Origin of the sequence: Streptomyces cinnamoneus (genome assembly GCF_002939475.1) — a bacterium.
In the GTDB taxonomy this organism is placed as follows: Bacteria; Actinomycetota; Actinomycetes; order Streptomycetales; family Streptomycetaceae; genus Streptomyces; species Streptomyces cinnamoneus_A.
This window is the reverse complement of sequence record NZ_PKFQ01000001.1, coordinates 3,806,607-4,029,559: the sequence shown is the minus strand read 5'-3', so window position 1 is coordinate 4,029,559 and position 222,953 is coordinate 3,806,607. Positions and strand designations below refer to the sequence as shown.

The 222,953-nt window shown below is 71.9% G+C and carries 214 protein-coding genes, 1 tRNA gene, 3 rRNA genes, 3 pseudogenes and 1 riboswitch (2 of these 222 cut by a window edge); of the genes and pseudogenes, 101 read left to right on the top strand and 120 right to left on the bottom strand.

Annotated features, from left to right (window positions below):
* From groL to thrC, 4 genes are all read right to left on the bottom strand, one after another.
* Positions 1-522, bottom strand: partial view of a chaperonin GroEL gene (gene groL / locus CYQ11_RS17760; protein WP_099201833.1) — the start only. The gene continues 1,101 nt to the left of window position 1, outside the view; only the first 522 of its 1,623 coding nucleotides appear in the window; the start codon lies at positions 520-522; its stop codon lies beyond the left edge, outside the window.
* A gap of 331 nt (positions 523-853) precedes the next feature.
* Positions 854-1,057: a cold-shock protein gene (locus tag CYQ11_RS17755; protein ID WP_010035953.1), complete on the bottom strand. Its 204-nt coding sequence runs from the start codon at positions 1,055-1,057 to the stop codon at positions 854-856.
* Between the two features lie 425 nt (positions 1,058-1,482).
* Positions 1,483-1,758 (bottom strand): MoaD/ThiS family protein, encoded by a 276-nt coding sequence (locus CYQ11_RS17750; protein ID WP_099201834.1) that lies wholly within the window; start codon positions 1,756-1,758, stop codon positions 1,483-1,485.
* Between the two features lie 92 nt (positions 1,759-1,850).
* Entirely contained in the window at positions 1,851-3,134 is a 1,284-nt protein-coding gene (gene thrC / locus CYQ11_RS17745; RefSeq protein ID WP_181143690.1) for a threonine synthase, read from the bottom strand.
* Between the two features lie 17 nt (positions 3,135-3,151).
* A riboswitch (SAM riboswitch) is annotated at positions 3,152-3,295 on the bottom strand.
* A gap of 165 nt (positions 3,296-3,460) precedes the next feature.
* Between thrC and CYQ11_RS17740 the strand changes: the two genes are divergently transcribed.
* From CYQ11_RS17740 to CYQ11_RS17730, 3 genes are all read left to right on the top strand, one after another.
* Positions 3,461-4,408 (top strand): glucosyl-3-phosphoglycerate synthase, encoded by a 948-nt coding sequence (locus CYQ11_RS17740; RefSeq protein WP_099201836.1) that lies wholly within the window; start codon positions 3,461-3,463, stop codon positions 4,406-4,408.
* A gap of 41 nt (positions 4,409-4,449) precedes the next feature.
* Positions 4,450-5,949 (top strand): alpha,alpha-trehalose-phosphate synthase (UDP-forming), encoded by a 1,500-nt coding sequence (locus CYQ11_RS17735; protein ID WP_099201884.1) that lies wholly within the window; start codon positions 4,450-4,452, stop codon positions 5,947-5,949.
* A gap of 133 nt (positions 5,950-6,082) precedes the next feature.
* Positions 6,083-6,865 (top strand): hypothetical protein, encoded by a 783-nt coding sequence (locus CYQ11_RS17730; RefSeq protein ID WP_099201837.1) that lies wholly within the window; start codon positions 6,083-6,085, stop codon positions 6,863-6,865.
* A 68-nt stretch (positions 6,866-6,933) separates the two neighbouring features.
* Here CYQ11_RS17730 and otsB read toward each other — a convergent pair whose 3' ends face one another.
* From otsB to CYQ11_RS17715, 3 genes are all read right to left on the bottom strand, one after another.
* Entirely contained in the window at positions 6,934-7,794 is an 861-nt protein-coding gene (gene otsB, locus CYQ11_RS17725; RefSeq protein WP_099201838.1) for a trehalose-phosphatase, read from the bottom strand.
* Between the two features lie 63 nt (positions 7,795-7,857).
* The gene (locus CYQ11_RS17720; RefSeq protein ID WP_099201885.1) at positions 7,858-8,118 is read right to left on the bottom strand and encodes a DUF3263 domain-containing protein; all 261 of its coding nucleotides are present in this window, start codon (positions 8,116-8,118) and stop codon (positions 7,858-7,860) included.
* Between the two features lie 24 nt (positions 8,119-8,142).
* Positions 8,143-9,396: an extracellular solute-binding protein gene (locus tag CYQ11_RS17715; RefSeq protein WP_099201839.1), complete on the bottom strand. Its 1,254-nt coding sequence runs from the start codon at positions 9,394-9,396 to the stop codon at positions 8,143-8,145.
* 250 nt (positions 9,397-9,646) lie between these two features.
* Between CYQ11_RS17715 and CYQ11_RS17710 the strand changes: the two genes are divergently transcribed.
* The 5 genes from CYQ11_RS17710 (at position 9,647) to CYQ11_RS17690 (ending at position 14,889) form a co-directional block, all read left to right on the top strand.
* On the top strand, positions 9,647-10,573 hold the full coding sequence (locus CYQ11_RS17710) for an SIS domain-containing protein (protein ID WP_099201840.1): 927 nt from the start codon (positions 9,647-9,649) through the stop codon (positions 10,571-10,573).
* A gap of 187 nt (positions 10,574-10,760) precedes the next feature.
* On the top strand, positions 10,761-11,765 hold the full coding sequence (locus tag CYQ11_RS17705; protein WP_104651003.1) for an ROK family protein: 1,005 nt from the start codon (positions 10,761-10,763) through the stop codon (positions 11,763-11,765).
* Positions 11,765-12,919: an N-acetylglucosamine-6-phosphate deacetylase gene (gene nagA, locus CYQ11_RS17700; protein WP_099201841.1), complete on the top strand. Its 1,155-nt coding sequence runs from the start codon at positions 11,765-11,767 to the stop codon at positions 12,917-12,919. The genes CYQ11_RS17705 and nagA overlap by 1 nt, the downstream gene beginning before the upstream one ends.
* 144 nt (positions 12,920-13,063) lie before the next feature.
* On the top strand, positions 13,064-13,993 hold the full coding sequence (locus tag CYQ11_RS17695; RefSeq protein ID WP_099201842.1) for a 1-phosphofructokinase family hexose kinase: 930 nt from the start codon (positions 13,064-13,066) through the stop codon (positions 13,991-13,993).
* A 53-nt stretch (positions 13,994-14,046) separates the two neighbouring features.
* Positions 14,047-14,889: a class II fructose-bisphosphate aldolase gene (locus CYQ11_RS17690; RefSeq protein ID WP_099201843.1), complete on the top strand. Its 843-nt coding sequence runs from the start codon at positions 14,047-14,049 to the stop codon at positions 14,887-14,889.
* Here CYQ11_RS17690 and CYQ11_RS17685 read toward each other — a convergent pair.
* Together CYQ11_RS17685 and cdgB are read right to left on the bottom strand one after the other, a co-directional pair.
* Positions 14,870-15,817, bottom strand: coding sequence for a carbohydrate-binding protein (locus CYQ11_RS17685; RefSeq protein ID WP_099201844.1), 948 nt, complete (start codon positions 15,815-15,817; stop codon positions 14,870-14,872). The genes CYQ11_RS17690 and CYQ11_RS17685 overlap by 20 nt on opposite strands.
* A gap of 179 nt (positions 15,818-15,996) precedes the next feature.
* Positions 15,997-17,706: a diguanylate cyclase CdgB gene (cdgB, locus tag CYQ11_RS17680; RefSeq protein ID WP_099201845.1), complete on the bottom strand. Its 1,710-nt coding sequence runs from the start codon at positions 17,704-17,706 to the stop codon at positions 15,997-15,999.
* Positions 17,707-18,102: 396 nt separating this feature from the next.
* Here cdgB and CYQ11_RS17675 point away from each other — a divergent pair, with 396 nt between their 5' ends.
* Positions 18,103-18,603: a flavin reductase family protein gene (locus CYQ11_RS17675; RefSeq protein ID WP_398780097.1), complete on the top strand. Its 501-nt coding sequence runs from the start codon at positions 18,103-18,105 to the stop codon at positions 18,601-18,603.
* Between the two features lie 24 nt (positions 18,604-18,627).
* Here the strand turns inward: CYQ11_RS17675 and arfB are convergent, their stop codons facing one another.
* Positions 18,628-19,053, bottom strand: coding sequence for an alternative ribosome rescue aminoacyl-tRNA hydrolase ArfB (gene arfB / locus CYQ11_RS17670; protein WP_099201847.1), 426 nt, complete (start codon positions 19,051-19,053; stop codon positions 18,628-18,630).
* Positions 19,054-19,256: 203 nt separating this feature from the next.
* Here arfB and CYQ11_RS17665 point away from each other — a divergent pair, with 203 nt between their 5' ends.
* On the top strand, positions 19,257-19,832 hold the full coding sequence (locus tag CYQ11_RS17665) for a TerD family protein (RefSeq protein WP_099201848.1): 576 nt from the start codon (positions 19,257-19,259) through the stop codon (positions 19,830-19,832).
* Between the two features lie 45 nt (positions 19,833-19,877).
* Here the strand turns inward: CYQ11_RS17665 and CYQ11_RS17660 are convergent, their stop codons facing one another.
* The 3 genes from CYQ11_RS17660 to CYQ11_RS17650 form a co-directional block, all read right to left on the bottom strand.
* Positions 19,878-20,486, bottom strand: coding sequence for a flavodoxin family protein (locus tag CYQ11_RS17660; RefSeq protein WP_420894531.1), 609 nt, complete (start codon positions 20,484-20,486; stop codon positions 19,878-19,880).
* Between the two features lie 50 nt (positions 20,487-20,536).
* Positions 20,537-22,801: an MMPL family transporter gene (locus CYQ11_RS17655; RefSeq protein ID WP_099201850.1), complete on the bottom strand. Its 2,265-nt coding sequence runs from the start codon at positions 22,799-22,801 to the stop codon at positions 20,537-20,539.
* Positions 22,802-22,926: 125 nt separating this feature from the next.
* On the bottom strand, positions 22,927-23,997 hold the full coding sequence (locus CYQ11_RS17650) for an alkene reductase (protein ID WP_099201851.1): 1,071 nt from the start codon (positions 23,995-23,997) through the stop codon (positions 22,927-22,929).
* Between the two features lie 187 nt (positions 23,998-24,184).
* Here CYQ11_RS17650 and CYQ11_RS17645 point away from each other — a divergent pair, with 187 nt between their 5' ends.
* The 3 genes from CYQ11_RS17645 (at position 24,185) to CYQ11_RS17635 (ending at position 26,091) form a co-directional block, all read left to right on the top strand.
* Positions 24,185-24,679 carry a MarR family winged helix-turn-helix transcriptional regulator gene (locus CYQ11_RS17645; protein WP_099201852.1) on the top strand — a complete coding sequence of 165 codons (495 nt, stop codon included), beginning with the start codon at positions 24,185-24,187 and terminating at the stop codon, positions 24,677-24,679.
* Between the two features lie 117 nt (positions 24,680-24,796).
* Complete coding sequence (locus tag CYQ11_RS17640; RefSeq protein ID WP_099201853.1) at positions 24,797-25,507, top strand: LppU/SCO3897 family protein; 711 nt, start codon at positions 24,797-24,799, stop codon at positions 25,505-25,507.
* Positions 25,508-25,764: 257 nt separating this feature from the next.
* Positions 25,765-26,091 carry a hypothetical protein gene (locus tag CYQ11_RS17635; protein ID WP_099201854.1) on the top strand — a complete coding sequence of 109 codons (327 nt, stop codon included), beginning with the start codon at positions 25,765-25,767 and terminating at the stop codon, positions 26,089-26,091.
* A 230-nt stretch (positions 26,092-26,321) separates the two neighbouring features.
* Here the strand turns inward: CYQ11_RS17635 and CYQ11_RS17630 are convergent, their stop codons facing one another.
* Both CYQ11_RS17630 and CYQ11_RS17625 read right to left on the bottom strand, forming a co-directional pair.
* Complete coding sequence (locus CYQ11_RS17630) at positions 26,322-26,546, bottom strand: DUF397 domain-containing protein (RefSeq protein WP_099201855.1); 225 nt, start codon at positions 26,544-26,546, stop codon at positions 26,322-26,324.
* Positions 26,536-27,360 (bottom strand): helix-turn-helix domain-containing protein, encoded by an 825-nt coding sequence (locus tag CYQ11_RS17625; protein WP_099201856.1) that lies wholly within the window; start codon positions 27,358-27,360, stop codon positions 26,536-26,538. Before CYQ11_RS17625 ends, CYQ11_RS17630 begins: the two co-directional genes overlap by 11 nt.
* A 136-nt stretch (positions 27,361-27,496) precedes the next feature.
* Between CYQ11_RS17625 and CYQ11_RS17620 the strand changes: the two genes are divergently transcribed.
* The 3 genes from CYQ11_RS17620 (at position 27,497) to CYQ11_RS17615 (ending at position 28,524) form a co-directional block, all read left to right on the top strand.
* Positions 27,497-27,844: a hypothetical protein gene (locus tag CYQ11_RS17620; protein WP_099201857.1), complete on the top strand. Its 348-nt coding sequence runs from the start codon at positions 27,497-27,499 to the stop codon at positions 27,842-27,844.
* Positions 27,841-28,059, top strand: coding sequence for a DUF6255 family natural product biosynthesis protein (locus CYQ11_RS30900; protein ID WP_420894532.1), 219 nt, complete (start codon positions 27,841-27,843; stop codon positions 28,057-28,059). The genes CYQ11_RS17620 and CYQ11_RS30900 overlap by 4 nt, the downstream gene beginning before the upstream one ends.
* A gap of 108 nt (positions 28,060-28,167) precedes the next feature.
* The gene (locus CYQ11_RS17615) at positions 28,168-28,524 is read left to right on the top strand and encodes a peptidase inhibitor family I36 protein (protein ID WP_099199064.1); all 357 of its coding nucleotides are present in this window, start codon (positions 28,168-28,170) and stop codon (positions 28,522-28,524) included.
* Positions 28,525-28,686: 162 nt separating this feature from the next.
* Here the strand turns inward: CYQ11_RS17615 and CYQ11_RS17610 are convergent, their stop codons facing one another.
* The gene (locus CYQ11_RS17610) at positions 28,687-29,226 is read right to left on the bottom strand and encodes a MepB family protein (RefSeq protein ID WP_099199065.1); all 540 of its coding nucleotides are present in this window, start codon (positions 29,224-29,226) and stop codon (positions 28,687-28,689) included.
* A gap of 128 nt (positions 29,227-29,354) precedes the next feature.
* Positions 29,355-30,191 (bottom strand): VOC family protein, encoded by an 837-nt coding sequence (locus CYQ11_RS17605; RefSeq protein WP_099199066.1) that lies wholly within the window; start codon positions 30,189-30,191, stop codon positions 29,355-29,357.
* Between the two features lie 113 nt (positions 30,192-30,304).
* Here CYQ11_RS17605 and CYQ11_RS17600 point away from each other — a divergent pair, with 113 nt between their 5' ends.
* The 5 genes from CYQ11_RS17600 to CYQ11_RS17585 all read left to right on the top strand — a co-directional run bounded on the left by CYQ11_RS17600 (position 30,305) and on the right by CYQ11_RS17585 (position 33,162).
* Positions 30,305-30,628 (top strand): type VII secretion target, encoded by a 324-nt coding sequence (locus CYQ11_RS17600; RefSeq protein ID WP_099199067.1) that lies wholly within the window; start codon positions 30,305-30,307, stop codon positions 30,626-30,628.
* Positions 30,629-30,630: 2 nt separating this feature from the next.
* Positions 30,631-31,935 carry an amidase domain-containing protein gene (locus tag CYQ11_RS17595; protein ID WP_099199068.1) on the top strand — a complete coding sequence of 435 codons (1,305 nt, stop codon included), beginning with the start codon at positions 30,631-30,633 and terminating at the stop codon, positions 31,933-31,935.
* Positions 31,935-32,372, top strand: coding sequence for a hypothetical protein (locus CYQ11_RS17590; RefSeq protein WP_099199069.1), 438 nt, complete (start codon positions 31,935-31,937; stop codon positions 32,370-32,372). Before CYQ11_RS17595 ends, CYQ11_RS17590 begins: the two co-directional genes overlap by 1 nt.
* A gap of 131 nt (positions 32,373-32,503) precedes the next feature.
* Positions 32,504-32,716: a hypothetical protein gene (locus tag CYQ11_RS29210; RefSeq protein WP_146104699.1), complete on the top strand. Its 213-nt coding sequence runs from the start codon at positions 32,504-32,506 to the stop codon at positions 32,714-32,716.
* A 65-nt stretch (positions 32,717-32,781) separates the two neighbouring features.
* On the top strand, positions 32,782-33,162 hold the full coding sequence (locus CYQ11_RS17585) for a hypothetical protein (protein ID WP_146104698.1): 381 nt from the start codon (positions 32,782-32,784) through the stop codon (positions 33,160-33,162).
* Positions 33,163-33,270: 108 nt separating this feature from the next.
* Here CYQ11_RS17585 and CYQ11_RS17580 read toward each other — a convergent pair whose 3' ends face one another.
* Together CYQ11_RS17580 and CYQ11_RS30325 are read right to left on the bottom strand one after the other, a co-directional pair.
* Positions 33,271-34,317, bottom strand: a complete 1,047-nt coding sequence (locus CYQ11_RS17580) for an aminoacyl--tRNA ligase-related protein (protein WP_099199071.1) — start codon at positions 34,315-34,317, stop codon at positions 33,271-33,273.
* A 175-nt stretch (positions 34,318-34,492) separates the two neighbouring features.
* Positions 34,493-35,590 (bottom strand): hypothetical protein, encoded by a 1,098-nt coding sequence (locus CYQ11_RS30325; RefSeq protein ID WP_240003380.1) that lies wholly within the window; start codon positions 35,588-35,590, stop codon positions 34,493-34,495.
* Between the two features lie 228 nt (positions 35,591-35,818).
* On the opposite strand from CYQ11_RS30325, the gene CYQ11_RS17570 reads away from it, so the two are divergent.
* The gene (locus CYQ11_RS17570; protein ID WP_099199072.1) at positions 35,819-36,010 is read left to right on the top strand and encodes an antitoxin; all 192 of its coding nucleotides are present in this window, start codon (positions 35,819-35,821) and stop codon (positions 36,008-36,010) included.
* 6 nt (positions 36,011-36,016) lie between these two features.
* Here CYQ11_RS17570 and CYQ11_RS17565 read toward each other — a convergent pair whose 3' ends face one another.
* On the bottom strand, positions 36,017-36,421 hold the full coding sequence (locus tag CYQ11_RS17565; protein WP_240003381.1) for a GNAT family N-acetyltransferase: 405 nt from the start codon (positions 36,419-36,421) through the stop codon (positions 36,017-36,019).
* A gap of 761 nt (positions 36,422-37,182) precedes the next feature.
* Here CYQ11_RS17565 and CYQ11_RS17560 point away from each other — a divergent pair.
* The 5 genes from CYQ11_RS17560 to CYQ11_RS17540 all read left to right on the top strand — a co-directional run bounded on the left by CYQ11_RS17560 (position 37,183) and on the right by CYQ11_RS17540 (position 42,828).
* Positions 37,183-38,799 carry a M4 family metallopeptidase gene (locus CYQ11_RS17560; RefSeq protein ID WP_099199073.1) on the top strand — a complete coding sequence of 539 codons (1,617 nt, stop codon included), beginning with the start codon at positions 37,183-37,185 and terminating at the stop codon, positions 38,797-38,799.
* Between the two features lie 115 nt (positions 38,800-38,914).
* The gene (locus tag CYQ11_RS17555) at positions 38,915-39,409 is read left to right on the top strand and encodes a hypothetical protein (protein WP_099199074.1); all 495 of its coding nucleotides are present in this window, start codon (positions 38,915-38,917) and stop codon (positions 39,407-39,409) included.
* A 134-nt stretch (positions 39,410-39,543) separates the two neighbouring features.
* On the top strand, positions 39,544-40,557 hold the full coding sequence (locus tag CYQ11_RS17550; protein ID WP_099199075.1) for a zinc-binding dehydrogenase: 1,014 nt from the start codon (positions 39,544-39,546) through the stop codon (positions 40,555-40,557).
* A gap of 116 nt (positions 40,558-40,673) precedes the next feature.
* On the top strand, positions 40,674-42,248 hold the full coding sequence (locus tag CYQ11_RS17545) for an MFS transporter (RefSeq protein WP_099199076.1): 1,575 nt from the start codon (positions 40,674-40,676) through the stop codon (positions 42,246-42,248).
* 91 nt (positions 42,249-42,339) lie between these two features.
* Positions 42,340-42,828: a GNAT family N-acetyltransferase gene (locus CYQ11_RS17540; protein ID WP_099199077.1), complete on the top strand. Its 489-nt coding sequence runs from the start codon at positions 42,340-42,342 to the stop codon at positions 42,826-42,828.
* Positions 42,829-42,853: 25 nt separating this feature from the next.
* On the opposite strand, the gene CYQ11_RS17535 is transcribed toward CYQ11_RS17540, so the two are convergent.
* Entirely contained in the window at positions 42,854-43,960 is a 1,107-nt protein-coding gene (locus tag CYQ11_RS17535; protein ID WP_099199078.1) for an aminopeptidase P family protein, read from the bottom strand.
* 271 nt (positions 43,961-44,231) lie between these two features.
* Here CYQ11_RS17535 and CYQ11_RS17530 point away from each other — a divergent pair, with 271 nt between their 5' ends.
* Complete coding sequence (locus tag CYQ11_RS17530) at positions 44,232-46,400, top strand: MMPL family transporter (protein ID WP_099199079.1); 2,169 nt, start codon at positions 44,232-44,234, stop codon at positions 46,398-46,400.
* Between the two features lie 86 nt (positions 46,401-46,486).
* Here the strand turns inward: CYQ11_RS17530 and CYQ11_RS17525 are convergent.
* A tRNA-Thr gene (locus CYQ11_RS17525) sits at positions 46,487-46,559 on the bottom strand.
* A 164-nt stretch (positions 46,560-46,723) separates the two neighbouring features.
* Between CYQ11_RS17525 and CYQ11_RS17520 the strand changes: the two genes are divergently transcribed.
* The 3 genes from CYQ11_RS17520 (at position 46,724) to CYQ11_RS17510 (ending at position 49,438) form a co-directional block, all read left to right on the top strand.
* The gene (locus CYQ11_RS17520; protein WP_099199087.1) at positions 46,724-47,836 is read left to right on the top strand and encodes an ABC transporter ATP-binding protein; all 1,113 of its coding nucleotides are present in this window, start codon (positions 46,724-46,726) and stop codon (positions 47,834-47,836) included.
* Between the two features lie 218 nt (positions 47,837-48,054).
* The gene (locus CYQ11_RS17515) at positions 48,055-48,471 is read left to right on the top strand and encodes a hypothetical protein (protein WP_099199080.1); all 417 of its coding nucleotides are present in this window, start codon (positions 48,055-48,057) and stop codon (positions 48,469-48,471) included.
* 244 nt (positions 48,472-48,715) lie between these two features.
* Entirely contained in the window at positions 48,716-49,438 is a 723-nt protein-coding gene (locus CYQ11_RS17510; RefSeq protein WP_099199081.1) for a nucleotidyltransferase family protein, read from the top strand.
* Positions 49,439-49,535: 97 nt separating this feature from the next.
* On the opposite strand, the gene CYQ11_RS17505 is transcribed toward CYQ11_RS17510, so the two are convergent.
* From CYQ11_RS17505 to cysS, 3 genes are all read right to left on the bottom strand, one after another.
* The gene (locus tag CYQ11_RS17505) at positions 49,536-51,164 is read right to left on the bottom strand and encodes a DoxX family protein (protein WP_099199082.1); all 1,629 of its coding nucleotides are present in this window, start codon (positions 51,162-51,164) and stop codon (positions 49,536-49,538) included.
* Positions 51,165-51,298: 134 nt separating this feature from the next.
* Positions 51,299-52,249, bottom strand: a complete 951-nt coding sequence (gene rlmB / locus CYQ11_RS17500; RefSeq protein ID WP_099199083.1) for a 23S rRNA (guanosine(2251)-2'-O)-methyltransferase RlmB — start codon at positions 52,247-52,249, stop codon at positions 51,299-51,301.
* Between the two features lie 75 nt (positions 52,250-52,324).
* Positions 52,325-53,716, bottom strand: a complete 1,392-nt coding sequence (gene cysS, locus CYQ11_RS17495; RefSeq protein ID WP_099199084.1) for a cysteine--tRNA ligase — start codon at positions 53,714-53,716, stop codon at positions 52,325-52,327.
* A 264-nt stretch (positions 53,717-53,980) separates the two neighbouring features.
* On the opposite strand from cysS, the gene CYQ11_RS17490 reads away from it, so the two are divergent.
* The gene (locus tag CYQ11_RS17490) at positions 53,981-55,282 is read left to right on the top strand and encodes an acyltransferase family protein (RefSeq protein ID WP_240003382.1); all 1,302 of its coding nucleotides are present in this window, start codon (positions 53,981-53,983) and stop codon (positions 55,280-55,282) included.
* Positions 55,279-56,517 carry an acyltransferase family protein gene (locus CYQ11_RS17485; protein ID WP_099199060.1) on the top strand — a complete coding sequence of 413 codons (1,239 nt, stop codon included), beginning with the start codon at positions 55,279-55,281 and terminating at the stop codon, positions 56,515-56,517. Before CYQ11_RS17490 ends, CYQ11_RS17485 begins: the two co-directional genes overlap by 4 nt.
* A gap of 74 nt (positions 56,518-56,591) precedes the next feature.
* Here the strand turns inward: CYQ11_RS17485 and CYQ11_RS17480 are convergent, their stop codons facing one another.
* The 4 genes from CYQ11_RS17480 to CYQ11_RS17465 form a co-directional block, all read right to left on the bottom strand.
* A complete protein-coding gene (locus tag CYQ11_RS17480) occupies positions 56,592-56,993 on the bottom strand; it encodes a PPOX class F420-dependent oxidoreductase (protein WP_099199061.1) in 402 nt (133 codons plus the stop codon).
* Positions 56,994-57,083: 90 nt separating this feature from the next.
* Entirely contained in the window at positions 57,084-57,581 is a 498-nt protein-coding gene (ispF, locus tag CYQ11_RS17475) for a 2-C-methyl-D-erythritol 2,4-cyclodiphosphate synthase (RefSeq protein ID WP_099199059.1), read from the bottom strand.
* Positions 57,571-58,344, bottom strand: coding sequence for a 2-C-methyl-D-erythritol 4-phosphate cytidylyltransferase (gene ispD, locus CYQ11_RS17470; RefSeq protein ID WP_099199156.1), 774 nt, complete (start codon positions 58,342-58,344; stop codon positions 57,571-57,573). The genes ispF and ispD overlap by 11 nt, the downstream gene beginning before the upstream one ends.
* Positions 58,345-58,672: 328 nt before the next feature.
* The gene (locus CYQ11_RS17465; protein WP_003953493.1) at positions 58,673-59,155 is read right to left on the bottom strand and encodes a CarD family transcriptional regulator; all 483 of its coding nucleotides are present in this window, start codon (positions 59,153-59,155) and stop codon (positions 58,673-58,675) included.
* Positions 59,156-59,757: 602 nt separating this feature from the next.
* Here CYQ11_RS17465 and CYQ11_RS17455 point away from each other — a divergent pair.
* Positions 59,758-60,441, top strand: coding sequence for a copper chaperone PCu(A)C domain-containing protein (locus CYQ11_RS17455; protein WP_181143689.1), 684 nt, complete (start codon positions 59,758-59,760; stop codon positions 60,439-60,441).
* A gap of 76 nt (positions 60,442-60,517) precedes the next feature.
* On the opposite strand, the gene phoP is transcribed toward CYQ11_RS17455, so the two are convergent.
* Both phoP and phoR read right to left on the bottom strand, forming a co-directional pair.
* Complete coding sequence (gene phoP, locus CYQ11_RS17450) at positions 60,518-61,189, bottom strand: two-component system response regulator PhoP (RefSeq protein ID WP_466332536.1); 672 nt, start codon at positions 61,187-61,189, stop codon at positions 60,518-60,520.
* 73 nt (positions 61,190-61,262) lie between these two features.
* Positions 61,263-62,516 (bottom strand): two-component system sensor histidine kinase PhoR, encoded by a 1,254-nt coding sequence (gene phoR / locus CYQ11_RS17445; protein ID WP_099199154.1) that lies wholly within the window; start codon positions 62,514-62,516, stop codon positions 61,263-61,265.
* Positions 62,517-62,722: 206 nt separating this feature from the next.
* Here phoR and phoU point away from each other — a divergent pair, with 206 nt between their 5' ends.
* A complete protein-coding gene (gene phoU / locus CYQ11_RS17440) occupies positions 62,723-63,418 on the top strand; it encodes a phosphate signaling complex protein PhoU (protein WP_099199153.1) in 696 nt (231 codons plus the stop codon).
* 320 nt (positions 63,419-63,738) lie between these two features.
* On the opposite strand, the gene CYQ11_RS17435 is transcribed toward phoU, so the two are convergent.
* A complete protein-coding gene (locus tag CYQ11_RS17435) occupies positions 63,739-64,500 on the bottom strand; it encodes a phosphoglyceromutase (RefSeq protein WP_099199152.1) in 762 nt (253 codons plus the stop codon).
* Positions 64,501-64,637: 137 nt separating this feature from the next.
* On the opposite strand from CYQ11_RS17435, the gene CYQ11_RS17430 reads away from it, so the two are divergent.
* Positions 64,638-65,930, top strand: a complete 1,293-nt coding sequence (locus CYQ11_RS17430) for an MDR family MFS transporter (protein ID WP_099199151.1) — start codon at positions 64,638-64,640, stop codon at positions 65,928-65,930.
* Between the two features lie 31 nt (positions 65,931-65,961).
* On the opposite strand, the gene CYQ11_RS17425 is transcribed toward CYQ11_RS17430, so the two are convergent.
* Together CYQ11_RS17425 and mshA are read right to left on the bottom strand one after the other, a co-directional pair.
* Entirely contained in the window at positions 65,962-66,459 is a 498-nt protein-coding gene (locus CYQ11_RS17425) for a type III secretion system chaperone family protein (protein ID WP_099199150.1), read from the bottom strand.
* Entirely contained in the window at positions 66,452-67,813 is a 1,362-nt protein-coding gene (gene mshA / locus CYQ11_RS17420) for a D-inositol-3-phosphate glycosyltransferase (protein WP_398780063.1), read from the bottom strand. The genes CYQ11_RS17425 and mshA overlap by 8 nt, the downstream gene beginning before the upstream one ends.
* 264 nt (positions 67,814-68,077) lie before the next feature.
* Here mshA and CYQ11_RS17415 point away from each other — a divergent pair, with 264 nt between their 5' ends.
* Positions 68,078-68,887, top strand: coding sequence for a class I SAM-dependent methyltransferase (locus CYQ11_RS17415; protein ID WP_099199164.1), 810 nt, complete (start codon positions 68,078-68,080; stop codon positions 68,885-68,887).
* Between the two features lie 101 nt (positions 68,888-68,988).
* Here the strand turns inward: CYQ11_RS17415 and CYQ11_RS17410 are convergent, their stop codons facing one another.
* From CYQ11_RS17410 to mshD, 7 genes and pseudogenes are all read right to left on the bottom strand, one after another.
* Complete coding sequence (locus CYQ11_RS17410) at positions 68,989-69,411, bottom strand: NUDIX hydrolase (RefSeq protein ID WP_099199149.1); 423 nt, start codon at positions 69,409-69,411, stop codon at positions 68,989-68,991.
* Positions 69,408-70,517 carry a CHAD domain-containing protein gene (locus CYQ11_RS17405; RefSeq protein WP_099199148.1) on the bottom strand — a complete coding sequence of 370 codons (1,110 nt, stop codon included), beginning with the start codon at positions 70,515-70,517 and terminating at the stop codon, positions 69,408-69,410. The genes CYQ11_RS17410 and CYQ11_RS17405 overlap by 4 nt, the downstream gene beginning before the upstream one ends.
* Positions 70,498-72,771 carry an RNA degradosome polyphosphate kinase gene (locus CYQ11_RS17400; protein ID WP_338105518.1) on the bottom strand — a complete coding sequence of 758 codons (2,274 nt, stop codon included), beginning with the start codon at positions 72,769-72,771 and terminating at the stop codon, positions 70,498-70,500. Before CYQ11_RS17400 ends, CYQ11_RS17405 begins: the two co-directional genes overlap by 20 nt.
* 232 nt (positions 72,772-73,003) lie before the next feature.
* Entirely contained in the window at positions 73,004-74,017 is a 1,014-nt protein-coding gene (locus CYQ11_RS17395) for an ABC-2 membrane transporter-related protein (RefSeq protein ID WP_104651002.1), read from the bottom strand.
* A gap of 437 nt (positions 74,018-74,454) precedes the next feature.
* Positions 74,455-74,904 (bottom strand): annotated as a pseudogene (locus CYQ11_RS30970) (ATP-binding cassette domain-containing protein); the annotation flags it as partial.
* Positions 74,905-74,957: 53 nt separating this feature from the next.
* On the bottom strand, positions 74,958-75,407 hold the full coding sequence (locus CYQ11_RS17385) for a GntR family transcriptional regulator (RefSeq protein WP_398780062.1): 450 nt from the start codon (positions 75,405-75,407) through the stop codon (positions 74,958-74,960).
* Positions 75,408-75,564: 157 nt separating this feature from the next.
* Positions 75,565-76,488: a mycothiol synthase gene (mshD, locus tag CYQ11_RS17380; RefSeq protein ID WP_099199144.1), complete on the bottom strand. Its 924-nt coding sequence runs from the start codon at positions 76,486-76,488 to the stop codon at positions 75,565-75,567.
* A 203-nt stretch (positions 76,489-76,691) separates the two neighbouring features.
* On the opposite strand from mshD, the gene CYQ11_RS17375 reads away from it, so the two are divergent.
* From CYQ11_RS17375 to CYQ11_RS17360, 4 genes are all read left to right on the top strand, one after another.
* Positions 76,692-78,539: a bifunctional metallophosphatase/5'-nucleotidase gene (locus CYQ11_RS17375; protein ID WP_099199143.1), complete on the top strand. Its 1,848-nt coding sequence runs from the start codon at positions 76,692-76,694 to the stop codon at positions 78,537-78,539.
* Positions 78,540-78,954: 415 nt separating this feature from the next.
* Positions 78,955-79,341, top strand: a complete 387-nt coding sequence (locus tag CYQ11_RS17370; RefSeq protein WP_099199142.1) for a VOC family protein — start codon at positions 78,955-78,957, stop codon at positions 79,339-79,341.
* A 148-nt stretch (positions 79,342-79,489) separates the two neighbouring features.
* Positions 79,490-79,975, top strand: coding sequence for a hypothetical protein (locus tag CYQ11_RS17365; protein WP_099199141.1), 486 nt, complete (start codon positions 79,490-79,492; stop codon positions 79,973-79,975).
* A 160-nt stretch (positions 79,976-80,135) separates the two neighbouring features.
* Positions 80,136-80,345 carry a hypothetical protein gene (locus tag CYQ11_RS17360; protein WP_099199140.1) on the top strand — a complete coding sequence of 70 codons (210 nt, stop codon included), beginning with the start codon at positions 80,136-80,138 and terminating at the stop codon, positions 80,343-80,345.
* Positions 80,346-80,372: 27 nt separating this feature from the next.
* On the opposite strand, the gene CYQ11_RS17355 is transcribed toward CYQ11_RS17360, so the two are convergent.
* Both CYQ11_RS17355 and CYQ11_RS17350 read right to left on the bottom strand, forming a co-directional pair.
* Positions 80,373-80,924, bottom strand: coding sequence for a hypothetical protein (locus tag CYQ11_RS17355; protein ID WP_240003383.1), 552 nt, complete (start codon positions 80,922-80,924; stop codon positions 80,373-80,375).
* A 74-nt stretch (positions 80,925-80,998) separates the two neighbouring features.
* Entirely contained in the window at positions 80,999-81,676 is a 678-nt protein-coding gene (locus CYQ11_RS17350; RefSeq protein ID WP_099199138.1) for a TetR/AcrR family transcriptional regulator, read from the bottom strand.
* A 114-nt stretch (positions 81,677-81,790) separates the two neighbouring features.
* Here CYQ11_RS17350 and CYQ11_RS17345 point away from each other — a divergent pair, with 114 nt between their 5' ends.
* Both CYQ11_RS17345 and CYQ11_RS17340 read left to right on the top strand, forming a co-directional pair.
* A complete protein-coding gene (locus tag CYQ11_RS17345) occupies positions 81,791-83,167 on the top strand; it encodes a serine hydrolase domain-containing protein (RefSeq protein WP_099199137.1) in 1,377 nt (458 codons plus the stop codon).
* 297 nt (positions 83,168-83,464) lie between these two features.
* Positions 83,465-84,715, top strand: coding sequence for a DUF2993 domain-containing protein (locus CYQ11_RS17340; RefSeq protein WP_099199136.1), 1,251 nt, complete (start codon positions 83,465-83,467; stop codon positions 84,713-84,715).
* A 22-nt stretch (positions 84,716-84,737) separates the two neighbouring features.
* Here the strand turns inward: CYQ11_RS17340 and CYQ11_RS17335 are convergent, their stop codons facing one another.
* The 7 genes from CYQ11_RS17335 to CYQ11_RS17305 form a co-directional block, all read right to left on the bottom strand.
* Positions 84,738-86,162, bottom strand: a complete 1,425-nt coding sequence (locus CYQ11_RS17335) for a sensor histidine kinase (protein ID WP_099199135.1) — start codon at positions 86,160-86,162, stop codon at positions 84,738-84,740.
* Positions 86,159-86,902 carry a response regulator transcription factor gene (locus CYQ11_RS17330; RefSeq protein WP_099199134.1) on the bottom strand — a complete coding sequence of 248 codons (744 nt, stop codon included), beginning with the start codon at positions 86,900-86,902 and terminating at the stop codon, positions 86,159-86,161. Before CYQ11_RS17330 ends, CYQ11_RS17335 begins: the two co-directional genes overlap by 4 nt.
* Before the next feature lie 79 nt (positions 86,903-86,981).
* Positions 86,982-88,115, bottom strand: coding sequence for a S1C family serine protease (locus tag CYQ11_RS17325; protein WP_099199133.1), 1,134 nt, complete (start codon positions 88,113-88,115; stop codon positions 86,982-86,984).
* 116 nt (positions 88,116-88,231) lie between these two features.
* A complete protein-coding gene (locus tag CYQ11_RS17320; RefSeq protein WP_099199132.1) occupies positions 88,232-89,257 on the bottom strand; it encodes a LacI family DNA-binding transcriptional regulator in 1,026 nt (341 codons plus the stop codon).
* A gap of 24 nt (positions 89,258-89,281) precedes the next feature.
* A complete protein-coding gene (locus tag CYQ11_RS17315) occupies positions 89,282-90,127 on the bottom strand; it encodes a response regulator transcription factor (protein ID WP_099199131.1) in 846 nt (281 codons plus the stop codon).
* Between the two features lie 390 nt (positions 90,128-90,517).
* Positions 90,518-92,416 carry an ABC transporter ATP-binding protein gene (locus CYQ11_RS17310; protein WP_099199163.1) on the bottom strand — a complete coding sequence of 633 codons (1,899 nt, stop codon included), beginning with the start codon at positions 92,414-92,416 and terminating at the stop codon, positions 90,518-90,520.
* Between the two features lie 83 nt (positions 92,417-92,499).
* Complete coding sequence (locus CYQ11_RS17305; protein ID WP_099199130.1) at positions 92,500-94,233, bottom strand: ABC transporter ATP-binding protein; 1,734 nt, start codon at positions 94,231-94,233, stop codon at positions 92,500-92,502.
* Between the two features lie 165 nt (positions 94,234-94,398).
* On the opposite strand from CYQ11_RS17305, the gene CYQ11_RS17300 reads away from it, so the two are divergent.
* The 6 genes from CYQ11_RS17300 to CYQ11_RS17275 all read left to right on the top strand — a co-directional run bounded on the left by CYQ11_RS17300 (position 94,399) and on the right by CYQ11_RS17275 (position 99,045).
* Positions 94,399-94,686 (top strand): MoaD/ThiS family protein, encoded by a 288-nt coding sequence (locus tag CYQ11_RS17300; RefSeq protein ID WP_240003388.1) that lies wholly within the window; start codon positions 94,399-94,401, stop codon positions 94,684-94,686.
* A 10-nt stretch (positions 94,687-94,696) separates the two neighbouring features.
* Entirely contained in the window at positions 94,697-96,160 is a 1,464-nt protein-coding gene (locus tag CYQ11_RS17295) for a hypothetical protein (RefSeq protein WP_099199128.1), read from the top strand.
* A 211-nt stretch (positions 96,161-96,371) separates the two neighbouring features.
* The gene (locus CYQ11_RS17290) at positions 96,372-97,070 is read left to right on the top strand and encodes an LmeA family phospholipid-binding protein (RefSeq protein ID WP_099199127.1); all 699 of its coding nucleotides are present in this window, start codon (positions 96,372-96,374) and stop codon (positions 97,068-97,070) included.
* A 425-nt stretch (positions 97,071-97,495) separates the two neighbouring features.
* Positions 97,496-98,338: a sulfurtransferase gene (locus CYQ11_RS17285; RefSeq protein WP_099199126.1), complete on the top strand. Its 843-nt coding sequence runs from the start codon at positions 97,496-97,498 to the stop codon at positions 98,336-98,338.
* A 30-nt stretch (positions 98,339-98,368) separates the two neighbouring features.
* Positions 98,369-98,659, top strand: a complete 291-nt coding sequence (locus tag CYQ11_RS17280; protein WP_099198766.1) for a DUF1416 domain-containing protein — start codon at positions 98,369-98,371, stop codon at positions 98,657-98,659.
* 98 nt (positions 98,660-98,757) lie between these two features.
* On the top strand, positions 98,758-99,045 hold the full coding sequence (locus CYQ11_RS17275) for a DUF3099 domain-containing protein (RefSeq protein ID WP_099198765.1): 288 nt from the start codon (positions 98,758-98,760) through the stop codon (positions 99,043-99,045).
* Here the strand turns inward: CYQ11_RS17275 and CYQ11_RS17270 are convergent.
* On the bottom strand, positions 99,039-99,407 hold the full coding sequence (locus tag CYQ11_RS17270) for a DsrE family protein (RefSeq protein ID WP_099198764.1): 369 nt from the start codon (positions 99,405-99,407) through the stop codon (positions 99,039-99,041). The two genes, CYQ11_RS17275 and CYQ11_RS17270, sit on opposite strands and share 7 nt — an antisense overlap.
* 287 nt (positions 99,408-99,694) lie before the next feature.
* On the opposite strand from CYQ11_RS17270, the gene CYQ11_RS17260 reads away from it, so the two are divergent.
* The 6 genes from CYQ11_RS17260 to ygfZ all read left to right on the top strand — a co-directional run bounded on the left by CYQ11_RS17260 (position 99,695) and on the right by ygfZ (position 104,952).
* Positions 99,695-100,300 carry a heme-binding beta-barrel domain-containing protein gene (locus tag CYQ11_RS17260; protein WP_099198763.1) on the top strand — a complete coding sequence of 202 codons (606 nt, stop codon included), beginning with the start codon at positions 99,695-99,697 and terminating at the stop codon, positions 100,298-100,300.
* Positions 100,301-100,595: 295 nt separating this feature from the next.
* The gene (locus tag CYQ11_RS17255; RefSeq protein ID WP_398780199.1) at positions 100,596-101,678 is read left to right on the top strand and encodes a FecCD family ABC transporter permease; all 1,083 of its coding nucleotides are present in this window, start codon (positions 100,596-100,598) and stop codon (positions 101,676-101,678) included.
* Positions 101,678-102,445 carry an ABC transporter ATP-binding protein gene (locus CYQ11_RS17250; RefSeq protein WP_181143688.1) on the top strand — a complete coding sequence of 256 codons (768 nt, stop codon included), beginning with the start codon at positions 101,678-101,680 and terminating at the stop codon, positions 102,443-102,445. The genes CYQ11_RS17255 and CYQ11_RS17250 overlap by 1 nt, the downstream gene beginning before the upstream one ends.
* A gap of 15 nt (positions 102,446-102,460) precedes the next feature.
* Complete coding sequence (locus tag CYQ11_RS17245) at positions 102,461-103,507, top strand: ABC transporter substrate-binding protein (RefSeq protein ID WP_099199124.1); 1,047 nt, start codon at positions 102,461-102,463, stop codon at positions 103,505-103,507.
* A 19-nt stretch (positions 103,508-103,526) separates the two neighbouring features.
* Positions 103,527-103,964, top strand: a complete 438-nt coding sequence (locus CYQ11_RS17240; protein WP_099199123.1) for a Fur family transcriptional regulator — start codon at positions 103,527-103,529, stop codon at positions 103,962-103,964.
* 10 nt (positions 103,965-103,974) lie between these two features.
* Positions 103,975-104,952 carry a CAF17-like 4Fe-4S cluster assembly/insertion protein YgfZ gene (gene ygfZ, locus CYQ11_RS17235; protein WP_099199122.1) on the top strand — a complete coding sequence of 326 codons (978 nt, stop codon included), beginning with the start codon at positions 103,975-103,977 and terminating at the stop codon, positions 104,950-104,952.
* A gap of 44 nt (positions 104,953-104,996) precedes the next feature.
* Here the strand turns inward: ygfZ and dtd are convergent, their stop codons facing one another.
* A complete protein-coding gene (gene dtd / locus CYQ11_RS17230; RefSeq protein WP_099199161.1) occupies positions 104,997-105,422 on the bottom strand; it encodes a D-aminoacyl-tRNA deacylase in 426 nt (141 codons plus the stop codon).
* A 166-nt stretch (positions 105,423-105,588) separates the two neighbouring features.
* Here dtd and CYQ11_RS17225 point away from each other — a divergent pair, with 166 nt between their 5' ends.
* The 3 genes from CYQ11_RS17225 (at position 105,589) to CYQ11_RS17215 (ending at position 108,480) form a co-directional block, all read left to right on the top strand.
* The gene (locus tag CYQ11_RS17225; protein ID WP_181143687.1) at positions 105,589-106,227 is read left to right on the top strand and encodes an RsiG family protein; all 639 of its coding nucleotides are present in this window, start codon (positions 105,589-105,591) and stop codon (positions 106,225-106,227) included.
* 168 nt (positions 106,228-106,395) lie between these two features.
* Positions 106,396-107,640: a GNAT family N-acetyltransferase gene (locus tag CYQ11_RS17220; protein WP_099199121.1), complete on the top strand. Its 1,245-nt coding sequence runs from the start codon at positions 106,396-106,398 to the stop codon at positions 107,638-107,640.
* A gap of 246 nt (positions 107,641-107,886) precedes the next feature.
* The gene (locus CYQ11_RS17215) at positions 107,887-108,480 is read left to right on the top strand and encodes an NADPH-dependent FMN reductase (RefSeq protein WP_099199120.1); all 594 of its coding nucleotides are present in this window, start codon (positions 107,887-107,889) and stop codon (positions 108,478-108,480) included.
* A gap of 123 nt (positions 108,481-108,603) precedes the next feature.
* Here CYQ11_RS17215 and sigJ read toward each other — a convergent pair whose 3' ends face one another.
* On the bottom strand, positions 108,604-109,488 hold the full coding sequence (sigJ, locus tag CYQ11_RS17210; RefSeq protein WP_099199119.1) for an RNA polymerase sigma factor SigJ: 885 nt from the start codon (positions 109,486-109,488) through the stop codon (positions 108,604-108,606).
* 108 nt (positions 109,489-109,596) lie between these two features.
* Between sigJ and CYQ11_RS17205 the strand changes: the two genes are divergently transcribed.
* The 7 genes from CYQ11_RS17205 (at position 109,597) to CYQ11_RS17175 (ending at position 113,385) form a co-directional block, all read left to right on the top strand.
* Positions 109,597-110,358 (top strand): SDR family oxidoreductase, encoded by a 762-nt coding sequence (locus CYQ11_RS17205; RefSeq protein ID WP_099199118.1) that lies wholly within the window; start codon positions 109,597-109,599, stop codon positions 110,356-110,358.
* Between the two features lie 31 nt (positions 110,359-110,389).
* Positions 110,390-110,728, top strand: coding sequence for a hypothetical protein (locus CYQ11_RS17200; protein WP_099199117.1), 339 nt, complete (start codon positions 110,390-110,392; stop codon positions 110,726-110,728).
* On the top strand, positions 110,725-111,306 hold the full coding sequence (locus CYQ11_RS17195) for a hypothetical protein (RefSeq protein ID WP_099199116.1): 582 nt from the start codon (positions 110,725-110,727) through the stop codon (positions 111,304-111,306). The genes CYQ11_RS17200 and CYQ11_RS17195 overlap by 4 nt, the downstream gene beginning before the upstream one ends.
* Positions 111,307-111,380: 74 nt before the next feature.
* Positions 111,381-111,800 (top strand): ATP-binding protein, encoded by a 420-nt coding sequence (locus CYQ11_RS17190; protein ID WP_099199115.1) that lies wholly within the window; start codon positions 111,381-111,383, stop codon positions 111,798-111,800.
* Between the two features lie 94 nt (positions 111,801-111,894).
* On the top strand, positions 111,895-112,290 hold the full coding sequence (locus CYQ11_RS17185) for a helix-turn-helix domain-containing protein (protein WP_099199114.1): 396 nt from the start codon (positions 111,895-111,897) through the stop codon (positions 112,288-112,290).
* A gap of 18 nt (positions 112,291-112,308) precedes the next feature.
* Entirely contained in the window at positions 112,309-112,911 is a 603-nt protein-coding gene (locus tag CYQ11_RS17180) for a hypothetical protein (protein ID WP_099199113.1), read from the top strand.
* A 129-nt stretch (positions 112,912-113,040) separates the two neighbouring features.
* The gene (locus CYQ11_RS17175) at positions 113,041-113,385 is read left to right on the top strand and encodes a DUF2516 family protein (RefSeq protein WP_099199160.1); all 345 of its coding nucleotides are present in this window, start codon (positions 113,041-113,043) and stop codon (positions 113,383-113,385) included.
* Positions 113,386-113,428: 43 nt separating this feature from the next.
* Here CYQ11_RS17175 and CYQ11_RS17170 read toward each other — a convergent pair whose 3' ends face one another.
* Both CYQ11_RS17170 and CYQ11_RS17165 read right to left on the bottom strand, forming a co-directional pair.
* A complete protein-coding gene (locus CYQ11_RS17170; RefSeq protein WP_099199112.1) occupies positions 113,429-114,694 on the bottom strand; it encodes a PP2C family protein-serine/threonine phosphatase in 1,266 nt (421 codons plus the stop codon).
* 334 nt (positions 114,695-115,028) lie between these two features.
* Positions 115,029-116,162 carry a C40 family peptidase gene (locus CYQ11_RS17165; protein ID WP_099199111.1) on the bottom strand — a complete coding sequence of 378 codons (1,134 nt, stop codon included), beginning with the start codon at positions 116,160-116,162 and terminating at the stop codon, positions 115,029-115,031.
* 417 nt (positions 116,163-116,579) lie between these two features.
* Here CYQ11_RS17165 and pstS point away from each other — a divergent pair, with 417 nt between their 5' ends.
* From pstS to pstB, 4 genes are all read left to right on the top strand, one after another.
* Positions 116,580-117,713, top strand: a complete 1,134-nt coding sequence (gene pstS / locus CYQ11_RS17160) for a phosphate ABC transporter substrate-binding protein PstS (protein ID WP_099199110.1) — start codon at positions 116,580-116,582, stop codon at positions 117,711-117,713.
* 127 nt (positions 117,714-117,840) lie between these two features.
* On the top strand, positions 117,841-118,836 hold the full coding sequence (pstC, locus tag CYQ11_RS17155) for a phosphate ABC transporter permease subunit PstC (RefSeq protein ID WP_099199109.1): 996 nt from the start codon (positions 117,841-117,843) through the stop codon (positions 118,834-118,836).
* On the top strand, positions 118,833-119,912 hold the full coding sequence (gene pstA, locus CYQ11_RS17150) for a phosphate ABC transporter permease PstA (RefSeq protein ID WP_099199108.1): 1,080 nt from the start codon (positions 118,833-118,835) through the stop codon (positions 119,910-119,912). The genes pstC and pstA overlap by 4 nt, the downstream gene beginning before the upstream one ends.
* A 32-nt stretch (positions 119,913-119,944) precedes the next feature.
* Positions 119,945-120,724 (top strand): phosphate ABC transporter ATP-binding protein PstB, encoded by a 780-nt coding sequence (gene pstB / locus CYQ11_RS17145; RefSeq protein WP_099199107.1) that lies wholly within the window; start codon positions 119,945-119,947, stop codon positions 120,722-120,724.
* Positions 120,725-120,840: 116 nt separating this feature from the next.
* Here pstB and CYQ11_RS17140 read toward each other — a convergent pair whose 3' ends face one another.
* Both CYQ11_RS17140 and CYQ11_RS17135 read right to left on the bottom strand, forming a co-directional pair.
* Positions 120,841-121,839, bottom strand: a complete 999-nt coding sequence (locus CYQ11_RS17140; protein ID WP_099199106.1) for an inorganic phosphate transporter — start codon at positions 121,837-121,839, stop codon at positions 120,841-120,843.
* Positions 121,840-121,845: 6 nt separating this feature from the next.
* A complete protein-coding gene (locus tag CYQ11_RS17135) occupies positions 121,846-122,466 on the bottom strand; it encodes a DUF47 domain-containing protein (RefSeq protein WP_030367109.1) in 621 nt (206 codons plus the stop codon).
* Between the two features lie 265 nt (positions 122,467-122,731).
* Between CYQ11_RS17135 and CYQ11_RS17130 the strand changes: the two genes are divergently transcribed.
* Positions 122,732-123,094: a metal-sensitive transcriptional regulator gene (locus CYQ11_RS17130; RefSeq protein WP_099199105.1), complete on the top strand. Its 363-nt coding sequence runs from the start codon at positions 122,732-122,734 to the stop codon at positions 123,092-123,094.
* Positions 123,095-123,125: 31 nt separating this feature from the next.
* On the opposite strand, the gene CYQ11_RS30895 is transcribed toward CYQ11_RS17130, so the two are convergent.
* Positions 123,126-123,248 (bottom strand): hypothetical protein, encoded by a 123-nt coding sequence (locus CYQ11_RS30895; RefSeq protein WP_398780050.1) that lies wholly within the window; start codon positions 123,246-123,248, stop codon positions 123,126-123,128.
* 193 nt (positions 123,249-123,441) lie between these two features.
* Positions 123,442-124,482, bottom strand: coding sequence for an SCO4651 family lipoprotein (locus tag CYQ11_RS17120; RefSeq protein ID WP_099199103.1), 1,041 nt, complete (start codon positions 124,480-124,482; stop codon positions 123,442-123,444).
* Positions 124,483-124,571: 89 nt separating this feature from the next.
* Here CYQ11_RS17120 and CYQ11_RS29590 point away from each other — a divergent pair, with 89 nt between their 5' ends.
* A complete protein-coding gene (locus tag CYQ11_RS29590; protein WP_181143892.1) occupies positions 124,572-124,745 on the top strand; it encodes a hypothetical protein in 174 nt (57 codons plus the stop codon).
* Between the two features lie 34 nt (positions 124,746-124,779).
* Here the strand turns inward: CYQ11_RS29590 and CYQ11_RS17115 are convergent, their stop codons facing one another.
* From CYQ11_RS17115 to CYQ11_RS17105, 3 genes are all read right to left on the bottom strand, one after another.
* Complete coding sequence (locus CYQ11_RS17115) at positions 124,780-125,535, bottom strand: phosphatase PAP2 family protein (RefSeq protein ID WP_099199102.1); 756 nt, start codon at positions 125,533-125,535, stop codon at positions 124,780-124,782.
* Positions 125,536-125,783: 248 nt separating this feature from the next.
* A complete protein-coding gene (locus CYQ11_RS17110; RefSeq protein WP_099199101.1) occupies positions 125,784-126,803 on the bottom strand; it encodes a C40 family peptidase in 1,020 nt (339 codons plus the stop codon).
* 102 nt (positions 126,804-126,905) lie between these two features.
* A complete protein-coding gene (locus CYQ11_RS17105) occupies positions 126,906-128,591 on the bottom strand; it encodes a serine/threonine protein kinase (protein WP_099199159.1) in 1,686 nt (561 codons plus the stop codon).
* 183 nt (positions 128,592-128,774) lie between these two features.
* Between CYQ11_RS17105 and CYQ11_RS17100 the strand changes: the two genes are divergently transcribed.
* Positions 128,775-128,978: a DUF397 domain-containing protein gene (locus tag CYQ11_RS17100; RefSeq protein ID WP_099199100.1), complete on the top strand. Its 204-nt coding sequence runs from the start codon at positions 128,775-128,777 to the stop codon at positions 128,976-128,978.
* 69 nt (positions 128,979-129,047) lie between these two features.
* Here CYQ11_RS17100 and CYQ11_RS17095 read toward each other — a convergent pair whose 3' ends face one another.
* Entirely contained in the window at positions 129,048-130,199 is a 1,152-nt protein-coding gene (locus CYQ11_RS17095) for a serine/threonine-protein kinase (RefSeq protein WP_181143686.1), read from the bottom strand.
* A 324-nt stretch (positions 130,200-130,523) separates the two neighbouring features.
* Between CYQ11_RS17095 and CYQ11_RS17090 the strand changes: the two genes are divergently transcribed.
* The 7 genes from CYQ11_RS17090 (at position 130,524) to CYQ11_RS17060 (ending at position 139,619) form a co-directional block, all read left to right on the top strand.
* Positions 130,524-130,832 carry a DUF8827 family protein gene (locus CYQ11_RS17090; RefSeq protein WP_099199098.1) on the top strand — a complete coding sequence of 103 codons (309 nt, stop codon included), beginning with the start codon at positions 130,524-130,526 and terminating at the stop codon, positions 130,830-130,832.
* Between the two features lie 207 nt (positions 130,833-131,039).
* Positions 131,040-131,912, top strand: coding sequence for a DUF8175 domain-containg protein (locus tag CYQ11_RS17085; RefSeq protein ID WP_104651001.1), 873 nt, complete (start codon positions 131,040-131,042; stop codon positions 131,910-131,912).
* Entirely contained in the window at positions 131,902-133,299 is a 1,398-nt protein-coding gene (locus tag CYQ11_RS17080; protein ID WP_099199097.1) for a hypothetical protein, read from the top strand. Before CYQ11_RS17085 ends, CYQ11_RS17080 begins: the two co-directional genes overlap by 11 nt.
* Positions 133,296-134,855, top strand: a complete 1,560-nt coding sequence (locus CYQ11_RS17075) for an SCO6880 family protein (RefSeq protein WP_099199096.1) — start codon at positions 133,296-133,298, stop codon at positions 134,853-134,855. The genes CYQ11_RS17080 and CYQ11_RS17075 overlap by 4 nt, the downstream gene beginning before the upstream one ends.
* A gap of 10 nt (positions 134,856-134,865) precedes the next feature.
* Positions 134,866-136,293 carry an ATP-binding protein gene (locus tag CYQ11_RS17070; protein ID WP_099199095.1) on the top strand — a complete coding sequence of 476 codons (1,428 nt, stop codon included), beginning with the start codon at positions 134,866-134,868 and terminating at the stop codon, positions 136,291-136,293.
* A gap of 91 nt (positions 136,294-136,384) precedes the next feature.
* On the top strand, positions 136,385-137,956 hold the full coding sequence (locus tag CYQ11_RS17065; protein ID WP_240003385.1) for a DEAD/DEAH box helicase family protein: 1,572 nt from the start codon (positions 136,385-136,387) through the stop codon (positions 137,954-137,956).
* Positions 137,957-138,086: 130 nt separating this feature from the next.
* The gene (locus CYQ11_RS17060) at positions 138,087-139,619 is read left to right on the top strand and encodes an amidohydrolase family protein (protein WP_146104697.1); all 1,533 of its coding nucleotides are present in this window, start codon (positions 138,087-138,089) and stop codon (positions 139,617-139,619) included.
* 10 nt (positions 139,620-139,629) lie between these two features.
* On the opposite strand, the gene CYQ11_RS17055 is transcribed toward CYQ11_RS17060, so the two are convergent.
* From CYQ11_RS17055 to CYQ11_RS17045, 3 genes are all read right to left on the bottom strand, one after another.
* Positions 139,630-140,820, bottom strand: a complete 1,191-nt coding sequence (locus tag CYQ11_RS17055) for a serine hydrolase domain-containing protein (protein WP_099199092.1) — start codon at positions 140,818-140,820, stop codon at positions 139,630-139,632.
* Positions 140,821-141,011: 191 nt separating this feature from the next.
* Entirely contained in the window at positions 141,012-141,686 is a 675-nt protein-coding gene (locus CYQ11_RS17050) for a response regulator transcription factor (RefSeq protein WP_099199091.1), read from the bottom strand.
* A gap of 2 nt (positions 141,687-141,688) precedes the next feature.
* Positions 141,689-142,870 carry a sensor histidine kinase gene (locus CYQ11_RS17045; RefSeq protein WP_099199090.1) on the bottom strand — a complete coding sequence of 394 codons (1,182 nt, stop codon included), beginning with the start codon at positions 142,868-142,870 and terminating at the stop codon, positions 141,689-141,691.
* A 39-nt stretch (positions 142,871-142,909) separates the two neighbouring features.
* Between CYQ11_RS17045 and CYQ11_RS17040 the strand changes: the two genes are divergently transcribed.
* Positions 142,910-143,899 carry a hydroxyacid dehydrogenase gene (locus CYQ11_RS17040; RefSeq protein ID WP_099199089.1) on the top strand — a complete coding sequence of 330 codons (990 nt, stop codon included), beginning with the start codon at positions 142,910-142,912 and terminating at the stop codon, positions 143,897-143,899.
* Between the two features lie 77 nt (positions 143,900-143,976).
* Here the strand turns inward: CYQ11_RS17040 and rrf are convergent.
* The 5 genes from rrf to CYQ11_RS17015 form a co-directional block, all read right to left on the bottom strand.
* Positions 143,977-144,093, bottom strand: a 5S ribosomal RNA gene (rrf, locus tag CYQ11_RS17035).
* A 74-nt stretch (positions 144,094-144,167) separates the two neighbouring features.
* Positions 144,168-147,291, bottom strand: a 23S ribosomal RNA gene (locus CYQ11_RS17030).
* 282 nt (positions 147,292-147,573) lie between these two features.
* Positions 147,574-149,097: ribosomal RNA gene (locus tag CYQ11_RS17025) — 16S ribosomal RNA — on the bottom strand.
* The 16S, 23S and 5S rRNA genes sit together here, the layout of an rRNA operon.
* Positions 149,098-149,582: 485 nt before the next feature.
* Positions 149,583-150,095 (bottom strand): hypothetical protein, encoded by a 513-nt coding sequence (locus CYQ11_RS17020; protein WP_099197744.1) that lies wholly within the window; start codon positions 150,093-150,095, stop codon positions 149,583-149,585.
* Positions 150,096-150,153: 58 nt separating this feature from the next.
* Positions 150,154-150,465 (bottom strand): SH3 domain-containing protein, encoded by a 312-nt coding sequence (locus CYQ11_RS17015; protein ID WP_240003156.1) that lies wholly within the window; start codon positions 150,463-150,465, stop codon positions 150,154-150,156.
* A gap of 111 nt (positions 150,466-150,576) precedes the next feature.
* On the opposite strand from CYQ11_RS17015, the gene CYQ11_RS17010 reads away from it, so the two are divergent.
* A complete protein-coding gene (locus CYQ11_RS17010) occupies positions 150,577-152,802 on the top strand; it encodes a serine/threonine-protein kinase (RefSeq protein ID WP_099197745.1) in 2,226 nt (741 codons plus the stop codon).
* A 58-nt stretch (positions 152,803-152,860) separates the two neighbouring features.
* Here CYQ11_RS17010 and ilvD read toward each other — a convergent pair whose 3' ends face one another.
* The 4 genes from ilvD to CYQ11_RS16990 form a co-directional block, all read right to left on the bottom strand.
* A complete protein-coding gene (gene ilvD / locus CYQ11_RS17005; RefSeq protein WP_099197746.1) occupies positions 152,861-154,711 on the bottom strand; it encodes a dihydroxy-acid dehydratase in 1,851 nt (616 codons plus the stop codon).
* A 140-nt stretch (positions 154,712-154,851) separates the two neighbouring features.
* Positions 154,852-155,529: a TetR/AcrR family transcriptional regulator gene (locus CYQ11_RS17000; protein ID WP_099197747.1), complete on the bottom strand. Its 678-nt coding sequence runs from the start codon at positions 155,527-155,529 to the stop codon at positions 154,852-154,854.
* Positions 155,526-156,350 (bottom strand): sugar phosphate isomerase/epimerase family protein, encoded by an 825-nt coding sequence (locus CYQ11_RS16995; RefSeq protein ID WP_099197748.1) that lies wholly within the window; start codon positions 156,348-156,350, stop codon positions 155,526-155,528. The genes CYQ11_RS17000 and CYQ11_RS16995 overlap by 4 nt, the downstream gene beginning before the upstream one ends.
* Positions 156,351-156,552: 202 nt before the next feature.
* A complete protein-coding gene (locus tag CYQ11_RS16990; protein ID WP_099197749.1) occupies positions 156,553-157,485 on the bottom strand; it encodes a Ppx/GppA family phosphatase in 933 nt (310 codons plus the stop codon).
* Positions 157,486-157,530: 45 nt separating this feature from the next.
* Here CYQ11_RS16990 and CYQ11_RS16985 point away from each other — a divergent pair, with 45 nt between their 5' ends.
* Positions 157,531-158,442: a DUF3109 family protein gene (locus CYQ11_RS16985; RefSeq protein ID WP_099197750.1), complete on the top strand. Its 912-nt coding sequence runs from the start codon at positions 157,531-157,533 to the stop codon at positions 158,440-158,442.
* Between the two features lie 106 nt (positions 158,443-158,548).
* Here CYQ11_RS16985 and CYQ11_RS16980 read toward each other — a convergent pair whose 3' ends face one another.
* Entirely contained in the window at positions 158,549-160,432 is a 1,884-nt protein-coding gene (locus CYQ11_RS16980; protein WP_146104696.1) for a BACON domain-containing protein, read from the bottom strand.
* Between the two features lie 208 nt (positions 160,433-160,640).
* Between CYQ11_RS16980 and radA the strand changes: the two genes are divergently transcribed.
* Positions 160,641-162,065, top strand: coding sequence for a DNA repair protein RadA (radA, locus tag CYQ11_RS16970; RefSeq protein ID WP_099197753.1), 1,425 nt, complete (start codon positions 160,641-160,643; stop codon positions 162,063-162,065).
* 182 nt (positions 162,066-162,247) lie between these two features.
* Complete coding sequence (disA, locus tag CYQ11_RS16965; RefSeq protein WP_099197754.1) at positions 162,248-163,381, top strand: DNA integrity scanning diadenylate cyclase DisA; 1,134 nt, start codon at positions 162,248-162,250, stop codon at positions 163,379-163,381.
* A gap of 175 nt (positions 163,382-163,556) precedes the next feature.
* Here the strand turns inward: disA and CYQ11_RS29585 are convergent, their stop codons facing one another.
* From CYQ11_RS29585 to CYQ11_RS16950, 3 genes are all read right to left on the bottom strand, one after another.
* On the bottom strand, positions 163,557-164,402 hold the full coding sequence (locus tag CYQ11_RS29585) for a hypothetical protein (RefSeq protein WP_099197755.1): 846 nt from the start codon (positions 164,400-164,402) through the stop codon (positions 163,557-163,559).
* Between the two features lie 138 nt (positions 164,403-164,540).
* Positions 164,541-165,083 carry a pyridoxamine 5'-phosphate oxidase gene (locus CYQ11_RS16955; RefSeq protein ID WP_099197756.1) on the bottom strand — a complete coding sequence of 181 codons (543 nt, stop codon included), beginning with the start codon at positions 165,081-165,083 and terminating at the stop codon, positions 164,541-164,543.
* A 57-nt stretch (positions 165,084-165,140) separates the two neighbouring features.
* Positions 165,141-165,383, bottom strand: a complete 243-nt coding sequence (locus tag CYQ11_RS16950) for a hypothetical protein (protein WP_146104693.1) — start codon at positions 165,381-165,383, stop codon at positions 165,141-165,143.
* Between the two features lie 156 nt (positions 165,384-165,539).
* Here CYQ11_RS16950 and CYQ11_RS16945 point away from each other — a divergent pair, with 156 nt between their 5' ends.
* The 5 genes from CYQ11_RS16945 to cseC all read left to right on the top strand — a co-directional run bounded on the left by CYQ11_RS16945 (position 165,540) and on the right by cseC (position 170,086).
* Positions 165,540-166,568 (top strand): iron-sulfur binding domain-containing protein, encoded by a 1,029-nt coding sequence (locus tag CYQ11_RS16945; protein ID WP_099197757.1) that lies wholly within the window; start codon positions 165,540-165,542, stop codon positions 166,566-166,568.
* A 287-nt stretch (positions 166,569-166,855) separates the two neighbouring features.
* Entirely contained in the window at positions 166,856-167,404 is a 549-nt protein-coding gene (locus CYQ11_RS16940) for a SigE family RNA polymerase sigma factor (RefSeq protein WP_099197532.1), read from the top strand.
* A complete protein-coding gene (locus tag CYQ11_RS16935; protein WP_099197531.1) occupies positions 167,392-168,048 on the top strand; it encodes a hypothetical protein in 657 nt (218 codons plus the stop codon). The genes CYQ11_RS16940 and CYQ11_RS16935 overlap by 13 nt, the downstream gene beginning before the upstream one ends.
* 7 nt (positions 168,049-168,055) lie before the next feature.
* Positions 168,056-168,760 carry a two-component system response regulator CseB gene (gene cseB, locus CYQ11_RS16930; protein ID WP_099197758.1) on the top strand — a complete coding sequence of 235 codons (705 nt, stop codon included), beginning with the start codon at positions 168,056-168,058 and terminating at the stop codon, positions 168,758-168,760.
* Positions 168,761-168,790: 30 nt separating this feature from the next.
* Complete coding sequence (cseC, locus tag CYQ11_RS16925; RefSeq protein WP_099197759.1) at positions 168,791-170,086, top strand: two-component system sensor histidine kinase CseC; 1,296 nt, start codon at positions 168,791-168,793, stop codon at positions 170,084-170,086.
* A gap of 42 nt (positions 170,087-170,128) precedes the next feature.
* Here the strand turns inward: cseC and CYQ11_RS16920 are convergent, their stop codons facing one another.
* The 3 genes from CYQ11_RS16920 to CYQ11_RS16910 all read right to left on the bottom strand — a co-directional run bounded on the left by CYQ11_RS16920 (position 170,129) and on the right by CYQ11_RS16910 (position 171,918).
* Positions 170,129-170,590, bottom strand: a complete 462-nt coding sequence (locus tag CYQ11_RS16920) for a VOC family protein (RefSeq protein ID WP_099197760.1) — start codon at positions 170,588-170,590, stop codon at positions 170,129-170,131.
* 72 nt (positions 170,591-170,662) lie between these two features.
* Positions 170,663-171,121, bottom strand: a complete 459-nt coding sequence (locus CYQ11_RS16915) for a helix-turn-helix transcriptional regulator (RefSeq protein ID WP_099198870.1) — start codon at positions 171,119-171,121, stop codon at positions 170,663-170,665.
* Positions 171,122-171,174: 53 nt separating this feature from the next.
* Entirely contained in the window at positions 171,175-171,918 is a 744-nt protein-coding gene (locus CYQ11_RS16910; protein ID WP_099198869.1) for a M23 family metallopeptidase, read from the bottom strand.
* Between the two features lie 307 nt (positions 171,919-172,225).
* On the opposite strand from CYQ11_RS16910, the gene CYQ11_RS16905 reads away from it, so the two are divergent.
* Both CYQ11_RS16905 and CYQ11_RS16900 read left to right on the top strand, forming a co-directional pair.
* A complete protein-coding gene (locus CYQ11_RS16905; protein WP_099198868.1) occupies positions 172,226-172,579 on the top strand; it encodes a trypco2 family protein in 354 nt (117 codons plus the stop codon).
* Between the two features lie 6 nt (positions 172,580-172,585).
* Positions 172,586-175,909: an NACHT domain-containing protein gene (locus CYQ11_RS16900; RefSeq protein ID WP_099198867.1), complete on the top strand. Its 3,324-nt coding sequence runs from the start codon at positions 172,586-172,588 to the stop codon at positions 175,907-175,909.
* A gap of 42 nt (positions 175,910-175,951) precedes the next feature.
* Here CYQ11_RS16900 and CYQ11_RS16895 read toward each other — a convergent pair whose 3' ends face one another.
* Positions 175,952-178,477: an ATP-dependent Clp protease ATP-binding subunit gene (locus CYQ11_RS16895; RefSeq protein ID WP_099198866.1), complete on the bottom strand. Its 2,526-nt coding sequence runs from the start codon at positions 178,475-178,477 to the stop codon at positions 175,952-175,954.
* Positions 178,478-179,010: 533 nt separating this feature from the next.
* Between CYQ11_RS16895 and CYQ11_RS16885 the strand changes: the two genes are divergently transcribed.
* Positions 179,011-179,715: an SCO3374 family protein gene (locus CYQ11_RS16885; RefSeq protein WP_099198864.1), complete on the top strand. Its 705-nt coding sequence runs from the start codon at positions 179,011-179,013 to the stop codon at positions 179,713-179,715.
* Here the strand turns inward: CYQ11_RS16885 and CYQ11_RS16880 are convergent.
* The 12 genes from CYQ11_RS16880 to CYQ11_RS29575 all read right to left on the bottom strand — a co-directional run bounded on the left by CYQ11_RS16880 (position 179,646) and on the right by CYQ11_RS29575 (position 188,910).
* Positions 179,646-179,984: a histone-like nucleoid-structuring protein Lsr2 gene (locus tag CYQ11_RS16880; RefSeq protein WP_099198863.1), complete on the bottom strand. Its 339-nt coding sequence runs from the start codon at positions 179,982-179,984 to the stop codon at positions 179,646-179,648. The two genes, CYQ11_RS16885 and CYQ11_RS16880, sit on opposite strands and share 70 nt — an antisense overlap.
* Positions 179,985-180,147: 163 nt before the next feature.
* Positions 180,148-180,666: an amino-acid N-acetyltransferase gene (locus CYQ11_RS16875; protein WP_099198862.1), complete on the bottom strand. Its 519-nt coding sequence runs from the start codon at positions 180,664-180,666 to the stop codon at positions 180,148-180,150.
* A 9-nt stretch (positions 180,667-180,675) separates the two neighbouring features.
* A complete protein-coding gene (locus tag CYQ11_RS16870) occupies positions 180,676-181,071 on the bottom strand; it encodes a BlaI/MecI/CopY family transcriptional regulator (protein WP_099198861.1) in 396 nt (131 codons plus the stop codon).
* Between the two features lie 147 nt (positions 181,072-181,218).
* Positions 181,219-181,392 (bottom strand): hypothetical protein, encoded by a 174-nt coding sequence (locus CYQ11_RS29580; protein WP_181143685.1) that lies wholly within the window; start codon positions 181,390-181,392, stop codon positions 181,219-181,221.
* 65 nt (positions 181,393-181,457) lie between these two features.
* On the bottom strand, positions 181,458-182,204 hold the full coding sequence (locus CYQ11_RS16865; RefSeq protein ID WP_240003352.1) for a hypothetical protein: 747 nt from the start codon (positions 182,202-182,204) through the stop codon (positions 181,458-181,460).
* 139 nt (positions 182,205-182,343) lie between these two features.
* Entirely contained in the window at positions 182,344-182,988 is a 645-nt protein-coding gene (locus CYQ11_RS16860; RefSeq protein ID WP_181143684.1) for a DUF11 domain-containing protein, read from the bottom strand.
* Between the two features lie 140 nt (positions 182,989-183,128).
* Entirely contained in the window at positions 183,129-183,926 is a 798-nt protein-coding gene (locus tag CYQ11_RS16855; protein WP_099198858.1) for a type III pantothenate kinase, read from the bottom strand.
* Complete coding sequence (gene nadC / locus CYQ11_RS16850; protein WP_099198857.1) at positions 183,926-184,951, bottom strand: carboxylating nicotinate-nucleotide diphosphorylase; 1,026 nt, start codon at positions 184,949-184,951, stop codon at positions 183,926-183,928. The genes CYQ11_RS16855 and nadC overlap by 1 nt, the downstream gene beginning before the upstream one ends.
* Entirely contained in the window at positions 184,948-186,654 is a 1,707-nt protein-coding gene (locus tag CYQ11_RS16845; RefSeq protein ID WP_104651000.1) for an L-aspartate oxidase, read from the bottom strand. The genes nadC and CYQ11_RS16845 overlap by 4 nt, the downstream gene beginning before the upstream one ends.
* Positions 186,651-187,517, bottom strand: a complete 867-nt coding sequence (gene panC, locus CYQ11_RS16840) for a pantoate--beta-alanine ligase (RefSeq protein ID WP_099199747.1) — start codon at positions 187,515-187,517, stop codon at positions 186,651-186,653. The genes CYQ11_RS16845 and panC overlap by 4 nt, the downstream gene beginning before the upstream one ends.
* Positions 187,514-188,434 carry a Rossmann-like and DUF2520 domain-containing protein gene (locus CYQ11_RS16835; protein ID WP_099199748.1) on the bottom strand — a complete coding sequence of 307 codons (921 nt, stop codon included), beginning with the start codon at positions 188,432-188,434 and terminating at the stop codon, positions 187,514-187,516. Before CYQ11_RS16835 ends, panC begins: the two co-directional genes overlap by 4 nt.
* A 152-nt stretch (positions 188,435-188,586) precedes the next feature.
* Complete coding sequence (locus tag CYQ11_RS29575) at positions 188,587-188,910, bottom strand: hypothetical protein (protein WP_181143683.1); 324 nt, start codon at positions 188,908-188,910, stop codon at positions 188,587-188,589.
* A gap of 100 nt (positions 188,911-189,010) precedes the next feature.
* Here CYQ11_RS29575 and CYQ11_RS16825 point away from each other — a divergent pair, with 100 nt between their 5' ends.
* Positions 189,011-190,129, top strand: a complete 1,119-nt coding sequence (locus CYQ11_RS16825) for a DUF5937 family protein (protein ID WP_099199749.1) — start codon at positions 189,011-189,013, stop codon at positions 190,127-190,129.
* A gap of 47 nt (positions 190,130-190,176) precedes the next feature.
* On the opposite strand, the gene CYQ11_RS16820 is transcribed toward CYQ11_RS16825, so the two are convergent.
* Both CYQ11_RS16820 and CYQ11_RS16815 read right to left on the bottom strand, forming a co-directional pair.
* Complete coding sequence (locus CYQ11_RS16820; protein ID WP_099199750.1) at positions 190,177-190,857, bottom strand: response regulator; 681 nt, start codon at positions 190,855-190,857, stop codon at positions 190,177-190,179.
* 76 nt (positions 190,858-190,933) lie between these two features.
* Positions 190,934-192,130: a sensor histidine kinase gene (locus CYQ11_RS16815; RefSeq protein ID WP_099199751.1), complete on the bottom strand. Its 1,197-nt coding sequence runs from the start codon at positions 192,128-192,130 to the stop codon at positions 190,934-190,936.
* A 140-nt stretch (positions 192,131-192,270) separates the two neighbouring features.
* Here CYQ11_RS16815 and CYQ11_RS16810 point away from each other — a divergent pair, with 140 nt between their 5' ends.
* Together CYQ11_RS16810 and CYQ11_RS16805 are read left to right on the top strand one after the other, a co-directional pair.
* On the top strand, positions 192,271-193,320 hold the full coding sequence (locus tag CYQ11_RS16810) for an SAM-dependent methyltransferase (protein ID WP_099199752.1): 1,050 nt from the start codon (positions 192,271-192,273) through the stop codon (positions 193,318-193,320).
* A 12-nt stretch (positions 193,321-193,332) separates the two neighbouring features.
* Positions 193,333-194,475 (top strand): NADH-quinone oxidoreductase subunit D, encoded by a 1,143-nt coding sequence (locus CYQ11_RS16805; RefSeq protein ID WP_104650999.1) that lies wholly within the window; start codon positions 193,333-193,335, stop codon positions 194,473-194,475.
* Between the two features lie 84 nt (positions 194,476-194,559).
* On the opposite strand, the gene CYQ11_RS16800 is transcribed toward CYQ11_RS16805, so the two are convergent.
* From CYQ11_RS16800 to CYQ11_RS16785, 4 genes are all read right to left on the bottom strand, one after another.
* Entirely contained in the window at positions 194,560-195,534 is a 975-nt protein-coding gene (locus CYQ11_RS16800) for a hypothetical protein (RefSeq protein ID WP_104650998.1), read from the bottom strand.
* Between the two features lie 80 nt (positions 195,535-195,614).
* Positions 195,615-196,592, bottom strand: coding sequence for an ABC transporter substrate-binding protein (locus CYQ11_RS16795; protein WP_099200183.1), 978 nt, complete (start codon positions 196,590-196,592; stop codon positions 195,615-195,617).
* Between the two features lie 75 nt (positions 196,593-196,667).
* Positions 196,668-197,372, bottom strand: a complete 705-nt coding sequence (locus CYQ11_RS16790) for an ABC transporter permease (protein WP_099199753.1) — start codon at positions 197,370-197,372, stop codon at positions 196,668-196,670.
* On the bottom strand, positions 197,372-198,091 hold the full coding sequence (locus tag CYQ11_RS16785; protein WP_099199754.1) for an ABC transporter permease: 720 nt from the start codon (positions 198,089-198,091) through the stop codon (positions 197,372-197,374). Before CYQ11_RS16785 ends, CYQ11_RS16790 begins: the two co-directional genes overlap by 1 nt.
* 132 nt (positions 198,092-198,223) lie before the next feature.
* Here CYQ11_RS16785 and CYQ11_RS16780 point away from each other — a divergent pair, with 132 nt between their 5' ends.
* Entirely contained in the window at positions 198,224-199,402 is a 1,179-nt protein-coding gene (locus CYQ11_RS16780) for an ABC transporter ATP-binding protein (protein WP_099199755.1), read from the top strand.
* A 34-nt stretch (positions 199,403-199,436) separates the two neighbouring features.
* Here the strand turns inward: CYQ11_RS16780 and CYQ11_RS16775 are convergent, their stop codons facing one another.
* The 6 genes from CYQ11_RS16775 to CYQ11_RS16750 all read right to left on the bottom strand — a co-directional run bounded on the left by CYQ11_RS16775 (position 199,437) and on the right by CYQ11_RS16750 (position 204,571).
* The gene (locus CYQ11_RS16775) at positions 199,437-199,928 is read right to left on the bottom strand and encodes a DUF3180 domain-containing protein (RefSeq protein WP_099199756.1); all 492 of its coding nucleotides are present in this window, start codon (positions 199,926-199,928) and stop codon (positions 199,437-199,439) included.
* 50 nt (positions 199,929-199,978) lie between these two features.
* A complete protein-coding gene (folK, locus tag CYQ11_RS16770; protein WP_099199757.1) occupies positions 199,979-200,572 on the bottom strand; it encodes a 2-amino-4-hydroxy-6-hydroxymethyldihydropteridine diphosphokinase in 594 nt (197 codons plus the stop codon).
* On the bottom strand, positions 200,569-200,928 hold the full coding sequence (folB, locus tag CYQ11_RS16765; protein ID WP_099199758.1) for a dihydroneopterin aldolase: 360 nt from the start codon (positions 200,926-200,928) through the stop codon (positions 200,569-200,571). The genes folK and folB overlap by 4 nt, the downstream gene beginning before the upstream one ends.
* Before the next feature lie 285 nt (positions 200,929-201,213).
* Positions 201,214-201,684 (bottom strand): nuclear transport factor 2 family protein, encoded by a 471-nt coding sequence (locus CYQ11_RS16760; protein ID WP_099199759.1) that lies wholly within the window; start codon positions 201,682-201,684, stop codon positions 201,214-201,216.
* Positions 201,681-202,565 carry a dihydropteroate synthase gene (gene folP, locus CYQ11_RS16755; RefSeq protein ID WP_099199760.1) on the bottom strand — a complete coding sequence of 295 codons (885 nt, stop codon included), beginning with the start codon at positions 202,563-202,565 and terminating at the stop codon, positions 201,681-201,683. Before folP ends, CYQ11_RS16760 begins: the two co-directional genes overlap by 4 nt.
* Positions 202,566-202,711: 146 nt before the next feature.
* A complete protein-coding gene (locus CYQ11_RS16750; RefSeq protein ID WP_099199761.1) occupies positions 202,712-204,571 on the bottom strand; it encodes a phosphatidylglycerol lysyltransferase domain-containing protein in 1,860 nt (619 codons plus the stop codon).
* Positions 204,572-204,740: 169 nt separating this feature from the next.
* Here CYQ11_RS16750 and CYQ11_RS16745 point away from each other — a divergent pair, with 169 nt between their 5' ends.
* Positions 204,741-205,850, top strand: coding sequence for an alpha/beta hydrolase (locus CYQ11_RS16745; protein ID WP_099199762.1), 1,110 nt, complete (start codon positions 204,741-204,743; stop codon positions 205,848-205,850).
* Between the two features lie 276 nt (positions 205,851-206,126).
* Here CYQ11_RS16745 and folE read toward each other — a convergent pair whose 3' ends face one another.
* The 6 genes from folE to dacB form a co-directional block, all read right to left on the bottom strand.
* Positions 206,127-206,732, bottom strand: a complete 606-nt coding sequence (gene folE, locus CYQ11_RS16740) for a GTP cyclohydrolase I FolE (protein WP_099199763.1) — start codon at positions 206,730-206,732, stop codon at positions 206,127-206,129.
* Between the two features lie 186 nt (positions 206,733-206,918).
* Positions 206,919-208,934, bottom strand: a complete 2,016-nt coding sequence (ftsH, locus tag CYQ11_RS16735; protein WP_099199764.1) for an ATP-dependent zinc metalloprotease FtsH — start codon at positions 208,932-208,934, stop codon at positions 206,919-206,921.
* 277 nt (positions 208,935-209,211) lie between these two features.
* Positions 209,212-209,751 (bottom strand): hypoxanthine phosphoribosyltransferase, encoded by a 540-nt coding sequence (gene hpt / locus CYQ11_RS16730; protein ID WP_004940393.1) that lies wholly within the window; start codon positions 209,749-209,751, stop codon positions 209,212-209,214.
* Positions 209,752-209,842: 91 nt separating this feature from the next.
* Positions 209,843-210,862: a tRNA lysidine(34) synthetase TilS gene (tilS, locus tag CYQ11_RS16725; protein WP_099199765.1), complete on the bottom strand. Its 1,020-nt coding sequence runs from the start codon at positions 210,860-210,862 to the stop codon at positions 209,843-209,845.
* A gap of 186 nt (positions 210,863-211,048) precedes the next feature.
* A complete protein-coding gene (locus tag CYQ11_RS16720; protein ID WP_099199766.1) occupies positions 211,049-212,185 on the bottom strand; it encodes a zinc-dependent metalloprotease in 1,137 nt (378 codons plus the stop codon).
* Between the two features lie 40 nt (positions 212,186-212,225).
* Positions 212,226-213,701 (bottom strand): D-alanyl-D-alanine carboxypeptidase/D-alanyl-D-alanine endopeptidase, encoded by a 1,476-nt coding sequence (gene dacB / locus CYQ11_RS16715; RefSeq protein WP_243469278.1) that lies wholly within the window; start codon positions 213,699-213,701, stop codon positions 212,226-212,228.
* Positions 213,702-213,787: 86 nt separating this feature from the next.
* Between dacB and CYQ11_RS16710 the strand changes: the two genes are divergently transcribed.
* Positions 213,788-214,285 (top strand): inorganic diphosphatase, encoded by a 498-nt coding sequence (locus tag CYQ11_RS16710; protein WP_071962293.1) that lies wholly within the window; start codon positions 213,788-213,790, stop codon positions 214,283-214,285.
* A 39-nt stretch (positions 214,286-214,324) separates the two neighbouring features.
* Here the strand turns inward: CYQ11_RS16710 and CYQ11_RS16705 are convergent, their stop codons facing one another.
* Both CYQ11_RS16705 and CYQ11_RS30320 read right to left on the bottom strand, forming a co-directional pair.
* Entirely contained in the window at positions 214,325-216,034 is a 1,710-nt protein-coding gene (locus CYQ11_RS16705) for a threonine/serine exporter family protein (protein WP_099199767.1), read from the bottom strand.
* A 67-nt stretch (positions 216,035-216,101) separates the two neighbouring features.
* Positions 216,102-217,766 carry a DedA family protein gene (locus CYQ11_RS30320; RefSeq protein WP_240003436.1) on the bottom strand — a complete coding sequence of 555 codons (1,665 nt, stop codon included), beginning with the start codon at positions 217,764-217,766 and terminating at the stop codon, positions 216,102-216,104.
* A 215-nt stretch (positions 217,767-217,981) separates the two neighbouring features.
* On the opposite strand from CYQ11_RS30320, the gene CYQ11_RS16695 reads away from it, so the two are divergent.
* Positions 217,982-218,350, top strand: coding sequence for a YbjQ family protein (locus CYQ11_RS16695; protein WP_099199768.1), 369 nt, complete (start codon positions 217,982-217,984; stop codon positions 218,348-218,350).
* A 27-nt stretch (positions 218,351-218,377) separates the two neighbouring features.
* Here CYQ11_RS16695 and CYQ11_RS16690 read toward each other — a convergent pair whose 3' ends face one another.
* Together CYQ11_RS16690 and CYQ11_RS16685 are read right to left on the bottom strand one after the other, a co-directional pair.
* Positions 218,378-219,133 (bottom strand): MerR family transcriptional regulator, encoded by a 756-nt coding sequence (locus tag CYQ11_RS16690; protein WP_099199769.1) that lies wholly within the window; start codon positions 219,131-219,133, stop codon positions 218,378-218,380.
* A 90-nt stretch (positions 219,134-219,223) separates the two neighbouring features.
* Complete coding sequence (locus CYQ11_RS16685) at positions 219,224-219,940, bottom strand: TetR/AcrR family transcriptional regulator C-terminal domain-containing protein (protein ID WP_240003437.1); 717 nt, start codon at positions 219,938-219,940, stop codon at positions 219,224-219,226.
* A gap of 92 nt (positions 219,941-220,032) precedes the next feature.
* On the opposite strand from CYQ11_RS16685, the gene CYQ11_RS16680 reads away from it, so the two are divergent.
* Entirely contained in the window at positions 220,033-221,244 is a 1,212-nt protein-coding gene (locus CYQ11_RS16680) for an FAD-dependent monooxygenase (RefSeq protein ID WP_099199770.1), read from the top strand.
* Here the strand turns inward: CYQ11_RS16680 and CYQ11_RS16675 are convergent.
* Positions 221,223-221,606, bottom strand: a pseudogene (locus CYQ11_RS16675) (acyl-CoA-like ligand-binding transcription factor); the annotation flags it as partial. The gene CYQ11_RS16680 and the pseudogene CYQ11_RS16675 sit on opposite strands and share 22 nt — an antisense overlap.
* Positions 221,607-221,613: 7 nt before the next feature.
* Between CYQ11_RS16675 and CYQ11_RS30315 the strand changes: the two are divergent.
* Positions 221,614-221,757: pseudogene (locus CYQ11_RS30315) on the top strand (VOC family protein); the annotation flags it as partial.
* Positions 221,758-221,880: 123 nt separating this feature from the next.
* On the opposite strand, the gene CYQ11_RS16665 reads toward CYQ11_RS30315, so the two are convergent.
* Both CYQ11_RS16665 and CYQ11_RS16660 read right to left on the bottom strand, forming a co-directional pair.
* Entirely contained in the window at positions 221,881-222,609 is a 729-nt protein-coding gene (locus tag CYQ11_RS16665) for a DUF4097 family beta strand repeat-containing protein (protein ID WP_099199771.1), read from the bottom strand.
* A 137-nt stretch (positions 222,610-222,746) separates the two neighbouring features.
* Positions 222,747-222,953: the end of an alpha/beta hydrolase gene (locus tag CYQ11_RS16660; protein WP_099199772.1), read on the bottom strand. 891 nt of this gene lie beyond the right edge of the window; 207 of the gene's 1,098 nt are visible here — the last part of the coding sequence; its start codon lies beyond the right edge, outside the window; the stop codon is at positions 222,747-222,749.

The window sequence follows — 222,953 nt, the reverse complement described above, 5'->3', positions numbered from 1 at the left end:
GGTGATGACGCCTTCCTTGCCGACCTTGTCCATGGCCTCGGCGATGAGCTCGCCGATCTGGGTGTCGGCGGCGGAGATGGAGGCGGTGGAGGCGATCTGCTCCTTGGTCTCCACGTCCTTGGCCTGCTCGAGCAGCGAGGCGGAGACGGCCTCGACGGCCTTCTCGATGCCGCGCTTCAGCGCCATCGGGTTGGCACCGGCGGCCACGTTGCGCAGACCCTCGCGGACCAGCGCCTGGGCGAGGACGGTCGCGGTCGTCGTGCCGTCACCGGCGACGTCGTCCGTCTTCTTCGCGACCTCCTTGACCAGCTCGGCGCCGATCTTCTCGTACGGGTCCTCGAGCTCGATCTCCTTGGCGATGGAGACACCATCGTTGGTGATCGTGGGGGCGCCCCACTTCTTCTCGAGGACGACGTTGCGGCCCTTGGGGCCAAGGGTGACCTTGACGGCGTCGGCGAGCTGGTTCATCCCGCGCTCGAGACCGCGCCGTGCCTCCTCGTCGAACGCGATGATCTTGGCCATGTGAAGTGGTCCTCCCAGGACGGGGTGGAGACTGCTCCGGACCGCACTGGCGCCCGCGACGGACGGCCTGCGTGCCCTGCGGTTCCTTGCCCCGCTTGGCTCGCCGACCTCACCGACGGTCCAAATCTGTCACTCTCACCAGGAGAGTGCTAAGCCCAATGATTAGCACTCGACCCCATCGAGTGCAAGCGCCTTGGCTCAAGCGGGGGGCTCGTCAGCCGGGCGCCTGGTCGATCCTGCCCAGCCGGACCCGCGCACACACGAAGGGCCCGTACCTCCTCGGTACGGGCCCTTCGGCGAGCTGTGTGAGCCGATGGTCGATGCGACGCGGTCAGGCGGAGACCCTCACCATGTCCGCCTGCGGCCCCTTCTGGCCCTGCGAGATCTCGAACTCGACCCGCTGACCCTCCTCGAGGGTGCGGTAGCCGTCCATCTGAATCGCGCTGTAGTGGACGAAAACATCCGCACCACCGTCGACCGCGATGAAGCCGTAGCCCTTCTCCGCGTTGAACCACTTGACGGTGCCCTGAGCCATGCCTAACTCCCCTATTACTGGCCCTTGCACAGGACCGCACTTCGCGGACCCGGGTCAGACCTCACCCCCAGACAGGATGGGGGTGTGCGCCGGAACGCGTCGACCGCGGCTGAATGTATCTGCACGGATGCCGTCTGCAACAGGTCACTCGGACGAGAAATCCGGGCGCGGCCGATCGGTTATTCGTACCGATTTCGACAGCATCCCGGGCAAGTCGGGCTGGGCAAAACGCCACCAACCCGGCAATTCGTGCGCATGTTTCGCGCACAACTTGACGGGTTCTCATATGCGTTCGGCAGTGACACCGGAGGGGGAACGCCCCAACTGTATCGCGGTTCAACAGACGGAATCACCCCGTCCGGTTTACGGACGGGGTGACTCCGGGGGAATTCCCGAGGAACCCTCTGAAAGGGCGACGCCGCCGGTCAGCCGCCTGCGACGGCCGGAATGATCGAGACGCCGGCGCCGTCCGGGGTGGGCGTCTCAAGGCCCCCCTCGAAGCGCACGTCGTCGTCGTTGACGTAGACGTTCACGAAGCGGCGCAGCTTGCCGCTGTCGTCCAGGACGCGGGCGGCGATGCCGGGGTGGCCGGCCTCCAGCGAGGCGATGACCTCGGCGAGGGTGGCGCCCTCGACGGTCACCTCGGCGCGGCCGGAGGTGTAGGTGCGCAGGATGGTGGGGATGCGGACGTTGACGCTCATGGGGTCGCCTTCGGATCGGGGAAGTGGTGAGGTGCGCCCGCCCGCCGCCGGGGCGGACGGGGAAGTGGCGGGGAGGGAACCGCTCCCAGGACCTACAGGCCCGCCGCCCGGAACGCCTCCAGTGACGGGCGGATCGTCGCCGTGGGGCCGGCGGCCACCGCGTCCAGCGTCTTGAGCCCGTCCCCCGTGTTGAGGACGACCGTCGTGAGGGCGGGATCGAGCAGGCCGTTCTCGATCAGCTTCCGCGTCACGCCGACCGTGACCCCGCCCGCCGTCTCGGCGAAGACGCCTTCGGTGCGGGCGAGCAGCCGGATCGCGTCGACGATCTCCTCGTCCGTCACGTCCTCCACCGCACCGCCCGTGCGCCGGGCGATGTCCAGGACGTACGGGCCGTCCGCGGGGTTGCCGATGGCCAGCGACTTGGCGATGGTGTCCGGCTTCACCGGCCGCACCACCTCGTGCCCGTCCTTGAAGGCGCGGGAGACCGGCGAGCAGCCCGCCGCCTGCGCTCCGAAGATCTTGTACGGACGGTCCTCGACCAGTCCGAGCGCGATCAGCTCCCGCAGCCCCTTGTCGATCTTCGTCAGCTGGGAGCCGGAGGCGATCGGGACCACGATCTGGTCCGGCAGCCGCCAGCCCAGCTGCTCGCAGATCTCGTACGCCAGCGTCTTGGACCCCTCGCCGTAGTACGGCCGGAGGTTGACGTTGACGAACCCCCAGCCCTCGCCCAGCGGGTCGCCGATCAGTTCGGAGCAGAAGCGGTTGACGTCGTCGTACGTGCCCTCGATGCCGACGAGGTCGCCGCCGTAGACGGCGGCCATGACGACCTTGCCCGCCTCCAGGTCGTGCGGGATGAAGACGCAGGACTTCAGGCCCGCCCGCGCGGCGGCGGCGCCCACGGCGCCCGCGAGGTTGCCGGTCGAGGAGCAGGACAGGGTGGTGAAGCCGAAGGCGCGCGCGGCCTCGACGGCGACGGCGACGACGCGGTCCTTGAAGGAGTGCGTGGGGTTGCCGGAGTCGTCCTTGACGTGGAGGGCGCCGGTGACGCCCAGTTCGCGGGCGAGGTTGTCGGCCTTGACGAGCTTGGTGAAGCCGGGGTTCAGACCGGGCTTGTCCGCGACGTCGGCGGGGACGGGCAGCAGCGGGGCGTAGCGCCAGATGTTCGCCGGTCCGGCCTCGATGCGGCGGCGCAGGGTCTCCGGGTCACCGGCCGGGAGGTCGTAGGCCACCTCCAGCGGCCCGAAGCAGCTCGCGCAGGCGAAGACGGGACCGAGGGCGAAGCGCTCGCCGCACTCGCGGCAGGAGAGCGCGACGGCGGGCCCGAAGGGGGCGGGGACGTCGGAAGTGGTAGCGCTTTCAACGGCTTGGACAGCCATGGAGGCGAGGCCCTTTCTCCTCATCTTCCTCATGGCGAACCTCGCCATGAGACGGAATTGGCACCTTCCCCGCCGGGAGCCTCGCCGAGTGATCGGTGAGACCGGCTGGAGGGTTGCCGGGGCTTCAACGGGCCGTGTCCCTCTGCCCCTCTGGATGAGCGGTATGGCGCTGGGCGGGGCCCAGGCGTTTGTGCGCGACGCGACCCCGGCATGCGGGGGCTCTCCGCGTTGTTCAAGACTGTAACCGAAGGCACGGACGCTTGAGAGGGTCGTCCGCACCGCGAGATGCGTCACCACGCATGCCACGAACATGAGGAGTCGTACACGTGCTGGAAGAGGTGGAGCGCTGGCTCGCCCGGCGGTCCTGGTCCGCAGCCGACCGTCCGCTCGACCAGCTGCTCGCCGCGAAAGCGGGCTCCGGCACCACGGTCAGCGTCGTGCTGCCGGCGCTGGACGAGGAGGCCACGGTCGGCGAGATCGCGGCCGTCATCCGCCGGGAGCTGATGACCGGGGACGTGCCCCTGGTCGACGAGCTGGTGGTGCTGGACTCGGGGTCCACGGACCGCACCGCGGAGGTCGCCGCGGCCGCCGGGGCGCGGGTGGAGCCCCGCGACGCGATCCTGCCGCGGCTGCCCGCGCTGCCCGGCAAGGGTGAGGTGCTGTGGCGGTCGCTGCTGGTGACGACCGGCGATGTGGTGTGCTTCGTCGACGCGGACCTGAAGGAGTTCTCCGCGGACTTCGTCTCGGGGATCGTCGGCCCGCTGCTGACCGACCCGGACGTCGACTTCGTCAAGGCGATGTACGACCGCCCCCTCGGCTCGCTGTCCGGCCAGGGCGGCCGGGTCACCGAGCTGGTGGCCCGTCCGCTGCTGAACCTGCACTGGCCGCAGCTGGCGGGTTTCGTGCAGCCGCTGGGCGGCGAGTACGCGGCCCGGCGTTCGCTGCTGGAGCGGCTGCCGTTCCCCGTGGGGTACGGCGTGGAGCTGGGTCTGCTGGTGGACGCGCTGCACACCGTGGGGCTGGACGCGCTGGCCCAGGTGGACGTGGGCGTGCGCAAGCACCGCCACCAGGACGGGCGCGCGCTCGGCCGGATGGCCGCCGCCATCTACCGCACCGCGCAGCTGCGACTGGCCCGCGGCCATCTGGTGCGCCCGGCGCTCACCCAGTTCGAGCGGACGGCGGAGGGATTCGTCCCGCGCACGTACGAGGTGGACACGCTGGAGCGGCCGCCGATGACGGAGATACCGGAGTACGCCCGGCGGCATGCCGCTTAGGCGTACGTTTGAGCGGTTCGCCGGGCGGCAAGGCTGCGGTCATGGTCGATGAGCACACGCACAGCGCACCCATCGTCGTCGCCTCCAACCGCGGGCCCGTCGCGTACAAGCTGCGCGAGGACGGGTCGCTCGCGGCGGGGCGGGGCGGTGGCGGCCTGGTCTCGGGACTCAGCGCCATCGGGCCGGACGCCGGGGCGGTGTGGGTGTGCGCCGCGATGGGCGAGGGGGACCGCGAGGCGGCCCGCCGCGCGGGCCCGAGGCTCCCCGCGTCCGACACCGCAGGCCACCGGGTGCGGATGCTGGACATCGCGCCCGACACCTTCGCCGCCGCCTACAACGGGGTGGCCAATTCGGTGCTGTGGTTCCTCCACCACATGCTCTGGCAGACCCCGCTCGAACCGGTCTTCGACGCGGAGTTCCGCGCGCAGTGGGCGGCGTACGAGGCGTACAACACCGCCTTCGCGGACGCCCTCGCGGAGGAGGCCGCGGAGGGCGCCTCCGTGCTCGTCCAGGACTACCACCTCACGCTGGTGCCGGGGCTGCTCCGGGAGCGCCGCCCGGACCTGCGGATCGGGCACTTCTCGCACACGCCCTGGGCCCCGCCGGACTACTACCGCCTGCTGCCGGACGACATCGCCGAGCAGGTCCTGCGCGGCGTCCTGGGCGGCGACCGGGCGGCGTTCCTCACCCGGCGCTGGGCGGAGGCCTTCGCGGGGTGCTGCGCGGACGTGCTGGGAGCGGAGGTCGTGCGGGAGGACGGCGCGGGCGGCGCGGCCGTGGCCGTGCGGTTCGAGGGGCGGACGACGCGGCTCGGGGTGCACGGGCTCGGCGCGGACGGCGACTTCCTGCGCGAGCGCGCCCACCGGGAGGACGTGGAACAGCGGATGGCGGTGCTGCGCGAGCGCGTCGGGCCGGGCCGCAGGGCGATCGTCCGGGTCGACCGCACCGAGTTGTCCAAGAACATCGTGCGCGGCCTGCGCGCCTACCGGCGGCTGCTGGAGGACCGTCCGCAGTGGCGCGGCAAGGTCGTGCACATCGCCTTCGCCTACCCCTCCCGCCAGGACCTCGTGGTCTACCGCCACTACATGGCCGAGGTGGCCCGGGTCGCCCGGGAGATCAACGCCGCGTTCGGCACGGAGGACTGGGAGCCGGTCGTCCTCCATCTGGAGGACGACTTCCCCCGGTCGCTGGCCGCCTACCGGCTCGCGGACGTGGCGCTGGTCAACCCCATCCGGGACGGCATGAACCTGGTCGCCAAGGAGGTGCCCGTGGTCTCCGACCGCGGCTGCGCCCTGGTCCTCTCGCGCGAGGCCGGCGCGGCGGCGGAGCTCGGCGACGACGCGATCACGGTCAACCCGTACGACGTGGAGGCCACCGCCCGCGCCCTCCACGAGGCGCTGTCGATGGACCCGGCGGAGCGGGCGGAGCGCACGAAGCGGCTGGCCTCGGCGGCGACGGCGCTGTCACCGGCGCGGTGGTTCGTGGACCAACTGGCCGCGCTGGAACGGTCCGGGCCGGGCGGGGACGCCTCCCGGCGGTAGCCCCGGGGGGTGGCGCGCGCCCACGCGACCGGAGCACGCGCCGCCCCCGCCCCGCCGTGCCGTGCGCGGCGGACGCTTCCGCCCCGGCGCGGTGCGGCGCGGCAGCCGGGTCCGCCCCGGGTAGCCATGTCACATGCCAATAGCCCCGCGCTGGGCCGTACTCACGGCTGCCACCACCGTCATCGTCCTCACGGCCGCCGGCTGCTCCTCCGACTCCGGCGGCGACGACAAGACCGACGCCAAGGGCACGAAGGCCGGCCAGTCGGCCGCGCCCCCACCCACGGGCCCCGCTCCGGGGACCCCCTCGGGCACGGCCTCACCCGGCGGTCCCTCCGGCGGCACGGCCGACGGCACGATCCCCGCAGGCCCCGGCCCCCAGCCCGCCTACACCGTGCAGCAGCAGCCCGCCCCCGGCACCTGTGCCTACCGCTACACCGCCGACAAGCAGCCGTTGCCCGACCCCAAGTGCACGCCGGGCGCGACCAATCCGAAGGTCACCCAGGCCACCCTCAAGACCACCATCTGCCGCGGCGGTTACACCGCCGGCATCCGGCCGCCCACGAACATCACCGGCCGCGAGAAGACCGCCAACGCCGCGTCGTACGGCTACAAGGGCTCGCTGAAGGACGCCGAGTACGACCACCTCATCAGTCTCCAGCTCGGCGGCGACCCCAACGACCCCCGCAACCTCTGGGTCCAGCCGCCCTCCCCCGGCCACAAGGCCGGTGCCGGGCCGAACAACCCCAAGGACGTGGTCGAGAGCAAGGTCAAGGCCGCCATCTGCGCGGGGAAGACGGACCTGGTGACGGCCCAGCGGGCCATCGCGAAGGACTGGACGACCGCGCTGTCCGTGCTCGGCGTCAGCACGGACAAGAAGGCGCCGAAGGAGGAGCAGAAGGACGAGGACGACGGCTGACGCCGGAAGGACCGGAAGGAAGACGCCGTAAGGACCGGTAGAAGGGGAACGGGGGACGGCGGACGGGGTCAGCCGAGCTCGTCCGCCAGCGCCGTCAGCAGTTCCACGACGCCGTCCGGCCCGTCCACGACGAGGTCGGCGCGCTCGGCGAGCGCGGTGACCTCGGCGCTGCCGCTGCCCACCAGCAGCCCGGGCACGCCCTGCGGGCGCAGCTCCTCGACGGCCGCGAAGGCGGCGAGGTCGCCGAGGTCGTCACCGGCGTACAGGACGGACCCGGCGCCCGTGGCACGGACGTGGCCGGCGAGGGCCACGCCCTTGTCCATGCCCGGCGGGCGGAGCTCCAGCACCAGCCGGCCCGGCTCCAGGACCAGGCCGTGCCGCTCGGCGAGACCGGCGAGCGGGGCGCGCAGGGCCTCGAAGGCGGCCTGCGGGTCGGGGGCGCGCCGGGTGTGGACGGCGACGGCGCGCCCGCCCTTGTCCTCGACGGGCGCGGACTGCGGCCACGCGGCGTCCTTCCAGGCGCCCGACGCGTCGAGGAGGCCGGGCAGCTCGGCCCGTGCGGCCGCGACGCCGGGATGTGGGGCGGGGGCGCTCACGGTGCCGGTCGCCGCGTCCCAGCGCTCGGCGCCGTAGTGGCCGAGCACGACCAGGCGGTCGAGGCCCGCGACGCCGGCGAAGCCGCCGTACCGCACCGCGACGTCCGCCGGCCGTCCGGTGATCACGACGACGGAGGCCAGGTGCGGGGCCAGCCGGGCCAGGGCCGGCACGGCGCCGGGGTGGGCGCGGGCCCGCTCGGGGTCGGGGACGATCGGGGCGAGGGTGCCGTCGAAGTCCAGCGCGACGACCGCGCGCTCCGGCCGCGCGAGCAGCGCGGCCAGGCCCTCGCGGCCGGCCTCGGTCACGGGTGCGGGAAGGGAGTGGCTGCCCATGGGGGCGACCCTACCCACGCGGCGGCCGGGGATGCCCCCGCCGCGAGGGGCGGTGCGGGGCGCTCAGCGACGCGCGCGGCGGGCGTCGCGCAGCCGCCGCAGCCGGTTGACCGTGACGGGGTCGTGCTCCAGGGCGCGGCGGTCGTCGAGGAGGGCGTTGAGAAGCTGGTAGTAGCGGGTCGGGGTGATGCCGAGCCGCTCCCGGACGGCGCGTTCCTTCGCGCCGGGCCCGGCCCACGACTCCCGCTCCAGCGCGAGCACGCCCAGCTCCCGCTCGGACAGCGCGCCGGGCTCCGGCGCGCCGTGCTCCTCGTACGACTCCACGTGCTCCAACGTACCGGGGCGGCCCTACCGGCCGGTGTTCTCCGTCGCGGTCGCCTCGCGCTGGATCTCGCTGAGGATGGACTCGGGGTCGCCGCCGGGGCGCACGGCCATGCCGATCTTCTCCTTGACCGTCTTGCTGACCTTCGCCCAGGAGGTCTTGTCCGCCGGGTAGAACTCGGCGTTCGTCAGCTGCCCCAGGAAGGGCCACAGGTCGGCGTTGGCGCGCTCGGCGCGCATCGCCTCGGAGGCGGCGGTGGTCACCGGCAGCAGGCGGTAGTCCGTGCAGAAGGACAGCACGTTGTCCTTGCTGTAGACGAAGTCGAGGAACTTGCCGATCTGCTCGCGGTGGCCGTTCTGCCTGAACGCCATCATCCAGTCGGCGACGCCCATGGTCGCCTTGGCCTTGCCCGCGTAGCCCGGCAGCGGCGCCGTGTCGAAGTCGATGCGCTTGGCCTTGGCCTGCTGCATCAGCGTCGGGTGGCCGTTGAGCATGCCGACCTCGCCGCGCGTGAAGGCGTCGAAGACGTCCTGGCGGTTGGTGCGGGCGGGGTCGCCGGGGCCGACGAGGCCCTTGCCGACGAGCTCGTCACGCAGCCACTTGAAGGCCTTGACGTTGGCCTCGGAGTCGATCGTGTAGGTGCTGTTCTTGTCGGTGTAGCCACCGCCGGCGCTGAGGATCCACATCATCATCTCGGCGGGCGCCTCTTCGGGGCCCAGGGGCAGGCCGAAAGGTATCTGCACGCCGGCCGCCTTGAGCTTGACCGCGGCGGCCTGGAGCTCGTCCCAGCTCTCGGGGGCCTTGGCGACGCCGGCCTTGGCGAAGAGCTTCTTGTTGTAGAAGAGCAGGCGGGTGCTGGAGACGAACGGCAGGCCGTACTGCACGCGGTGCACCTCGCCCGCGCGCGCGATGCCGGAGATGAAGTCGGCCTGAGTGGGGATGGAGAGCAGCTGGTCGGCGCTGTAGAGCTTGCCGGCCGCGGCGAAGTCGGCGTACGCGCCGATCTGCGCGAGGTCGGGGGCCTTGCCCGCGGCGACCATGTCGGCGACCTTCTTGTCGACCTCGGTCCAGCTGTAGACCTGGACGTCGACCTTGATGCCCTTGTTCTTGGACTCGAAGGCCTTGGCCAGGGAGCTCCAGTACTTCTTGGAGCTGTTCGCCGCGTTGTCGCCGTAGTCGGCCGCGACGAGCTTCAGCTTCGTGTCGCCGCCGGGGGTCTCGGCGCCGCACGCCGTCAGCGCCGGCGCCAACGCCGCCGTGGCGGCACCCGCCGCCGTCATGCCAAGGAACCGCCGCCGCTGCACTGCTGCTACCCACCTCGTGGTTCGTGTTCGCTCTGTGGAGACCGTGAATCTCCCCCCTGGAGACCGTGAGTCCCGTGGAGACCGTGAGTTTCTCCCGCGCGCCACCTTACGGGCTACGGCCTCCGCGTTGCGCTTCGGTATCGGCCTAGCACTCTTCCCCCAGGTCACACGGGACTGCTATCCACGGAAGGTCCGCTTGTCGCACCGCCGTGAGGAGCACCAGCGCATGAAGCCGTCCCCTTCTCTCACCGCCCGCGAACTCGCCACCCAGCCCGACTGCTGGCGCCGCGCCGCGCGCACCGCGGCGGCCGCGCCCGGCCTGCCCGCCCCCGGCGAACGGGTGGCCGTCACCGGCTGCGGCACGTCCTGGTTCATGGCCCAGTCGTACGCCGCCCTGCGCGAGGCCGCGGGCCAGGGCGAGACGGACGCCTTCGCCGCGTCGGAGTTCCCCCTCGACCGCCCGTACGACCGCGTCGTGGCGATCACCCGGTCCGGGACGACGACCGAGGTGCTGCGCCTGCTCGGCGCCCTGCGCAGCCGTGCGGGCACGGCCACGCTCGCCGTCACCGCCGACCCGAAGACCCCCTTGCCGGGCGCGGCGGACGAGGTGGCGGTGCTCGAGTGGGCGGACGAGGAGTCGGTGGTGCAGACGCGCTTCGCGACCACGGCCCTGGCCTTCCTGCGCGCGGGCCTGGAGACCCACGGGCCCCTGCCGGCGGACACGGTCGAGCAGGCCGCGACGGCCGCGGAGGGCTCGGTCACCGAGCCGCTGCCGCCGGGGGTGGCGGAGGCCGGGCAGTGGACGTTCCTGGGGGCGGGCTGGACGTACGGCCTGGCCCAGGAGGCGGCGCTGAAGATCCGGGAGGCGGCGGGCGCGTGGTCGGAGGCGTACCCGGCGATGGAGTACCGCCACGGCCCGGTCGCGGTCGCCGGCCCGGGCCGGGTGGTGTGGGCGTTCGGCCCGCTGCCGCCGGGGCTGGCCGACGAGATCGCGCAGACGGGCGGCACGCTCGTCGCCGACGACATCGGCGGCCGCGACCCGATGGCGGACCTGGTCCGCGCCCAGCGCCTGGCGGTGGCGGTGGCGGAGTCGAGGGGCCTGTCCCCCGACGCGCCCCGCCATCTGACGCGGAGCGTGATCCTGCGGGGATAGGCCCCGGCCCGGCTTCGGCCCCAGCGGCCGGGCACCGCCCGCGCCGCGGGCCGGGGGGCGGGGGGGCGGGGGGCAGCCTCGGGAAACGGTGAAAGGGCGGGGCGGGGAGAACACCCCCCCACCCCACCGGCCCCGCCCCCGGCGAGTGGACTAGACCTTTCGTGCCCCGACGCGCGAAACTACCGACGTGAAACACGTCATCGCCCTCGACGTCGGCGGCACCGCCATCAAGGCCGCGCTGATCGGCGCGGACAACGAGCCGCTCCACGAGGCCCGCCGGCCCACCCGCCGCGACCAGGGCCCCGAGGCCGTGGTGGCCGGCATCCTCGACTTCGCCGCGGAGCTGCGGGAGCACGGGCTGCGCGCGTACGGCGAGCCGGCGGTCGCGGCCGGCGTCGCCGTGCCCGGCCTCGTGGACACCGCGACCGGCACCGCGGTCTACGCCGCCAACCTCGGCTGGCGCGACGTACCCCTGCGCGAACTGCTGGCCACCCGCCTGAGCACCGGCACCGGCACCAGCCCGGCCGTACCCGTCGCCGTCGGCCACGACGTCCGCACCGGCGGCCTGGCCGAGGGACGCCTGGGCGCCGGCAAGGGCGCCGACCGCTTCCTCTTCGTCCCCCTCGGCACCGGCATCGCCGGCGCCATCGGCATCGACGGCCGCATCGAGGAGGGCGCCCACGGCTCCGCGGGCGAGATCGGCCACGTCCGCGTACGGACCGGCCCGGACGCGCCGCCCTGCGGCTGCGGGGGCCGCGGCTGTCTGGAGGCGCTCGCCTCCGCCTCGGCCGTCGGCCGGGCCTGGGCCGCGGCGAGCGGCGAGGAGGACGCCGACGCCGCCGGCTGCGCCGCGGCCGTCGAGGCCGGCGACCCGCGCGCCCGCATCGTCTGGCAGGACGCCGTGGAGGCCCTCGCCGACGGCCTGGTCATGGCCCTCACCCTCCTCGACCCCCGCACGCTCATCGTCGGCGGCGGCCTCGCGGAGGCCGGCGAGACGCTGTTCGCGCCGCTGCGCGCGGCCGTCGCCGGACGCCTGACCTTCCAGACGTCCCCCCACATCGTGCCGGCGGCCCTCGGGGACACCGCCGGCTGCCTGGGCGCCGGCCTGCTCGCCTGGGACCTCCTGGGCCCCGGCCCCGCCGGGCCCGCCGTCCCCACCCAGCCCACCCCCCTCACGGAGGTTTCCGCCTGATGGTCGAACGAACGGTTCTCGCCGGTGCCCGCGTGGTGCTGCCGACCGGTGTGGTCGAGGACGGGCGGGTGACGGTCGACGGCCGGCGGATCGCCGACGACCAGGCGGGGGAACCCCCCACCTTCGACCTCACCGGCCACTGGATCGTCCCCGGCTTCGTGGACGTCCACGTGCACGGCGGCGGCGGCGCGTCCTTCTCCTCCGGCGACGCCGAGGAGGCGCTCACCGCGATCCGCACGCACCGGGCGCACGGCACCACGACGATGGTCGCCTCCACCGTCACCGGTGACCTGGACGACCTGGCCCGGCAGGCGGCCGTCCTGGCGGAGCTCACCGAGCAGGGCGACCTGGCGGGCATCCACTTCGAGGGCCCGTTCATCTCCCCGCACCGCTGCGGCGCGCACCAGCCGGGGCTCCTGCGCGACCCGGACCCCGCGGACGTCCGCAAGCTCGTCGACGCGGCCCGCGGCACGGCGCGGATGATGACCCTGGCTCCCGAGCTGCCGGGCGGCCTCGCGTCCGTACGGCTGCTCGCCGACCACGGCGTCGTCGCGGCCGTGGGCCACACCGACTCCACGTACGAGGCCGCACTGGAGGCCGTCGACGCGGGCGCCACCGTCGCCACCCACCTCTTCAACGCGATGCCGTCGCTGCTGCACCGCGCCCCCGGGCCGATCGCCGCGCTCCTGGAGGACGAGCGGGTGACGGTCGAGCTGATCAACGACGGCACGCATCTGCACCCGGCGGTCCTCGAGCTGGCGTTCGCGCGGGCGGGCGCGGACCGGGTCGCGTTCATCACCGACGCGATGGGCGCGGCCGGCATGAGCGACGGCATGTACCCGCTCGGCCCGATGAGCGTCGAGGTCAAGGACGGGGTGGCGCGCATCGCCGACGGCCCGACGGCGGGCTCGATCGCCGGCTCGACGCTCACCCTGGACACGGCCTTCAAGCGCGCGGTGACCGTCGACCGGCTGCCGGTGGAGGACGTCGTCCGGGCACTCTCGGCGAATCCGGCGCGGCTGCTGGGCCTGGGCGACCGGGTCGGCTCACTGGAGCCGGGCATGGACGCGGACCTGGTCGTGCTCGACGGTTCGTACGACCTGGTGGGCGTGATGCGCAAGGGCGAGTGGCTGGTCCGGCCCGAAGTGCACTGATCCTCCGCGTATTTCCCCCCTCCGCACCCGGAGGAACAACGGTGGCGGGTCCCGGGGTCTGGGCCTGCCGCCGCTGTTTTGGCATGATCGCTGGCGCAGCCGTCATGGGAGACCCGTCACAGGGAAGTCACGGGAGGGGCGCCGTTGATCCTCACGGTCACGCTCAACACAGCGCTCGATCTGACGTATCGCGTTCCGCGCCTGCTCCCGCACACCTCACACCGCGTCACCCGGGTCCTCGAACGACCCGGCGGCAAGGGGCTCAACGTGGCGCGCGTGCTGGCCGCCCTGGGCCACGAGACGGTGGTGACGGGCTTCGCGGGCGGCACCACGGGGGAGACCGTGCGGCGTCTGCTGTCCGAGTGCGCCCCCGCCGACGGCACCCTCGGCGACCAGCTCCTGGAGATAACCGGCGCCACCCGCCGCACCGTCGCCGTCGTCGACGCGGGCACGGGTGACACGACCCAGCTCAACGAGGCGGGACCGCACGTCTCCCCGCACGAGTGGGCCGCCTTCGGCGAGCGCTACGCCCGCCTGCTGGACGACGCCTCGGCCGTGGCGCTGTGCGGCAGCCTGCCGCCGGGGGTGCCGGTGGGGGCGTACGCCCACCTGGTGCGGGAGGCGCGGGCGCGCCGGGTGCCCGTGCTCCTGGACACGAGCGGCGAGCCGCTGCGCCGCGGGATCGCGGCCCGCCCGGACGTGGTCAAGCCCAACGCCGCCGAGCTGGCGGCGCTGACGGGCTCCACGGACCCGCTGCGCGCGGCGCAGGACGCCCGCCGCCGGGGCGCCCACGCGGTGGCCGCCTCGCTGGGCACCGACGGGATGCTCGCCCTCACCCCCCAGGGCACCTGGCGCGCCGCCCCGCCGAAGCCCCTGCCGGGCAACCCGACGGGCGCGGGCGACGCGGCGGTGGCCGGCCTCCTCTCGGCCTTGGCCGAGGGCCTGCCCTGGCCGGACCGGCTGACGCGCGCGGTGGCCCTGGCGACGGCGGCCGTGCGCGCACCGGCGGCGGGCGAGTACGACCCCGTGCTGTACGAGGAGTCGCTGCCGCGGGTGCGGGTGACCGCCCTGTGAGCGCCTGCCACTTATCCGGCGACAGCCGTCACCGCTGAGGGAGTTGAGGCCGCATGCCCCTGGTCCGCACGAGCGAGCTGATGTCCGGTGCCTCGGACGGCGCCGTTCTCGCCTTCAACGTCATCACCGTCGAGCACGCCGAGGCGATCGCCGCCGGCGCCGAGAGCGCGGGGGCCGGGGCCGTGCTCCAGGTCTCCGAGAACGCGGTGCGGTTCCACGGCGGCGACCTGGCCCCCATCGCCGCCGCCACCGCCGCGGTGGCCCGCGCCTCACGCGCGCCGCTCGCGCTCCACCTCGACCACGTCGAGAGCGCGGACCTCCTCCGGGCCTGCGCCGCCCACGGCTTCGGCTCCGTCATGTTCGACGCCTCGAAGCTGCCCTACGCGAAGAACGTGAAGGCGACGGCGGAGGCGGCCCGCTGGGCCCACGCGCGCGGCATCTGGATCGAGGCCGAGATCGGCCGCGTCGGCGGCAAGCCGGGCGACGCCCACACGCCGGGCGTGCGGACCGACCCCGCCGAGGCGGCCGCCTACGTCGCCGACACCGGCGTGGACGCCCTCGCCGTGGCCGTCGGCAGCTCGCACGCGATGACCGAACGCACGGCGACCCTCGACCACACCCTGATCGCCGCCCTGCGCGCGGCGGTGCCCGTGCCGCTGGTGCTGCACGGCTCCTCGGGCGTGCCGGACGCCGAACTCCGCCGCGCGGTGGCCGCCGGCATGAAGAAGATCAACGTCGGTACGGCCCTCAACGCGGCCTTCACGGGCGCGGTCAGGGCCTTCCTCCAGGCCCACCCGCAGACCGTCGACCCGCGCGCCTACCTGGCACCGGCGAGGGAAGCGATGGCGGAGACGGTGGCGGGGTTCCTCAGGGCCGTCAGGCCCCGCCCTTGGTGAGCCAGAGCTGGTCGAGGTGGACCTCGCAGGCGTTGCCCGGCTCACAGGACACCTTGATGGTGTTGGTGCCCTTGTTGAGCTTGATGATCGACCAGGTGTTCTTCCACCCGGCCTCCCAGTCGCCTTCCTTCGTCCCGCCGAAGTTCTTCATGCTGATGGGACGGGTGTCGCCCTTGCCGTTGGTGGAGATGGTGAGGTTGGCGTCCTTGCCGGGGACGCCGTAACGGGCGTTGAGGCGGTAGTCGCCGCCCGCGTCCACGTCGACCGTCCACTCCACGGCGGCGCCCACCTGGTTCATGCCGGTGATGTACAGGCCGTCCGTGGCCTGCGCGCCGTTGACGATCTTCTCCGTGGTCGCGCCGCCGCTCAGGCGGAGCGTGGAGGCGTCACGCTTGAGCTGCGCGTTGGTGGAGTTGCTCTTGGGCTTGTCGCCCTTGTCCTTGTCGTCCTTCTTCTTCGAGGAGTCGTCGGACTTGTCCGCGTCGCCCTGGCCGCCGGACTTCTCGCCGTCCGCGATGTTCTGCGTGGTGCCCTTGTCCGACGAGTTGTTCGTCATCATCGCGACACCGATGCCCGTCGCCACGACGGCGACGACGGCTATCGCGGCTATGAGCAGCCCGCGCCGGTTCGGCCGGCTGCCGTGGCCGCCCTGTGCGGGCGCGGCGTGGCCCGGCTGGGCCTGCATGCCGCCGGGCAGCGTCTCGGGGGCGGCGTAGTGCGGGTGCTGCTGTGCGCGGTTCGCGGCGGGCTGCTGGCCGTACTGGCGTGAGCCGACCGGGCGGACCTGGTTGTACGACGTACGCGGGACGCCCGGCTGACGGACAGCCTGACCGCCCTCGGTCGCCCCGTCACCGCCTTCCGAGCGGTACAGGTAACCGAACGGGTCGTCGTTCTCCGGCGTACCGGTGCCGTTAGTGCCGGCCGTCATCCCCTGTCACTCCCCACATGGTGTGCCCTTCGGCGCCCACGCTCGTAGCGCCGCCCGCACCGTGGCTGTCGAGGCCGGTCGGCCACCACGGTCGGCGGCTGTGCCGCATCGGCGCAGCCTACCCCGAGCGGGCGGTTTCACGCCGTGCCCGTTACCCCCGGCCGGTATCGGACGGAGCATCAGCCGGCGCGCCTTCCGGCCTTCGCGCGGGACCGCTTTTCCACGTACATCCGCTGGTCAGCGGAGTGCAACACCTCGTCCGCGGACATGCCGCAACCCGCCCAGCCGATGCCGAAACTCGCCCCTACCCGCACCGCACGCCCATCAACCCTTATGGGCGGAATGATCGCGTTACGCAGGCGTACGGCGAGATCCTCGGCATCCGCGACCCCCAGCCCGTCGGCGAGCACCACGAACTCGTCGCCGCCGAGCCGGGCCACCGTGTCGCCGTCGCGGACGCCGTTGCTGAGCCGCCGGGCGACCTCGATGAGCACGGCGTCGCCGGTGTGGTGGCCGAAGCGGTCGTTGATCGCCTTGAAGCCGTCGAGGTCGCAGAAGAGGACGGCCAGGCCCTTGGCGCCGTCGTCGGCCTCCTCGTCGGGCGCGACGGTGTGCTCGTGGTGGTCGTAGCCGCCCGCGGGCACGCCGGCGAAGTCGTCCGCACCGAAGTCGGGCGCGTAGTCGGGGCCCGTGTCGGCGCCGAAGCCGTGGCCGTGGGCGTAGCCGGCGCTCTCGACCTCGGCGAAGCCCTCCAGCGAGCCGTACGGGGCGGCGGCCCCGACGGCGTGGGGCTCGCTGCCGGGCGGGCGGTCGCAGAGCCGGGCGCTCAGGCGGGCGCGCAGCTCGGCGCTGTTGGGCAGGCCCGTGAGGGAGTCGTGGCTGGCGCGGTGCGCGAGCTGCAGCTCGTGCCGCTTGCGCTCCTCGATGTCCTCCACGTGCGTGAGCAGGAAGCGCGGCCCGTCGGCGGCGTCCGCCACGACGGAATTGCGCAGCGACACCCACACGAACGTGCCGTCGCGCCGTGCGAGGCGCAGCTCGGCCCGGCCGCCCTCGGCGGAGGTGCGCAGCAGGGTGCCGATGTCGTCGGGGTGGACGAGGTCGGCGAAGGAGTAGCGGCGCATCTGGGACGCGGGCCGGCCCAGCAGCCGGCACAGGGCGTCGTTGGTGCGGTGCAGCCGGCCGTGCTGGTCGCCGCCGAGCTCGGCGATGGCCATGCCGCTGGGGGCGTACTCGAAGGCCTGGCGGAAGCTTTCCTCACTGGCCCGCAGCGCCTGCTGCTCCCGTTCCAGTCTGACCAGGGCGCGCTGCATATTTGCGCGTAGACGAGCGTTACTGATCGCAATCGCGGCCTGTGAGGCGTACATCTGGAGGGCCTCGCGGCCCCAGGCGCCGGGGCGGCGTCCGTTGGTCGGTTTGTCGACCGAAATCACGCCGAGCAGCTCGCCGCCGCCGGGTCCGGCCGTGTACATCGGGGCGAAGAGGCGGTCCATCGGATGCCACTCGTCGGCGAAGCGGGGGGCGGGTCCGGCGGTGTGCCACTGGGGGACGTCGTCGTCGTCGAGGACCCAGCCCTCGGTGTACGGGATGAAGCGCAGGTCGCCCCAGTGGTCCCCCATGGACAGCCGCCGCTCCCACGAGACCCGGGAGCCCACCCGGCCCGCCATGAGCGCCTCGGCGCTGGCGCTTCCGGCCACCGCCGCCACGACGAGATCGCCGTCCGGGCGGACCAGGTTGACGGCCGCGAGCTCGTAGCCGAGTCCCGTGACGATGCCGTCGGCGACGGTCTGCAGGGTGTCCGCGAGGCTGCGCGCGGTGTTCAGCTCCGCGACCACCTTGTGGACCTGTCGCAAGGTCGCCAGGCGGACGTACGGCTCCGACTCGGTCTCCATAGCTCGCTCTCCCCCGAGACCTCGACAGCAACTCCAGGCTTCTTGTGCGTCCGTTTACCCGGCCACTGAATCACAGCGAGCTGACCACCCGGTACACAGGGTCAACAATTACTGCGCTCTGTGACTCATGTCACACGATGTGATGATGACGTGCCACTGGCGTTCGGGTGCGCGCCTATGCTTCGTGAACGCAAATTCGAAAAGGGGTGGGCGCGCGGGCTTCGCCGGGCGGCGCGCGGGGGCGCGCGGTCGGGCGTCCCGGCCTCCCCCGGCCCCTGCGACCTAGGACCGGCCTGGTCCGCAAGGCCGATGCGGCCCGGCGGCGCGGCGGCTAGCGTGCGGAGGGTGTTCCAGACGACTTCGCCCACCGGTACCGCCATAGCTCATCCTGAAGGGGTGACCGCCGACGAATTCCGTGCCGCCCTCGCCCGCCTCGCCGCGGGCGTCGTGCTGGTCACCGCGCACGACCCCGAGGACGGTCCGCGCGGCGAGGACGTCGGGATGACGGCGACCGCGTTCCTGTCGGTGTCGCTGGAGCCGCCGCTGGTCATGGTGAGCGTGCGCAACGGCTCCCGGATGGACGACCTCCTGGAGCGCCAGCCCCTGTGGGGCGTGTCCGTGCTCGCCGAGAGCCAGCGCCACGTGGCGGGCCGCTTCGCCATGAAGGGCCGCCTCAGCGACCGGCTCCTCTTCGAGGACCTCGCCTACGAGCGCGGCACGTCGACGGGCGCGCCGCTGATCCGCGGCGCGCTGGCCCTGCTCGAGTGCCGCACCGAGCAGCGGGTGGCGGCCGGCGACCACACGCTGGTCATCGGCCGGGTGCTCCGGGCCGAGGCGCCCAGCACGGAGGGCGGGCCGCTGACGTACTTCCGGGGGCGCTACCGCTTCCTCAAGTGAGGAGGCGGCCGGGGGCACACGCCCCTACCAATCCCGCCCGGAACGCCCCCGCTTGGTCTCGCCGCGCTGCTTCTTCTCCCGCAGGCGCCGCTCGTTGATGCCCCGGGGGATCTTCGTGGGCCGGCGCTTGCGCGGCGGCGGCGCGCTCGCCTCGGCGAGCAGGGCGGCGAGGCGGACCGCGGCCGTCTCGCGGTTGCGCCACTGGGAGCGGTGCTCGGAGGCCCGCACGGAGACGACGCCGTCCACGAGCCTGCTCGCCAGCCGCTCCAGCGCCCGCTCCTTCCACACCTCGGGGAGCGCGGTGGTGTTCGCGAGGTCGAAGCGCAGCTCGACCTGGCTGTCGGTGGTGTTGACGTGCTGGCCACCGGGCCCGGAGGACCGGGAGAAACGCCACACCAGCTCGGCCTCGGGCAGGGAGACGGAGCCGCGGATGACGTGGGGACCGGACATGCCCCCATGTTCCCTTGCCGTGAGCGCGCCCGTCACCTCGTTTTGCCGCCCGGGGCCCCGCCCCCGGCATCAGGAATTGGCAAAGAAAGTAAAGCGAGCTGGAACCCTGCGTCCCCCGGACGGCGTTATCCGGGGTGACGGTAACTTCGTGCGCGCGACCCCCGCACCCGCGAGGCGACGAACTGACGAAAGGGACACATCCCATGGCTGTAAGCCTGTCCAAGGGCGGCAACGTCTCCCTCACCAAGGAGGCCCCGGGCCTGACGGCCGTCACGGTCGGCCTCGGCTGGGACGTCCGCACCACCACCGGCACGGACTTCGACCTCGACGCGAGCGCCATCGCCGTGAACGCGGGCGGCCGGGTCTACTCCGACGCGCACTTCGTCTTCTTCAACAACAAGTCCACCCCGGACCAGTCCATCGTCCACACCGGTGACAACACCACCGGCCAGGGCGAGGGCGACGACGAGTCGATCAACGTCAACCTCGCCGCCCTGCCAGCCGACGTCGACAAGATCGTCTTCCCGGTCTCCATCTACGACGCCACCACGCGCTCGCAGAACTTCGGCCAGGTGCGCAACGCCTACATCCGCATCGTCAACCAGGCCGGCGGCGCCGAGATCGCCCGCTACGACCTGAGCGAGGACGCGGCCACCGAGACGGCCATGGTCTTCGGCGAGCTGTACCGCAACGGCGCCGAGTGGAAGTTCCGCGCCGTCGGCCAGGGCTACGCCTCGGGCCTCGCCGGCATCGCGCAGGACTTCGGCGTCAACGTCTGACGCCCGTGACGGGGCCGCCCCGCGCGGGGCGGCCCCGTCCGCGCTTCACTCCGCGCGCGCCGCCGGCCGGAACAACGCCTCGGCGTCGCGCAGCACGTCCGCGTCGCCCTCGACGTCACCGGGCCGGTTGCCGTGCCCGACGAGCGCCCCTCCCCAGCTCATGCCCATGTAGTCCGCGGACAGCCGCAGGGTGCCCAGCAGGGGGTCGGCCTTGGCGGCGTCCTCGTGGCTCGTCGTCGTCACGGCCCACATCGTCTTGCCGCGCATCCGGTCCCGGAAGTGCAGCTCGCGCGCGTTCAGCCAACCGGCCCAGTGGTCCAGGTACAGCTTGGTGGCGGCCGAGACGCTGTACCAGTACAGCGGCGACGCCACGACCAGGTCGGTGGCCTCCAGCGTGGCGTCGAGCAGGGTCCGCTCGTTGCCCGCCGGCCCCTCGCCCCCGTGGCCGCCGCCGTGCCGCCGGTCCTCGAACGCGGGCAGCGGCAGCTCGCTCAGCCGCAGCCACCGCTGCTCCACGCCGGCGGGCAGCTGCTCGGCGGCCCGCCGGGCGAGCGTCTCGGTGTTCCCGTCGGTGCGGGCGCTGCCCAGCAGGAACAGGAACGAACGGCCCTCAAGGCCCTGCGCGGCGCCAGCGTCCGCCATCTCTGTCGACACGATTCCCCCGGAAGTCACAGTGGAAGCAGCCGGCACGTCGCCGGCGACGGCTACAACCTTGATCGTTCCGAACCCATTCCCGGACCCTGCGGGGCGCCCTCGGCGTCCACGTGGGGCAGGATCCGGTCCAGCCAGCGCGGCACCCACCAGGAGTTGCGGCCGAGCACGGTCATCGCCGCCGGCACCAGCAGCAGGCGGACGACCGTCGCGTCGATCAGAACGCTGACCGCGAGCCCCAGGCCCAGCATCTTGACGACCACGTTGTCGCTGATGACGAACGCGGCGAAGACACTGACCATGATCAGCGCCGCGCACGTGATCACCCGGGCGGTGACCTCCAGGCCGTGGGCGACGCTGGCCTCGTTGTCGTGGGTGCGCCGCCACGCCTCGTGGACCCGTGAGAGCAGGAAGACCTCGTAGTCCATGCTCAGGCCGAAGACGATGGCGAACATCATCATCGGGACGTAGCTCTCGATCGGGACCGTGCCGTCGACCCCGAGCGCCGGACCGCCCCAGCCCCACTGGAACACGGCGACCACCACTCCGTAGGAGGCGGCGATCGACAGGAGGTTGAGGGCCGCGGCCTTGACCGCCACCAGCAGCCCGCGGAAGACGATCAGGATCAGCAGGAAGGCCAGGCCGACGACGACCGCGATGATGAGGGGCAGCCGCGCGGAGATCAGCTCCAGGAAGTCCACCTGCGCGGCGGTCGAGCCGGTCACGTACGTCCTGGCGGCCGTACCGGCCACCGCCTGCGGCAGGACGTCGTCCTTCAGCCGGTTGAACAGGTCCGTCGTGCCGGCGTCCTGGGGCGGGACGGCGGAGACGGCGGTCGCCGTCAGGACCTGGCCGTTGCCGGTCGGCTGCGGCGGGGTGACGCCGGCCGCCCCCGGGACGCCGGTGAGGGCCTTCCCCAGCTTCGCGGCGAGCGCGGCCCGATCGCCGGCCGGGACGGCGCTCTGGTCGACGACGAGGGTCAGCGGACCGTTGGCGCCGGGGCCGAAGCCCTCGCTGATCAGGTCGTAGGCGCGCCGGTCGGTGAAGGTCGTGGGGTCCGCGCCGTCGCCGACGTGCCCGAGGCGGATCGAGAAGAGGGGGATGGCGAGGACCGCCACCGTCACCAGCCCACCGGCCAGGAACCACCACGGACGCCGCGCCACCTGGAGGGCGTAGCGGTGCCAGGTGCCCGCCTCCGTCCCCGTGGCCCCTTCCGCCACCGGGGTGCGCACGCGCCAGCGGTCGAGCCGCCGCCCGGCGAGGCCCAGCAGCGCCGGGACGAGGGTGAGGGCGGCGAGGACGGCGGTGACGACGGTGACGGCGGCCGCCGCGCCCAGCTTGCCGATGAAGCTGATCCCGGAGACGTACAGACCGGTGAGCGCGACGACGACCGTGCCCCCGGAGACCAGGACCGCGCGGCCGCTGGTGGCCACCGCCCGGCCGGCCGCCGCCTTGGGGCCTGTGCCGTCCAGGAGCAGCTGCCGGTGACGGGTGATCAGGAACAGGGCGTAGTCGATGCCCACGCCCAGCCCGATCATCGTGGCCAGGGTGGGCGAGACGCTGGCGAAGGTGAAGGCGGCGGCCAGCAGGCTCAGGCAGGCCAGCCCGATGATGACCCCGATCAGCGCGCTGACCAGCGGATACACCGCCGCGATGACGCTGCCGAAGCCGATCAGCAGGACGATCACGGCCACCGTGAAGCCGACGGCTTCACTGGTGAAGTCGTGGGTCGCCGGCCGGGCCAGCTCGCCGAGCGGCCCGCCGTATTCGACCTGGACCCCGGCGCTCCGCAGCGGCGCGACCGCGTCGTCGACCCGGTGGACGTAGGAGTGGCCGAGCGAGGCGGGGGTGGTGTCGAACCGGACGGTGAGGTAGCCGATGGTCCCGTCGGCGGACAGGGCGCCGGTGGGCTCGGGCTTCGCCGGCGATCCGGACGGGGGCGGCAGCGGGTTCTCCACGGCCACCACGTGCGGGAGCTTCCGCAGGGCGGACACGGTCTGGTCGACCTGGCCGCGGACGTCCGTCAGCGGCCCGTGGGCGTCGTGGAGGACGACCTGGCCGCCGGTGCCGCTCGCGCCGCGGGCGTTCGCCTTCAGCACCTGCTGGCCCTGGTAGGACTGGGTCCCGGGCAGGCTGAAGTCGTCGGAGTACGTGCCGCCGGCCACGTCCTGCACCAGGCGCAGGACGCCGAGCGCGACCAGCCACACGACGACGACCACGACGGAGTGCCGTGCGCACCACCGCCCCAGCCGCTCCAGCGCGCCGGCCCGGGCCGGCGGCGAAGCGGCCTCGGGACGCCGGGCTCCTGGTGGGGGCATGGGTTCTCCCGGGACGGTCGGTTCGGCGGCGCGTACCGGCCCGCCGCCTGGTGCGACGGTAGGCCGCGGGAGACCCCCCTCCACAGATCAACACACCATCGGACAGAACATCCGCGGTCCGGTGGCTACGGCAGGGCGGGGTAGTCGGTGTAGCCGCGCTCGTCGCCGCCGTAGAAGGTGGCGGGGTCGGGCGTGTTGTACGGGCCTCCGGCGGCGAGGCGGCGCGGCAGGTCGGGGTTGGCCAGGAACAGCGCACCGAAGGCGATCACGTCCGCGGTGCCGTCCTCGACCAGGGTGAGGGACTCCGGGCCGGTGACGTCGGGGTGGGTGAAGGGGTTCAGGACGAACGCGCCGGACCAGTTCTTGCGCAGACGGTGGGTCAGGTCGCGGTGGGGGCCCTCCATCACGTGCAGGTAGCCCAGGCCCAGCGCCGCCAGCTTCTCGGTGAGGGCGCCGTAGGTCTCCTCCAGGTCCGTCTCGGCGATGTCGTTGAAGGGGTTGCCGGGAGAGATGCGGAAGCCCACCTTCTCTGCGCCGACGGCGTCGGCCACCGCCGTGGCCACCTCGACGCCGAAGCGGACGCGGCCCTCGGCGGAGCCGCCCCACCCGTCCGTGCGCAGGTTGGCGTTGGGGGCGAGGAACTGGTGGATGAGGTAGCCGTTCGCGCCGTGGACCTCCACGCCGTCGAAGCCGGCGGCGACGGCGTTGCGCGCGGCGCGGGCGAAGTCGGCGATCGTCCGCTCGATTGCGGCCTCGGTCAGCTCCTGCGGGGTGACGAAGTCCTTCGGCCCCTCATGAGTGAACACCTGGCCCTTGGCCGCGACGGCGGAGGGGCCGACAGGAAGCAGGCCGTCGGGGAGCAGGCTGGGGTGGCCGACGCGGCCGGTGTGCATCAGCTGCGCGTAGATCGTGCCGCCGGCGCGGTGGACCGCCTCGGTCACGGTGCGCCAGGCGACGACCTGTTCGGCGGAGTGCAGGCCCGGGGTGTCGGGGTAGCCCTGGCCGACCACGGAGGGCTGGACGCCCTCGGTGACGATCAGGCCGGCGCTCGCGCGCTGCGCGTAGTAGTCCGCCATCGCCTCGGTGGGGGTGGCACCGGGGCCGTAAGCGCGACTGCGGGTCATGGGGGCCATCGCGATGCGGTTGGCCAGCTTCCTGCCGCCCAGCTCGAACGGGTCGAATGCAGTGGTCGTCATGGTCGGTCCTTCGATGGGGAGTGATTTACCTGTCCGAACAAGTAAATAGCCGAGACCATTCCTCCGTCGCCGTGATTCAGGTCACTCACTCCCCAAGTGAACACACCAGAGCAGCCCAAACACAGCCATAGCGCCATCAGATAAAGTGATCCCTGCTCGAACAACATTCACCGAGGGAAGGCGTCGCATGAGCCGCTCAACGAACGGAGCCGACGACACGACGAACGCGTCGTCCGTCCCGGTGCCCGGGGCCGCGCAGGCGGGCCCGATCAGCCACGCCATCTTCCGCGTGAGCCGCCTGCACCGGATGCTCGCCGGCCAGCTGCTGCGCCGCGTCGGCCTCCACATCGGCCAGGAGCTCGTGATGATGCAGCTGTGGGAGCTCGGCGCGCAGCGCCAGACGGACCTGGTGCGCCTCCTCGACTCGGACGCCGCCACGATGACCCGCACGGTCCAGCGCCTGGAGAACGCCGGCTTCGTCCGCCGCCGCCCCTGCCCCGGCGACAGGCGGGCCGTGCTCGTCGAACCCACGCCGGCGAGCCAGGCGCTACGGCAGGAGGTCGAGCGGCTCTGGGCCGAGCTGGAAGCCGACGCGACGGCCGGCCTCACGGCCGACGAGCGGACCGAGACGCTGCGCCTGCTGGAGCGCATCGAGGCCGGCCTCGCGCGGGCGACGGCGTAGGGAGCAGGCGGAGGGCGGCCGTCAGGGGTGGGCAAGGGGGCCGGTTCCCGCGACAATCCGGGGAGTTCAGGGATCTCGCCACCACCACGGCGAGTCATCACCCCCTACGGAGCGACGGTGCCCAACGAAATCACGCTCTACCTCACCCCGGAGGAAGCGGCCTCCGGGGTCACCAAGGTCGTCTATCTGCCGACCGGCTCTCTCAGCGTGCGCGTTCCACCGGTTCAGGACGGCGGTCTCGTCAGGATCTCCACCGACCAGGGGCCGATGCTCTTACGGATCCGCGTCATGGGCGAGTCGGCACCACCGCCGGCGCCACCACCGCCGCCGGCGAAGCAGCCCGCCGGCAAGAACCCGCTGGCCGCGGCTGTGTTCACGCTCGTCGCACTCGGCGTCTTGGCCGTGGTCGTCGTGCTGAACAACAGTGACGACTCCAAGCCGTCGGCGTCGGCGCCGACCACGGGCGCGCCGAGTCCGCTCTTCAGCGACAGCAGGCCCCGGGCCACGACGGCCCCGGACGGAGGCCGCACGATCGCGCCCCCACCCGTCCCCACGCCGGCGAGCCCGTTCAGCACTGGCACGTGTCTGGGCGGGACGCTGCCCGACTCGACGACGCCGGTGACCGTGCACAACGTCAAGAGGGTCGACTGCTCGTCCAGCGACGCGCACTACCGCGTGATCGAGACCTTCTTCGCGACGACCGACCTCGGCAAGTGCCGCGGCAACCCTGATACGCAGTACGCCTATTCGTCGGAGACGACGCTGGGCGGCAGGACCATCAATTCCATCGTCTACTGCCTCGTCGGCATGGGTTCCTACGCGCGGTGACACGACGGACGGCCGCGGGCGTCACTGTCACCCGAGGGCGTCACCCGGGGGAGTGCTCTTTGCGTCCTCGCTGCCACGGCCAATGACCAGGTCAGTGGGCCTTCGACGGCGCCGGGGGCAGAGGACCGGTACACACGCGCCAGTACGGTGGGCGGCTCCACGGCACCCCTCGACGAGGGGAGGCCAACTCGCAGCAATGACACAGCGCTTGCCGAGCGCCGAGCCACCCCCGAACACAGGGATGTGAAAGGCAACCGATGCACTCCAAGACCATGGCCGCCACACTGCTGGCCGGAACTGCCGTACTGGGCACGGCCGGCGCCGCCGCCGCGGACACGCCGGTCGACGGGGCGGTGAAGACCGTCACGGGCATCGTGCAGAACCTGCCGGCGGGCGCTCCCGACTTGCTGGGCCACGGCCTGGCCACGCCGACGCAGAAGGAAAGCAAGACCAAGACACTGCCCGCGAAGGTGGGGCAGGAGCACGGGGCGTCGCTTCCGGGTGCCGAGCTCCTCGGCGGCCTGCCGGTGGGGACGGGCGCGGTGACGGGCGCGGTGCCCGGCGGAATGCCCGCCCTCGGCTGACCCACAGCAGTGGGGGCACCTCACCGAGGCGCCCCCACGTGCGGGGCCCGCACGGCGTGAGGCCGTCACCCCTTGGCTTCTGGGCCCCGCGACCCCGTGCCGGGCCCGCCTTCCGGCCGCGCAGCGGGCGACCCCCGGGGCGCAGCCCGCCCCCTCCCCGCCCCAAGCCGCGCAGCGGCGCAGCGTTCACTTCGCGTCCACCTCGCTACGGGGCCGGGCCGGCCCGGCGATTACGGCGACGGGGATTCGGTGGCCTTGTGGGTGCGCAAGAAGGCGGCCCAGGAGGATGCGGGGAAGACGAGGGTGGGGCCTTGGGGGTTCTTGCTGTCGCGAACGGGGACTAAGCCGGTTATGTCGTCGGCGACTTCGAGGCAGTCGTCGGTGCCCTCAGCGCCGGAGCCGCAGTACGAACTCTTGCGCCACACCCATCGGCCGGGCCCGTTCTCAGTTGTCATCCGCGTACTCCTCTGCTGCCGATTCGATCAAGGTCAGGGATGCGTCTCGCGGCAGTGCGGCAGCGCGAGCGAAGTCATAGGCAAGCTGCAGCCTGGCAACTCGGGCGGGTTCGTCCATGAAGCTGCCACTCATGGCGCCTTCCGAGTAAGCGACGGGCGGGGCGTCGTCAAACATCATGAGCTTGAGCATCCCGCTCAGCGCAGGAGCGCCGGAACTGTACGGCAGAACTTGTAGGACAATGCGCTCGTCGCGGGCGAGCGACGCCAGGTACTCCAGTTGCTCCCGCATCACGGCAGCCCCGCCGGTGGGGCGCCGAATCACATTCTCATCGATGACGTTCCACAACAGGGGCTTTGTCGGTTGCGCGACGATGCTCCGACGCTCCAACCTCGAAGCTACCCAGGATTCGATGTCCTCGTCAGGCGCGAGCGGGAAGCCACCTTTGAACACCGCGCGCGCATAGTCCGCAGTCTGCAGCAGCCCCGGCACGTACATCGGCGAGTACACGTGAATTTCTGTAGCGGTTCCCTCCAGGTGGGCCACCGGCGCGAAGTAGGGAACGTTCGTCGTGCTGTCGATGAGCTTCCGGCACATCCGCTCGAAGAACCCGTCCGTCCCCAGCTCCGCATCGATCCGCTGCGCGAGGTCCAGCTGTGGCTTGCGCACCGCCGTCTCAAGCTGCCCGATGTAGGAACCGGAGCAGAAGACGCGATTACCCAGCGCCTGCTGCGTAAGCCCGGCCGCTTCCCGCTTTCGCTTCAGCTCCGAGCCGAAGAACTCCCATCCCACCTTCTCCTGACCATGCCCGCCCACCGCACCAGAACCTTTAGCCAAAGCCTAACTCCCCTTCGATGCAAGGCCGTTGTAAAGCCCTCCCCCCTCCCGAGAGTAGTCCCGCGCCCCCAAGCTGTGAGCACCCCCAGCAAGGACAACTCGAAGGTGGCCTTCCATGACCTACCGCGAAGGCGCGTACGTGGTGGACACGCGTAGCGCCCGGCTCGCCCAAGTGATGGGCAACGTCGGACCACGCGTCCAAGTCAGACCACCAGGCGGCGGCAAGGAGTGGGAAGCCCCCGCCCACACCCTGCGACTCGCGACCCGTGAGGAGCGGGAGGCCGCCGGGCTTTCCGGGGCCGCGTCCGCCTCGCCCATCCGGTGTGCCGAATGCGTCACGCTGCAGTCCGCGCAACGTACGGCCGTGGACAGTGGCGACCGGCAGCGCGCCGTGGCCGCCACCGTCGCCATGCGCGACCACTTCCGCCATGCCCACCTGCTCCCCGAGAGCAGCATCTGGTGACCCCCGCGCATCACTGCCGCCACCCGGCCGGCTGGACACACAGCCACGGCGTCTCCCGTTGCGAACGCTGCGGCACCCGCCGCTTCACCGAGTACGGCGCGCTGCGCCCGCCCGGCCTGCCACAGGCCACCGCACCCGGGCCCGCACCCCGTGCCGACTGGCAGCTCATCGGAACTCCCCGTGCACATATAGGCGTAATGCATTCGATGGGGTGAAATGCTCACGTGCGCCCTGCACCGGGCGGAGAGAACGCGATGTCCTGTCTGCGTTCGCGCTCCCCGATCGCGGGAGTCCGCCCGGAACACGGAGTATTGGAGTAACGGATGAAGCTGCGCATGTGGCCGCTCTGCGCTGTCTCAGCACTTGCCATGTTGTTCCCCGTCACCGCAGCCCAGGCCGCTCCGGCAGCTGCCGCTCCCGCGTGTCCCGGAGGGTCGGTGTGCTTCTACAGCGGCTCCGACTACTCCGGTAAGTCATGGGAGTGGACGGCGAACAGCGGTTACCGCGACCTGCCGCCCGCCCTGCACGACCATGTCGGTTCGTTCGTCGCCAACACCGATGCCTGCTTCATCGCCTACCAGCCCACCGAGAAGCGGGCGGTGCACAACGGCGACTGGCGCCGCGACTACCGCGGTGACTTCGGCGGCCGCATGGACGGCGTCGGCCCGGGCCACTGCTGAGGACGTACAGCTCACCCCCGCCGGGGCCCGCGACAACGGGCCCCGGCGGGCTCACCACTGACCGACGCCGACCGCCGCCGACCAACGCTGCTCGACGCCCCCACAGACGCGCCCCCACGAGCCCGTCCCCACAGGCGCACCCCCAAGGCCCTCACGGCCCCCCTACGGGTGGTAAAGCGCTTGGGCACGCGCCACGTCGACGACGTCGAGCAGCGGCCCGCCTTCAGCCCCGAGATGCAGGAAGTACGCCGTCTGCCACGCCTGAGTGGCGGCGGCCTGGCGACTGGTCGTGGTCACCCATGGCGGGTAGACACGGAATCCCCTCTTCCCGCCGGACCCTCCTCGGGACACGATGCCGCGCTCGCACAGCACCGCGCGCGGGAACACGAACTGCCCGAAGTGGCCGCTGTCGCGGCTGCTGATGACAAAAAGATCGACGCCGTCCTCGGCGTCGAAGGGCCGGATGGGGCCTTCGGCCGATCGCTGCCACACGGTGACGAACTGGCCGACCTTCGTCGGGGTGGTCTTGGCCACGCGGAATCTCACCGCCAGACCGTCGAGCGTGAAGGCGTGGGCCGCGTATTCAGCACTCTCCGGTTCGGGCACCGGCTGCGAGCAGACGAAGCGACTCGGGTCGTACACCGCTGTCTTCGCCGCCAGCAGGTCTCCGTGCAGCCCCGCCCACGGCTCATTCGTCACCATCCCCACATCCTGCCACCCAGCCCGCGCCGTCCTGCGACGACGTTCGAGCCCCGCCCCCACGCCGCCCCTACGCCTCTCCTCTACTCCTCTACCTCACCTCTGCCTCCGGCCTCCGGCCTCCTGCCTCCCTACGCCGCCGTCATCCGCGGCATCTCCCCGACCTTCGTGCTCGCGTCGAGCACAGCGAAGGCGGCGCCCTGCGGGTCGCTGAGCGCGGCGAAACGGCCGAACGGGCTGTCCATCGGTCCGAAGTACAGGCGTCCGCCGAGCCGTTGGGCGGTTTCGACCGCGGCGTCGCAGTTCGGCACGCTGAAATAGACCTGGATGTAAGCGGGAATGTCCTTCGGGAACTCGTCCCCCATCTTCATGCGGCCCAGCACCGGACGGTCCTGACCGTCCTGTCCGCCGCCACCTAGGCTGAAGACCTTGAAGTCCATGCCCTGGGTCTCGGGAGAGTCGTCGCACTCCACCTTCTGCGCGCCATAGGGGAAGACCTTCTTGAGGAAGTCGTCTGCCTTGGCGGGCTCGCGCGTGAAGAGCTCGGCCCAGCAGTACGAGCCGGGCTCGTCCGTCTTCTCGAAGCCCCGGTGCCCGGCCGCCTGCCAGACGCCGAAGACGGCGCCGCTGGGCTCCTTGGCGATCACCATCGACCCGAACGAGCCGACCTGCATGGGCTCCATGAGCAGGGCACCGCCCGCGTTCTTGATCTCCTCGGCGGTCCGGTGGACGTCGTCGGACGCGAAGTACAGACACCAGGCGGAGGGCGATTCGTCGCCGCCTGGCATGGTCGGGACGACGGCGGCGACGGCTTTGCCGTCGGAGTGGGCCTGGGTGTAGTTGCCGTACTCGCTGGCGGCCTCCCCGAAGGTCCAGCCGAACAGCTCGCCGTAGAAACGCTTGGCGCCCTCGACGTCCTTGAACATGGCGTCCGCCCAGCAGGGCGTGCCTTCCGGAAAATCGGTCATGGTGCGACTCACCCCTTTCCGACCTTTCCACGGTAGGTGCACGCGGCGCCGCCCGCGCGCGGTGGGCGGCGCGAGCTCGATTAAGCTGATCGGGCTAATTACGGGGGCAGGGTATGGACATAGACATCAAGACGCACCAGGTGCGTCGGGGCGGGAACGGGACCGAGGACGCTGCCGGGAAGGCAGTGGAAAACCTGGGCAAATCCCTCGACTCCAGCGAGAAGGTGGCCGACAACGACCACGGCTGGGCCTCGGCTGGTGCGCTGAAGCGCTGTGCGGCCGCGTGGGAGAACCACATGATCGACCTGGCCAAGCAGATGAACAGCATGGCCGAGAACCTCCACGGTGCGGCCAACGACTACGACGCCACGGACAAGCAGGCGAAGGACGCCATGCGCAGGCTCCAGCACGGCCTCGACGACTTCGCGAAGGACTGACCGTGGTCTCGTACAACGACCTGCACAGCTGCCACGTCGACCAGTGGAAGAAGGCGGCCGACGACTGGATCGCCCTCTCCCGGCGCTCCTCGACCGCCGCGGACGACGTCCGGGAGCAGGGCAAGAAGCCGCTTGACGATCACTGGGCGGACGCCACGGGCAAGAAGGCGAGCAAGCGCCTGCACGACCTGGCCGACCGCCTTGAGGCCGGCGGCGACATCATCAAGGGCGTCGCCATGATCATCGACGGTCTGGCGTCGTCGATGGAGTGGTCCCAGCGCACGCTGTTCCACGCGGCCGAACTCGCGGCGGAGTACGGACTGCACATCCAGGACGGCCGCGCCGTGGGCGCGTACTCGGGCGCCGCACCCGTGGGCCCCAACATCCCGCAGAACGTACGCGACGACTACAAGAAGGAACAGGGCCACATATCCGAGGTCAACGACCTCATCGACGAGGCGTTGCGGCAGGCGTCCCAAGCGGACAAGAAGGCGTCCGCGGAGCTGGACAAGCTGGCGACGAAGATCAACGTTTCCGACACGAACGTGGCCCACAACTACATCGAAACCGAGACCGCCCACCTTGAGATCGACATGATCAGGGGGAGCATTCCGGTCGGCAAGGACCCGCACCTCGTCCGCGCCTGGTGGGACGGGCTGACGCCGGAGCAGCACAAGGCGCTGATGCTGGCGGACCCTGTGACCATCGCCGACCTCACGGGCCTTCCCGACGACGTCGGGAAGGAGATCCGGGGCCGCGACGGCAAGATCGACCGCGTCGAGATGGTCCGCTACGCGCTGGACCACTGGAACAAGCCCGACGACCTCAAGTTCGAGAACAACTGTGCCAACTTCGCCTCGTCCGCTCTCGAAGCCGGCGGCATGCAGAAGAAGTTCGACACTTGGTTGGGCCCTCGCGGTGACAACACCTGGGGCCGGGAGAGCGGCATAGGCATCGACTGGTGGGACCAGCGGGCGTACCACTCGCGTTCCTGGGCATCGGCCAAATACCTGCGGAACTTCCTCACGGACAACGGTGGTGAGGAAGTCCCGAGGTCGCAGGCGCGCCCTGGCGACCTCATCTTCTACGAGCAGGTGGCCGAAGACCCTGGCAAGGGCGGCGAGCCCCAAGGCGAGACCTACCACGCCGCCGTCGTCACCTCGGTCACGCCTGACGGTGACATCAAACTGAGCCAACACACGGGCGAATGGCAGAACGTGAGCCTGGAGGCCCGGGAGCACGTCGCCACCCGAAACCACGGCGAGCAACGCATCCACATCGTCCGACCGCATCCGAACTGGTACTGATGGACACTCCACCCACCTCCGCCACACTCCCCGACACCCCGCAGAAGCGCCACCTCCCGCTGGGCGCGGGGATAGCGGCACTACTCGTCCCGGTCGTGACCGCCCTCGGCGTGATCAGCTCGTTGTACGTGCAGGTCATCCACGAGGACTGGGTCGACCGGCAACAGGCGGCGTGCCGGATCATGGCCCGGCCGCAGATGGAATTCGTGGTCGCGTGGGGAGGGCCGGCCCTCGGCGTGGCAGCGGTGATCCTCTGCGTGCTGCTCGCCCGGCGGACCCGTCGGCGGCACGGCGTCCGACTCGGCGAGACGTGGCCCGGGCTGATCGCCTACCTCAGCGTCGGGGCCAATGCGCTGGCCATTCTGCTGGAGCTGTTCATGCTGTACGCCGCGTTCTCGTCTGACGGGTCGGGCTCGGTTCTGGGCGACTGCGGATAGCTCCCCTGCTGGGACGGGCGACGCGACCATGCGGGAACGGTCCGGCCCTCGGCGGACCTTCCTCACGGACAACGGTGGGAGAAGTACCGAGGTCGCAAGCGCGCCCTGACGACCTCATCTTCTGCGAACAGGTGGCCGAAGACCCTGGCAAGGGCGGCGAGCCCCAAGGCGAGACCTACCACGCCGCCGTCGTCACCTCGGTCACGCCTGACGGCGACATCAAACTGACTGGACACACGAGTTCGTGGCAGAACGTCAGTCTGGAAGCACGAGCGCACATTGCCACCAACAACAGCGGTGAGCAACGCATTCGCATTGTCCGACCGCAACCGAACTGGCACTGATGGCTACTTCACCCTCCGGGGACTCACTCGACAACGCTGCGCTCCAGCGTCGCATCACGCCCGGCATGCTGGTCGCCGCACTGTCGGTCCCGCTCCTGACCGTTGCGGGGCCCGCAGCTTCCCTGCACTCGGAGGACATCGAGAACGACTGGGCCCACCGGCAGCAGGACGCATGCCGGCACATGCCCTTCCCGAATGCGGAATACGTGGCCGCATGGGCCGGGCTGGCCCTCGGATTGGCGGCGGTGGTGGTAGGCGTAGTGCTCATCAAACGGATCCGCCGGCAGTACCGCGATCGGCTCGGGGACAGCTGGCCGGCGATTCTGACCTACATCAGCGTGTTCCTCTTCCTGTGCCTCAACGTCCTGGCGGTCCCCATGGAGTTGATCATGGTGTACGTCACGCACTCGAACGCCGGGTCGCTGGTGAACCTGGGCGACTGCTAGCCCCACCCGGCGGCCCCTCACCACCCCGCCCCCACAGGTTGACGAAACCCATAGGGGCACCCCCCCGGAGCACCGGCACCCCCCGCTCCGCCATTCACCCCGCCCTCCTCACCCCCACAGTTCCCCCCTCCGTGACACCACCACGCCCTTGATCCGCCCCAGCGCCTCCCCAGCCGGCAGGGGGTCCAGCCGCCGGCCGTCCCGCAGCCGCAGGGCCACCAGGCCGTCGGTGGCCTCCCGGGGGCCGATGACCGCCTGGTACGGCACCAGGCGGGCCGAGCGGACCCGCGCGCCCAGGGTGCCGTGCTCCGGGCCCCTGGCCTCCGCGCGCAGCCCCCTTTCCACGCACCGCCGCACGAACTCCTCGGCCTCGCCGACCTCGGCCTTCGACACCGGTAGCGCCACCACCTGCACCGGGGCCAGCCAGGCCGGGAATGCACCGCCGTACAGCTCGATGAGGTGGGCCACCGCCCGTTCCATGCTGCCGATGACCGCGCGGTGGACCATCACCGGCCGGTGCTGGGAGCCGTCCGCGCCGACGTACTGGAGGGAAGCGCGCCGCCACATCCCGGGGTCGGCCACGTACTTGCCGCCCTCGCCCGGCAGCGACAGCCGGTAGCGGGCCACGCGGACGCCGAGGGTGTCGTACGCGCGGCCTATCAGCTCAAGCGCCGCCCGCGCCTCGTCCGCGACCTGGTCGAGGGTGCAGAAGACGTGCCCGTCGTTCAGCTGGATGGCGCGCACGCGGGTCAGTCCGCCCAGCACACCCGAGAGTTCGGAGCGGTACATGCCTCCCAGCTCGGCGAGCCTCAAGGGCAGTTCGCGGTAGCTGTGCGCGCGGGAACGGTAGATCAGAGCGTGGTGGGGGCAGAGGCTTGGCCGTAGGACGACCTGCTCACCGCCGAGGCCCATCGGGGGGAACATGTCCTCGCTGTAGTGGTCCCAGTGCCCCGAGATCTCGTACAACTCGCGCTTGCCCAGCACCGGCGAGTACACGTGGCGGTAGCCCGCACGGCGCTCGGCGTCGCGGACGAACTCCTCCAGGGTGTGCCGCAGGACCGCGCCGTCGGGCAGCCAGTACGGCAGGCCCGCGCCCATGAGGGGGTCGGTGTCGAAGAGGTTCAGTTCGCGGCCGAGCTTGCGGTGGTCGTGCATCGTGGTCTCCTCGTGGATTCCGCGGCGAGTGACCAGACGGCGAAGCCCCGGGGCACTCGCCCCGGGGCTTCGGACAAAGACAGCTGTCAGCGCGCCGGGACACTCTCCGGCGTCGTCGTCATGAACAGACCAGCGCGCTTCACGCCGATCACCGTAGCAGAGCGAACTGCGCTCGTCAGGCGAGATTTTCGGCGCACCGCGCCCGCGTCCGCACCCAGTACGAGCGCGCCGCCAGCGCCAGCGCGACGCCGTAGACGGCGAAGGCGCCCAGGCCGATCCAGGACACCAGCAGCACGTCGGCAGGCGAGGGGAAGTCGCCCTTCGGGACGTGCAGCACGCCCGCCGTTCCCAGCGCCGCCCCGCAGACGCCGGCCACCCCGTACGGCGCCAGCGTCCCGGCGCCGATCAGCGCGGGGGTCAGGGGGAGCCAGCGCGGCACCCGCCGGCCCGCCAGCAGCAGCGTCCAGCGGGGGAAGACCTGGCCCCACGGGCGCACGAGGCCGAAGAGCAGGAAGACGCCGAGCGCCGCCAGCAGCGCGGTGGGGTCGAGGCCCCAACCCTCCAGCGTGAGCCACAGGCCGGAAGCGCCGTTCTCCTTCGACTTCTCGATCATCTCCGCACCCGTCACACCGGCGAACGTCCCGCCCGACGCCCACGCCAGCTTCATGGCCGCGTACGGCACGAACGCAGCCGTCCCCGCGTAGGCCGCGAGCCGTACGCGCCGCGGCGCCACGGACGGCTCCGGCAAGACGGCCGTCTCGTGCGCGGCACCGCCGCACCGTGCGCACAGCGTGCCGCCACGGGTGCGCAGCCCGTGCAGCGTCGCGGCGAGCAGCACCGCGCCCACCATCCCCAAGGTGTGGTGCACGGTGGACGGCACGCTGTCGACGCCGCCGTCGAGCAGCAGCATCAAGACGTCCATGAGCAGGCTGAACGCCGAGAGCATGGCCAGCACACAGCTCACCCGCAGCAGGACCCGCACAGAGCGCCGGTCCCCCCACCGCACCGCACCGGTCGCCGCGAGCACCGCCAGGACGGCGGCCGCCGCGACGAGCCAGTCCAGGCCGGCCGGCGCCGGGTTGTCGCCACGGCGGAACAGCGGAGTGCCGGCCAGGGCGCAGCCCGCGGCGAACGCGCCCTGGACCAGGGCCCAGCCCAGCGTCAGGTACGCCACCCGGCCCGGCCCCGCGCCCGGGCCGTCGCTCCCTCCTTCGCCCCGGCCTTCGCCCCGTCCGTTCACCTTCACGGTCATCGATCGTGCGACTTCGGTCATGGAACGAACGTCGCATCCGGCCTCGCGGACGTACGTCGCCCTCCCGGACGAGAGACATCCGCCAGGCGGTTGAGCCGGGGTTCCCCCGCGGGCCCCGCCCCCGTCCCACCGGGCCCCGGTGCGATCCGTGCGCCCCCCGGTGGCCCCTCGGGCGCCCCCTTCCTGGGATGCGGGGGCGGTGGAACACGGCGATCCTGGGTGAGTCAGGCGTTCCTAAGGAGGACAGCCATGTCCATGCTCGACAAGCTCAAGGGGCTGCTGAAGTCCCACCCCGATCAGACGCGGCAGGGGGTGGAGAAGGCCGGCGACGCGTTCGACGCGCGGACGCAGAACAAGTACCAGAGCCAGGTCGACACGGCCCAGCAGAAGCTCAACGAGCAGCTCGGCTCCCAGCAGAAGCGGGACGACCAGCAGCCGTAACCCCTCTCACCACAACCGGTCGATCCCGCCCGGGAACAGCGCGATGCGGCTGTGCCGGAAGGCTTCCGCGTCGCGCTTCGCCCTGTCCGTGAAGAATCCGGCCAGGGTGACCTTGTCGAAGCCCGGCCGGTCGCTGGGGAAGGGGGCGTCGGGCGTACCGCCGACGAGGACGCTTCCCTCCAGGACCGACCAGCCCGCGCTCTCGTAGAAGCCCCGTAGCGGTCGGTCGCAGGTGAAGAGGCCCACGTCCGCACCGCTTCGCGCGATCACCTCACGGGCGGCGGCCACGAGCTGCCGCCCGTGTCCGCTGCCCCGGTGTGCCGCGCCGGTGACGACGGCGCTCAGTCCGGACGCCCGGTAGGTGCGTCCACCGTGCTCGATGTCCTTGGAGAGGATGTCGAGCACCGCCACAACGGGGGGCTCTCTTCCCGCACTTCCCGCGCCCCGGCCGCCCTCTCGCCCCTCACCTCTCTCATTTCCCGCGCCCCGGCCACCCCCTCGCCCCTCGCTTCTCTCATTTCCCGCGCCACGGCCGCCACTTCGGCCCTCGCTTTCTGCCTCTCCTCCCTCTCCTCCCCCTCCCTCCTCCTCACCCACGCGCTCTTCCTCCCGCGCCACGATCAGCAGTACTGTCACCGCGTTCAGCGCGGGATCGTGACCGCCCCCGAGGCCCGGCCACGCCTCCTCGCGCAACGCGTCCACCTGCGAGCGCAGTTGGGCCGGAACCGCAGCCTCCGGGTACGTCCTGACCTCCGTACGCTCCACCACTCCCGCATCCTCCTTCTGCCTGCGGTTTCCCCCGGTTACACGCCGGACGGCGGCAGCGGTGACACCCCCCGCCCGCCGGTCGCTATGACCCGTTTCGCCGGTCTCGTTAACCGTTTCTGCATACAAATTCCGTCCAACGAACAGTTGAACGCTTCTTCGGTACCGCCCAACTCACCGCATAGCGGACGCAATCGACCGCTCAGCGTTTAACGACAGATCAAATCCTTGTTGCGCCCCTGTCAATGACGCCCAATCGGTGGCACTCTCTCCTCAATTCGCTCCTGCACCACAGCGGATGCACTCGGCACCACCCCGCATCCCGCCAGCAGTACGCAGAACACTCCTGAAACGAACGGGCGGCCGACCCACACGACCACCCGTAACCCCCCTCATAGGAGACCGAGTTGAGAAGCGTCACCTCCACCTCCCGCAAGAACTCCGTCCGCGCCGCCGCCCTGGTCGCCTCCGCCGCCATGGTCGTCATCGGTGTGCAGACGGGCTCGGCGAGCGCCGCCGTCGACAGCGCGGACAGCGGCCAGCAGCTCGCGCTCTCCGCCGGGCAGCGGGCCTCGGCGATCCAGGACGCCCAGGGTGTGGCCTCCTCGACCGCCGCCAAGATCGGTCTCGGCGGCAAGGAGAAGCTGGTCGTCCGCGACGTCGTCAAGGACGCGGACGGCACGGTGCACACGCGCTACGAGCGCACGTACGAGGGGCTGCCGGTGCTCGGCGGCGACCTGGTCGTCCACGAGAAGAAGAACGGCGCGCGCGACGTCACCAAGGCGACCGACGCCGACATAGCCGTGCCCACCACGACGCCCTCCGTCGCGCCCTCGCAGGCGAAGAAGTCGGCGCTCGGCGTGGCCGCCGACAACAAGAACAGCAAGGCCGACGGCCAGACGCCGCGCAAGGTCGTCTGGGCCGCCAAGGGCAAGCCGGTCCTGGCGTACGACACGGTCGTCACCGGCGTCCAGAAGGACGGCACGCCGAGCAAGCTGCACGTGGTCACCGACGCGAACACCGGCAAGACGCTGTTCCAGGACGAGACCATCGAGACCGGCACCGGCACCAGCACCTACAGCGGAAACGTTTCGCTGACCACCACCAAGTCCGGTTCGGGCTACAGCCTGACCGACGGCTCGCGCGGCGGCCACAAGACGTACGACCTCAACCAGGGCACCGACGGCACCGGCGCGCTGTTCACCAACTCCAGCGACGTCTGGGGCGCGGGCCGGCAGAAGGCGGGCGTCGACGCGCACTACGGCGCGGCCGTCACCTGGGACTTCTACAAGAACGTGCTCGGCCGCAGCGGCATCAAGGGCGACGGCAAGGGCGCCTACTCCCGCGTCCACTACGGCAACGGCTACGTCAACGCCTTCTGGGACGACGACTGCTTCTGCATGACCTACGGCGACGGCGAGAACAACGCCCACCCGCTGACCTCGCTCGACGTGGCCGCCCACGAGATGAGCCACGGCGTCACCTCCGCCACCGCCAACCTCCGCTACAGCGGTGAGTCCGGCGGCCTCAACGAGGCGACGTCCGACATCTTCGGCACCGCCGCCGAGTTCTACGCCAAGAACTCGACCGACCCGGGCGACTACCTCATCGGCGAGAAGATCGACATCAACGGCGACGGCACCCCGCTGCGCTACATGGACAAGCCGAGCAAGGACGGCGGCTCCAAGGACTACTGGACCTCCTCCCTCGGCAACCTGGACGTCCACTACTCCTCCGGTCCCGCCAACCACTTCTTCTACCTCCTCTCCGAGGGCAGCGGAAGCAAGGTCATCGACGGGGTCAGCTACAACAGCCCCACCTACAACAACTCCAAGATCACGGGCATCGGCCGGGACAAGGCCACCAAGATCTGGTACAAGGCTCTGACCACGTACTTCACCTCCACCACCGACTACAAGGCGGCGCGCACGGCCACCCTGAAGGCCACCGCCGACCTGTACGGCTCCACGAGCAACGAGTACAAGACGGTCGCCGCCACCTGGTCCGCGATCAACGTCAAGTAACCCCGGTCCCCCGGGCCGCCTCCCACCAGGCCGGCCCGGGCGCACCCCCCATGAATCAGCAGTGCCCCCGCAGCCGTGGCAGCGGGGGCACTGCTGTCGTACGTACCATCGAGGCGTGATCGACCTCGGCTACTCCCTCTCCCGCCGCTTCCCCGACCCCCCGCAGACGGACTACCGCACCGCGGACGTCCACGCGCTGCGGCACGACCTCTTCTGCGGCGACGTCTACCTCGCCGACGTCAAGACGGACCGGGAGCTGTCCACAGCCTGGGGATGGGTGCCGGTGCTGGACTTCGCCTGGGCGCTGTGCGACGTCATCGAGACGATCGACCAGGACCCCCGGGGCAACCGCTCGGCCGCCACGCAGTTCGCCGAGCTCGACTTCACCGAGTCCACCGACTGCATGGTCTTCGAGCGCCGCTTCGGCTGGGTGGACGTCACCGCCGACTGGGCGCCGGACGAGCCGCCGCTGACCTTCAACCACCGGGCGCTGCGCCGCGAGGCCCGGGACTTCCTGCAGGACCTGATCGCCGACCTCGCCGACATGCACGAGGGGCTCGCCGACAACCCCGTCGTCTGGGACCTGCAGAGCCGCTTCCCCCGGGTGTAGCGCGGGGGCGGCGCGCACGCGCGACGGGCCGGGACGTGATCACCGGCACAGTCCCGACTCCCTTGACCTCAAGCTTGATTCAGGTTGAACACTCAAGGGCGTAACCACCCGTCGCACAACCGTGGAGTGACGCCATGCGCGCCGTACGCCTGCACGCCTTCGGTCCCGCCGAGAACCTCGCCTACGAGGAGACCGCGACCCCCGTCCCCGGTCCCGGGCAGGTCCGCGTCACGGTCGCGGCGGCCGGGGTGCACCTCGTCGACGCCGCCCAGCGGCGCGGCGACCCGAACGGCCCCTACGGCCTCCCCGAGCTGCCCGTCGTCCCCGGCCGCGAGGTCGCCGGCACCGTCGACGCGCTCGGCGAGGGCACCGACCCGCGCTGGCTCGGCCGGCGCGTCGTGGCCCACCTCGGCCGCCTGTCGACCGGCGGCGGCTACGCCGAGCTGGCCGTCGTCGACGCGGCGAGGCTGCACGAGATACCGGACGGGCTGGACGAGGCCCAGGCCATCGCCATGATCGGTACGGGCCGCACGGCACTCGGCATCCTCGGCTTCACCGAGCTGACCGGCGACGACGTCGTCGTCGTGACCGCGGCGGCCGGCGGCATCGGCTCGCTGCTCGTGCAGTACGCCAAGAACGCGGGCGCCACCGTCGTGGGCCTGGCCGGCGGCCCCGCCAAGGTCCGGCACGTACGGGACCTCGGCGCGGACCTCGCCCTGGACTACACCGACCCCGACTGGGTGCGGGCCGCCCGCACCGCCCTGGCCGGGCGCGCCGCCACGGTCGTCTTCGACGGCGTCGGCGGCGACGCCGCCCGCGACGCCGTCGGCCTGCTGGGCCGCGGCGGCCTCCACCTCGTCTTCGGCTGGTCCTCGCAGGGCGTCACCGGCGAGGGGCCGGGGGCACCCGACCCGCGGGAACTCGCCGAGCACGGCATCACCTCGCGCGGCGTCCTCGGCCCGGCCATGCTGGAGCGCTTCGGCGGCGGGGACGTGGGCCTGCGGCGCCTGGAGGAGGAGTCCCTGGCCCGGGCCGCCGAGGGCGCGGTCGTCCCGGCCGTGCAGCGCTTCCCCCTGGCGGCCGCCGCCGAGGCCCACCGGGCCCTGGAGACGCGCGGGACCGTGGGCAAGGTCGTCCTGGTCCCCTGACCGCCCCGGGCCGGCCACGGCCCGAGAAGCGGGATTCACCCGACGGGCCTACGGTGGAGGGCGAGCTTCTGCACGCTATCGGCCGCGCGGCAGCCGGCCGCGAGAGCAGGTTCTCCATGAGCTCGACCAGCCAGCCCCCCGCCCCCGCCTCCGTCCCCGCGTCCGGCGCCGATCCCCGCCGCTGGTGGGGCCTGGTCGTGATCGCCCTGGCACAGCTCATGGTCGTGCTCGACGCGACCGTCGTGAACATCGCCCTTCCCTCCGCCCAGCGCGCGCTGGGGATGTCGGACGCCAACCGGCAATGGGTGGTCACCGCCTACACCCTCGCCTTCGGCGGGCTCCTGCTGCTCGGGGGCAGGATCGCCGACCTCGTCGGGCGCAAGCGGACGTTCGTCATCGGCCTCGTGGGCTTCGCGGTCGCCTCCGGCCTGGGGGGCGCGGCGCGGACCGACTGGCAGCTGTTCGGCGCGCGCGCCCTCCAGGGCGTCTTCGCCGCGCTGCTCGCCCCTTCCGCCCTGTCGCTGCTGACCACGACGTTCACCGACCCCAAGGAGCGCGGCAAGGCCTTCGGCGTCTACAGCGGCATCGCCGGCGCGGGCTCCGCCATCGGCCTCCTCGCCGGCGGGCTGCTGACGGAGTACCTGAACTGGCGCTGGTGCCTGTACGTCAACGTCCCCATCGCCCTGGTCGCCGTCCTGGGCGCCCTCTGGATGCTGCACGACCACCGGCCCGCGCACCGCCCGCGCCTGGACATCCCCAGTGTCCTCCTCGCCTGCACGGGCCTCGTCTCGATCGTCTACGCCTGCAGCGAGGCCGAACCCCGCGGCTGGGGCGATCCGCTCGTCACGGGGCTGCTGTGCGCGGGCGCGGTGCTACTGACCGTGTTCGGCTGGTGGCAGCACAAGGCGCCCAGCCCGTTGCTGCCGCCCCGCATCACGCGCGACCGCAACCGCGCCGGGGCGTTCCTGGCCCTCGCCCTCTCGGTCATCGCCATGTTCGGGATGTTCCTGTACATGACCTACTACTTCCAGGGGGTCCTGGGCTACCGGCCGGTGACGGCGGGCCTGGCGTTCCTGCCGCTGTCCGCCACCATCATCCTCACCACGACCCAGCTCTCGTCCCGGCTGCTGAACCACGTGCCGCCGCGCATGATGATCACGCCGGGGGCGGTCTGCTCGGCGATCGGGCTGTTCCTGCTGACCTCCCTGCCGGTCGAGGGCGCGTTCGCCACCCACGTCCTGCCTTCGGAGATCCTCTTCGGCATCGGCATGGGCCTGACCTTCGTGGCCGTCATGGACACCGCCACCAGGGGCGTGGCGCCGGGCGACTCCGGCGTCACCTCCGCCACGGTCAACACCTCCCAGCAGGTGGGTGGTTCCGTCGGCACCGCCCTGCTCAACACCATCGCGACGTCGACCGCCGGCGCGTACGTCGCCGCCCACCTCACGGCGGCGGCCGCCACCGGCCCCCTCACCCCGGCGGTCCGCGACGCGATCACCAAGAGCGGTGTCGTCCACGGCTTCCACGTGGGCCTGGCCTGGGGTTCCGGGGTCATGCTGCTGGCGGCCCTCGTCTCCTGGGTGCTGATCACCGCTCCCGCACCCGAGCACCGGGGGCCGGAGGACGGGGAGGCCCTCACCGAGGGCCAGGTCGCACCGGTCTACGACGCCCACCGCATGCGGTCCGTATGACCCGGCCGCATGACCGGTCCGTCCGACCGCCGTCAGGAGCACGACGGAAAACCGGTGGCCCGGTCACCCTCCCGTGCCGCATGCTGCGCGCATGCTGATCAGAGACGCCCGGTCCGCCGACTGGGCCGCCGTCTGGCCGTTCTTCCAGGCCATCACCGCGGCGGGCGAGACGTACACCTACCCGAGGGACCTCACCTTCGAGCAGGGCCGCGAGTGGTGGATGCTCACGGCCCCCGGCCGCACGGTCGTGGCGGTGGACGACGACGGGACCGTCCTCGGCAGCGCCAAGATGAACCCCAACCAGCGGGGCGGGGGATCTCACGTCGCCAGCGCCAGCTACATGGTCGCGCCCCGGCACGCGGGCCGCGGGGTCGGCCGGGCCCTCGGGGAGCACACCCTCGCGTGGGCGCGCGCCGAGGGCTACCGCTCCATGCAGTTCAACGCCGTCGTGGAGGCCAACACCCGGGCCGTCGCGCTCTGGCGCACACTGGGCTTCACGATCATCGGCACGGTGCCCGAGGGCTTCCGGCTCCCCGACGGCTCGTACACCGGCCTGCACGTCATGCACCGGCCGCTGTGAGCCCACCCGGGTGGCGCCTCACCCGTCAGGCCACCACCCGCAGCTCCCGCGCGGTGTTGTTCAGCCGCCGGCCACCCGTCTCCGTGCACACGACGATGTCCTCGATGCGCACGCCGAACCGGCCCGGCAGGTAGACGCCCGGCTCGACCGAGAAGCACATGCCCGGCACCAGGGGCAGGTGCTCGCCCTCCACCATGTACGGCGGCTCGTGCGTCGTCACCCCGATGCCGTGCCCCGTACGGTGGACGAAGTACTCGCCGTAACCCGCCCGGCGGATCACCTGCCGCGCCGCCCGGTCGACGTCCTGGCAGGCCACGCCCGGCCGGACGGCCTCGAACGCCGCCTGCTGCGCCTCGCGCACCAGGTCGTGCACCTTGCGCTCCTCGGGTGACGGCTCACCCACATGGACCGTCCGGGTGGTGTCCGAGCCGTAACCGCCCTTCAGGCCGCCGAAGTCCATGACGACCATGTCGCCGTCCTCGATGACCCGCTCCCCCGCCTCGTGGTGCGGGTCGGCGCCGTTGGGGCCGGAGCCGACGATGGTGAAGTCCACCTGTTCGTGGCCGTTCTCCCGCAGCAAGCGGTCCAGGTCCGCGGCCACCTCGTGCTCGCGCCGCCCCGCGAACGGCAGTTCCACGATCGCCTCGAACGCGGCGTCCGCCGCCGCCCCGGCCGCCGTGAGCCGCTCCAGTTCGTACGCGTCCTTCACCGCGCGCAGCATCGGCAACGCCTCGGTCAGCGCCCCGAAACCGGCCTCGGGGCGCTTGCGCTGGAGCGCCAGCAGATGCAGCGCCCAGGCGTTGTCGGACACCCCGTAACGCCCCTGGCCCGCTAGCACCTTGGCGACCTCGGCGTACGGGTCCTCACCGTCCGTCCAGCCGGACACCGTCAACGCGCCCGCACCCGGGGCACGTTCCGCGTCCGCACGCTCCAACTGCGGAACCAGCAACTGCGGCCGGCTGCCCGGCACGAGCAGCAGCGCCGTCAGCCGTTCGGTGACGGCGGGCGGCGCATAACCGCACAGCCATACGAGATCGGGGCCCGGTGTGACGACCAGACCGGCCAGTCCCTCCTGCACCGCCGACCGCACCGCGCGGTCCATGCGCGCGGCGTAGAACTCGACATCGCTCATGGAGGGAGAGTAATCCCAAGGGAGGCGCTCGGCAGGCCCGTCTCTACCTCACGGGTGAGAGCCTCTCCTCCCCCTGGATGAGAGGCCCGATCCGCTTTCCGTTCCCGGGGCCGATTTCATCCCCGATACACCCGGAAATCATTGTGCCTGCGGAACTCGGCTGCCTAGCGTGTTCATGCCGCGCTGCATCTCGCCCGTACGACGACACACCCACCGCCGGCGGTCGCGACATTCGCCGGCCAGCAAACGCTCAATACGCAGAAGGAGCACCATGTTCCGACGAGTCGGGCGGTTCGCCGTCCACCGACCCTGGCTCACGATCCTGGCCTGGCTGATAGCGGCCGTGGCCCTCGCGACGCTGGCACCGGGGCTCAAGTCCACCACCGACGAGACCGAGTTCCTCCCGTCGCACTACGAATCCGTACGGGTCGGCGAACTGCAGCAGAAGGCCTTCCCCCAGACCGAGCAGCCCGCCGCCATCGCCGTCTTCCAGCGGACCGACGGCGGCAAGCTCACCGCAGCCGACCAGCGTGACGTCGCCAAGGTGGCCAAGGCCCTGGAGGACAAGCACTACGACAAGATCGCCAAGGTGGTGACCGGACCCGAGGCCGTCTCCCCCAACGGGGAGATCGCCCTGGCGAACGTCATCGCCAGCACCAAGAACGCCTACGACGAGAAGCTCCCCGACGCCGTCAAGAAGATGCGCGAGGACGCCAAGCCCCTGATCAAGGACACCCAGTTGAAGATGGGTGTCACCGGACAGGCGGCCACCAACCTCGACTCGCAGGAATCCTCGGGTGACACGGACGCACTGATCATGATGGCCACCCTGGTCCTCATCATCGTGCTGCTGCTCGTCATTTTCCGCAGCCCGCTCATCGCGCTGCTGCCGGTGCTGATCATCGCCCTGGTCTTCATGGTCGCCCTCGGCCTCATCGGCACCGCCGCGGACCTCGGCGGAATGAAGGCGGACAGCTCCATCTCCGCCATCCTGATCGTCGTCCTCTTCGGCGTCGGCACCGACTACATCCTCTTCCTCCTCTTCCGTTACCGCGAACACCTGCGCGCCGGACAGGAACCGAAGCAGGCCCTGGTCGACGCCGTCTCCAAGGTCGGCGAGACGATCGCCTCCGCGGCCGGCGCCGTCATCGTCGCCTTCCTCGCCCTGCTGCTGTCCACCATGGGCATGATGCGGGCGATGGGCCCGTCGCTGGCCATCTCGGTCGGCGTCACCCTCGTCGCGGCGCTCACGCTCGTCCCGGCCGTCTTCTCCCTCCTGGGGACCAAGGCCTTCTGGCCCTCCAAGGCGTGGAAGAAGACGCCCAAGAACCGCGTCTCCAACGGCCTCGGCAACCTCGTCGCCCGCCGCCCCGCGGTCATCGCCGTCTTCTCGGCGCTCGTCCTCGGCGCGCTGGCGGTCGGCACGTTCAACTTCAAGGCCGAGTTCGACACCAGCAGCCAGATGCCGCAGAAGCTGGAGTCCGTCCAGGCCAACAAGGACATGCAGCGCGGCTTCTCCGCGGGCCAGGGCGACCCGGCCATGGTCTACCTCAAGGCCAAGAACGGGAAGCTCGACAAGGCCGCCCTGGAGGACTACCGGGGCAAGCTCGCCGCCATCGACGGCGTCGGCAGCGCCGCGCCGGCCATGACCAACCCGGACGGCGACGTCGCCCAGTTCAGCGTCGTCCTCAAGTACAACCCCAGCTCGGACAAGGCCATCAAGCTCGCCGGAGGCCCCCTCCGCGACCAGGCCCACAAGGCCGCGCCGCAGGGCACCGAGGCGCTCGTCGGCGGTACCTCGGCCGTCCTGTCCGACGTCGAGGACGCCGTCAGCCACGACTACAAGGTGGTCTTCCCGGCCGCCGGCCTCGCCATCATGATCATCCTGGGCCTGCTGCTCCGCAGCCTCGTCGCCCCGCTCTACCTGATGATCGCGGTGGCCCTCGGCTTCGGCGCCACCCTCGGCGCCACGGTCTGGCTGTTCCAGGACATCCAGCACAAGAGCGGTCTGCTCTTCATGCTGCCGGTGATCGTCTATCTCTTCGTGGTGGCGATCGGAACGGACTACAACATCCTGATGGTCGCCCGTCTCCGCGAGGAGGTGCGGCGGGGCGTCTCCGCCCGCGAGGCCATCCGGACGGCCGTCGCCCAGTCCGCGCCCACCATCGCGTCGGCGGCGATCATCCTCGCCGGCACCTTCGGCGTCCTGATGGTGGCCGACAACTCCATGCTCCAGCAGATGGGCTTCGCGGTGGCCTTCGGCATCCTGCTCACGGCCTTCATCATGGCCATGCTGCTGGTGCCGACGATCACCTCGCTGCTGGGCCACAAGGCCTGGTGGCCGGGTCACCAGGACGCCCCGCGGCCCGACGCCGGCCATGCGAACAACCCGTACGCCACCACTCCCGAGTGGCAGCAGGGCCAGCACGCACGGCGATGACCCACCGGCGGGTCCCCCGGCAGGGGACCCGCCATACGAAACGAACCGCAGGCCCCGGAGGGTCTGCGGTTCGTTTCATTAGCAAAAGCCGCCTGTCGGACTCGAACCGACGACCTTCGCTTTACAAGAGCGGTGCTCTACCAACTGAGCTAAGGCGGCATGCCAGACGCAGTCTACCCACACCCACTTCGTGACCCGCCACCTGCTGACAACGGCCCCGGGCCCGGGTACCGTCACCAGCACCTCCGGTCCGATTGGACTGGACCACATTCCCTCTACTCGGATCGTCCGGCACGTTCCTGCCGGTGAAGGGACTCATCACCATGGCCACGGTCACGTACGACAAGGCGACCCGGATCTACCCCGGCGCCGACAAGCCCGCCGTCGACCAGCTCGACATCACCATCGAGGACGGTGAATTCCTCGTCCTCGTCGGCCCGTCCGGCTGCGGCAAGTCCACCTCGCTGCGGATGCTGGCGGGGCTGGAGGACGTCAACGGCGGAGCGATCCGCATCGGCGACCGCGATGTGACGCACCTGCCCCCCAAGGACCGGGACATCGCGATGGTGTTCCAGAACTACGCGCTCTACCCGCACATGACCGTGGCCGACAACATGGGCTTCGCCCTGAAGATCGCGGGCGTGCCCAAGGCGGAGATCCGGCAGAAGGTCGAGGACGCGGCGCGGATCCTGGACCTCACCGAGTACCTGGGCCGCAAGCCCAAGGCGCTGTCCGGCGGCCAGCGCCAGCGGGTGGCGATGGGGCGCGCCATCGTGCGGGAGCCGCAGGTGTTCCTGATGGACGAGCCGCTGTCGAACCTGGACGCGAAGCTGCGGGTGCAGACCCGTACGCAGATCGCCGGCCTCCAGCGCCGGCTCGGCATCACCACCGTCTACGTCACCCACGACCAGGTCGAGGCCATGACCATGGGCGACCGGGTGGCGGTGCTCAAGGACGGCCTGCTCCAGCAGGTCGACTCGCCGCGCAACATGTACGACCGGCCGGCCAACCTCTTCGTGGCGGGCTTCATCGGCTCGCCCGCGATGAACCTCGTCGAGGTGCCGATCACCGACGGCGGCGTGAAGTTCGGCAACAGCATCGTGCCCGTCTCCCGCGAGGCGCTCACGACCGCCGCCGACAAGGGGGACCGCACCGTCACCGTGGGTGTCCGGCCCGAGCACTTCGAGGTGGTCGAGCGGACCCTGGAGAAGGACGGCGCCCCGGCCGGCGTGGCCGTCACCGTGAACGTCGTCGAGGAACTGGGCGCCGACGGCTACGTCTACGGCACCGCCGAGCTCGGCGGCGAGCAGAAGGACATCGTCGTGCGCGTGGGCGGGCGGCGCGTGCCGGAGAAGGGCTCCGTGCTGCACGTCGTCCCGCACCCGGGTGAGCTGCACGTGTTTTCGACCTCCTCCGGCGAGCGGCTGAGCGACTGACCCCCTTCGCGCCCCGCGAAACAACGCCCCGCGTTCTCGTCCGCGTACGTTTCGGCACGCGAGAGACGCGGGGCGTCCGCTTGTCCGGGTTATTCCCCGACACTCCCCTCATTTCGATCCACGTGCGTCAACGCGAGCGCCTCACCGATACGCGCCCGCATCACTCGACTGGGTGACTAAATGTCGCCTCGCCGTTACCCCTCGCTACCATCTCCGGCATGAACCAGGCCGCCCGCCGCATCGGCAGAACTCTCGCTCTCGTCCTTCCGGTCGTTCTCGTCCTCTCGGGGACTCTCGCGGTCACCCGCGTCCCCTGGGCGGCGCCGAACGCCGAGTCGCAGGTGCTCACCGCCTCCTCCGACAACGCCTCAACGGTCGCCACGGCGCGCGCGCCGCACGAGGTGCTGCGAGACCGACTGCTGAGCGAACTGCAGGAGAAGAACCCCGGCGTCGCCCTCACGCACCTCCAGGAGGCGACCAACGGCCGCCCGTCGCTGGCCCAGCACTGCGCGGACATCGCGCGTGCGCTGGGGCGCGCGGCGGTCGCCAAGTACCACTCGGTCACGCGCGCCCAGGCGTACTCCCGGCCGGTCTGCGACACGGCCTTCGCCACGGGGGTGGCGCAGGGCCACTAGGGGGTGGCCGAGGGGTCAGCACAGGCCCTGCGGCGCCCGGCACGGCACCTCGCTGCGTTGTCACATCAGCCGAGGACGCCCGGTCCGAGGCAAATGCTCCGCCTTGCGATCTACCGCACCGGACACCGCAGGACCCGCACCGACCCATCGGACACCCCCTAGGGAGTGGCCGGACGGCCGCCCGGGGCCGGGGGGTGGGCCACCGGCCGCAGCGCCGCTCGCGGCACGGCATATCGTGCGGAGCATGACCGGCACCCAGTCCCACCCGTATCCCGCGCAAGCCGTGATCCTGGCCGGAGGCCAAGGGTCACGGCTGCGCCCGTATACCGACGACCGTCCCAAGCCGATGGTCGAGATCCCTGGCACGGGGGTCCCGATCATCGGCCATCAGCTCGCCTGGCTGGCCTCCGAGGGCGTGACGGACGCGGTGGTCTCGTGCGGCCATCTGGCCGAAGTGCTCCAGGAGTGGCTCGTGTCGGCGGATCTGCCGCTGCGGGTCACCACCGTGGTGGAGAAGGAGCCGCTCGGCCGGGGCGGCGGTCTGAAGTTCGCGGCCTCGTCGCTGCCGCGCCCCGATGAGCCCTGGTACGCCACGAACGGCGACATCTGGACCCGTTTCTCGCTGCGCGAGATGGCGGCCTTCCACGCCGAGCGCGACGCCACGGCCACGCTGGCGCTGGCCCGGCCGCGGATCCCGTGGGGAGCAGTGGAGACGGACGAGTTCGGTAAGGTCCTGGACTTCATCGAGTCGCCGCCGTCGCCCTACCTGATCAACGCCGGTGTGTACGTCTTCTCCCCCGGTTTCCTGGAGCTGCTGCCCGAGCGCGGCGACCACGAGCGCACGACGTTCCCCCGGCTGGCGCGCGAACGGCGGCTGGCGGGCTTCCCGCTGCCGCAGGGCGCGTACTGGCGGGCGATCGACACCGCCAAGGACCTGACCGAGGCCGCGAAGGAACTGGCCCGCTAGAACCCGGCCCACGGCGAATCCGGCCCCACACGTGAAGCGGCCCCGCCCCCTTCGTGACGAAGGGGGCGGGGCCGCTTCACGTGCCGCGTGCCCGGCGTCAGCCGAGGAGCCCTCCGAGGGCGCCTCCGCCGCGGGAGCCGCCCGAGCCGCCGCCGGACGAGCCGCCCGAGCCGCCGCCCGCGCCGCCCCCGGTGGAGCCGCCCGTGGAGGAGCCGGAGGAGCTGCGCGGCGGGGCCGCGGGGGCCGGCGCCTGGTGCGGGGTCTGCGGGGCGGGACGGACGCTGCCGGGGCCCGTGGCGGGCTGTCCGGCGCTGCCCGCGGTGCCGGCGGGGGTGTGGGGGGTTCCGGGCGCGGAGGGGGTGGCGCCGGGGGTGGGGGCCCGGTGCGTGGTGGCGCTGGGCTTCGGGGTGCCCGCGGTCGCGGGGCCGTGGGAGCCGCGCGGGGCCGAGGAGGAGGGCCGCTGCGGGAGCGGCGAGCCCGGCAGGCTGTTGGCGGGCGGGGCGGGGGTGCCGGGGGCCTCGGCGACCCGCGAGGAGCGGACGGCTCCGCCGAGCATGGAGCCGGTCAGCAGGGAGATCCCGATGAGGACGGTCGCCATGACCGTGCCGCGGCGCAGCACGCGCCGGCGCAGCTGCCTGACCTCGGCGCGGGGGCCGAGCCGGCGCCATGCCTCGCTCGCGAGCCGCCCGTCGATGGAGTAGAAGGGGGCCCCGGCGATGACGAGGGGGCTCCAGGCGGCGAGGTAGATGATGTCGGCGGAGTCGTAGACCGGGGTGCTGCGCCAGCTGACGGTGACGATCAGGATGGTGGAGAGCAGGACGCCGATGGCGGCGGCGAGGCGCTGCCAGAGTCCGAAGATGGTCAGGATGCCGGCGACGACCTGGAGGAAGGCGACGGTCAGTCCGGCGCCGACGGGGTGGCTCAGGGCGAAGTCGCGCAGGGGCGAGGCGACGCCCCAGGGGTGGAGCCCGGTGAGCCAGTGGACCATGGAGCCGCGCTTGCCGCCGTCGAAGTAGACGGGGTCGCAGAGCTTGCCCATGCCGGCGTAGATGGAGATGAGGCCGAGGAAGACGCGCAGGGGCAGCAGGACGACGCCGAGGTTCATCCGGCGGCCCGGGTAGTAAGCGTGCCGGACGGAGTCGCGGTCGCGCCGCGGCCCGTCGTCCTCGTCGAGGCCCTGTTCGTCGAACTCGTCGTAGCCGGCGTAGTCCCCGTAGTCGCCGTGCTCGTCGTCGTACGCGCCGTGGGTGGGCCGCACGCCCTGGAGCAGCGGGGTGCCGGTGGTCCGGCGCCCGGTGGGGTCGGCCGGCTCGCGGGGCCCGATGACGGTGGTGGGCGCGTCGTCGACGCTGATCCTCGGCAGCACCTGGGTGGCGCCGGCGTCCCCGCCGCCGGCCGTGCGCACGGGTCCGGCGGCGCCGGATTCGCGGACGGCCTGCAGCAGTTGGGTGGAGGCTTCGTCGCCCGGGCCGGTCCGGCCGCTCCACACCACCGGGGCGCGGCGCCTGGCCGTGCCTTTCGCGGTGGGCAGCTGCGCCGTGTCCGCTCCGGCGAGGTGCCGGGCGGCGCGTGGGGGCCGGGCGAGCTGCACCCGGAAGCTCAGGTGGTTGACGATGACCTGCGCGGGGTCGGACGGGACCTTCACCGTACTCAGCGCGGGCTGGTCGTCGTACCCCGACGAGCTTCCCCCCGTAGGTGTGCGGGGTGTTCTGGTGTCCACACTCATCTAACCGAGTGACCGGAGGTTAGGACACTGCCTTGACCGCCCCGAAGTGTCCGAGACCCGTCAAGATCATCAAACGGAGAGGCGGTGGCCGGGGGACGTCACCCCCGGCCACCGCCACAATTCCGGCGAACCGGTTACGCGCGTCGGCGCGCCGCCTCGTAGAGGACCACGCCGGCCGCGACGCCGGCGTTCAGCGACTCGGCGCCGCCGGGCATGGGGATGCGCACCCGGTAGTCGCAGGTCTCGCCGACGAGGCGGGACAGGCCCTTGCCCTCGCTGCCGACCACGATGACCACGGGGCCCTCCAGGGCGTCGAGCTCGTGCAGCTCGACGTCGCCGTCGGCGGCGAGGCCGACGACCAGCAGGCCCTCCTTCTGGTACGCCTCCAGCATCCGCGTCATGTTGGTGGCGCGGGCCACGGGCGTCCGGGCGGCGGTGCCGGCCGAGGTCTTCCAGGCGCTGGCGGTCATGCCGGCCGCGCGGCGCTCGGGGACGACCACGCCGTGGCCGCCGAAGGCGGAGACGGAGCGGACGACGGCGCCGAGGTTGCGCGGGTCGGTGATGCCGTCGAGGGCGACGATCAGCGGGTCCTCGCCGTTGTCGGCGGCGGCCGCGGTCAGGTCCTCGGGGTGCGCGTAGTCGTACGGCGGCACGGAGAGGACCAGGCCCTGGTGGTTGAGGCCGTTGGTCATGCGGTCGAGCTCGGGGCGGGGGGCCTCCATGAGGTTGAGGCCCTTCTCCGTGGCGAGCTGGATGGCCTCGCGCACGCGCTCGTCGCTGTCGACGAACTGCTGGACGTAGAGCGTGTTGGCGGGCACGCCCTCGCGCAGCGCCTCGACGACCGAGTTGCGGCCGACGACGAGCTCGTTGGTGCCCTTCGGGCCGCCGCGGCGCGGGGCCGGACGGCGGGCGGCGTGCTTGGCCTGGGCGTTGGCGACACGGTTCTTCTTGTGCCCCTTGCGCATGCTCGCGGGCGGGGTCGGGCCCTTGCCCTCCAGGCCCCGGCGCCGCTGGCCGCCGCTGCCGACCGTGGCGCCCTTCTTGTTGGACGTGCGACGGTTCCTGCGCTGGCTGTTGCCGGCCATGGGGTCACCCTGTTTCTTTACTGCTCAGAGCCGCTGGGACGGCGGCTCTCGTTACGTACGTACGAAAAGTGTCCCTCAGGACAGGGACCAGCGCGGACCCGAGGGCGTGTCCTCGATGGCCAGACCGGACTGCTGGAGCTGGTCGCGGATGGCGTCGGCGGTGGCGTAGTCCTTGCGGCCGCGGGCGGCCTCGCGCTGCTCCAGGACGAGCCTGACCAGGGAGTCCACCACGCCGTGGAGGTCCTCACGGCCTGCTCCGGCGTCCACCCACTGCTCGGCCAGCGGGTCGAGGCCCAGCACGCCGAGCATGGCGCGCACCTCGGCCAGCCGGGCGACGGCAGCTTCCTTGTCGTCGGCGGTCAGGGCGGCGTTGCCCTGGCGGACGGTGGTGTGGACGATGGCCAGCGCCTGGGGGACGCCCATGTCGTCGTCCATCGCCTCGGCGAAGGCGGGCGGCACCTCAGCGGCGGGCTCGACCGGCCCCGCCAGCTCCACGACGCGCTGGATGAAGCCCTCGATCCGGGCGAAGGCGGACTCGGCCTCGCGCAGGGCCTCCTCGCTGTACTCGATCATCGAGCGGTAGTGCGGGGTGCCCAGGTAGTAGCGCAGGACGATGGGGCGCCAGTGCTTGACCATCTCGGAGACGAGGACGGAGTTGCCCAGCGACTTGGACATCTTCTCGCCGCTCATGGTGACCCAGGCGTTGTGGACCCAGTACGAGGCGAAGTCGTCACCGAAGGCCTTGGCCTGGGCGATCTCGTTCTCGTGGTGGGGGAAGATCAGGTCGAGCCCGCCGCCGTGGATGTCGAAGGCCTCGCCCAGGTACTTGTGGGCCATGGCCGAGCACTCCAGGTGCCAGCCGGGGCGGCCGCGGCCCCAGGGGGTCTCCCAGGAGGGCTCGCCGGGCTTGGCGGCCTTCCACATCGCGAAGTCGCGCGGGTCGCGCTTGCCGGTCTCGCCCTCGCCCGACGGCTGGAGGAGGTTGTCCAGCTCCTGGTTGGACAGCTCCAGGTAGCCGGGGAAGGACCGGACGTCGAAGTAGACGTTGCCGTCGGCGGCGTAGGCGTGGCCGCGCTCGATCAGGCCGCGCATCATCTCGACCATCTCGGTGACGTGGCCGGTGGCGCGGGGCTCGACGGTGGGCGGCAGGCAGCCGAGGGCGTCGTAGCCGCTGTTGAAGGCGCGCTCGTTCTCGTAGCCGATGGCCCACCAGGGGCGCTTCTGGTCGGCCGCCTTCGCGATGATCTTGTCGTCGATGTCGGTGACGTTGCGCACGAACGTCACGTCGTAGCCGCGGTGGATGAACCAGCGGCGCATGATGTCGAAGTTCAGATACGACCGGATGTGCCCGATGTGCGGCGCGGCCTGCACGGTGGCACCGCACAGGTAGATCGAGACACAGCCCGGAGTGAGCGGGGAGAAGTCACGGATCTGCCGGGCGTTGGTGTCGTACAGGCGAATAGTCACGGCACCAGAGTAGTGGGCTTCGGGCAGTGCCAGGGAAACTCGTCCGGGCCCGACGGGGCACGGGAGCCGGGGGCGGGTTCCTGCCGCGGTTCCGCTTGTGGTTCCGGTTGCGGTTCCGCCCGCGGTCGTCCGGCGTTCGCGCCTGCTCGTCCGGACACCCCCTCGCGGCACGTTTAGCCCGGTATTTTCCTTTTGCCGCATTAAGGGACTTTCCTCTGGTAGTTTCCCCGGCACGCAGCCGCCGCGGAATCCCCGGGAGGGGCGTTGCACCCCACACTGCCGCCAGACCAGAGCGCGGACCACCCGCGGGCGGCGCCCCGCGCGGCGCGGACGGGCCGGCTGGCGGCGCTGGACGGACTGCGGCTGGGCGCCGCCCTGATGGTGGTGGCCTACCACTACGTCGCCTTCGGCAGCGGCGCCTGGGGGCGGCCCGCCCCGGAGCTGTTCCCGGTGGCCCACCTGCCGGCCTCCTACGGCTGGCTCGGGGTGCAGCTGTTCTTCCTGATCAGCGGCTTCGTGATCTGCATGAGCGGCTGGGGCAGGAGCCTGGGCGACTTCGCGGTGGCCCGCGCCACGCGCCTCTACCCGGCGTACTGGTTCGCGGTGCTGACCGTCGCGCTCGTGATCCGCCTGGACCCGGTGGGCGGGGACGCGCCGGGCCTCACGGACGTCGCCCTCAACCTGACCATGCTTGAGCATCCCCTGGGCGTGGACCCCGTCGACGGCGTCTACTGGACGCTCTGGGCCGAGGCGCGCTTCTACCTGCTCTTCGCGCTCGTCGTGTGGAAGGGGCTCAGCTACCGGCGGGCCGTGGCCTTCTGCCTGCTGTGGGGCTGCGCCGCCGTCACCACGCGGGCCTGCCACGACGACCTGCTGGCGCAGTTGCTGATGCCGAGGGACTGCTGGTACTTCATCGCGGGCGTCGCCTTCTATTTGATGTACCGCTTCCGGCCGGCTCCGGCGCTCTGGCTGATCGTGGGCGGATGTCTGCTGATCGCCCAGCACGACCTGCTCCGGTCGCGGGCCCGGGCCCAGACGTACATGGGGTACGCGGTGCCGCACTGGCCCGCGTGCGCCCTGGTGACCCTCTTCTTCCTGGCGGTCGCGGCCATCGCCCTGGGCTGGACGCGGCGCGTGCGGGGGCGGTGGCTGACGGCGGCCGGAGCGCTGACCTATCCCCTCTACCTGCTGCACGAGCGCCTGGGCTGGCTGGTCATCGGGCACCTGGGGGGCCGGCTGCCGCGCTGGCTGCTGCTGTCCGGTCTGGTGACGGGCATGGTGCTCGCGGCATGGGTAGTGCATTGTTGCGTCGAGCGCCCCCTGGCCCGGAGGCTGGGGCACGCGCTGCGGCGGGCGGTCGCGGACATGAGATCCGTCTCGTCCGGGCAGGCCCGCGTCTCTGCGGGGCAGACGGAGATCCGTCCCTGCCAAACGAAGGAAAGCCGGGCGTGCGAGACACCAGTCACGGCACCGGCGGCCCGTGGTGTGTCAGCATGCGGGGGCCTACATACGATGAGCCGACTAAGTCAGCGGGAGCCGACTCAGTCACAGGAGAGGACGACATGAGTTTCGCCAGACGAGGTGACCTCGATGGCGGCCGGACAGCGGTCCAGCGGTCCACAGCGAAGCCGAGACTGTACGTCCTGGACGGCTTCCGCTTGGTGGCGGCCCTCATGGTCGTGGCCTTCCACTACATCGCCCTTCGGGGCGGCTGGGACCGCAACACCGCCGAGATCTTCCCGCAGCTGAAGCCATTCGCCCAGTACGGCTGGCTGGGCGTGGAGGTCTTCTTCCTCATCAGCGGATTCGTCATCTGCATGAGCACGTGGGGACGACGGCTGGGCGACTTCGTGGTCTCCCGGGCCTGCCGGATCTACCCGGCCTACTGGGTCGCGGTCTTCCTGACCGCGACGGTCATCACGCTGTGGCCGCAGGTCCGCAGCGTGAAGGGCTGGGACGTCGTCGCCACGAACCTGACGATGCTCCAGCAGGGCATGGGCGTGTGGGACGTCGACGGCGTCTACTGGACGCTGTTCATCGAGCTGAAGTTCTACATCCTCTTCGCGATCGTCGTGGCGACCGGCGTCACGTACCGCAAGTGCGTTCTCTTCTGCGCCCTGTGGACGGTGGCGGCCATCACGGCTCCGTCGGTGGACAGCAAGCTGCTGGACATGTGGGCGATGCCGCTGGCCTCGCCCTACTTCGTCGCCGGTATCGCCTTCTACCTCATGTACCGGTTCAAGCCCACCGCGCTGCTGTGGGGCATCGTCGGCGTGTCCTTCCTGCTGGCCCTGCACGGCGTGCCAAAGCGGGTCGCGGACAACCAGGACCACGTCATCCCGCACTGGCCCGCCAAGCTGATCATCCTCGCCGCGTTCGTGATGATGGCGCTGATCGCGTACGGCAAGCTCAACCGCATCCAGTGGCGCTGGCTGACGACGGCGGGCGCGCTGACGTACCCGCTCTACCTGCTGCACCAGTACATCGGCTTGACGATGATCCACTGGCTCCAGCACAAGGTGCAGCCGGGCGTGCTCGTGCTGGCCCTGACGGCCGTGATGCTGGGCGCGGCCTGGCTGATGCACCGCTTCGTGGAGCGCCCGTTCGGCACGAAGATGCGCAACGCCCTGCAGAAGGGCATCGAGGACATGCGGCGCAACTCCTCGCCGGCGCCCGAGGCGGCGGCCGGCAAGCCGGGCGGCCCGCTGGAGGCCACCCTGCCGCCGGTCCAGGAGCCGCGTCGCTTCGAGCACGCGGAGACGGCGCCGCAGGCGCCGGCCTTCCACCACCGCTCCGGCTGAGCTCACGGTCGGACCGCAAGCGCCCGGGCGGGCCGGAGAGATCCGGCCCGCCCGGGCCGTTTTCTCTCCGCGTCCTAGAGGGACCCGACGACCTTGCGGGGCGTGATCCGCACGACGACGCGGGGGGCGTCCTCGCCCGCCGCCGGGTTGAAGTCGGCGTAGTCCTTGCCCGTGTACTTGCGGGACAGCTCGTCGATCAGCTCGTCGCCGCCCTCGGAGGTGATGTCGGCCGTGCCGCGGATCTCCGCGTAGCTGTAGGGCGCGTTCGGCGGGTTGATCATGACGGTCACTCTGGGGTCGCGGCGGAGGTTCTTCTCCTTGCGGCGCCCCACGGTGGTGGAGACCAGCAGGGTGTCGCCCTCGCGCTTGATCCAGGTGACGGACAGCTGGGGGCTGCCGTCGGGCTGGAGGGTGGCGACGGTGGCGAAGACGGGGTTGTCGTCGATGTACTTCTTCAGGTCTTCGGAGAGCGGCACGGCGGGCCTTTCCGGGTAGGGGCGGGTGCGGGTCAGTGGATCTTTCCCCTGACCCGCACCTTCCCGAAACCGGGCCCTGCCCTCAACGCGTCAGACGCGATACACCAGCGCCGTGGCGAGAGCCGCGAGCCCCTCCGCCCGGCCCGTGAGGCCCAGCCCGTCCGTCGTCGTACCGGAGACCGCCACGGGGGCCCCCACGGCGGCCGAGAGCGCCTTCTGCGCCTCTTCGCGCCGCTTGCCGATCTTCGGGCGGACGCCGATCACCTGGATGGCGACGTTCCCGATCTCGAAACCGGCCTCCCGCACGATCCGGGCGGCCTCGGCCAGCAGCGTGGCACCGGACGCGCCCGACCACTCGGGCCGGTCGGTGCCGAAGTGCGCGCCGAGGTCGCCGAGGCCGGCCGCGGAGAAGAGCGCGTCGCAGGCGGCGTGCGCGGCCACGTCCCCGTCGGAGTGGCCGGCCAGGCCGTGGCTCGCGCCCTCCCAGAGCAGGCCGGCGCACCACAGCTCGCGACCCTCCTCGAAGGCGTGCACGTCCGTACCGACGCCCACCAGGGGCAGGACGGGCCGCAGGGGCTCAGAATCCATCGTTGGCCCTCCTCCGGGCGAGCACGGCCTCGGCCAGGACCAGGTCCAGCGGCCGGGTGACCTTGAAGGCCTCCTCGTGGCCGGGGACGACCACGACCTGGACGCCGAGCCGCTCCACCAGGCCGGCGTCGTCCGTGGCCCCCTCGCCCTCGACGGCGACCTTCTCGTGCGCCTCGACCAGGGTGCGGCGGTCGAAGCCCTGGGGGGTCTGGACGGCGCGCAGCAGCGACCGCTCGGGCGTGGCCACGACGGGCTCGGGCTCGCCGGTGCGGGGCTCGACCTGCTTGACGGTGTCCGCGAGCGGCAGCGCCGGGACGACGGCCGGGGCGCCGTCGCGCACGGCGGCGGCCACGGCGTCGACGGTGTCGACGGGCACCAGCGGGCGGGCGGCGTCGTGCACGAGGACGGCGGTGACGTCGTCGGGCAGGGCGGCCAGGCCCAGCCGCACGGACTCCTGACGGGTGGCGCCGCCGGGGACGACGACGACGTCGGTGCGGGTGACGTCGAGGTCGGCCAGCGGGTGCTCGTCGAGGAGGGTGCGGACCTCGGCGGCGCCGTCCGGCGGGGCCACCACGACGACGAGGGACACCGCGCGGGAGGCGGCCATGGCCCGGACCGCGTGGACGAGCATGGGCGTGCCGCTGAGGGCGCGCAGTGCCTTGGGGGCACCGGGACCCAGCCGGACGCCGCGGCCCGCTGCCGGGATGACGACGGCGGTGCGCGAAGGGGCTCCGGTGGCCGGGGCGGGTGCTCGATCAGACATTGGGTTGGCGTTCAGGTTTGTTTCCTTCGCCGAGTTGGGTATGGCCTGGAGGGACCCCCTGCTCACAGAGCTTGGGGAAGTGCCGGGCGCCCCGACCAGCCCCTTCCGTGACGACTGGTCGGGCCGGCTGCCCGGGCCCCGGCACGCCAGGCACCACGTTCACCGGAGCAGAGATGCCGCAGCGCCCGGCGGATGACGACGGTCATCACGCGGGCACCGCGGCACTTCTTTACGTCCGGTCGCGTTCAGCGTCCGCACCTGTATGTCCGTCCGGATTCCTTCCGGACACCGGTGCCCGGCTGAACGTCCAGCACCTGTTGCGCTTGCGTCAGGACGCGAGGACCTCGTCGAGGAGGGCCTCGGCCTTGTCCTCGTTGGTGTTCTCCGCGAGGGCCAGCTCGCTCACCAGGATCTGCCGCGCCTTGGCGAGCATGCGCTTCTCACCTGCGGAGAGACCGCGCTCACGCTCGCGCCGCCACAGGTCGCGAACGACCTCGGCGACCTTGATCACGTCACCGGACGCGAGCTTCTCGAGATTTGCCTTGTAGCGACGGGACCAGTTCGTCGGCTCTTCGGCGTACGGCGCGCGAAGCACCTCGAAGACCCGGTCAAGCCCGTCCTGGCCGACCACATCGCGAACACCGACGAACTCGGCATTGTCCGCCGGCACCCGAACCGTCAGGTCACCCTGGGCGACCTTCAGCACCAAGTAGGTCTTGTCCACGCCTTTGATCTGGCGAGTTTCGATGGCCTCGATCAGCGCGGCCCCGTGATGGGGATAGACCACGGTGTCGCCAACCTTGAACGTCATGTGACAGGTACCCCTTCCGTGGCTATCCAGTCTAACACGGCAACAGCGCGTTCTGAATGGCGTTTCCGCAGGTCAGGGCATATCTCGGGGCTTGACAACAGCAACCGGAACGTGCTGCGGGAGGCTTCCGGAAGCAGGTATTCGCAGGTCGGAGCGGTTGTCCGGGCGGGCAGAAACGCGCACGTTACACGTGTCGGAGAGGCCCCGCGAGCGGCTGAACGTCCCGTTTTGCCGGGGTCCGGTCGGCGCACTTCCGGTACTCCGTTCGAGGCGGCCGGTCGTTCTCCGAGGGTAAATCGGAATTGATCAAGCCGAACTTGATCAATTCCGGAACGCCTTCCCGGGACTTCCGGGCACTCCCGCCACATTCATTGCCGATAAACCCGGCCACCCCTCCTTCCGCGAACCCGGGGGTTCGCGATCGCCCCGCGGCGGATATTCGGCCGGGGCCGGGCGGCCGGGACCCCGAGTTGACCATGGGGCGGGTCGGGTGCGGCAGCGGTGCGGCGGCTCGGTAACCTAAGCCCCGCTGACACAACCCTTATCCCGTACGTACCTCGTACGCGTACCCCGTCTACCTCGTCCAAGGAGATGCCGCCGCCGTGAGCAGCAGCCTTCGACGCGGCGCTCTCGCCGCTACCGCCCTCGTGCTCTCGATCGCCTCGCTCTCCGCCTGTGCGGCGGGCAACAAGGCGCAGACACTCGGGGTCAAGCCGGACAACGCCGCCACTTCGGTCGGTGACATCAAGCTCCAGAACGTCAACGTCATCACCCAGCCGGAGCAGAACGCCTCCGGCCCCGCCGTGATCACGGGCCGGGTGTTCAACAACGGGATCAAGGACCAGGAGCTCCGCTCCATCAAGCTGCCCGGCAAGGACGTCACCGTGAAGCTGACCCCGGCGAAGGGCGCCTCGGGCGCGCTCGTCGTGCCGGCCGGCGGCTCGGTGACCCTCGGCGGCAAGGACAACGCCTCCGCCGTGCTACCGAAGGGCCGCGAGGCCCTGAAGGACGGCGAGTCCCAGGCCCTGTCGTTCGACTTCAGCTCCACGGGCGAGGTGCGGATCAGCGCCTTCGTCGTGCCCGCCAAGAGCTACTTCAAGGAGTGGGGCCCCGAGGAGACGCCCGGCCAGGCCAAGCCGGGCGAGCCGGATGCCGGCAAGCCGTCGGGCACCCCGGCCTCCCCGAACGCCTCCGGCGAGCCGGAGGGCAAGCCGAGCGGCCAGCCGCAGGCCAAGCCCGGCGGCGGCGAGTCCGCCCAGGGCACCCCGCAGCGCGCGGGCCACTGACGACGAGCCGAGGGGCCGGAAGCGATCGCTTCCGGCCCCTCGGGGCATCACGGCCGCTCTCCCGCGGCCGGCTGGCCTACGGCTCGAACTTGTAGCCGAGGCCGCGCACGGTGACCAGGTAACGCGGCGCCCCCGGGTCCGGCTCGATCTTGGCGCGCAGCCGCTTGACGTGGACGTCGAGGGTCTTGGTGTCGCCCACGTAGTCGGCGCCCCAGACGCGGTCGATCAGCTGCATCCGGGTCAGGACGCGCCCGGCGTTGCGCAGCAGCATCTCCAGGAGGTCGAACTCCTTCAGCGGCAGGTCGACCTTGGCGCCGCCGACCGTGACCACGTGCCGGTCGACGTCCATGCGGACCGGGCCGGCCTCCAGCGCCGCCGGGGCCACCTCCTCCGGCTCGCCCCTGCGGCGCAGCACCGCGCGGATGCGGGCCACCAGCTCGCGGGAGGAGAAGGGCTTGGTGACGTAGTCGTCCGCTCCTATCTCCAGCCCGACGACCTTGTCGATCTCGCTGTCCTTGGCGGTGACCATGATGACGGGCACGTTGGAGCGCCCGCGCAGCTGGCGGCAGACCTCCGTGCCCGGCAGGCCGGGCAGCATCAGGTCGAGCAGGACCAGGTCGGCGCCGTTGCGTTCGAACTCGTCCAGCCCGTCGGGCCCCGTGGCCGCGATGGCGACCTCGAATCCCTCCTTGCGGAGCATGTAGGACAACGCGTCGCTGAAGGATTCCTCGTCCTCTACGACGAGCACTCGTGTCACGGAAAGACCTCCGGTCGGGTCTTAGGGTTGGACGGCGCGGTGGGGATCTCGTGGGGGCGGGGGGTCACGGACGGACTCCCGGAGCGGGCAGCTGATCGTCGGCGAAGGGGTCCTCGACGGACTCCCCGGCGAAGTGGGCGGGGCCGCGGCCGCGGCCGCGCTCCCGGACGGCGCCGGCCTCCGGCAGGCGCAGGGTGAAGGTCGAGCCCTGGCCCTCGGCGCTCCAGACGGTGACCTCGCCGCCGTGCGAGGCGGCCACGTGCTTGACGATCGACAGGCCCAGGCCCGTACCGCCGGTGGCGCGCGAGCGGGCGGGGTCGACGCGGTAGAAGCGCTCGAAGACCCGCTCGCGGTCCTTCTCGGAGATGCCGATGCCCTGGTCGGTGACGGCCAGCTCGATGAGGTCGCCCCCGGGGGCGGCGACGCGGCGGGCGGCGATGCCGACACGGGTACGGACGGGGCTGTAGTTGACGGCGTTCTCGACGAGGTTGCCCAGGGCGGCCGCGAGCTGGCCGCGGTTGCCCCAGACGTGCAGGTCGGCGGTGCCTCCGGCGGCCATGGTGATCTGCTTGGTGGAGGCCTGGTGCCGGCAGCGGTCGACGGCCTCGGCGACCAGCTCGTCGACGCGCACGGGCTCGGCGTCCTCCAGCGGGTCGTCGTTCTGCACCCGGGAGAGGTCGATGATCTCCTGCACCAGGCTGGTCAGCCGAGTGGCCTCGACCTGCATGCGGCCGGCGAAGCGGGTGACGGCCTCGGGGTCGTCCGAGGCGTCCATGACGGCCTCGGACAGCAGGGACAGGGCGCCGACGGGGGTCTTGAGCTCGTGGCTGACGTTGGCGACGAAGTCGCGGCGCACGGCCTCGATGCGGCGGGCCTCGGTGAGGTCCTCGACCAGCAGCAGGACCAGCCGCGAGCCGAGCGGGGCGACCCGGGCGGAGACGGCGAGCGCCTCGCCGCGGCCGGTGCCGCGGCGCGGCAGGTCCAGCTCGACCTGGCGTATCTCGCCGTCCCGGCGGGTGTCGCGGGCCATCTGGAGCATCGGCTCGACGGCGAGCTTGCCGCCGCGGACGAGCCCGAGGGCGTAGGCGGCGGAGCTGGCCTTGACGACGGCGTCGGCCTCGTCGAGGACGACGGCGGACGAGCGCAGGACGGACAGCACGGTGTCGACGCCGGGGGGCAGCACGGCGTCGGTGTGCAGGGAGCTGCGGGTGGGGCGGGCCTGGTCGCGCTCGCTCCAGCGGAAGGCGGCCATGGCGATCACACCGGTGCACACTCCGGCGATCGCTGCCGCTGCGGCGACGGCCGCGTCCAGGTTCATGTCTCCAGGTTATGCAGGTGCGGGGGCACGTCCACAGCCAAACGGGTATCGCCTCGAACATACGTTGCCGAGAGTTCACCTCGGGGTCAGGGGTGGTTCACTCCCGCGGCCGGAAGCCGTCGCGTTCCGGCCGCATCGTGAGAGCGTGGGCGGCGGAACCCCTCCCCTCCCACCAGCAGCGAGTCAAGGCGAGAGAAGGTCAGGCAATGCGGGACGCGTACCACGAGGAGCTGGATTCGATCGGCGAGGGCCTCGTCGAGATGGCCCGGCTCGTCGGCTCCGCGATCGGGCGCGCCACGACGGCGATCCTCGACGCGGACCTCAAGCTGGCGGAGACCGTGATCGCGGCGGACACCAAGGTCGACGACCTCCAGCGGGACCTGGAGGCGCGCGCCATCACCCTGCTGGCCCGGCAGCAGCCGGTCGCCACGGACCTGCGGATCGTCGTGACGTCCCTGCGCATGAGCGCCGACCTGGAGCGCTCCGGCGACCTGGCCCAGCACGTGGCCAAGCTGGCCCGGCTGCGCTTCCCGGAGTCGGCCGTGCCGCGCGACCTGCACGCCACCATCCTGGAGATGGGCCAGCTGGCGCAGCGTCTGATGGCCAAGGCGGCCGAGGTCATCATCACCAAGGACGTCGACCTCGCCCTCCAGCTGGAGCACGACGACGACGCGATGGACCTGCTGCACCGGGCGCTCTTCCAGCACCTGATGGACGACCGCTGGCAGCACGGCATCGAGACGGCCGTCGACGTGACGCTGCTGGGGCGCTACTACGAGCGCTTCGCCGACCACGCGGTCTCGGTGGCCAAGCGCGTGGTCTACCTCGTGACCGGCGAGCACGCGGACGAGCTGGCGCAGGCGGAGGGCCGGACCGGGGCGGGCCCCGCCGAGACCGCGTAGGCGCGACGGCGGCTGCGCGCGCCGCCCACCCTCCGGCCGGATGCTTCCGTGCGCCCCAAATGCGCCCGTACAGACATCCGTGAGAAGCATTGACGGTCCGCCCAGGCGGTCCTTGACTGGACGGGAACGGACACCCTCTCCCTCTTCGACGGAGGTAACCGAATGAGCGGCTGTCAGTGTGGACCCGGGTGCAGTTGCGGCTGCCAGAGCGGCGGCTCCTGCCAGTGCGGCGGCGGCTGCGGCTGACCGTCACGCGCGTCACTCACACGCAAGGGAAGGGCCCCCGCCGGATCGCCGGCGGGGGCCCTATCGCATGAGGGCTACTTCTTCTTGCCCTGGTTCTTCACGGCCTCGATGGCGGCCTTCGCGGCCTCCGGGTCGAGGTACGTGCCGCCGGGGACGACCGGGCGGAAGTCGGCGTCGAGCTCGTAGGCGAGCGGGATGCCGGTGGGGATGTTCAGGCCCGCGATGTCCGCGTCGGAGATCCCGTCGAGGTGCTTGACCAGGGCGCGCAGGGAGTTGCCGTGCGCGGCGACGAGGACCGTGCGGCCGGCGAGCAGGTCCGGGACGATGCCGTCGTACCAGTACGGCAGCATGCGGACGACGACGTCCTTGAGGCACTCGGTGCGCGGGCGCAGCTCGCTCGGGATCGAGGCGTAGCGCGGGTCGTCGCTCTGCGAGAACTCGGTGCCGTCCTCGAGCGCCGGCGGCGGGGTGTCGTACGAGCGGCGCCAGAGCATGAACTGCTCCTCGCCGAACTCGGCCAGGGTCTGGGCCTTGTCCTTGCCCTGGAGGGCGCCGTAGTGGCGCTCGTTCAGCCGCCAGGAGCGGTGGACCGGGATCCAGTGGCGGTCGGCGGCCTCCAGCGCGAGCTGAGCGGTGCGGATCGCGCGCTTCTGGAGGGAGGTGTGGACCACGTCCGGGAGCAGGCCGGCGTCCTTGAGCAGCTCACCGCCCCGGACTGCCTCCTTCTCGCCCTTCTCGTTCAGGTTGACGTCCACCCAGCCGGTGAACAGGTTCTTCGCGTTCCATTCGCTCTCGCCGTGGCGGAGGAGGATCAGCTTGTACGGTGCGTCGGCCATGCCCTTGAGCGTAATCGACGGGCCGAGGCGCCCGCGCCCGGGACGTTTGACGGCAATCGTCAATTCATTGGCGTGCACACGCCCAGCTGAGTAAGTTGCGGAGTGCAAGAGAGGCACTTACATCGGGGGGCGCGGCAATGTCCGTAGCAAGCGTCAGACAGGCCGTGAGAAGGAGCGTCGCGGGGCTGCCCCGCGAGTTCTGGTGGCTGTGGACCTCCACGTTGATCAACCGGATGGGCGCGTTCGTCGCCACCTTCCTGGCCCTCTATCTCACCCTCGACCGCGGCTACTCGGCCGTCTACGCCGGCCTCGTCGCGGCCCTCCACGGCCTGGGCGGGGTGATCTCCTCCCTCGGCGCCGGCGTGATGGCCGACCGGCTGGGGCGGCGGCCCACCCTGCTGATCGCCCAGCTCTCCACCGCCGTCACCGTGGCGCTGCTGGGCTTCATGGAACACCCGGTGGCCGTCGCGGCCGTCGCCTTCCTGGTGGGCATGACCAGCACCGCCTCGCGCCCGGCCGTGCAGGCGATGATGGCCGACATCGTCGCCCCCGAGGACCGGGTGCGGGCCTTCGCCCTGAACTACTGGGCCATCAACCTCGGCTTCGCCTTCTCCTCGCTCGCCGCCGGCCTCGTCGCCGAGCACAGCTACCTGATCGGTTTCCTCGGCGAGGCCGCGCTGACCCTCGCCTGCGCCCTCCTGGTCTTCTGGAAGCTGCCCGAGTCCCGGCCGGAGCCGACGGCCGGCGCGGACGGCGCCGTGGCGGACGAGGATCCCGTCAGCCTGATGACGGTGCTGCGCGACCGGCGCTACATGGGCGTGGTGTTCCTGTCGTTCCTGATGGCCTTCGTCTTCATGCAGCACTCGGTCGCCCTGCCGGTGGCCATGGGCGCCGACGGCTTCTCCCCCGGCGACTACGGCACCGTCATCGCGGTCAACGGCGTGCTGATCGTGGCCCTGCAGATCCCCGTGACCCGCTTCATCGAACACCGCGACCCGCGCACGCTGCTGACCTTCTCCGCGCTGCTCGCGGGGTACGGCTTCGGGCTCACCGCCTTCGCCGGATCGGTCGGCGTCTACGCGCTGACCATCGTCGTCTGGACGCTGGCCGAGATCATCAACTCCCCCACCCAGATGGGCCTCGTGGTGCGGCTCTCCCCGGCCCAGGGCCGCGGGCGCTACCAGGGCATGTTCACGCTGTCGTGGCCGGCGGCCGCCCTCGTCGCCCCGCTGGCGGGCGGCTGGCTGATCGACCGGTACGGCGCGGACACCCTGTGGGCGACCTGCGCCGTCGTCGGCACCGTCGCCGCCGCCGGCTACTGGCTGCTGATGCGCGACCTCCCGGCGGCCGAGGCCGGTACGGGCCAGGCCGCCGCCCCGGCCGAACAGCCGGAAGCCGCCGCACGGGAGGCGGAACCGGCGGCGGTCTGAGCCGACGGCGGCGAGGGGAGGGCGACGGGCCTTACGCCCGGTCGCCCTCCTCGCGCGTCAGGCGTGCGAACGCCTCCAGGTTCCGCGTCGACTCCCCCCGCGCCGTGCGCCACGCGTACTCCTTGCGGATCGCGGTGGCGAAGCCCATCTCCAGCAGGGTGTTGAAGCTGCCGTCCGCGTGCTCCAGCACGGTGCCCAGCACACGGTCGATCTCCTCCGGCGTGACGGCCACCAACGGCAGCCGGCCCACCAGGTAGACGTCGCCCAGCCGGTCGACGGCGTAAGCCAGCCCGTACAGCTTGGTGTTGCGCTCCAGCAGCCAGCGGTGCACGGCCTCGTGGTTCTCGTCGGGGCGGCGCACGACGAAGGCGTTGACGGACAGCGAGTGCTTGCCGAGCACCAGGGACACCGTCGTCGACAACTTGCGCGTGCCCGGCAGCTTCACGACGTACGTGCCCTCGGCCGGGCTCTCCCATTCGAGGTCCGCCTCGCGGAGGGTCCGCTCGATGGTGGTCTTCGCGTCAGACATGAGCCGAGCGTAGGCGACGCCGCCGCTCGCCCATCGCGGCGGTGTACACCTCGGCGGTGGCGGCCGCCGCCGCGCCCCAGCCGAAGGACTGCGCGTGCCGGGCCGCGGCGGCGCCCATGGTGTCCGCGAGGCCGGGCTCGTTCGCGAAACGGCCCAGCGCGGTCGCGTAGTCGGCGGGGTCGTGGCCGTCGATCAGGAAACCGCTGACCCCGTCCCGCACGGCCACCGGCAGTCCGCCCACCGCCGCGGCGACCACGGGCGTCCCGCAGGCCTGGGCCTCGGCGGCCACCAGGCCGAAGGACTCGCTGTGCGACGGCATGACCAGCACGGACGCCGCCCGGTACCAGTCGGCGAGACGCTCCTGGCCCACCGGCGGCCGGAAGCGGACGACGTCGGCCACGCCCAGGCGGGCAGCCAGCTTCTGGAGGCCCTCCGGCTTGGCCAGACCGCTGCCGCTGGGGCCGCCGACGACGGGCACGACGATGCGCGAGCGCAGCTCCGGCTGCCGGTCGAGGAGGACGGCCACGGCGCGCAGCAGCACGTCGGGGGCCTTGAGCGGCTGGATGCGGCCGGCGAAGAGGGGCACGAGCGCGCCGGGCGGCAGACCGAGCCGCTCACGGGCGGCGGCCCGCCCGTCGGCCGGGCGGAAGCGGTCGAGGTTGACGCCCGGGTGGACGACGGCGACCTTCTCGGGGTCGGCCTCGTAGTGGTGGACCAGCTCCTGGGCCTCGCCGTCGGTGTTGGCGATGAGCCGGTCGGCGGCGCGGACGATCTGAGTCTCGCCGATCACCCGGGCGGCGGGCTCGGGGGTGTCGCCCTCAGCGAGCGCGGCGTTCTTGACCTTGGCCATGGTGTGCATGGCGTGCACGAGCGGCACTCCCCAGCGCTGCGCGGCGAGCCAGCCGACGTGGCCGGAGAGCCAGTAGTGGGAGTGGACGAGGTCGTAGTGGCCGGGCCGGTGACCGGCCCACGCCTGCATCACGCCGTGGGTGAAGGCGCACAGCTGCGCGGGCAGCTCCTCCTTGGCCAGGCCCTCGTAGGGGCCCGCGTCGATGTGCCGGACGAGGACGCCGGGGGCCAGCTCGACGGTGGGCGGCAGGGTGCCGGTGGTGGCGCGGGTGAAGATCTCGACCTCAATGTTGATCGAGGCCAGGCGCTTGGCCAGCTCGACGATGTAGACGTTCATCCCGCCGGCGTCGCCGGTGCCCGGCTGGTGGAGCGGGGAGGTGTGCACGCTGAGCATCGCGACGCGGCGCGGCCGGCGGGCCGCGCCCAGGCGCAGCCGCTGGGGCTTGGGGAAGGGGCCGAGCGCACGGCCGCGGCGGGCGCCGAGCCGGGATGCGTACTGGCTCACCGTATGTCCTCCGTCCACCGCCGAGGGCTTTCGCCCTGAGGGCGATCACCACCTGTCAACCTGTGACAACGTCGCGGAGGCAGGCTCCCATTTCCACCTTTGCCAAACAGTGACCAGCCGCCGGGGCGGGCGCCTGCGGCTGAGGGGCGTCCGACGGGTGGCACGGGCCCCGCGGCTCCCCCGGCCACCGCCGGGAGGTGCCCCCGGCGCCGGACACCGCAGGACCCGCACCGGCCCGTCGGGCACCCCCTAGGCTCTATGCCCATGGCCGCACGTACCGCCCCCCAGCACCGCCCCATCGGTTCGGCGACCCGCGGCACGACCAACCCGAACCGGCTGCGCCGCATGGATCGGTGGATCGCCGACGCCCACGCGGCCGCGCTGCGGCGCGCCGCCGATCCGGTCGCCGTGGACCTCGGCTACGGGGCGGCGCCCTGGACGGCCGTGGAACTGCTGGGCCGGCTGCGCACGGTACGCGCCGACGCGGAGGTCGTCGGCGTGGAGATCGACCCGGCGCGGGTCGCGGCGGCGAAACCCTACGAGCGCGCCGGGCTGTCCTTCGCGCACGGTGGCTTCGAGGTGCCGCTGCCGGGCGGACGCCGGCCGCTGCTGATCCGTGCCGCGAACGTCCTGCGCCAGTACGACGAGGGCGAGGTCGAGGAGGTGTGGGCCCGGCTGTGCGGCCGGCTGGCGCCCGGCGGACTCCTCGTCGAGGGCACGTGCGACGAGATCGGGCGCCGCCACGTCTGGGTGGCGCTCGGGCCGGAGGGCCCGCGGACGATCACCTTCGCGGCCCGGCTGGGCTCCCTGGAGGCCCCGTCCGACCTGGCCGAACGGCTGCCGAAGGCGCTCATCCACCGGAACGTCCCGGGCGAGCCGGTCCACGCGTTCCTCCGCGACTTCGACCGCGCGTGGGCCGCGTTCGCGCCCTACGGCGCGCTCAGCGCGCGGCAGCGGTGGATCCGCGCGGTCGCGTCCTTGCGGGCCGACTGGCCGCTGGTGGACGGCCCACGGCGGTGGCGGCAGGGAGAAGTGACGGTGCGCTGGGAGGCGCTGGCGCCGGGCGGCGCGTGACGGCGGCGGGCCTCCCGCCGCCGTACCGGCGGCCCCGGGGGCACAGGTCCGTGCCGCGTGCCGCCGCCCGGCCAGGGGCCGGCAACCCCCGGGCCGCCGGCTCAGGAAACCGCGTCACCACCGCTCAGCACGGTGAGCAGCGCGTCCACCAGGGGCCGGTCCCGGTCGTGGGTCAAGCGGGCCCTCGCCTCGGCCGGGGCCAGCCACAGCAGGCGGTCCACCTCCCGGCTGGGCTCGAAAGCCCCGTCCAGGGCCTCGGCCGCCCACCAGCGGACCTCCTTCGGCCGCCCCTCCGACTCGTACCGCGACATCGGCAGGGCCGCACCCAGCGCGCAGCGCATGCCCGTCTCCTCCAGCACCTCCCGCACCGCGCAGGCCCGCGCCGTCTCACCGCGCTTGAGCTTGCCCTTCGGCAGCGACCAGTCGTCATACTTCGGCCGGTGGACCAGCGCGAGCTCCAGCTCGCCGGGCGCCGTCGCCCGCCACAGCACGCACCCGGCGGCCAGCACCGGCGCCCCGCTCACGCCACCGCCCCCGTCAGCCGCTGCCAGATCCGGTCGAAGGCGTAGCGCGCCGCCTCCACCTCGTGCCGCTGGTCGGCGTGCAGCACCCCGAGGGCGTACGCCGTGGCCGGCGCGATGCGGGGCGTCCGCGCCGCGGCGGAGGCGGCGAGCGCCGCCTCCGCGGCGTCGCGGTGGCGGTCCAGTGCCTGGCCGGCGGCCAGGAGCCGGACGCTCAACGTGGGCTCGGCCTCGGCCTGCTGCCGCTCGTCCAGCACCTCCTGTGCGTACCGCCGCAGCCGCACCAGCCGCCGCACCCGGTGCCAGGGCACGTCCTGCCGGGCCTCCGCGGGCTCCGCGTCCGAGGCGGGGGCCGCGGCGAGGCCGTGCGCCAGTGCCTCCGCGTTGTACGGCAGCCCGGCCACCGCCAGCGGCAGCGCCTCGACGGCCTCCGTGAGCCCGCGATGGGCTTGCTCCACCAGGTGCTCCAGCGCCTGGTGGGCCGGCAGGCCGTACGCGGCCGGGTCCAACGGCGCGTCGGACGCCAGGACGGCGACCGAGTCCGCCACCCCGTGGAAGCGCGAGGAGCCCAGCGCCTGGAGCGCCGCCGAGTGGGCGCGGGCGCGCGCCAGCGTCAGCCGCCGGTCCAGCAGCGCCCCGGCCCGGGCCGCCCCCACCGTCAGCCCGGCCCCGTCCGCCGCCCCCTCCCCCGACAGCCGGTGCAGCGCCCCGCGCAGCCTTACGAGCCGCGCGGCGAAGGCGTGCTCGTGCCCCAGCACGTCGGACAGCCAGGCCAGCTCCGCGCGCAGGGGGTCCGCCCACGCCGCGTCCGTCAACGGCCGGTACACGTGCAGCGTGCCGGCGATACGGCGCGCGGAGCGCCGCAGCAGGCGGGACGCCTCGCCGGCGTCCTCCGCGTCGCAGCCGCTCTCCCCGTGCAGCCGCAGGCTGCGCAGGAACTCCGTGGCCTGGGCGTGGAGGTAGCCCGCGAGGACCTCCCCCGCCGTGGCGGTGCGGGCCTCCGGGGCCGCCGCGGGCGCCTCGGTCCGTTTCGTCGTCGTCACTTCCTGCCCCCCGGGTGCTGCCGGTGCCGTGACCGTAACCGGCGGGTCATGTGGTCGCTGAGCCACGTCGGCGCCTCCGGGCGTCCACGAGCATCTCCTGCACGTTCGGCAGCGGCTGCCCGTCGGCGTCGGTGGCGTGCCGCGTCCAGTTGCCGTCCGGGCCCAGGTGCCAGGCGGCGGTGCGGTCGGAGACCCCGAGCTCCAGCAGCCGGCTGAGGGAGGCCCGGTGGCCGGGGTCGGTGACCCGCACCAGCGCCTCGATGCGCCGGTCGAGGTTCCGGTGCATCATGTCGGCGCTGCCGAGCCAGACTTCGGGCTCGCCGCCGTTCCCGAACGCGAAGACCCGGGAGTGCTCCAGGAACCGCCCCAGGACGCTGCGCACCCGGATGTTCTCCGACAGCCCCGGCACCCCGGGGCGCAGCGCGCAGATGCCGCGCACCCAGACGTCCACCGGCACCCCCGCGCGCGCCGCGCGGTAGAGCGCGTCGATGACCGCCTCGTCCACCATGGAGTTGACCTTGATGCGGACGTAGGCGGGCCGGCCGGCGCGGTGGTGCGCGGCCTCCTTGGCGATCCGCGAGACCAGGCCGTCGCGCAGCGACCGGGGGGCGACCAGCAGACGCCGGTAGGTCTCGCGCCGGGAGTAGCCGGACAGCCGGTTGAAGAGGTCGGAGAGGTCGGCGCCGACCTGCGGATCGGCGGTCAGCAGTCCGAAGTCCTCGTAGAGGCGGGCGGTCTTGGGGTGGTAGTTGCCGGTGCCGACGTGGGAGTAGCGGCGCAGCGTGTCGCCCTCCTGGCGGACCACCAGCGACAGCTTGCAGTGCGTCTTCAGCCCCACCAGGCCGTAGACGACGTGGCAGCCGGCCTCCTCCAGCTTCCGCGCCCACTTGATGTTGGCCTGCTCGTCGAAGCGGGCCTTGATCTCGACGAGGACGAGGACCTGTTTGCCGGACTCCGCCGCGTCTATCAGGGCGTCGACGATCGGTGAGTCGCCGGAGGTCCGGTACAGGGTCTGCTTGATGGCCAGCACGTCCGGGTCGGCGGCGGCCTGCTCCAGGAACGCCTGCACGGAGGTGGAGAAGGAGTCGTAGGGGTGGTGCAGCAGCACGTCCCGCTCGCGCAGGGCCGCGAAGATGTCGGGCGCGGAGGCCGACTCCACCTCGGCGAGGTCACGGTGCGTGCCGGCCACGAACTTGGGGTATTTGAGCTCGGGCCGGTCCAGGGCGGCGATCGCGAAGAGCGCGGTCAGGTCGAGCGGGCCGGGCAGCGGGTAGACCTCGGCGTCGGAGATCTTCAGCTCGCGGACCAGCAGGTCGAGGACGTACGGGTCGATGGTCTCCTCGACCTCCAGCCGTACGGGCGGGCCGAAGCGGCGGCGCATGAGTTCCTTCTCCAGGGCCTGGAGCAGGTTCTCGGCGTCGTCCTCCTCGACTTCGAGGTCCTCGTTGCGGGTCACGCGGAACATGTGGTGCGCGAGCACCTCCATGCCGGGGAAGAGCTCCTCCAGGTGGGCCGCGATGACGTCCTCGACGGGGACGTACCGCTGGGGGGACGCCTCCAGGAAGCGCGGCAGCAGCGGAGGGACCTTCACGCGTGCGAAGTGGTCGTGCCCGCTGACGGGGTTGCGCACCACCACGGCCAGGTTGAGCGACAGCCCGGAGATGTACGGGAAGGGGTGGGCGGGGTCGACGGCCAGCGGGGTCAGGACGGGGAAGATCTGCTGCCGGAAGAGGGTGAAGAGGCGGCCCTGCTCCTGGCCGGTCAGCTCGGGCCAGCGGATGAGGTGGACGCCCTGGTCGGCCAGCTCGGGGGCGACGTCGTGCTGGTAACAGGCCGCGTGCCGGGCCATGAGCTCCCGGGAGCGGGTCCAGATCAGCTCCAGCACCTCGCGGGGCTGGAGCCCGGAGGCCGAGCGGGTGGCCACGCCGGTGGCGATGCGGCGCTTCAGGCCCGCGACGCGGACCATGAAGAACTCGTCGAGGTTGCTGGCGAAGATCGCCAGGAAGTTGGCCCGTTCCAGCAGGGGCGTCGCCGGGTCCTCGGCCAGCTCCAGGACCCGCTCGTTGAAGGCCAGCCAGCTCCGCTCCCGGTCCAGGAAACGGCCCTCGGGCAGCGGGTCGGCCTCCGGCGGGGCCTCGGGCCCGGCCTCGGGGCCGGGGCCGGGGGCGTAGGCGTCCAGCTCGGGGACCGGGGCCTCGGGCATGCCCGCGATGACGGCCGCCTTCGGGCGGTGGGCGGCGATGAAGCCCACCGCTTCGGTGCTGTCGTGCGCCCGGACGCTGTCGTAGGCCTGTGCGCCGGTGCCGGTCGACTGGCTCATACCTTCATTGTTCCGCGCCACGGCGGGAGCAGGCGCGTCGGAAGGGGGTGCGGGGGCGGCGCGTAGCCTTCGTGCGGTTGCGTGGGGCGCGGCGGGCTGCATTCGGCCAGGCTCGCAATCGCTGTTGAATCACGGGTAACAAGCACATGGCGCGCAGGAAAGCGGAACACAGCCTGCTCGCACACCGGCACGGGGCGCTACGGGCCCCGGCCCGCCGTCCTCCCCGTCCTCGTCACGGGTGGCGACGCCGCACCACCCACACCGCGGCCGCGGCCACGGCCGCCGCGGCGCCGAGGTGGACCCCCGCCTCCGCCCACTGCAAGGGCCACAGGTGTGACGCCGGGTGGTAGTCCACGTACCAGCCGGTGGCGCCGTGCCGTGCCACGCAGTCCTCGGGGCTGACGCCGATGCCGCAGTCGGGCTCGGGGACGCGGCCGCCCGACTGGTCGACCAGGCCGCGCCCGAGGATCCAGCGCCCGTCGGTGCCGATCAGGCCGGGCTGCCGCGAGGACAGCTCGGTGACCGGGTCGACCAGCTTCTCCCGCAGCTGCTGCAACGGCGCGGTGAGCAGGAGGTGCGCGGCGATCGCGCCGCCCATGGCCGCGACCGTGCGCCTCACCAGCAGGCCGGTCAGCGCGCCGACGGCGACGGCCAGCAGGGCCTGGCCGACGGGCACGGGTCCGATCACGTCGAAGGCGCGGAACCACGCGCCGCCCCTCTCGAGCCCCACGGGCTCCGCCCGCCAGGCCCAGGTGTAGAGGGCGGACAGCAGCGACACGCCGGCGAGGACGGCCACGGTGACCGTGGCGAGCTTGACCGCGAACCAGCGCGTCGGCGAGAGGGACTGGGTCCACGCCAGCTTGTAGGTGCCGCTCTCCAGCTCACGGGCGATCACCGGACCGGCGACGAACGCCCCGACGACCAGGGGCAGGTAGGCGACGCACCGGCCGATGTAGTGCATCGCGTCGGCGTAGGGCTGATAGGCGGAGACGACCTCGTCCCCGGGGTGGCATTCGGCGAGCAGGTCGCAGCCGTGCTGGAGGTGGTGGCCGGCCGTGAAGGAGACGAGCGCGAACCGCAGCCACACCAGGGTCAGCCCCAGCGCGACCAGCGCGCCCAGCGCGGTCCACGCCATGGCGCGGTGCTGCCGCAGCGCCAGCCAGAGGAGCCCGCGCAGCCCGGGCCGCGGACGCTGCCGCGTCTCCGCTCCGCCACGGCCGGGCGCGGACAGGGGGACGGCCGTCATGCCGCCACCCCCGCCGGCCGGGCACCGGCGCGGGGCTCGGCGCTGGGGGCGAGCAGGGCGGGGGCGCCCGGGGCGCGGAGGTGGGCGAGGAGCAACTCCTCCAGCGACGGCTCGGCGACCTCCCAGTGGCCGCCGACGGGCCCGTCGGGCCGTATGAGCGCGGTGAACTGACGTCCCGTCGTGCGGGCCTCCACGATGGTGTGGGCGGCGAACTCGCGGGGGGTGCCCACGTCCTCGTACCGGCCCATGACCAGGCGGTGAGCGGAGATCAGGTCCTCCACCTCGCCCGCGAGCCGCACCCGGCCGTCGGCCACCAGCAGCAGGTAGTCGCAGACGCCCTCCAGTTCGGCGAGGACGTGCGAGGCCATGACGACCGTGGTGGCGTACTCGGCGGCCTCGGCCATCAGGGCGGCCGTCATCTCGTGGCGCACCAGCGGGTCTAGGTCGCTCATCGGCTCGTCCAGCAGCAGCAGTTCGGGCCGCTTGCCGAAGGCGAGGGCGAGCGCGAGACGGGTGCGCTGGCCGCCGGAGAGGGAGCCGGCGCGCGCGTCGGGAGAGAGCCCGCCGGCGCGGACGAGCCGCTCGGCGACGGCCGCGTCCCAGCGGCCGGGGTTGAGCCGCGCGCCCAGAGCGAGGGTCTCGGCGACGGTGAAGTGCGGGTAGAGGGGCTTGTCCTGGGCGACGTAGGCCACGCGGGGGCGCACGGCGCCGTCGGAGGGGGCGCCGCCGAGGACCCGCAGGGAGCCCTCGGCCGGCCTGCCAAGCCCGGCGGCCAGGGCCAGCAGGGTCGACTTGCCGGCTCCGTTGGGGCCGACCAGGGCGCACACCCTCCCGGCGGGGAGGCGGAACGAGCAGTCGCGCAGCGCCCAGCGCCGGCGGTACCTCATCCCCAGCCCGACCGCCTCCACGGCGGTCCGGCCGGGGCGATACGTCAGGTCGGTCATGCGTTCCCCTCGTCCCCTCTGCGTGCGGGTCGTTCGTCCCGCGCGTGGTCCCCGGGGGGCCGGGAGAAGCTCTCGTCGAGCACGGAGGCGACCAGGGCGGCCACGTCCTCCCGGTCGAGCCCGGCCGCGCGGGCGCGTTCCGTCCAGTCGGCCAGTTCGGCGCGCAGCGGCGAGTCGGCGGCGGCCTCCGGCCGGGCGAGCGAGCGCCGCACGAAGGTCCCCAGCCCGGGGCGCGCCTCGACCAGGCCCGCACGGTCGAGCTCGCGGTAGGCCTTCAGGACGGTGTTGGGGTTGATGGCCGTGGCCGCGACGACTTCCTTCGCCGTGGGCAGCTTGTCACCGGGCGTCAGCAGGCCCAGGCGCAGGGCCCGTTCGACCTGCTGGACGATCTGGAGGTAGGTGGCGACCCCGCTGCGCCGGTCGATGCGGAACTCGACCACGCCCATCACCCTTTCACTACTTGCCTAGTGAAAGGGTGATGGAAGGGCTCGTCCCCTGTCAAACGATCTCGCCGTACGGGCGCGCCCGAGCGCGGCCGGGTACGCCCGAGGCCGGCGGGGACCGGCACGGCCGGCGCCGGTCAGCCGCGCCGCGCGACGGGGATCAGCTCTCGGTCCGGTACATCAGGTCCGTCTCGTGGGTCAGGAACCCGAGCCGCTCGTAGACGGCGACGGCCGCGGCGTTGTCCGCGTCGACGTACAGCATCGCCGTGGGCAGCCCCCGCGCCGCCAGGTGCCGCAGGCCGATCGCCGTCAGCGACTTGCCGAGCCCGCCGCCCTGGGCGCCGGGCCGCACGCCCAGGACGTACACCTCGCCGAGGCCCTGGGCGGCGTGCACCTTCGTCCAGTGGAAACCGACGAGCTCCCCGCCCTTCTCGGCCAGGAAGAACCCCTCGGGGTCGAACCAGCCCTCGGCCTTGCGGTCGTCGAGGTCCCGCTGCGTGAGCGAGCCCTGCTCGGGGTGGTGCGCGAACGCCTCCGCGTTCACCGCAAGCCAGGCCGCGTCGTCCTCGCCGGGGCGGAACGTCCGCACCGTCACGCCCTCCGGCAGCACGGGCTCGGCCAGGTCCAGGTCCGCCAGGGGCCGCCGCATCTGCCGCAGCTCGCGGAAGAGGCTCATGCCCAGCACCTGCGCGAGGTGCCGGGCCGCCGGGTGACCGCCGTGCGCCCACACACGCAGCCGCTTGCCGGACTCGTGCAGCAGGGCGGCGCCCAGGGCCCGCCCGTGGCCGTAGCCGCGGCGGTCGGGATGGACCACGAACTCCCCGGCCGGGGCCTCGACCGGGTCGTTCTCCTCCAGCTGGCCGTAGCCGGCGAGCCCGCCGTCCGCGTCGCGCAGCAGGACGTGCCGCACGCCCTCGCGCCGCCCCTTGAGCTGGAGGCGCCCCTGCTCCGAGACGGCCGGCTGCCCGTCCACGGCGGCGGCCTCGGCGATGAGCCCCCGCACCTCCTCCAACTGCCCGGACGACAGCTCTTCGCACACCTCGATACGCCGCTGGCCGCTCACGTCATTCACCACGTCGCTCATGCCCCGAGCCTACGTCGCGGCCGGTGCGCGGTCCGGAGGCACGGGAGCCACGACCGGAAAGCACCCCTCCGCTTACTGCGGCGCGCGCGTCCCCGTCCGCGTCACCCCTCCGTAACCGGGGCCCTCCTGCGGGACTACGCGCGTCAACCGTATGCTGCCGCCGACCTGAAAGACCCCCAGTACTTTCATCAAAAGGGGAACACATGCCCGCGACGCCGCTGCCTCGCAAGCGCCTCGCCCTCAGACGGCTGACCGCCACGGCCGCCGTCCTCGCCGCCACCGCCGGCACCCTGACCGCCGCCACGGCCACGGCCGGCGCCAACGACCGCGGTCACGGCCACGACCGGGGCCGCACGGTGGACGTGCAGCTGCTGTCCTTCAACGACCTGCACGGCAACCTCGAGCCCCCGCAGGGCTCCTCCGGCACCGTGACCGAGACCCAGGCCGACGGGACGACGAAGGCCATACCCGCGGGCGGCGTCGAGTACCTGGCCAACGCCCTGCGCACGGCCCGCAAGGGCCACGACTACTCGATCACGGCGGCGGCCGGCGACATGATCGGCGCCAGCCCCCTGATGTCCGGCCTCTTCCACGACGAGCCGACCATCGAGGCGCTCAACAAGCTGGACCTCGACGTCACTTCCGTGGGCAACCACGAGTTCGACGAGGGCCGCGCCGAGCTGACCCGCATGCAGCGCGGCGGCTGCCACCCGAAGGAGGGCTGCTTCGAGAAGGGCAAGACCTACAAGGGCGCGCAGTTCCCCTACCTCGCGGCGAACGTCCTCGACGAGAAGACCGGCAAGCCGATCCTCAAGCCGTACACCGTCTGGGAACACAAGGGCGTGAAGGTCGGCTTCATCGGCGTCACGACGAAGAACACGCCGGACGTCGTCACGGCCGAGGGCGTCAAGGGCCTGAAGTTCGCCGACGAGGTCGAGACGATCAACAAGTACGCCAAGGAGCTGGACCGCCAGGGCGTGAAGTCGATCGTCGCGCTCCTGCACGAGGGCGGCATGCCGGCTTCGGGGTCGTACAACTTCGACTGCGACACCCCGGGCGCGGGCGCCGGCATCTCCGGCCCGATCGTCGACATCGCCAAGAAGGTCACTCCCAAGGTGGACGCCCTGGTGACCGGCCACACGCACCAGGCCTACGCCTGCACAATCCCCGACCCGTCCGGCGCCCCGCGCACGGTCACCTCGGCCGCGTCCTTCGGCCGGCTCTACACCGACACGACGCTGACCTACGACCGGCGGACGAAGGACATCGTCCGCACGACCGTCAAGACGAGCGCCGCCGCGCACGCGAAGAACCCCCGCACGGCCAACCACGTCGTCGACCGCACCCAGCCGAAGGCCGCGGACATGACGGCGCTCATCGACCGCTGGAAGAAGCTGGCGGCGCCCGTCGCCAACAAGCCGGTGGGCTACATCTCCGCCGACATCAACGGCCGCGGCTCCGAGGCGTACGAGCAGCCGCTCGGCGACGTCATCACGGACGCCCAGCTGGAGGCCCTGTCCCCGGCGGCCAAGGGCGGCGCCCAGATCGCCTTCATGAACCCGGGCGGCGTCCGCTCGGACCTGGCGTACAAGGCCTCCGGCAGTGAGGGCGACGGCGTCGTGACGTACGGCGAGGCCTTCACCGTGCAGCCCTTCACCAACCTCATGCAGGTCAAGGACCTGACCGGCGCCCAGGTCATCGCGGCGCTCCAGCAGCAGGTCAGCGGCCCCAACGAGGCCCAGCCGAAGATCCTCCAGGTGAGCAGCGGCCTGACCTACACGCTCGACCTGACGAAGAAGGGCGCGGACCGCGTCGTGGCCTCGTCGGTGAAGCTGGGCGGCACCGCCATCGACCCGGCGAAGACCTACCGCGTCGCCGGGAACGAGTTCCTGATGGGCGGCGGCGACGGCTTCCCCGCCTTCAAGGAGGGCAAGAACAAGCTGGTGGCCGCGTCCGACCTGGACGTCTTCATCGCCTACCTGACGGCCCACTCGTCGAAGGACGCGCCGCTGGCCCCGCCGGCCGCGAACCGGATCACGATCGTGAAGTAGTCCCGCACTTCACAGCGAAGCACGCGTCGACGGCGCACGGCGGATTCCCGCCGTGCGCCGTCCGCTTGAGCGGCCGGGGCCCCGCCCTTCGCCGCGAGCACCGCCGGCGCCATCGCCCTCGAGCCGCGGCGGTCACCTGATGTACAGTCACGGACGTGACTGCCGGGTCGGCCATGGGCCACAAGCGAGTGAGGCACCCGGCCTCGTCGTGAGGACGGGGCGGGCGAGAAGCCCGCCTTCGTTGTTTCCGCTCACCGCGCACCGCACACCCCTTTCGCGTGTCTTCACGCTCCTGCGCGTCTCCGCACACGCCTTCGCGCGCCTTCCCCCGAGCGGATCCCCCCTCTCGCACGTTGCCGCCGCATCACAACGGACCGTCGCGTGACGGCCGTTCACCACCTTGAGGATCACCACCATGGCAGTAGAGCTCAACCACACCGTCGTCCACGCCACGGACAAGCAGGCGTCCGCCCACTTCCTCGCCGGCATACTCGGGCTGCGCGTCGGCGCGCCCTTCGGTCCGTTCGTGCCGGTCGACCTGGCCAACGGCGTGACGCTCGACTTCTACGAGAACGCCGGGGCTCCCGTCACGTCGCACCACTACGCGTTCCTGGTCTCGGAGGAGGAGTTCGACGTCGCGATGGCCCGGATCGAAGCCGCCGGGATCACGTACTACGCCGACCCCCACCACACCGACCCCGGCCACATCAACCGCCTCTTCGGCGGCCGGGGCGTGTACTTCACCGACCCCGACGGCCACAACATGGAGATCATGACCCGGCCCTACGGCCGTCCCGCGTAGGTCACCGGGACTGGCCGGACATCGACCGTACGGGCGGTTGACCGGTTTTCCCCGCCCGGCTTTGCCCGGACGCACCGGCGCAGCAAGGATCACCGTTCGTAGCAGCGCGCTCACACGCGCTGTCCGCCACGTCGAACAGGAGATCCCCGTGCAGCGCCGAACCGTTCTCCGCACTCTCACCACCACCGTGGCAACGGCCGCCCTGGGCCTCGCTGTCGCCCAGGGGGCCACCGCCTCGGCGGCGACGCCGCCGTCGCAGGACACCACGGCGAAGGCGACGACCTCAGCGGACGACAACCCCTTCCGGTGGATGGACCTGGACGGCCTGCGGGCCGAGTACCGGTTCATGTGTCCCGCCGGGCACTGCGTGGGCTACTGGTCCCTGGTCCTTGCGGACGAGGTGGCCCAGCGACGGTACGCGGGCGGCGAGTTCTTCGTGTACGCCCCGGCGACGGGCGAGTTCGGCTTCTTCCTCAACACGGACATCGCCTCGCGCACGGTGAAGAAGCCGGCCCAGGTGCGGGTCGTCGACAGCGACTTCACCCGCTCGCACCCCCGGTTCGAGATCCGCTACGGCAACCCGGACCAGCCGAAGAAGGCCCGTGTCGTCGCCACGGCGACGACCTGGATGTAGCCGACGGGCCGGGCCCGCCGCCTCCTCGCGCGGCGGGCCCGGTCGGCCGGGGCGAGCGCGCGGTGGTGCGGAGCGGCGCGCGGGGGCATGGCGGGCATGAGGCGGCCGTACGGGCGGTAGTCCTGGGCCGACCGTTGCACCGGACCCCCAGGGGGCACCCATGAACCCGCTCCGCCGCGTGTTGACCACCCTCGCCGCCACGGCCCTGCTCTGCGTCGGCTCCGCCGCACTGGCGGCACCGGCTCAAGCGGAGGTGAACGCGAACCTGCTGGGCGGCATCCTGTACGCCACGTCCAACGGTCTGACCCACGTGGGAAGCGGGGGCTCCGACCTCGTGGCCCTCCCCAACCTCCTGTCGCCGATCGTCTGAGCCGGGGGCGGAACCGGGCGGGACGGATCAGCCCGCCCGCTTGCCGGGCCGGCAGCGGCGCACGTAGTACCCGTACGTCAGCGCCAGCACCATCGGCCCCCACAGGGTCCCCGGCGCGATGCACACGCGGGCCAGCGTCTCCCACCCGCCGTTGACGTAGCCGACGCTGTCGTCTTCGATGAGGCCCAGCCACACCAGCACCGACGGCGCCCAGAACGCGGTCGCGCCCAGCCCGCCGAGCGTCGCCGGGACGAGCGCCGCGGCCGGCGGTATCCGCTTGCCCCCGATGAACGGGAGCCACGCGGGCGCGACCTCGCCCCAGCCCCGCACCAGGCCGAAGCACAGCAGCGCCAGCGCCTCGGTCAGGAGGCTGAGCCCGAACACGTAGGGGATGGTCGCCCAGACCGGCCAGACGGCGGCGTCGGGGTCGTGCGCCATTCCCATCTGGAAGTGGAAGGCGAACGGCAGCCGCCACAGGCACTGGGGAAGCAGGACGAGCGGGATGGCGCGGGCGGTGACCATCGCCCACCGCGGGACCGGGCGTTCCGTCTCGACGGGGGAAAGAGGTGTCGTTTTCACATCCTCCAGCCTCATCCGCCGCTCGTCCCCCGGTCGTCACTCCTGAGGCCGCACCGATCCGCCGAACGGCGGAGTCACCGCCGCCCCAGACGGACCTCGAAGCCGTCGAGGATGGCGGCGAGGCCGAACTCGAAGCTGCTGTCGGGCGCCGCGGCGTAGTCCGCGGCGGCGGTGGTGCCGAGGCGCTCGCGCAGCCGCGGGAACCGCATGGCGATCTCCCCCGCCCGCGCCACGGCGTCGGCCATGTGCTGCCCCGCGTCCTTGCCGTTCTTGCTCAGCCGCCGGGCCAGCGAGACCTCCACGGCGGGCCCGAGGGCGTTGCCCAGGACGAAGATGAAGACCGTGGCGGCCGCCCGGTCCGCGTCGGCGGCGCCGAACCCGGCGTTCTCGTAGACGGCGAGACAACGGTCGTCGTAGCGGGACTTGCCAGCGCCGTAGAGGAGATGACTGCCGCACGCCTGCACGAACCAGGGGTGCCGGCCGAGCATCGCGTGCATGCCTGTGGCCAGGGCCGTGGCCGCCTGCCGCCAGTCGGCGGCGTCGGGGTCGGGCAGCTCGACCTCGTCCCAGATGGCGTCACCGGCGAGCCGGACGAGGTCGTCCTTGGTCTTGATGTGCCAGTAGATCGCCGTGGCGGCCGCGCCGAGCCGTTTGCCGAGGCTGCGCATGTTGAGGCCGTCCAGCCCCTCCTCGTCCAGCAACTCGATGGCGGCGCGGACGATCTGGTCGACGGTCAAGGTGTCCCGAGGCATGACGGGAGCTTACTTGAACTAAGTTCAGGCCACCACTTGCACATTGTTCAAGTGGGCCTCTATGGTCGCCCTGTACTTAGTTCAAGTACTGGTCCAAGGCCCCTGGGGGAAGCAATGTCGCAGGAGAAGCTGTCCGAGTTCGTCGCGTCGGCCGCCAAGGAGTTCGACGTCCCCGGCGTCGCCGTCGGCGTGCTGGTGGACGGCCGGGAGATCCACGCCTCCGCGGGCGTCACCAGCGTCGACAACCCGCTGCCGGTCGACGACAAGACGCTGTTCCACCTCGCGTCGGTCACCAAGACCTTCACCGCGACCGCGCTCATGCGCCTGGTCTCCGAGGGGAGGGTGGATCTGGACGCCCCGGTGCGCCGGTACGTTCCCGAGCTCGGACTCGCCGACGAGGACGCCGCGGCCCGGATCACCGTGCTGAACCTGCTCAACCACACCTCGGGGCTGGACTGGAACCTGATCGACACGGGCGAGGGGGACGGTTCCCTGGCGGGGTTCGTGGCCAAGATGTCCGAGCTGCAGATGATCGCGGCGCCCGGCGCCCGCGCCTCGTACAGCCAGGCCGGCTACAACCTGGCCGGTCGGATCGTCGAGAACGTCACGGGCCTCTCCTTCGAGAAGGCCATGACCTCGCTGGTCCTGGAGCCGGCCGGGCTTGAGAACACCTTCTTCGACCTGGACGAGGTCTTCGTCCGGCGGTTCGCCGCCGGGCACAACCGCGACCAGGACGGGACGCTGCGGCCCGCGCGGCCGTGGCGGGCCTGGCCGGCCGGCGAGCGCGGCAACAACCCCGGCGGGGGCGTCGTCTCCTCGGTCGGCGACCTCCTGCGCTGGGCCCGGTTCCACCTCGGCACCGGCGAGGGGGTGCTGCCCGCCGAGGCGCTGCGGCGCATGAAGGAGCCGACGGTCGAGCTGCGCGGCAGCACGCTCGGCGACGCCTTCGGCATCGGCTGGTTCCTGCGCGAGGTGGACGGCGTGCGCACGATCGGCCACGGCGGATCGGGCAACGGCCAGTTCGCCGAGCTGCTCATCGTGCCCGAGCGGGACTTCGCCGTCGTCTCCCTGGCCAACGCCGGCCCGGAGGGCTACCCCTTCAACCAGGACGTCGTCCGCTGGGCCCTCGCCCACTACCTCGACGTGGCCGAGGAGGACCCGGAGCCGGTCCCGTTCGACGAGGTGCGGGCGCGCGAGGTCGCGGGCCGGTACGAGAACGACGCCATGAACCTCGACCTCGCCACCGACGGCACCCGGCTCACGCTCGGGGTGGGGATCAAGCCCGAGATCCGGCAGGCGTCGGACGCCGACATGCCCCCGGACCACGCGCCGGCCGAGACGGGCTTCCTGCCCGGCGACGGTGCGGAGTACGTCATCACCGAGGGCGGCCTGAAGGGGCAGCGGGGCTTCTTCACCCGCGACGCCGGCGGCAAGGTCACCGGCGTGGACCTGGCCGGCCGGCTCTTCACCCGGGCCCGGACGGCGTCGTGAGCAGGGGCGGGCGGCAGGGCGGGCCGCCGCCCCGCCGCCACCTCAGACGCCGAAGCCGGCTCCCAGCCGTACCGCACAGGTCGCGTGATCGTCGCGACTCCCCCGAGCGCGTGCCATGGGAGTCACGCTAGGGGCTCTCTCCCGCCATCAGGGAAAGCCCCGGCACAACGGCCGGAAATCGCCCCGCTTTCTGCCCGTAACAGTGCTAAGACTCGCGTTCGAGGCATCGCCGGGGATTCGTCGCGTACCCCCGGTAGCGCTTGCGCGCGGGGGCGTCGCGCGTGGTGGGATGGGGCGATGCGCACCCCCACACGCATACCCTCCCTTCCCCCCAACCCCTATGAAGAACTGGCGTCACTCGCCGACCCGGAGCCGGAACCGACGCCGCCGGACACGCCGCCCGGCGCCCCGCCGCTCACCGTCCACATCGCCCCCGCCCACGTCGTCGCCGACGAGCCCTGGTCACCCCCCGACCACCGCCGCCCCCGCAAACGCAGCCGCCGCACCCGACGTGCCCGCCGCTCCCCCGCCCGGCGCCCCCGGCTCCTCGTCCCCCGCCTGCTCGCCGCCGCCCTCGGCGCCACCGCCCTGCTGCTCCTGGCCGACCGCTGCGCCGCGATGTACGCCGAGAAGAAGGCCCAGCAGGCGCTTCGGCAGCAGCTGCACCTCGCCGCCGATCCCCAAGTCGACATCCGCGGCTTCCCGTTCCTCACCCAGGTGCTGGCCAAGCGCCTCCACCGCGTGGACGTCACCGTCCCCGACGTCGACGCCGACCGGGTCTCCCTCGCGAAGGTACGGGCGAGCGCCCGCGACGTCCGCATCACCGGCAGCGTGCCGGCCGGCGTCCGCGGCGCCACCGTCGGGCAGCTGAAGGGGGACGTCCTGCTGTCCTTCGCCGACATGAACCGTGAACTCGGCTCGTCGCAGATCAAGTTCAGCGACCTCGGCGACGACGCCGTCGCCGCCCGCGGCCGGGTCGGCATCGCCGGCCAGCAGGTGCTCCTCCGCGCCCGGGCACACCTGCGCCGCGACGGCGACCGGGCCGTGTCCACCGAGGTCGACAGCATGTCCCTGGACCTCCCCCACCTCGCCACCTACCGCCCCGAGGGCAAGGACAAGAGCCTGGTCCTGCACCGGGAGGCCGCCGAGCGCATCAGCCGGGACGCCGGCCGCGCCAAGGCGCTGCTGGCGGTACCCGCGATCGCCGCCCGCCTCGGTGTGACGGAGGAGGAGGCCGCGGCCGCCCTCCACAGCGAACAGCGGCTGCGCGGGATCGTCGGCTCCCCCCGCTTCGTCGACAGGCTGACACGGGCCAACCTCGTCGACGTCGTCGTCGCCCACCCCTGGATCCTGGAACGGCTCGGCGTCGACCCGGCCGTCGTCGCGGGCCTCGCCCACGTCCGCCCGCCCGAGCTGGCCGACCGCCTCACCCTGTCCTTCCGCCTCCCCCCACAGGCCAAGGACCTGCACCTGCGCGGGGTCGTCGTGGAGCGCGACGGCATCCGGGCGGACCTCTCCGCCACCGGCCTCTCCGTCGGCGGCCCCTAGGGGGTGCCCCACGGATCCGGCCTCACGGCCGCCGGGGCTCGTCCCCCGTGAGGGGCGGCGGCTCCGTCGCCGCTCCCGGCAGCCGTACCGTCGCCACCGTCCCCTCGCCGCCCTCCGCCGGCCGCAGCGTGACCACGCCGCCCGCCTGCTGGACCGTACGGGCGACGATCGACAGCCCCAGCCCGCTGCCCGGCAGGCTGCGGGCCGACGGCGAGCGCCAGAAACGGTCGAAGACGTGCGGGAGCTCATGGTCCGGGATGCCCGGACCATGGTCGCGGACCGTCAGCTCGCCGTTCACCAGACGGACCTCGATCACACCTCCCGGGGGGCTGAACTTCACCGCGTTGTCGAGGAGGTTGACCACCGCCCGCTCCAGCGCCGCCGGCTCCGCCCGGACGTACCACGGGTCGGTGCGGTCGTCGACAACCAGACCCGAACCGGCGGCGCGCAGCCGGGCGCGGGCGACCGCCCGTCCGACGGCCTCGTGCAGGGGCACGACCTGGAGGGGGGCGCCGCCCTCCGGCCCGTCCGGGCGGGACAGCTCCTGGAGGTCGCCGATCAGTTCCGCCAGCTCGGTCATCTGCGCCTTCACGCTCGCCAGCAGCTCCTTGCGGTCCTCCGGCGGGATCGCCCGGCCCGTCTCCTCACTCCGCGCCAGCAGGTCGATGTTGGTCCGCAGCGACGTGAGCGGCGTCCGCAGCTCGTGTCCCGCGTCCGCGATGAGCTGGGCCTGGCGGTCGCGGGACGAAGCCAGCGCGGCCGTCATGGAGTTGAACGAGCGCGACAGGCGGGCGATCTCGTCCTCGCCCTCCACCGGGATCCGCACCGCCAGGTCCTCGGTGCGGGCGATGTGCTCGACGGCGTCCGTCAGCTGGTCCACCGGCCGCAGGCCCGCCCGCGCGATCCCCAGGCCGGCCATCGCGGCGCCCAGCACCCCCACGCCGGCCGTGAGGACCAGCACCAGCGCCAGCGCGTTGAGCGGCTTCTCCGTCTCGCTCAGCGGCTGGGCGATGGAGATCGCCGTGCGCGCCAGCTGGTCGCTGGCGTACGTCGCGACGCGCATCTCCTTGCCGTCCACCGCCGTCCCGTCGTGCAGCACCTCGTCGGCACGGCCCCGCGCGACGGCCAGATCGGCGTCGGTGACGCGGATCGCGGCCTTGCCCGGCGTCGTGCACACCAGTCCGCCCGCGGTGACCACCTGGACGGTGTAGGAACCGGGGGCCGGCGGCAGGCCGGACGGGTTGGTGCCGCAGGAGCGGATGAGCTCCTGCACGGACCGCTCGTCGACCCGCTGGCTGGTCAGCGTCGTGTCCCTCTGGTGCGCCAGCTGCTCCTTCGTGACGAACCAGCACGCGCCCGCCGCGAGGGCGACCGCCACCGCCACGGCGGCCGCCGTCAGCAGGGCCAGGCGCGAGCGGAGCGGCAGCCGGCGGAACCTGGTGATCACTCGGCGCCGCCGTCGGCCCGCAGGACGTAGCCGACCCCGCGCACCGTGTGCACGAGCCGCCGTTCCCCGCCCGCTTCCGTCTTGCGGCGCAGGTACATCACGTACACGTCCAGCGAGTTGGAGGACGGTTCGAAGTCGAAGCCCCACACGGTCTTGAGGATCTGCTCGCGGGTGAGCACCTGCCGCGGGTGGGCCATGAACAGCTCCAGCAGGGTGAACTCCGTGCGCGTCAGCTCCACCCGCCGCGCGCCCCGCGTCACCTCGCGCGTCGCGAGGTCCATCCGCAGGTCGGCGAAGACCAGCTGGTGGCCGTCCCCGGCGTCGGCCGGGGTGGTGGCGGCCGCGGCGTACGAGCTGCGGCGCAGCAGCGCGCGGATGCGGGCCAGCAGCTCGTCCAGCTCGAAGGGCTTGACGAGGTAGTCGTCCGCGCCGGCGTCCAGACCGGTGACCCGGTCCCCCACCGTGTCGCGGGCGGTCAGCATCAGGATCGGCACGGTCACCCCGGAGCCGCGCAGCCGCCGGGCGGCGGTGAGGCCGTCCATGCGGGGCATCAGCACGTCGAGCACGATGAGCTCCGGCCCGTACGCGGCGACCTTGTCGAGCGCGTCGAGTCCGTCGACGGCCAGCTCGGTGTCGTAGCCCTCGAAGACGAGGCTGCGGCGCAGCGCCTCGCGGACGGCGGGCTCGTCGTCCACGATCAGGATGCGGGCGGGCTGGTCGCCGTGCTCGGCGGGGCTCATCGCGGGTGACCTCACAGTTCGCGTGTCGTACGGGTCGCGGGCCCTTCCAGCCTCGCACGACCGGTGCCCGCAGGGCGGTTCAGCTGCCGCTGCCGCCGGCCCGCAGCTTGGCCAGGTCGGCCTTGACGGTGTTGACGGGGATGGCGAAGCCGAGGCCGACGCTGCCGGCCGAGCCCCCCGAGCCACTCGCGGTACTGGGGGCGTACATCGCGGAGTTGATGCCGATGATCTCGCCGCTCATGTTGATGAGCGCGCCGCCGGAGTTGCCGGGGTTGAGCGAGGCGTCGGTCTGGAGGGCCTTGTAGGTGGTCCGGGTGGAGCCCGTGTCGCCGTTGTACTGGTTGCCGCCGAACTCGAACGGCCACTGGGGGGTGCCCTGCCGCTGCCGGCCGCGGTCCTGTTCCTTCGAGACGGTCACGTCGCGGTTGAGGGCGGAGACGATGCCGCTGGTCACGGTGCCGGTGAGGCCCTCGGGCGAGCCGATGGCCACGACCTGGTCGCCGACGGCGACCTGGCCGGAGTCGCCCAGTGCGGCGGCCTTCAGGCCCTCGGCGTTCTGGATCTTGACGAGGGCGAGGTCCTTGTCGGGGTCGGTGCCGACGACCTTGGCGGTCTTCGCGGTGCCGTCGCCGAGGGTGACGCGGACGGTGTCGGCACCGGCGACCACGTGGTTGTTGGTGACGACCTCGCCGTCGGCGGTGACGATCACGCCGGAGCCGGTCGACTGCCCCGAGGGGGTGGAGGCCTTGATCTCCACGATGCTGGGGCTGACGGCCTTGGCGACGGCCGCGACGCCGCCGTTCTTGGCGGCGACGTTCTGCACGGGCGTGGCGTGGCTCGCGCTGGCGCGGGAGCCGCCGGTCAGCTCGCTGACGAGGGCGGCCGAGCCGCCGCCGACGACGGCGGCGACGAGCGCGCACGCCGCGAGCAGGGCGACGGGCCCACGGGCCCGGCGGGGAGCGGCGTGCCCGGCGCCGGAGCGGCCGGCGGGGACCGGGCCTTCCTGGGGGAAGCCGGTGGGCCCGCCGCCGGGGAGACCGCCGCCGCCGTGTCCGTCACCGGCGTGGGCCGTGCCCTCGCCCGGCCACACGGTCACGCCGCTCGCCGTGCGGAACGGCTGCCGCGGCGGCTGCGCCGGCGGAGCCGGGTACGGGCCGGGGGACTGCTGCGGTGCGGGGTGCTGGGGGCCGCCGGTGCGGGGAGTCTCCGTCATGGGAATGACTGTCCTCCCCCTTCATGAGAACAGTCTGAGTGCCCTCTGAGAAGCCCGGCAGAAGTGTGTATGCCCGATATAAGGTTCGGGTCCCCGCACCCGTGGCCCCGGGGGTCTCAGTCGCCGCACCCGCAGGAGCGCCGGATCACCAGCGCGGACGGGAACTGCTTCAGCCGCTCCCGGCGCGTGCCGGTGATCCGCAGCGAGTCGTCCAGCACCAGGTCCACCGCCGAGCGGGCCATCGCCTCGCGGTCGGAGGAGACCGTGGTGAGCGGCGGATCCGTCAGGGCCGCTTCCTTCACGTCGTCGAAGCCCGCCACGGCCAGCTCGCCCGGCACGTCGATGCGCAGCTCGCGGGCGGCCCGCAGCACGCCGATGGCCTGGTCGTCGGTCGCGCAGACCAGGGCGGGCGGCCGGTCGGGGCCGGCCAGCAGCTCCAGGGCGACCTTGTAGGCGTCGTAGCGGTTGTAGGGGGCCGGGAAGAGCCGGCCCTCGATGGACTTGCCGGCCTCGCGCATGGCGCGCCGCCAACCCTCGACGTGGTCGGTGACGGGGTCGCCGACGGTCGGGGTGCGCTCGGTGCCGCCGAGACAGGCCACGTAGGGGTGGCCGTGCTCCAGGAGGTGGCGGGTGGCGAGCTGGGCGCCGCCGACGTCGTCCGTGACCACAGCCACGTCGTCGATGGCGTCGGGCCTGCGGTGCATCAGCACCACGCGGGCGTCCCACGCGTCGATCTCTATCGCGGCGTGCTCACTGGGTCCCTGGCTGATCAGGATGAGGCCGGAGACGCGCATGCCCAAGAAGGCGCGCAGGTAGTGGACTTCGCGCTCGTCCAGATAGTCGGAGTTCCCGACGAGGACCATCTTCCCGCGCTCGGCCGCCGCCCGCTCGACCGCGTGCGCCATCTCCGCGAAGAAGGGCTGGCGCGCGTCCGGGACGATCAGGCCTATGAGGTCCGTCCGTCGTGAGGCCATCGCCTGGGCGACCCGGTCGGGCCGGTACCCCAGCTCCTTGATCGCGGCAAGCACCCGCTCCCGCGTCGCCGGTGCCACCGGGCGCGGTCCGTTGTTGATGACGTAGCTGACCACCGCGGTCGACGTCCCCGCAAGTCTTGCCACATCGTCCCGCGTCACCTTGGCCACGCGCGGCAGTCTACGCGGGTCCACCTACCGTTTCACCGGGCGTACGGCATCGGTCCTGACCGCTTTGGAGCGATCCGTCCGGTCCGTCCGGGGCGCCCCGGCGGCCCCGGCGGCGTCCTCGGGACCGGCCTTGCCGCCCGGCCGGTCGCCGTTCTTCTCCGTCCGGTCGCCCTTGTCGGACCGGTCGCCCTTCTCCGGCTTCTCCGGCAGCACGAAGCGGTAGCCCACGTTGCGGACCGTGCCGATCAGGGACTCGTGCTCGGGGCCGAGCTTGGCGCGCAGCCGCCGGACGTGGACGTCCACGGTGCGCGTACCGCCGAAGTAGTCGTAGCCCCAGACCTCCTGGAGGAGCTGGGCGCGGGTGAAGACCCGGCCGGGGTGCTGGGCGAGGTACTTGAGCAGCTCGAACTCCTTGAAGGTCAGGTCCAGGACCCGGCCCTTGAGCTTGGCGCTGTACGTCGCCTCGTCCACCGAGAGGTCGCCGGTGCGGATCTCCATGGGGCTGTCGTCCATGGTGATCTGCTGGCGGCCCATGGCCAGCCGCAGCCGCGCCTCCACCTCGGCGGGGCCGGCGGTGTCGAGCAGGACGTCGTCGACGCCCCAGTCGGCGGTGACGGCGGCGAGGCCGCCCTCGGTGACCACCAGGAGGAGCGGGCAGCCCGGGCCGGTGGAGCGCAGCAGCTGGCACAGGCTGCGGACGTGCGGCAGGTCCCGGCGGCCGTCGATCAGTATGACGTCGGCTCCGGGGGTGTCCACGAGGGCCGGGCCCTCGGCGGGGGCCACCCGGACGCTGTGCAGCAGCAGGCCGAGGGCGGGGAGCACCTCGGTGGACGGCTGGAGCGCGTTGGTGAGGAGCAGCAGGGCACTCATCGGCTGCCACCGCCCGCCTCGGTCGTCGTCGTGTCGCTCTCGCTCGTGAACTTCTCTCGTGCGCTTCGCTCGCCCATTGCGTCGGTTCCTCCTCGGTCCCTGCGAGGACGGTGGGGCACTGCTCGTCGTCCGAATGCACAAAAGGACCCGGGGGCCACGCTGCCCGGATCCTCGTCTGCGCAGCAGAATAACCCAGATGCCCTTGCGCGGGGCGGACGACTTTGCACGACCTTGTGTTTCGTCGGTCACTTCGGGTGGTCGTCGCAACGCACTCTTGACGAAACCCGCAAGGACCAGTCTGCCGCCCCGGCGGCCCTGGCGGGGGGAATTCCGGCGCCGGGCGGGCCGCGGGTACGGCACGCCCGGCGCACGGAGGCCTGGTGGCGCCCCCTACGCCTCCGCCACCGGCTGGGCGAACTGCGCCTCGTACAGGCGTGCGTACGCGCCCCGGGACTCCAGCAGCGACTCGTGCGTGCCCTGCTCCACGATCCGGCCGGACTCCATCACGAGGATCACGTCCGCGTCCCGGATGGTGGACAGGCGGTGGGCGATCACGAAGCTCGTGCGGCCCGAGCGCAGCTGGGCCATCGCCTGCTGGATCAGTACCTCCGTCCGGGTGTCGACCGAGCTGGTCGCCTCGTCCAGGACGAGGATCTCGGGCTCGGCGAGGAACGCCCGGGCGATGGTGATCAGCTGCTTCTCGCCGACGCTGACGTTCGAGCCCTCGTCGTCGAGGACCGTGTCGTAGCCGTCCGGGAGGGTGCGGACGAAGCGGTCCACGTGGGTGGTCTTCGCCGCTTCGACGATCTTGTCCATCGAGGTGCCCTCGGGCGCCCCGTAGGCGATGTTCTCCGCGATCGTGCCGCCGAAGAGCCAGGTGTCCTGGAGCACCATGCCGATGTGGGAGCGCAGCTCCTCCCTCGACATGGCGGCGATGTCGACGCCGTCCAGCGCGATGCGGCCGCCGGCCACCTCGTAGAACCGCATCAGCAGGTTGACCAGGGTGGTCTTGCCGGCGCCGGTCGGGCCGACGATCGCCACGGTCTGGCCCGGCCGCACGGTCAGCGACAGGTCCTCGATGAGCGGCTTGTCCGGCTCGTAGCGGAAGGAGACCTTCTCGAAGGACACCTCGCCGCGCACCCTGCCCGGCTTCGGCGCGTCCGCGGCGTCCGCCGACTGCTCCTCGGCGTCGAGCAGCTCGAAGACCCGCTCGGCGGAGGCGACGCCGGACTGCACGAGGTTGGCCATGGAGGCCACCTGGGTGAGCGGCTGGCTGAACTGCCGGGAGTACTGGACGAACGCCTGGACGTCACCGATCGACAGCGAGCCGCTCGCGACGCGCAGGCCGCCCACCACGGCGACGAGCACGTAGTTGAGGTTCGCCACGAACATCATCGCGGGCTGGATGACACCGGAGATGAACTGGGCCTTGAAGCCCGCCAGGTACAGCTCCTCGTTCTCCTTGCGGAACGTCTCGGCCGACTCCTTCTGCCGCCCGAAGACCTTCACCAGGGAGTGCCCGGTGTACATCTCCTCGATGTGGGCGTTGAGCTTGCCGGTGGACTTCCACTGGGCCACGAACTGGGGCTGCGCCCTCTTGCCGACCTTGGCGACGATGACGACCGAGACCGGCACGGTGACCAGGGCGACCAGCGCCAGCAGCCAGGAGATCCAGAACATCATGGCCAGCACGCCGGCCATGGTCAGCACGGAGGTCATCATCTGGCTGAGGGTCTGCTGGAGCGTCTGCGCGATGTTGTCGATGTCGTTGGTGGCGCGGGAGAGGACCTCGCCGCGCTGCTGCTTGTCGAAGTAGCTCAGCGGCAGCCGTCCCAGCTTCTCCTCCACCTGCTCCCGCAGCCGGAAGACCACCCGCTGGACGGCGGTGGTCGCGATGCGGGCCTGGACGAAGCCGAAGAGCGAGGCGCCGACGTAGATCAGCAGCACCCACAGCAGCACCGAGCCGACCGCACCGAAGTCGATGCCCTGGCCGGGTGTGAAGTCCACGCCGGACAGGACGTCGGCTATTCGGCCGTTGCCCTCCTGGCGCATGCGGTCGAGGGCCTCGGCCTTCGTCGCGCCCTCCGGGATCTGCCGGCCGACGACGCCGGCGAAGATCAGGTCGGTGGCGTGGCCGAGGATCTTGGGGCCGACGACGGTCAGCGCCACGGCGGCGACGCCGAGGACGAGGGCGACGGTCAGGAGGGCCCGCTCGGGGCGGAGCTGGGCCAGCAGCCGCCGGCTGGAGCCGCCGAAGTCCATGGACTTCTCGGTGGGCTGCCCGCCCATGAAGCGCGCGGGGCCGGCCGCGGGGGCCGGTCCTCTGCGCGGCGCCGCGGCGGGCGCCTGGCCGCCGGGTTTGCTGGGCGACGTCACGCCGCTTCCTCCTCGGTGAGCTGGGAGAGCACGATCTCCCGGTAGGTCTCGTTCGTCCCCATCAGTTCGGTGTGGGTGCCCGTGCCGACGACCCGGCCCTCGTCGAGGACCACGATCCGGTCGGCGTCGCGGATCGTCGACACGCGTTGCGCGACGATGAGGACCGTCGCGTCGCCCGTCTCCCGGGCCAGCGCCGCCCGCAGCCGGGCGTCGGTGGCGTAGTCGAGCGCGGAGAAGGAGTCGTCGAAGAGGTAGATCTCCGGCTTGCGGACCAGGGCCCGGGCGATCGCCAGCCGCTGGCGCTGCCCACCCGACACGTTGGTGCCGCCCTGCGCGACGGGAGCCTCCAGCTGTCCCTCCATGGCCTCGACGAACTCCCTGGCCTGCGCGGTCTCCAGCGCCTGCCACAGCTCCTCGTCGGTCGCCTCGGGGCGTCCGTAGCGCAGGTTCGAGGCGATGGTCCCGGAGAAGAGGTAGGGCTTCTGCGGTACGAGCCCCACGGCGTCGGCCATGGCGCTCTGGTCGATCTCCCGCACGTTCACCCCGTCGACGAGGACGTCGCCGGCGGTGGCGTCGAACAGGCGCGGGACCAGGCCCAGGAGGGTCGACTTGCCGCTGCCGGTGGAGCCGATCACGGCCGTGGTCTCGCCGGGCCGCGCGGCGAGGGAGACGTCCCGCAGGACCGGCTCCTCGGCGCCCGGGTACCTGAACTCCACGCCCCGCAGTTCCAGATGGCCGCGGCCGCGCAGCCGGGTGACCGGGGCGGCGGGCGGGACCACGCTGGACTCGGTGGTCAGCACCTCCTGGATGCGCTCGGCGCAGACCTCCGCGCGGGGCACCATCATGAACATGAAGGTGGCCATCATGATGGCCATCAGGATCTGCATGAGGTAGCTGAGGAAGGCGGTCATCGCGCCGATCTGCATGCCGCCGCTGTCGATGCGGTGCCCGCCGAACCACACGACCGCGACCGAGGAGAGGTTCACGACCAGCATCACGGACGGGAACATCAGCGCCATCAGCCGGCCGGCCTTCAGCGAGACGTCCATCAGGTCGCTGTTGGCACCCTCGAATCGTTTCCTCTCGTGGGTGTCGCGGACGAACGCGCGGATGACGCGGATGCCGGTGATCTGCTCGCGCAGCACCCGGTTGACCGTGTCGATGCGCTCCTGCACGCCGCGGAACACCGGCCGCATCCGCCGGATGATCAGGCCCACGATGGTGGCCAGCACCGGGACGATCGCCAGCAGCAGCGCCGACAGCGGCACATCCTGGTTGAGGGCCATCACGATGCCGCCGACGCACATGATGGGCGCCGAGACCATCAGCGTGAACGTCATCAGGGCCAGCATCTGGACCTGCTGGACGTCGTTGGTCGTCCGCGTGATCAACGAAGGCGCCCCGAATTGCCCCATTTCGCGGGCGGAGAAGGACTGCACGCGGTCGAAGACCGCGCCGCGCAGGTCACGGCCGATGGCCATGGCCGTGCGGGCGCCGTAGTAGACGGCGCCGATCGAGCAGACGATCTGGGCGAGGGTCACGGCGATCATCACGCCACCGGTACCGAGGATGTAACCGGTGTCGCCCTTCACGACGCCCTTGTCGATGATGTCCGCGTTGAGGGTGGGCAGATAGAGCGTGGCGAGGGTCTGGACGAGCTGCAAGAGCACGACCAGGGTTATCGCACCGGAGTAGGGCCGCAGATGGGCCCGGAGAAGTCGCACCAACACACAAGCAGCCTATGCGAGCACCTCCTCGCGGGGCTTCTGCTTTACCGGCTGCGGACCGCGGCCCGTCCGGCACCCGTCATCATGGAGACGGCAAGACACCGGCAAGCAACTGAAGGGGTCGCAGTGGCGACGACAGACACGGCACGTCCGGCGCGTCCGGCGACGCTGCCGGCCCAGCCGGGCACGCCGGAACCGCCGTCCGGCACCATCCGGTACTGGGCCGCGGCCAAGGCCGCCGCCGGTACGGCCGAGGAGCCGTACGCGGCGCGTACGCTCGCGGACGCGCTGGCAGCGGCCCGGCGGCGGCACGAGGACGAGCCGGAGTACGCGCGCGTGCTCGCGCGGTGCTCCTTCCTCGTGGACGGCGGCCCCGTCGGCACACGCGACCACTCGACGGTCCAACTGGCCGAGGGCGGCACGGTCGAGGTGCTCCCGCCCTTCGCAGGAGGGTGACCCCGGCAGCATGAGCGATCAGCACCACCACAACCCGTACCAGCGGCAGGAGCCGTACCCGTCGTACGAGCCCTACGGCCCGTACGACGCCTACGACCCCCAGACCGACCCCGCGCCGCAGCAGGGGACGGTCCCCCCGTCGTACGACTACGGGTACGACCAGTCGCAGGGCGGCCACACCGGCCACGACCGGGCTCCGGCATCCCCGGCCTGGCCGCAGCACGACCACGCCGCCCAGCAGGACCCGCCGACCCAGACCTGGCAGACCCAGACCTGGGACACCGGCACCTGGCAGCAGCCGGCCGCGCCGGCGCCCGAGCCCTCGTACGGCTCGCCGTGGCAAACCGGCGACCAGGGCGGCGACCAAGGCGGCCACCGGGGCGCGGGTCAGACGGACGCGGGCACCGGCGGCTGGGCACAGCAGCCCCGCCACGCACAGCCCCACCAGCAGCAGCCCCGCCACGCACAGCCGCAGCACGCACAGCCTCACCAGCAGCAGCCGCAGCACGCGCAGCCCCGCCACGCGCAGCCGCAGCAGCAGTTCCACCAGCAGCAGGCCGCGGACGTCTACCCGCCGCAGACCGCGGACGCCTACCAGCCCGCACACGCGTCCCTGCCGGAGACGTCCCCGTACGGGGCGGACCCGGCGGACCGGGCCCCCGCGCACGAGCCGGCGGGCGAGCCCGGGGCCCCGGCCGAGCCGGCGCCCGACCGCCCCCTGACGGCCGCCGAGAAGGCCAAGGCGGAGGGCCGGGCGCAGATCGTCTCCCCCGGTTTCCAGCCCGCACTGGTGACGTCGGTCCTCGCCGCGCTCCTGGCGGTCACCGCCCCCCTGGGGCGGCCCGCGCTGGCCGTGCCGGTCGTGCTGCTCCAGGCGGTGACGGCGGCGGGCTGGTTCCGGCTGAACGGCATGTGGCCGGCCCGGCAGGGCATCGCGCTGGCGTTCCTGGGCGGCGTGGTCGCCGACGCCGGCCTGCTGGCCACGGAGAGGACGCAGGCGCCGACCGTGCTCCTCGGCACGCTGGGCGTATGGATTCTGCTGGTGATCGTCCTCCAGCTGCGCAGCCACGCCTCGCCGGACGAGCGGCTGTACGGCCTCACGGCGGCCACCGCCTCGGCGGCCCTGGCCGTCGTCGCGGCGGGACACCTCGCCGCGGACTCCGACGCGGTGGTCGTCGGCGCGCTCGGCGTGGCCGTGGCGGTGCTGGCGCGCGCCCTGCCGCTGCCGTCCGTCGCGGGCACGGTCGTCGCCCTGATCGCGGCCGCGGGCGCGGGCGTCGCGGGCGGTCAGCTGACCGGCATGGGCGCGCCGGCCGCGCTGCTGGGCCTGACGGCGGGGGTGTGCGCCCTGACCGGCCTGCGGGTGGCGAGCTACGACTACCCCTCGCGGTTCGTGCACCTGACCGCGGGCGTGGCCCTGCCGCTGGCGCTCGCGGCGCCGGCGGTGTACGTGCTGGGCAGGGCGCTGGGCTGAGCCCCGCTGCCGTCGACATCACCAGGGCGCCCGGCCGGCAGGCCGGGCGCCCTCGTCGTGCGCGCCCCTCGTGGGCACCCGCCGTGCGGTTACAGACCGGTTACCTGTGCGGCCCGCCGTCCGTACGACCGGTGCGGTTAGGCTCACCGCAAGGCCAGGGGGCCTGATCCGACCAGACGGAGCCTGACCGAGAGTGGGGGACCGACGAGCGATGCGCGCGATACGGACCATATTGATCACCGCCGTGATCCTGGGCGGCCTGTTCGTGGCCGCCGACCGGGGGGCCGTCTGGTTCGCCGAGAAGCAGGCCGCGGAGAAGATCCGCGACAGCCAGGGCCTGTCCGGCACCCCCGAGGTCTCGATCAAGGGTTTCCCCTTCCTCACCCAGGTCGCCTCCTCCGAGCTCGACGAGGTCGAGGTCAAGCTCGACGGGGTCACGGCGGGCGCGGGCGACCGTTCGGTCAAGGTGAGCGGCTTCGACGCCACCCTGCACGGCGTCCGCATCGACAGCAGCTTCTCCTCCGCCGTGGCGGGCCGGGCGACGGGCACCGCGCACCTCTCGTACGAGGACCTGACCAAGGCCGCCGGCGACCCCGACGTCTCCGTCGCCTACAGCGGCACCAGCGGCAGCCAGGTCAAGGTCACCGGCAAGGTGACGGTCGCGGGCCAGCCCGTCGAGCGCAGCGTGGTCTCCACGGTGACCGTGGTGAACGGCGGCACCATCCGGGTGCACGCCGACGAGGTGCCCTCGCAGGGCGTCCCGGGTGCGGAGAGGAAGATCCGCGAGAAGACGGACTTCGACCGCCAGATCGCGGGCCTGCCCAAGGGCCTCAAGCTCGACAAGGTGACGGCGACGCCCAGCGGCGTGGACGTCACCCTGACCGGCTCGGACGTGAACCTGGCGGGCTGAGGCCCGTAGGCGTACCACCTTTCGAGACAACTGGTCCGCGAAACAGCGGGAACGGCTCATTCCCGCCGCCGCACGCCCGTGCCGGAGGGGTGGGAGTGGCGTTTCAGCCACCTCCCATCCCAACATCCGAGACGGATCGTCTCACCATGCGGCACGCCGGTGACAGGTCTCCCCGCCCCTCCCTACGATCGCTGCATGAAGCGACAGGCGGATCTCACGAAGCGGCGGGCAGTCGACCTGTGCCGCGTCGCCGCCATGCTCTGTCGCCATGTCTGACGGGACCGCCTTCTTAACGGCTGTCCCCGGCCCCCCCGGGCCGTCTCCCCTCATCACTCGCTCCACCCGCCGCGCGGCGCCGGGCATCGCCCCCCCGCGCGTTCCGCACACGCTGGCGCAAATCTGCAACTGCCCCGGAGGAGAACAGCATGAGCCGCAGTGACGTCCTCGTGGACGCCGACTGGGTCCAGGCCCGCATCGACGCAGGCGACCCGAAGACCGTCATCGTCGAGGTCGACGAGGACACCTCCGCGTACGACAAGAACCACATCAAGACCGCCGTCCGGATCGACTGGCGGAGGGACCTCCAGGACCCGGTCCGCCGCGACTTCGTCGACCGGGCCGGCTTCGAGGAGCTGCTGTCCGAGAAGGGCATCGCCAACGACGACACGGTGGTCCTCTACGGCGGCAACAACAACTGGTTCGCCGCCTACGCCTACTGGTACTTCAAGCTCTACGGCCACCAGGACGTGCGGCTCCTCGACGGCGGCCGCAAGAAGTGGGAGCTGGACTCCCGCGACCTGGTCGCCGAGGTGCCCCGGCGCCCCCGCACCACGTACCGGGCGAAGGAGCAGGACACCTCCATCCGCGCCTTCCGCGACGACGTCGTCGCCGCGATCGGCTCGCTCAACCTCGTCGACGTCCGCTCCCCCGACGAGTTCAGCGGCAAGCTGCTCGCCCCGGCGCACCTGCCGCAGGAGCAGTCGCAGCGCCCCGGCCACGTGCCGAGCGCGCGCAACATCCCGTGGTCGAAGTCGGCCAACGACGACGGCACGTTCAAGTCCGACGCCGAGCTGACGGAGCTCTACGAGGGCGCCGGCGTGGACCTGGCCAAGGACACGATCGCCTACTGCCGCATCGGTGAGCGCTCGGCGCACACCTGGTTCGTGCTGCACGAGCTGCTCGGCCAGTCCAACGTCCGCAACTACGACGGCTCGTGGACCGAGTACGGCTCGCTCGTCGGCGTGCCGATCGAGCTCGGCGCCCACTGACCTCCCGACCCGCGAACAGAAGGATCACCCATGTGTGGAGCAAAGGCCGGCGGCCCCGACGCCGGGGCGATCAAGCCCGGTGAGACCACGATCCAGGGCTCGGTGACCCGCGACGGCGAGCCCGTCACCGGTTACGTGCGCCTGCTGGACTCGACCGGCGAGTTCACCGCCGAGGTGCCCACGTCCGCGACCGGGCAGTTCCGCTTCTACGCGGCCGAGGGCACGTGGACCGTGCGCGCGCTCGTCCCCGGCGGCAGCGCCGACCGCACGGTCGTCGTCGCCGAGAAGGGCGCCCTCGCGGAGGTCGCCATCGCGGTCTGACGCCGCAAGGACCCGCGAAGGGCCGCACCCCGGGTTGGACACCGTGAGGGGGGTCGCGGCCCTTCGCGCCACGACCCTCCGGGTCGTACCGTGAAGGTGTGTACGCACGGCGTAGGCACCTCTACTTCGCCATGATGGGGACGTGCGTCTTCCTGTTCGTCATGGCCTGGGCCGTCGTGCGCCTGTGGTCGGTGCCGGCGGCCGTCGGACTGTGCCTGTTCGCCATGGTCATCCCGCCGGTCGCGGCCATCGTGGCCAACCGGCGGGGCCCCGACGACCGCTGGTGGGACGACCCGTCGGGCGACCCCACGTCGGACGAGTGGTGGGACGAGCTGGACGGCAGACGCCGCCCGGACCAGCGCGACCCGTGGGGCCGCGATCAGTAGACGAGCGCCTGCACCCCGTCGGCCATGGCCTCGCTCACGAACACCTGCGCACCGGCGATGCGCGCCCCCTCGATGAGGTCCTTCTCCTCGATGTCGCGTCGCGCCGCGCACTGCGTGCACACCGTGATCATGCCGCCCCCGGCCTTGATCCCCTCGATCAGCTCCGGCAGCGGCGCGGCGTGCGGCAGCTCGAACTCCGCCGCCCGTCCCGGCAGCGCGAACCACGACGACTCGCCGGTCAGCCACAGCGACACCTCGACGCCGCTCGCCACGGCGACGGCCGCCACCGTGAACGCCTGCGAGCACCGCTCGGGCGCGTCCGCACCCGCCGTCACCTTGATCACGAGCTTCTTGTTCGCCATGCGGATCACTCTAGGCCCGGCGCGGCGGAGGAGCCCGGACCGGACGGGGGAAGAGGCCACCGCGCACCTCGCAGCGCCGGGCGCGGGGCGGCCGATTAGACTCGTCCACGGTCCGTAACACCACACCTCACTCCGATCGAGGAGCGCGCTCGTGCTTGAGGCTTTCTTCACCACCCTGCTCGTCCTGGTCGCCGTCGGCGTTCTCGCTTTCGCCGGCCTGACCTGGAAGAAGCTGTACCAGGGCCAGCGCTGACCCCCGTTTCCGCCTCTACAGATCGACTGAGCTCATGATCGAGATTCCGTCCGACCTCCACCCGGACCTCGTGCCCCTGGCCTTCCTCCTCGGCAAGTGGGAGGGCGCCGGCGTCGCCGACTTCCCCGGCGCCGAGAAGTGCAACTTCGGGCAGGAAGTCGTCTTCACGCACGACGGCCGGGACTTCCTCGAGTACGTCTCGCACTCCTGGGTGCTCGACAGCGAGGGCAAGGCGGTCCGCCCGCTGGAGACCGAGAGCGGCTTCTGGCGGATCGACAAGGACCGCAAGGTCGAGATCGTCATGATCCGCGACCAGGGCGTCGCGGAGGTCTGGTACGGCGAGCTGGCCGACCAGAAGCCGCAGATCGATCTGGCCACCGACGCCGTGGCGCGGACCGAGGCCTCCAGCCCCTACGCGGGCGGCAAGCGCCTGTACGGCTACGTCAAGGGCGACCTGATGTGGGTCGGCGAGAAGGCCACCCCCGAGGTCCCGCTGCGGCCGTACATGTCGGCGCACCTGAAGAAGGTCGTCGACCTCCAGCAGTGGGCCCAGAACCTCCCGGACGACCTGCCCGACGGCGTGGCCTTCTACCGCCAGGACGGCACGCCGTACAACCCGGAGCAGCCGGACCAGCAGTAGGCAGCACCCGCACCACCACGCGCCCCGCGGGGGAAGTCCGGTCGAAGTCCGGCGCTGACCCTCCCCCATAGCCTGAACGGCATGGGGGCGCCCCCATCGGTAGGCGGAAGGCCCCTTTCCGGGGCCCTCCGCGAGCCCGATCACCCGCGGCGGCCGCACAGCTCCCCGTACGACTCGCCGTGGACTGCGAGGGGAGGCGCCCCGGCGCGGGCTCGCACGCCGCCGGGCCGCTCCTTGCGTGAAGGACGCGGCCCGAGGCGAAGGCGCACCGCCCGTGGCGACAGATTTCGCGGCCGTGAGCCGGAGGACGCCGGGCTCCGCGCCGGGCCCCGGCACACCCTCCGGCAGGCTCTCCCTGCCCCCGCTCCTGGCCGGCCTCACGGCCGCCCTCCTCCTCTCGCTGCTGTGCTGCGTGGCGCTCGGCTCATCCGGCGTCGGCTGGGGCGAGACGCTGCGCTACCTCCGGGCGGGACTGACGGGCGGGACCATCGCGCCCGACGAGGTCTCCGCCTACACGATCGTCTGGGAGCTGCGTCTCCCGCGCGCCCTGCTGGCCGCCGTGGTCGGCGCCGGGCTGTCCGCCCTCGGCGTGGCCACCCAGGCCATGGTCCGCAACGCCCTCGCCGACCCCTTCGTCCTCGGCATCTCCTCCGGTGCCGCCGTCGGCGCCAACGCCGTCCTGCTCTTCGGGGCGCTCGGCTCGCTCGGCGTCTGGGCGCTCTCCAGCGCCGCCTTCGCCTCCGCCCTCGCCGCCATGACCCTCGTCTACGCGGCGGCGCGCACCGAGCGGGGGCTCACCCCGCTGCGGCTGGTGCTGACCGGGAGCGCCATGTACTACGGCTTCTCGGCCGTCACCACCCTGATGGTCTTCAGCGCCGACCGCGGCGAAGCGGCCCGCTCGGCCATGATGTGGCTGCTCGGCAGCCTCGGGGGCGCCACCTGGGCGTCCGTGCCGATCGCCGCCGGCGTCGTGCTCGCCGGGCTCGGCGCTCTGCTGTGGTCGGCGCGGAGCCTGAACGCGCTGGCGATGGGCGACGAGACCGCCACCGCGCTCGGTGTGGACCCGGAGCGCACGCGCCGGGTGCTGTTCGTCGTCACGGCGGCCGTCACGGGGGCCGTCGTCGCGGTCAGCGGGGCGATCGGCTTCGTCGGACTGATGGTCCCGCACGCCACCCGGATGCTCGTCGGCGCCGACCACCGCCGGCTGCTGGCCGTGGCGCCGCTGCTCGGGGCGGTCCTGCTCGTGTGGGTGGACGTCGTCTCGCGGCTGCTGCTGGCGCCGGTGGAACTCCCGGTGGGCGTGATCACGGCGCTGATCGGGGTGCCGTGCTTCGTCCTGCTGATGCGGCGGCGCGGCTACGTCTTCGGGGGTGCCTGATGCGGCTGGACGTCGAGGGCCTGACGGTCGACATCGGCGGCGCCCGGCTGGTGGAGGACATCGCGCTGCGGGCGGGGAGCGGGCGGTTCGTGGGCGTGGTGGGACCCAACGGCAGCGGCAAGTCCACCCTGCTGCGCTGCGTCTACCGCGCGCTGCGGCCGGTCGCCGGGCGCGTGCTGCTGGACGGCGAGGACCTGCGGGGGCTGAGCGCCCGCGAGGGGGCGCGCCGGATCGCGGCGCTGCCGCAGGAGTCGGCCGGCGAGTTCGACTTCACGGCCGCCGAGGTCGTGGCCATGGGCCGGCTTCCGCACCAGAGCGCGGCGGGGCGGACCACGGCCGCCGACACCGAGGCGTGCGCGACGGCCCTGACGCGGGTGGGCGCGGCGCACCTCGCCGGACGGGGCTTCCTGACCCTGTCCGGCGGCGAGAAGCAGCGGGTGCTGATCGCCCGGGCGCTGGCCCAGCAGCCGAAGGTGCTGGTGCTCGACGAGCCGACGAACCACCTGGACATCGCCCAGCAGCTGGAGGTCCTGTCGCTGGTCCGGGACTCGGGCCTGACGGTGCTCGCCGCGCTCCACGACCTCAACCTCGCCGCCACCCACTGCGACGAGCTGTACGTCGTGGCGGGCGGCCGCGTCGTGGCCTCGGGCCCCCCACACTCCGTGCTGACCGCCGAGCTGCTCGCCGAGGTCTTCGGCGTCCGCGCGCACCGGGTGCCCCACCCGGCCTCCGGCGCCCCGCAGCTGCTCTTCGACCGCCTCCCGTAAGGACATCCACGCCCCATGCGCACCTCCCGCATCGCCCTCGCTCTTCTCGCGGCCGTCACCCTGACGAGCTGCGGCGCGAAGGTTTCGGACGCTCCCGACGACAAACAAGGCGGCGGCCAGGGCGGCACGCAACAGGCCGGCGGCCACTATCCCGTGACCGTCGAGAACTGCGGGGTGAAGAAGACGTTCGACAAGGCGCCGCGGCGCGTGGTCACCAACGACGTGAACATGGCCGAGATCATGTTCGCGCTCGGCCTGGAGGACCACATGGCCGGCTACGTGGCCCCCGACTACCGCACCAGCCGGGACGACAAGGGGGAGGCGCCCTGGAAGTCCGGCTACGACAAGGTGAAGTGGCTGTCCAAGAAGGAGATCAACAAGGAGCTCGTCCTGGAGGCGAAGGCGGACCTCGTCTTCGCCGGCTGGAACTACGGCTTCGGCGAGGGCGCCGGCTTCACCCCCGACGCCCTGAAGAAGGTCGGCGTGGACTCGTACGTCCTCACCGAGTCCTGCCGCAACGGCGCGACGGGCGGCTCACGCGGCGTGATGCCGCCGCTGGAGGCGCTCTACACCGACCTGGAGAACCTGGGGAAGGTCTTCGACGCCGAGGACCGGGCGCGCGAGCTCGTCGCCGGCTTCAAGAAGCAGGTCGCCGACGCCCGGGCGAGGGTGCCGGGCGGCGGCAGGGCGCCCCGGGTGTTCCTCTACGACGACGGCAGGGACAAGCCCCTGACGTCGGGCGCGTACGCGGGGCCGCACGACATCATCACCAAGGCCGGCGGCGACCACGTCATGAAGGACCTGAAGGACTCGTGGGTGCCGGTCGGCTGGGAGACCGTCGTGGCCCGCGACCCCGAGGTCATCGTGATCAACAACTACGGGGACGTGAGCGCGGCGGAGAAGAAGAAGTTCCTCATGTCCTACCCGCCCCTGGCGGGCGTCTCGGCCGTCAAGAACGACCGCGTCTTCGTGCTCGACTACGTCGACCTCGTCGAGAGCCCCCGCAATCCGGCGGCCGTCGCCGCGCTCGCCGGGTACCTGAACGGGGTACGCGAGGGCTGACCCTGCCTAGACTGGGAGCGTGGTGGACACCGACTGGCAGAGCGACCTCCGTAAGCGCGGCTACCGGCTGACCCCGCAGCGCCAGCTCGTCCTGGAGGCGGTGGACCGTCTCGAGCACGCGACACCGGACGACATCCTCACCGAGGTCCGCAAGACCGCGGGCGGGGTGAACATCTCGACGGTCTACCGGACGCTGGAGCTGCTGGAGGAGCTGGGCCTGGTCAGCCATGCCCATCTCGGGCACGGCGCCCCCACCTACCACCTGGCCGACCGGCACCACCACATACACCTCGTCTGCCGGGACTGCACGGCCGTCATCGAGGCGGACCTGTCGGTGGCCGCCGACTTCACCGAGAAGCTGCGCTCGACCTTCGGGTTCGAGACGGACATGAAGCACTTCGCGATCTTCGGCCAGTGCGCCAAGTGCTCCTCGAAGGCGCCGTCCGGGGCGCCGTAGGCTGGTCGGCATGCGTCCATCGAAAAGCCCCCTGCTGTCGCTGCCCGGCGCCGTCCCCGCCGAGGGCCCCGACGAAGGCGTCGCCGCCCACTACGGCGACCTCTTCCGCGAGCAGCGGCTGCTCGCCGACGGGACCGGCTTCGTCGACCTCTCGCACCGGGGCGTCGTCACCGTCACCGGCCCCGACCGGCTGAGCTGGCTGCACCTGCTGCTCACCCAGCACGTGAGCGACCTGCCGGCCGGACAGGCCACCGAGGCCCTGATCCTCTCCCCGCACGGCCACATCGAACACGCCCTGTACCTGGTGGACGACGGGGAGACGACCTGGGCCCACGTGGAGCCCGGCACCCAGGAGGCGCTGATCGCCTACCTGGAGAGCATGAAGTTCTTCTACAAGGTCGAGGTCGCCGACCGCACGGACGACGTCGCGGTGACCTTCCTCCCCGCGGGCTCCATCGTCCCGGCGCCGCAGGACGTGGCCGTGCGCGAGACGCCGTACGGACGCGACCTGTTCCTGCCGCGCGAGCGGCTGACGGAGTTCGCCGCGGAGCACGGCCCGGCGGCGGGCGCGCTGGCCTACGAGGCGCTGCGCGTCGAGGGGCACCGCCCGCGGCTCGGCCTGGAGACCGACCACCGCACCATCCCGCACGAGCTGGGCCTGATCGGCGTGGCGGTCCACCTCCAGAAGGGCTGCTACCGCGGCCAGGAGACCGTCGCCCGCGTCCACAACCTGGGGAAGCCGCCGCGCCGGCTGGTCTTCCTCCACCTCGACGGCAGCGAGGTCGCCCTGCCGGCCCACGGCGCCCCGGTCCGCCTGGCCTCGGACGGCCCGGAAGGCCGCCAGCTGGGCTTCGTGACGACGTCGGCGCGCCACCACGAGCTGGGCCCGATCGCCCTGGCGCTGGTGAAGCGGAACGTGCCGGTGGACGCCGCGCTGTTGGTGGGCGAGGCCACGGCCGCGGCGCAGGAGGTCGTCGTCGAGCCGTGACGGCCGCCCCCTTTTGAGGGCGTCCCCGCCGGCTCCGTACGGCCTCAGACCTCCAGCAGCACCGTGAACGGCCCGTTGTTCGTCAGCGACACCTTCATGTCCGCGCCGAAGCGCCCCGTCTCCACCCGTGCCCCCAGGGCGCGCAGCGCGGCCACGACCTCGTCGACGAGCGGCTCCGCCACGGCGCCCGGCGCGGCGGCGTTCCACGTGGGACGCCGCCCCTTGCGCGCGTCACCGTAGAGGGTGAACTGGGAGATCACCAGCAGCGGCGCGCCCACGTCGGAACAGGACTTCTCCTCCTCCAGCACGCGCAGGGACCACAGCTTGCGCGCCAGCTGCGCGGCCTTCTGCGGGGTGTCGTCGTGCGTCACGCCGACGAGCACGCACAGGCCCTCGCCGATGATCTCGCCGACCACCCGGCCGTCCACGGCGACGCTCGCCCCGTCCACCCTCTGCACCACAGCTCGCATGCGGACCATGATGCCCTGCGTCCGTACAGCGTCCCCGGAGAGGGCCGTTCGGGTGGAGAGGCCCTGCGCCGGGGGCGCACTCGGTGGCACGATGCGTGCAGGCGGTGCTTTATGCGGGCAACGGCTAGATGATCCGGCCGCACACCGCCCGAGGGGACGGAACCGCATGACCACACCCACCGAGGAAGGCCCCGTGCTCAAGGCGGCGGAGCGCACGCGCAAGGACCTCAAGAGCTTCAAGGACCTCAAGGCAGTGGACAGCTTGCACGCCAGACCCCCGAGCCAGCGTTCCGGGCCGCTGGCGGACGTCCCCGGTCGGGCGCTGAACGAGCTGGGCCTGGAGGACCTGCGCACGCTGCGCCGGGAGTCCCGGCGGGAGGAGGCGGACCTCAGCTACGTGCGGCGGCTCCTGCAGGGCCGCATCGACATCCTGCGGGCCGAGCTGGCCCGCCGTGCGGCGCCGGCCGGGCCGGCCGTGGAGCGGCTGCTGGTGGACCGGCTGTCGGAGATCCTCGCGGACGGCCCCCCGGCGCACCGGTCCTCCGCCCGCCACGTGACCCTGGGGACCCCCCACGGCGAGGAGTACCGGCGGCTGGCCGAGGACATGCTCGCGGAGGTCCGGCTGTCGGACACGGCCGCCCGGACGGACCAGGAGCTGCGGGACGGCATGGCCCGTCTGGTGGCGTACGAACGCCAGGTCTCGGTCCGCCGCCGGGGGCTCCAGCGGATGACCGACGACTGCGGTGCGGAGATGACACGCCGGTACCGCGAAGGGGAAGCGCGAGTGGACGACCTGCTCGCGTGACGCCGGCGGGACCGGGCACCGACGGGATCACCGGGGGCGGCCCCGCCCCCGGCCACCCGGTGCGGCGGCGAAGGGCCGCGAAGGGGCGGTGTGCGCACGCGGCAGGCGCGCGTGTGCCCGCACGAAAACGCGGTGCGCACGCCCCCGGGCGACGCCTAGCGTGCTGACATGAGCCTTGAGATCCGTCCCGTCGGCGAGACCGAAGTGCCCGACTGGGTGCGTGCGATGCGCACCGGCTTCCTCGTTCCGCCCGTGGCGCCCAAGGACGAGGTCGAGATACGCCGCGCGGGCATGGACCTGGCCCGTACGCAGGGGGCTTTCGACGACGGCCGCTGCGTCGGCACGTTCCGCAGCTTCACCCAGCGGCTCACCGTGCCGGGCGGCACGGCCGTGACCGCCAACGCCGTCACCAACGTCACCGTCACGCCGACGCACCGCCGGCGCGGGCTGCTCGGGCGCATGATGGGCAACGCCCTGCGGGCCGCCAGGGAGCGGGGGGACGCCGCCGCCACGCTGTTGTCCGCCGAGTACCCGATCTACGGCCGCTTCGGCTTCGGGCCGGCCAGCCGGGTCACCCGGTGGGAGGTGCAGGTCACCCGCGCCGGCCTCGACCCGCACTACGCGGGCCCGGCGGACGGCGGCCGTGTCGACTTCGCCGACGGCGGCACAGTGCGGCAGCTGGCCCCCGCGCTGCACGAGCGGCTGCGCGCCCGGCAGCACGGCGCCGTCGACCGCACGGAGCGCTGGTGGCGGATGGCCACGGGCGACATGCCTCAGCTCGGCCCGCAGGCCTGGACCGAACCCTTCTACGCCCTCTACCGCTCCCCCGCCGGCAGCGTCGACGGCCTCCTGACGTACACCGCGGACGCGGTGTGGGAAGCCAAGCTGCCCATGAACACCGCCACCGTGCGCGACCTGATCGCGGTCTCACCCGAGGCCGAACGCGCCCTGTGGCACTTCCTGTTCTCGATCGACTGGATCACCAGGGTCGACACCGGCCTCCGCGCCCCCGACGACGTCCTTCCGCTGCTGCTGCCCGACCCGCGAGCGGCCAGGGTCACGACGGACGCCGACTACATGTGGCTGCGCCCGCTCGACGTACCGGCGTTGCTGGAAGCCCGTACGTACGCCTGCCCCGGCTCGCTCGTCCTCGACGTCACCGACCCGGACGGCCTCTCCGGCGGGCGGTTCGCGCTGGAGGCCGGGCCGGACGGCGCGAGCTGCGTGCCCACGTCGCGGCCGGCGGAACTGTCCCTGGGCGTGGGCGAGCTGGGGGCCCTGTGCCTCGGCGACGAGTCCGCGGTGCGGCTCGCGGCCCTCGGCCGCGTCCGGGAGGACCGGCCCGGCGCGGCCGCCCGCGCGGAGCTGATGCTGCGCACGGCGCGGCGGCCGTGGTGCCCGGACATGTTCTGACGTACGCGCGCGTGGCGGGCGGGACGTTCCGCGGCCGTGCCCCGCGTGACGGGACGGGGGCGTGTTCCGCGTCACTGTGCGGTTCCGTCCCTGGAATCGCTTGACCTCAAGTTCGCTTGAGGTTGGAGGGTTGTCCTCAAGGGGGCTCGCGGGGCCGGCGGCGACAAGCCGCCGTCCCCCGGGATTCCACCCGCCCCCTCCCGCCTCCCGCGTTCACCGCGCCTTCGCCCGGAAGAGGATGCCGCCATGCCCGACAGCACCTACCGCCTCGCCGTCATCGTCGCCTCGACCCGCGCCGGCCGCTTCGGCCCCACGGTCGCCAACTGGCTGGCCCGGCAGACCGCGCAGCGCGACGACATAGAGGTCGACGTCATCGACTTGGCCGACCACCCGCTGCCGGTGCACCTCACGAGGGAGCCCGGTCCCGAGGACGCCGCCGCCCTCGCCGCCGTGACGCCGCGGCTCGCGGCGGCCGACGCCTTCGTCGTCGTCACCCCCGAGTACAACCACAGTTACCCGGCCTCCGTGAAGAACCTCATCGACTGGCACTACACCCAGTGGCAGGCCAAGCCCGTCGCGTTCGTCTCCTACGGCGGACTGTCCGGCGGTCTGCGCGCCGTCGAGCACCTGCGGCCGGTCTTCGCCGAACTGCACGCCGTCACCATCCGCGAGACGGTCAGCTTCCACAGCCCGTGGGGCAAGCTGGACGACACCGGCAGCCACCTCGACGAGGAGGCCGGCGCGGCCGCCCAGGCCGCCGCCAAGGTGATGCTCGACCAGCTGTCCTGGTGGGCCGTGTCCCTGCGGGAGGCCCGCGCGGCCCGCCCGTACGGCAACTGACCATCCCTCAGCGGCGGCGGGTGGAAGCCGGAGGAGGACAGGCGAAGCAGGCCCCGGCCCGTCTCAAGGGCCGGGGCCGCCGTGTCGACGCAGCGGCGTGGCGGTCCGGGCCGGGGCGGGGTGTCAGGAGCCGAGGTCCGGGAGGCTCAGCCGGCCCAGGCGCTCGGGGTCGGCGATCACGTCGATGGCGACGACCCGGCCGTCCGTGACGGCGAAGGCCATGACGGACAGCGGCCGCCCGTTCGCCGCGACGACGACGCCGGCGGTCCCGTTGACGAGCGCCGGCCGTACGAACGGCAGGAACCGCGTGAAGGTGACGGCCTGCGCCGCCACGTTGCGGGCGCCGCGCACCACGGTGGTGTGGCGGGCGCGCGCGACACCGCCGTCGGCCCGCAGGACGACGTCGGGGTGCAGCACGGAGACGAGCGCTTCGAGGTCGCCGTCGCGCGCGGCGGCGAAGAACGCCTCGACGGCCGCACGCTGACGCGCGGGGTCGGGGTCGGGGGCCGGGGCCTGCCCCTGCACGCGGCGGCGGGCGCGGCTGGCGAGCTGCCGCGTGGCGGCCGGGGTCCGCTCGATCAGCGGGGCGATCTCGTCGAACGGCACGGCGAACATGTCGTGGAGGACGAACGCGAGCCGCTCGGCCGGCGCCAGCGACTCGAGCACCACCAGCAGCGCCAGCCCGACCGCATCGGCGTGCAGCACCTCCTGCTCGGGATCGGTCGCGTCCTCCCGGCTGACGACCGGGTCGGGTATGTACGCCTCAAGGGGATCCTCACGCCGGGTCGCTCGCGAGCGCAGCATGTTGAGGCACACCCGCCCCACCACGGTGGTCAGCCATCCCCCGAGGTTCCCGACCTCTGCGGGGACGGAGCGGTCGAAACGCAGCCAGGTCTCCTGGACGGCGTCCTCGGCCTCGCTGAGCGAGCCGAGCATCCGGTAGGCCACCGCCCTCAGCCGGGGCCGGTGCTCCTCGAAACCCTCCAGCAACCGGGCACTGTCTTCCACGGTGTCACATTCCTTTCTCGCGGCGGGTCATAGGAGTAGATCACCGGAAGAGCCGGTGTGACCGGGAGGCCGACTCCCGGACCGAACCGAAGCGAACGTGGAGAAGCCATGACGTCACCCATCCTGGTCACCGGCGGCACGGGCACGCTGGGCGGCCACGTCGTCCCCCTCCTGCGCGCGGCGGGCCGTGACGTGCGCGTGCTCAGCCGGCACGCCCGCGAGCCGGAGGAGGGCGTCGCGTACGTGACCGGCGACCTGCTCAAGGACGAGGGCGTCGAGGCCGCGGTGGCGGGGTCGGAGATCGTCCTGCACCTGGCGGGCGGCCCCAAGGGCGACGACGTGGCGACCCGGAACCTGGTGCGGGCGGCCTCGCGCGCGGGGGTGCGGCACCTGGTGTACATCTCGGTCATCGGCGCGGACACGGTCCCGCTGGGCTACTTCGCGGCCAAGCTGGGCGCGGAGCGGGCCGTGGCGGAGTCCGGGCTGCCGTGGACGACGCTGCGTGCCGCCCAGTTCCACGACCTGGTCCTGAAGGTGGTGCGGACGATGGCGAAGCTGCCGGTGATCCCGGCCCCGGGCGGGGTGCGGATGCAGCCGGTCGACGCGCGGGAGGTGGCGGCCCGGCTGGTGGAACTGACGCTGGGCGACCCGGCGGGCCTCGTACCCGACCTGGCCGGCCCCAAGGTCTACCCGATGGCCGAACTGGCCCACGGCTACCTCCGGACGCAGGGCAAGCGCCGCCCGACCCTCCCGCTCCGGATGCCGGGCAAGGCCGGCCGCGCGTACCGGGCCGGCGAGAACCTGTCCCTGGAGGGGGCCGCCCTGGGCGTACGGACCTGGGAGGACTTCCTGGCGGAGCGGGTGGGCTAGGCCCCCGCCGCCGTCGGGAGATCATGGCGAGGTGACGTTCTGGATCCGTGCCTACGACGGGGAGAACGACCGCTGGTCGTTCTTCGAACTCGACGACGACGAATGGCCGCTGCGCCAGGTCGACTTCCAGGGCCCGCGGCGGCATCCGGTGACCGCTGCGTCGATGGCGGAGATCGCGGACCTCCACGCCCGCGGCGACTTCGCGGTGATGCGCGCGTACGAGCGGCGGTACGGCGTCCTCGTGGAGGGCGACATGCGCGGTTGGCAGGAGGAGGAAGAGGCCACCCGAATCGGCCTCTCCGCCTTCGAGGAGGCGTGGGCCGCCGCGCGAGAGGCCCTCGACGTGCCGCGCGCCCAGGAGACGGGGTGAGCGCGGAACACCGCCGGCGGCTGCGGGAGCGCTACCTCGCCGCTCCCGTGACGCCCGCACCCGAGCCGTGGCGGCCCGTGCTGGAGCACGGGACTCCGATCGGCGGGCTGCTGGGCATCGGCTTCGCGGTCGACCCCGGCACCGGACACGACCTGGTCATGGTCGTGTCGAGCGGCGGCCACGGGCTCTTCGACGCGGTCACCGGCGAGAAGACCGCCCGTGACCGGGACCCCGACCCAAAGACCTGCACCCCCGACGCCCACCCGGACCTCGCCTGCCCCGGCCTCGGTCCGGTCGCGGGCACACCGGTCCGCATCGCCGGCCTCTTCGGCGGCGGCCTGCACGGCACGACGGCGGACGGCTGGACCGTGGACGTGGTCAGCCCGGAGTGGCCCCGCGACCGCGTGATCCTCTCCGTGGACGGCGGGGCCCACGACGGACCGCCGGGCGGCACGTGGTGGCACCTCTTCCACTCCGACCACTCGCAACTCCGTGCCACCGGCTTCTCCCCCTCAGGACGCACCCTGGCGGTGGCCACCAGCAGCGGCCTCGCCCTGTGGACCCGTCCGGCGGTCTGACCGCCGGATCCGTGTCCGATGCCCCGGCGCCCTCGTTCTCCCCGTGGAAGCCCCCCACCCTTGAAGGACCCGCGATGCGACGAGTTCTGACGGCAGCCGCCCTCGCCACAGCCGCCCTGACGCTGGGAACGGCCCCGGCCGCCCAGGCCGCGGACCTGCCGAAGGCACTCGACCTGGGCGGGCTGACCGCGGTCGACCCCGGCAGTCTGGGCGACACGGTGGACGGGGCCGCGCGGAAGGCCACCGGCCTGGCGGGGGGCGCCGGGAGCAGGGCCGTGAAGAAGGCCGTTCCCACGGCGGGCAAGGTGAGCGGCAAGGCGGTGAAGTCGACGACGTCCGCGGCGCAGAAGGCCGCGGGCGACGTAGCCGGCTCGGCCGTGGACGTCCTGGGCGAGACGGCGGGTACCGCCACGGAGAGCGGGCTGCCGACGGACACCCTGGACGGCGGACTGCCGGCGAGGGGCCTGCCGTTGACGGGCCGGCCCGGCCGGTGAGGTCCTTCTCGGCCACAGCCGCTCGTGGCCGATAATCGCAACTATTGCAAGCACCTGCTTGCAATAGTTAGCGCGATGCGGCAGCATCCTTCCCATGGCCTCACTCAACGTCGGCAATCTCGGCGAGTACCTGCGCGAGCAGCGGCGCACCGCGCAGCTGACGCTGCGGCAGCTCGCTGACGCCGCCGGAGTGTCCAACCCGTACCTCAGCCAGATCGAGCGCGGTCTGCGCAAGCCGAGCGCCGAGATCCTCCAGCAGCTGGCCAAGGCGCTGCGGATCTCCGCCGAGACCCTGTACGTACAGGCAGGGATCCTCGACGAGCGGGACCGGGACGAGGCGGAGGTCCGCAGTGTGATCCTCGCCGACCCCTCGATCAACGAGCGGCAGAAACAGGTGCTGCTCCAGATCTACGAGTCCTTCCGCAAGGAGAACGGAATCGCGGTGGACGAGGCGGGCAAGAAGGACGACCCCAGCAAACCTTCGAGCTGATCCGGGAGAACCACCCTCATGGCCCTCACCCAAGACATCCGCAAGGCGGCCACCGACACGGGCTACGCCGTGGCCGGTGCCGCGGACCTCACGGCCGAGAAGATCGGGCAGTTCGTCACCGACGCCCCCGAGCTCATCGACCAGCTCCGCAAGACCGACCCCAAGGCCCTGGGCGCGCGGGTGACCCAGCAGGCCAAGGTGGTGCAGACGCAGGTGACCACCAAGGTGACCGCCCTCGTCGGCACCCTGGACACGGACGTGCGCAAGATCGGTCAGACGGCGCAGGACCTGGCCCTCCAGGGCGTCGGGCAGGCCGTCGGCTACGCCGCGAAGGCCGGCGAGGCGTTCGACAAGCTGTCCGAGCGCGGCCGTGAGGCCGTGAAGACCTGGCAGGGCAGGGCGGCCGAGGAGATCACCGAGATCGCCGTCGCCGTCGAGCCGGACCACGAGCAGCCGGCGGCCAAGACAGGGCAGCAGAACGCGCAGGCGGCCGACGCCAAGGACTCCAAGGACGCCAAGGCGGAGGCCGACACCGACAAGCCCGCCGCCGCCCGCCGCGGCACCACCGCCACCCGCAAGCCCGCCGCCAAGAAGGCGGACGCGAAGGGCGACGACGCGTAGGCACCGTGCGCGGCGGACAGCGCGGACAGCGCGGAAGCCGCACCGTGAGCCGGCCCGGGCACGTACCACGTGCCCGGGCCGTTCTCCCGGTACGGTGGGCAGCGACGGCACGGCGAAGAGGTGGACGGCATGCTCGTAGAAGGCTTCGGCGAAGTCATGTACTGGGTCTCGATCGGCCTGCTCGTCTTCACGCTGGTCGCGTTCATCGACGCCGCCCTGCACCGCGAGGACGCCTACCGCGCGGCCGACAAGAACACCAAGGGCTTCTGGCTGATCATCCTCGGCCTCGCCGCCGCCGTGAACCTCTTCTTCGGGATCCTGTCGTTCCTGCCGATCCTCGGCCTGATCGCCACGATCGTCTACATGGTGGACGTACGGCCCGCCCTCCGGCAGGCGTCGGGCCGCGGCGGTCGCGGACGACGCGGCGGATCGAGCTCGGACGGCCCCTACGGGCCCTACAACGGCGGGCGTTGACCCCTCCGGCCCGGCCCCGGGCGCCCCGGCCCGCCGGACCGCCTCAGCCCCGCTCCAGCAGCAGGACCGCCAAGTCGTCCGTCAGCTCCCCGCCGTTGAGCGACCGCACCTCGGTCACGGACGCGTCCAGCAGCTCCTCGCCCCGCAGCCCGTCCTTGATCTGACGGGCGACCAGGTCGACCATGCCCTCCTGGCCGAGCCGCCGCGAGCCCGTTCCGACCTTGCCCTCGATCAGGCCGTCGGTGTACATCAGCAGGCTCCAGGCGTCACCCAGCTCCACCTCGCGGTGCGGCCAGCGGGCGTCGCGCAGCAGACCCAGGGCCGGTCCGCCGTCGTCCTGGGGCAGCAGGGCGGGCGCCTGCCCGGGCCGGGCGAGCAGCGGCGCGGGGTGCCCGGCCAGGCAGAGGGCGGCGGAACGGCCGTCCGGCGCCATGTCGACGGTGCACAGCGTCGCGAAGATCTCCTCGTCGGCCCGCTCGTGCTCCAGCACCTGCTGGAGCGTGTCGAGCAGCTCGTCGCCGCACAGTCCCGCCAGCGTCAAGGCGCGCCAGGCTATCCGCAGTTCGACGCCAAGCGCCGCCTCGTCGGGGCCGTGGCCGCACACGTCACCGATCATGGCGTGAACCGTGCCGTCCGGCGTGCGGACCGTGTCGTAGAAGTCGCCGCCGAGCAGAGCGCGGCTGCGGCCCGGGCGGTAGCGGGCGGCGAAGCGCAGGTCGGAACCGGCCAGCAGCGGGTTCGGCAGCAGGCCGCGCTCGAGGCGGGCGTTCTCCTGGGCGAGCAGCCGGGTCTCGGTCAGCTGCCGCTGGGCGAAGTCGGCGCGCTTGCGCTCGACGGCGTAGCGGATGGCCCGGCTGAGGACCCGGCCGTCGAGCTCGTCGCGGAAGAGGTAGTCCTGTGCGCCCACGCGCACGGCCTCCGCCGCACGCTCGGCGTCCGCCTCGGCGGTCAGCGCGAGGACGGCGTGGTGCGGGGCGAGCCTGAGCACCTGGCGCAGGGTCTCCAGCTCGTCCATCGGGTGCCGGCCGCCCGTCACGCGGCCCACCGGGACGCCGCCCCCGCCGCACTCCAGGGGCGGCAGGGCGAGGTCGAGGAGGATGCACTGCACGTCGTCGGTGAGGAGCCGTTCCGCCTCTGTGAGGTTGCGGGCGGTCCGGATGCGCACGGGCTTGCCCGCCGCCCCCGTCATCTCGGCCATGCCGGGACCCGAGAGCGACCCTCCGGGGTCGTCCTCGATCACCAGCAGGGTCAGCCCGGCGTCGGGCAGCGCGGCGGGTGGTTCCACCGTCCTCGGCGCGGGTACGGGCATCACTTCGGTCCTTCCCTCCCCCCGAGGGCACGGCACTCTTCGACGGGCGAGTACTGAGGGTGACCCTAGCGCCAGAGCCCTGTGGAACGGAATGGTACGGAGCCACCCGCCTCTGTCATATGCCCTTGTCGCGGCGGGAGTTGACAGCCGCGCGATGACAAACATCACGTCCTGCGAACCCATGGACGGACGAGCGGATCAGGTCCGCCACCCCACCCCGCCCGACCCTATATTCGTACATTCGTTCGTAATGCTCGCTGGCAACCGAGCTCTCCGCCGGCCTCCGCCGGCCCGCCGGAGAGCGTCCCTCACGCCCGTGCGGCCGCCCGCGCCCTCACGGCCGTACGACCCCCAGGATCGGCATCGAGCCCGCCCCGGCGACCGTCACCTGCCGGCCCGGCCGCGGCGCGTGCACGATCGAGCCGCCGCCCACGTACATCCCCACGTGGCTGGCGTCGGAGAAGTAGATCACCAGGTCGCCGGGGCGCATGTCCTTGACGTCGACCTTCGGCAGCTGCCGCCACTGCTCCTGCGAGGTGCGCGGAATCGCGTGCCCCGCCGCCGCCCACGCCTTGAGGGTCAGACCGGAGCAGTCGAAGGTGTCCGGGCCCTCCGCGCCCCACACGTAGTTCTTACCGAGCTGGGCGGTGGCGAAGTCGACCGCCCGCCCGGCGTCGCCGGTGGCGGCGGAGCCCCGGCCCGCGAGGCCCTTGGCGGCGTCCGTGGCGAGCCAGCTGGCCTGCGCCTGGCGGGCCCACTCCTCCTCCAGCTGCCGCAGCCGCTCGCGCTCCTTCTCCTCCAGCTGCGCCTCAAGCTTCTTCGCGGCCTCCAGCTTGGCCTCGATCTCCTTCTTCGCGTCCTCTTTCTTCCGGCGGTCGCCCGCGAGCGTCTTCCAGCGCTCGTCGGCGGCCTTGGCGTAGCCGTCCAGCTCGGCCCGCGTGGCCGTGAGCGCGGCGAGCAGGTCGTGCGTGGCCTGCTCGCCCTTCCGGGCGAGGGTGACGCCGTTGAGGAAGGTGTCGGGCGCGCCGCTGAAGAACAGCTCGGTGTGCGGCGGCAGGCCGCCGTTGCGGTACTGGGCGCGGGCGAGCGCCCCGGCCTGCCCGCGCAGCCGGTCCAGGCGCTCCTGGGCCGTCCTCACCTGGCCGGCGATCTCGGCGATCGACTTCTCCTGGAGGCGCTGCTGCTCGCTCGCGGCGTTGTACGCGTCGGTGGCCGCCTCGGCCTTGCGGTAGAGGGTCTCGACTTCCCTGTGCACGCCTTCCAGGTCGCGGGAAGGGCCGGGGGAAGGGGGCGAGGACGGTCCCGGAGCCGGGTTCCGCGGGGGCGTCGGGTCCGCGTGGGCCACGCCCGGCGAGCCGAGCACCACCGCGCCCACGCTCACCGCGCACACCAGCGCCGTGGCGAGGGCGAGTCTCAGCTTGCCGCCCCGGCCTTCACGGGGACCACGCTCACTCGCACGCGTACGCACCGGCGCACCAGCACCGATCAGTGCACCCGCACCAGCCGGAGCTTCCGCCCCATCGACCTCACCGATCCACCCCACAGGCCACCTCCGCGACTCCGCCCCCACGCCTAACGCACCGTCACGTGAGCTTCGGATCGTGTCACGCCCTCCCACAAACCAACAGAGACCTGCGTCACACTTCCCAGGGCGCCGACTAAAAATCCGGCCGTTCGGCAAGGCCACCACCCTGACGGCCGAGGTTCACCCTCCGTTAACTCTTCCCCATCGACCGCTTCACCTGATCTGCCTAATTTCGGCCGTGGAAGGTTGCGGGGGCCACATCCAGGTGGCCCCGGGCCGACATCCTGCGGACCGCACGACCACGCACCGCACACCTCTCGCACGCCGCCCCGCGGCGGCTCCCGGAAGGAACACCCGAAAGTGAAGCTTCAGCACAAGAACCGGCTTCGCACTGTCGCCCTCGGCGCCCTCGCCGTCTCCGGCGCCCTGGTCCTCACGGCGTGCGGCTCCGACGACAACAGCGGCGGTGGCAACGGCGGCGGCAGCGGCTCGACCAAGGCCGCCGGCAACATCAAGTGCGAGGGCAAGGGTCAGCTGCTGGCCTCCGGCTCGTCCGCGCAGAAGAACGCCATGGACCTGTGGGTCAAGAACTTCATGGCGGCCTGCAAGGGCATCCAGATCAACTACAAGCCCACCGGTTCGGGCGCGGGCATCCAGGAGTTCCTCCAGGGCAAGACCGCCTTCGCGGGCTCCGACTCGGCGCTCAAGCCGGAGGAGGTCGCCAAGTCCAAGGAGGTCGTCAAGGGCGGCCAGGGCATCAACCTGCCCATGGTCGGCGGCCCCATCGCGATCGGCTACAACGTCCCGGGCGTGGACAACCTGGTCCTCGACGCCGACACCCTCGCCAAGATCTTCGACGGCAAGATCGAGAAGTGGAACGACGAGGCCATCGCCAAGCTCAACAAGGACGCGAAGCTCCCGGACCTCAAGATCCAGCCGTTCCACCGCTCCGACGAGTCGGGCACCACGGACAACTTCACCAAGTACCTCAAGGGCGCCGCGGACAAGTCCTGGCCGTATGAGCCGGCCAAGGCGTGGAAGGCCAAGGGCGGCCAGTCGGCCGACGGCTCCGCGGGCGTGTCCTCGCAGGTCAAGCAGACCTCGGGCGCCATCTCCTACTTCGAGCTGTCCTACGCCACGGCCAACTCGATCAAGACCGTGAAGCTCGACACCGGCGCCTCCGCCCCGGTCGAGGCCACCTCCGACAACGCCTCCAAGGCCATCGCCGAAGCGAAGATCGTGGGCACCGGCAAGGACCTGGCCCTGAAGCTGAACTACACCACCAAGGCCGACGGCGCCTACCCGATCACCCTGGTCACGTACGAGGTCGTGGGCGACCAGGGCAACAAGGCCGACACCCTCCCGGCGACCAAGTCCTTCCTGACCTACATCGCCAGCCAGGACGGCCAGGCCGTCCTGAAGGACCTCGGCTACGCCCCGCTGCCCGCCGAGATCGCCGCCAAGGTCCGCGAGACCGTCGCAGGCCTCTCCTGACACGGGTGCGGCCCGGCCCCGGACGTCCCACCGACGGCCGCCGGGGCCGGCCGCACCGTCCGGTGCACCGCCGCGCCAGGAGCCGCCCGCCCCGGAGGGCGACGGCTCCGCAGACCGGAGAAACCCCATGGACATAACCTCAGCCACAGCCGCCGGCCCGCCGCCGGCCCCCGAGAACGGCCGGACCGTCGCCGAGCAGGGCGGGGGAACCGCCCGCGTCGGAGACCGGATCTTCCTCGGCCTCTCCCGGGGCTCCGGCATCCTACTCCTGGTGATCATGGCCGCCATCGCGGTCTTCCTGACCATCAGGGCCGCCAGCGCCCTCTCCCACGACGAGGGCGACTTCTTCACCACGTTCGAGTGGAACGCCAACGCCACGCCGCCGGTCTTCGGCATCGCGGTGCTGGCCTTCGGCACGGTCGTCAGCTCGGTGATCGCGATGCTCCTCGCGGTGCCCGTGGCCATCGGCATCGCGCTGTTCATCTCGCACTACGCCCCGCGCCGGCTCGCCGCGCCGCTGTCGTACGTCGTCGACCTGCTCGCCGCCGTGCCGTCCATCGTCTACGGCCTGTGGGGCGCCCTGTTCCTGGTCCCGCACCTGAGCGGCCTCTACGGCTGGCTGAACGACTACTTCGGCTGGACCGGCGTCTTCGCGTACCACGACGGCGCCGCCCGCTCGCTCTTCACCATCGGCATCCTGCTGGCGATCATGATCCTGCCGATCGTCACCAGCGTCAGCCGCGAGGTCTTCCTCCAGGCCCCGAAGATGCACGAGGAGGCCGCGCTCGCGCTCGGCGCGACGCGCTGGGAAGTCATCCGGATGTCCGTCCTCCCCTTCGGCCGCTCGGGCGTCATCAGCGCCTCCATGCTGGGCCTGGGCCGCGCCCTCGGCGAGACGATGGCCGTCGCCACCGTCCTCTCCCCCAGCTTCGAGATCGGCAAGAGCCTGCTCGACCCGGGTGGCGGAACGTTCGCGCAGAACATCGCCAGCAGCTTCAAGGAGTCCGGCGAGATAGGCAAGGACGCGCTGATCGCCTCCGGCCTCGTCCTGTTCGTCCTGACCCTGCTGGTCAACGGAGCGGCCCGCCTGATCATCGCCCGCCGCAAGGAGTACACGGCATGAGCGACGTGACCACGGACAAGACGCTCGCGGCCGCCGCCCCGCAGCGGACCCCGACCCTGCGCCAGCCCCGCCTGCCGCGCTGGGCCCCCGCCGCCCTCGCGGCCGCCGCGGCCGCCGCGGGCTGCGGCATCGGCCTCGGCGCCGGACTCGACAGCCGCATCCAGTGGGGCCTGATGGCGGCCGTGCTGTACGTCGGCGGGATGTACGTCCTCGCGACCGCCGTGGAGGGCCGCCGGCAGGCCAAGGACCGCCTCGCCACCAGCCTGGTGTGGGTCTGCTTCCTGGCCGCCGTCGTCCCGCTCCTCTCCCTGGGCTGGGAGACCGTCTCGCGCGGCAGCAAGGTCCTCGACGGCGCCTTCCTCTCCCACTCCATGGGCGGGGTCCTGACCATCCAGCCCGGCGGCGGCGTCTACCACGCCATCATCGGCACGCTGGAGCAGGTCGGCATCGCCACCGCCATCGCGGCCCCCATCGGCCTGCTGACGGCGATCTACCTGGTGGAGTACGGCCGCGGCCGGCTCGCCAAGGCGGTGACCTTCTTCGTCGACGTCATGACGGGCATCCCGTCGATCGTCGCGGGTCTGTTCGTCCTCAGCTTCTGGATCCTCATGCTGGACAACGGGTACTCCGGCTTCGCCGGGTCGATGGCCCTGGCGATCCTGATGATGCCGGTGGTCGTCCGGTCCACGGAGGAGATGCTCAAGCTCGTCCCGAACGAGCTGCGCGAGGCTTCCCTGGCCCTCGGCGTGCCGAAGTGGCGCACGATCCTCAAGGTCGTCCTGCCCACGGCCATCGGCGGCATCGCCACCGGCGTGATGCTGGCCGTCGCCCGCATCGCCGGCGAGTCCGCCCCGATCGTCCTCCTGGTCTTCGGCTCCCAGCTGATCAACAACAACCCCTTCGAGGGCGCCCAGTCCTCCCTGCCGTACTACATCTACGAGCAGTGGGCGGCCGGCAACGAGGCCAGCTACGACCGCGCCTGGGCGGCGGCCCTGGTCCTCATCGCCTTCGTCATGATCCTCAACCTGGTGGCCCGCGGCATCGCCCGCTGGAAGGCCCCCAAGGCCGGTCGCTGACCGCCCGCCGTACGAAAGAAGTAGTGATCCCCATGGCCAAGCGAATCGACGTCAGCGGCCTGACTGCCTACTACGGCTCCCACAAGGCCATCGAGGACATCTCGATGACTGTGGAGCCCCGCTCCGTGACCGCCTTCATCGGCCCCTCCGGCTGCGGCAAGTCCACCTTCCTGCGCACCCTGAACCGCATGCACGAGGTCACCCCCGGCGGCCGCGTCGAGGGCAAGGTGATGCTGGACGACGAGAACCTCTACGGCGCCGGGGTCGACCCCGTCTCCGTCCGCCGCACGGTCGGCATGGTCTTCCAGCGGCCGAACCCCTTCCCGACCATGTCCATCTACGACAACGTCGCGGCCGGCATCCGCCTCAACGGCGACCGCGTCCGCAAGGCCGAGCTGGACACGATCGTGGAGAAGTCCCTCAAGGGCGCCAACCTCTGGAAGGAGGTCAAGGACCGCCTGAACAAGCCGGGCGCCGGCCTCTCCGGCGGTCAGCAGCAGCGACTGTGCATCGCTCGGGCCATCGCGGTCGAGCCGCAGGTCCTGCTGATGGACGAGCCCTGCTCGGCGCTCGACCCGATCTCCACGCTCGCCATCGAGGACCTCATCGGCGAGCTGAAGGAGCGGTTCACGATCGTCATCGTCACCCACAACATGCAGCAGGCGGCCCGCGTCTCCGACCGCACCGCCTTCTTCAACCTGGCCGGAGTGGGCCAGCCGGGCAAGCTCGTGGAGATCGACGACACGGAGCGCATCTTCTCCAACCCGTCGGTCCAGGCCACGGAGGACTACATCTCGGGCCGCTTCGGATAGGCCCCCCAAGCGGCCTTGTGGCGCTGCATGGCGGTGCCGCCGCAAGGCGAAGGGCCCGCCCCCTGTTGGTAGCAGGGGGCGGGCCCGATCCGTTCAGCGGACGTGGTGCGGGATGGTCACCCGAACGCCAGGTTGACCAGCCAGTAGCTGAACGCGGCGACCAGCGCCGCGGCCGGCATGGTGATGAACCAGCCCATCACGATGTTCTTGGCGACGCCCCACCGGACCGCGCGCGTGCCCTTCGTGGAGCCCACACCCATGATCGCGGAGGTGATGACGTGCGTCGTCGAGATCGGCGCGTGGAACATGAACGACGCGGTGTACATGACCGACGCGGCCGTGGTCTCGGCGGCGAAGCCCTGCGGGGGGTCCAGCTCGATGATGCGGCGGCCGAGGGTCCGCATGATCCGCCAGCCACCGGCGTACGTACCGAGCGAGAGCGTGATCGCACAGGCGAGCTTGACCCACAGCGGGATCGCCTCGTCCTTGCCCTGCACGTCACCGATCACCAGGGCCATCACCACGATGCCCATGGTCTTCTGCGCGTCCTGCAGACCGTGGCCGAGCGCCATGCCGGCGGCCGAGACGGTCTGCGCGATGCGGAAGCCGCGCTTGGCCTTGTGCGGGTTGGCCCTGCGGAACATCCACATGATCGCGACCATCACCAGATAGCCGATGATCAGGCCGACGAACGGCGAGAGGAACATCGGGATGACGACCTTCTCGACCACGCCCGACCAGATGACGGTCGTCCCGCCCGCGAGCGCCGCGCCCACCATGCCACCGAAGAGGGCGTGCGAGGAGGACGACGGCAGGCCGAAGTACCAGGTGACCATGTTCCAGACGATGGCGCCGATCAGGGCGGCGAAGAGGATGCCCATCCCCTTGTCGCCCACCGGCGTCTCGATCAGGCCCTTGCTGACGGTCTTGGCGACCCCGCTGCCCAGGAAGGCACCGGCGAGGTTCATCACGGCCGCCATCGCGAGGGCCGCGCGCGGGGTCAGCGCCCGCGTGGAGACCGAGGTCGCGATGGCGTTCGCGGAGTCGTGGAAGCCGTTCGTATAGGTGAATCCGAGCGCGACCACGATGGTCACGACAAGCGCAAAGGTGTCCACCGGGGGTCAGGACTCCTTGACCGCGATGGTCTCGACCGTGTTCGCCACGTGCTCGAAGGCGTCGGCGGCCTCTTCCAGGACGTCCACGATCTGCTTGAGCTTGAGCACCTCGATGGCGTCGTACTTGCCGTTGAAGAGCTGAGCGAGGAGCTTGCGGTGAATCTGGTCGGCCTGGTTCTCGAGCCGGTTCACCTCGATCCAGTACTCGGTCAGGTTCGTCATGGTGCGCAGGTTCGGCATGGCCTCGGCGGTCAGCTCGGCGGCCCGCGCGAGAACCTCGATCTGCTGCTCGACGCCCTTCGGCAATTCCTCGACCTGGTAGAGGACGACCAGGTCGACCGCCTCTTCCATGAAATCCATGATGTCGTCGAGCGAACCCGCGAGGGTGTAGATGTCCTCGCGGTCGAACGGCGTGATGAAAGAGGAGTTCAGCTGGTGGAAGATCGCATGCGTCGCGTCGTCCCCCGCGTGCTCCGCGGCCCGCATCCGTTCGGCGATCTCAGCGCGGGCGGACGTGTCCGCTCCGAGCAGTTCCATCAGGAGCTTGGAGCCCGTGACGATGTTGTCCGCGGAGGCGGCGAACATGTCGTAGAAGCTCGTCTCCCTGGGGGTCAGACGAAAGCGCACGTGGGATCCTCGGGGTGCAGCGGATTCGGTCTCGTTGATGCTAGGCGCATCATCCAGCCACAGCTAACTGGCATTCCCTCAGTGTCGCCCATCGGGCAGAGTGCTCATGAAAGCGGTACGGGCGTCCAGCACCGATTTTCGGTACCATATACCCGGGAGGGGTATCGCCTCGGGGCACCGCCACCGCGGCGGCGGTCGGCGCGACGAACGCCCGCACCCCACCGATGACCAGCACGGAAGCGCCGACAGGCCCACGGAGGACGCGATGACGACCACGGATGGCACCGTGACCAGCACCACTGACCCGGCCACCGCGTCCGCCTGCGACGCCCATTCCGCCCCGGGCCCGCACGGTTACAGCAAGCAGAAGGACCAGCACCTCAAGCGACTGCGCCGCATCGAGGGGCAGATCCGCGGACTCCAGCGGATGGTCGACGAGGACGTCTACTGCATCGACATACTCACCCAGGTCTCGGCGAGCACGAAGGCCCTGCAGTCCTTCGCCCTCCAACTGCTCCAGGAACATCTTCGGCACTGCGTGGCGGACGCCGCCCTCAAGGGCGGGGAGGAGATCGACGCGAAGGTGGCGGAGGCCAGCGCGGCCATCGCCCGCCTGCTGCGCACGTGACGCGGGGACGCGACCGGCTGCCGCCGCCGTGTCACCCGTCCGCCCCCTGGGCCTTCGGCCCGGCGCCCGGGTGCCGCTGGGGAACGACCCTCAGCACCTCGTCGATCCGATCCACACTGAGCCGGTCCTCCACCGCACTGGACGCGGCGATCATCAATTCACCGTAGAGATCGATCTCGATGAGGGCCGCGGGATCCGGCGCGTGCCCTCCGCATGAACCGCGTCGCGGGACCACGTGATTCACCTCCTCGGGGCCTTTCAGCTACCGCTTTCCAGCGTAGTGATCGGTACACACTCCGCGCATGGCACAGATGGACCATTTCCATGGCCAACTACGCCCTCCCGCGTCATTTCTGCGGCGAAGCGACGGCGCCCGCATAGATTTCACCGGGTGCGGGCAACGCGATGACCGGCTTGTAGCCGAAGGAGAACAACTCCACGGTCGAGACCACGCTCATCGGGGGCGCGGGCGCCCGGGTCACGGCGGGAGCCGACGCCCCGGCCGACGCCGGAGCGGTCGCCGTCGGCCGGTGCGCGTCCGCCGCCCTGCGGACCGCCACCCGCTGCTCCGCCGGGCCCTCCTCGGGACGGTCGTCGACGCCGAAGCGATAGCGCAGCAGGCACGGCCTGCCCTGCTCGTCGAGGTAGGCGTCGAAGGCCACCGTCCCCGTGGAGAACCCTTTCGCCGCGGCGGCCAGCGGCGCCCGGTCCCGCAGGGGCGCGGCCTGCGCGGCCCGGGACAGGTCGACCGTGCCCCAGTAGTGCGCCACCCGCACCCCGCGCATCCGCTCGTCCCCCACGTAGGCCACCTCCCGGGCACCGCCGAGGAGCTCGGCCGCCGCCAGCGGGTCGGTGGCGCCGCTCGTGAGGAGGTCGCCGTCGGCCAGGGAGCCCGTGTCGAGCCGCACCCATTTGCCGGCGGGAACGCCGGCGCCGCGGTTCTTCATATAGAGGGCACCCGGAGCGAAGACCTCCGTGATCGGCCGGTGCTCCACCGTCCCGGCCGCGTCCTCGGGCAGCAGGACCGTCAGCCGTCCGACGGGCCGGGTGAAGTCGTAGGCCCCACGCCCCTGGATGGTCAGCCGGGTGCCGCCGCTGACGGTCTCCATGGACGTAAGGACCCGCGCCCCGCCGGACCGGGCCAGCACGGCGGAGGCACGGCGCACGGCCGCCAGCGCCCTGGCCGGGTCGGCGGAGGCCCGCGCGGTCACCTCGTGGGCCTGCTGGGCCTGGCCACCGCGCCCGCCCCTGCCGGCCCTGACGTCCAGCCCCTCGTCGGCCGGCTCCTGCTCGGCGCAGCCGGAGACCACGAGCAGGCCCAGGGCGAGGCCGTGCGCGACCGCGGTGGCGACGACAGCGCCTCTGCGTCTGTGCCTTTGCACAGCCATGACGGTCAGCCCCCTGCTCGCGCGCTAGTGGAACCCGTCTCTTCAACGACCGCCCCGGGGCAGCCGTCACGGCCCGGTAGCGTGGTGGCGTGTCCGACCCCGTGAAGGCACCGCATTTCGCGGACCACACCATCAGCACGCAGGAGCGCGGCTCCTTCTGCACGGCCCGCTGCACCTGCGGCTGGTACGGCCCGGCCCGGCGCGCCCGCTCCCTGGCGAGAGACGACGCGGCCGGCCACCTAGAGGCGGCGGAAGAAGGCTAGGAGGGGGCGCGGCGCGCGGGCCGCGCGCGGTGCCCTACGCGGCCAGGTCGCTGTCGCGCCGCAGCGCCCCCGGCAGCGCCGGGTCCGCACCGGCCTCGCCCGCGGAGGAACCCGTGGCCGGCACGGCCACCGGCACCGGGGCGCCCGGCCCCACGAGCCAACCGCCCCAGCGCGACACCGCGGCCCTGCGCATCAGCGGGGTGAGCAGCATCATCGCCAGGGGCGCCAGCAGGAGCGTCACCGCCGTGCCCAGGGCGAGGCCGCCGACGACGTCGGTGGGGTAGTGCACGCCCATGTACACCCGGCAGAACCCCTCAAGCATCGCCAGCCCGATGCCGACGAGCCCGAACTTCCGGTTCGCCACGAACAGGCCGACGCCCAACGCCATCGTCAACGTCGCGTGGTCGCTCACGAAGGAGAAGTCGGTCTTGCCCTTGACGAGGACTTCCAGCCCCTGGTGCTCCAGGAACGGCCGGGGCCGCCGGACGAAGCCACGGATCGGGATGTTGATCAGGAGTGCGAGGCCCGCGGCGACCGGGGCCCAGCAGAGGGCTGCCACGGCGGACGGTGCGTCTTCGCTCTTGCGAACGCTCCACCACGCGCAGAGCATGAGCACGGCGAGGCCGAGGACGATCCCGTACTCGCCGACGAACTCCACGACCCGGTCCGCCCAGTGCGGTGCGTCCTTGGCGATGCCGTTGATGTCGTAGAGCAGTCCCACATCGGGGTTCGGCCCCGAGGCCGCCTCCGTGACGGCTTGCGCGGGCTCCACGGACCGCACGGGAAGCATGGATTCCAAGGGAAGCCCCACCACGAGTCCAGCCATTTGCCCCGGCCCCTTATCTGTCGCCCGTCGCTACGCCCAGCTGCCGACCCCCGTGGTCCGTGCGCCCCCGCCCAGCGGCCGGCGCGCTGTTTCCCCACTCCCATGGAACGCCCGGCTCCGGCCGGTCGTTCCAGTCTCCACCCAATGATCACCAGGACGTTATCCAAGAGTGACCCACCGGCCCCGCTGAGTGCCGGAGTCCGGCCGAAGGTTCATACGGCGTTCGCCTTGACGGGCCGGGGGAGCGCTTTCGCGCCGTTCGCCGTCACACGCGTGGCACCGATGTAGTCCGGCTGCGAGTCGATCTTCTCGAACCGGATCACGGCGCCCGTCCGCGGGGCGTGGATCATGTACCCGCCGCCCACGTACAGCCCCACGTGGTGGATGCTGCGCGGATCCTTCAGGTCGTGGGCGAAGAACACCAGATCCCCGGGCAGCAGTTCGTTCCGGCCGGGATGCGGGCCGGCGTTCCACTGGTCGTTCGCCACGCGGGGCAGCTCGATGCCGACGGAACGGTACGCGGCCTGGGTCAGCCCCGAGCAGTCGAAGCGCCCGTTGTCCTCCTTGCCGCCCTCGCCACCCCACAGATAGGGGGTGCCGAGCTTGTCCTGCGCGAAGTAGATGGCCCCGGCCGCCTGCTGCGAGGGCGCGACACGGGTGAGGGGGCGGGCGAAGCTCTTCTCCAGGCTGCGGATGGACTTCACGTAGCCCTGGGTTTCGCTGTAGGGCGGGATGCCACGCGCCTGAATGACGCTGTACGGACCGGCGTTGTACGCGGCGAGCATGTTGTCCGTGATGTCGCCTGTCACGCCCTTGACGTCGCGAGAGAGCTGGCAGTCGTACGAGGCGGCGGACGGGATGGCGTCCGCAGGATCCCACACGTCCCGCTTGCCGTCGCCGTTCCCGTCGATGCCCTCAGTGGCCCAGGTCGCAGGGATGAATTGCGCTATGCCTTGCGCCGACGCCGGGCTCAGCGCCGTCGGGTCCCAGTTGCTCTCGGTGTAGAGCTGCGCGGCAAGGACCGCGGGGTTGAGGGCGGGGCAGAGATTGCCCCACTTGGTGACGAGCGCCTGGTACTGGTCGGGCACCGCCCCCTTGGCCAGCCCGACCGTGCCCTTGCCCCCCGCCCCTGCGAGGTTTCCGGCGGCCACGTACACACCGACGACGAGCAGCCCGACGAAACCCAGGCACAACACGATGCCGACACCCACGCCCAGCCAGAGCTTCCGCACCCGTCAACCTTCCCCCAAAGCGGGCCCGTTGCACTGGCGTTTCCGGAATGTCGCATGAGCCCGTGTCAGGCCCTAGAGGGCAGCACGCAAGGGCACTTGGCGCTACTTGCCGACGAACCCGTCGCAAGAGACGCTGCGGTACTCCTTCGGCCCCTTGACGTGGTAGAAGATCACAGTCCAGTTTCCAGGATCGTTCCCGATGGGGATGGCCGGGGAGTAGACCTTGCCGTCGACGTACGACCTGAAGTCGTCGGGGTACGTCAGCTTGACGAAGTCGGATCCCCACCCGTCCTTGGGAAAGACGTCGACCGGCTTGCTCGTGTAGCCCGCGCTGAGGTTGGGCTGCATCAGGTTCGGGTACGGCTTGCCGGTTTCCCGGTTGATGTCGTGGGGTGGCTTGACGGCGACCGAGACGTAGTACGGCGGCTTGCCCAGGATCTTCTCATCGCCGTACTTGAAGCGGAACTGGATCTCGGCCTTGCCCGACATTTCCCGGGCAGTCGAATCAGCCGGGTCTGAGATCGAGAACTGGAACTGCGCACCTCCTCGCTCTTCGGCCGGCAGCCCGCACGATCCACCGCCTCCGAACCTGTCGTCCTTGTCCGGCGCCCAGAATTCACGGTTCAGGTCCGTGTCCTCGATGTAGTCCGGTGCGTGCACCGGCCCGGCCCCCGCAACGGGGGCCGAGGCACCCGCCGAAGCGGACGACGCTGGGGTCCCCGGCTGCTTCGCGCCCACGTTCTTCCCGTCCTCGTCGTCGCCGAGCGCCTGAATCGTCAGTGCCGCGATGACGCCCAGCGCCACGGACGCCGCGCCGAGGGCGAGCCAGAGCTTCGTGCGCGGCCGGCCTGCCGCGGGCGGGGCGGTGGGCGTGCCGGGCATCAGCGTCGGTACGTACCCCGGCGCGGGCGCGGCGGCCGGCGGCGGTACGGCCGGCGGGCCGCCGACGCCGGTCAGCGCCTGGTAGACCGGGTCGTCGACCAGCGAGGAGGTCACCGCGCACCGGGCGATGACGTCGGCGGGCGCCGGACGCCGGGCCGGGTCGCCCGCCACGCACGCCTTGATCAGTTCGGCGAGCCGGGGCTCCAGCCCCGCCACGTCGACCTCGCCGTGCACCACGCGGTAGGTGACGGACTCCATCGAGCCCTCGCCGTAGGGCGGCCGGCCGGTCGCGGCGGCCGCCATCGTGGCCCCCAGGGCGAAGACGTCGGCGGCCGGGCCGGCCTCGTTGCGGGTGATGGTCTCGGGGGCGGTGTAGCCGGGCGTGCCCGGTGCCGTGCCGGCCTGGGTCAGCGCGGTCTGCCCGACGCCGCGCGCGATGCCGAAGTCGATCAGCTTGGGGCCGACGGTGGAGAGGATGACGTTGTGCGGCTTCAGGTCGCGGTGCAGCACGTCGTACGCGTGCACGTGGGCGAGCGCCTCGGCGAGCGCGGCGAAGAGCCGCAAGCAGGTGTCGGCGGGAAGCGGCCCCCGCTCGGCTATCGCCTGCACCAGCGTCGGCCCGGGGACGTACTCGGTCGCGAGCCAGTACGGGGTGGAGTCGAGCGAGGCGTCGATGAGGTTGGCGGTGTACGCGCTGCGGACGGCCCGTACGGTCTCCACCTCCCGCCGGAAGCGCGCCAGCGCCTCCGGGGACCCCGCGAAGTCCTCCCTGATCACCTTGATGGCCAACTGCCGGCCGCCGGGGGACCGCCCCAGATACACCTGCCCCATGCCACCGGCTCCCAGCCGGGCGAGGACGGTGTGCTGTCCGATGAGTACGGGGTCCTGAGGGAGTAGAGCTTCCACGAGGGGAGACTGTGCCATATGAGGCGCGCGAGGTGACTGCTGGTCAGGCGGCGTCGCCCGCCGAGCCAGCCAGCCACCCGTCCGTCCGTCCCGGTCTGAACCCCTGACGCACCACGCGCCACTATCGTGGGCGGCTACGTTCATCCGAAGATCCCACGAGGCGCATCCCACGAAGGGGACACCATGGCCGAACTCGACTGGATCAAGGCCGCGGAGGAAGGGGACACCGAGTATTTCGAGGTCGCCTTCGGGGACGACGGCAACGTCCACATCCGCCTGAACACCGACCCCGAGAACGTCGTCGTCACCACCGACGCCAAGTGGGAGGCGTTCGTCCTCGGCGTGAAGGCCGGCGAATTCGACCACTTCGTCGAGGGGATCGACTGACCGCGTCGCCCCGGCGGCCCCAGGGGGCGCCCGACGGGACGGCACGGGCCGATCGGACACCCCTGGCACCTATCGCGAGGGCCGCTCCGTGGCGTCCGCCGGGACCGCGTTCCGCGCCGGATGCCGACCGGGTGGAGCGGCGTCCCCGCCGTCCCCGCCGAACAGCGCCGAGCCGGCCAGCGCCGCCACCACGAACGCCGCCGCACCGGCTGCCGCCCCCAGCACGACCTTCGGCCGGCGCCGCCACAGCGGCGTCGAGGACGGCAGCGCGTACGTGGTCGTCGTCTCCCGGCGCAGCGCACGCGGAACGGCCGGGGCCGACGGCTGCGGTGACGCGACGGCCGGCGCCGTCGTCGGCATGGGCGGTACGGGCGCCGGAGCCACGACGGGCGGCAGCGGCTGCGGGGTGTCCTGCCAGGCGGTGCCCGCGAAGAAGTCCGCCGCCTCCTGCGCCGACGGCCGCTCCTCCGGCTGCTTCGCCAGCATCCGCAGCAGATAGGCGTCGAAGGCGTACGGCACCTCGGGCCGGCGCTGGCGCGGCGGTACGGGCGGGGTGTCCACGTGCAGGTAGAGCAGCGAGGTCGGGCTGTCCGCCCAGAACGGCGGCTCTCCCACCAACAGCTGGTACAGCACGCATCCCAGGGCGTACACGTCCGACTCCGGACCCGCGGTACGCCCCAGCGCCCGTTCGGGCGCGAGATACGTGCTCGTGCCGACGATGTGCCCCGCCCGCGTCAGCGCGGCCGAGGTCTCGTCGACGAAGCGGGCGATGCCGAAGTCGCCGATCTTCAGGGTGTCGCTCGTGGCGTCCACCATCAGATTGCCGGGCTTGATGTCCCGGTGGACCACTCCCTGCCGGTGCGCGGCCGCCAGGCCGGACGCGGCCTGGGCCGCGAGCCGGGCGACCCGGCGCGGCCGGAGCACGCCGCGCGTGCTCAGCTCGGCCGCCAGGCTCGGACCCTGGACCAGCTCCATGACCAGGTAGAAGCGGCCCTCCCACTCGCCGAAGTCGTACACGCCGACCACCTGCGGGTGATTCAGGCGAGCGGCGGTCTGGGCCTCCATGCGGAAGCGCATCGCCGCGTTCTCGTCCCCGTCGTCGCCCAGCAGCAGCTTGACCGCGACCTGACGGCCCAGCACCTCGTCGTGGCCCTGCCAGACTTCGCCCATGCCACCGCGGCCGAGCGGCTCCCCCAGCCGGTACCGACCAGCAATCAGCACCCGTACCACCCTTGATCTCGACCCGTGCGCCGATCAAGAAGCGTACCCACCGAACACACTGCCGTTTGAACATGTCTACGCCCCCCGTCCCGCCGTTCATTGCTCGGCGTCCATGCGCGTGGTACACAGAGTCACCCTAGGCGCACCCACTGACAACGGGCCTCCGCCGCAGGTCAAGGGGGCGGGCCGGGGACCTCGTACGGGTTCCGACAAAAATTGCCGCCAAATCGACATGCGGGGGCGGCATCGTCGGCGAAGATAGGTCCTGACCTATGCCATGCAACAAGGGCGAGACAAGTACCCAAACGGGGCGGTGAGTTAGAAATGTTTTTGGCGGCCGGCAAGGGCGACATCAACACCATTATTGGCGGAATCGCCCCCAACTGGGGGCCGTTCGGGCAGCTGGGCCGGGAAGCCCGCGTGATGATCGAGGTCATCATGGCGGTCGCGATCCTGCTGTGCCTCGCGATCGCGATCTGGGGCGCGGCGAAGCAGCGGATCGGCGCGACGGCACTTCGCGACACCTTCAGCGCCGAGCAGGGCAAGGGGTTGATCGTCGCGGGCCTCACGGGGGTCTTCATCATCGGCTCGCTCGGCACCCTGTTCACGATCGTCTACGGCATGGCGGTCTGACCCGGCCCCGGCGCGCCCCCCGTCCGCCCCTCCGCCCCACCGCGCATCGTTTCCGCGCAGACCCTCTCGTCCCCGATTCCCCCCGCACCGAGGCTGCCACCTGATGCCCCCTCACACCCGTTCGTCCGCCCCCCGGAACCCCTTCACACCGCTACCGTCATATACGGGCGGCAAGCCAGCCACGACGTATGAGGGAGCGGGCGAGCGATGAGTCTCGGCGACGACGGCTTCGGCAGCGGCGGCCAGGGCGGCTACGGCGACGACCGCCACCTGACCCGTACGCGGCTCCCCGAGGGCGAGGTCGGCCCGTACGCCCCCCAGCGGCGCGGCGGCGGCCGGGGCGGCCGGGCGGGACGGACCTCCAGCCGGAACCTGATGACGGTCGTCGGCGTCGTGGTGCTCCTCATCGCCGCGATCGCCTTCGCCAACAGAGGCGGCGGAGATTCCGGTTCCACCGGCTCGGACAGCGAGGCGGGCAAGAGCCCCCGCGCCGAGGCGACCGCGCCGTCCGGCGTCAAACCGGTGGAGGGCAAGAACGGGGGCATCGCTTCGGGGTTCGCCCATTCGGAGCAGGGGGCGCAGTCGGCTGCGGCGAACTACGCGGTGGCGCTGGGGGGTGACGGCATGTTCAGAACGGACAGCCGTCACGAGATCGTGGCCGGCACCCACACACCCGCCACGGCGGCCCGCCTCCAGGACGAACTGGACAAGGCGTACTCGGCGGACTTCCTCAAGAACGTGGGGCTTCAGCCTGACGGCTCGGCCCCCAAGGGCCTGACCTTCGTCTCGCGCACGGTGCCGGTGGGCTCGAAGACCGCCGCGTACGCCGACGGGGAAGCCACCGTCGAAGTCTGGTGCACCGGCCTCGTGGGCCTCGCCGGGCAGGGATCGACCAAGCCGGTGAGTCAGACGTGGTTCACCATGACCGAGAAGCTCCAGTGGGCGAACGACGACTGGAAGATCGTGTCGTCCAGCCAGAAGCAGGGCCCGGCACCGGTCAACGGTGACGACCGCGCTGCGGGGGCCGAGGAGATCGCGAACGCGGTCAGTGGGTACGGAGGGTTCACTTATGCCAGGTAGGCACCGTCCGCGCGCCCACTGTGCACTGGCCGTCGTGGTGGCCGTCCAGATGGCCGTCACGGCACTGGCCTCACGAGCCGTCGCGGCCCCGTCGCCCCCGCCGGGCCCCACGCCCACGCCCACGCCCACGCCGTCCGCGGGTACACCCGGTGTGACACCGGGCCCTTCGGCGTCCAAGGGCAACGACCCCTGCGACCTCATCGTGGGCCTGGCCAAGGACTACTGCCAGGGCAAGAAGGGGGACGGCAAGGGCACCACCACCTCCCCCAACGACCCCCAGTCCGCCATCGACCCCCTCGCCAACATCGCCAAGGGCTGCGCCGACGCCGCCGCGTGGATCATCCGCAAGCTCGCCGAGGCCGTCCGGGCGACCGGGACCGTCGACTTCACCAACACGACCTTCCTGCGCCAGTACGCCGTCGTCTTCGCCGCCTCGACCATCCTCACGCTCGTCCTGTGGCTGCTCGCCGTCGCCAAGCGGGCCGTGCGCGGCGTGCCGTTCACCGAGGCGTTCACGGAGGCCGTCGGCTTCCTGTGGCTGACCGTGCTGGCCTCCGCCTTCACGCCGCTGATCCTCTACACCGTCGTGTCGGCCACCGACGCCGTCACCGACGTCATCGCCAGCGCCAGCGGCTCGTCGGCCAACAACGACGCGTTCTTCGGCGGGTTCGCGGACGCGCTCCAGAAGGGCGGCGGCAGCGGCATCGGCGGCGGGCCGATCATGCTGGTCGTCGTGTCGCTCGTCTCCGTGCTCGCCGCCGGCATCCTGTGGCTGGAGCTGGTGATCCGGGCGGCGCTGCTCTACGTGGGGGCCTTGCTCGGCACCGCCGTGTACGCGGGCCTGGTGGACAAGAACATGTGGGGGCACGTCCGCCGCTGGGCCGGCATCATGATCGCCGTCATCCTCGTCAAGCCGATCATCATGATCGTGCTGGGCCTCGCCGGAGCGCTGTCCTCCGGCAGCGGCCCCAACGCCTTCTCCGCCGTCGTCTCCGGCCTCGCGATCATCATCCTGGCCATCCTCGCCAGCGCGATGATCTACCGCTTCGTGCCCGGCTTCGGCGACGAGATCGTCAGTACCCGCAACGCCAGCCAGGACGCGGCCTCCCGCCAGGCCGCCGCCGTGATCTCCTCGCCCGCCGCGCTCGTCAAGCAGGGCATCACCACCCACAGCGCCCGCGGTGACAGCGGAGGCGGTGGGGGCGGCGGCGCCCAGCCGGCCCGTCCCGCCAGCCCCGTCGCGGGCGGTGTCGCGGCCCACAGCACCCGCCCCTCCGCAGCCCCGGCCCCTGGGCCCGCCCCGGCGGCCCCGGCCCAGGCCCCCGCGCCCGCGCCCCGCGCGCAGAAGAACAGCAAGAGCAACGCATCCGGAGGTGAGCGGAGTTGACGGTCCCGGCCCAGTCCCAGCCGATCGCGGCCCGCCGTACGTATCTGATCGGCCGCGCGCGCCCCAACGCGGTCGTCGGCAAGAACCGGGAGACCGGCGAGATCACGCTGATCATCGCGGGCGCGTTCGTGGGCATGATGTGCGGCCTGCTGGTACCGGTCCTGCCCCTGCGGATCGTCACGCTCACCGGGTTCCCGGCCCTGTCGCTGGCCGCCGTGTACGTCCCGTACAAGGGCCGCACGTTCTTCAAGTGGTTCGAGATCAACCGCTCGTACAAACGCACCCTGCGCCACAGCGCCACCTATCGCTCCGCCGCCAGCGAGGCCGGCACGCGCCTGGACGGGCGCGAGGTCGAGGTCGGACCGCCGCCGGGCATCGGGCGGATCACCTGGCTGGCCGCCCCCTTCGGGCCGGACGAGATCGCCGTGCTGCTGCACGCCGACCGGCGCACGGTGACCGCGGCGATCGAGATCGAGGGCCCGGGCGTCGGCCTGCGCGACTCGGAGGACCAGGAGGCACTGGTCGAACGGTTCGGCACGCTCCTGAAGCACGTCGCCAACGGCGACGGCTACGTCACCCGCATCCAGATGCTCGCCCGGACGCTGCCCGCCGACCCCGACGCGCACGCCAAGGACGTCGAGCGGCGCGGCGACGGCCGGGCGCCGGACTGGCTCAAGGACTCCTACGACCAGCTGCAGTCGATGGTGTCGACGTCCTCGGAGCAGCACCGCGCCTATCTGGTCGCCTGCATGCACTACAGCCGTGAACTGGCCGCCGAGGCCCAGGCCATCGCCCGTGCCTCCCGGCACGACGGCGGCAAGCGCCGGCTGGACCGCGACGGGGGCCTCGCGGTGGTCATGGCGCGCGAGCTGACGGACATCTGCGCGCGGCTGGCCGAGGCCGACATCCGGGTGCGGCAGCCGCTGGGGCAGGGGCGGCTGGCGTCGCTCGTGCACTCGATGTACGACCCCGACCACCCCATCGACCACATCCAGGCGATGACCAAGCGCAACGCCTGGCCCGCCGAGCTCGACGCCATGGAGCCCACCTACCTCCAGGCGAAGACCCGCGAGTCCACCACCCGCGCGCCGTGGTGCCACTCCACCGCGTGGGTGAAGGAGTGGCCGATGACACCCGTGGGCGTCAACTTCCTCGCCCCGCTCCTCGTCCACACCCCGGACGTGATCCGCACGGTCGCGGTCTGCATGGACCTGGAGCCGACCGACGTGGCCATCGAGCGCATGCTGACGGAGAAGACGAACGACGACGCCGACGCCTCCCGCGCCGCCAAGATGAACCGCGTCGTCGACCCGCGCGACGTCGCCCACCACTCCCGCGTCGACCAGCGCGGTGAGGACCTCGCCAGCGGCGCGGCGGGCGTCAACCTCGTCGGGTACATCACCGTCTCGTCGCGCTCCCCCGAGGCGCTGGCGCGCGACAAGCGGACCATAAGAGCCTCGGCCGGCAAGAGCTACCTCAAGCTCGAGTGGTGCGACCGCGAGCACCACCGGGCGTTCGTCAACACGCTGCCGTTCGCGACCGGCATCCGACGATAGGGGCAACGCCGTGCTCGATCCGCTCGCCACCGTCACCGAAGCGTTCACCAGTTTCCTGTTCGGCAAGGTCGAGACCACCCGTCTGCCCGTCCGCACCTCGACCGGTCAGGCGCAGGCCGTCTACCTCCCCACCGCCGCTCCCGGCCTCGGCGACTCGGGCGTGATCATCGGGCGTGAGGTGTACTCCGGCAAGGGCTACATCTACGACCCCTTCCAGCTCTACGGCCAGCAGCTGCCGGCCCCGCACTGGCTCGTCCTCGGCGAGTCCGGCAACGGCAAGTCGGCGCTCGAGAAGACGTACGTCCTGCGCCAGCTGCGCTTCCGCGACCGGCAGGTCGTCGTCCTCGACGCCCAGGGCGAGGACGGCGTCGGCGAGTGGAACCTCATCGCGCAGCAGCTGGGCATAACCCCCATCCGGCTGGACCCGATGGCCGCTCTGGACGGCGGCATCCGGCTCAACCCGCTCGACCCGGCCATCACCACCACCGGTCAGCTGGCGCTCCTGCGCACGATCATCGAGGTCGCCACTGGACGCGGGCTGGACGAGCGGGCCGGCTTCGCGCTCAAGGTCGCCCACGCCTACGTCAACGAGACGATCCTCGACCGGCAGCCCGTTCTGACGGACATCGTCGAGCAGTTGCGCCACCCCGAGGCCGAGTCGGCGGAGTCGATGAACGTCGACATAGACGACGTGCGGGCGTGGGGCCTGGACGTGGCCCTGGTCCTGGACCGGCTGGTCGACGGCGACCTGCGAGGGATGTTCGACGGTCCCACGACGGCCGGCATCGACCTCGACGCCCCGCTGATCGTCTTCGACCTCTCCCACATCGACCGCAACTCCATCGCCATGCCCATCCTGATGGCGATCGTGGGCGTCTGGCTGGAGCACACCTGGATCAGGCCGGACCGCAAGAAGCGGATCTTCCTGGTCGAGGAGGCCTGGCACATCATCAACTCGCCGTTCGTGGCGCAGCTCTTCCAGCGGCTGCTGAAGTTCGGGCGGCGGCTGGGCCTGTCCTTCGTGGCCGTCGTCCACCACCTCTCCGACGTGGTCGACGGCGCGGCCGCCAAGGAGGCCGCGGCGATCCTCAAGATGGCCTCGACCCGGACCATCTACGCCCAGAAGGCCGACGAGGCCCGCGCCACGGGTCGGGTGCTGGGCCTGCCCCGCTGGGCGGTGGAGATCATTCCGACGCTCACCCCGGGCATCGCGGTCTGGGACGTCAACGGCAACGTCCAGGTCGTCAAACACCTGATCACCGACGCCGAGCGGCCCCTGGTCTACACCGACCGCGCCATGACGGAGGACGGCGACCGCACCCACGAGCTGGCGGCGGAGGCCGCCGCGGCGGAGCGGGCGGCCGCCGCCATGGAGGCGCACGCCGCGTACGAGGGCAGCTACGGCACCTACGGCTCCACCGAGCCGACGGTGGCCTGACGTGGCACCCATACCGGACCGCGGCCGGGGACCGGAACGCCCGGAGCGGGGAATTCCGGACGGCCTGCTGGTCAGCGTCATCGCCTTCCTGATGGGCCTCACCCTGCTGGTCTGGACGGCCACGGGCCTCGCGGCGCTCTTCGCCCACGGCGCCTGGCCGGACGGCGTGACCCTCGCCCACACGCCCCAGGCGCTGCGGCGCCTGGCCACGCAACCCCGCGACCTCCCGTCCGCCTGGCCCGACGCGGGGCGGGAGGAGCTGTCGGGGTACGGGCTGTTCTGGGGGCTCCTCGTCAGCGAGGTGCTGGTGGCCGTGGTCCTGACGACGTTCGCGATCGGCACGGTGGTCAGGTGGCGCGGCGTACGGGCCCGGGAGGCGCGGCGGGCCCGGGAGGCGGCACAGGGCCGGCCGGCGGACTCCGCGACGGGACCGGCGACGGCGGAAGCGGCGGGTGCGCCCGGGGCGGCGGCGACCACGGGGGTGCTGGAGGCGGCCGGGATGCCGGAGACGCCCCGGACGGCGGTGGCGCAAGTGCCTGAAACACCTCAAGCACCGGGAACGCCGGGGTCGCTCGGCGCCTCCACGGCACCCCCCACCCCCGCGGTGCCGACGCCGGCCCCGTACACGCGGACGACCGCACAGGTCCCCGCGCGGGCGGCCGCAGGGCCCACCGCGCCGCCGCCCGCGGCCGCCACCGGCCCCCAGGCGGCCCCCGCCTCCGGGACCGCTCCCCGGCGACTCGTCTACGGCACCGACCGCCGCCCGCTCGCCACCCGCGCGGTGCTCGAAGCCCCCGGCCCCGCCCTGGTCGTCACCAGCGACCCCGCCGTGTGGGCCGACACCAAGGGTGCGCGCGCCAGGCTCGGTCCGGTCCACGTCTTCGACCCGAGCCACCTCCTCGACACCCCCGACCGCCTCCGCTGGAGCCCCTCCTCCGGCTGCGAGGCCCGGGAGACGGCCGCCTCGCGCGCCGCCGCGCTGCTCGCCCCCGTGCGCCCCCCGAGCGCCCTCGACTCGGCGACCGCCGACGCGGCCGAGACGCTGCTGCGCTGCTGGCTGCACGCCGCCGCCGTGGACGGCCGGCCCTTCCGGCAGGTGCACCGCTGGGCGCAGGGCACCTCCGCGCACGAGCCGGTGCGCATCCTCCGCACGAACCCCAAGGCCGTCGCCGGAACGGCGGGCGAGCTGGAATCCGCCCTCACCGGGCACCCCGAGCGACGCGACATGGCCCAGGAGTTGACCGCTCTGGCCCTCAACGCGCTCACCTCGGTCCACATTCGTGACGCCTGTAACCCCAATCGAGCCAATTCGGCCGCGCTGGAATCTTTTGCCGCCGAAGGGGGAACGCTGTACGTGGTGGGTGAGGCGATTGAGGATCCCCGCACCCGCCCGGGTGCGATGCCCCTGCTGACCGCACTCACCGCAAGCGTGGTCGAGCACGGCCGCCGCATGGCCGAACGGTCATCCTCCGGCCGGCTCGACCCACCACTCACCCTCGTGTTGGAGGACGTGGCCGCGGTCGCGCCGCTCCCCGCCCTCCCGGAACTCCTCGCCGACGGCGAGGCACAGGGCCTGCCCACCCTCGCCCTCATGCGCTCCGAGGAGCAGGCCCGGGCCCGCTGGCCCCGCCGGACCCTCCCCGCGTCAACCTCCCGAAGCTGACACCACCCCCAGTACACCCGTATGCCCTCCTGTGGCCGGCCCGCCGCTGAGCCACAGTGGATGACGCCACTCGACCCCGCCCACCGGGCGGCCGAGCCGTCGTCGAACGAGCAGGGGGCAAGCCATGTGCGTGTGCGGTAGGCGCCAGTTCCTCGGATCCACGGCCGTCCTGGCCGGAGCGGCGGCGCTCGACAGCGCCGGTACGGCGACGGCCGCGGAGGCCCCGGCGCCGGCCCCCACGGCAGAGCAGGACCACACCCTGGCCCTCATCCACGCCACCCTCCTCGCCGCCCCCGGCGTCCGCCCGCCCGAGCACGACGCGACCGTGCTCGTCCGCGGTGACCGCGTCGTCGCCACCGGACCGACGGCCCAGCTCCAGGTGCCCCCGGGCGCCCGGGTCGTGGACCTCACCGGAAAGCACGTCATCCCGGGCCTGATCGACGCGCACGCCCACAGCGGCGGCCCGGAAGGCGTCCACCCCCCGCTCTATCCGCTCCTGGGCGTGACGACCGTGCGCGAGATGTGGGGCACGCCCACCGTCCGCGCCTGGCGCGACAAGGTGAACGCGGGCCGGCTCCTCGGCCCCCGCTGGGTGATCGCCAGCACGATCGTCGACAGCCCGCCGGGCCTGTGGACCTCGGACATCTGGCCGGTGCCCACCATCGAGGTCCGCACCGACGCCGAGGCCCGCAGCACGGTGCGCAGGATCCGGGCGGAGGGCGCCGACTTCATCAAGGTCTACTCACGGCTGACGCGGGAGGCCTACTTCGCCCTGGCCGACGAGGCCCTGCGCTGGGGCGTCCCCTTCGCCGGCCACTGCCCCGACGCGGTGACGGTCTCCGACGCCTCCGACGCCGGCCAGCACAGCGTGGAACATCTCCATCCCCTGCTCCTCTCGACGTCGTCCAAGGAGGAGGAGATCCGCCGCCGCCTCGACGCCGTGCGCGTCAACCCCCGCGACCCCAGCACGATGAGCCGCGTCCGCGGCTGGTTCCACGCGGTGCACGACCTGGAGTCGGCGGCCACCCGCTCCTACGACCCGGGCCGCGCCCACCGCCTCTTCGACCGGCTGGCCGCCAACGGCACGTACGTCACCCCCACCCTGGTCACGCACCACACGATGGAACGCCCGGAGACACTGCCGTCCTCGGACCCGGAGTGGACGTACCTGCCCCGCCGGCAGACCGCCGCCTGGCCGGCACAGCTGAAGGAGCTGACCGGCGAGCGGACCCCCGAGGAGTCGGCGCACCTCCGCGACGTCAACGCCCACCGCACCCGCCTGGTCGGCGAGATGCGGCGCCGCGGGGTGCCCGTGCTGGCGGGGACGGACACCGGCACGTCCTACCTGGTCCCCGGCTTCGCGCTGCACCACGAGCTCCGGCGCCTCACCGAGGCGGGCCTGACCCCCGCGCAGGCCCTTCAGGCGGCCACCGTCGAACCCTCCCGCGCCCTCGGGACGGCGACCGAGGCCGGCACGGTGGAGCCGGGCAAGGCCGCCGACCTCGTCGTCCTCGACGCCGACCCGCTGCACGACATCCGCAACACCCTGCGCATCGACTCCGTGCTGACCCGCGGCCGGCTGATCGACGCGGCCGAACGCCGCCGGCTGCTCGCCGAGGTCGCCGAGGCCGCAGCCGCCGCCACGCCCCCGGCCCGGACCTGAGCCGCGAGGGCTAGCCGGCGAAGGCGGACGCGAGGATGCCGTCCACGACCGGGCTGGTCTTGGGGCTCTTGGCGTCCGTCGAGTTGACCGCGTAGACAAGCGTGCGCGAGAGGTTCTTCGTGGCGCCGAAGCCGTCCACATAGCCGTAGCGGCTTCCTGTCTTGCCGTAGAGGTACTCGTTGCCGACCTTGAAGCGGCGCAGACCGCTGGCGTACGTGGCGTCCTGCTCCTTGTCGTCGCTGCCGGGTTCGACGTACGTCGGGACGGCCGGGACGGTGAACATGAGCTCCAGCTCCGCCTTCGGCACGACCCGGCCCCGGAACAGCGCGGTCATGAAACGCTCCAGGTCGGCGGTGGTGGAGACGAGGTCACCCGAGGCCCACGTCTCCGACTGGTCCCACTCCGTCACGTCGGCCAGCTTCGTCCCGGCCCCGTCCTTCACGGACTGGTAGCCGTGCACGTACCGGCCGCGGATCCCCGTGTCGTCGCCAGGGTTGTAGGTGCCCGTGAGGCCCAGGGGCTTGATGACCCGGTCCCGGAGCTCCTGCTCGTACGGACGACCGGTGACCTCCTCGACGAGCAGCCCGAGCACGTTGTAGTCGATGTTGCCGTAGTTCTGCTTCTCCCCCGGCTGGAACAACATGCCCTTGGCCAGACCGCTCCGCACGAGCGCACGGTGGTCCCAGGTGGTGAAGCGGCCCTTCTCCCAGTCCGGGCCGCCCGCCGTCCCCCGGGTGTCACCGCTGGGGAGACCACTGGTGTAGTTCAGCAGGTGCTTGACCCGTATCTCCGGGAAGTCCGCGGGCAGCAGGCCCGGCAGGTAGTGCTGGACGGACCCCTCCAGGTCCAGGCGGCCCTCGTGGACGAGCTGGAGCACCACGGCCGCCGTGAACGCCTTCGTGACGCTGCCCACGCGGAAGCGCTCGTCCCCCTTCACGGCACGCCCGGTGCGGACGTCCGCCACGCCCGACGCCCCCTGCCAGCGGCCCTCTTCGTCGTCGCCGAAGCGGACCTGGGCGGCGGTCGCGTCGGCGGACGGCAGTCCCTGGATCACCCGGCACAGGGCCTCGGCGTGGGATGACAGGTGCCGGGCGCAGGGCGACTGCGGGGAGGCCGTCGCCGCCTGGGCGGCCGGGACGGCACTCATGACGGCGGCAGCCGCGACGGCTGCCGCGATGACGGCGATGCGCTTGCGGGACATGGTGATTCGTTCCCCCTAGAAGGCCCGGAACGGCGAGTGCTGACCACTCGCCGACCGCGCCTGATCACTCGTGATGGCTTCGGATCCATCCTCGTGATCCACGCCCCGGCGCGCATCGCCGACGCGAGGGGTGTGCACGCCGCCCGCCTCCCTCGCACGGGCGAGTCCCCCGCCGCGCGGGCACGCCCTGCTCAGCAGCCGGGAGCGATCAGCCCCGTCTCGTACGCGCAGATGACCGCCTGGACGCGGTCCCGCAGCCCCAGCTTCGACAGCACGTTGCTGACGTGCGTCTTCACCGTGTGCTCGCTGACGACCAGCTCCCCCGCGATCTCCGCGTTCGACAGCCCCCGTCCCAGCAGCACCAGCGTCTCCCGTTCGCGCGCGGTGAGCGCACCCAGGGCGGCCGACGCGGCCACCCCGCCGTCGCCCGCCCCGGCAGCCTGCCCGCGCGAGGTGAAGTCGGCGACCAGGCGGCGGGCCACCGACGGCGCCAGCAGCGAGTCACCGGCGACCACCACCCGCACGGCGTGCACCAGGTCGTCGCGGCGCACGTCCTTCAGCAGGAAGCCGCTCGCCCCCGCGTGCAGCGCCTCGTACACGTAGTCGTCCTGGTCGAAGGTGGTCAGCATGACGACCTTGCAGTCCGTCTCCGCGCACACGGCGCGGGCGGCCTCGATGCCGTCCATGCGGGGCATCCGGATGTCGAGCAGGACGACGTCCGGCGCGTGCCGCCGTACGGCCGCGACGGCCTCGGCACCGTCGCCCGCCTCCGCCACGACCTCGATGTCCGGCTGGGCACCCAGGATCATGGCGAAGCCGCTGCGGACCAGCTCCTGGTCGTCGGCCACCACCACACGGATCGTCAACTTCACACCTCCGCGGGTGAGCAGACCACGAGCGGCAACTCCACGGCAACGCGGAACCCGAGCCCTCCCGGCCCCGGCCCGAAGACGGCCGTCCCGCCGTGCGCCGCGGCGCGCTCCCGGATGCCGACGAGTCCCCTGCCGCCGCCCCCCGCGGCGGCAGGAGCGCCGGCCTCCTTCTCGCCGTCGTCCTCCACGGACACCTCCAGCCGGTCCGGCAGCCACGTGAGGCGTACGTCCACCGAGGCGGCGACGGCGTGCTTGAGCACGTTCGTCAGCGCCTCCTGCACCACCCGGTAGACGGTCACCTGGACGTCGGGGCCGAGCGCCCGGGGCTCCCCCCGCGCGACCAGGTCCACCCGCAGACCCGTGCGCCTGACCTCGGCCACCAGGTCGTCGAGGTCCTCCAGCGTCGGCTGCGGGCTGCGCGTCCCACCGGGCTCGTCCTTCAGCACTCCCAGCATCCGCCGCAACTGCACCATCGCGTCCCGGCCCGCCCCGGCGATCGCGTCGAAGGCGGCCTCGGCACGGTCGGGGTCCGACCGCACGACCAGCGGACCGGCCTCGGCCTGCACGATCATCAGACTGACGGCGTGGGAGAGGACGTCGTGCATCTCGCGTGCGATGCGGGCCCGTTCACGTTCCGCGGCCCGTTCGGCCTCCACCTGCCGCGCCTTCTCCAGCTCGGCGGCCCGCAACTCGACGGCCTCGGTGTAGGCCTGGCGCGTACGGGTCAGGACGCCCAGCACGTACACCATGCTGAAGAGGAAGAACGCGAAGAGGTACTCGCGGGCCGTGTTCGTCCGCAGGGCGACCGCGACGGCGACCAGCGGCAGGCCCAGACCGATCGTCACCCGCCGCTGCCACAGGCCGCCCTGGGCCGCGACCGTGAAGAGGGCGACCAGCGGGGCGTACGGCATGGGCTGCCCGGGCCCGTCGAGCGGCAGGTACGCCAGCCCGGCCACGGTGATTCCGAGCAGCGAGCCGAGCGGGGCCCGGCTCCGCCACAGCAGCGGCAGCACGCCGAGCGTCGTCATGCCGTACGCGGCCCAGGTCGCGGGCGGCACGTCCGCCGAGCGCGGCACCACGAACGGAATGGTCACGGCCGCCTGGACGACGACGGTGATGAGCGCGTCGACGGCCCACGGGCCGGACGTACGGAGGCGGCGGAGAAACGATCGGGGCATCGCCCGCATTTTCTCCGCTGCGCGGGGGACGAACTGCCCATGAGTGACTGGCCTCACATCTTGATCGGCACGAGTACGGACATGACGGCCGCCCTCTTCCCCCCGGACCTGCGCGCCCGGCTCGCCGCCTGCGGCACGGTGACCACTGGCCGTGCCGCAGCGGACGCGGCTGCGGACGTCCTCATCACCGGCTGGGGCTCCCCGCCCCTCACCGCGGACGTGCTGGGGGGCACTCCGCGGCTGCGGCTGGTCGTTCACGCGGCGGGGTCGGTCAAGGGCCTGGTCACTCCGACGGTGTGGGAACGCGGCATCGCGGTCTCGTCGGCGGCGGACGCCAACGCCGGCCCGGTGGCGGAGTACGCCTACGCGCTCGTGGTCCTGGCCGCGAAGCAGGCCCTCACCTCGGCGGCCTCGTACGCGGCCCGAGGCGGGAGGGCGGGGTGGCCCGTCTTCCAGGACCGGCGGGGTGCCGACGGCCTGACGGTCGGGGTCGTCGGTGCCTCCCGCATCGGCCGCCGGGTGGTCGCCCGTCTTCGTTCGGCTTCCGCCGGCTATCGCGTGCTGTTGCACGACCCGTGCGTCCCACCCGACGAGGCGAAAAGGCTGGGGGCCGAACTCGTCGACGATGTGGACGCGTTGTGCGGTGCGAGCCGGGTGGTCACTCTCCACGCCCCGGAGCTTCCGGAGACCCGGGGCTTGCTGAACGCCGAACGACTTGCTCTGATCCCGGACGGCGGAACCGTCGTCAACACCGCACGGGGCTCCCTCGTCGACACGGAGAGCCTGGTGCGGGAATGCGCCTCCGGGCGGCTCAACGCCTTCCTCGACGTCACGGACCCGGAGCCGCTCCCGCACGGCCATCAGCTGCTCGCGCTGCCGAACGTCCTGGTCACGCCGCACATCGCGGGTGCGCAGGGCAGCGAAGTGCGGCGGCTGGGGGCGTACGCGGTGGAGGAAGTGGAACGGTGGGTGCTGGGACTGCCGTTGCGGGGGGCCGTGCGGAGGGCGGATCTGGACCGTTCGGCGTGAGGCCGCGGTGAACGCAAAAAAGCCGTAGGCCCCGAGTCGAATTCAATTCGACTCGGGGCCTACGGCATTCAAAATTTGTTCGGCGGCGTCCTACTCTCCCACAGGGTCCCCCCTGCAGTACCATCGGCGCTGAAAGGCTTAGCTTCCGGGTTCGGAATGTAACCGGGCGTTTCCCTAACGCTATGACCACCGAAACACTATGAAGTTAACCAACCCGGCAAAATCACAGGTCGTTACTTCAGAACCTACACAGTGGACGCGAGCAACTGAGGACAAGCCCTCGGCCTATTAGTACCAGTCAGCTCCAACCGTTACCGGTCTTCCACACCTGGCCTATCAACCCAGTCGTCTACTGGGAGCCTTACCCCATCAAGTGGGTGGGAGTCCTCATCTCGAAGCAGGCTTCCCGCTTAGATGCTTTCAGCGGTTATCCCTCCCGAACGTAGCCAACCAGCCATGCCCTTGGCAGGACAACTGGCACACCAGAGGTTCGTCCGTCCCGGTCCTCTCGTACTAGGGACAGCCCTTCTCAAGACTCCTACGCGCACAGCGGATAGGGACCGAACTGTCTCACGACGTTCTAAACCCAGCTCGCGTACCGCTTTAATGGGCGAACAGCCCAACCCTTGGGACCGACTCCAGCCCCAGGATGCGACGAGCCGACATCGAGGTGCCAAACCATCCCGTCGATATGGACTCTTGGGGAAGATCAGCCTGTTATCCCCGGGGTACCTTTTATCCGTTGAGCGACGGCGCTTCCACAAGCCACCGCCGGATCACTAGTCCCGACTTTCGTCCCTGCTCGACCCGTCGGTCTCACAGTCAAGCTCCCTTGTGCACTTACACTCAACACCTGATTGCCAACCAGGCTGAGGGAACCTTTGGGCGCCTCCGTTACCCTTTAGGAGGCAACCGCCCCAGTTAAACTACCCACCAGACACTGTCCCTGATCCGGATCACGGACCCAGGTTAGACATCCAGCACGACCAGAGTGGTATTTCAACGACGACTCCACACACACTGGCGTGCATGCTTCACAGTCTCCCACCTATCCTACACAAGCCGAACCGAACACCAATATCAAGCTATAGTAAAGGTCCCGGGGTCTTTCCGTCCTGCTGCGCGAAACGAGCATCTTTACTCGTAGTGCAATTTCACCGGGCCTATGGTTGAGACAGTCGAGAAGTCGTTACGCCATTCGTGCAGGTCGGAACTTACCCGACAAGGAATTTCGCTACCTTAGGATGGTTATAGTTACCACCGCCGTTTACTGGCGCTTAAGTTCTCAGCTTCGCCCCACCGAAATGGAGCTAACCGGTCCCCTTAACGTTCCAGCACCGGGCAGGCGTCAGTCCGTATACATCGCCTTACGGCTTCGCACGGACCTGTGTTTTTAGTAAACAGTCGCTTCTCGCTGGTCTCTGCGGCCACACCCAGCTCAGGAAGCAAGTTCCCTCACCAGACATGGCCCCCCTTCTCCCGAAGTTACGGGGGCATTTTGCCGAGTTCCTTAACCATAGTTCACCCGAACGCCTCGGTATTCTCTACCTGACCACCTGAGTCGGTTTAGGGTACGGGCCGCCATGAAACTCGCTAGAGGCTTTTCTCGACAGCATAGGATCATCCACTTCACCACAATCGGCTCGGCATCAGGTCTCAGCCTTAATGTGTGACGGATTTGCCTATCACACGGCCTACACCCTTACCCCGGGACTACCACCGCCCGGGCTGGACTACCTTCCTGCGTCACCCCATCGCTTACCTACTACAAGTCTGGTTCGTCGGCTCCACCACTCCCCTTTGTCCGAAGACTCCAGGGCGGCTTCACGGACTTAGCATCGCCTGATTCGATATTGGGCGTTTCAAAGCGGGTACCGGAATATCAACCGGTTGTCCATCGACTACGCCTGTCGGCCTCGCCTTAGGTCCCGACTTACCCTGGGCAGATCAGCTTGACCCAGGAACCCTTAGTCAATCGGCGCACACGTTTCTCACGTGTGTATCGCTACTCATGCCTGCATTCTCACTCGTGAACCGTCCACAACTCGCTTCCGCGGCTGCTTCACCCGGCACACGACGCTCCCCTACCCATCACAGTCCCCGTTGGGGGTACATACTGCAATGACACGACTTCGGCGGTACGCTTGAGCCCCGCTACATTGTCGGCGCGGAATCACTTGACCAGTGAGCTATTACGCACTCTTTCAAGGGTGGCTGCTTCTAAGCCAACCTCCTGGTTGTCTCTGCGACTCCACATCCTTTCCCACTTAGCGTACGCTTAGGGGCCTTAGTCGATGCTCTGGGCTGTTTCCCTCTCGACCATGGAGCTTATCCCCCACAGTCTCACTGCCGCGCTCTCACTTACCGGCATTCGGAGTTTGGCTAAGGTCAGTAACCCGGTAGGGCCCATCGCCTATCCAGTGCTCTACCTCCGGCAAGAAACACACGACGCTGCACCTAAATGCATTTCGGGGAGAACCAGCTATCACGGAGTTTGATTGGCCTTTCACCCCTAACCACAGGTCATCCCCCAGGTTTTCAACCCTGGTGGGTTCGGTCCTCCACGAAGTCTTACCTCCGCTTCAACCTGCCCATGGCTAGATCACTCCGCTTCGGGTCTTGGGCACGCTACTCAAACGCCCTATTCGGACTCGCTTTCGCTACGGCTTCCCCACACGGGTTAACCTCGCAACATACCGCAAACTCGCAGGCTCATTCTTCAAAAGGCACGCAGTCACGACGCACCGAGCAAGCTCGATGCGCGACGCTCCCACGGCTTGTAGGCACACGGTTTCAGGTACTATTTCACTCCGCTCCCGCGGTACTTTTCACCATTCCCTCACGGTACTATCCGCTATCGGTCACCAGGGAATATTTAGGCTTAGCGGGTGGTCCCGCCAGATTCACACGGGATTTCTCGGGCCCCGTGCTACTTGGGTGTCTCTTAAACGAGCCGTCAATGTTTCAGCTACGGGGGTCTTACCCTCTACGCCGGACCTTTCGCATGTCCTTCGCCTACATCAACGGTTTCTGACTCGTCTCACAGCCGGCAGACTATGAAAAAGAGATCCCACAACCCCGCATGCGCAACCCCTGCCGGGTATCACACACATACGGTTTGGCCTCATCCGGTTTCGCTCGCCACTACTCCCGGAATCACGGTTGTTTTCTCTTCCTGCGGGTACTGAGATGTTTCACTTCCCCGCGTTCCCTCCACACTGCCTATGTGTTCAGCAGCGGGTGACAGCCCATGACGACTGCCGGGTTTCCCCATTCGGACACCCCCGGATCAAAGCTCGGTTGACAGCTCCCCGGGGCCTATCGTGGCCTCCCACGTCCTTCATCGGTTCCTGGTGCCAAGGCATCCACCGTGCGCCCTTAAAAACTTGGCCACAGATGCTCGCGTCCACTGTGCAGTTCTCAAGCAACGACCAGCCACCCATCACCCCACCACCGAAGCAGTGAGTGCACTGGGGCCGGCATCGCGAAGGTTCGAAACTTACGTTCCGTACCCTCAGATACCCAACAGCGTGCCCGACCCAGCCCCTCAGAAATTTCACGTTCCACGCCGAAGCAGTACTAGTGAACCCTCAAGAACTGTGCCGAATAGTCAACGTTCCACCCATGAGCAACCGTGCAAGACATTCGCTTGCAGTCGGCTATGTGCTCCTTAGAAAGGAGGTGATCCAGCCGCACCTTCCGGTACGGCTACCTTGTTACGACTTCGTCCCAATCGCCAGTCCCACCTTCGACGGCTCCCTCCACAAGGGTTGGGCCACCGGCTTCGGGTGTTACCGACTTTCGTGACGTGACGGGCGGTGTGTACAAGGCCCGGGAACGTATTCACCGCAGCAATGCTGATCTGCGATTACTAGCAACTCCAACTTCATGGGGTCGAGTTGCAGACCCCAATCCGAACTGAGACCGGCTTTTTGAGATTCGCTCCACCTCGCGGTATCGCAGCTCATTGTACCGGCCATTGTAGCACGTGTGCAGCCCAAGACATAAGGGGCATGATGACTTGACGTCGTCCCCACCTTCCTCCGAGTTGACCCCGGCAGTCTCCTGTGAGTCCCCATCACCCCGAAGGGCATGCTGGCAACACAGAACAAGGGTTGCGCTCGTTGCGGGACTTAACCCAACATCTCACGACACGAGCTGACGACAGCCATGCACCACCTGTACACCGACCACAAGGGGGCGACCATCTCTGGCCGTTTCCGGTGTATGTCAAGCCTTGGTAAGGTTCTTCGCGTTGCGTCGAATTAAGCCACATGCTCCGCTGCTTGTGCGGGCCCCCGTCAATTCCTTTGAGTTTTAGCCTTGCGGCCGTACTCCCCAGGCGGGGAACTTAATGCGTTAGCTGCGGCACGGACGACGTGGAATGTCGCCCACACCTAGTTCCCAACGTTTACGGCGTGGACTACCAGGGTATCTAATCCTGTTCGCTCCCCACGCTTTCGCTCCTCAGCGTCAGTATCGGCCCAGAGATCCGCCTTCGCCACCGGTGTTCCTCCTGATATCTGCGCATTTCACCGCTACACCAGGAATTCCGATCTCCCCTACCGAACTCTAGCCTGCCCGTATCGAATGCAGACCCGGGGTTAAGCCCCGGGCTTTCACATCCGACGCAACAAGCCGCCTACGAGCTCTTTACGCCCAATAATTCCGGACAACGCTTGCGCCCTACGTATTACCGCGGCTGCTGGCACGTAGTTAGCCGGCGCTTCTTCTGCAGGTACCGTCACTTTCGCTTCTTCCCTGCTGAAAGAGGTTTACAACCCGAAGGCCGTCATCCCTCACGCGGCGTCGCTGCATCAGGCTTTCGCCCATTGTGCAATATTCCCCACTGCTGCCTCCCGTAGGAGTCTGGGCCGTGTCTCAGTCCCAGTGTGGCCGGTCGCCCTCTCAGGCCGGCTACCCGTCGTCGCCTTGGTAGGCCATCACCCCACCAACAAGCTGATAGGCCGCGGGCTCATCCTGCACCGCCGGAGCTTTCCACCACCAACCATGCGGTCAGCGGTCGTATCCGGTATTAGACCCCGTTTCCAGGGCTTGTCCCAGAGTGCAGGGCAGATTGCCCACGTGTTACTCACCCGTTCGCCACTAATCCACCCCGAAGGGCTTCATCGTTCGACTTGCATGTGTTAAGCACGCCGCCAGCGTTCGTCCTGAGCCAGGATCAAACTCTCCGTGAATGTTTACCCGTAATCGGGTCGACACCACGAGAGCGGAACAACCAGGCGGAATAAGCCCGGTCGTTCACAGCGTCCTCGCTGTGTGTGCCTACCCGATCCATACGGACCCGGCAGGACTTTTAAAGGAACCTCATCCATCGAGATGGACGGGGTGTCAACATATCTGGCGTTGACTTTTGGCACGCTGTTGAGTTCTCAAGGAACGGACGCTTCCTTTGTACTCACCCTCTCGGGCTTTCCTCCGGGCGCTTCCCTTCGGTATTTCGTGTTCCGACTCTATCAGATCCTTTTCCGTTCCGTTTCCGGTCCGAATTCGGTTTCCGATTCCCCTGTCGGCGGGGTGTTCACCACTTTAGCGGATTTTCCTGGCGACTCCTAATCGGAGTCCGGTCGGTAATTCGGCAGGCCGAATTGCTTCCCGTTCAGGGGCCGTGCGGTGGTGATTGGTGCTGCCGTGTGGCAACTCGGAGAACTCTACACGACGTTCAGGGGTGCTTGCGCCGCCCCTTGGACGCCCTCGCCGCCGGGTTGCCGGTGCGGGCCGAGCGGCGACGCTCGTGGCGTGCGCTTTCCTGCTCGTACTCCGCGCGGTGGAGACGCTCACCCGGGGCCTCGACGAAGCTCCGGAAGAAGTAGGCGAGCAGGACGCCGACGAACCCGATCATCACGATGCTGTGCATCGAGCGTTCTGCCGCCGCGTCCGTCGCCCCCGCCTCGGGGCGGCGGACGAAGCCGTCCCAGGTCCGGCGGAAACCCAGCGCACTGCACACGGCGAAGGCCACCACGACCATGAGGTTCACGAGGCCGCCGACCTGGGCGATCGCCAGGCCCTCGTAACCGAAGCGCAGCAGGAACGCTCCTGCCACCGCCGCCACCAGGGAACCCGCGGCGACGCCGGCGCGGCGCAGCGCGTAGCCGCCGTCGTGGTCGACCCAGGTGGTTCCGAAGAACCGGAGGGGCTCCGGGCGGGGGCCGGGGGCCTCATGCGCATCGCTCATGCGTCGATTATCCGCGGCCGTCCCCGGACGCCGTCCTGGGCCAGCGTCCCCGCTCGCCTCAGCCCGCGCAGCGGACGGCCACGAAACCGCTGGTGCCCGTCTTCACATAGGCGTCGGACACGTACTGGCCCGGCGCGATGCTGTCCCAGACGTCCGTGGTGCCGCAGGGGCCGGAGACCGTCTCCCCTCTCGTCTGGCAGCGGATCTGCACGCTGGTGCCCTGCGGCAGGACCTTGATGAGTTCGCTGTCGGTGCTCGGGCCGCGGCGGACGTTGACCTGGTAACCGGGTGCGAGCGGGTAGTTCGTCACGCTGGTTCTCCCCCCAGGGGAACAGAAGATGAAGTCGGCAGATGAGCCGTGAAATGTCATGCGCAGGCTATCGACGTCCGGCATGCCTCCCCCGGTTCCCCCCGGCCCATCGATTAGGCTCCGCAGGTCGCCGAAAGCGGCCGAATGACTCAGGTGACACGGGGGTGGGCCATGCCGCCGCTGCGCGGTGCCGGGGCGGGAGCCGAAGCGGACGATCCGCGGTACGCGGGCCGGTACCGGCTGGAAGGCCGTCTGGGCTCCGGTGGCATGGGCGTGGTCCATCTGGCGCGTTCGGCTTCGGGGCTGCGGCTCGCGGTGAAGGTCGTCCACGCCGAGTACGCGGCGGACCCGGAGTTCCGGGCCCGTTTCCGTCAGGAGGTCGCGGCGGCCCGGCGGGTGAGCGGGGCGTTCACCGCGCCCGTGGTCGACGCGGACCCCGACGGCGAACGGCCCTGGATGGCCACTCTCTACATCCCCGGTCCCACGCTGTCCGAGCGGGTGAAGCGCCGTGGGCCGCTGGAGGCGGAGGCGGTGCGGCGGCTGGCCGCCGGGCTGGCCGAGGCGCTGCGCGACATCCATCGCGCCGGGGTCGTCCACCGGGACCTCAAGCCCAGCAACGTGCTGCTCGCCGAGGACGGCCCCAAGGTCATCGACTTCGGCATCTCCCGCCCGTACGACAGCGAGCTGCACACGGAGACGGGGAAGCTCATCGGCACCCCGCCCTTCATGGCGCCGGAGCAGTTCCAGCGGCCGCGCGAGGTGGGGCCGGCGGCGGACGTGTTCGCGTTGGCGTCGCTGCTGGTGCACGCGGCGACGGGGCGGGGGCCGTTCGCGTCGGACAGCCCGTACCTCGTCGCCTATCAGGTGGTGCACGACGAGCCCGACCTGACGGGCGTTCCGGTCGACCTCGTGCCGTTGATCCGCGCCTGTCTGGCGAAGGAGCCCGCCGACCGGCCCACGCCGGACGCCGTGATGGCGATGCTGTCGCAGCCGGCCGCGGACGGGGACGGTGAGGACCGCGCCGTGCCGGTGCCTTCCCGCGAACGCCCGGTGGCGGCCGTCGAAGCGGCCTTCACGGCCCGGCCGCGGCCCCGCCCGGCGGCGGCCGGGCCGTCCGGTCCGACCGGCATATCCCGCACGCCCGTCCCCGCCCCCGCCGCCGTCCCCCCTCCGCGTCCCCGCCGGCGCCTCCCGCGGCGCCACTGGCTCGCTGTGGCCGCCGCCGTGGTTGTGGCTCTCGCGGCCGGTGCGACGTGGGCGGTGGGCCGGGCCGGGGACGTGCGGCAGCCGTCGCAGGCGCGGCCCACCCCGGCCGGTGCGGCGTGGCACCCGTGGGAGGCGTCCGTCGCGGAGGACGCGGCGGGCTCCGGCGAGGTGCGAGCGGGCTTCTGTTCGTACGCGGGCGGGGCGCTGTACTGCTCGGCGCGCGGAGTGCAGGCGGCCCGGGTGGAGGTGGCGACCGGGAAGGTGGCCTGGCGGCGGACGGCCGCGGTCCCCTCGCCCTTCAGCGGATCCCTGAGCGCCCCGGTCGTCTCGGGCGGCCTGGTCCACGCCCTGTCGATGGACGGGCGGAAGCTGTCGGCGCTCGACCCGGCCACGGGCGAGCCGCGCTGGACGCGCGACGTGGCGGCGTACGACGGGCGGGTCTACCACGCGGGCGACACGGTGCTGCTGGTCGCGGGGGACGGCACCGTGACCGCCGTCGACGGCGCCACGAACGCCGAGCGCTGGCGGCGCCGGCTGCCCGGCGGGACGAAGCCCGTCTTCTCGTACTTCGGCGGTGGGCCGGCCTTCGGCGTCACGATCTCCCCGGACGGGCGTCGTACGCACGTCGTGGCCGTCGACGTGGCGCGGGGCGCGACGCTGTGGGAGTGGCAGGCCGAGGGCAACCTCACCGCGGTGGGGGCGGACTCCGGCGACGCTTTGTACCTCTCGGAGTCGGACTCCCTCAACCACGTCTCGGCCGTGGTGCGGTACGCGCCGGGCATCGGGCGTGAGCGCCGTGTGCCGCTGGCCACGCGCGTGCAGGCCACGAGCGTGGTCGCGCGCGGGGACACGGTCTACGTGCTGTCGTCGGACGGCGGGCTGACGGCCGTCGGTACGGGCGGGGCGAAGTCCGCGGGTCCGTTGTGGCGTCTGGACACCTCGGTGGCCAACGCCTCACCGCTGCTGGCCGCCGACGACCGGCTGTACTTCTCGTCGGGCGACGGCCGGCTGCTGGCCGTGGACACGGCGCGGGGTGCGCTGCTCGGTACGACGTCGCCCCGCCTGGCCAAGGCCGGGCGGGGCTTCCTGGAACTGCTCCCGGCGCCGGTGGCGGCGGAGGGCAAGGTGTTCGGGGCGGCACCGGACGGGTCGGTGTTCGCGGTGAACGCCAACCCGGCCGGCTGGCGGTGAGCGGGGCCGGTCCGGTCCGGCAGCGCAGGCGTCCCGCGCCGCCGGTCCCGGTCCGGCTTCAGCCGAGCTTGCTCACGTCACGGACCGCGCCCTTGTCGGCGCTGGTGGCCATGGCCGCGTAGGCCCGCAGCGCCGCGGAGACCTTGCGGTCGCGGTTCTTCGGGGCGTACCGGCCGCCGAGGGCCTCCCGGCGGGCCGCCAGTTCGGCCTCGGGGACGAGCAGTTCGATGGAGCGGCCCGGGATGTCGATGCGGATGCGGTCGCCGTCCTCGACGAGGGCGATCGTGCCGCCCGAGGCGGCCTCGGGCGAGGCGTGGCCGATCGACAGGCCCGACGTGCCGCCGGAGAAGCGGCCGTCGGTCACGAGGGCGCAGGCCTTGCCGAGGCCGCGGCCCTTGAGGAAGGAGGTCGGGTAGAGCATCTCCTGCATGCCGGGGCCGCCGCGCGGGCCCTCGTAGCGGATGACGACGACGTCGCCCTCCTTGACGCCCTTGGAGAGGATCTTCTCGACGGCCTCGTCCTGCGACTCGCAGACGACGGCCGGGCCCTCGAAGGTCCAGATCGACTCGTCGACGCCGGCCGTCTTCACGACGCAGCCGTCGACGGCGAGGTTGCCCCTGAGGACCGCGAGGCCGCCGTCCTTGGAGTAGGCGTGCTCGGCGGAGCGGATGCAGCCGTTCTCGGCGTCGACGTCGAGGGACTCCCAGCGCTCGGACTGGGAGAAGGCGGTGGCGGAGCGGACGCAGCCGGGGGCGGCGTGCCACATCTCGACCGCCTCGGCGGACGGGGAGCCGCCGCGGACGTCCCAGGTCTTGAGCCACTCGGCCAGTGAGGGCGCGTGCACGGTGTGCACGTCCTCGTTGAGCAGGCCACCGCGCCAGAGCTCGCCGAGGATGGCGGGGACGCCGCCGGCGCGGTGCACGTCCTCCATGTAGTACGTGCCGCCGGGGGCGACGTTCGGGGCGACCTTGGCGAGGCAGGGCACGCGGCGCGAGACCTCGTCGATGTCCGTCAGGTCGTAGTCGAGCTCGGCCTCCTGGGCGGCGGCGAGCAGGTGGAGGATCGTGTTGGTGGAGCCGCCCATGGCGATGTCGAGGGCCATGGCGTTCTCGAAGGCGGCGCGGGTGGCGACGTTGCGCGGCAGGACGGACTCGTCGCCCTGCTCGTAGTACCGCTTGGTGATCTCGACGACCGTGCGGCCGGCGTTCTCGTAGAGCGCCTTGCGGGCGGTGTGCGTGGCGAGGACCGAGCCGTTGCCGGGCAGGGAGAGGCCGATGGCCTCGGTGAGGCAGTTCATGGAGTTGGCCGTGAACATGCCGGAACACGAGCCGCAGGTGGGGCAGGCGTTCTCCTCGATGCGGAGGACGTCCTCGTCGGACACGCTCTCGTTGACCGAGTCGACGATGGCGTTGATCAGGTCGAGCTTGCGGACGGTGCCGTCGACGAGCGTCGCCTGGCCGGCCTCCATGGGGCCGCCGGAGACGAAGACGACGGGGATGTTCAGGCGCATCGCGGCCATGAGCATGCCGGGCGTGATCTTGTCGCAGTTGGAGATGCAGATCAGGGCGTCCGCGCAGTGGGCCTCGACCATGTACTCGACGGAGTCGGCGATCAGGTCGCGGGAGGGCAGCGAGTAGAGCATGCCGCCGTGGCCCATGGCGATGCCGTCGTCGACCGCGATGGTGTTGAACTCGCGGGGGACGCCGCCGGCCGCCTTGATCGCGTCGGAGACGATCCGGCCGACGGGCTGGAGGTGGGTGTGGCCCGGCACGAACTCGGTGAAGCTGTTCGCCACCGCGATGATCGGCTTGCCGAAGTCCTCGCGCGCTACGCCCGCGGCGCGCAGAAGGGCTCGGGCGCCCGCCATGTTGCGGCCGTGGGTGACGGTGCGGGACCTCAGCTCGGGCATCCTGCTCCACTCCTCGAATCCTGGGACCGGTTCCCGGATCTGCTCTCCCGGAACCTGACCTTCGAGCCTACGCCGGTCATCCGGGTGGCGGACGGGATTTCCGTCATGTGAGACACCGGGCGGGAGGGGGACGGGCCCGGTCAGGCACCCGTCAGATAGCGCTGCACCGCCGGTCCCACCATGGCCACGACCTGCTCGACGTCGGCCGAGGCCAGGGGCTCCAGTTTGATCACGTGCCGCAGCATGGCCACGCCCACCAGGTGGGACGCCGCGAGTTCCGAGCGCAGCCGGGCGTCGGGGCCGTCCAGCTCGGCGGCGAGGCGGATCATGAGCCGGCTGGAGACCAGGTCGCGGAAGACGCCCGCCGCGGTCTCGTTGGCGACGGCCGAGCGGAGGATCGCGAGCAGCGGTTCGCGCGTGACCGGGTCCTCCCACACGCCCAGCACGAAGCGCGCCATCCGCTCGCCCGCGCCCTCGGGGCCGGCGTCGATGACGAGGTCCGCGACGCTGAGCGCGGGGGCGAAGGCCGTCTCGACGGCCGCGGCGAAGATCTTCTCCTTGGGGCCGAAGTAGTGGTGGACCAGCGCGGGGTCCACGCCCGCGTTCTTCGCCATCCCGCGGATGGACGCCCCGTCGTAGCCGTGCTCGGCGAACTCGGCGCGGGCCGCGGTGAGGATGCGCTCGCGCGCGCCCGGGCCGCTGCCGGCGGCCGTGCGGGAGGGGCGGCCGCGCCTGCGGGGGGCGGGCGGCGTGCCGCCGGCCGCCGGCGGGCCCTCCGCCTTCTGCCGCCCGTCCGGCTTCTCCGGCGTTCCCGTCATGGCCGCCGGGCGCCCGTCGGGGAGGCGAGGTGGAGCCGGGTGAAGGCCAGGGCCTCGGCCAGGTCGGCCTCGCGCTCGGCGGCGGACATCGCGCGCCGGGTGTTGACCTCGATCACGACGTGCCCGTCGAAGCCGCTGACCGCGAGGCGTTCCAGCAGCTCGGCGCAGGGCTGCTTGCCGCGCCCGGGGACCAGGTGCTCGTCCTTGGCGGAGCCGTTGCCGTCGGCGAGGTGGATGTGGGCGAGCCGGTCACCCATGCGGTCGACCATCTGGAGGGCGTCGGTCCTGGCCGTCGACGTGTGGGAGAGGTCGACGGTGAAGTGCCGGTAGTCGTCCTTGGTGACGTCCCAGTCGGGCGAGTAGGCAAGCATCTCGCGGTCGCGGTAGCGCCAGGGGTACATGTTCTCGACCGCGAACCGGACGTCCGTCTCGTCCGCCATGCGCCAGATCCCGCGCACGAACTCCCGCGCGTACGAGCGTTGCCAGCGGAACGGCGGGTGGACGACGACCGTGCTCGCGCCCAGCTTCTCGGCGGCCGCGCGGGCCCGCTGGAGCTTGACCCAGGGGTCCGTCGACCAGACCCGCTGGGTGATCAGGAGGCAGGGTGCGTGAACGGCCAGGATGGGCACCCGGTGGTAGTCGGAGAGGCGACGCAGCGCGTCGATGTCCTGGCTGACGGGGTCGGTCCACACCATGACCTCGACACCGTCGTAGCCCAGGCGCGCGGCGATCTCGAAGGCCGTCGCCGTCGACTCGGGGTAGACCGATGCCGTTGACAGGGCGACCTTCGCATCCGGAATGCGCACCACTGGCTCTGTCACGAGGGACAGCGTATGCCCGCCCCTCCGGCGGCGGGCAGGTGGTCTCGCACACGGCGGACGGGGGCGGGTACCGGGTCCCGGCCCTCGTCAGGCGGCCGGGACCCGGCCCGTGCGGCGTTTCCGGCGGTACGCGCGCGGGTGCGCGTGGCGTGCGCCGGGGTGCCGTGAGCTTCGTCACCGCCGCCCGGGCCGTGAGGTCCCGTCACGTCGCGGGCAGGTGGTCCAGCCGCCGCAGGATGACGCCCTCGCGCAGCGCCCAGGGGCAGATCTCCAGCTCCTCCACCCCGAACAGGTCCATCGCCGCCTCCGCGACCAGCGCGCCGGCCAGCAGCTGCGCCGCCCGTCCGGCGGACACGCCGGGCAGGGACGCTCGCCGGTCGGAGGTCATGGCGGAGAGCTTGGGCACCCACTCCTCCAGGGCCTTGCGGGAGAGGTTGCGCTGAACGTAGAGGCCCTCGCCGGAGCGGGCGGCGCCGGCGATGCGGGCGAGCTGCTTGAACGTCTTGGAGGTGGCCACGGTGTGGTCGGGGGTGCCCAGGCGGGCGAAGTCGCCCACGGTGCGGGCGATCTCCGCGCGGACGTGGCGGCGCAGGGCCCGTACGTCCGCGGGGGCGGGCGGGTCGCCGGGGAGCCAGGAGGCGGTGAGGCGGCCGGCGCCGAGGGGGAGGGACGCGGCGGCGTCGGGCTCCTCGTCGAGCCCGTAGGCGATTTCCAGCGAACCGCCGCCGATGTCGAGGACAAGGAGTTTTCCGGCCGACCAGCCGAACCAGCGGCGGGCGGCGAGGAAGGTGAGCCGGGCCTCTTCGGCGCCGGTGAGAACGGGCAGGGTGACGCCGGTTTCCCGCTGGACGCGGGTGAGGACGGCGTCGGCGTTGGCGGCCTCGCGGACGGCGGAGGTGGCGAAGGGCAGGACCTCCTCGACACCCTTGTCCTCGGCCGCCTGGAGGGCGTCGCCGATCACGGCGACGAGCCGGTCTATGCCGGCGTCGCTGATGGCGCCGTCGTCGTCCAGCAGTTCGGCCAGGCGCAGCTCGGCCTTGTGGGAGTGGGCCGGCAGGGGGCGGGCACCGGGGTGTGCGTCCACCACCAGCAGATGGACCGTATTCGAACCCACGTCGAGGACACCGAGTCTCATGGCCTGAACGCTACTGCCGTGCCGTTCGGCGCATAGGCTTGAGGGGTGGCGAAGACGAAGAAGGCGAAACCGGACAAAGTCCAGGATGACGCCCTGAAGAAGCAGTCGAAGGACCCGGAGCGCGGCTCCGGGAAGAGCTCCGGCAAGCCCGCGAAGGCGGACAAGGCCAGCAAGCCGGGCAAGGGTTTCCCGAAGGGCGCCGGCGGCGCCGTCCCCGACGAGGTCGGGCTGGACTTCGCCCGGGCCTGGGTGGAGTTCCCCGACCCCGCCGACGACGAGCAGGTCTTCCGCTGCGACCTGACCTGGCTGACGTCCCGCTGGACCTGCGTCTTCGGCAGCGGCTGCCAGGGCATCCAGGCCGGCCGCGCCGACGACGGCTGCTGCACGCTGGGCGCCCACTTCTCCGACGAGGACGACGAGAAGCGCGTCGCCACGCACGTGGCGCGTCTCACGCCCGACATCTGGCAGTTCCACGAGGAAGGCACGCGCACCGGCTGGACCCAGGCCGACGAGGACGGCGACCGGCAGACCCGGCGCTGGCAGGGCTCGTGCATCTTCCAGAACCGGCCGGGCTTCGCCGGCGGCGCCGGGTGCTCCCTGCACATCCTGGCGCTCAAGGAGGGCCGCGAGCCGCTGGAGACCAAGCCGGACGTGTGCTGGCAGCTGCCGGTGCGGCGCACGTACGACTGGATCGACCGGCCCGACGACACCCAGGTGCTCCAGATCAGCATCGGGGAGTACGACCGCCGGGGCTGGGGCTCGGGCGGCCACGACCTGCACTGGTGGTGCACGTCCGCGCGGTCCGCGCACGGCGCCGGCGAGCCGGTGTACGTGTCGTACCGGGCGGAGCTGACCGAGCTGATGGGGAAGAAGGGGTACGCGCGGCTGGTCGAGCTCTGCGAGGAGCGCATGGCCTCCCTGCTGCCGATGGCCCCGCACCCGGCGGACGCGCGCTGACCGCACGACCCCCGCACCGGTCCCCGCGCCGGCGCGCTGCGGAGCCTACGGCGCTCCGGCCGGCGCGGCTCTGACCGGCCCGCACCGGCGCGCTCGGGCCGGGCCGTCACGGCCGGTGCGTCTGCTCAGGGGCCGGGACCGGCGCCGGGGAGGTGGCGGGCGGCGGCGCGGACGGGTGCGCGGGCACGGTCGGCGTCGGTTCGGGGGGCGCGCCACACCCCTCGATCGTCACCGCCGCGCCGCCCGGCGCGACGGCCACCCGGGCCCGCCACGGCCCCGCCGGCTCCCGGGCGTGGTCCACCTCGACCGTGATCGTCACCGACTGACCGGGGCGCAGGACGCCGCCGGGCTGGCTGAGGCGCAGCCAGGGCGCGTCCGCGGACATCGACCAGCTCACCGGTTCGCCACCGCTGGCGGTGAGGGTGACGAGGGTGACGGTGCCGCTCGGCTGGGCCTCGACCGTCAGCCGTCCCGGGCCGAGGACGGGGCCCCGGGCGGCCGGGGCGAGGGGGGCGCCCACGGCCGCGGCCGGCGGCGTCGCGGCGGGCGCGGGCGGCCCGGACACCGGCTTGCCGTCCGGGCCGACCACGGCGACGGACACGTCGGGGAAACGGTGGCCCACCGAGGCCGACGCGCCGGCACCCCGGGCACGGCCCGCTCCCCCGTGCCCGTCATCGAACGGGCCGCCGCCGTAGGTGCCGTCGTACGGACCGCCGTAGGAGCCGTCGTACGCGCCCTCGTGGGGGCTGCCGCCCAGGCTGTCGGTCTCCGTGGCGGACACCGGGGCCGCGCCCTGCTCGTCACCGGACGGGCCGCCGCGGTAGGCGGCCCACAGGGCCAGGACGGGCGCGGCGATGACGGTGGCGACGACGGTGGTCGTGACGGCCCTGCTGCGCAGGCGGCCGCGGCGGGCGGCGCGGTCCTTGGGCGCGAGGGGGAAGCCGCCGCGGTCGAAGCGGGGCATGGCGCGGGCGGCCTGGCGGCGGCGCTGGGGGCGCGCGCCCAGCGCCCGGTGCAGCGCGGCGCGCACGCCGGGCCGGGGCGCCTCAAGGACGGGCAGCGGGGCCGAGGAAGCGGCGGTGCCGGGCCAGGGCTCGCCGGCGTTGGCCCGCTCGGCGGTGCGGCGGCAGTCGGCGCACTCGTCCACGTGCCGCACGAGCTCCCGTCTGAGGGCCGCGCCCAGCAGCACCTCCGTCTCCCCCGTGAACCGCGCGACGACCGGACACCGGCCGGACTCCACCACGGCCAGGGCGGTGCGGGTGCGCTCGACCTCGCAGGCGGCGGTGGACAGCAGGGTGCGGGCGGCGTTGTGGTCGAGCCGGAGCACGGCGGCGACCTCGTGCGGTGCGAGCCCGTGCCGGACGGCCAGTTCGAGCGCCTCGCGCTGCTCGGCGGTGGTGCCGGCGGCCTCGGGCCAGGCCAGCAGGGCCAGCTCCGCGCGGGCCCGGGCGTCCCCGGCCGCGCCGGGGGCCGGGCGGGGGCCGGGCTCGGCGAGCCTGCGCAGGCACTCCCAGCGGGCCAGGGCGTACAGCCAGACGCGGTGCGCCTCCTCGGCGGCGGGCGCGCGGTCGGCGCGGCGCTCGGCGAGGGCGAGCACCCCGCCGAGCGCGGCGACGGCGCTCTCGTGCTCGCGCAGGACGGACAGGCAGTAGGTGAACAGGCCGTCCAGCCACGGCTCGTAGGGGGACGGCGCGCTGTCGGCGGCCGGGGGCGTCGCGCGCGAGCCGTGCGGCTGTGGGGCGTCCCGGGCGAGGCCCTCGACGAGGGTGTCATCGAGGGGGTCGTTCGGGACGGGGTGCGAGGCGACCGTGTCCCCGGCGGGCTCACCGGGCTCGGCGCTCTGGACGCTCGCGGTGGTGTCGGCGTGTTCGACGTGCTCGGGGTGTTCGACGTGCTGGACGACCGGGGGCTGGACCGCGCGCGGCGCACGGCTGGGTGCGCGGTGCGCGCCGGTGGCATGCGTGGGGGGCTCGGGCCTGCGCGTCATCATCCCGGCGACGGTAGGCGGACGCTGCGCCCTCGTCCGCCCTGCCCACGCAGGTTTAACCCATACGGGTGACTCTCTCGCTCGAAGGGGGACAGGAGGCTCGAATTCCACCCAGTCGGGGCGGGGATCACGCACTGGTGGACGACGGCGGGCGGGCCGGCGCCCCACCGCGCCCCCGGCCCTGTCAGTGGCCACCGCTACGGTGATGCGCATGGCTGCCCGTACCTCCCGCTCGTCCGCCAAGGACCGGCCCTCCTACCGCTGCACCGAGTGCGGCTGGACCACTGCCAAGTGGCTCGGCCGCTGCCCGGAGTGCCAGGCATGGGGCACGGTCGAGGAGTTCGGCGCCCCCGCCGTCCGTACGACCGCGCCCGGCAGGGTCACGTCCGCGGCGCTGCCCATCGCCCAGGTCGACGGCCGCCGGGCCACCGCGCGCGGCACGGGCGTGCCCGAGCTGGACCGCGTGCTGGGCGGCGGTCTGGTGCCCGGCGCGGTGGTGCTGCTCGCGGGCGAGCCCGGCGTCGGCAAGTCGACGCTGCTGCTGGACGTGGCGGCCAGGGCGGCCAGCGACGAGCACCGCACGCTGTACGTGACGGGTGAGGAGTCGGCGAGCCAGGTCCGGCTGCGCGCCGACCGCATCGGCGCCCTCTCCGACCATCTGTATCTGGCCGCGGAGACCGATCTGTCGGCGGTTCTCGGCCATCTCGACTCGGTGAAGCCCTCCCTGCTGGTCCTCGACTCCGTCCAGACCGTGGCCTCCCCGGAGATCGACGGCGCCCCCGGCGGCATGGCGCAGGTCCGCGAGGTCGCGGGCGCCCTGATCCGCGCCTCCAAGGAGCGCGGCATGTCCACGCTGCTGGTCGGTCACGTCACCAAGGACGGCGCGATCGCGGGTCCCCGTCTACTGGAGCACCTGGTCGACGTCGTGCTGTCCTTCGAGGGCGACCGGCACGCCCGGCTCCGCCTGGTGCGCGGCGTGAAGAACCGCTACGGGGCGACGGACGAGGTGGGCTGCTTCGAGTTGCACGACGAGGGCATCACGGGCCTGGCGGACCCCAGCGGCCTGTTCCTGACCCGGCGCGCCGAGCCCGTGCCCGGCACGTGCCTCACGGTCACCCTGGAGGGCCGCCGGCCGCTGGTGGCCGAGGTGCAGGCGCTGACCGTCGACTCCCAGATCCCCTCCCCCCGCCGCACCACCTCCGGTCTGGAGACCTCCCGGGTGTCGATGATGCTCGCGGTCCTGGAGCAGCGCGGCCGGATCAGCGCCCTGGGCAAGCGCGACATCTACAGCGCCACGGTCGGCGGCGTGAAGCTGTCCGAGCCGGCGGCCGACCTGGCCGTCGCGCTCGCCCTGGCCAGCGCCGCCAGCGACACCCCCCTGCCGAAGAACCTGGTGGCCATCGGCGAGGTCGGCCTGGCCGGCGAGGTGCGGCGGGTCACGGGCGTGCAGCGGCGGCTGGCCGAGGCGGCCCGGCTGGGCTTCACCCACGCCCTGGTGCCCGGCGACCCGGGCAAGGTGCCCGACGGGATGCGGGTCGTGGAGGTCGCGGACATAGGCGAGGCACTGCGGGTGCTGCCCCGGCGGCCCCGCCGTGAGGCCGCCCCGAAGGACCGGCCGAACGACAGCCCTCTTTAATAGGCTGGGCGCCAGTAGACTTTGCCCTGGTCCCGCCCGTACGGACACGACGTCGTACACAGAGTCGTCCGCAGACGTACACGGAGTCGCACACGACGCACACGGCGTGCGCGGCGACGTGGCGGCGTGGACGACATTCGGGCGGCCCGCCGCACCGTTGACCTTGCGACCGGAGGAGTGCAGTGGCAGCCAACGACCGGGCATCGGGCCCCGGCAGGGCCGGAAGCGGCTCCGGGGGCTCCGGCGTCGACGGGCTGATGCGCGCTTCGCTGAGCGCCGTCGCGCCCGGCACGGCCTTGCGCGACGGCCTGGAGCGAGTCCTCCGCGGCAACACCGGCGGACTCATCGTCCTCGGCATGGACAAGACCGTCGAGCAGATGTGCACGGGCGGATTCGTCCTCGACGTCGAGTTCACCGCCACCCGCCTGCGCGAGCTGTGCAAGCTCGACGGCGCCCTGATCATCGACAAGGACATCTCCAAGATCGTGCGGGCGGGCGTCCAGCTCTACCCGGACGCGTCGATCCCCACCGAGGAGACCGGCACCCGGCACCGCACGGCGCAGCGCGCGTCGATCCAGTCCGGCTTCCCCGTCGTCTCCGTCAGCCAGTCGATGCGCCTGATCGCCCTGTACGTGGGCGGGGAGCGCCGCGTCCTGGAGGAGTCGGGCGCGATCCTCTCCCGCGCCAACCAGGCGCTGGCCACGCTGGAGCGCTACAAGCTCCGCCTCGACGAGGTCGCGGGCACGCTCTCCGCCCTGGAGATCGAGGACCTGGTCACCGTCCGGGACGTCACGGCCGTCTCGCAGCGGCTGGAGATGGTGCGCCGCATCGCCACGGAGATCGCGGAGTACGTCGTCGAGCTGGGCACCGACGGCCGGCTGCTCTCCCTCCAGCTCGACGAGCTGATCGCCGGCGTCGAGCCGGAACGCGAGCTGGTCGTGCGGGACTACGTCCCCGAGCCCACCGCCAAGCGCACGCGTACGGTCCCGGAGGCGCTCTCCGAGCTGGACTCCCTCACGCACGCCGAGCTCCTCGAACTGCCCATCGTGGCACGGGCCCTGGGCTACAGCGGCTCGCCGGAGACCCTGGACTCGGCGGTCTCCCCGCGCGGCTACCGCCTGCTGGCGAAGGTGCCGCGGCTGCCCGGCGCCATCATCGAGCGGCTCGTCGACCACTTCGGGGGCCTGCAGAAGCTGCTCGCGGCGAGCGTGGACGACCTCCAGACGGTCGACGGCGTCGGCGAGGCCCGTGCCCGTTCCGTCCGCGAGGGCCTCTCGCGGCTGGCGGAATCCTCGATCCTGGAGCGGTACGTCTAACGTCCGTACGCGTCCGTGGCGTTCCTGCACGCCGTCACGTTTCCCCTCAACACATCATGCGCATACGTGTCCATACGGTCCATGTGTGCACATAAGGGTGAGGGCCCCGCTTCCGCGGGGCCCTCACCCTTGTCACGTACGCCGGCCCGGCCGGGCCCGGCGGCCCTGGTCCCGCTCAGGCCTTCTCGAGGGTGAACTCCACCCGTTCGGTCACGCCCGCGACCTTGATCTCGACGCGGTACGTTCCGGGGGCGGCGGCCGCGGCCGCGCCGGTCGGCGTCGCACAGCGCGGGGCGCTGCGCCTGCGGTCCCACTCCAGCGTGCGCTTGGTCTCGCCGGCGCCCGGCACCTCGAAGAGCACGGCGCCGTTGCCGCGCGGGCAGTCGTCGGACGCCCAGACGTGCTCCTCGCCCTTGCTGTCGGTGATCTTCAGCAGGGCGGCGGTCGCGCCGAAGTTCACCTTGCAGGCACCGCCTCCGGTGTTCTTCACGACGAGCTCGAACCTGGGCTTCTCGTCGGCCCGGTAGGAGTCCTTGACGCTGCGCAGGCTCAGCCGCACAGCTCCGGGCACACAGTCGGGCAGGGGCGAACCGGTCGCCACGGCCTTGCCCTCGCCGGCCACCTGGAGTCCGGGTCCCCCGCCGAAGCCGCCGGCGGCCGGACCGCCGGCTCCGCCCGCGCCACCGCCCCCACCGGCTCCGCCCGTACCGGCGGAACCGCCGCTTCCGCTGCCGCCGCCGTTGCGGTCGTCGGTGCCGCCACCGCCCGAATCGCCCCGCCCGCCCGGCCGTTGGCTGATGAGCGGGCCGGACGGCGTCGGACCAGGTGTGATCGTGGCGTCCGATGGGCCCTGGCCGTTCGAACCGTCGCTCTGGGCACCCTTGGAGCCGCCGTCACCCCCCATCGTGAGGAACCAGACGGCCAGCAGGACGAGGATGCCGAGCAGGCCAAGCGCAACTGCCCTCCGCCGCCAGTAAATGGAGGAGGGAAGCGGCCCGATCGGATTGCGCAGAGAACCCACGCGAAGACTCTACGAGAGATCGGCCGGGGCACCAGCCAGTACCCGCCGTAGGAGTGGCTACTTTTCCCATCATCCAACCGGAAGCCAGGCGAGACCGGGTCTGTTGACGGGCCGTCGGCGGGCGGTGCGGGCCGGCCGTCACGGATCCGTGCGCACCCACTCCGACTTGTGGCCGAACCCCTTGGCGTTGTCGATCAGCCGGATCCAGTCCGGGTGCAGCTCCCACAGTTCGGCCCGCTCCATCGCCTGTCGCAGGCGCTCGGTCCCTTCCACGTACGGGAAGCGCGCGCTGTAGGCCCGCCAGGCGGCCGCACGGTCCGCACCGCGCAGCAGGCGGCACACGCCCCGGCCCTGGAGGCCGGTCAGCGCGGTCCACTCCTGCCCGTCGCGCTGGGCGGTGAAGGCGACGCGCGTGTCCCCGGCCAGGAGGGCGCGGCCGTGCCGGGTGGCGGCGGAGGTCACGAAGACCAGGACGGGAGCGCGGACCGGCCCGGGGCGGCCGGACACGTCGTCAAGTGCGGCGGGTCCGGCCGCAGATGTACCGGAAGGCGCACCGGGGCCCTCGGCGACGGCGTAGAGCACGGCGCACGCCTGCGGGCCGCCCTCGTCCGCGTAGGCGAGGGTCACGGTCGTGTGCGCGTCGAGGGCCTCCCGGATCTCGGGCGGCAGGGTCTGCGTCATGCCGCCAGCGTAGGCGCGGCCGGCCCGCCGGCCGCAGGCGCCTTCCCGCCCCGGCCCTCAGCCGCGGTGGCAGATGAACTTGCGGGCGCCCCCGGACGCCGTCTCCACGATCGAGCTGGCACATCCCTCCGGGCAGACCGGCGGTGCCGCGGCGGCGTTGCGGCACCGCTCCGGGGGGTGCCGGCACGTGGAGCAGTACCAGCCCGCGGCGAGCCCCGGCACGGGCGTCACGTCCCACCACAGCGGGTTGGCGCACACACGGCAGCGGACGAAGGGCGGTACTTCGCGGCCGGTATCCATGCGGACCAGGGTCGCCGCGGCCGCCGGACGGCCGTGCCGGTTGGGCGGACCGTCACCCGAACGGGGCGGGCACCCGTGGCGGACGGGCGGGCGCGGCCCAGCCCGTGCCCGGTACGTTTCCCCGTTCCCCGCGGGCGTGCCAGGATCGATGACGCCATGACTGCGATGCCCCCGACACCCTCCGTCCCCTCCGCCCGCTCCTCGCGGCCCGCGGCCGCGATCAGCACCTCCCGGACGTCCGCGTCCCCGACGTCCGCCCCGCACACGTCCGTCCCCCGCACGTCCGGCCCGCCGGCGCCCACCCCGCAGACGTCCACGCTGCTGCACTCCCCGGTCATCGACTGGTTCGAGGTGCACGCCCGCGACCTGCCGTGGCGCCGCCCGGAGGCCGGGCCGTGGGGGGTGATGGTCAGCGAGTTCATGCTCCAGCAGACGCCCGTCAGCCGGGTGCTGCCGGTGTACGAGCAGTGGCTGTCCCGGTGGCCGCGCCCCGCCGACCTGGCAGCCGAACCGCCCGGCGAGGCGGTCCGCGCCTGGGGCCGGCTCGGCTATCCGCGGCGGGCGCTGCGGCTGCACGCGGCGGCCTCGGCGATAACGGAGCGGCACGGCGGCGAGGTGCCCGACGACCACGCCAAGCTGCTGGCGCTGCCGGGCGTCGGCGAGTACACGGCGGCGGCCGTGGCCTCGTTCGCGTACGGGCAGCGGCACGCGGTGCTCGACACCAACGTGCGCCGGGTCTTCGCCCGCGCGATGACCGGCATCCAGTACCCGCCGAACGCCACCACGGCCGCCGAGCGCAAGCTCGCCCGCGCGCTGCTGCCGCAGGAGGAGGCCGTGGCCGCCCGCTGGGCCGCGGCCACCATGGAGCTGGGGGCGCTGGTCTGCACGGCCCGTACGCCGTCGTGCGCGCGCTGTCCGATCGCGGCGCACTGCGCCTGGCTGGCGGCCGGCTCGCCGGCCCACGACGGGCCGCCGCGCCGGGGGCAGACGTACGCGGGTACGGACCGCCAGGTGCGCGGCAAGTTGCTGGCGGTGCTGCGGGAGGCGGTCGCGCCGGTGCCGCGGTCGGTGCTGGACGCGGTCTGGGACGAGCCGGTGCAGCGGGCGCGGGCCCTGGACGGGCTGGTGGCCGACGGTCTCGTGGAACCGCTCGCGGGTGGGATGTACCGACTGCCGCTCACCTAGGGTGAGCGATCGATTCCGGTCATCTTCGGGGCTGTTGGCGGCGGCTGGAACGGGCGTACGACGCGGCTCGCACGCGGGTCCGTAACGGCCGTCCGACGGCCCCGAAACGGACAGAGACCCCTCTTTCCCGATCTTTCCTCCGGGCTGTTACACAACCTATGGACAGCTGTGCACCAGCCGAAGGGCTGCTGCACACCACGTCGCAACAGCTCCTCCGTAGCGTCCTTTCCGTGCTGGACGACCACCAGCGTGGCGCGGGGAACGCAAGTGGAATGGAGGCTGCGAGTATGGCCAGCAGCGGCAAGGTTCTGGACTTCGAAGAGTACGTGCGCAACCGGCAGGACGCCCTCCTGCGCAGCGCCCGGCGACTGGTCCCGGACCCCATCGACGCTCAGGACCTGCTCCAGACCGCCCTCGTCCGCACGTACGGCCGGTGGGACGGCATAGCGGACAAGTCCCTGGCCGACGCCTACCTGCGACGTGTCATGATCAACACTCGTACGGAGTGGTGGCGCGCCCGCAAGCTCGACGAGGTGCCCACCGAGCAGCTCCCGGACGCGAGCGTCGAGGACGGCACCGAGCAGCACGCCGACCGTGCCCTCCTGATGGACATCCTCGGCGTTCTCGCGCCGAAGCAGCGCAGCGTCGTCGTGCTGCGACACTGGGAGCAGATGAGCACCGAGGAGACCGCGGAGGCGCTCGGCATGTCGACCGGCACGGTCAAGAGCACGCTGCACCGGGCCCTGGCCCGGCTGCGTCAGGAGCTGGAGAGCCGGAACCTGGACTTCCATGCCCTTGAGCGTCGTGAGCGGGGGCAGGAACGGTGCGCGGCCTGAACAAGGGGGCCCGGCTCGGAAAGCCGTCACTGATCACCGGTGGCGCGGTCACAGCGATGGCCGCGGCCGCCGGTCTTCTGCTTGCCGGCTGCGGCACGAGCAGCGACGGCGTGCGCAAGGAGGGGCCCGCCCAGACCCAGTCCGCGGCGAAGGCCGCGTCCCGGGCGCCCTCCGCGGCGGCCAGCCCGGCGCAGAAGATCGACGCCGTCAAGCTGATCAAGTCCGACCCCAAGGTCAGCGACCAGGTCAAGAAGAACCTCAAGCCCTGTGTGAAGGACGAGTACCCCGTCGACGTCATCTACGGCGAGCTGACCGGCGAGGACCGGCCCGACGTCGTGGTGAACGTGCTGACGTGCGCGGACTCCTTCGGAATCGGCTCATATGTGTACCGTGCCAAGGGCGACGCGTACGAGAATGTGTTCGTTGCCGAGCAGTCGCCGGTCTACGCCGACATCGACCGGCGGGATCTGACGATCACCAAGCAGGTCTACGGACCCGGTGACGCGGTCTGCTGCCCCTCGGGGCAGGATGTCCTGACCTACCACTGGTCGGACAGCGCGTTCCAGGAGACCGGACGCACGCACACCGACTACAGCAAGGTCGGCAACACGGGAAAGGTCCCGAGCGAAGGAACGGAGGGCTGAGAGCGGCGTGGCCGATACGCATGTGCTCTTCGTCGAGGACGACGACGTCATCCGGGAGGCGACCCAGCTCGCCCTGGAGCGGGACGGCTTCATGGTGACGGCGGTGCCGGACGGGCTGCTGGGGCTGGAGAGCTTCCGCGCCCGGCGTCCCGACATCGCCCTGCTCGACGTGATGGTCCCGGGCCTGGACGGGGTCAGCCTGTGCCGCCGGATCCGCGACGAGTCCACCGTCCCCGTCATCATGCTGTCGGCACGGGCAGACTCCATCGACGTCGTGCTCGGCCTGGAGGCCGGCGCCGACGACTACGTGACCAAGCCCTTCGACGGCGCCGTGCTCGTGGCCCGCATCCGGGCCGTGCTGCGCCGCTTCGGCCACGCCAGCGGGGCGAACGGCGCCGCGGACGGGACGCCCGAGACCATCGAGGGCGGCACGCTGCGCTTCGGCGACCTGGAGGTCGACACCGAGGGCATGGAGGTCCGCAAGGCCGGCACCCCCGTCGCCCTCACCCCCACCGAGATGCGACTGCTGCTGGAGTTCTCGGCGGCGCCCGGCACGGTGCTCTCACGCGACCGGCTGCTGGAGCGGGTCTGGGACTACGGCTGGGGCGGCGACACGCGCGTCGTGGACGTCCACGTGCAGCGCCTGCGCGGCAAGATCGGCCAGGATCGGATCGAGACCGTCCGTGGCTTCGGCTACAAGCTCAGAGGCTGAGGTCATGTCCCCACGTCCCGCGGGCCCCTCGTGGTGAAGCTCGCGCTCCGCAGTGGTCTGCGCTGGAAGGTCAGCCTGGCCATCGCGGGCGTCGGCGCGCTCGTGGCCGTCGCGCTCAGCCTCGTCGTCCACAACGCCGCACGGGTCTCCATGCTCAACAGCAGCCGGGACCAGATGGACGACCGGGTGCAGATCGCCCAGCGCTACTACGAGTCCACGGGCGGCAAGCTGATGCTCCGCGCCAAGGTGGACGACCCCAACCTGCCCAAGCCGCTGCGCGAGGCCGCGGACGTGGGCCTGCGCGCCACCTACCTCCAGGACGACGGCAACGCCGCGCCCGAGGTGTGGGCGTCCACGCCGCTGCGCAACGGCAAGGTGCTGTCCATCCACAGCCGGTTCAAGGACCGCTACAGCATCCTCAAGGACCTCGACCGCGCCCTGATCATCGGCTCGGTCTCCGTCGTCCTCGGCGGCTGCGCCCTCGGCATCCTCGTCGGCGGCCAGCTCTCCCGGCGGCTGCGCAAGGCGGCCACGGCCGCCCGCAAGCTCGCCGACGGCGACCCCGACGTCCGGGTGCGCGACGCCATCGGCGGCCGGGTGCGCGACGAGACGGACGACCTCGCCCGGGCCGTGGACGGCATGGCCGAGGCCCTGCGGGACCGCCTGGAGGCCGAGCGGCGCGTCACCGCCGACATCGCGCACGAGCTGCGCACCCCCGTCACCGGCCTGCTCACGGCGGCCGAGCTGCTGCCCCCGGGCCGCCCCACCGAGCTGGTGCGCGACCGGGCGCAGGCCATGCGCACGCTCGTCGAGGACGTGCTGGAGGTCGCCCGCCTCGACGGCTTCGCCGAGCGGGCGGAGATGCAGGACATCGAGCTCGGCGAGTTCGTGCGGCGCCGGGTGCGCTCGGTCTCGCCCGAAGCCCACGTGAAGACCGTCCGCGACGCCTATGTGTCCACCGATCCGCGCCGCCTGGAACGGATCCTGGGCAACCTGCTGGCCAACGCCGCCAAACACGGCAAGGGCCCGGTGGAGGTCACCGTCGAGGGCCGGGTGCTGCGGGTGCGCGACCACGGCCCGGGCTTCCCGGAGGAACTGCTCCGGGAGGGCCCGAGCCGCTTCCGTACGGGCAGCGAGGACCGCGCCGGCAAGGGCCACGGCCTGGGCCTGACCATCGCCGCGGGCCAGGCCAGGGTGCTCGGCGCCCGGCTGACCTTCCGCAACGCGGACCCCGAGGTGGAGGGCGGCAGCGGGGCGATCGCCGTGCTGTGGCTGCCGGAGTCGTCGCCGACGAGCACGGGCAGCTTCCCGATCATCAGCGTGTAGCGGGCGGGGCGGCGTGCGCGCCCCGTCGCAAGGGGCCGACGGTCACATGGGGTCGACGCACTCGCCCCAGTCCTTGCTCAGGTCGATCTGCTCGCTGCGCTGGGTGAGCGAGAACCAGTTGCCCGAGTCGTCACGGAGGATCGCCTCCGTTCCGTACGGACGCTCCTGGGGCTCCATGAGGAACTCGACGCCCTTGGCCTTGAGCAGCTCGTAGTCGCGGTGGATGTCGTCGGTGGCGAGCACGGCGACACCCAGGACGCCCTTGGAGACCAGCGTCCGCATGGCCTCGGCGGACTCGGGGTCCAGGCCGGGCGGACCGGGGACCATCAGTGTCATCTCGACGTCGGGCTGGTCCTTCGCGCCGACGGTGAGCCAGCGCATGCCCTTGTCGCCGCCCATGGTCATGTCGGTGCGGACCTCAAGGCCGAGCTTCTCGGTGTAGAAATCCCTGGCCCGGTCCTGGTCGAGGACCCAGACGGTGGTGATGGCGATGCCCTTGATCATGATGCGCGCTCCGGGGTTGCGTGGTGTCGCCTCGGTGTTCCGGCGTCACAACCACCGTAGACACGGCCGGAGTCAGTCGGCTTCTCCAGAATTGCGGTCCTGGTCGCGGCCCTGATCGCGATCCCGGTCCCGGCCCTGACCGCCGTCCCGCCTGAGCGGGAACCCGCCGTTCCAGAGCATGGCGTAGCACCCGGGGATGTGCCCCGCGCCCCGCGGGGCGTGCCGGGCCCGATACTCGGTGGGGGTCAGCCCCGTCTGCCTCTTGAATCTCGTGGAGAACGTGCCGAGGCTGCTGAAGCCGACGAGGGCGCAGATCTCGGTGACGGAGAGGTTGGCGGTGCGCAGCAGCTCCTGCGCGCGCTCGATGCGGCGCCGGCTCAGGTACTGGCCGGGAGTCTGCCCGTACGCGTCCTTGAAGGCCCGGACGAAGTGGAACCGCGAGTACCCGGCATGCGCGGAGACCGCGTCCAGGTCGAGAGGCTCGGCCCAGTCGCGGTCCATGGCGTCTTTGGCGAGGCGCAGGCGGCGCATGAGCGCCAGCCGGTGCGCCGCCGGGTCATCGGTCATCGTCGGTGATGAGGCCCTCAGAGCTGGCCGCCGTGGGCGCCCATGAAGGCGACCGGGTCGACGGCGGTGCCGTAGTTCGGAGTCGTACGGATCTCGAAGTGCAGGTGGGGACCGGAGGAGTTGCCGGTGGAGCCCGACAGACCGATCTCCTGGCCGGTACCGACCTGCTGGCCGACCGACACCTTCACCTTCGAGAGGTGAGCGTACTGCGAGTACGTGTTGTCCGAGTGCTTGATCACGATGGCGTTGCCGTACGCGGGACCGTCGCCGCCACCGTTGGGGCCGGCCTTGACGACCGTACCGGCGTGCGTGGCCTTTACGGCCGTACCGGTGTTCACGACCAGGTCCTGGCCGCTGTGCTTGTGGGCCCACATGGAGCCGGCCTTGCCGAAGGGCTGGCCGATCGAGTAGCCCTCGACGGGGTGGACCCAGGCGTCGGCGCGCTTGCGCGCGGCCTCGGCCTGCTTGCGGGCCTCCTCGGCGCGCTTGGCGGCGTCCCGCTTAGCCTGCTCGGCGGCCTGCTTCGCCTTCTCGGCGCCCTTGAGCTGGGTGTCGGCCTGCGCGTTGAGCGCGTCGCCGAGCGCCGCGACGGACGCGTAGGCGGGGAGCTTGCTCAGCGCGGCCGAGGGGGTGTCGGCAGCGAGCGCGACCCCGGACCCGAGCGCGACCGTCGCCCCCAGACCGGCGGCCACGACGGCGGCCACGGCAGCGGGGCGGAAAAGGGTCTTGTTCGAATATCGGGTGGCGGTGCGCTTCGACATAAAGAAAAACCTCCAGGCATGAATCGGTCCCGGCTGCGGACCGGGATCGCCCTACCTTGGTAACCAGCGCTTCCGGGGGTTGCCAAGAGGGGCTTTTACTACGGCACGCCGTAGGGAGGGGAAAAGGAGTTGCGAAAAGACCGCGGGAAATGGGGAGCGGGAATTCACTAAAGTGCGTAGTACCCGGCCGGACCCTGTGCGCCATGTCACGGCGAAGGCCCTCCGATCGCCCGTTTCCAGCCCGTGCGGGGGCGGCCGGCGCTACGCTCCCCGTCAACGAGGCGACACACAGAGTGGGGGTACCGGGGTGGGCGACGGCGGGTCGGGCAAGGGCCTCGACGACATCGAGCTGGCGGACGCGGTCCGGGCGGTCCGCGAGGGCCTGACGGGCGCGGCGGCGGACGGGGCGGGAAGCGACCTGGTCTTCGACGTCGGCGAGATAGCGATGGAGTTCTCGGTGGAGATCCGCCGGGACGTGAAGGGCCGGGGCGGGGTGAAGGCCTGGGTCGTCGACGCGGGCGCGGAGGGCTCCCGGGGCTCCACGAACGTCCACAAGGTGGCGTTCACCCTGACGCCGAGGGACCGGCGCACGGGGGACGGCTGGAAAGTGGGCAACGACCGGCCGGCGGGGCTGTCGGGGTTCGGCTCCGCCGGGGAGTGAGGGCGGGTGCGGGTGCGGTCGGCGCAGGACCGGCTCGTCTCCGTACACGGCAGCAAGCAGGGCAGCGGGGTACTGCTCACCGAGCGCCTGATCCTCACGAGTGCGCACGTCGTCGAGGTTGGGCACCCGACGTGGGTCGGAGTCCCCGGCGATCTTGCGCCAACGGTCTGCGACGTCTTGTGGCGGGGGAATCTCGACGGCTGTGACGCCGCTTTGCTGGGCACCCAACGACCTGTCGTCGACGTTGCCGACGCCTCGGGGCTGCGCCTGGGCGTCGTCACCACGCGCGAGCCGGTGCGGGGATGCCAGGTGCTGGGCTTTCCCTGGGTACAGCGCTACGAGGGCGACGAACTGGAGGCCGTGCAGATCACCGGCACCCTCACCCCCTTCTCCGGACGCGTACGCCGGCGGTACGTGCTCCAGAGCGACCACCATCCACCGGCCCCCATGCCGGGCGGCTCGCCCTGGTCGGGCCTGTCCGGCGGTCCGCTCTTCGCCGGGCCGCTGCTCGTCGGGATCGTCTGCGAGGACCAGGCCGGGTGGCAGCACTCGGCACTGGCGGCGATACCGCTCGCCTCGCTGTTCGCAGACAGGGGCTTCACGGCCGTGCTGAGGAGCCAGTGGCCGCAGGCCCCGCCCCTGGAGGAACTCCACACCCCTCATCCGGAGGACCTCGCCTACGAGGCGCGATATGCGAGGGCGCTCAAAGCCGCCTACAGCCGCATGGAGGTCTTCGGCCTCGACGACCTGGGCGCCAACGACAACAGCTGGGACCTGGACACCGCCTACCTGAGCCTTGAAGCGATGGCCCCGGTTGCCGGGGACACCGACGGCCGACCGCGCCCGGAGCCCCGGCGCATCGAGGACCTCCTCGGCCCACGCCCCCGCACCGTGCTGCGCGGCGAGGCTGGGGCGGGCAAGACGACCCTGGTGTGGTGGCTGGCGTCGCACGCCGCGCACCGGACCCTGCCGGAAGAGTTGTCCACGCTCAACGGGCTGGTTCCCTTCGTGATCCCCATGCGCAGCCTTGCCGCCCGGGGCCTCACCGCCCCCACCCCGGCCCAGCTGCCCGTCATCGCGCCGCTCCAGGTGGACACCTCGCCTGACGGCTGGGCAGGGCGCGTCCTGGAAGCGGGCCGGGCCCTGCTGCTCGTCGACGGTCTGGACGAGCTTCCCCAGGCCGAGCGCGCCCCCGCCCGCAGATGGCTCACCGGCCTGCTGCGGATGTACCCGGACACCCGCTGCCTGGTCACCGTGCGCCCGCTTGCGGTCGAGGACGCCTGGCTGGAGTCCGAGGGCTTCGAGGAACTCCAGCTCCTGCCCATGAGCGACGACGACATCCAGGCGTTCGTCGCCGCCTGGCACAGGGCCGCGCGCCTGGAGTGCGACAGCTTCGGGGGCACGCCACGAGCGGACCAGGAGCGTGCGCGGCTCGCCACCCTCGAACGGGACCTCTCCCAGGAGTTCCAGCTCAACAGCACCCTGCGCGACCTGGCCCGCACGCCACTGCTGTGTGCGGTGATCTGCGCCCTGCACCGCCGTCGCAGCGGCCTGCTGCCCAGCACCCGCTGGCACCTGTACGAAGCCGCACTGTCGATGCTGCTCGGCAACCGTGACGCCTACCGCCGCGTCGGCACACCCGAGGGCATCGCCCTGACGATCGACGACAGCCGCCAGCTGCTGCAGCGCATCGCGGTCTGGCTGGTGCGGAACGGCCGCGCCGAACTCTCCCAGAAGCAGGCCACCCGGCAGCTGAAGACCGGAATGGCGGGCCTGCGCAAGGTCCGGGATCAGGGAACGCCGGACCAGGTACTGACGCACCTGCTCAATCGCAGCGGATTACTCCAGGAACGAGCCGCCGATTCGATCCAGTTCATCCACCGCACTTTCCAGGACTATCTCGCAGCCAAGGAGTTCCAGGAAAGCGACAGCCTGGACGAATTGCTGGGTCACACGGTGGACGAACAGTGGCAGGACGTCATCCTGCTGGCGATCGGCCACTGCGGGCGAAAGGAAGTCCGGCGGGTCATCGCGAGGCTGATCACGGCCGGCGACACCGCGCCCGAGCGGGCGGAGCAATGGCACCTGCGGGCTCTGGCAGCGGCCTGCGCGACCGCCGCACCGTATCTGGACGACGACCAGTACGAGACGGTGTGGGGCGGGGTGAAGGCGCTCGGGCCGCCCGCCAGCGCAGGAAAGGTGGAGCTCCTGGCCTCACTCGGGCCGGACGTACTGCCGGTCCTTCCCCGCCCCGACGACCTGTCCTCGGTCGAGGTCGCACTGATGGTGGTGTCCGTACTCCGCTCACTGGGCACGTGGGCCATACCCCTGTTGCAGCTCTACAGGCTTCACGAGAGCCGGAAAGTACGGGAGGGGGTAGCAGCGGCCTGGCACGCCATGGACCGGCGGAGATACGTGGAGGAGGTGTTGGTCGGGATGCGGCTGGATGACGTCGCGGTCCACGTGAACACCGCTGAGGAACTTGCCCTCGCCCCACGCCTGGGCGACACCGGCCGCCTCGTCCTGCATGGGGAACACACCGACGCGCAGGCCCTCGGCCGTGCCTTGCGCGACCGCACCGTGGACGCCTTGGAGCTATGGCAGAACCACGCACTGGAGAACGTGGACTTTCTTCGCGGCCATGCCACGCTCAGGTCGCTGTCGCTCATGTACTGCTCACGGGTACGCGATCTCAGTGGCCTGAGGGGATCGGCACTTCGCACACTGAGGCTCACGGAGACGCGCCTGTCGTATGCCGCTCTGGCCGGGCTCCCGGATGTCCCAGACCTCACCACCTTGTGGTTTGACGGCCTGCCGCCGGACAGCGCCGGAAGGATTCCCCCGCCGCACCCGCGCGTCACGGAACTGCAAGTGCGCCACTGGCGTGACCCGGTGAGACTGAACGACATCGACTCCTGGGCGAGCCTTGAGACGCTTCATGTACACGGCACGCTGGCCTCTCCCGCCGAGCTCCGCGCACTGGCCGGCCTGCCGCACCTGCACACACTGAGCCTCTCACCAAACACTGTGGAGGACCTTGACGACGTCGAGCCGCTGCGAGGAGTACACACTCTGGGTCTGACGCTTCTGGAGGGCGTGCTGGACGCGAGACTCTTCCGCACCTTCCCGGCTCTGCGGAGACTCAGCCTCAGAGAGAGCTCCGGAACCACGGTGCTGGACCTGTCCGCCGTCCCCCGGCTGCCAGCCCCTTTGACGGTGTCCGCCAGACTGCGGTCCCACCTCAAGGTGATCGGTGCCAAGCATCTGAAGGACCAGCTGACGCTGGATTTCAGCCGCCGCCCACCAAAGGAAACGGCCCCGGAACCGTGATCCCACGGTCCCGGGGCCGCCCCGGAAAGGCGCTGCGCGCCCTTACGCGTCCTTGGACAGGTTGGGCCCGGCCCCACCCGCCGCCGACTCCACCGGCGGGGTGTCGGGCAGCGCCGACTTCTCCTCGCCGCGGAAGGTGAACTTCTTCTCCTCGCCTTCGCCCTCCGTGCCGACGACCACGATGTGGCCCGGCCGGAGCTCGCCGAAGAGGATCTTCTCGGACAGGATGTCCTCGATCTCGCGCTGGATCGTGCGGCGCAGCGGGCGGGCGCCCAGGATCGGGTCGTAGCCCTTCTTCGCCAGCAGCGACTTCGCGTCCGCGCTGAGCTCGATGCCCATGTCGCGGTCCTTCAGTCGCTCGTCCACCTTCGCGATCATCAGGTCGACGATCTGGATGATGTCTTCCTGCGACAGCTGGTGGAAGACCACCGTGTCGTCGACACGGTTGAGGAACTCCGGCCGGAAGTGCTGCTTCAGCTCTTCGTTGACCTTCGCCTTCATCCGCTCGTACCCGGTCTTGACGTCGCCCTGGGCGGCGAAGCCCAGGTTGAAGCCCTTGGAGATGTCCCGGGTGCCGAGGTTGGTCGTCATGATGATGACGGTGTTCTTGAAGTCGACGACCCGGCCCTGGGAGTCGGTCAGCCGACCGTCCTCCAGGATCTGGAGCAGCGAGTTGAAGATGTCCGGGTGGGCCTTCTCGACCTCGTCGAAGAGGACGACGGAGAACGGCTTGCGGCGCACCTTCTCGGTGAGCTGGCCGCCCTCCTCGTAGCCCACGTATCCGGGCGGGGAGCCGAAGAGCCGCGAGACGGTGTGCTTCTCGCTGAACTCCGACATGTCGAGGGAGATGAGCGCGTCCTCGTCGCCGAAGAGGAACTCGGCGAGCGTCTTGGACAGCTCGGTCTTACCGACGCCGGACGGGCCGGCGAAGATGAACGATCCGCCCGGGCGCTTCGGGTCCTTGAGGCCCGCACGCGTGCGCCGGATGGCCTGGGAGAGCGCCTTGATGGCGTCCTTCTGGCCGATGACGCGCTTGTGCAGCTCGTCCTCCATGCGCAGCAGGCGGGAGGACTCCTCCTCCGTCAGCTTGAAGACCGGGATGCCGGTGGCGGTCGCGAGGACCTCGGCGATCAGGTCGCCGTCGACCTCGGCGACGACGTCCATGTCGCCGGCCTTCCACTCCTTCTCCCGCTTGGCCTTCGCGGCGAGGAGCTGCTTCTCCTTGTCGCGGAGGGAGGCCGCCTTCTCGAAGTCCTGCGAGTCGATCGCGGACTCCTTCTCCCGGCGCACGTCGGCGATCTTCTCGTCGAACTCGCGGAGGTCCGGCGGAGCGGTCATCCGGCGGATGCGCATCCGGGAGCCGGCCTCGTCGATCAGGTCGATCGCCTTGTCCGGCAGGAAGCGGTCGGAGATGTAGCGGTCGGCGAGCGTGGCGGCCTGGACCAGCGCCTCGTCCGTGATGGAGACGCGGTGGTGGGCCTCGTAGCGGTCGCGCAGACCCTTGAGGATCTCGATCGTGTGCGGCAGCGACGGCTCGGCGACCTGGATGGGCTGGAAGCGGCGCTCGAGGGCGGCGTCCTTCTCCAGGTGCTTGCGGTACTCGTCGAGCGTGGTGGCGCCGATGGTCTGCAGCTCGCCCCGCGCCAGCATCGGCTTGAGGATCGAGGCCGCGTCGATGGCGCCTTCCGCGGCACCCGCACCGACCAGCGTGTGCAGCTCGTCGATGAACAGGATGATGTCGCCGCGGGTGCGGATCTCCTTGAGGACCTTCTTCAGGCGCTCCTCGAAGTCACCGCGGTAGCGGGAGCCGGCGACCAGGGCGCCGAGGTCGAGGGTGTAGAGGTGCTTGTCCTTGAGGGTCTCGGGCACCTCGCCCTTGACGATGGCCTGGGCCAGGCCCTCGACGACGGCGGTCTTGCCGACGCCGGGCTCGCCGATGAGGACCGGGTTGTTCTTCGTACGGCGGGACAGCACCTGCATGACCCGCTCGATCTCCTTCTCGCGCCCGATGACCGGGTCGAGCTTGGACTCGCGGGCTGCCTGCGTCAGGTTGCGGCCGAACTGGTCCAGGACGAGCGAGGTCGAGGGGGTGCCCTCGGCCGGGCCGCCGGCGGTGGCGGCCTCCTTGCCCTGGTAGCCGGACAGCAGCTGGATGACCTGCTGCCGCACCCGGTTGAGGTCGGCGCCCAGCTTCACGAGGACCTGGGCGGCGACGCCCTCGCCCTCGCGGATCAGGCCGAGCAGGATGTGCTCGGTGCCGATGTAGTTGTGGCCGAGCTGGAGGGCCTCGCGGAGCGACAGCTCCAGGACCTTCTTGGCACGGGGAGTAAAGGGGATGTGACCGGACGGGGCCTGCTGGCCCTGGCCGATGATCTCCTCCACCTGCTGGCGGACCGCCTCGAGCGAAATCCCGAGGCTCTCCAGGGCCTTAGCGGCGACACCCTCACCCTCGTGGATCAGGCCCAGGAGGATGTGCTCGGTGCCGATGTAGTTGTGGTTGAGCATCCGGGCTTCTTCCTGAGCCAGGACGACAACCCGCCGCGCACGGTCGGTGAACCTCTCGAACATCGTTAATCGCTCCTCAGAGCGGTCAGGCAGTTAGGGGTCGGTCCCCTCCCTGTCCTTCCGCATGCTAGTCCCGCTGGGCGGGACAGCTCATTCCAACTGCCGACACCCGTCCGGATCACCCCCGCGTTGGCGGGGAAACCTGCTGCCGAACAGCCGACATCTCCTCCAACCCGATGGTGGGAGACGATGTTCCCGCAGGCCAGGCATATACGCCCACCGCCACTACGCCGACGGCGAACGCCCGCCTGCCCCGACACGCCGGCCCGCACGTTTCCGCCACCCCCGGTGACGGGCTCCGGGCGGCGTCATACCGCCTCTTCCCATGGGGAATGTCTTACCCGCAGGCACTGACACTCCATGCGGCGCGGGTGCGTTCCCTCCGCTACGGGCGAACACCCTCGCGCTTGCCGGAGGCCCTGTGCGCCCCTCCCGTCCTATACGCAGCGTGCCCAACTCTCCACAGTGCGTAACCTCTTGGGTTTTCCGCAGTTGCACCGTTCATGACGGTAGTCCTCCGGCGCCCATGCCACCCCTTGGCCGAGTCGCCCCCGCCGAGGCCTCCGCGTCCCCGGCGGCGCTGGCGCCAGTGGTACGAGTGCGTCCTCGGCTGGCCGACCGCGCCGGCCACGGCCGTGCGGCCGATGGGCCTGCTCACCGGAGTCCGCTTCGACGCCCTGGGCGTGCCCGAGGAGGCCGGCTTCGCCGTGCTCGGGCGGGTGCCGGCGACGGGCCCGGTCGCCCTGGACCGGCGGGCCGGGCGGATGTGGTTCCTGACGGCCCAGGGCAGCGCGGACGAGCTGCCGGAGCTGCTCGGCTGGCTGGACTGGGGCGGCGTCGCCCTGGGGCTCACGGCGCTGGGCACGGGCGGCCGCATCGTCGCGCCGGCGCCCTGGGAGGGCCGCTCGGCCGCCGGCCGGCGCCAGGAGGCCCTGGAGGGCCCTGGGGCCGTGGAGGCCGTGTGGGTGCGACCTCCCGAGCCGGGGTGCGAGGTGGAACGGACACTGCCGGAGACCGGCCTCGGGGGCGACGTCGGCGCCCCCGATCTCGTACGGCTCGTGAGCACGGCGGCCACGGAGTGCCACCGCTCCCGACTGCTGCGCGCTGGGAGGGCGCGCAGGGACCAGCCGCCGGAGAATCGGCCGGGAGGGCCGGGTGATCAGGCCCAGGATCAGGCGTTGGCCTTCTCGTACGCCTCGCGGATCTCCGCCGGGACGCGGCCGCGGTCGTTGACGTTGTAGCCGTTCTCCTTGGCCCAGGCGCGGATCTTCGCGGTGTCCTGGGTGCCACCGGCCGACGCGACGCGGGTCTTGCCGCGGCCACCCGCCGCGCGACCACCGGTGCGGCGGGCCGCCTTCACGTAGTCCGCCAGGGCCTGACGCAGCTTGTCCGCGTTGTCAGTGGTGAGGTCGATCTCGTACGACTTGCCGTCCAGAGCGAACGTCACCGTCTCGTCGGCCTCGCCGCCGTCGATGTCGTCGACAAGAAGGACCTGAACCTTCTGCGCCACGGGGGATTCCTTTCGTCAGCGGAAAAGGGATTACGGAGGAATAGCAAACCGCCTTTCCCGGAAAAACACAAACCCCCCCGGAAGGTTCAGCCCGGGTTCAGGATGGGAACGATGGGTTCCGGGCCAGCACGATAGGGGCGCGATTCGGACATAGGGACCGCTGTCACAGATGCAGAAGCATCCGGCTGTTGCCAAGGGTGTTCGGCTTCACCCGTTCGAGACCCAGGAACTCGGCAACACCCTCGTCATAGGAACGCAGCAGCTCGCTGTAGACATCACCGTCCACCGGCGTCTCGCCGATCTCGACGAAGCCGTGCTTCGCGAAGAAGTCGACTTCGAAGGTGAGGCAGAAAATGCGGCGCACCCCCAGCCAGCGGGCCGTGCCCAGCAGCTTGTCCAGTACCCGGTGGCCGACCCCGGCGCCCTTGACCTCGGGGTCGACGGCGAGAGTGCGCACCTCGGCGAGGTCTTCCCACATCACGTGCAGGGCGCCGCACCCGATGACCGTACCGTCCTCGTCCCGCTCCGCGACCCAGAACTCCTGGATGTCCTCGTAAAGCGTCACGGTGGCTTTGTCGAGGAGGATGCGGTCGCGCGCGTAGGTGTTGATGAGCCGGCGGACGGCCGGCACATCGGAGGTGCGAGCCCTGCGGACGGTGACGGCATTAGATAGAGCGGGCATGTCCGGACGCTATCGCCCCGGGGCCCCCGGGGGCTCGCCGGGGCCATCCAGTTGCGCGACCCGGATCGCGTCGCGAAGGGCTTCGCGTTGTTCGGCCGACATCATGCCGAAGAAGGCGACGAGAGCGGCCGCGGGGTTGTCGCTGAGGGACCAGGCTTCGTTCATCAGTGCGGCCGAGTAGGCGGCCCGGTTGGAGACGGCTTCATATCGATAGGCGCGCCCTTCCGCTTCCCGTCGCAGCCAGCCCTTCTGATACAGGTTGTCCATTACGGTCATCACGGTCGTGTAGGCGATGGACCGTTCCTGCTGAAGGTCCTCCAGCACTTCCCGAACAGTGACCGGCCGGTTCCACTCCCACACGCGCGTCATGACGGCGTCTTCCAGTTCACCCAGGCGTCGAACCACACGCGAATAATACGGGGAGATGTCTCGAATGCCGGTTTATCGGGGCGGCGGGGGGCCGCAATCCTGGCAGCAAAAAGGGCGTACGAGCCGAGAAATCGGGTCTCGGTCCGTACGCCCCGGAGGGACGCGTGCCCGCGAGGGAGGGCTTTACGCTTCCTTGACGGTCTGCCGGGCGGCCTCCGCGCGGGCCAGTGCGGCGTCGACGAGCGCGTCTTCCTTGGCCTTGTTCGCACCGCCCTGACTCTTGACGATCGTCACGATCAGCGCGATGAAAGCCACCGCCATCACCACGGGCGGGACCAGCGCGGCGACATAGTCCATGGCCGTCGGCTCCTTCTGGATCGGAGGGGTTGCCCTTGTCGAGCGGACTCGTCCAGATTACGCGGTCAGGTCCGGCGGGAGGCCGTGAGGGCGGTCGTCGGCGGGGCCGGCTTGCGGCGGGGCGGAAAGACCTCGCCGGGCGTCGGAATGGGCCGGTCCGGCCGGGGGGACTTCGGCGTGGACGAGGGCTTGGGCTGGGGAGCCGCCGGGGGCGGCCCCGGCGCGGGCTTGGTCGGCGGCCCCGGCCGGTCCCCCGGCCTGCCGGCCGCTTCGAGCCCGGCCCCGGCCAGGTGGTGCCCCCGGTCCGCGTCCGCCGCCTGTCGCGGGCGCCCGAGCTCCGGCCGGGCCTCGGGGACGGCGCCGGCGGCGCGGACCGCCAGACGGGCCCGTACGGCCGTCTCGGCGAGCCGCTCGCAGTGCCGCAGCAGCTCGCGGCGCCGGAGCGCCTCGGCGTCGCCCGACGGTGCCGTGCAGAGCGAGCGCAGGGCGGCGAGGTCCTCCGGGCCGGGCCGGTAGCCCTCCGCCAGGGCGTCCCGGAGCCGTTCCACGTAGCCGGGGGCGGCGCCGGGCAGGGCTGACCGGTAGCGGGAGAGGTCGGCGAGGAGGAAGGCGCGCAGGCGGCCGCTTTCGCGATCGGCCTCGGCGAGGGCCTCGGCGAGCCGGAGGCAGTCCCTCACCTCCGCCTGGCGTTCGGGGCCGCAGCCGGCGGGGACGGAGTGGGGGCTGAGAGCGATGTCGAGGGCACGGCGCAACACGCGCAGCTCGTCCGCGCTGAACGCCATGCCGCCGCGGGATCCATAGGGCGTGGGCATGGAGCGACTTTAAGTGCTAAGCCGACAAAATTCGCATATCGCACTATTTCGGGCGTGGCATCGTCGGCATGGCATCGTCGCGCCGGCCGCGCGACGAGGCCCCCGCGGCGGGGCGGAGTACGGCCCTCAACCCGCGCGCTCAGTCCTCGCGGCGGCGGGCCACGCCCAGCACGATGGCGCCGGCGGAGAGCGCCGTCCCCGACGTGGTGGCGATCAGGAGCGTCGCCGAGGCGCCCGCCTCGGCCACCGGCCCCAGACGGGAGGAGGGGCCGGAAGCGGAGGGGCCGGAATCCGTCACGTCCACCAGGATCGGCGCCGCGTCGTTGTCCGGATCGGGGTCCGGGGAGGCGGTCGCCTCGCGGTCGACGATCCGCACCCAGCCCTCCGCGCCCTCCACCTTGCTGTCGATGCGGACGTGGAAGCGGAGCGTCTCGCTCTCCCCCGCCGCGACCTGCGGGCCGATCGCGCACAGGTACGTCCCGGCACCCTGCGCGTTCGCCGCGCAGCGCTCGGGGCCACCCGGCCCGGAGTCCGCGACGGAGGTGATCCTGGTGCCGGGCGGGGCGGTGACCTCGTACGCCCGGCCGGCGTCGGCCGCCCCACCGCCGCCGTTGCGCACGCCCAGCTCGACCTCGACGGTCTGCCCGACCCGGCCCGCGACGGCGTGCGCCACGGCCTGGTAGTCGGCCCTCGGCACCTGGCCGGCCTGGACCCGGGCGGCGGACAGGCCCAGGCCCGCCGCCACGACGGCGGCCGTGATCACCCCGCGCAGTGTTCGCTTCACGCCTGTTCGCCCCAGCCCGTCGCCCGCTCGCTCATGCTCTGACAGCAGTCATGACAGCATCGACAGCCGGTTGGTTGCCTGGGAAGCCCGCTTTCCGCACCGGACATGACACTGTTTCAGACGCCGGGAGGCGGCCGGGATCAGCCCCGGGCCACGTTCCGCTCGTACACCAGGCGCAGACCGACGAGCGTCAGCCACGGCTCGTGCTCGTCGATGACCGACGCCTCGCCCAGCACCAGCGGCGCCAGGCCGCCGGTGGCGATGACCGTGACGTCGTCCGGGTCGTCGGCCAGCTCGCGCGCCATGCGGTTGACCACGCCGTCCACCTGGCCGGCGAAGCCGTAGAGGATGCCGGACTGCATGGCCTCGACGGTGTTCTTGCCGATGACGCTGCGCGGCCGGGCGATCTCGATCTTCCGCAGCTGGGCGCCGCGCACTCCCAGCGCCTCGGTCGAGATCTCGATACCGGGGGCGATGACGCCGCCGACGTACTCGCCGCGCGCGCTGACCGCGTCGAACGTGGTCGCCGTGCCGAAGTCGACGACCACGCACGGCCCGCCGTACAGCTCGACGGCCGCGACCGCGTTGATGATGCGGTCCGCGCCGACCTCCTTGGGGTTGTCCATGAGGATCGGCACGCCGGTCTTCACTCCCGGCTCGACCAGGATGGCGGGGACGTCGCCGTAGTAGCGGCGGGTCACCTCGCGCATCTCGTGCAGCACGGAGGGCACGGTCGAGCAGATGCAGATGCCCTCGATGCCGTCGCCCAGTTCGTCACCCAGCAGCGGGTGCCGGCCCATCAGGCCCTGGAGCAGCACGGCCAGTTCGTCGGCGGTGCGGCGCGGGTCGGTGGAGATGCGCCAGTGCTCGACGATGTCCTCACCGTCGAAGAGGCCGAGGACGGTCTGGGTGTTGCCGACATCGATGGTGAGCAGCATCAGATGCCCTCTTCCCGCAGGTCCAGCCCGATGTCCAGGATCGGGGAGGAGTGGGTGAGGGCGCCGACGGCCAGGTAGTCGACGCCCGTCGCGGCGTACTCCCGGGCGTTTGCCAGGGTGAGCCGGCCCGAGGACTCCAGCCTCGCGCGGCCCGCGACGAGCTCGACGGCCTCACGGGTCTGCCCGGGGGTGAAGTTGTCGAGCATGACGAGGTCGGCGCCCGCGTCGAGGACCGGCGGGATCTGGTCGATCCGGTCGACCTCGACCTCGATCGGCACGTCCGGGAACTCCCGCCGCACCGCGGTGAACGCCTCGGCGATCCCGCCGGCGGCGATGACGTGGTTGTCCTTCACCAGCGCGGCGTCGGACAGGGACATGCGGTGGTTGACGCCGCCGCCACAGCGCACCGCGTACTTCTCCAGGGCGCGCAGTCCGACGGTGGTCTTGCGGGTGTCGCGGACCGCCGCCCCCGTGCCCTCCAGCGCGTCGGCCCAGGCCCGGGTCGCGGTGGCGATGCCGGACAGGTGGCACAGGATGTTGAGCATGCTGCGCTCGGCCGTGAGCAGGTCGCGGGTGAGGGTGCGGACGGTCAGCAGCGGCTGGCCGGCCTCGACGCGGTCGCCGTCCTCGACGTGCCGCTCGACCTCGAACTCGTCGGTGCAGACCACCGAGAGGATGGCCTCGGCGACGCGCAGCCCGGCGATCGTGCCGGCCTCGCGGGCGGTGAAGTCGCCGGTGGAGACGGCGTCCTCGGCGACGGTCGCGAAGGTGGTGATGTCCTTGCCGCCGTCGAGGTCCTCCTCGATGGCCAGGTGGGCCAGGTCCTCGATCTGCAGCGGGTCCAGGCCGGCCGCCACCAGCAGGCGCGTGAGCTCGGGGTCGAGCCCGCACTCCAGCAGGTCCGCGTCGTACTCCCCGCCGGCGCAGCCGCAGGCGTCACCGCAGCCGCCGGCCGCCGTCTGCGCCTCGGTCTCCTGGCCGGACCGGCCGATCTGGTGCAGGGGACGGTCGTCGTTGGTGCTCACGCGGTTCTCCTTGGGGGCGGTGGGAGAGGGGGATCCCCCGCTGCCGGGCGGGCGAGGGGGACGGGCGGGAAGGCCGCCGAGTCGGTGGCGGCGACCGCAAGGGTACGGTCCGCGCCCAGGGTCACGACGAGGTGGCGGCGCCACCGCTCGTCGTCGCGGCCGGGGTGGTCCTCGCGCCAGTGGCAGCCGCGGGTCTCCTCGCGGCGCAGGGCCGCGGCGACGAGGACCTGCGAGACGAGGAGGAGGTTGGTGGTCTCCCACGCCTCCGTCCCGGGCTCGACGGTCTTGTCCCCGGCCTCTTCGCGGATGCGGGCCAGCTCCGCCGCGGTGCGCTCCAGGCTCTGCCGGGAGCGGAGTACTCCGGCGCCCTGGGTCATGGCGCGCTGGATCACCAGGCGCGCCTCGGGGGCGATCAGGCGGGCGGCCGGCTCCTCCGGCGTGACGGCGTCCCCCGGCCGGGGGCCCGGGGCGATGTCCGCCGCGATGCGCTCGGCGAAGACCAGGCCCTCGAGGAGGGAGTTGGACGCCAGACGGTTCGCGCCGTGCACCCCCGTGCACGCGACCTCGCCGCAGGCGTACAACCCCGGCACCGTGGTCCGGCCGTGCAGGTCGGTGCGGACCCCGCCGGAGGCGTAGTGGGCGGCCGGGGCGACCGGGATCGGCTCGGTGACCGGGTCGATGCCGTGCGTCCGGCAGGCGGCCAGGATCGTGGGGAAGCGCTTCGCCCACATGTCCGCGCCGAAGTGCCGGGCGTCGAGGTACATGTGCTCGGCGCCCTGCTCCCGCATGCGCCGCATGATGCCCTTGGCCACGATGTCGCGCGGCGCCAGCTCGGCCAGCTCGTGCGCGCCGACCATGAAGCGGTGGCCGCCGGCGTCCACGAGGTGGGCGCCCTCGCCGCGCACCGCCTCCGACACCAGGGGCTGCTGCCCCTCGGCGTCGGGCCCGAGCCACAGCACCGTGGGGTGGAACTGGACGAACTCCAGGTCGGAGACCTCGGCGCCGGCCCGCAGGGCGAGGGCGACGCCGTCGCCGGTGGAGACGGCCGGGTTGGTGGTCGCGGAGAACACCTGGCCCATGCCGCCGGTGGCCAGCACCACCGCGCCGGCGTGGACCGCGCCCACGCCGTCGTGCTGTCCCTCGCCCATGACGTGCAGGGAGACGCCGGCCGCCCGGCCCTCGGCGTCCTTGAGCAGGTCCAGGACCAGGGCGTGCTCGATGGTGCGGATGCCCGCGTCCCGTACGGCCTCGACGAGGGCCCGGGAGATCTCGGCACCGGTGGCGTCGCCGCCGGCGTGGGCGATGCGGTTGCGGTGGTGACCGCCCTCGCGGGTCAGCAGGATCTCGCCGGCGGCGTCGGTGTCGAAGCGGGCCCCGGTGGCGATGAGGCGGCGCACCGCGTCGGGGCCCTCGGTGACCAGTGTCCGTACGGCCTCGTCGGAGCACAGGCCGGCGCCCGCGACGAGCGTGTCGTCGAGGTGCTGCTCGGGGGTGTCCCCGTCGCCGAGGGCGGCCGCGATGCCGCCCTGGGCCCAGCGCGTGGACCCGGCGTCGAGGCGCGCCTTGGTGACGACGGCGACCCGGGCACCGGCGGCGGCGCAGCGCAGGGCGACGGTCAGGCCCGCGACCCCGGAACCGATGACGACGACGTCGGCGTCGACGGACCAGCCGGGGCGGGGGGCGGGGAGCCGTATGCCGGTCATCGTGCGGCTCCCACGGTGAGGGGAAGGTTGTCGATCAAACGGGTGGCGCCCACCTTGGCCGCGACGGCGAGGACGGCCTCGCCGGTGTAGTCGTCGGGGACCTCGGTGAAGTCGGCGGGGTCGACGAGCGCCACGTAGTCGAGGCGCAGCGGCGGCTCCATGCCCGCCGCGTCGTCGAGGACCGCGCGGGCGGAGCGGCGGACGGGCGCCGCGCCCTTCTCGGCGGCGTCCGCGGCGGTCAGCAGGGCGCGGGAGATCTCCAGCGCCGTGGCCCGGTCGGCGTCCGACAGGTAGCGGTTGCGGCTCGACAGGGCGAGGTTGTCGCCCTCGCGGACCGTGGGGACGCCGACGATCTCGACGGGGAAGTTGAGGTCGCGCACCATGCGCCGGATCAGGGCGAGCTGCTGGGCGTCCTTCTGCCCGAAGAGGGCGAGGTCCGGCAGCGTGAGGTGCAGCAGCTTGGCGACGACGGTGAGCATGCCGTCGAAGTGGCCGGGGCGGGAGGCGCCCTCCAGCCGCTCGCCCATCGGGCCCGCGGTGACGCGGACCTGGGGCTCGCCGCCGGGGTAGACCTCCTCGACGGAGGGGGCGAAGACGACGTCGGCGCCGGCCCGCTCGGCGATCAGCAGATCGGCTTCGAGGGTGCGCGGGTAGCGGTCGAGGTCCTCGCCGGGGCCGAACTGGAGCGGGTTGACGAAGACGGTGACGACGACCTGGCCGTCCTCCCCCGCCAGCCGGCGCGCCTCGCGGACGAGCGTGGCGTGCCCCTCGTGCAGGGCGCCCATGGTCATCACGACGGCGCGGCGGCCGCCGCGCGGGAGGGCGTGCAGCTCCGCGGCCTCGCGGCTGAGCTGGATGGTCACTGGTTGCCTCCGTCCGCGAGGACACCGAGCAGGTCCTCCGCCAGTTCCGGCTTGAGCAGGCCGTGCGCGAGGGCGCGGTCCGCGGTCGTACGGGCCATGGCCAGGTAGCCGGCGACGGCCTGGGGGGCGTGGCTGCGCAGCTCCGTGATGTGCGCGGCGACGGTGCCGGCGTCGCCGCGGGCCACCGGGCCGGTCAGGGCGGCGTCGCCGCTGCGCAGGGCGTTGTCGAGGGCGGCGCCGAGGAGGGGGCCGAGCATGCGGGCGGGGTTCTCGACACCGGCCGTGCGCAGCACCTCCATGGCCTGGGCCACCAGCGTGACGAGGTGGTTGGCGCCGAGGGCGAGGGCCGCGTGGTAGAGCGGGCGGGCGGCCTCCTCGATCCACTCGGGCTCGCCGCCCATCTCGATGACCAGGGCCTCCGCCGCCAGCCGCAGTTCCTGCGGGGCGGTGACGCCGAAGGAGCAGCCGGCCAGCCGCTGGACGTCGACGGGGGTGCCGGTGAAGGTCATGGCGGGGTGCAGGGCCAGCGGCAGACCGCCGGCGCGGGTGGCCGGGTCGAGGACGGCGGTGCCGTGCCGGCCGGACGTGTGCACCAGCAGCTGGCCGGGGCGCACGGCACCGGTCCGGGCGAGCCCCGCGACCAGGTCGGGCAGGGCGTCGTCGGGCACGGTCAGCAGGACGAGCTCGGCGCGGGCGAGCACCTCCGCAGGCGTCGTGACGGGCACGCCGGGCAGCAGCGCCGCGGCGCGACGCCGGGAGGCGTCGGAGACGCCGGACACGGCGACCGGGCGGTGCCCGGCGAGCTGCAGCGACGCGGCCAGTGCCGGCCCGACGCGGCCGGCGCCGACCACGCCGACGGTGAGCCTGGCGGGTCGGTCCTGCGGGCTGACGGGCTCGGAGGAAAGATGTGCGTTCACGCGGCGGGATGCCTTCCGTTCCAGTCCGCGGGGGTACCGGACGATTCCCTTGTCATGCTACGCGAGACGCTTCCGGCGACTGGGTGGGCCGTCCCCCGGCTGTGGACGGCTCGGGCCGCGTTCTGGTGGCCGCCTTGTGGACGACCGGCGGCTCAGCGCCCGGCCGGGCGGGCGCAGTCTTCGGGCGTGCGGTCGGCGAGGAGCCGGGCCGGGGAGCGGAGCTCGGGCCGGAGCGGCGCCTGCGGGGCGGCGGCCTCGGGGGTGGCGGCCCCGACAGTGGTGCGGAACGGGCGGAAGAGTGCCGCCCAGCGGGCGCGGCGGTGCGCGGCCCGCTCGTCGACGACCGCCTGGAACCGGCGCCAGGTGCGGAACTCCCGTACGACCTGCCGCTCGGCGGTGCCCGGCGCGGGCGGAGCCGGCTCCTGGTGCTGGGCGGCGCGGTAGAGGTCGAGCATGTGCTGCTGAGTGGCGTTCATGTGCTCCACGGTGCTGTGCACTTCGGCCCGCTGGCGCGTGGATTGACGATGACCGTCAAATGACGTCCCCGGCCTGCGAAAAGAAAGGCACGATGACCACATGAGCGTGACGATCGACATCGCAGGGCTGCCGCCCGAGCGCCTGGTGTTCCGCCCCTCCCCCCTGCTGGAGCTGTGCACCGCGCTGCACGCCCTGGCCGAACCGGGGCACCACCCCGGCCTGCACGGCTGGACCACCGCGACGAGCTCGGCCCTCAAGCCCGAGCTCGCGGACCGGCTGTGCGAGGCGGACTTCCTGTGGACGTCCACGTTCTCCGACATCGCGCTGCCGTTCGCGGCGCTGCCCGACACCCAGGGCCAGCCGGGCGCCACGCTCGCCGAGGACCTGGACATGCTGGACCGGCTGAGCGACGAGCTGTTCGTCGACGCCGCCATGGAGATCTCCTGCACGAGCCGCTACGGCAGCGGCGCCCCGTCGCCCCTCGTCGACGCCGAGGCCCGGGAGCAGGCACTCGAACGGGCCACGGCGCGCGGCCCCCGCCCGCTGTCGTTCGCCAAGCGGCTGCTGGACGACCCGCCCGCCGTACGGGCCTGGATGCGCCGCCTGTTCGAGGACTGCGCGGAGGCGTTCTTCCACGACATCTGGCAGCGTGTGCGCGTCCAGCTCGCCGCCGACGCCCGGCACAAGACCGAGGTGCTGCGGCACAAGGGCCTGGCCGAGGCGCTGGCCGAGGTGTCGTCCGCCGTGACGCTGGCGGACGACGGGTCCCGCATCCACGTCGACAAGCTCGGCAGCGGCCGGACGACCGCACTCGACCCGGCGGTCGGCCCGGGCGTCACGTTCGTCCCGTCCTCGTTCGGCTGGCCCCACCTGTGGGTGCTGCACGCCCGCAGCTGGCGCCCCGTCGTCCACTACCCCGTCGCCGCCCCCGAGCTGCCCGGACCCCGCTCCCTCGACCTGCTGACGCTGCGCCTGGAGGCCCTGTCCCACCCGATGCGCATCCGCATGTGCCGCTACCTGGCGCGGGCGTCCTACACCACCGGCGAGCTGGCGGCCGCGCACGACATCAGCGCGCCCGAGGTGTCCCGGCACATCGCGGTCATGAAGAAGGCCGGCCTGGTCACCACGCGCCGGCGCGGCCGGTACGTCATGCACCAGCTGGACGTGACCGTGGTGGCCCGGCTCGGCAGCGACTTCCTGGAGGGCGTGCTGCGCTGAGCCACGGCTCGTCCGCAGGGGCCGCCGGTCCACCGGACAGAGGGGGGCTAGCGCATCGGCCCGCCGCCGCCGGCGCGCACGAGGCCGCTCTCGTAGGCCATCACCACCACCTGCACCCGGTCCCGCAGCCCCAGCTTGGTGAGGATCCGCCCCACGTGGGTCTTCACCGTCGCCTCCGACAGCACCAGCCGTGCCGCGATCTCGCCGTTCGACAGCCCCTGGGCGACCAGCAGCATCACCTCGCGCTCCCGTTCGGTGAGCCGGCCCAGCTCCGCGCTGGTCGGCTCGTTCCCGGCGCTCGGCAGCATCGGCGTGAAGCGGTCCAGCAGCCGTCGCGTGGTGCTGGGGGCCACCACCGCGTCGCCGCTGTGCACGGACCTGATCGCGCCCAGCAGCTCGGCCGGCGGCACGTCCTTGAGCATGAAGCCGCTGGCCCCGACCTTGAGCGCGGAGAAGGCGTACTCGTCGAGGTCGAACGTGGTCAGGATCAGCACCTTCGGCGGATCGTCCTGGGCGCAGATGCGGCGCGTCGCCTCCACGCCGTCCAGCCGGGGCATGCGGACGTCCATCAGGACGACGTCCACGGCGGTGCCGGCCAGCACCTCCAGCGCCTCGGCGCCGTCCCCCGCCTCGGCGACGACCTCCATGTCGGGCTGGGCGGCCAGCACCATGCGGAAGCCGGTGCGCAGCAGCACCTGGTCGTCGACGAGCATCACGCGGATCGCCATGCGGGGGTCCCTCTCGAGTTTCGGGTCGGGTCGGTCGGAGTGAGGTGGGGAGGCGGGGGATGCGGACCGGCGCGCGTCAGCGGCCACCGGGCTTGATCGGCAGCAGCGCGCTGATCCGGAACCCGCCGCCGGGCCGCGGCCCCGCGTCCAGGGTGCCCCCCACCATGCCGACGCGCTCGCGCATCCCGATCATGCCGTGCCCCATGCCGTCCGCGCCTCCCGACTCGTACAGCTCGTGCTGCGCGCCCCGGCCGTCGTCCTCGACGAGCAGCCCCAGGCCGTCGTCGAAATAGGTGAGCCGCACGCTGGCGCCCACGTCCGGACCGCCGTGCTTGCGGGTGTTGGTCAGCGCCTCCTGCACGATGCGGTAGGCGGTCAGCTCCACGCCGCTCGGCAGCGGCCGCGGCGCGCCCTCGACCTGGAAGTCCACCGGCAGTCCCGCGCCGCGCACCTGCTCGACCAGCTCGCCGATCTGCTCGACGTCGGGCTGTGGGACGTAACTGCCGCCCTCGCCGCCCTCCTCGGTGCGCAGCACGCCCAGCAGGCGGCGCATCTCGGCCAGGGCCTGCCGGCCGGTGCCGGAGATCGTCTCCAGCGCCTGCTTGGCCTGCTCGGGCGAAGCGTCCAGGACGTAGGCGGCACCGTCCGCCTGCACCACCATCACCGACACGTTGTGCGCGACGACGTCGTGCAGCTCGCGGGCGATGCGCGCCCGCTCGGCCGTGACCGCGATCTGCGCCTGCTGCTCGCGCTCCTTCTCCAGCCGCCGGGCCTTCTCCTCCAGCTGGGCCCAGTAGGCGCGGCGGGTGCGCACCGAGTCGCCGAGCACCCAGGCCAGGACGAAGGGAACGGTGACGAAGGCCGTCGCGACGATGGCCTGCCCCACGCTCTGGTGGCCGTCCGGCCAGCGCAGGCTCGCGATCGCCGGTGCGGCCAGGCCGCCCACCAGCGCGTACCGGGAGGCCCAGCGGGTGCCGCCGGACGCCACGGTGTAGATGATCACGAGCATGGCGAAGTCCGCGACGTTCGCGCTGATGTCGCACGCCAGCTGCACCAGCCCGGCCGCCGTCGCCAGCAGCAGCATCTTCTCCGGGAAGCGCCGGCGCAGGGCGATCACCAAGCACAGCGTGAGCGTGGTCAGCACGAGCACGGCCCTCGACCCCGACCCCGCGCCCTCGGCGATGGACAGCCCGCTGATGCCCAGCAGCAGGAGGGCCCAGAAGCTGTCCACACCCGTGGGGTGTCTGCGGAGGAAGTCGTAGAGGCGCTGCACGTCACCCAGCGTAGGCACGCCGAGTCCCCGCCGGGGTCAGCCCGGCGATCGATCCGACCGCTTCTCGTCTACTCCCCAAGGTGGAGGCGGGGCCGGGCGCCGCCCGGCCCGACCCGGGGCGTCCGGCATACCGTGTCCGTATGGCAAGCGGAACGAGAACCTGGCGGGAGGCGGCGCAGGCCGCCCTGTACGGACCCGACGGCTTCTACCGCCGCCCTGAGGGCCCCGCCGGTCACTTCCGTACGTCCGTCCACGCCTCGCCCCTCTACGCCAGGGCCGTGGCGGACCTGCTGTGCCGCGTGGACGCCGCCCTCGGGCACCCGGCGGAGCTGGCGTTCACCGATATGGGTGCGGGGCGCGGGGAACTGGTCACCGGGGTGCTGGCGCACTGCCCCGCGGAGTTGACGGAACGGCTGCGTCCGTACGCCGTGGAGATCGCCGCCCGGCCGGCCGGGCTCGATCCCCGGGTGATCTGGCTGGACACCCCGCCCGACGGGGTCACCGGCCTGTTCTTCGCCAACGAGTGGCTGGACAACGTCCCCCTCGACGTCGCGGAGGCGGACGGCGACGGCACCGCCCGCCAGGTGCTCGTGCGACCGGACGGCGAGGAGCTGCTGGGTGACCCGGTGGCCGGCGAGGACGCCGCGTGGCTGGCCGGCTGGTGGCCGCTGGAGGGAGCGCCCCCCGGCTCCCGCGCCGAGATCGGCCGGCCGCGCGACGCCGCGTGGGCCGGGGCCGTCGCGGGACTGCGGGCCGGACTGGCCGTGGCGGTGGACTACGCGCACGCGCGCGCGTCCCGTCCGCCCATGGGCACCCTCACGGGCTTCCGCGACGGCCGTGAGGTGCGGCCCGTACCGGACGGCTCCTGCGACATCACCGCCCACGTCGCCCTGGACGCCTGCGCGGCGGCGGGCGCGGACCACGGCCCGGCCGGCTCACTGATCAGCCAGCGCGAGGCCCTCCGCGCCCTCGGCGTGGACGGCGGCCGCCCGCCACTCTCGCTCGCCTCGACCGACCCCGTGGCCTACGTACGGGCGCTGGGCCGGGCCGGCGAGGCCGCCGAGCTGACGGCCCCCGGCGGGCTCGGCGGCTTCGGCTGGCTGCTCCAGCCCGTGGGCGCGGCCTGCGCGGACCTGGTGGCGGACGGCCCTGCCGGGCCGCCCTCGGAAGGCCGGGACCCGGAAGGCTGAGAAACTGTTCCCATGACGGAGACGACAGTCGGCATCGGCGGTGCGGCGGAGAGCACGGACATGGTGCTCAACATCGGGCCTCAGCACCCGTCCACCCACGGTGTGCTGCGGCTGCGCCTCGTTCTGGACGGCGAGCGGGTCACCGAGGCCGAGCCGGTCATCGGGTACATGCACCGGGGCGCGGAGAAGCTGTTCGAGGCCCGCGACTACCGGCAGATCATCATGCTCGCCAACCGCCACGACTGGCTGTCGGCGTTCTCCAACGAGCTGGGCGTCGTCATCGCCGTCGAGCGGATGCTGGGCATGGAGGTGCCCGAGCGCGCGGTGTGGACCCGCACGCTGCTGGCCGAGCTCAACCGGGTCCTCAACCACCTCATGTTCCTCGGCTCGTACCCCCTGGAGCTCGGCGGCATCACCCCCGTCTTCCACGCCTTCCACGAGCGGGAGGAGCTGCAGACGGTCATGGAGGAGGTCTCCGGCGGCCGGATGCACTACATGTTCAACCGCGTCGGCGGCCTCAAGGAGGACCTCCCGGCCGGCTGGCTCGGCCGGGCCCGGCACGCGGTCGCCGAGGTCCGCTCGCGGATGGACGTCTACGACCGGCTCGTGCTCGGCAACGAGATCTTCCGCGGCCGTACGCGCGGCGTCGGCGTCCTGTCCCCGGAGGCCGTGCACGCCTACGGCGTGAGCGGCCCGATCGCCCGCGCGTCCGGCGTGGACTTCGACCTGCGGCGCGACGAGCCGTACCTGGCGTACGGCGAGCTGGGCGACGTCCTGAAGGTCGTCACGCGCGAGGAGGGCGACTGCCTGGCCCGCTTCGAGTGCCTCCTGGAGCAGACCCACAACGCGCTGGACCTGGCGGACGCCTGCCTGGACCGGATGGCCGAGCTGCCGCCCGGCCCGATCAACCAGCGCCTGCCCAAGGTCCTCAAGGCCCCCGAGGGCGCGACCTACGTCTGGACCGAGAACCCGCTGGGCCTCAACGGCTACTACCTGGTCTCGAAGGGCGACAAGACGCCCTACCGCCTCAAGCTGCGCTCGGCTTCCTTCAACAACATCCAGGCCCTGACCGAACTCCTGCCGGGCACGCTGGTGGCCGACATGGTCGCGATCCTGGGCTCGCTGTTCTTCGTCGTGGGCGACATCGACAAATAACCGGCGGACGGGGGCGGACCGCCCCCGGACACGGCGAAGGGGCGGGGAGGGGAAAGCCCCTCACCCGCCCCTTCCGCACACGCTCTAGGAGATCGCGCTGCGCAGCTCCACGACGTCGATCTGCTCGGTCTCGTCGTGCGCCGTCAGGTCGATGACCTCGCCGTCGCTCTCGTCCTCGACCTCGACCGCGCTCCCGGCGTCCGCGCCCGCTTCCGCGAGCGCCTCCTCGCCGACGACGTCCGCGAGGTCCTGCTCCTCGACCGGCCGGGCCGCCGGCAGAGCGGCGACCGGCTTCTTCCCGTTCGCCTGCGCGCTGTTGCCGAAGAAGTCGAAGCCCCCCTGCGTGCGGACCGTGGGGCGCCGGGCCACGGGAACGTCGGACGGCAGAGGAGAGACCGGGGCGGCGGGGGCCGCGGCGGCCCCGTCCTCCGCGCGCCGCGTCGCGGCCTTGCGCTCCAGGCCCTTCAGCGCCTCGGCCGCCTTGCGGTAGGCGGCGGCGTCGAGGGACGTCTCGGAGCGCGGGCCGGAAGCCGGCCCGGCGGCTTCCAGGGCCTTGGGGACCGGGGCCTTGTCCCCGCCCCCGGGACCCTTGCCCCCGTCCTTGGGCGCGCCCTTCTCCAGAAGTCGCCGGCCCTCCAGCGCGCTCGCGCGCTCGGTCTCGGCCGTGGCGTAACGCCGCAGGAGGTCGGCGTGCTCCGTGCGCAGCCGTGCCAGCTCCGCGCGCTTCGCCCGCAGCTTGCCTTCGAGCCGGCCGCGCTGCAGACGCGTCTCCTCGAGGTCCGTCTCCAGCTCCGCTATGCGCTCGTCGGTCTTCCACTCGTCGCGCGTACGGGCGGCGCTGAGCTGGGCGACGCGCTTGCCGGCGGCACGGTCCCAGCGGCGCATCAGCACCGAGCCGACGACGGTGGCCGCCGAGGCGGCCACGGCGAGGCTGCGGATCACGGCGGTTTCGCCGACCGCCAAAGTGCCCGCGGCGCAGACGACCGAAGTCGCGGCGACCGCAAGCGGGGGAAGAAGCCGGTGCAGGGGTGCGGAATGGCGGTGGCGTCCTCGTGGCATGGCCTGAAACTTACCGTGCGTTGCCGCAGGAGTGTGACCCCACCACCAAACTCTTCCCTTGATCTTACTTCTCCCCTACTTCACCGCTTCCCCACAAGCCTCTTCTGCTTGAGGTAGCGGGCGGCGACATCGGCGGGCTTGAGCCGCTCCGCGTCGACCTTCTTGTTGAGTTCGGTGAGATCCGCCGTGGTCAACACCCTGTTGAGCTTGCCGAGGGCATAGGCGATCTCCTCCGTGCCGGCCTTCTTCGCATTCACCACCGGCAGGACGTTGTCGGAGTTCTGAAGGTCCTTGTCGTCCTTGAGCAGCACCAGCCCGAACTGTTCGAGGGTGGCGTCCGTCGTGGTGGTCAGCAGCAGCTGGTCCTTGCCGTCCTTGACCGCCTGCTTCGCCTGCGGGCTGCCGACCTCCAGCGGGTCGAGGCCGGTGACGTCGATGCCGTACGTCTTCTCCAGGCCGGGGCGGCAGAAGGGGCGCTGCGAACATTCGTCGCCCGCCGCGAGCTTCACCCCCACCTTCGACTTTCCCAGGTCGGAAAGGGTCTTGAGCTGGTGTTCCGTCGCGAAGTCGGAGGTCACGGCGAAGGCGTTCTGATCGACCGCCCGGCCGGGGTCGAGGACCTTCAGACCGCGCGGCTCGGCCAGTTTCCGAAGGGCCTTGACGGTGGTGTCGGCATCGGCCGACGCGACGGGCGGGGCGTCCTTCCCGTTCTGGTGCTTGTTCAGGAATTCGGCGAGCGTCGCCGCGTACTCGGGAACGACATCGATCTCGCCCCTCTCCATCGCCGGTTCATACAGTTCCCGCGCGTCGACGGTCTTGATCGACGTGGAATATCCGGCGTCCCGCAGCAGGGCCGCGTATATCTCCGCCAGCACCTTGGACTCGGTGAACGACGCCGACCCGACGACCAGCGAGCCCTTGCCGCCACCGTCGGCGCGCCCGCCGGACTTCTCCAGGCTGTCGCCGCCGCACGCGCTGAGGCCCGCCGTCAAGACACCGACGCCGGCCACCGCCAGCAGGGCGCGGGGGGTGCGCGCTCGGCGCGTGCTGCGGGTCATGCGGTTCTCCATCCAGTCGGACGCACGAGGTCGTGCGGTGTACGTGCCGAGGGGCCGGGCCTGCGGCCCCACCCCTCAGGCCGGCGCCGTGCCCGGGGCGGCGGCCGCCTTGGGCCGCGGCCGGCGCATCGGGTCGAGCAGCCGTTGCAGCAGGACGAACGCGCCCTCGACCAGCAGCGCGAGCCCGGCCACCAGCAGGGCACCGGACACCACCTGCGCGGTGTCGGTCAGCCGGAAGCCGGCCGTGATGATCCGGCCGAGGCCGCCCCCGCCGGCGAGCGCGGCGAGCGTGGTGGTGGCCACCACCTGGACGGCGGCGGACCGGACACCCGTGACGATCAGGGGGAAGGCCAGCGGAAGCTCCACCCGGGCGATCACCTGACCGCCCGTCATGCCCATGCCCCGGGCCGCCTCGATCATGTCCCGGTCGACCTCGCGCATGCCGACATAGGCGTTGGTCAGCAGCGGGGGTATCGCGAAGAGCACCAGCGCGATGACGGTGGGCCAGGAGCCATGCGTGCCCAGCGGGCTGAGCAGGAGCAGCACCAGCACCGCGAAGGTCGGCACCGCCCGCCCCACGTTGGAGATGTTCACCGCGAGGGCGCCGCCCTTGCCCACGTGCCCGAGGAGCACGGCGACGGGCAACGCGATCGCACAGGAGATGAGCAGGCAGACGGCGGTCAGGAACAGGTGCTCGCCGAGCCGGTGCCACACGCCGTCGGTGCCGGACCAGTGGGCGCCGGTGGTGAGCCAGTCCCAGGTGCGCTCGATGACTCCCATCAGGCGGCCACCGCCTTCTCCACGACCACGCGACCGCGCTTCCCCGCGCGGCGCCTGGTCCGCGTCCACGGCGTCAGCAGCCGCTGCACGAGCAGCAGCGCCAGGTCGGCCAGGACGGCGAGCGCCACGCACAGCACGGACGCCGTGAGGACCTGCGCCTTGAAATAGCTGCGCATGCCGTCATACAGCAGATTGCCCAGGCCGCCGTAGCCGATGATGGCCCCGACCGTGGTGAGCGAGACGGTCGAGACCGTGGTGATGCGCAGACCGGCCATCACGGCCGGCAGGGCCAGGGGCAGTTCCACCCCGAAGAGGAGTCTCACCGGACCGTAGCCCATGCCGCGCGCGGCCTCGCGGGTCTCCTCCGGAACGGCGGCGAGGCCGGCCAGGATGTTCCGTACGAGGACCGTCAGCGAATACAGCACCAGGCCGGTCACCACGACCGCAGCCGACAGCCCGAAGACCGGGACCAGCAGGGAGAACATCGCCAGCGACGGCACCGTGTAGAGGACGGTGGTCGCGCCGAGGACCGGCCCCGCCACGACCTTCCATCTGCGGGCCACCAGCGCGAGGGGAAAGGCGACGAGCAGCCCGATGGCCACCGACGCGAGGGTGATGCCGATGTGCTGGAGCGTGGCGTCCGTGAGCTCCTGACTTCGCGTCCGGACGTACGCGCCGCAGATCCAGTCGTTGGTGATCAGGCAGTTCTGATGCGCCATCCGAGCCCTCACCTCCCCCTTGGCCTTCACGGTCGGTCACTGGCGACCCTAACCCCGCGCTCTGACATTCGCCTCCGGCCGCCATGGAACGGCAACATTGTTCGAGCGGAAGTACGGCCACAATGGGGAGCCATGATCCGATTCGAGCATGTGACCAAGCGGTACGCCGACGGCACGACGGCCGTGGACGACCTGTCCTTCGAGGTGGCCGAGGGTGAGCTGGTCACGCTCGTGGGGCCGTCCGGCTGTGGCAAGACCACCACGATGAAGATGGTCAACCGGCTGATCGAGCCGACCAGCGGCCGCATCCTGGTCGACGGCGAGGACATCGCCACCGTCGACCCCGTCCGGTTGCGGCGCCGCATCGGCTACGTGATCCAGCAGGTCGGCCTGTTCCCGCACAAGACGGTGCTGGAGAACACCGCGGCCGTGCCGCACCTGCTGGGCTGGCAGCGCAAGCGGGCGCGCGAGCGGGCGGCCGAGCTCCTCGACCTCGTCGGGCTCGACCCCTCCGTCTACGGCGACCGCTACCCCGACCAGCTCTCCGGTGGCCAGCGCCAGCGTGTCGGCGTGGCCCGGGCGCTCGCCGCCGACCCGCCCGTACTCCTGATGGACGAACCGTTCGGAGCCGTCGACCCGGTCGTGCGCGAGCACCTCCAGACGGAGTTCCTGCGCCTTCAGTCGCAGGTGCGCAAGACGGTGCTGTTCGTCACCCACGACATCGAGGAGGCCGTTCGACTGGGCGACCGGATCGCGGTCTACGGGAACGGCCGGATCGAACAGTTGGACGCCCCCGCGGCGGTGCTCGGTGCGCCCGCCACCCCCTACGTCGCCGACTTCGTCGGGGCCGACCGGGGCCTGAAGCGCCTGTCGGTGACGACCATCGAGGCCGGCGACCTCGAACAGCCTCCGGTCGTGCACCTCGACGACCGGCTGTCCGAGGCGGCCGAACGGCTCGACCTGGAGGGCGCGCGCTGGGCGGTGGTCCTGGACGACTCGGACCGCCTCCACGGATGGATCTCGGCCGAGGCCGCCCAGGCCGCCGCCGGAGCCGGCGCGGTACGGGTCCGCGACCGCGCCCGCCGCATGGACGCGTGGCTTCCGCTGGGTGCGTCGCTCAAGCAGGCGTTCAGCACGATGCTCCAGCACGACGCGGGCTGGATCGCCGTCCTGGACGGCGAGTCGGCGGACCACTTCCTGGGCGTGCTCACACCGGCGCGCCTGCACGAGGCGCTGCGGCGCTCGATCGAGGCGGACGCGCGGGGCCGCTCGCGCAGCGAGGCACAGGTGGAGACGGTGCCGGGCCTCTGAGGCCCCGACGAGGCGGGAAGGCCAGGCGGGAAGGCTAGGCGCGGGACGCCCCCGCGCCTCCGTCCTCGTCGTCGTCCTCCGGAAGCTTGCACACGCGCTCCATGAAGAACGCGGCCGCTACCACGCAGGCGGCCGCCAGCACCGACGCTCCCGTGTAGATCGCCTGGTCGCGGCGGGCCGGGGTGTCGAGGCCGTCGATGAGGAGGAAGACGCCGACGCCGCCGTACATGCCCGCCACGAGCGCGGCGACCAGCGCACTGGCCTGGCCGAAGACGACGGCGCGGGCCGCCAGCAGCGGGTCGACGCCCTTCGCGCCGGGCCGTCGCTCCCGCTGGGCGCGCAGCCGGGCCCGGAGCGAGAGGGCCGTCGCGAAGAGGACCACCGCGATGACGGCCAGCACGATGGGCGCCGCCACGGGCACGCTCGGCAGGGTGCCGAAGGAGTCCCACAGCCGGGCGGCCGCCCAGGCCAGCACTCCGGCCACGGCGAAGAGCCCGACCAGCACCCCGATCCGAAGTTGCTTCACCGAGCCGTCGCTCCTCGTCACTGGTGGTGGTTCGGTCGTAGGACCAACGCCTACTCGGGCAGCCGGAGTTCCAGGTCGGCGCGGGGCGCCACCGATTCCAGGCTGAGCCCGGCCAGCAGCTCGGCCACCGGGCCGTGCCCGGGGACCTCCGCCTCCGGGTCCACGTCGTACCACGGCACGAGCACGAAGGCGCGCTCGTGCGCGCGCGGGTGGGGCAGGGTCAGCGCCGGGTCGTCGGAGACGACGTCCTGATAGGCCACGATGTCGACGTCGAGGGTGCGCGGGCCCCAGCGCTCGTCGCGCACCCGCTCGAAGGCCTCCTCGATCGCGTGCCCGCGCTCCAGGAGCGAGTCCGGCGGCAGGGTGGTCTTCACGAGGACGACCGCGTTGAAATACGACGGCTGGGTGCCGGACTCGACGCCCCAGGGCTCGGTCTCGTAGACGGGCGACACGGCCTTGACCCGCAGGCCCGGCGTGTCCTCCAGCGCGTCGACCGCGCCCTGGAGGGTCTCCAGGCGGTTGCCCAGGTTGCTGCCGATCGAGATCACGGCTCGCTTGGGATTGCTCAGGGTCACGTCGGCGGCGTCCACCCGCTCCACCACGGAGGAGGGCACCGGCTGCACGGTCGGGTCGCTGCTGCTCATACTCGGCTCCGGGTGATAGTGATCGTCACGTCGTCGAACGGCACGGTGATCGGGGCGTCGGGCTTGTGCACGACCACCTCGACCTCCCGTACCGGATCGTGCTTGAGGCACTGCTCGGCGATCCGCTCGGCGAGCGTCTCGATGAGGTCGACCGGTTCGCCCTGGACGATGTCGACGACCTCCTCCGCCACGATGCCGTAGTGCACTGTCTTCGCGAGGTCGTCGTCGGCCGCGGCAGGCCGGGTGTCCAGGCTCAGCACCAGGTCCACGATGAAGGTCTGGCCTTCCTCGCGCTCCCGGGGGAACACCCCGTGGTGCCCACGAGCCTTCAAGCCGCGCAGCGCGACACGATCCACACGAATCACTCCAGCTGGTTGTCGGTACGGGCGTGCGCCGGCCGCGGCCCGCGCATCGCCCTTCCCTGCCTTCGGCCGGGTTGCCCGCCTTCGAATCTACCTGCGGACACCGACAGCGCCCGGCCGCGGGCCCGCGAGCGGCTCCCGCCGCGCGTACCCGAAGATCCTGTGCTGCACCCCTACCCAGGCGGCAAGCAGCTCGAACGAGTGGCCACTTGTCCTCACACTGACGTGTGGCCCGGACCTACCCTGCGGCACCGACCCCTTCCCGCGCCGTGACCACCGTCACGCCGTCGGCTCGGCGGAGTCGTCGTCCTCCTCGTCCTCGCGGCCCGCCAGGACCGGCGAGCCGTGGTGCGACCAGACCTTCCACTCGTCCCCGGACCGCCGGAAGACGTTCGTGGCCACGACCAGCTGGCCCACGAGCGGCCCCAGCTCGCCCTCGGTCTCGGCCGGGCCGCCGCTGAGGATGTTCTCCGTGCAGGTCACCAGGGCCGTGTCCCCGGCCACCGACACCTCGACGTCCGTCAGGAAGAACTGGATGTAGTCGGTGCTCGCCATGATCAGGGCGTACGAGCGCAGGACCTCGCTCCGGCCCCGCAGCACCGGCCAGCCGGGGTGCACGCACGAGACGTCGGTGCCGGGATCCTTGAGCCACAGCCGCTCCATGGCCGCCGTGTCGCCGCGCTCCATCGCCTCGTACAGGGCGGTGTTCGCCAGCTCCACCCGCTCGCTGTCCGTCCGGGCGGTGCTCACACCGCCCCCTCTGCGGCCGCCGCGCGCTCCACCGCCCGGACGACCCGGACCGCGTCCGCGCTCGGCCGGACCTCGTGCACCCGCACCGCCCAGGCGCCCTCGCGGGCCGCCAGCGCGGAGACGGCGGCCGTGGCCGCGTCCCGCTCACGGGCCGGCGGCGGGTCGCCGTCGGGGCCGGCCAGCACCCGGCCCAGGAACCGCTTGCGGGAGGCCGCCACCAGCATGGGAAGCCCCAGCTCCCGGCGGAACCGGCCCAGCCGGGCGACCAGCGCCAGGTCCTGCTCGGCGTTCTTGGCGAAGCCCAGACCGGGGTCGACCACGAGCCGCCGCGGGTCCACGCCCCCCGCGACCACCGCGTCCACGCGCTGCCGCAGCTCCCCGACGACCTCTCCGGCCACGTCGGGACCGTAGACCGCCCGGCTGTTCATGTCGGCGCTGAAGCCGCGCCAGTGCATCACCACGAACGGCACGCCGGCCGCCGCCACCACGGGCACCATCGCCGGGTCCGCGAGACCGCCGCTCACGTCGTTGACCAGCACCGCGCCCGCCTCGACCGCGGCCTCGGCGACCGAGGCGCGCATGGTGTCCACGGACACCACCACGCCCTCGCCCGCCAGCTCGCGGACCACCGGGACGACGCGGCGCAGCTCCTCGTCCTCGTCGACCCGCACCGCACCCGGACGGGTGGACTCCCCGCCCACGTCGACCAGGTCGGCGCCGGCGGCGGTGAGCTCCAGGCCCCGCTTCACCGCGAGGGCCGTGTCGAACCAGTGACCACCGTCGGAGAACGAATCGGGCGTGACGTTGACCACGCCCATCACCGCGCAGCGGTCCCACTCGGGCAGTCCGACCGGCCCGACGCGGCCGTTGAACGTACTCATACAGACCAGCCTAGGGCGTGCCGTGGACCCGGGACCCCCCGGCCGGAGGGCCATAAGAGGGTGACCGCGTCCACCCAGCCGAAAGGGCCCTCCCCGGACGGTGTCCGGGAAGGGCCTTCGTACGGCGGGTGCCGGCTGGCGGCGCGTCACGCGGCCCGCGTGACCTCGTTCTGCGCCGAGGCGCCGTTCTCGTCCTCGTCCTGCGCGAGCCGCTGCGGGTCGACCGGGCGGCGGCGCAGCAGGCGCGGCAGCTCCAGGAAGCCCTCCGCCTGCATCATCGCGAAGCCGATGCGGGGCAGGTCGCGGTTGTTGGGGAAGACCACGAAGCGCGGCTCCCAGCGCGGCCGGAACTTCTCGTTGAACTTGTACAGCGACTCGATCTGGAACCAGCGCGAGAGGAAGACCAGCACCGCGCGCTGGACGCGCACCACCGGGCCCGCGCCCAGCTTGCCGCCGCGCTCCAGGGCCGAGCGGAAGAACGCGAAGTTCAGCGACATGCGCTTGACCTTCAGCTCGGGCGCGGCCTGGAGGAAGGCCACGATCAGCAGCTCGTTCATGCCGGGGTCGGCGCTGCGGTCGCGGCGCATGAGCTCCAGGGAGCTGCCGTCCGGGCCCCACGGCACGTAGTGCTGCATGGCCTTGAGGTCGCCGAAGGGGCAGTCCTCGCCCTCCTCGGGGTCCTTGTGGGCGGTGGCGATGATGGCGTCCAGGTCCTTGGGGTCGCCGATGCGGCCCAGGGCCATGGAGAAGCCGCGCTCGTCCTCGGTGTCGCGCCAGGCGTTGGCGGCCTTCTGGACGGCCTCCAGCTCCTCGGGGCTCAGGTCGCCGACCCGGCGCACCTTGGTGCTGTAGCCGTTGCGCTCGATGCGCTTGACCATCTGGCGCACGTTTCGCATGGAGCGGCCGCTCAGGCTGAAGTCGGCCACGTCGACGATGGCCTCGTCGCCCATCTCCAGGGCGTCGAGCCCGGTCTCACGGGTCCACACCTCGCCGCCGGTCTCGCTGCACCCGGCGACGGCGGGCGTCCAGGAGTGCCGCTTGGCCAGCTCCATGAACTGCTCGATGGCGCCCGGCCACGCCTCGACGTCACCGATCGGGTCGCCACTGGCGAGCATCACGCCGGAGACGACGCGGTAGGAGACGGCGGCCTTGCCGGAGGGCGAGAAGACGACGCTCTTGTCGCGGCGCAGCGCGAAGTGACCCAGGGAGTCGCGGGCGCCGTGCTTGGCGAGCAGCTCGCGCAGCCGGTCCTCGTCCTGCTCGGTGAGGACAGGGGCCGGGTACGCCGGGCGGAACGCCAGGAAGGCGGTGGTCGCGACGGTCAGCAGGCCGAGGGCGCCCAGGGAGTAGCCGACGGTGTAGTCGACGTGGTCGGTGTAGCGGATCGAGCCCTCGAAGCCGAAGAGGCCCCAGATCACGTGCTCGATCTGCTCCAGCACCGGCGGGTCGCCGACCATCTGGTTGGCGTGGGAGCCGACGATCACCCAGCCGAGGCCGAAGCTGGCCCCGCCCATGACGATGAAGTTGGCCAGCGCCTTCCAGCGGCTGCGCGGGTCCGGCAGGGCCGCGAACGACTTCTTGTGCCGCAGCAGGTAGCCGAACAGCAGCAGGGAGAGAGCGCCGCCGATGTACGAGTGGCGGTAGATCAGCTGGGCGGCGGCGCCGATGGGCAGCAGGATCACGGCCGCCAGCCAGGCCTGCTGCTTGGCGCGCTTGAGGCCGTGGGCGAGCATCAGCAGCAGGATGCCGACGATGATCGAGCCGGCCGCGGCGAGCTGGGTCACGGAGCCGGGCAGCACCTCGGAGAGGGCGTGCACCCTGCTCCACCGGAACCGGGGAATGACCCCGGCCGCTATGTCCGCGAGACCGATGAGGGCCCCGACCGTGCCGACGACGGCGGGCACGCTTTCGGGCTTGGGGCCCTTGACGATACGCGCAAGCCCCGACAGCCACTTAGGTCCCGAAGGAACCTCGTCGGACTTTTTGCCATCTACCCTGACAGACATCTCTTCCCGTCGTCCTGTCGAGTGGGCCTGCGCCATGTGGCGGCAGCACCCGGACAATGTGCGCCCTCTAGGACGACGGTTTCGGGGTTGAGGTTCCGTGGGGGGCCGAGCCCGGAAAGAAGTAACCATTCCGCGACTCGGCGCCGGGTCGCTCGGCAGAAAGCACCTCATGGGTCTCACCAGCATGGCAGTCCTACTGCTGGCCATCGCGGCGGCGGTAGCACTCTTCGCATTGACCATTTGGCTCTGGCCCCGTCTGGGCAAGAAGAACGTCGGGTCCGTCCTCGCCCGAGTGGGCATGATGCTCGCCACACAGGTGTCCCTGTTCGCCGCGATCGGTCTGTGGGCGAACCAGTCCTTCGGCTTCTACGGCTCCTGGGCCGACCTCTTCGGTCAGGTCAAGGACGAGGGCGTGGTCGTCGACCACAGCGCCTCGGGCAAGCGGGTCCAGGTCGTCAAGACCCAGGCCGTGAAGGTGCCGCGCGGCAACGTGCCGCGGGTGGGCGGCAAGATCGAGAAGATCAACATCGCCGGCCCCGAGTCGAAGATCAACAGCCCGGCGTACGTCTACCTGCCGCCGGAGTACTTCCAGCCGGAGTACGCCAACCGCAAGTTCCCCGCGTCCGTCGCGCTGACCGGCTACCCCGGCACCGCCGAGGCCCTGGTGAAGGGTCTCGACTACCCGGTGCGGGCTCACAAGCTCGCCAAGCAGAAGAAGATGCAGCCCACCATCCTGGTGATGATGCGGCCGACGGTCGCCCCGCCGCGCGACACCGAATGCATCGACATACCCAACGGCCCCCAGACCGAGACCTTCTTCGTGAAGGACCTGCGCAAGGCCATCTCCCAGCAGTACCGCGTCGGCGACAAGGCCGCGAACTGGGGGATAATCGGCGACTCGACCGGCGGCTACTGCGCGCTCAAGTTCGCCATGCGGCACCCCGAGGCCTACGGCGCCGCAGCCTCGCTCTCCGGCTACTACAAGGCCCCGCAGGACGCCACCACGGGCAACCTCTTCGGCGGCAGCAAGCAGCTCGAGAACGAGAACGACCTGCTGTGGCGCCTGAAGAACAAGGACATGCCGCCCGTCTCCCTGCTGGTGACCAGCAGCAAGAAGGGCGAGCACAACTACAAGGACACGCTGAAGTTCATCGAGTCGGTCAAGGCTCCCGCCCGCGTCTCCTCGATCATCCTCGACACCGGCGGCCACAACTTCAACACCTGGCGCCGTGAACTGAACCCGACCCTCCAGTGGATGGGCAGCCGCCTCAGCGCCTAGGCACCTAAGGCGGTGTCCGATGGGTCGGTGCGGGTCCTGCGGTGTCCGCTGGGGGCACCTCCCAGCGGTAGCCGGGGGAGGAACGCACGGCGGAGCATCTGCCTCGGACCGGGCGTCCTCGGCTGATGCGACAACGCAGCGAGGTGCCGTGCCGGGCTCCGCAGGGCCCGTGCCGACCCATCGGACACCCCCTAGTACGTTCCCGGGCGGCACACCGCCGCCCGACTCCCGGGCCCGCCTTCGTGCGGGTCCTTTTCACGTCCCGGGGCCGGCGGCTCAGCGGGCCATGATCAGGCTCATCGCCTCGGCGCGGCTGGCGGGGTCGCGCAGCTGGCCCCGCACCGCGGAGGTCAGCGTCTTGGCTCCGGGCTTGCGGATGCCGCGCATGGACATGCACATGTGCTCGCACTCGACGACCACGATGACGCCGCGCGGCTCCAGGATCTCCATCAGGGAGTCCGCGATCTGCGTGGTGAGGCGCTCCTGCACCTGCGGGCGCCGCGCGAAGACGTCGACCAGCCGGGCCAGCTTGGACAGGCCGGTGATCTTGCCGGTGGTGGCGGGGATGTAGCCGACGTGCGCCACGCCGTGGAAGGGGACCAGGTGGTGCTCACAGGTGCTGTAGACCTCGATGTCCCGCACCAGCACCATCTCGTCGTGGCCGAGGTCGAACGTCGTGGTCAGCACGTCCTCCGGCTCCTGCCACAGGCCGGCGAATATCTCCCGGTAGGCACGGGCCACGCGGGCGGGCGTCTCCCTCAGGCCCTCCCGGTCCGGGTCCTCACCCACCGCTATCAGCAGCTCACGGACGGCGTTCTCGGCGCGCTTCTCGTCGAAAACACCGATGGATCGCTCGGCGTCCAGCGTCACCGGATCGGTCATGGGCTTGCCTCGTTCTCTCGGTTCTTTCGTACGGACTCGCGCCACGGCACCGGTGCCGCCACCGGGCGCGCATATGCGCGATGCCGCGCCCCCCAGGCTAGAACCTGGGTGACGCGGCATCCATTCCGGGCCCGGTGCGGCCCCCGGGACCGGCCCTCGCGGACCGGCCCTCGCGGACCGCGGGGATCAGCCCTCGGTGGTGCTGTTGGGGCTGTCCGCCGGCAGTTCGACCGAGTCGACGGCCGATGCGCCGTTGTTGCTCGGGGCGAGCTCCTTGGGGGACAGCACCGGCGGCCGGCTGGAGGGCGTACGCCGCGAGGAACCGGTCCAGGCCGGGCGGGCCGGACGCTTCACGACGTGCTTGAAGATCTCCGCGATCTCCTCCTTGTTCAGCGTCTCCTTCTCCAGGAGGGCCAGAACGAGGTTGTCGAGGATGTCGCGGTTCTCGACCAGGATCTCCCAGGCCTCGTTGTGCGCGGTCTCGATGAGCTTCTTGACCTCTTCGTCGACCAGCGCGGCGACCTCTTCGGAGTAGTCCCGCTGGTGCGACATCTCGCGGCCCAGGAAGGGCTCGGAGTTGTCGGAGCCGAACTTGATCGCGCCGAGGCGCTCGGTCATGCCGTACTGCGTGACCATCGCGCGGGCCGTGGCCGTGGCCTTCTCGATGTCGTTCGCCGCGCCCGTGGTCGGGTCGTGGAAGACGAGCTCCTCGGCGGCGCGGCCGCCCAGCATGTAGGCCAGCTGGTCGAGCATCTCGTTGCGCGTGGTGGAGTACTTGTCCTCGTCCGGCAGCACCATGGTGTAGCCGAGCGCACGGCCCCGGGACAGGATGGTGATCTTGTGGACCGGGTCGGAGTTCGGAGAGGCCGCCGCGACCAGGGCGTGACCGCCCTCGTGGTACGCGGTGATCTTCTTCTCCTTGTCGCTCATGATCCGGGTCCGCTTCTGCGGGCCGGCCACGACACGGTCGATCGCCTCGTCCAGCATGTGGTTGTCGATCAGCTTGCGGTCGCTGCGGGCCGTCAGCAGGGCGGCCTCGTTCAGGACGTTCGACAGATCGGCACCGGTGAAGCCGGGGGTGCGACGGGCGACGGCCGCGAGGTCGACGTCCGGGGCGACCGGCTTGCCCTTCTGGTGGACCTTGAGGATCTCCAGACGGCCCTGCATGTCCGGTCGGTCGACGGCGATCTGCCGGTCGAAGCGGCCGGGGCGCAGCAGCGCCGGGTCCAGGATGTCGGGCCGGTTGGTGGCGGCGATCAGGATGACGCCGCCCTTCACGTCGAAGCCGTCCATCTCGACGAGCAGCTGGTTCAGCGTCTGCTCGCGCTCGTCGTGACCACCGCCGAGGCCCGCACCGCGGTGCCGGCCGACGGCGTCGATCTCGTCGACGAAGACGATGGCCGGGGCGTTGGCCTTGGCCTGCTCGAACAGGTCGCGGACCCGGGAGGCACCCACACCGACGAACATCTCGACGAAGTCGGAGCCGGAGATCGAGTAGAACGGGACGCCCGCCTCGCCGGCGACGGCGCGCGCGAGCAGCGTCTTGCCCGTACCGGGCGGGCCATAGAGCAGCACGCCCTTGGGGATCTTGGCGCCGACGGCCTGGAACTTCGCGGGCTCCTGGAGGAACTCCTTGATCTCGTGGAGCTCCTCGACCGCCTCGTCGGACCCGGCCACGTCGGCGAAGGTCGTCTTGGGCGTGTCCTTGGTGATCAGCTTGGCCTTGGACTTCCCGAAGTTCATCACCCGGGAGCCGCCGCCCTGCATCTGATTCATCAGGAACAGGAAGACCACGACGATCAGGACGAAGGGCAGCAGCGAGAGCAGGACCCCGACGAAGGGGTTCTGCTTCGACGTCGCGATGTTGTAGCCGTCGGGCAGCGTCTTGGGGTCGTCATCGTCGGCCCGGGCCTGGAGATCCTTGGAGATCTCGACGCCCTGGTTGTCGATGTAGTTCGCCTGGACCTTGCTGCTGCCCTTGATCTTGACGCCGTTTTTGAGCTCGACCTTGATCTTGTTCTCATCGCCGGTCGTGAGCTCGGCGGACTTGACCTGGTTCTTGTCGATCGCGTTGACGACCTGGCTGGTGTCGACCGACTTGTACCCACCGGACGAGCCGACGACCTGCATCAACACGACCACGGCGAGGACGGCCAGCACGATCCACATGACCGGCCCACGGAAGTAGCGCTTCACGTCCATCCATACGGGGCGCGTGCGCCCCGTCCCTCCTGCCACAGTGAGGCACGGTCACCCCGGACGGGGTGCCTGTGCGTGCGGTGTCCTGCTCGACTTTGAAAAGTTTGAAAAAGACTTACCTTCGGACGGTACCCCAGCATTGTCACCCGATGCCGCCACGGACGGTCAACAAACCGCCCTCGCATGCTCCAACGGCGGGAAACACGACACGGTTCCCGCACGCCGGACGACAGGGCCGAAGGGCTCGCCCGAAAGGACACGGTCCGCAGGGACCGTCTGGTCAGCCGCCGTAGACGTGCGGCGCGAGCGTGCCCACGAAGGGCAGGTTGCGGTACTTCTCGGCGAAGTCGAGACCATAACCGACCACGAACTCGTTCGGAATGTCGAAACCCACCCACTTGACGTCGATGGCGACCTTCGCCGCCTCCGGCTTGCGCAGCAGCGTCACGACATTGAGCGACGCCGGCTCGCGCGAGCCGAGGTTCGACAGCAGCCAGGACAGGGTCAGGCCGGAGTCGATGATGTCCTCGACGATCAGGACGTGCTTGCCCTTGATGTCGGTGTCGAGGTCCTTGAGGATGCGGACCACGCCGGAGGACTGGGTGCCCGCGCCGTAGGAGGACACGGCCATCCAGTCCATGGTGACCGGGTTGGACAGGGCACGCGCCAGGTCCGCCATCACCATCACGGCGCCCTTGAGGACACCGACGATCAGCAGGTCCTTGCCCGCGTACTCCGCGTCGATCTTCGCGGCCAGCTCGGCCAGCTTCGCGTCGATCTCTTCCTTGGTGATGAGCACCGACTTCAGGTCGGTGCCCATGTCCTTCTCGTCCACCCGCGCCACTCTCGCTAGTTCACGACTCGTCCGGCCTGCGGGACCCGCTGTGCCCCGCGCGCTTCAGCCCCGCGCATCAGCCCTGCCGGAGGACCAGTCTGCCACCCTGCCTGCGCACCGCGACGCGCCCGGGCAGGTTGATGGCCCCCTGGCCGCGCCAGCTCGTGATGAGCCGGTCGACTTCCTCCAGGTGGCGGGCGAAGAGCGAACCGGCCGGCGAGCCGGCCGCGATGGCCGCGCGGCGCAGCACCCGGCGGCGGACCGCGGGGGGGAGGGCGAAGAGCTTGGCGACCTCCAGGGCGCCGGAGTCGTCCCGGACGGACGGCTCGACGGCGGCGGCCCAGGAGTCCAGGGCGTCCGCGTCGTCCCGGGAGAGCTGGGCCGTACGGGCGAGGGCCTCGACGACCCCCTTGCCGAGCGCCTTCTCCAGGACGGGCAGCGCCTCGTGGCGGACCCGGGAGCGGGTGTAGGCCGGGTCGGCGTTGTGCGGGTCGTCCCAGACGGGCAGGGACTGGACCATGCAGGCCTTGCGGGCGGTCTGGCGGTCGAGCTCGAGGAACGGCCGGCGGTAGCGGCCGCCGACTCCGGACGCGACGGCCATGCCGGACAGCGAGCGGATGCCGGAGCCGCGGGCGAGGCCGAGGAGCACGGTCTCCGCCTGGTCGTCACGGGTGTGGCCGAGCAGGATCGCGGCGGCGCCGTGGCGCTCGGCGACGGCGTCGAGGGCGGCGTAGCGGGCGTCGCGGGCGGCGGCCTCGGGGCCGCCCTCCCGGCCGACGCTCACCTTGACGGCCTCCACGGGGTCGAGGTCGAAGGCGGCCAGCCGGCTGACGACCTCGGCGGCGCGGAGGTCGGAGCCCTCCTGGAGGCCGTGGTCGACGGTCACCCCGCCGGCCCGGATGCCCAGCCGGGGGGCCTCGAAGGCGAGGGCGGAGGCGAGGGCCATGGAGTCGGCGCCGCCGGAGCAGGCGGCGAGGACGAGCGGCCGGTCACCGGCCGCCTGGGGGACGGAAGCGGGCGGAGCCAGGGTGAGGACGTCGTGGAGTACGCGGCGGACCGCCAGGCGTATCGCCGCGACCGCGGGGTGTGGACCCATGTCCGAGTGTCCAATCGTTCCATTGGGAGGGGGTCGGAGCCTTGCGACTTCGAGCCTCAGTCACGCTGTGTGCGTCGATGGTGACAGAGACGAGCCATTACCCGAGCATCGCACGCCCACCCTTGACACACGGTCCCTCGGACGGGTGATTACGGGAGCGTTCATCCGGTACGGGGCGTGACGAGGTCACGCCTCGGTTCGTCCGTGCACCCGTGCGACCCAGTCCGCCGGTTTGGCGATCTCCGCCTTGGTGGGAAGCGTGTTCGGGGACGTCCAGACGCGGTTGAAGCCGTCCATGCCGACCTCGTCGACCACGGCCCGTACGAACCTCTCGCCATCACGGTACTGCCGCAGCTTGGCGTCCAGCCCCAGGAGCTTGCGCAGGGCCGCGTCCAGCCGGCCGGCCCCGCTGGCCCGGCGCTTCTGGAACTTCTCGCGGATCTCGGCCACGGTCGGCACGACCTGCGGACCGACCCCGTCCATCACATAGTCGGCGTGCCCCTCCAGCAGGGACATGACGGCCGTCAGGCGGGCGAGGATCTCGCGCTGCGCCGGCGTCTGGACCAGGTCGACGATGCTGCGGCCGCCGCCGCCCTCCTCCTGCGGCGGGTTGCCGCCGGCGAACGACTGCGCGGCCTGCCGGATCCGCTCCAGCAGCGTCGCCGGGTCGACGTCCGTCTCGGCGAGGAACGTGTGGATCTCGCCCTGGATGTGGTCCCGCAGCCAGGGCACCGCCGTGAACTGCGTCCGGTGCGTCTCCTCGTGCAGGCACACCCACAGCCGGAAGTCGTGCGGGGCGACCTCCAGCTCCCGCTCGACGTGCACGATGTTGGGCGCCACCAGCAGCAGCCGGCCCCCTCCGGCGGGGGCGCCCGGCAGGTCCCCGGTCACCGGGGCGAACGTCTCGTACTGCCCCAGCACGCGCGAGGCCAGGAACGACAGCAGCATGCCCAGTTCCACACCGGTGACCTTGCCGCCGACGGTCCCGAACACGGCACCGCCCGGCATGTTCGACCGGCGGTCCTGCATCTTCTCCAGCAGCGGCCCCAGGAGCGCCCGGAATCCGGCGACGTTCGCCTTGATCCAGCCGGCCCGGTCCACCACCAGGACGGGCGTGTCCCCGTTCCCGGCGGCCGCCTCGGGCGGCGCCATCCCCGTGAAGCCGCGCACGTGCTCCTCCGACGACCGGGCGTGCCGCCGCAGTTCGGCGACCACCTCACGCGCCTCTCCCCGGCTCACCTCCGGGCCCGGCCGTACGAGCCGGGTCGCGGTAGCCACCGCGAGCTTCCAGTCGACCATCTCCGTGCCACCGACGCTCGTCATGTCTTCACCGTACGTGGTGCACGGGACCGGCGAGGAGGGCTTACCCCGCCTCGGCCAACGCCGATGCCAAGCGGTCCAGCGCCTGCTGCGCCCCGCCCGCGTCGGCCGTCCCGGAGGCCATGAACGCGAAGACCAGCAGCCGCCCCCCGGCCGTCACGGCCGTCCCGGCCAGCGTGTTCACACCCGTCAGCGTCCCCGTCTTGGCGCGTACGGACGCCCGCCCCGCCACCTCCCGGCCGTAGCGCTCCCGCAGCGTCCCCGTGAAACCGGCCACCGGCAGGCCCGTGAGGACGGGCCGGAGCCGGGCGGAGTCCGCCGAGGCCGACCGCAGCAGCAGCCGCGCCAGGAAGTCCGCCGAGGCCCGGCCGGAACGGTCCAGGCCGCTGCCGTCGGCGATGTGCACGCCGGCCATCGGCAGGCCCAGCCCCGTCAGCCGCTCGGTCACGGCCTGCGCGGCGCCCTCGAAGCTCGCCGGCCGGCCGGAGGCCAGCGCGGTCTGGCGGGCCAGGGCCTCGGCGACGTCGTTGTCGCTGTTGGTGAGGGCCCGCTCGACGAGGTCGGCGAGCGGCGCCGAGGAGACGGTGGCGAGGCGTTCGGCCTTCGCGTCCGCGCGGCCCTCGGCGGGCTCGCCCTCGACCTCCACGCCCCGCTCCCGCAGCATCGCGGCGAACTTCCGCGCCGCGTCCGCCGCCGGCTCGGCCGTCCGGTCGGCGACCCCTCGGTCCGAGTCGTCCAGGCGCCCCTCGTCGGCCATGAGCGCGCTGACGGGCGCGAGGTTCTCGTTGGGGCCGATCGGGTGCAGCGGGGGCCCGGAGTACCGCGAGGCGTCGTACGCGAGCCTCGTGCGCGTCGTGCCCCGCGCCTTCAGAGCCTTGACGGTGGCGTCCGCCAGGTCGCCGAGGCTCGCGAAACGCGGCCCCTCCCCCTTCACCGGGCGGGCCGTCAAGGTGGGGTCGCCGCCGCCCACGAGGACGACGCCGTCGCTCCCGGCCACCACCGTGGTCTCGATGCGGTGCTCGGGGCCCAGCGCCGCGAGGGCGGCGGCGGCCGTGGCCAGCTTTATGGTCGAGGCCGGGGTGTAGCCGGTGTCCTGTCCGGCCCCGTAGAGCCGCTCCCCCGTCCCGGCGTCGTACACGGCGGCCGAGGGCTCCGGGCCCAGCGCGGCGTCCTTCAGCAGCGGATCCAGCACCCCGGCGAGCCCGGCGGCCCGGGCCGCGCCGCCCCCGAGCGCGCCCAGCACCGGCGGTGCGGCACGACGGCCGGCTCCGGCGCCGCCGGCCCGTCCGGCGCCGCCGTGATCCCCGCCACCCGCGCGCGTTCCGGCGGCGGCGCGGTCCCGTTCGGCCTTACGCTGACCCCCGTCCCAGGGACCGGCCGCGGCCACCGCGCCGGTCGCGACCACCAGGCCGGCGACGGTGGACACGGCGACGAACCGCACGGTCCGTCGTTGTGCCAGGGGGGCGTCCCGCCAACGTCCGAGCCACCAAGCGACCTGCCAGCGTCCGGCCTCAGGCACGACGGACCAGCCCCTTTCGCCACCACACACCTGCGTGAGGGACACTTAATCACCAGACGTATGTGTTGATCATGAAGGAGCCACCCGTGGAGTTCGACGTCACCATCGAGATCCCGAAGGGTTCGCGGAACAAGTACGAGGTGGACCACGAGACCGGTCGCATCCGTCTGGACCGCCGACTCTTCACCTCGACCAGCTACCCGGCCGACTACGGCTTCGTCGAGAACACCCTCGGTGAGGACGGCGACCCGCTGGACGCCATGGTCATCCTCGACGAGCCGACGTTCCCCGGCTGCCTCATCAAGTGCCGCGCCATCGGCATGTTCCGCATGACGGACGAGGCCGGCGGCGACGACAAGCTGCTGTGCGTCCCCGCGAACGACCCGCGCGTGGAGCACCTGCGCGACATCCACCACGTGTCGGAGTTCGACCGCCTCGAGATCCAGCACTTCTTCGAGGTCTACAAGGACCTGGAGCCGGGCAAGTCCGTCGAGGGCGCCGACTGGGTCGGCCGCGCCGAGGCCGAGGCCGAGATCGAGGCCTCCTACAAGCGCCTTGAGGCCGCGGGCGGCTCGCACCACTGAGCAGCACCCTGAGGTGACGGCACGCGCGGCTTCGTACGACTAGAAGCCGCGCGTCCGCTTTGCCGCCCGGCGTCCCGCCGCCTCCCCGGGCACCTTCAGGAACAGCCGGGCCATCTCGGACCCGAGGTTCACGCCGATCGCGATGGCGAGCGCCAGCGCGGCGGCCTTGGTGAGGCTGGCCATGCCGGCGCTCATCTCGTTCTTCGCGAAGTTCAGCAGCGCGAAGTAGACGGCGCTACCGGGCAGCAGCGGCCCGATCGCCGCGGTCACGTACGGCAGCGCGGACGCGTAGCGGTAACGGGCGAAGAGCTGCCCGAAGAGGCCCACGAGCCCGGCCGCGACGGCCGTCGCCGGTACCGGGTCGGCCCCGATGGTGTCGGCGAGCGACGCGTAGATCACCCAGGCGACTCCGCCGTTGAGCGTCGCGATCCACACGGTGTGACGTTCCTGCTGGAGCAGCACCGCGAAGGCGAACACCAGCAGCATCGCCGCGACGATCTGGATGCCCGGCCGCTCCACGTGCTCCAGCGCCGCCTCAGGGTTGAGCGTTCTGCCGCCGACGTGCACGCCGCCGTAGAGCACGATGAGCACGCCGCAGACGATGCCCGCGATCAGATAGCCGACCTCCAGCAGGCGCGCCGCCGCGGTGATGTAGTAACCGGTCAGGCCGTCCTGGACGCCCGCCACCAGCGCCCGCCCGGGGATCAGGGCGAACAGCCCACCCGTGATCACGGCGGAGGCCTGCACGTGCGCGTGGCTGGCGCTCAGCGCCACGCCCATCGCCGCCGGCGCCATCGCGGCCGCCACGAACTGGTAGAACTCCGGCAGCCCGCGCCCCGACGCCAGCCATGCCAGCCGGTCGCCGAGCATCGCGCCGGCCGCCGCCGCGAGGAACACCACGACACCGCCGCCCACGAGCATGCTCGCCGCGCCCGCGAGCAGCCCGGAGGCCAGGGTGAGGCCCCAGCCGGGGTAGGGGTGGCGGTTGCGGCGCATCTCGGCCAGGCGGCGGTAGGCCTCCTCCAAAGTCAGGCCCGTGCTGGTGATGTCGTGGACGAGCCGGAAGACGGCGTTCAGCCGGGTGTAGTCGGTGCCGCGCCGCCGCACCGTGCGGTTGGCGGTGACGGGGTCGTCGACGAGCGAGGGCTGATAGCTGACGGTCAGCAGCGTGAAGGTCACGGTCGGCTCGCAGCGCCCGAGCCCGTAGGCGTGGGCGACGCCGAACATCGCCGCCTCCACGTCCTCGGCCCCCTCGCCGCCCGCGAGCAGCAGCTCGCCGATGCGCAGCGTCAGGTCGAGCACGCGCGGGACGGGCGGACCGGCCTCCTCCTGCCGGTCGGGCCGCTCGGGCACGGGCCGCTCGGCGAGCGGCATGCGCAGCATCGTGCGCATGCGGTCCTGCCAGGGCGCCTCCTTGACGAGGCTGACCTTGGGTATGCCGTAGGGCGGCGTGAAGGCGGGGAACTGCGTGGACTGCGTGGTGCCCGACGAGGGCGGGGCGAACGCCGACCCCTCGGGCTCGGCCTCCGGCTCGGGGCTCACCCCCTGCGGAAGGGCGAACTCCGACGTGGGGTGGTCGTCCTCCGGCGTCGGCGGCAGGGGTACGCCCAGAGGCGGTGTGAAGGCGCTGTGCGCCTCGTCGGACTGGGGCTTGCGGTCCTCGCCCGCCTCCGGGTCCGAAACACCGCCGCCACGCTGCCGATCCGCCACCACACGCTCCTCGGTACGCCCTGCTGCTACGGCCACCATGCCTGATGGGACCTACGGGCGCGCACTGGGGGCCCTGCAAGCGGAAGGGCAGCCTCAGGGAGGTGGGTCAGCGGCGGGCGTGGCGCCCGCGCTGCGAGGGCGGGTAGTCGGGGCCGTCGTGCCCGTCGTGTCCGTCATAGCCGTCGTAGCCCTCGCCGGGGGCGGCGGGGGCGTCCGCGGCGTGACCGTGCCCGCCGGGGCCGCCGTCGTGGTGACCGCCGTGCGGGGCGCCGGCCTGCGGGGCGGTGTGGTCCTGACCGCCGTGGCCCGGGTTCCCGTAGCCACCGCCGTAGGCCCCCTGCGGGGCGTTGCCGTAGCCGTCACCCTGCTGGGGTGCGTTGCCGTAGGCGGGCTGCTGCGGGGGGCGGTTGCCGTATCCGGTGGGCTGCTGGGGAGCGTTCCCGTACCCGGTGGGCTGCTGCGGAGGACGGTTACCGAACGCGTCCGGCTGCTGCGGAGCATTGCCATAGGCGGCGGGCTGCTGCGGGGCGTTCCCGTGTCCGGTGGGCTGCTGCGGAGGACGGTTACCGAACGCGTCCGGCTGCTGCGGAGCATTGCCATAGGCGGCGGGCTGCTGCGGGGCGTTCCCGTGTCCGGTGGGCTGCTGCGGAGGACGGTTACCAAACGCGTCCGGCTGCTGCGGAGCATTCCCATACGGGCCACCCTGCGCGGGGTTCCCGTACACACCGGGCGGCTGCGGAGCATTGCCGTACCCGGCGGGCTGCTGCGAGGGCCGGTCACCGAACACATCCGACCGCTGCGGAGCATTCCCGTACGCGCCACCCTGCTGGGGGTTCCCGTACACACCGGGCGGCTGCGGAGCATTGCCGTACCCGGCGGGCTGCTGCGGGGGACGGTGGCCGTATCCGGTGGGCTGCTGCGGAGCGTTCCCGTACGCGCCACCCTGCTGGGGGTTCCCGTACGCACCGGACTGCTGGGGACGGTCACCGTACTGACCGCCCTCCTGACCGCCGCCCCGCTGGTCGTCGTCGTACGCGCCGCGACCCTGCACACCGCCGCCGAAGCCGACCCCGGGGAAGCCGCCGCCCGGGGGCGGGGTGGCCGGGGACGGGGCGTCCTCGGCCGGAGCCTCCGCCTCCGCCTTCTTCGCCTTGGAACGGGCGCGCAGGAACTCGATGGCGATCGGCACGACCGAGATCAGCACGATCGCGACCAGCATCAGCTCGATGTGCTTGTGGACGAACTCCACCTTGCCGAGCGCCGCGCCCAGCGCGGTCACGCCACCGCCCCACAGGGCGCCACCGATGACGTTGAAGGTGAGGAAGGAGCGGTAGTTCATCCGGCTCACGCCGGCGATGATCGGCGTGAAGGTCCGGATCACCGGCACGAAGCGCGCCAGGACCAGCGACTTCGGCCCGTACTTCTCGAAGAACTCATGGGCCTTCTCGACGTTCTCCTGTTTGAAGAGCTTCGAGTCCGGGCGCCGGAACAGCGCCGGGCCCACCTTCCGGCCGAAGAGGTAGCCCGCCTGGTCACCGAGGACCGCCGCGAGCACGACGAGTGCGCACACCGCCCACAGCGGGTAGTCCAGCTGGCCCGTCGTGACCAGGAGACCGGTCGTGAAGAGCAGGGAGTCGCCCGGCAGGAAGAAGCCGATGAGGAGGCCCGACTCGGCGAAGACGATGGCCAGGACGCCGACCAACCCGAACTGGGTGATCAGATAGTCCGAGTCCAGCCACTGGGGGCCGAGCGCGAGGGTGGTCGGGGTCACTAGTGTGTGGCTCCTGGGTCGAGGGCGCAGGCTCGTGCGAGACCCGGCCACAGGCGGGGGAGGCGATGTGCGGCCCAAAGCTATCAACGCGGCCGCCGCCCTCCCGGTTCCAGAAGAGGACCGGGCCGTACGCCCGACTGGAGCAACCGCGCCCCTCCAGAGTGCGTCAAGGACGGCGACCGGCAAAACTGCACAGACAGACGGAGGTGGATGGCATGGGCATCGAGGATTTCGGTGGCGGCCAGCACGAGAAGGCCGACGTGCTCGTGGTCACGACCAACGATGTTCCCGGGTACCGGGTGGAGCGGGTCATCGGCGAGGTCTTCGGCCTCACGGTGCGCTCCCGCCACATCGGCAGCCAGATCGGCGCGGGGCTGAAGTCCCTCGTCGGCGGTGAGCTCAAGGGCCTGACCAAGACGCTCGTGGAGACCCGCAACCAGGCCATGGAGCGCCTGGTCCAGCAGGCCAAGGCGCGGGGGGCGAACGCGGTCCTGATGTTCCGCTTCGACGTCACGGAGGCGGCGGACGTGGGCACGGAGGTCTGTGCGTACGGCACGGCAGTGGTGATCGCCCCCGAGCGCTGAGCGACCACCACCGGGCCGGGCCCCGGCTCAGACCTTGCGGATCGCGTTGGCGAAGATCGCGTCCCGCAGGAAGGCGGCCATCCCGGGCCGGACGGCCTCGTAGGTGGCGGTGAAGCGCTCGTCGGCGACGTACATCTCGGCGAGACCGGTGTGGATCTCGTACGAGCACCCGTAGAACGACGCGCTGATCTGCTGCCGGTGCTCCTCCGCCAGGTCCATCGCCGCCTCCGACTCGGGCGCCGCGCCGGTCTCCATCAGCGCGGCGATCCGGGCGTTGAGCCCGTCGGCGGCTTCCTTGATCCGCAGCCAGTCCTCCTTCGTGTACGCGGCCGCCCGGCGCTGCGACTCCGTGTACGGGTCGCCGCCGCCCCAGCGCCGCTCGGCCTCGGCCGCGTGTGCGTCGGGGTCGAAGTCTCCGAAGACCTCGAACTTCTCCTCGGGGGTCAGGTCGATGCCCATCTTTCGTGCCTCCATGGCGTGCTCCACGGCGGCGGCCATCCGCTGGAGCCGGTCGATCCGGCCGGTCAGCAGCTCGTGCTGCCGCCGCAGGTGCGCGACCGGTTCGGCGCCCGGGTCGTCCAGCAGCACCGCCACCTCGTCGAGCGGAAACCCGAGCTCCCGGTAGAAGAGGATCTGCTGCAGCCGGTCGAGGTCGGCGTCCTCGTACTGCCGGTGCCCGGCGCGGCTGCGCCCGGACGGCAGGAGGCCGATCTCGTCGTAGTGGTGCAGCGTCCGTACGGTCACGCCGGCGAAGGCCGCGACCTGTCCCACGGTGTAGCTCACGTCCGCTCCTTATCTCGGTGTGCACGCTCCACGGTGAGGGCTCACGCGACGTGAGGTGCAAGCCCGGGCCGGCGGCCCGTCCGACGGCAGTCAGGAGCCGGCCGGTGACCCGCCCGCCCGCCGCGCGATCAGCACCTCCAGGCCGTCCAGGATCCGCTCCAGGCCGAAGGCCAGGGCCTGGTCCTGGGCGAGGGGCTCGGCCGAGGACGCCATCGCCGCCAGCAGGGACGGGTAGCCGTCGCCGTGCTCCCGCATCACCTCGCCCAGGGCCGCCACGAGTTGGGCCTCCGCCCCGCCCGCTCCGGCCGCGCGCGACTGGAGGGCGATGCCGCGGACGTGACCGGTCAGCAGGACCACCGCGTCCATGCGCTCGCCGCCCGTGAGCCCCAGGCCCTCCAGCGCGGCCAGGGCCCGCTCCATCCAGGCCAGCTCGTTCGGGCCCATCAGCCGGGGTCCGACCGTCACGTCCAGCAGCCAGGGGTGGTGGGCGAAGACGGCGGAGAGGGCGTGGGACCAGTTCGTCAGGCGGGCCCGCCACACCCCGGCGTCGGGCTCGGGCGGGGCGCCGATCGCCGCCTCCACCATCAGCGCGACCAGTTCCGCCCTGCCCGGGACGTAGCGGTACAGCGACATCTTCGTCTTGCCCAGGTGCTCCGCCACCCGCTGCATCGACAGGGCCGGCAGGCCCTCCGCGTCCGCGATCGCCACGCCCGCGCGGGCGATGCCGTCCAGGCTCAGCGCCGGCTTGGGGCCGCGCCTGGGCTGCGGGTGGGGCCCCCAGAGCAACCGCTTCAGTTCGTCCGTCACGACCTCTCCCCTTGCCAGACCCAATAACTGTGTCTACGGTACACAATAAAGAACAGCGTCCAGCGGACGCAGTTATAGGAGGGGCAGTTCTCATGGGCAAGAAGGTTCTGATCTCGGGTGCGAGCGTCGCCGGTCCCGCGCTGGCCTACTGGCTCGGCCGCCACGGCTTCGACGTGACCGTCGTCGAGGTGGCGCCGGACCTCCGCGAAGGCGGCCAGGCCGTCGACTTCCGCGGCGACACGCATCTGACGGTGCTGGAACGCATGGGCGTCCTCGACGACCTGCGGCGGATCCAGACCGGCGGCACCCCCATGGTCTGCGTCGACGAGAAGGGGCGGACCCGGCTGCGCCTGCCCGCGGACTTCGCGGGCGGCGACATCGAGGTGCTGCGCGGCGACCTGGCCCGCGTCCTGTTCGAACACAGCCTGCCGTACGCCGAGTACCTCTTCGGCGACTCCATAGCCGGGCTCCGGCAGGACACCGGCGGCGTGCACGTCCGGTTCCGCAGCGGCCGGGCCGGCACCTTCGACCTCGTCGTCGGCGCCGACGGCATCCACTCCCACGTCCGGCGGCTCGCCTTCGGACCCGAGGAGGAGTACCTCAGCCACCTCGGTTACTACGCGGCCACCTGGAGCCTGCCCAACTATCCCGGCATCGGCTTCGGCGAGGGTTCGGTCGGCGTCAACGTGCCCGGGCGCTACGCCAGCGTCGGCACCGACAACCGCGACCGGGGGACCGCCCACGCCTTCTTCCTCTTCGCCGCCGGCCGCCTGGCGTACGACCGCCACGACCCGGAGCAGCAGAAGGCGCTCATCACCGAGGCCTTCGCCGGCATCGGCTGGGACGTTCCGCACCTCCTGGAGACGCTGAAGGAGACGGACGAGCTGTACTTCGACTCCATCAGCCGGGCCGACGTCCCGAGCTGGTCCAACGGCCGCGTCACACTCATCGGCGACGCGGCCTGCGGGGCCACCATCGGCGGCATGGGAACCGGCACGGCCGTCGTCGCCGCGTACGTCCTGGCCGGCGAGCTGGCGGCGGCCGGCGGGGACCACGTCACCGCCTTCGCCCGCTACGAGGCCCTGCTCCGCGACTACGCCCAGGGCTGCCAGAGGGGTGGCGACCGCACGGGCAAGTTCCTCGCCCCGGGCAGGCTCGGCCTCCCCGTCCGCAACTGGCTGCTCCGCCGCCGCCGCGTCCTCGACTGGATGCTGGCGGAGGGCAAGAAGGCCACCCACCTCGAGCTGCCCGACTACGGACAGCGCGGGACCGTCCCCACGGGTCAGTGCGCGCGGACGGCGTAGTCGGCGAGAGAGGGCTCCAGGAGGCCGAAGACTCGCTCGGCGTCGGCGGCGACGAGGGCGGAGATCCGGGCGTTGTCGCACCCGGCGAGCGTGAGTTCCTGGATCCGCTGGAACAACACGCGGTGCACGGCACCGATCTGAGCGGCCACCGCCCTGGGCGTGATGTCGTCGGGGGCCGCGCCGGTGGCGTCCGCGAGGGCTTCGGCAAGGGCCTCCTCCCGCTGGTCGTGGAGGTCGCGGAGCCGCGTGGCGAGGGTCGGGCTGTCGGCGATCATGCGGGAGAACTCGGGCCCCGCGAAGCCCGCGATGGGGTCGCAGTCCCGGGCGGCGGCCAGGAACGCACCGCGCAGCGCGGACAGCGCCGAGGAACAGGAGCGCCGGCTGCGCTCCGAAGGCGTCGCGATCACGATGGCGCTGCGGGAGGAGCCCTGGGGCGAGCGGCTCTTCCAGGTCACCGACCCCAACGGGGTCGTGGTCGAGCTCGTCGAGTGGGCCGCCGCAGCCGACGCGTGAGCGCCTCACGGGGCCTGGTCCCGGCGCGCACGCAGCGCTCTCCGCGCTCCGCGGCCCGCGAGCCCGCCGGGCCGTCCCGAGGCGGCCTCAGGAACGCATGCGCGCCGGGCCGTCCGCGGCGCCTCAGGACCGCTTGACGGTGATGGCCCCGCTGCTGGTGGCCAGGTCGAGCCGGTGCGTGCCGGTCGCGTCGTCGGAGAAGGCGACGTCCTTGCCGCCGCTGGCACTGTGGGCGGTGACCCGGTACCGCCCGTCGGGCATGGTCAGGGTGACGGCTCCGCTGCTGGCCTCCGCGCGGACGTCCTGGGGCTCGGTCGCGGTGAGCTCGATGGCCCCGCTGGACGTCCTGGCCTTGACGGGCCCGCCCTTCAGGCCGTTCCCGGTGATCGCCCCGCTGGACGCCTCCACGTCGACCGGACCGTCGACGTCGTCGAGGTCGATGGCCCCCGAAGCGGTCTTCACCGTCACCGCGCCGGCCTTGGACAGTTTGATCGCGCCGCTGGAGAGCTCGCCCGTCACCGGGATGCCGGCGGGCAGGTCGACCGTATAGGCCACCGAGCAGTCGTCGCCGCAGCCGCCGAGCACGAGGACGCCGTTCTCGACGCGGTGCGTCGTCCCCTCCGGGCGGTCCCCGCCGTATTCCACGTACCGGTGCAGGTCCACCTTCGCGGCGCCCTCCTTGCCGCGCAGGGTGACCGCTCCGGAACCACTGGCCAGCCGGACAGAGGTGATTTTCTGCGTCAGCGCGGCGTCGTCCTCGAAGTGCTCCCTGAACATTCCGCACGCGCTGAGCCCGCCCACCGCGATTCCAGCCGTCACGACGGCAGTGAGCAGACGGGTACGTGCACGCATGGGACTTCACCGTTCTTCAGGGTTCGTCGGACGGGCCCCGGGGGGCACCCGACGAGGTTACGCAGCAGCACGCAGAGGGGACCATGGAGTAAACGTCCGTATCCCGGGTGGCACTGGTACCACCGGCCCGCCTCGCCTCACTCGGCGCCGAGCCGCCCGCTGATCCACTTCAGCGCCGGCGGGATCTCCCTGCGCCAGGTGTTGAAGTTGTGACCGCCGTGGTCAAGGGTGATCGACGAGACGCGCGCGGGAGCCTTGACCTTCTTGATGAACTGCTGGGTCGCCTTGTAGTTGGGCTCCCCCTGCCGCGAAGTCGTCACCAGGAACGAGGACTTGCCCTGCGG

Bases quoted from the DNA above. Each gene is read 5' to 3' on its own strand.
- ispD (WP_099199156.1), bottom strand. From the start codon at position 58,344: ATGTCTGATCGAGCACCCGCCCCGGCCACCGGAGCCCCTTCGCGCACC.
- CYQ11_RS16720 (WP_099199766.1), bottom strand. From the start codon at position 212,185: ATGACGAGCGTCGGTGGCACGGAGATGGTCGACTGGAAGCTCGCGGTG.
- folP (WP_099199760.1), bottom strand. From the start codon at position 202,565: ATGAGTACGTTCAACGGCCGCGTCGGGCCGGTCGGACTGCCCGAGTGG.
- CYQ11_RS16895 (WP_099198866.1), bottom strand. From the start codon at position 178,477: ATGTTCGAGAGGTTCACCGACCGTGCGCGGCGGGTTGTCGTCCTGGCT.
- CYQ11_RS17510 (WP_099199081.1), top strand. From the start codon at position 48,716: ATGACCGGCACCCAGTCCCACCCGTATCCCGCGCAAGCCGTGATCCTG.
- CYQ11_RS17615 (WP_099199064.1), top strand. From the start codon at position 28,168: ATGAAGCTGCGCATGTGGCCGCTCTGCGCTGTCTCAGCACTTGCCATG.
- CYQ11_RS17215 (WP_099199120.1), top strand. From the start codon at position 107,887: ATGCCCGACAGCACCTACCGCCTCGCCGTCATCGTCGCCTCGACCCGC.
- CYQ11_RS17045 (WP_099199090.1), bottom strand. From the start codon at position 142,870: ATGCCCCGATCGTTTCTCCGCCGCCTCCGTACGTCCGGCCCGTGGGCC.
- CYQ11_RS17425 (WP_099199150.1), bottom strand. From the start codon at position 66,459: ATGTCTGACGCGAAGACCACCATCGAGCGGACCCTCCGCGAGGCGGAC.
- hpt (WP_004940393.1), bottom strand. From the start codon at position 209,751: ATGGGCACCGACCTGAAGTCGGTGCTCATCACCAAGGAAGAGATCGAC.
- thrC (WP_181143690.1), bottom strand. From the start codon at position 3,134: ATGGCTGTCCAAGCCGTTGAAAGCGCTACCACTTCCGACGTCCCCGCC.
- CYQ11_RS17545 (WP_099199076.1), top strand. From the start codon at position 40,674: ATGAGCTCGACCAGCCAGCCCCCCGCCCCCGCCTCCGTCCCCGCGTCC.
- CYQ11_RS17685 (WP_099201844.1), bottom strand. From the start codon at position 15,817: ATGACGGCCGGCACTAACGGCACCGGTACGCCGGAGAACGACGACCCG.
- CYQ11_RS17085 (WP_104651001.1), top strand. From the start codon at position 131,040: ATGAGTCTCGGCGACGACGGCTTCGGCAGCGGCGGCCAGGGCGGCTAC.
- CYQ11_RS16940 (WP_099197532.1), top strand. From the start codon at position 166,856: ATGGCCAGCAGCGGCAAGGTTCTGGACTTCGAAGAGTACGTGCGCAAC.
- CYQ11_RS16665 (WP_099199771.1), bottom strand. From the start codon at position 222,609: ATGCGTGCACGTACCCGTCTGCTCACTGCCGTCGTGACGGCTGGAATC.
- CYQ11_RS16980 (WP_146104696.1), bottom strand. From the start codon at position 160,432: ATGATGACGCGCAGGCCCGAGCCCCCCACGCATGCCACCGGCGCGCAC.
- CYQ11_RS17115 (WP_099199102.1), bottom strand. From the start codon at position 125,535: ATGCTTCCCGTGCGGTCCGTGGAGCCCGCGCAAGCCGTCACGGAGGCG.
- CYQ11_RS17280 (WP_099198766.1), top strand. From the start codon at position 98,369: ATGTGTGGAGCAAAGGCCGGCGGCCCCGACGCCGGGGCGATCAAGCCC.
- CYQ11_RS17535 (WP_099199078.1), bottom strand. From the start codon at position 43,960: ATGAGCGATGTCGAGTTCTACGCCGCGCGCATGGACCGCGCGGTGCGG.
- folE (WP_099199763.1), bottom strand. From the start codon at position 206,732: ATGACCGATCCGGTGACGCTGGACGCCGAGCGATCCATCGGTGTTTTC.
- CYQ11_RS17630 (WP_099201855.1), bottom strand. From the start codon at position 26,546: ATGACAACTGAGAACGGGCCCGGCCGATGGGTGTGGCGCAAGAGTTCG.
- CYQ11_RS17505 (WP_099199082.1), bottom strand. From the start codon at position 51,164: ATGAGTGTGGACACCAGAACACCCCGCACACCTACGGGGGGAAGCTCG.
- CYQ11_RS17605 (WP_099199066.1), bottom strand. From the start codon at position 30,191: ATGACCGATTTTCCGGAAGGCACGCCCTGCTGGGCGGACGCCATGTTC.
- ispF (WP_099199059.1), bottom strand. From the start codon at position 57,581: ATGGATTCTGAGCCCCTGCGGCCCGTCCTGCCCCTGGTGGGCGTCGGT.
- CYQ11_RS17395 (WP_104651002.1), bottom strand. From the start codon at position 74,017: ATGACGGCCGTCCCCCTGTCCGCGCCCGGCCGTGGCGGAGCGGAGACG.
- folK (WP_099199757.1), bottom strand. From the start codon at position 200,572: ATGAGCAGCAGCGACCCGACCGTGCAGCCGGTGCCCTCCTCCGTGGTG.
- ftsH (WP_099199764.1), bottom strand. From the start codon at position 208,934: ATGGACGTGAAGCGCTACTTCCGTGGGCCGGTCATGTGGATCGTGCTG.
- CYQ11_RS17715 (WP_099201839.1), bottom strand. From the start codon at position 9,396: ATGACGGCGGCGGGTGCCGCCACGGCGGCGTTGGCGCCGGCGCTGACG.
- CYQ11_RS16780 (WP_099199755.1), top strand. From the start codon at position 198,224: ATGATCCGATTCGAGCATGTGACCAAGCGGTACGCCGACGGCACGACG.
- CYQ11_RS17400 (WP_338105518.1), bottom strand. From the start codon at position 72,771: ATGAGCCAGTCGACCGGCACCGGCGCACAGGCCTACGACAGCGTCCGG.
- CYQ11_RS17310 (WP_099199163.1), bottom strand. From the start codon at position 92,416: ATGGGCGGGCAGCCCACCGAGAAGTCCATGGACTTCGGCGGCTCCAGC.
- CYQ11_RS16745 (WP_099199762.1), top strand. From the start codon at position 204,741: ATGGGTCTCACCAGCATGGCAGTCCTACTGCTGGCCATCGCGGCGGCG.
- CYQ11_RS17635 (WP_099201854.1), top strand. From the start codon at position 25,765: ATGCACTCCAAGACCATGGCCGCCACACTGCTGGCCGGAACTGCCGTA.
- pstA (WP_099199108.1), top strand. From the start codon at position 118,833: ATGAGCGACGTGACCACGGACAAGACGCTCGCGGCCGCCGCCCCGCAG.
- CYQ11_RS16800 (WP_104650998.1), bottom strand. From the start codon at position 195,534: ATGCCACGAGGACGCCACCGCCATTCCGCACCCCTGCACCGGCTTCTT.
- cdgB (WP_099201845.1), bottom strand. From the start codon at position 17,706: ATGGAGACCGAGTCGGAGCCGTACGTCCGCCTGGCGACCTTGCGACAG.
- CYQ11_RS17370 (WP_099199142.1), top strand. From the start codon at position 78,955: ATGGCAGTAGAGCTCAACCACACCGTCGTCCACGCCACGGACAAGCAG.
- CYQ11_RS17600 (WP_099199067.1), top strand. From the start codon at position 30,305: ATGGACATAGACATCAAGACGCACCAGGTGCGTCGGGGCGGGAACGGG.
- radA (WP_099197753.1), top strand. From the start codon at position 160,641: ATGGCTGCCCGTACCTCCCGCTCGTCCGCCAAGGACCGGCCCTCCTAC.
- CYQ11_RS17655 (WP_099201850.1), bottom strand. From the start codon at position 22,801: ATGCCCCCACCAGGAGCCCGGCGTCCCGAGGCCGCTTCGCCGCCGGCC.
- CYQ11_RS17585 (WP_146104698.1), top strand. From the start codon at position 32,782: ATGCTGGTCGCCGCACTGTCGGTCCCGCTCCTGACCGTTGCGGGGCCC.
- otsB (WP_099201838.1), bottom strand. From the start codon at position 7,794: ATGGGCAGCCACTCCCTTCCCGCACCCGTGACCGAGGCCGGCCGCGAG.
- CYQ11_RS17315 (WP_099199131.1), bottom strand. From the start codon at position 90,127: ATGAGTGCCCTGCTGCTCCTCACCAACGCGCTCCAGCCGTCCACCGAG.
- CYQ11_RS17190 (WP_099199115.1), top strand. From the start codon at position 111,381: ATGCGACGAGTTCTGACGGCAGCCGCCCTCGCCACAGCCGCCCTGACG.
- CYQ11_RS16680 (WP_099199770.1), top strand. From the start codon at position 220,033: ATGGGCAAGAAGGTTCTGATCTCGGGTGCGAGCGTCGCCGGTCCCGCG.
- CYQ11_RS16875 (WP_099198862.1), bottom strand. From the start codon at position 180,666: ATGCCCGCTCTATCTAATGCCGTCACCGTCCGCAGGGCTCGCACCTCC.
- ygfZ (WP_099199122.1), top strand. From the start codon at position 103,975: ATGCGTCCATCGAAAAGCCCCCTGCTGTCGCTGCCCGGCGCCGTCCCC.
- CYQ11_RS30895 (WP_398780050.1), bottom strand. From the start codon at position 123,248: ATGATCGCCGCGTCCAGTGCGGTGGAGGACCGGCTCAGTGTGGATCGG.
- CYQ11_RS17435 (WP_099199152.1), bottom strand. From the start codon at position 64,500: ATGGCCGACGCACCGTACAAGCTGATCCTCCTCCGCCACGGCGAGAGC.
- CYQ11_RS16865 (WP_240003352.1), bottom strand. From the start codon at position 182,204: ATGCCCACGCCCTATGGATCCCGCGGCGGCATGGCGTTCAGCGCGGAC.
- phoU (WP_099199153.1), top strand. From the start codon at position 62,723: ATGCGGGACGCGTACCACGAGGAGCTGGATTCGATCGGCGAGGGCCTC.
- CYQ11_RS17520 (WP_099199087.1), top strand. From the start codon at position 46,724: ATGGCCACGGTCACGTACGACAAGGCGACCCGGATCTACCCCGGCGCC.
- CYQ11_RS17185 (WP_099199114.1), top strand. From the start codon at position 111,895: ATGGCCTCACTCAACGTCGGCAATCTCGGCGAGTACCTGCGCGAGCAG.
- CYQ11_RS17245 (WP_099199124.1), top strand. From the start codon at position 102,461: ATGCGCACCTCCCGCATCGCCCTCGCTCTTCTCGCGGCCGTCACCCTG.
- CYQ11_RS17730 (WP_099201837.1), top strand. From the start codon at position 6,083: ATGCCAATAGCCCCGCGCTGGGCCGTACTCACGGCTGCCACCACCGTC.
- CYQ11_RS16910 (WP_099198869.1), bottom strand. From the start codon at position 171,918: ATGTCGAAGCGCACCGCCACCCGATATTCGAACAAGACCCTTTTCCGC.
- CYQ11_RS17290 (WP_099199127.1), top strand. From the start codon at position 96,372: ATGCGCGCGATACGGACCATATTGATCACCGCCGTGATCCTGGGCGGC.
- CYQ11_RS17540 (WP_099199077.1), top strand. From the start codon at position 42,340: ATGCTGATCAGAGACGCCCGGTCCGCCGACTGGGCCGCCGTCTGGCCG.
- CYQ11_RS17665 (WP_099201848.1), top strand. From the start codon at position 19,257: ATGGCTGTAAGCCTGTCCAAGGGCGGCAACGTCTCCCTCACCAAGGAG.
- CYQ11_RS17285 (WP_099199126.1), top strand. From the start codon at position 97,496: ATGAGCCGCAGTGACGTCCTCGTGGACGCCGACTGGGTCCAGGCCCGC.
- mshD (WP_099199144.1), bottom strand. From the start codon at position 76,488: ATGAGCGACGTGGTGAATGACGTGAGCGGCCAGCGGCGTATCGAGGTG.
- CYQ11_RS17000 (WP_099197747.1), bottom strand. From the start codon at position 155,529: ATGACGGGAACGCCGGAGAAGCCGGACGGGCGGCAGAAGGCGGAGGGC.
- CYQ11_RS17530 (WP_099199079.1), top strand. From the start codon at position 44,232: ATGTTCCGACGAGTCGGGCGGTTCGCCGTCCACCGACCCTGGCTCACG.
- CYQ11_RS17020 (WP_099197744.1), bottom strand. From the start codon at position 150,095: ATGAGCGATGCGCATGAGGCCCCCGGCCCCCGCCCGGAGCCCCTCCGG.
- CYQ11_RS17485 (WP_099199060.1), top strand. From the start codon at position 55,279: ATGAGTTTCGCCAGACGAGGTGACCTCGATGGCGGCCGGACAGCGGTC.
- CYQ11_RS16945 (WP_099197757.1), top strand. From the start codon at position 165,540: ATGACTGCGATGCCCCCGACACCCTCCGTCCCCTCCGCCCGCTCCTCG.
- CYQ11_RS17040 (WP_099199089.1), top strand. From the start codon at position 142,910: ATGAGTGACTGGCCTCACATCTTGATCGGCACGAGTACGGACATGACG.
- CYQ11_RS17325 (WP_099199133.1), bottom strand. From the start codon at position 88,115: ATGACGGAGACTCCCCGCACCGGCGGCCCCCAGCACCCCGCACCGCAG.
- CYQ11_RS16705 (WP_099199767.1), bottom strand. From the start codon at position 216,034: ATGGTGGCCGTAGCAGCAGGGCGTACCGAGGAGCGTGTGGTGGCGGAT.
- CYQ11_RS17345 (WP_099199137.1), top strand. From the start codon at position 81,791: ATGTCGCAGGAGAAGCTGTCCGAGTTCGTCGCGTCGGCCGCCAAGGAG.
- CYQ11_RS16695 (WP_099199768.1), top strand. From the start codon at position 217,982: ATGGGCATCGAGGATTTCGGTGGCGGCCAGCACGAGAAGGCCGACGTG.
- CYQ11_RS17340 (WP_099199136.1), top strand. From the start codon at position 83,465: ATGCGCACCCCCACACGCATACCCTCCCTTCCCCCCAACCCCTATGAA.
- CYQ11_RS16790 (WP_099199753.1), bottom strand. From the start codon at position 197,372: ATGGGAGTCATCGAGCGCACCTGGGACTGGCTCACCACCGGCGCCCAC.
- CYQ11_RS16920 (WP_099197760.1), bottom strand. From the start codon at position 170,590: ATGATCAAGGGCATCGCCATCACCACCGTCTGGGTCCTCGACCAGGAC.
- CYQ11_RS17330 (WP_099199134.1), bottom strand. From the start codon at position 86,902: ATGAGCCCCGCCGAGCACGGCGACCAGCCCGCCCGCATCCTGATCGTG.
- CYQ11_RS17710 (WP_099201840.1), top strand. From the start codon at position 9,647: ATGAAGCCGTCCCCTTCTCTCACCGCCCGCGAACTCGCCACCCAGCCC.
- CYQ11_RS17650 (WP_099201851.1), bottom strand. From the start codon at position 23,997: ATGACGACCACTGCATTCGACCCGTTCGAGCTGGGCGGCAGGAAGCTG.
- CYQ11_RS17010 (WP_099197745.1), top strand. From the start codon at position 150,577: ATGCCGCCGCTGCGCGGTGCCGGGGCGGGAGCCGAAGCGGACGATCCG.
- CYQ11_RS16825 (WP_099199749.1), top strand. From the start codon at position 189,011: ATGAGCGTGACGATCGACATCGCAGGGCTGCCGCCCGAGCGCCTGGTG.
- CYQ11_RS17080 (WP_099199097.1), top strand. From the start codon at position 131,902: ATGCCAGGTAGGCACCGTCCGCGCGCCCACTGTGCACTGGCCGTCGTG.
- CYQ11_RS17260 (WP_099198763.1), top strand. From the start codon at position 99,695: ATGATCGAGATTCCGTCCGACCTCCACCCGGACCTCGTGCCCCTGGCC.
- CYQ11_RS17610 (WP_099199065.1), bottom strand. From the start codon at position 29,226: ATGGTGACGAATGAGCCGTGGGCGGGGCTGCACGGAGACCTGCTGGCG.
- nagA (WP_099201841.1), top strand. From the start codon at position 11,765: ATGGTCGAACGAACGGTTCTCGCCGGTGCCCGCGTGGTGCTGCCGACC.
- CYQ11_RS17100 (WP_099199100.1), top strand. From the start codon at position 128,775: ATGGCCGAACTCGACTGGATCAAGGCCGCGGAGGAAGGGGACACCGAG.
- CYQ11_RS30325 (WP_240003380.1), bottom strand. From the start codon at position 35,590: ATGACCGAAGTCGCACGATCGATGACCGTGAAGGTGAACGGACGGGGC.
- CYQ11_RS17225 (WP_181143687.1), top strand. From the start codon at position 105,589: ATGACCACACCCACCGAGGAAGGCCCCGTGCTCAAGGCGGCGGAGCGC.
- pstC (WP_099199109.1), top strand. From the start codon at position 117,841: ATGGACATAACCTCAGCCACAGCCGCCGGCCCGCCGCCGGCCCCCGAG.
- CYQ11_RS17170 (WP_099199112.1), bottom strand. From the start codon at position 114,694: ATGCCCGTACCCGCGCCGAGGACGGTGGAACCACCCGCCGCGCTGCCC.
- CYQ11_RS17385 (WP_398780062.1), bottom strand. From the start codon at position 75,407: ATGGGCGTGGTCGAGTTCCGCATCGACCGGCGCAGCGGGGTCGCCACC.
- CYQ11_RS17415 (WP_099199164.1), top strand. From the start codon at position 68,078: ATGGCCGCACGTACCGCCCCCCAGCACCGCCCCATCGGTTCGGCGACC.
- CYQ11_RS17205 (WP_099199118.1), top strand. From the start codon at position 109,597: ATGACGTCACCCATCCTGGTCACCGGCGGCACGGGCACGCTGGGCGGC.
- CYQ11_RS17430 (WP_099199151.1), top strand. From the start codon at position 64,638: ATGTCCGTAGCAAGCGTCAGACAGGCCGTGAGAAGGAGCGTCGCGGGG.
- CYQ11_RS29580 (WP_181143685.1), bottom strand. From the start codon at position 181,392: ATGGACTATGTCGCCGCGCTGGTCCCGCCCGTGGTGATGGCGGTGGCT.
- CYQ11_RS17360 (WP_099199140.1), top strand. From the start codon at position 80,136: ATGAACCCGCTCCGCCGCGTGTTGACCACCCTCGCCGCCACGGCCCTG.
- CYQ11_RS17130 (WP_099199105.1), top strand. From the start codon at position 122,732: ATGACGACCACGGATGGCACCGTGACCAGCACCACTGACCCGGCCACC.
- CYQ11_RS17620 (WP_099201857.1), top strand. From the start codon at position 27,497: ATGACCTACCGCGAAGGCGCGTACGTGGTGGACACGCGTAGCGCCCGG.
- CYQ11_RS17065 (WP_240003385.1), top strand. From the start codon at position 136,385: ATGGGCCTCACCCTGCTGGTCTGGACGGCCACGGGCCTCGCGGCGCTC.
- CYQ11_RS17755 (WP_010035953.1), bottom strand. From the start codon at position 1,057: ATGGCTCAGGGCACCGTCAAGTGGTTCAACGCGGAGAAGGGCTACGGC.
- CYQ11_RS17590 (WP_099199069.1), top strand. From the start codon at position 31,935: ATGGACACTCCACCCACCTCCGCCACACTCCCCGACACCCCGCAGAAG.
- CYQ11_RS17515 (WP_099199080.1), top strand. From the start codon at position 48,055: ATGAACCAGGCCGCCCGCCGCATCGGCAGAACTCTCGCTCTCGTCCTT.
- CYQ11_RS17090 (WP_099199098.1), top strand. From the start codon at position 130,524: ATGTTTTTGGCGGCCGGCAAGGGCGACATCAACACCATTATTGGCGGA.
- CYQ11_RS17465 (WP_003953493.1), bottom strand. From the start codon at position 59,155: ATGACGTTCAAGGTTGGCGACACCGTGGTCTATCCCCATCACGGGGCC.
- CYQ11_RS17250 (WP_181143688.1), top strand. From the start codon at position 101,678: ATGCGGCTGGACGTCGAGGGCCTGACGGTCGACATCGGCGGCGCCCGG.
- tilS (WP_099199765.1), bottom strand. From the start codon at position 210,862: ATGGGTCCACACCCCGCGGTCGCGGCGATACGCCTGGCGGTCCGCCGC.
- CYQ11_RS16950 (WP_146104693.1), bottom strand. From the start codon at position 165,383: ATGGATACCGGCCGCGAAGTACCGCCCTTCGTCCGCTGCCGTGTGTGC.
- rlmB (WP_099199083.1), bottom strand. From the start codon at position 52,249: ATGGCCGGCAACAGCCAGCGCAGGAACCGTCGCACGTCCAACAAGAAG.
- CYQ11_RS17055 (WP_099199092.1), bottom strand. From the start codon at position 140,820: ATGTCCCGCAAGCGCATCGCCGTCATCGCGGCAGCCGTCGCGGCTGCC.
- CYQ11_RS17375 (WP_099199143.1), top strand. From the start codon at position 76,692: ATGCCCGCGACGCCGCTGCCTCGCAAGCGCCTCGCCCTCAGACGGCTG.
- arfB (WP_099201847.1), bottom strand. From the start codon at position 19,053: ATGTCCGGTCCCCACGTCATCCGCGGCTCCGTCTCCCTGCCCGAGGCC.
- CYQ11_RS16810 (WP_099199752.1), top strand. From the start codon at position 192,271: ATGGCAAGCGGAACGAGAACCTGGCGGGAGGCGGCGCAGGCCGCCCTG.
- pstB (WP_099199107.1), top strand. From the start codon at position 119,945: ATGGCCAAGCGAATCGACGTCAGCGGCCTGACTGCCTACTACGGCTCC.
- CYQ11_RS16750 (WP_099199761.1), bottom strand. From the start codon at position 204,571: ATGTCTGTCAGGGTAGATGGCAAAAAGTCCGACGAGGTTCCTTCGGGA.
- CYQ11_RS17220 (WP_099199121.1), top strand. From the start codon at position 106,396: ATGAGCCTTGAGATCCGTCCCGTCGGCGAGACCGAAGTGCCCGACTGG.
- dtd (WP_099199161.1), bottom strand. From the start codon at position 105,422: ATGCGAGCTGTGGTGCAGAGGGTGGACGGGGCGAGCGTCGCCGTGGAC.
- CYQ11_RS17580 (WP_099199071.1), bottom strand. From the start codon at position 34,317: ATGCACGACCACCGCAAGCTCGGCCGCGAACTGAACCTCTTCGACACC.
- CYQ11_RS16795 (WP_099200183.1), bottom strand. From the start codon at position 196,592: ATGACCCGCAGCACGCGCCGAGCGCGCACCCCCCGCGCCCTGCTGGCG.
- CYQ11_RS17350 (WP_099199138.1), bottom strand. From the start codon at position 81,676: ATGCCTCGGGACACCTTGACCGTCGACCAGATCGTCCGCGCCGCCATC.
- CYQ11_RS29575 (WP_181143683.1), bottom strand. From the start codon at position 188,910: ATGAACGCCACTCAGCAGCACATGCTCGACCTCTACCGCGCCGCCCAG.
- CYQ11_RS17645 (WP_099201852.1), top strand. From the start codon at position 24,185: ATGAGCCGCTCAACGAACGGAGCCGACGACACGACGAACGCGTCGTCC.
- CYQ11_RS17735 (WP_099201884.1), top strand. From the start codon at position 4,450: ATGGTCGATGAGCACACGCACAGCGCACCCATCGTCGTCGCCTCCAAC.
- CYQ11_RS17120 (WP_099199103.1), bottom strand. From the start codon at position 124,482: ATGGCTGTGCAAAGGCACAGACGCAGAGGCGCTGTCGTCGCCACCGCG.
- CYQ11_RS17270 (WP_099198764.1), bottom strand. From the start codon at position 99,407: ATGGCGAACAAGAAGCTCGTGATCAAGGTGACGGCGGGTGCGGACGCG.
- CYQ11_RS16915 (WP_099198870.1), bottom strand. From the start codon at position 171,121: ATGCGCCGCCTGCGCCTCGCCAAAGACGCCATGGACCGCGACTGGGCC.
- CYQ11_RS17550 (WP_099199075.1), top strand. From the start codon at position 39,544: ATGCGCGCCGTACGCCTGCACGCCTTCGGTCCCGCCGAGAACCTCGCC.
- CYQ11_RS17015 (WP_240003156.1), bottom strand. From the start codon at position 150,465: ATGACATTTCACGGCTCATCTGCCGACTTCATCTTCTGTTCCCCTGGG.
- CYQ11_RS16785 (WP_099199754.1), bottom strand. From the start codon at position 198,091: ATGGCGCATCAGAACTGCCTGATCACCAACGACTGGATCTGCGGCGCG.
- CYQ11_RS17690 (WP_099201843.1), top strand. From the start codon at position 14,047: ATGCCCCTGGTCCGCACGAGCGAGCTGATGTCCGGTGCCTCGGACGGC.
- CYQ11_RS16845 (WP_104651000.1), bottom strand. From the start codon at position 186,654: ATGACCGGCATACGGCTCCCCGCCCCCCGCCCCGGCTGGTCCGTCGAC.
- CYQ11_RS16805 (WP_104650999.1), top strand. From the start codon at position 193,333: ATGACGGAGACGACAGTCGGCATCGGCGGTGCGGCGGAGAGCACGGAC.
- CYQ11_RS17175 (WP_099199160.1), top strand. From the start codon at position 113,041: ATGCTCGTAGAAGGCTTCGGCGAAGTCATGTACTGGGTCTCGATCGGC.
- ilvD (WP_099197746.1), bottom strand. From the start codon at position 154,711: ATGCCCGAGCTGAGGTCCCGCACCGTCACCCACGGCCGCAACATGGCG.
- CYQ11_RS16955 (WP_099197756.1), bottom strand. From the start codon at position 165,083: ATGACGCAGACCCTGCCGCCCGAGATCCGGGAGGCCCTCGACGCGCAC.
- CYQ11_RS16990 (WP_099197749.1), bottom strand. From the start codon at position 157,485: ATGAGACTCGGTGTCCTCGACGTGGGTTCGAATACGGTCCATCTGCTG.
- CYQ11_RS17750 (WP_099201834.1), bottom strand. From the start codon at position 1,758: ATGAGCGTCAACGTCCGCATCCCCACCATCCTGCGCACCTACACCTCC.
- phoR (WP_099199154.1), bottom strand. From the start codon at position 62,516: ATGAACCTGGACGCGGCCGTCGCCGCAGCGGCAGCGATCGCCGGAGTG.
- CYQ11_RS17295 (WP_099199128.1), top strand. From the start codon at position 94,697: ATGAGCGATCAGCACCACCACAACCCGTACCAGCGGCAGGAGCCGTAC.
- CYQ11_RS17180 (WP_099199113.1), top strand. From the start codon at position 112,309: ATGGCCCTCACCCAAGACATCCGCAAGGCGGCCACCGACACGGGCTAC.
- CYQ11_RS17570 (WP_099199072.1), top strand. From the start codon at position 35,819: ATGTCCATGCTCGACAAGCTCAAGGGGCTGCTGAAGTCCCACCCCGAT.
- CYQ11_RS16820 (WP_099199750.1), bottom strand. From the start codon at position 190,857: ATGGCGATCCGCGTGATGCTCGTCGACGACCAGGTGCTGCTGCGCACC.
- CYQ11_RS16855 (WP_099198858.1), bottom strand. From the start codon at position 183,926: ATGCTGCTCACCATCGATGTCGGCAACACCCAGACCGTCCTCGGCCTC.